At 66.1% G+C, this 228,929-nt stretch carries 165 protein-coding genes, 1 tRNA gene and 3 pseudogenes (1 of these 169 cut by a window edge); 111 read left to right on the top strand and 58 right to left on the bottom strand.

Annotated elements, in window-relative coordinates; translation table 11 throughout:
* Window positions 1–649: 649 nt before the first annotated feature.
* Complete coding sequence (gene serC / locus AB0M74_RS09920) at window positions 650–1,774, bottom strand: phosphoserine transaminase (RefSeq protein ID WP_364904138.1); 1,125 nt, start codon at window positions 1,772–1,774, stop codon at window positions 650–652.
* Window positions 1,775–1,838: 64 nt separating this feature from the next.
* Here serC and AB0M74_RS09915 point away from each other — a divergent pair, with 64 nt between their 5' ends.
* Window positions 1,839–2,483: a hypothetical protein gene (locus AB0M74_RS09915; protein WP_364904135.1), complete on the top strand. Its 645-nt coding sequence runs from the start codon at window positions 1,839–1,841 to the stop codon at window positions 2,481–2,483.
* A gap of 99 nt (window positions 2,484–2,582) precedes the next feature.
* On the opposite strand, the gene AB0M74_RS09910 is transcribed toward AB0M74_RS09915, so the two are convergent.
* The 4 genes from AB0M74_RS09910 to AB0M74_RS09895 form a co-directional block, all read right to left on the bottom strand.
* A complete protein-coding gene (locus AB0M74_RS09910; protein WP_364904132.1) occupies window positions 2,583–3,179 on the bottom strand; it encodes an ATP/GTP-binding protein in 597 nt (198 codons plus the stop codon).
* Window positions 3,176–7,198, bottom strand: coding sequence for an ATP-binding protein (locus AB0M74_RS09905; RefSeq protein ID WP_364904129.1), 4,023 nt, complete (start codon window positions 7,196–7,198; stop codon window positions 3,176–3,178). The genes AB0M74_RS09910 and AB0M74_RS09905 overlap by 4 nt, the downstream gene beginning before the upstream one ends.
* 180 nt (window positions 7,199–7,378) lie before the next feature.
* The gene (locus tag AB0M74_RS09900; RefSeq protein WP_364904128.1) at window positions 7,379–7,507 is read right to left on the bottom strand and encodes a hypothetical protein; all 129 of its coding nucleotides are present in this window, start codon (window positions 7,505–7,507) and stop codon (window positions 7,379–7,381) included.
* 566 nt (window positions 7,508–8,073) lie between these two features.
* The gene (locus tag AB0M74_RS09895; RefSeq protein ID WP_364904125.1) at window positions 8,074–9,222 is read right to left on the bottom strand and encodes a citrate synthase 2; all 1,149 of its coding nucleotides are present in this window, start codon (window positions 9,220–9,222) and stop codon (window positions 8,074–8,076) included.
* A 246-nt stretch (window positions 9,223–9,468) separates the two neighbouring features.
* Here AB0M74_RS09895 and pdxH point away from each other — a divergent pair, with 246 nt between their 5' ends.
* The 6 genes from pdxH to AB0M74_RS09865 all read left to right on the top strand — a co-directional run bounded on the left by pdxH (window position 9,469) and on the right by AB0M74_RS09865 (window position 15,698).
* Window positions 9,469–10,125: a pyridoxamine 5'-phosphate oxidase gene (pdxH, locus tag AB0M74_RS09890; protein WP_364904171.1), complete on the top strand. Its 657-nt coding sequence runs from the start codon at window positions 9,469–9,471 to the stop codon at window positions 10,123–10,125.
* A gap of 56 nt (window positions 10,126–10,181) precedes the next feature.
* A complete protein-coding gene (locus AB0M74_RS09885) occupies window positions 10,182–11,483 on the top strand; it encodes an MFS transporter (protein ID WP_364904122.1) in 1,302 nt (433 codons plus the stop codon).
* A gap of 202 nt (window positions 11,484–11,685) precedes the next feature.
* On the top strand, window positions 11,686–12,990 hold the full coding sequence (locus AB0M74_RS09880) for a citrate synthase (protein ID WP_364904120.1): 1,305 nt from the start codon (window positions 11,686–11,688) through the stop codon (window positions 12,988–12,990).
* A gap of 40 nt (window positions 12,991–13,030) precedes the next feature.
* Complete coding sequence (locus AB0M74_RS09875; RefSeq protein WP_364904117.1) at window positions 13,031–13,390, top strand: FKBP-type peptidyl-prolyl cis-trans isomerase; 360 nt, start codon at window positions 13,031–13,033, stop codon at window positions 13,388–13,390.
* Between the two features lie 728 nt (window positions 13,391–14,118).
* A complete protein-coding gene (locus AB0M74_RS09870) occupies window positions 14,119–14,589 on the top strand; it encodes a DIP1984 family protein (protein ID WP_364904169.1) in 471 nt (156 codons plus the stop codon).
* 623 nt (window positions 14,590–15,212) lie between these two features.
* Window positions 15,213–15,698 carry a hypothetical protein gene (locus tag AB0M74_RS09865; RefSeq protein WP_364904115.1) on the top strand — a complete coding sequence of 162 codons (486 nt, stop codon included), beginning with the start codon at window positions 15,213–15,215 and terminating at the stop codon, window positions 15,696–15,698.
* A gap of 560 nt (window positions 15,699–16,258) precedes the next feature.
* On the opposite strand, the gene AB0M74_RS09860 is transcribed toward AB0M74_RS09865, so the two are convergent.
* From AB0M74_RS09860 to AB0M74_RS09840, 5 genes are all read right to left on the bottom strand, one after another.
* Entirely contained in the window at window positions 16,259–17,125 is an 867-nt protein-coding gene (locus tag AB0M74_RS09860; protein ID WP_364904112.1) for an alpha/beta hydrolase, read from the bottom strand.
* A complete protein-coding gene (locus AB0M74_RS09855) occupies window positions 17,113–17,373 on the bottom strand; it encodes a hypothetical protein (RefSeq protein WP_364904109.1) in 261 nt (86 codons plus the stop codon). The genes AB0M74_RS09860 and AB0M74_RS09855 overlap by 13 nt, the downstream gene beginning before the upstream one ends.
* 217 nt (window positions 17,374–17,590) lie before the next feature.
* Window positions 17,591–18,760, bottom strand: coding sequence for a hypothetical protein (locus AB0M74_RS09850; protein ID WP_364904106.1), 1,170 nt, complete (start codon window positions 18,758–18,760; stop codon window positions 17,591–17,593).
* Between the two features lie 377 nt (window positions 18,761–19,137).
* Window positions 19,138–20,550, bottom strand: coding sequence for a HAMP domain-containing sensor histidine kinase (locus AB0M74_RS09845; protein ID WP_364904103.1), 1,413 nt, complete (start codon window positions 20,548–20,550; stop codon window positions 19,138–19,140).
* 10 nt (window positions 20,551–20,560) lie between these two features.
* Window positions 20,561–21,277 (bottom strand): response regulator transcription factor, encoded by a 717-nt coding sequence (locus AB0M74_RS09840; RefSeq protein WP_364904100.1) that lies wholly within the window; start codon window positions 21,275–21,277, stop codon window positions 20,561–20,563.
* Between the two features lie 381 nt (window positions 21,278–21,658).
* Here AB0M74_RS09840 and AB0M74_RS09835 point away from each other — a divergent pair, with 381 nt between their 5' ends.
* Window positions 21,659–24,280 carry a LuxR C-terminal-related transcriptional regulator gene (locus tag AB0M74_RS09835; RefSeq protein WP_364904098.1) on the top strand — a complete coding sequence of 874 codons (2,622 nt, stop codon included), beginning with the start codon at window positions 21,659–21,661 and terminating at the stop codon, window positions 24,278–24,280.
* A gap of 281 nt (window positions 24,281–24,561) precedes the next feature.
* Here AB0M74_RS09835 and AB0M74_RS09830 read toward each other — a convergent pair whose 3' ends face one another.
* The gene (locus AB0M74_RS09830; RefSeq protein ID WP_364904095.1) at window positions 24,562–24,951 is read right to left on the bottom strand and encodes a hemophore-related protein; all 390 of its coding nucleotides are present in this window, start codon (window positions 24,949–24,951) and stop codon (window positions 24,562–24,564) included.
* 135 nt (window positions 24,952–25,086) lie between these two features.
* Window positions 25,087–27,126, bottom strand: a complete 2,040-nt coding sequence (locus AB0M74_RS09825; RefSeq protein ID WP_364904092.1) for an AMP-binding protein — start codon at window positions 27,124–27,126, stop codon at window positions 25,087–25,089.
* A 319-nt stretch (window positions 27,127–27,445) separates the two neighbouring features.
* Between AB0M74_RS09825 and AB0M74_RS09820 the strand changes: the two genes are divergently transcribed.
* From AB0M74_RS09820 to AB0M74_RS09795, 6 genes are all read left to right on the top strand, one after another.
* The gene (locus tag AB0M74_RS09820; RefSeq protein ID WP_364904090.1) at window positions 27,446–31,153 is read left to right on the top strand and encodes an ATP-binding protein; all 3,708 of its coding nucleotides are present in this window, start codon (window positions 27,446–27,448) and stop codon (window positions 31,151–31,153) included.
* Window positions 31,150–31,563, top strand: coding sequence for a roadblock/LC7 domain-containing protein (locus tag AB0M74_RS09815; protein ID WP_011207200.1), 414 nt, complete (start codon window positions 31,150–31,152; stop codon window positions 31,561–31,563). Before AB0M74_RS09820 ends, AB0M74_RS09815 begins: the two co-directional genes overlap by 4 nt.
* A gap of 7 nt (window positions 31,564–31,570) precedes the next feature.
* Complete coding sequence (locus AB0M74_RS09810) at window positions 31,571–31,945, top strand: DUF742 domain-containing protein (RefSeq protein WP_036533019.1); 375 nt, start codon at window positions 31,571–31,573, stop codon at window positions 31,943–31,945.
* Window positions 31,926–32,528 carry an ATP/GTP-binding protein gene (locus AB0M74_RS09805; RefSeq protein WP_364904087.1) on the top strand — a complete coding sequence of 201 codons (603 nt, stop codon included), beginning with the start codon at window positions 31,926–31,928 and terminating at the stop codon, window positions 32,526–32,528. The genes AB0M74_RS09810 and AB0M74_RS09805 overlap by 20 nt, the downstream gene beginning before the upstream one ends.
* A gap of 51 nt (window positions 32,529–32,579) precedes the next feature.
* Window positions 32,580–34,115, top strand: coding sequence for a carboxyl transferase domain-containing protein (locus tag AB0M74_RS09800; protein ID WP_364904085.1), 1,536 nt, complete (start codon window positions 32,580–32,582; stop codon window positions 34,113–34,115).
* A gap of 115 nt (window positions 34,116–34,230) precedes the next feature.
* Window positions 34,231–35,085: an aldo/keto reductase gene (locus tag AB0M74_RS09795; RefSeq protein WP_364904083.1), complete on the top strand. Its 855-nt coding sequence runs from the start codon at window positions 34,231–34,233 to the stop codon at window positions 35,083–35,085.
* Here the strand turns inward: AB0M74_RS09795 and AB0M74_RS09790 are convergent.
* On the bottom strand, window positions 35,066–36,175 hold the full coding sequence (locus AB0M74_RS09790) for an NAD(P)-binding domain-containing protein (protein WP_364904081.1): 1,110 nt from the start codon (window positions 36,173–36,175) through the stop codon (window positions 35,066–35,068). The genes AB0M74_RS09795 and AB0M74_RS09790 overlap by 20 nt on opposite strands.
* Window positions 36,176–36,277: 102 nt before the next feature.
* Between AB0M74_RS09790 and AB0M74_RS09785 the strand changes: the two genes are divergently transcribed.
* The 5 genes from AB0M74_RS09785 (at window position 36,278) to AB0M74_RS09765 (ending at window position 41,265) form a co-directional block, all read left to right on the top strand.
* Window positions 36,278–37,003: an enoyl-CoA hydratase gene (locus tag AB0M74_RS09785; protein WP_364904078.1), complete on the top strand. Its 726-nt coding sequence runs from the start codon at window positions 36,278–36,280 to the stop codon at window positions 37,001–37,003.
* Window position 37,004: 1 nt separating this feature from the next.
* Window positions 37,005–38,147 (top strand): MBL fold metallo-hydrolase, encoded by a 1,143-nt coding sequence (locus AB0M74_RS09780; protein WP_364904075.1) that lies wholly within the window; start codon window positions 37,005–37,007, stop codon window positions 38,145–38,147.
* Between the two features lie 21 nt (window positions 38,148–38,168).
* The gene (locus tag AB0M74_RS09775) at window positions 38,169–38,375 is read left to right on the top strand and encodes an antitoxin (protein ID WP_364904072.1); all 207 of its coding nucleotides are present in this window, start codon (window positions 38,169–38,171) and stop codon (window positions 38,373–38,375) included.
* A 49-nt stretch (window positions 38,376–38,424) separates the two neighbouring features.
* Window positions 38,425–40,734 carry an ATP-dependent DNA ligase gene (locus tag AB0M74_RS09770; protein WP_364904068.1) on the top strand — a complete coding sequence of 770 codons (2,310 nt, stop codon included), beginning with the start codon at window positions 38,425–38,427 and terminating at the stop codon, window positions 40,732–40,734.
* Between the two features lie 351 nt (window positions 40,735–41,085).
* Window positions 41,086–41,265, top strand: a complete 180-nt coding sequence (locus AB0M74_RS09765) for an antitoxin (protein WP_364904065.1) — start codon at window positions 41,086–41,088, stop codon at window positions 41,263–41,265.
* Between the two features lie 69 nt (window positions 41,266–41,334).
* On the opposite strand, the gene AB0M74_RS09760 is transcribed toward AB0M74_RS09765, so the two are convergent.
* Entirely contained in the window at window positions 41,335–42,078 is a 744-nt protein-coding gene (locus tag AB0M74_RS09760) for an isochorismatase family cysteine hydrolase (RefSeq protein WP_364904062.1), read from the bottom strand.
* Between the two features lie 180 nt (window positions 42,079–42,258).
* Here AB0M74_RS09760 and AB0M74_RS09755 point away from each other — a divergent pair, with 180 nt between their 5' ends.
* A complete protein-coding gene (locus AB0M74_RS09755) occupies window positions 42,259–43,500 on the top strand; it encodes a lipase family protein (RefSeq protein ID WP_364904059.1) in 1,242 nt (413 codons plus the stop codon).
* 332 nt (window positions 43,501–43,832) lie between these two features.
* On the top strand, window positions 43,833–44,384 hold the full coding sequence (locus AB0M74_RS09750; protein ID WP_364904057.1) for a GNAT family N-acetyltransferase: 552 nt from the start codon (window positions 43,833–43,835) through the stop codon (window positions 44,382–44,384).
* Between the two features lie 252 nt (window positions 44,385–44,636).
* On the opposite strand, the gene AB0M74_RS09745 is transcribed toward AB0M74_RS09750, so the two are convergent.
* The 5 genes from AB0M74_RS09745 to AB0M74_RS09725 all read right to left on the bottom strand — a co-directional run bounded on the left by AB0M74_RS09745 (window position 44,637) and on the right by AB0M74_RS09725 (window position 50,742).
* Window positions 44,637–45,281 (bottom strand): ammonium transporter, encoded by a 645-nt coding sequence (locus AB0M74_RS09745; RefSeq protein ID WP_364904054.1) that lies wholly within the window; start codon window positions 45,279–45,281, stop codon window positions 44,637–44,639.
* Window positions 45,282–45,506: 225 nt separating this feature from the next.
* Window positions 45,507–46,229, bottom strand: coding sequence for a hypothetical protein (locus AB0M74_RS09740; RefSeq protein ID WP_364904051.1), 723 nt, complete (start codon window positions 46,227–46,229; stop codon window positions 45,507–45,509).
* A gap of 75 nt (window positions 46,230–46,304) precedes the next feature.
* The gene (locus tag AB0M74_RS09735; protein ID WP_364904167.1) at window positions 46,305–47,042 is read right to left on the bottom strand and encodes an energy-coupling factor transporter transmembrane protein EcfT; all 738 of its coding nucleotides are present in this window, start codon (window positions 47,040–47,042) and stop codon (window positions 46,305–46,307) included.
* Window positions 47,042–49,147 carry an ATP-binding cassette domain-containing protein gene (locus AB0M74_RS09730; protein WP_364904048.1) on the bottom strand — a complete coding sequence of 702 codons (2,106 nt, stop codon included), beginning with the start codon at window positions 49,145–49,147 and terminating at the stop codon, window positions 47,042–47,044. Before AB0M74_RS09730 ends, AB0M74_RS09735 begins: the two co-directional genes overlap by 1 nt.
* 128 nt (window positions 49,148–49,275) lie before the next feature.
* Window positions 49,276–50,742 carry an NAD(P)/FAD-dependent oxidoreductase gene (locus AB0M74_RS09725; protein ID WP_364904045.1) on the bottom strand — a complete coding sequence of 489 codons (1,467 nt, stop codon included), beginning with the start codon at window positions 50,740–50,742 and terminating at the stop codon, window positions 49,276–49,278.
* A gap of 85 nt (window positions 50,743–50,827) precedes the next feature.
* On the opposite strand from AB0M74_RS09725, the gene AB0M74_RS09720 reads away from it, so the two are divergent.
* A complete protein-coding gene (locus tag AB0M74_RS09720) occupies window positions 50,828–51,886 on the top strand; it encodes an AraC family transcriptional regulator (RefSeq protein ID WP_364904042.1) in 1,059 nt (352 codons plus the stop codon).
* A 3-nt stretch (window positions 51,887–51,889) separates the two neighbouring features.
* Here the strand turns inward: AB0M74_RS09720 and AB0M74_RS09715 are convergent, their stop codons facing one another.
* Window positions 51,890–52,672, bottom strand: a complete 783-nt coding sequence (locus AB0M74_RS09715) for a metallophosphoesterase (RefSeq protein WP_364904039.1) — start codon at window positions 52,670–52,672, stop codon at window positions 51,890–51,892.
* A gap of 187 nt (window positions 52,673–52,859) precedes the next feature.
* Window positions 52,860–53,291, bottom strand: coding sequence for a MarR family transcriptional regulator (locus AB0M74_RS09710; RefSeq protein WP_364904037.1), 432 nt, complete (start codon window positions 53,289–53,291; stop codon window positions 52,860–52,862).
* 80 nt (window positions 53,292–53,371) lie between these two features.
* On the opposite strand from AB0M74_RS09710, the gene AB0M74_RS09705 reads away from it, so the two are divergent.
* The gene (locus AB0M74_RS09705; RefSeq protein WP_364904035.1) at window positions 53,372–54,016 is read left to right on the top strand and encodes a TIGR03086 family metal-binding protein; all 645 of its coding nucleotides are present in this window, start codon (window positions 53,372–53,374) and stop codon (window positions 54,014–54,016) included.
* A 144-nt stretch (window positions 54,017–54,160) separates the two neighbouring features.
* Here the strand turns inward: AB0M74_RS09705 and AB0M74_RS09700 are convergent, their stop codons facing one another.
* The 3 genes from AB0M74_RS09700 to AB0M74_RS09690 all read right to left on the bottom strand — a co-directional run bounded on the left by AB0M74_RS09700 (window position 54,161) and on the right by AB0M74_RS09690 (window position 56,399).
* Window positions 54,161–54,931 (bottom strand): RNA pseudouridine synthase, encoded by a 771-nt coding sequence (locus tag AB0M74_RS09700; RefSeq protein WP_364904033.1) that lies wholly within the window; start codon window positions 54,929–54,931, stop codon window positions 54,161–54,163.
* 63 nt (window positions 54,932–54,994) lie between these two features.
* On the bottom strand, window positions 54,995–55,999 hold the full coding sequence (locus tag AB0M74_RS09695; protein ID WP_364904030.1) for an adenylate/guanylate cyclase domain-containing protein: 1,005 nt from the start codon (window positions 55,997–55,999) through the stop codon (window positions 54,995–54,997).
* Window positions 56,000–56,135: 136 nt separating this feature from the next.
* A complete protein-coding gene (locus tag AB0M74_RS09690) occupies window positions 56,136–56,399 on the bottom strand; it encodes a hypothetical protein (RefSeq protein ID WP_364904028.1) in 264 nt (87 codons plus the stop codon).
* A 1,245-nt stretch (window positions 56,400–57,644) separates the two neighbouring features.
* Between AB0M74_RS09690 and AB0M74_RS09685 the strand changes: the two genes are divergently transcribed.
* From AB0M74_RS09685 to AB0M74_RS09585, 21 genes are all read left to right on the top strand, one after another.
* Window positions 57,645–59,768: a hypothetical protein gene (locus tag AB0M74_RS09685; protein WP_364904026.1), complete on the top strand. Its 2,124-nt coding sequence runs from the start codon at window positions 57,645–57,647 to the stop codon at window positions 59,766–59,768.
* A gap of 419 nt (window positions 59,769–60,187) precedes the next feature.
* Window positions 60,188–61,003, top strand: coding sequence for a TauD/TfdA family dioxygenase (locus AB0M74_RS09680; RefSeq protein WP_364904023.1), 816 nt, complete (start codon window positions 60,188–60,190; stop codon window positions 61,001–61,003).
* A gap of 15 nt (window positions 61,004–61,018) precedes the next feature.
* Window positions 61,019–62,377 (top strand): asparagine synthase-related protein, encoded by a 1,359-nt coding sequence (locus AB0M74_RS09675; protein WP_364904020.1) that lies wholly within the window; start codon window positions 61,019–61,021, stop codon window positions 62,375–62,377.
* Window positions 62,378–62,392: 15 nt separating this feature from the next.
* Window positions 62,393–63,151: an enoyl-CoA hydratase/isomerase family protein gene (locus tag AB0M74_RS09670; RefSeq protein ID WP_364904017.1), complete on the top strand. Its 759-nt coding sequence runs from the start codon at window positions 62,393–62,395 to the stop codon at window positions 63,149–63,151.
* Window positions 63,152–63,169: 18 nt separating this feature from the next.
* Window positions 63,170–64,645: a class I adenylate-forming enzyme family protein gene (locus tag AB0M74_RS09665; RefSeq protein WP_364904014.1), complete on the top strand. Its 1,476-nt coding sequence runs from the start codon at window positions 63,170–63,172 to the stop codon at window positions 64,643–64,645.
* Window positions 64,642–67,689, top strand: coding sequence for an AMP-binding protein (locus tag AB0M74_RS09660; RefSeq protein ID WP_364904012.1), 3,048 nt, complete (start codon window positions 64,642–64,644; stop codon window positions 67,687–67,689). Before AB0M74_RS09665 ends, AB0M74_RS09660 begins: the two co-directional genes overlap by 4 nt.
* The gene (locus tag AB0M74_RS09655) at window positions 67,682–71,455 is read left to right on the top strand and encodes an amino acid adenylation domain-containing protein (protein ID WP_364904009.1); all 3,774 of its coding nucleotides are present in this window, start codon (window positions 67,682–67,684) and stop codon (window positions 71,453–71,455) included. Before AB0M74_RS09660 ends, AB0M74_RS09655 begins: the two co-directional genes overlap by 8 nt.
* Complete coding sequence (locus tag AB0M74_RS09650) at window positions 71,452–71,691, top strand: phosphopantetheine-binding protein (protein WP_364904006.1); 240 nt, start codon at window positions 71,452–71,454, stop codon at window positions 71,689–71,691. Before AB0M74_RS09655 ends, AB0M74_RS09650 begins: the two co-directional genes overlap by 4 nt.
* A gap of 20 nt (window positions 71,692–71,711) precedes the next feature.
* Window positions 71,712–72,503 (top strand): phytanoyl-CoA dioxygenase family protein, encoded by a 792-nt coding sequence (locus AB0M74_RS09645; RefSeq protein ID WP_364904003.1) that lies wholly within the window; start codon window positions 71,712–71,714, stop codon window positions 72,501–72,503.
* Window positions 72,500–73,621, top strand: a complete 1,122-nt coding sequence (locus tag AB0M74_RS09640) for a zinc-binding dehydrogenase (RefSeq protein WP_364904001.1) — start codon at window positions 72,500–72,502, stop codon at window positions 73,619–73,621. Before AB0M74_RS09645 ends, AB0M74_RS09640 begins: the two co-directional genes overlap by 4 nt.
* Window positions 73,614–74,765 (top strand): acyl-CoA dehydrogenase family protein, encoded by a 1,152-nt coding sequence (locus tag AB0M74_RS09635; RefSeq protein ID WP_364903998.1) that lies wholly within the window; start codon window positions 73,614–73,616, stop codon window positions 74,763–74,765. Before AB0M74_RS09640 ends, AB0M74_RS09635 begins: the two co-directional genes overlap by 8 nt.
* Before the next feature lie 63 nt (window positions 74,766–74,828).
* Window positions 74,829–75,587 carry a TauD/TfdA family dioxygenase gene (locus AB0M74_RS09630; protein ID WP_364903995.1) on the top strand — a complete coding sequence of 253 codons (759 nt, stop codon included), beginning with the start codon at window positions 74,829–74,831 and terminating at the stop codon, window positions 75,585–75,587.
* A 586-nt stretch (window positions 75,588–76,173) separates the two neighbouring features.
* The gene (locus tag AB0M74_RS09625) at window positions 76,174–77,409 is read left to right on the top strand and encodes a ParB N-terminal domain-containing protein (RefSeq protein WP_364903992.1); all 1,236 of its coding nucleotides are present in this window, start codon (window positions 76,174–76,176) and stop codon (window positions 77,407–77,409) included.
* 10 nt (window positions 77,410–77,419) lie between these two features.
* On the top strand, window positions 77,420–78,655 hold the full coding sequence (locus tag AB0M74_RS09620) for a cytochrome P450 (protein ID WP_364903989.1): 1,236 nt from the start codon (window positions 77,420–77,422) through the stop codon (window positions 78,653–78,655).
* A 4-nt stretch (window positions 78,656–78,659) separates the two neighbouring features.
* Window positions 78,660–79,112, top strand: a complete 453-nt coding sequence (locus tag AB0M74_RS09615; protein WP_364903986.1) for a VOC family protein — start codon at window positions 78,660–78,662, stop codon at window positions 79,110–79,112.
* A gap of 144 nt (window positions 79,113–79,256) precedes the next feature.
* A complete protein-coding gene (locus AB0M74_RS09610) occupies window positions 79,257–80,576 on the top strand; it encodes a hypothetical protein (protein WP_364903983.1) in 1,320 nt (439 codons plus the stop codon).
* Between the two features lie 190 nt (window positions 80,577–80,766).
* On the top strand, window positions 80,767–81,621 hold the full coding sequence (locus tag AB0M74_RS09605; RefSeq protein ID WP_364903980.1) for an AAA family ATPase: 855 nt from the start codon (window positions 80,767–80,769) through the stop codon (window positions 81,619–81,621).
* Window positions 81,621–82,511 carry a hypothetical protein gene (locus tag AB0M74_RS09600; RefSeq protein ID WP_364903978.1) on the top strand — a complete coding sequence of 297 codons (891 nt, stop codon included), beginning with the start codon at window positions 81,621–81,623 and terminating at the stop codon, window positions 82,509–82,511. The genes AB0M74_RS09605 and AB0M74_RS09600 overlap by 1 nt, the downstream gene beginning before the upstream one ends.
* A gap of 780 nt (window positions 82,512–83,291) precedes the next feature.
* A complete protein-coding gene (locus AB0M74_RS09595; protein ID WP_364903975.1) occupies window positions 83,292–83,834 on the top strand; it encodes a C40 family peptidase in 543 nt (180 codons plus the stop codon).
* 481 nt (window positions 83,835–84,315) lie between these two features.
* Window positions 84,316–85,257 (top strand): ATP-binding cassette domain-containing protein, encoded by a 942-nt coding sequence (locus tag AB0M74_RS09590; RefSeq protein ID WP_364903973.1) that lies wholly within the window; start codon window positions 84,316–84,318, stop codon window positions 85,255–85,257.
* Window positions 85,257–86,018, top strand: a complete 762-nt coding sequence (locus AB0M74_RS09585; RefSeq protein ID WP_364903970.1) for an ABC transporter permease — start codon at window positions 85,257–85,259, stop codon at window positions 86,016–86,018. Before AB0M74_RS09590 ends, AB0M74_RS09585 begins: the two co-directional genes overlap by 1 nt.
* Here AB0M74_RS09585 and AB0M74_RS09580 read toward each other — a convergent pair.
* Window positions 86,002–89,187: a BTAD domain-containing putative transcriptional regulator gene (locus AB0M74_RS09580; protein WP_364904164.1), complete on the bottom strand. Its 3,186-nt coding sequence runs from the start codon at window positions 89,185–89,187 to the stop codon at window positions 86,002–86,004. The genes AB0M74_RS09585 and AB0M74_RS09580 overlap by 17 nt on opposite strands.
* Window positions 89,188–89,493: 306 nt before the next feature.
* On the opposite strand from AB0M74_RS09580, the gene AB0M74_RS09575 reads away from it, so the two are divergent.
* The 4 genes from AB0M74_RS09575 (at window position 89,494) to AB0M74_RS09560 (ending at window position 91,891) form a co-directional block, all read left to right on the top strand.
* On the top strand, window positions 89,494–90,138 hold the full coding sequence (locus tag AB0M74_RS09575; protein WP_364903967.1) for a DUF4097 family beta strand repeat-containing protein: 645 nt from the start codon (window positions 89,494–89,496) through the stop codon (window positions 90,136–90,138).
* Between the two features lie 173 nt (window positions 90,139–90,311).
* Window positions 90,312–90,446: a hypothetical protein gene (locus AB0M74_RS09570; protein WP_364903964.1), complete on the top strand. Its 135-nt coding sequence runs from the start codon at window positions 90,312–90,314 to the stop codon at window positions 90,444–90,446.
* Between the two features lie 3 nt (window positions 90,447–90,449).
* Window positions 90,450–90,668 carry a ferredoxin gene (locus tag AB0M74_RS09565; protein ID WP_364903961.1) on the top strand — a complete coding sequence of 73 codons (219 nt, stop codon included), beginning with the start codon at window positions 90,450–90,452 and terminating at the stop codon, window positions 90,666–90,668.
* Complete coding sequence (locus tag AB0M74_RS09560; protein WP_364903958.1) at window positions 90,665–91,891, top strand: cytochrome P450; 1,227 nt, start codon at window positions 90,665–90,667, stop codon at window positions 91,889–91,891. Before AB0M74_RS09565 ends, AB0M74_RS09560 begins: the two co-directional genes overlap by 4 nt.
* Here the strand turns inward: AB0M74_RS09560 and AB0M74_RS09555 are convergent.
* The 3 genes from AB0M74_RS09555 to AB0M74_RS09545 all read right to left on the bottom strand — a co-directional run bounded on the left by AB0M74_RS09555 (window position 91,866) and on the right by AB0M74_RS09545 (window position 94,225).
* On the bottom strand, window positions 91,866–92,543 hold the full coding sequence (locus AB0M74_RS09555) for a hypothetical protein (protein WP_364903955.1): 678 nt from the start codon (window positions 92,541–92,543) through the stop codon (window positions 91,866–91,868). The genes AB0M74_RS09560 and AB0M74_RS09555 overlap by 26 nt on opposite strands.
* A 248-nt stretch (window positions 92,544–92,791) precedes the next feature.
* Entirely contained in the window at window positions 92,792–93,322 is a 531-nt protein-coding gene (locus AB0M74_RS09550; protein ID WP_364903952.1) for a GtrA family protein, read from the bottom strand.
* Between the two features lie 225 nt (window positions 93,323–93,547).
* Window positions 93,548–94,225 carry an antibiotic biosynthesis monooxygenase gene (locus AB0M74_RS09545; protein ID WP_364903949.1) on the bottom strand — a complete coding sequence of 226 codons (678 nt, stop codon included), beginning with the start codon at window positions 94,223–94,225 and terminating at the stop codon, window positions 93,548–93,550.
* Between the two features lie 812 nt (window positions 94,226–95,037).
* Here AB0M74_RS09545 and AB0M74_RS09540 point away from each other — a divergent pair.
* The 4 genes from AB0M74_RS09540 (at window position 95,038) to AB0M74_RS09525 (ending at window position 97,441) form a co-directional block, all read left to right on the top strand.
* A complete protein-coding gene (locus AB0M74_RS09540; RefSeq protein ID WP_364903947.1) occupies window positions 95,038–95,475 on the top strand; it encodes a hypothetical protein in 438 nt (145 codons plus the stop codon).
* A 145-nt stretch (window positions 95,476–95,620) separates the two neighbouring features.
* On the top strand, window positions 95,621–95,800 hold the full coding sequence (locus AB0M74_RS09535; RefSeq protein WP_364903944.1) for a hypothetical protein: 180 nt from the start codon (window positions 95,621–95,623) through the stop codon (window positions 95,798–95,800).
* 245 nt (window positions 95,801–96,045) lie between these two features.
* On the top strand, window positions 96,046–96,711 hold the full coding sequence (locus AB0M74_RS09530; RefSeq protein ID WP_364903941.1) for a type IV toxin-antitoxin system AbiEi family antitoxin: 666 nt from the start codon (window positions 96,046–96,048) through the stop codon (window positions 96,709–96,711).
* Window positions 96,692–97,441, top strand: a complete 750-nt coding sequence (locus tag AB0M74_RS09525) for a nucleotidyl transferase AbiEii/AbiGii toxin family protein (protein WP_364903938.1) — start codon at window positions 96,692–96,694, stop codon at window positions 97,439–97,441. The genes AB0M74_RS09530 and AB0M74_RS09525 overlap by 20 nt, the downstream gene beginning before the upstream one ends.
* 530 nt (window positions 97,442–97,971) lie before the next feature.
* Here AB0M74_RS09525 and AB0M74_RS09520 read toward each other — a convergent pair.
* From AB0M74_RS09520 to AB0M74_RS09505, 4 genes are all read right to left on the bottom strand, one after another.
* Window positions 97,972–98,044: transfer RNA gene (locus tag AB0M74_RS09520), tRNA-Arg, on the bottom strand.
* 220 nt (window positions 98,045–98,264) lie between these two features.
* A complete protein-coding gene (locus tag AB0M74_RS09515; RefSeq protein ID WP_364903935.1) occupies window positions 98,265–99,074 on the bottom strand; it encodes a DUF1542 domain-containing protein in 810 nt (269 codons plus the stop codon).
* Between the two features lie 104 nt (window positions 99,075–99,178).
* Window positions 99,179–100,660 (bottom strand): NAD(P)/FAD-dependent oxidoreductase, encoded by a 1,482-nt coding sequence (locus AB0M74_RS09510; RefSeq protein ID WP_364903932.1) that lies wholly within the window; start codon window positions 100,658–100,660, stop codon window positions 99,179–99,181.
* A gap of 82 nt (window positions 100,661–100,742) precedes the next feature.
* Window positions 100,743–101,885, bottom strand: coding sequence for an acyl-CoA dehydrogenase family protein (locus tag AB0M74_RS09505; RefSeq protein WP_364903929.1), 1,143 nt, complete (start codon window positions 101,883–101,885; stop codon window positions 100,743–100,745).
* Between the two features lie 194 nt (window positions 101,886–102,079).
* On the opposite strand from AB0M74_RS09505, the gene AB0M74_RS09500 reads away from it, so the two are divergent.
* Window positions 102,080–102,952, top strand: a complete 873-nt coding sequence (locus AB0M74_RS09500) for a glycosyltransferase family 2 protein (RefSeq protein ID WP_364903926.1) — start codon at window positions 102,080–102,082, stop codon at window positions 102,950–102,952.
* Between the two features lie 519 nt (window positions 102,953–103,471).
* Window positions 103,472–103,867: a metalloregulator ArsR/SmtB family transcription factor gene (locus AB0M74_RS09495; protein WP_364903923.1), complete on the top strand. Its 396-nt coding sequence runs from the start codon at window positions 103,472–103,474 to the stop codon at window positions 103,865–103,867.
* Here the strand turns inward: AB0M74_RS09495 and AB0M74_RS09490 are convergent.
* Entirely contained in the window at window positions 103,807–104,298 is a 492-nt protein-coding gene (locus AB0M74_RS09490; RefSeq protein WP_364904173.1) for a hypothetical protein, read from the bottom strand. The two genes, AB0M74_RS09495 and AB0M74_RS09490, sit on opposite strands and share 61 nt — an antisense overlap.
* Window positions 104,299–104,316: 18 nt before the next feature.
* On the opposite strand from AB0M74_RS09490, the gene AB0M74_RS09485 reads away from it, so the two are divergent.
* Window positions 104,317–105,243: a cation diffusion facilitator family transporter gene (locus tag AB0M74_RS09485; RefSeq protein WP_364904161.1), complete on the top strand. Its 927-nt coding sequence runs from the start codon at window positions 104,317–104,319 to the stop codon at window positions 105,241–105,243.
* 153 nt (window positions 105,244–105,396) lie between these two features.
* Window positions 105,397–107,034, top strand: coding sequence for a long-chain fatty acid--CoA ligase (locus AB0M74_RS09480; RefSeq protein ID WP_364903921.1), 1,638 nt, complete (start codon window positions 105,397–105,399; stop codon window positions 107,032–107,034).
* Window positions 107,035–107,102: 68 nt separating this feature from the next.
* Here the strand turns inward: AB0M74_RS09480 and AB0M74_RS09475 are convergent, their stop codons facing one another.
* Both AB0M74_RS09475 and AB0M74_RS09470 read right to left on the bottom strand, forming a co-directional pair.
* On the bottom strand, window positions 107,103–107,495 hold the full coding sequence (locus tag AB0M74_RS09475; RefSeq protein ID WP_364903918.1) for an SCO5389 family protein: 393 nt from the start codon (window positions 107,493–107,495) through the stop codon (window positions 107,103–107,105).
* An 82-nt stretch (window positions 107,496–107,577) separates the two neighbouring features.
* The gene (locus AB0M74_RS09470) at window positions 107,578–108,627 is read right to left on the bottom strand and encodes a nitronate monooxygenase (protein WP_364903916.1); all 1,050 of its coding nucleotides are present in this window, start codon (window positions 108,625–108,627) and stop codon (window positions 107,578–107,580) included.
* Between the two features lie 231 nt (window positions 108,628–108,858).
* Here AB0M74_RS09470 and AB0M74_RS09465 point away from each other — a divergent pair, with 231 nt between their 5' ends.
* The 8 genes from AB0M74_RS09465 (at window position 108,859) to AB0M74_RS09430 (ending at window position 148,312) form a co-directional block, all read left to right on the top strand.
* A complete protein-coding gene (locus tag AB0M74_RS09465; protein ID WP_364903914.1) occupies window positions 108,859–109,677 on the top strand; it encodes a M23 family metallopeptidase in 819 nt (272 codons plus the stop codon).
* A gap of 74 nt (window positions 109,678–109,751) precedes the next feature.
* Entirely contained in the window at window positions 109,752–110,735 is a 984-nt protein-coding gene (locus tag AB0M74_RS09460) for a DNA-binding response regulator (protein ID WP_364903912.1), read from the top strand.
* Window positions 110,736–110,968: 233 nt separating this feature from the next.
* Window positions 110,969–118,294, top strand: a complete 7,326-nt coding sequence (locus AB0M74_RS09455) for an amino acid adenylation domain-containing protein (protein ID WP_364903910.1) — start codon at window positions 110,969–110,971, stop codon at window positions 118,292–118,294.
* 156 nt (window positions 118,295–118,450) lie between these two features.
* Window positions 118,451–129,730 (top strand): amino acid adenylation domain-containing protein, encoded by an 11,280-nt coding sequence (locus AB0M74_RS09450; protein ID WP_364903907.1) that lies wholly within the window; start codon window positions 118,451–118,453, stop codon window positions 129,728–129,730.
* 338 nt (window positions 129,731–130,068) lie between these two features.
* A complete protein-coding gene (locus AB0M74_RS09445) occupies window positions 130,069–137,475 on the top strand; it encodes an amino acid adenylation domain-containing protein (RefSeq protein ID WP_364903904.1) in 7,407 nt (2,468 codons plus the stop codon).
* A 232-nt stretch (window positions 137,476–137,707) separates the two neighbouring features.
* Window positions 137,708–145,537: an amino acid adenylation domain-containing protein gene (locus AB0M74_RS09440; RefSeq protein ID WP_364903901.1), complete on the top strand. Its 7,830-nt coding sequence runs from the start codon at window positions 137,708–137,710 to the stop codon at window positions 145,535–145,537.
* A gap of 270 nt (window positions 145,538–145,807) precedes the next feature.
* On the top strand, window positions 145,808–146,797 hold the full coding sequence (locus AB0M74_RS09435; protein WP_364904157.1) for an alpha/beta hydrolase family protein: 990 nt from the start codon (window positions 145,808–145,810) through the stop codon (window positions 146,795–146,797).
* A 276-nt stretch (window positions 146,798–147,073) separates the two neighbouring features.
* Window positions 147,074–148,312, top strand: coding sequence for an Nramp family divalent metal transporter (locus tag AB0M74_RS09430; protein ID WP_364904154.1), 1,239 nt, complete (start codon window positions 147,074–147,076; stop codon window positions 148,310–148,312).
* 5 nt (window positions 148,313–148,317) lie between these two features.
* On the opposite strand, the gene AB0M74_RS09425 is transcribed toward AB0M74_RS09430, so the two are convergent.
* A complete protein-coding gene (locus AB0M74_RS09425; RefSeq protein WP_364903898.1) occupies window positions 148,318–149,343 on the bottom strand; it encodes an SDR family oxidoreductase in 1,026 nt (341 codons plus the stop codon).
* A 610-nt stretch (window positions 149,344–149,953) separates the two neighbouring features.
* Window positions 149,954–150,757 carry an enoyl-CoA hydratase-related protein gene (locus AB0M74_RS09420; RefSeq protein ID WP_364903895.1) on the bottom strand — a complete coding sequence of 268 codons (804 nt, stop codon included), beginning with the start codon at window positions 150,755–150,757 and terminating at the stop codon, window positions 149,954–149,956.
* Window positions 150,758–150,922: 165 nt separating this feature from the next.
* Between AB0M74_RS09420 and AB0M74_RS09415 the strand changes: the two genes are divergently transcribed.
* Entirely contained in the window at window positions 150,923–152,143 is a 1,221-nt protein-coding gene (locus tag AB0M74_RS09415) for a helix-turn-helix domain-containing protein (RefSeq protein WP_364903893.1), read from the top strand.
* A 1-nt stretch (window position 152,144) separates the two neighbouring features.
* Here the strand turns inward: AB0M74_RS09415 and AB0M74_RS09410 are convergent, their stop codons facing one another.
* Window positions 152,145–153,647 carry an aldehyde dehydrogenase family protein gene (locus AB0M74_RS09410; protein WP_364904151.1) on the bottom strand — a complete coding sequence of 501 codons (1,503 nt, stop codon included), beginning with the start codon at window positions 153,645–153,647 and terminating at the stop codon, window positions 152,145–152,147.
* A 372-nt stretch (window positions 153,648–154,019) separates the two neighbouring features.
* Between AB0M74_RS09410 and AB0M74_RS09405 the strand changes: the two genes are divergently transcribed.
* Genes AB0M74_RS09405 through AB0M74_RS09395 form a run of 3 tightly spaced genes read left to right on the top strand, consistent with a single transcriptional unit; the run spans window position 154,020 to window position 156,735 of the window.
* On the top strand, window positions 154,020–155,039 hold the full coding sequence (locus AB0M74_RS09405) for an ATP-binding cassette domain-containing protein (protein WP_364903891.1): 1,020 nt from the start codon (window positions 154,020–154,022) through the stop codon (window positions 155,037–155,039).
* Entirely contained in the window at window positions 155,036–155,866 is an 831-nt protein-coding gene (locus AB0M74_RS09400; RefSeq protein WP_364903888.1) for an ABC transporter permease, read from the top strand. The genes AB0M74_RS09405 and AB0M74_RS09400 overlap by 4 nt, the downstream gene beginning before the upstream one ends.
* Window positions 155,863–156,735 carry an ABC transporter permease gene (locus tag AB0M74_RS09395; protein WP_364903886.1) on the top strand — a complete coding sequence of 291 codons (873 nt, stop codon included), beginning with the start codon at window positions 155,863–155,865 and terminating at the stop codon, window positions 156,733–156,735. The genes AB0M74_RS09400 and AB0M74_RS09395 overlap by 4 nt, the downstream gene beginning before the upstream one ends.
* A gap of 740 nt (window positions 156,736–157,475) precedes the next feature.
* On the opposite strand, the gene AB0M74_RS09390 is transcribed toward AB0M74_RS09395, so the two are convergent.
* Window positions 157,476–158,678 (bottom strand): lycopene cyclase family protein, encoded by a 1,203-nt coding sequence (locus tag AB0M74_RS09390; protein WP_364903883.1) that lies wholly within the window; start codon window positions 158,676–158,678, stop codon window positions 157,476–157,478.
* Window positions 158,679–158,793: 115 nt separating this feature from the next.
* Window positions 158,794–159,270 carry a hotdog fold domain-containing protein gene (locus AB0M74_RS09385; protein WP_364903880.1) on the bottom strand — a complete coding sequence of 159 codons (477 nt, stop codon included), beginning with the start codon at window positions 159,268–159,270 and terminating at the stop codon, window positions 158,794–158,796.
* 527 nt (window positions 159,271–159,797) lie between these two features.
* On the opposite strand from AB0M74_RS09385, the gene rpsJ reads away from it, so the two are divergent.
* The 14 genes from rpsJ to AB0M74_RS09315 all read left to right on the top strand — a co-directional run bounded on the left by rpsJ (window position 159,798) and on the right by AB0M74_RS09315 (window position 169,905).
* Window positions 159,798–160,103 (top strand): 30S ribosomal protein S10, encoded by a 306-nt coding sequence (gene rpsJ, locus AB0M74_RS09380; protein WP_003938093.1) that lies wholly within the window; start codon window positions 159,798–159,800, stop codon window positions 160,101–160,103.
* 14 nt (window positions 160,104–160,117) lie between these two features.
* Window positions 160,118–160,783, top strand: a complete 666-nt coding sequence (gene rplC / locus AB0M74_RS09375; protein WP_328409146.1) for a 50S ribosomal protein L3 — start codon at window positions 160,118–160,120, stop codon at window positions 160,781–160,783.
* The gene (rplD, locus tag AB0M74_RS09370; protein ID WP_364903876.1) at window positions 160,780–161,469 is read left to right on the top strand and encodes a 50S ribosomal protein L4; all 690 of its coding nucleotides are present in this window, start codon (window positions 160,780–160,782) and stop codon (window positions 161,467–161,469) included. Before rplC ends, rplD begins: the two co-directional genes overlap by 4 nt.
* Window positions 161,466–161,771, top strand: coding sequence for a 50S ribosomal protein L23 (rplW, locus tag AB0M74_RS09365; protein WP_040686547.1), 306 nt, complete (start codon window positions 161,466–161,468; stop codon window positions 161,769–161,771). Before rplD ends, rplW begins: the two co-directional genes overlap by 4 nt.
* A 33-nt stretch (window positions 161,772–161,804) precedes the next feature.
* Window positions 161,805–162,644 (top strand): 50S ribosomal protein L2, encoded by an 840-nt coding sequence (gene rplB, locus AB0M74_RS09360; RefSeq protein ID WP_364903873.1) that lies wholly within the window; start codon window positions 161,805–161,807, stop codon window positions 162,642–162,644.
* Window positions 162,645–162,661: 17 nt separating this feature from the next.
* Window positions 162,662–162,943, top strand: coding sequence for a 30S ribosomal protein S19 (rpsS, locus tag AB0M74_RS09355; protein ID WP_364903870.1), 282 nt, complete (start codon window positions 162,662–162,664; stop codon window positions 162,941–162,943).
* The gene (gene rplV / locus AB0M74_RS09350) at window positions 162,940–163,353 is read left to right on the top strand and encodes a 50S ribosomal protein L22 (protein WP_364903867.1); all 414 of its coding nucleotides are present in this window, start codon (window positions 162,940–162,942) and stop codon (window positions 163,351–163,353) included. Before rpsS ends, rplV begins: the two co-directional genes overlap by 4 nt.
* On the top strand, window positions 163,354–164,163 hold the full coding sequence (rpsC, locus tag AB0M74_RS09345; RefSeq protein WP_364903864.1) for a 30S ribosomal protein S3: 810 nt from the start codon (window positions 163,354–163,356) through the stop codon (window positions 164,161–164,163).
* Between the two features lie 3 nt (window positions 164,164–164,166).
* Window positions 164,167–164,583, top strand: a complete 417-nt coding sequence (rplP, locus tag AB0M74_RS09340; protein ID WP_067519522.1) for a 50S ribosomal protein L16 — start codon at window positions 164,167–164,169, stop codon at window positions 164,581–164,583.
* A complete protein-coding gene (gene rpmC / locus AB0M74_RS09335) occupies window positions 164,583–164,822 on the top strand; it encodes a 50S ribosomal protein L29 (RefSeq protein WP_328409156.1) in 240 nt (79 codons plus the stop codon). Before rplP ends, rpmC begins: the two co-directional genes overlap by 1 nt.
* Window positions 164,819–165,088, top strand: a complete 270-nt coding sequence (rpsQ, locus tag AB0M74_RS09330) for a 30S ribosomal protein S17 (protein WP_328409158.1) — start codon at window positions 164,819–164,821, stop codon at window positions 165,086–165,088. The genes rpmC and rpsQ overlap by 4 nt, the downstream gene beginning before the upstream one ends.
* A gap of 575 nt (window positions 165,089–165,663) precedes the next feature.
* Entirely contained in the window at window positions 165,664–166,872 is a 1,209-nt protein-coding gene (locus AB0M74_RS09325; RefSeq protein ID WP_364903858.1) for an MFS transporter, read from the top strand.
* A 310-nt stretch (window positions 166,873–167,182) separates the two neighbouring features.
* Window positions 167,183–167,647, top strand: a complete 465-nt coding sequence (locus AB0M74_RS09320; protein WP_364903855.1) for an EXLDI protein — start codon at window positions 167,183–167,185, stop codon at window positions 167,645–167,647.
* Between the two features lie 44 nt (window positions 167,648–167,691).
* Complete coding sequence (locus tag AB0M74_RS09315; protein WP_364903852.1) at window positions 167,692–169,905, top strand: MMPL family transporter; 2,214 nt, start codon at window positions 167,692–167,694, stop codon at window positions 169,903–169,905.
* A 228-nt stretch (window positions 169,906–170,133) separates the two neighbouring features.
* Here AB0M74_RS09315 and AB0M74_RS09310 read toward each other — a convergent pair whose 3' ends face one another.
* The 5 genes and pseudogenes from AB0M74_RS09310 to AB0M74_RS09290 all read right to left on the bottom strand — a co-directional run bounded on the left by AB0M74_RS09310 (window position 170,134) and on the right by AB0M74_RS09290 (window position 174,823).
* Window positions 170,134–171,990 carry a hypothetical protein gene (locus AB0M74_RS09310; protein WP_364903850.1) on the bottom strand — a complete coding sequence of 619 codons (1,857 nt, stop codon included), beginning with the start codon at window positions 171,988–171,990 and terminating at the stop codon, window positions 170,134–170,136.
* Between the two features lie 173 nt (window positions 171,991–172,163).
* Window positions 172,164–172,567: pseudogene (locus AB0M74_RS09305) on the bottom strand (VOC family protein).
* A gap of 9 nt (window positions 172,568–172,576) precedes the next feature.
* Window positions 172,577–173,320, bottom strand: coding sequence for a CPBP family intramembrane glutamic endopeptidase (locus AB0M74_RS09300; RefSeq protein WP_364903847.1), 744 nt, complete (start codon window positions 173,318–173,320; stop codon window positions 172,577–172,579).
* A 65-nt stretch (window positions 173,321–173,385) separates the two neighbouring features.
* Window positions 173,386–174,315, bottom strand: a complete 930-nt coding sequence (locus AB0M74_RS09295; RefSeq protein WP_364903844.1) for an RluA family pseudouridine synthase — start codon at window positions 174,313–174,315, stop codon at window positions 173,386–173,388.
* 58 nt (window positions 174,316–174,373) lie between these two features.
* Window positions 174,374–174,823, bottom strand: a complete 450-nt coding sequence (locus tag AB0M74_RS09290) for a TIGR03667 family PPOX class F420-dependent oxidoreductase (RefSeq protein WP_364903842.1) — start codon at window positions 174,821–174,823, stop codon at window positions 174,374–174,376.
* Between AB0M74_RS09290 and AB0M74_RS09285 the strand changes: the two genes are divergently transcribed.
* From AB0M74_RS09285 to AB0M74_RS09275, 3 genes are all read left to right on the top strand, one after another.
* Window positions 174,822–175,124, top strand: a complete 303-nt coding sequence (locus tag AB0M74_RS09285) for a hypothetical protein (RefSeq protein WP_364903839.1) — start codon at window positions 174,822–174,824, stop codon at window positions 175,122–175,124. The two genes, AB0M74_RS09290 and AB0M74_RS09285, sit on opposite strands and share 2 nt — an antisense overlap.
* A 430-nt stretch (window positions 175,125–175,554) precedes the next feature.
* Window positions 175,555–177,399, top strand: a complete 1,845-nt coding sequence (locus tag AB0M74_RS09280; RefSeq protein ID WP_364903836.1) for an ABC transporter ATP-binding protein — start codon at window positions 175,555–175,557, stop codon at window positions 177,397–177,399.
* Window positions 177,396–179,132 carry an ABC transporter ATP-binding protein gene (locus tag AB0M74_RS09275; protein WP_364903833.1) on the top strand — a complete coding sequence of 579 codons (1,737 nt, stop codon included), beginning with the start codon at window positions 177,396–177,398 and terminating at the stop codon, window positions 179,130–179,132. The genes AB0M74_RS09280 and AB0M74_RS09275 overlap by 4 nt, the downstream gene beginning before the upstream one ends.
* 55 nt (window positions 179,133–179,187) lie before the next feature.
* On the opposite strand, the gene AB0M74_RS09270 is transcribed toward AB0M74_RS09275, so the two are convergent.
* Complete coding sequence (locus AB0M74_RS09270) at window positions 179,188–179,895, bottom strand: siderophore-interacting protein (RefSeq protein ID WP_364903830.1); 708 nt, start codon at window positions 179,893–179,895, stop codon at window positions 179,188–179,190.
* Window positions 179,896–180,008: 113 nt separating this feature from the next.
* Window positions 180,009–180,479, bottom strand: a complete 471-nt coding sequence (locus tag AB0M74_RS09265; protein ID WP_364903827.1) for a hypothetical protein — start codon at window positions 180,477–180,479, stop codon at window positions 180,009–180,011.
* A 151-nt stretch (window positions 180,480–180,630) separates the two neighbouring features.
* Between AB0M74_RS09265 and AB0M74_RS09260 the strand changes: the two genes are divergently transcribed.
* The 3 genes from AB0M74_RS09260 (at window position 180,631) to AB0M74_RS09250 (ending at window position 188,080) form a co-directional block, all read left to right on the top strand.
* Window positions 180,631–181,917, top strand: a complete 1,287-nt coding sequence (locus AB0M74_RS09260; RefSeq protein ID WP_364903825.1) for a SidA/IucD/PvdA family monooxygenase — start codon at window positions 180,631–180,633, stop codon at window positions 181,915–181,917.
* An 87-nt stretch (window positions 181,918–182,004) separates the two neighbouring features.
* Window positions 182,005–182,940, top strand: coding sequence for a methionyl-tRNA formyltransferase (locus AB0M74_RS09255; protein WP_364903822.1), 936 nt, complete (start codon window positions 182,005–182,007; stop codon window positions 182,938–182,940).
* A gap of 70 nt (window positions 182,941–183,010) precedes the next feature.
* A complete protein-coding gene (locus tag AB0M74_RS09250) occupies window positions 183,011–188,080 on the top strand; it encodes an amino acid adenylation domain-containing protein (protein WP_364903820.1) in 5,070 nt (1,689 codons plus the stop codon).
* A 91-nt stretch (window positions 188,081–188,171) separates the two neighbouring features.
* On the opposite strand, the gene AB0M74_RS09245 is transcribed toward AB0M74_RS09250, so the two are convergent.
* The gene (locus AB0M74_RS09245) at window positions 188,172–189,149 is read right to left on the bottom strand and encodes an ABC transporter substrate-binding protein (protein WP_364903817.1); all 978 of its coding nucleotides are present in this window, start codon (window positions 189,147–189,149) and stop codon (window positions 188,172–188,174) included.
* 336 nt (window positions 189,150–189,485) lie between these two features.
* On the opposite strand from AB0M74_RS09245, the gene AB0M74_RS09240 reads away from it, so the two are divergent.
* From AB0M74_RS09240 to AB0M74_RS09215, 6 genes are all read left to right on the top strand, one after another.
* Complete coding sequence (locus AB0M74_RS09240; RefSeq protein ID WP_364903814.1) at window positions 189,486–194,081, top strand: amino acid adenylation domain-containing protein; 4,596 nt, start codon at window positions 189,486–189,488, stop codon at window positions 194,079–194,081.
* 117 nt (window positions 194,082–194,198) lie between these two features.
* A complete protein-coding gene (locus AB0M74_RS09235; RefSeq protein WP_364903811.1) occupies window positions 194,199–194,957 on the top strand; it encodes an alpha/beta fold hydrolase in 759 nt (252 codons plus the stop codon).
* A complete protein-coding gene (locus AB0M74_RS09230) occupies window positions 194,954–196,297 on the top strand; it encodes a polyketide synthase (RefSeq protein ID WP_364903808.1) in 1,344 nt (447 codons plus the stop codon). The genes AB0M74_RS09235 and AB0M74_RS09230 overlap by 4 nt, the downstream gene beginning before the upstream one ends.
* 34 nt (window positions 196,298–196,331) lie before the next feature.
* Complete coding sequence (gene nbtC / locus AB0M74_RS09225; RefSeq protein ID WP_364904148.1) at window positions 196,332–200,651, top strand: nocobactin polyketide synthase NbtC; 4,320 nt, start codon at window positions 196,332–196,334, stop codon at window positions 200,649–200,651.
* Window positions 200,652–200,700: 49 nt separating this feature from the next.
* Complete coding sequence (locus AB0M74_RS09220) at window positions 200,701–204,222, top strand: amino acid adenylation domain-containing protein (RefSeq protein ID WP_364903805.1); 3,522 nt, start codon at window positions 200,701–200,703, stop codon at window positions 204,220–204,222.
* A gap of 114 nt (window positions 204,223–204,336) precedes the next feature.
* Window positions 204,337–205,440: a DUF6545 domain-containing protein gene (locus tag AB0M74_RS09215; protein ID WP_364903802.1), complete on the top strand. Its 1,104-nt coding sequence runs from the start codon at window positions 204,337–204,339 to the stop codon at window positions 205,438–205,440.
* Here AB0M74_RS09215 and AB0M74_RS09210 read toward each other — a convergent pair.
* Window positions 205,415–206,794, bottom strand: coding sequence for a SagB family peptide dehydrogenase (locus AB0M74_RS09210; protein WP_364903799.1), 1,380 nt, complete (start codon window positions 206,792–206,794; stop codon window positions 205,415–205,417). The two genes, AB0M74_RS09215 and AB0M74_RS09210, sit on opposite strands and share 26 nt — an antisense overlap.
* A gap of 141 nt (window positions 206,795–206,935) precedes the next feature.
* Between AB0M74_RS09210 and AB0M74_RS09205 the strand changes: the two genes are divergently transcribed.
* The 3 genes and pseudogenes from AB0M74_RS09205 (at window position 206,936) to AB0M74_RS09195 (ending at window position 210,163) form a co-directional block, all read left to right on the top strand.
* Window positions 206,936–208,063: an MAB_1171c family putative transporter gene (locus tag AB0M74_RS09205; protein ID WP_364903796.1), complete on the top strand. Its 1,128-nt coding sequence runs from the start codon at window positions 206,936–206,938 to the stop codon at window positions 208,061–208,063.
* A 154-nt stretch (window positions 208,064–208,217) separates the two neighbouring features.
* A pseudogene (locus AB0M74_RS09200) lies at window positions 208,218–208,319 on the top strand (DUF6545 domain-containing protein); the annotation flags it as partial.
* A 57-nt stretch (window positions 208,320–208,376) separates the two neighbouring features.
* Window positions 208,377–210,163, top strand: a pseudogene (locus tag AB0M74_RS09195) (MFS transporter).
* Between the two features lie 28 nt (window positions 210,164–210,191).
* Here AB0M74_RS09195 and AB0M74_RS09190 read toward each other — a convergent pair.
* From AB0M74_RS09190 to AB0M74_RS09175, 4 genes are all read right to left on the bottom strand, one after another.
* Window positions 210,192–211,127 carry an ABC transporter substrate-binding protein gene (locus AB0M74_RS09190; protein ID WP_364904145.1) on the bottom strand — a complete coding sequence of 312 codons (936 nt, stop codon included), beginning with the start codon at window positions 211,125–211,127 and terminating at the stop codon, window positions 210,192–210,194.
* A 113-nt stretch (window positions 211,128–211,240) separates the two neighbouring features.
* The gene (locus AB0M74_RS09185; RefSeq protein WP_364903793.1) at window positions 211,241–211,435 is read right to left on the bottom strand and encodes a hypothetical protein; all 195 of its coding nucleotides are present in this window, start codon (window positions 211,433–211,435) and stop codon (window positions 211,241–211,243) included.
* Between the two features lie 81 nt (window positions 211,436–211,516).
* Window positions 211,517–211,915: a cupin domain-containing protein gene (locus AB0M74_RS09180; protein ID WP_364903791.1), complete on the bottom strand. Its 399-nt coding sequence runs from the start codon at window positions 211,913–211,915 to the stop codon at window positions 211,517–211,519.
* Between the two features lie 20 nt (window positions 211,916–211,935).
* Window positions 211,936–213,381 carry an MFS transporter gene (locus AB0M74_RS09175; protein WP_364903788.1) on the bottom strand — a complete coding sequence of 482 codons (1,446 nt, stop codon included), beginning with the start codon at window positions 213,379–213,381 and terminating at the stop codon, window positions 211,936–211,938.
* 69 nt (window positions 213,382–213,450) lie between these two features.
* Here AB0M74_RS09175 and AB0M74_RS09170 point away from each other — a divergent pair, with 69 nt between their 5' ends.
* Window positions 213,451–214,119 (top strand): TetR/AcrR family transcriptional regulator, encoded by a 669-nt coding sequence (locus tag AB0M74_RS09170; protein WP_364903785.1) that lies wholly within the window; start codon window positions 213,451–213,453, stop codon window positions 214,117–214,119.
* Window positions 214,120–214,174: 55 nt separating this feature from the next.
* Here AB0M74_RS09170 and AB0M74_RS09165 read toward each other — a convergent pair whose 3' ends face one another.
* Both AB0M74_RS09165 and AB0M74_RS09160 read right to left on the bottom strand, forming a co-directional pair.
* Window positions 214,175–216,208: a M13 family metallopeptidase gene (locus AB0M74_RS09165; RefSeq protein ID WP_364903782.1), complete on the bottom strand. Its 2,034-nt coding sequence runs from the start codon at window positions 216,206–216,208 to the stop codon at window positions 214,175–214,177.
* Between the two features lie 95 nt (window positions 216,209–216,303).
* Entirely contained in the window at window positions 216,304–218,220 is a 1,917-nt protein-coding gene (locus AB0M74_RS09160) for a M13 family metallopeptidase (protein WP_364903779.1), read from the bottom strand.
* A gap of 474 nt (window positions 218,221–218,694) precedes the next feature.
* Here AB0M74_RS09160 and rplN point away from each other — a divergent pair, with 474 nt between their 5' ends.
* The 13 genes from rplN (at window position 218,695) to map (ending at window position 225,798) form a co-directional block, all read left to right on the top strand.
* On the top strand, window positions 218,695–219,063 hold the full coding sequence (gene rplN, locus AB0M74_RS09155; protein ID WP_040686591.1) for a 50S ribosomal protein L14: 369 nt from the start codon (window positions 218,695–218,697) through the stop codon (window positions 219,061–219,063).
* A gap of 1 nt (window position 219,064) precedes the next feature.
* A complete protein-coding gene (gene rplX / locus AB0M74_RS09150; protein WP_364903776.1) occupies window positions 219,065–219,382 on the top strand; it encodes a 50S ribosomal protein L24 in 318 nt (105 codons plus the stop codon).
* Between the two features lies 1 nt (window position 219,383).
* Complete coding sequence (rplE, locus tag AB0M74_RS09145; protein WP_364903773.1) at window positions 219,384–219,950, top strand: 50S ribosomal protein L5; 567 nt, start codon at window positions 219,384–219,386, stop codon at window positions 219,948–219,950.
* Between the two features lie 2 nt (window positions 219,951–219,952).
* Window positions 219,953–220,138 carry a type Z 30S ribosomal protein S14 gene (locus tag AB0M74_RS09140; protein ID WP_188829844.1) on the top strand — a complete coding sequence of 62 codons (186 nt, stop codon included), beginning with the start codon at window positions 219,953–219,955 and terminating at the stop codon, window positions 220,136–220,138.
* Between the two features lie 112 nt (window positions 220,139–220,250).
* On the top strand, window positions 220,251–220,649 hold the full coding sequence (rpsH, locus tag AB0M74_RS09135; protein ID WP_014981717.1) for a 30S ribosomal protein S8: 399 nt from the start codon (window positions 220,251–220,253) through the stop codon (window positions 220,647–220,649).
* A gap of 14 nt (window positions 220,650–220,663) precedes the next feature.
* On the top strand, window positions 220,664–221,203 hold the full coding sequence (gene rplF / locus AB0M74_RS09130) for a 50S ribosomal protein L6 (RefSeq protein ID WP_364903769.1): 540 nt from the start codon (window positions 220,664–220,666) through the stop codon (window positions 221,201–221,203).
* Window positions 221,204–221,205: 2 nt separating this feature from the next.
* Window positions 221,206–221,613 carry a 50S ribosomal protein L18 gene (gene rplR / locus AB0M74_RS09125; RefSeq protein ID WP_364903766.1) on the top strand — a complete coding sequence of 136 codons (408 nt, stop codon included), beginning with the start codon at window positions 221,206–221,208 and terminating at the stop codon, window positions 221,611–221,613.
* Between the two features lie 28 nt (window positions 221,614–221,641).
* A complete protein-coding gene (gene rpsE, locus AB0M74_RS09120; protein ID WP_364903763.1) occupies window positions 221,642–222,304 on the top strand; it encodes a 30S ribosomal protein S5 in 663 nt (220 codons plus the stop codon).
* Between the two features lie 2 nt (window positions 222,305–222,306).
* Complete coding sequence (rpmD, locus tag AB0M74_RS09115; protein ID WP_062983142.1) at window positions 222,307–222,486, top strand: 50S ribosomal protein L30; 180 nt, start codon at window positions 222,307–222,309, stop codon at window positions 222,484–222,486.
* A 1-nt stretch (window position 222,487) separates the two neighbouring features.
* Window positions 222,488–222,931: a 50S ribosomal protein L15 gene (rplO, locus tag AB0M74_RS09110; protein WP_364903760.1), complete on the top strand. Its 444-nt coding sequence runs from the start codon at window positions 222,488–222,490 to the stop codon at window positions 222,929–222,931.
* 163 nt (window positions 222,932–223,094) lie between these two features.
* A complete protein-coding gene (gene secY / locus AB0M74_RS09105; protein ID WP_364903757.1) occupies window positions 223,095–224,417 on the top strand; it encodes a preprotein translocase subunit SecY in 1,323 nt (440 codons plus the stop codon).
* Entirely contained in the window at window positions 224,414–224,959 is a 546-nt protein-coding gene (locus AB0M74_RS09100; RefSeq protein ID WP_364903754.1) for an adenylate kinase, read from the top strand. Before secY ends, AB0M74_RS09100 begins: the two co-directional genes overlap by 4 nt.
* Window positions 224,960–224,997: 38 nt before the next feature.
* On the top strand, window positions 224,998–225,798 hold the full coding sequence (gene map / locus AB0M74_RS09095) for a type I methionyl aminopeptidase (protein ID WP_364903751.1): 801 nt from the start codon (window positions 224,998–225,000) through the stop codon (window positions 225,796–225,798).
* 950 nt (window positions 225,799–226,748) lie between these two features.
* Here the strand turns inward: map and AB0M74_RS09090 are convergent.
* The 3 genes from AB0M74_RS09090 to AB0M74_RS09080 all read right to left on the bottom strand — a co-directional run.
* Window positions 226,749–227,336, bottom strand: coding sequence for a class I SAM-dependent methyltransferase (locus AB0M74_RS09090; protein ID WP_364903748.1), 588 nt, complete (start codon window positions 227,334–227,336; stop codon window positions 226,749–226,751).
* A gap of 101 nt (window positions 227,337–227,437) precedes the next feature.
* Window positions 227,438–227,881 carry a D-aminoacyl-tRNA deacylase gene (gene dtd, locus AB0M74_RS09085; RefSeq protein WP_364904142.1) on the bottom strand — a complete coding sequence of 148 codons (444 nt, stop codon included), beginning with the start codon at window positions 227,879–227,881 and terminating at the stop codon, window positions 227,438–227,440.
* 51 nt (window positions 227,882–227,932) lie between these two features.
* Window positions 227,933–228,929, bottom strand: partial view of a hypothetical protein gene (locus AB0M74_RS09080; RefSeq protein ID WP_364903745.1) — the 3' portion only. Its footprint extends 503 nt past the window's final position; the window shows 997 of its 1,500 coding nt (coding positions 504–1,500); the start codon falls outside the window, past its right edge — the gene reads right to left on this strand; its stop codon occupies window positions 227,933–227,935.

Genomic DNA, 228,929 nt, shown 5'->3' with positions numbered 1-228,929 from the left:
TGAAGAAGGACGGGACTCTGCGTCACCACGGCGGACCGATCCCTTCGGGCCACTACTACCGCTCCTACTGCTGTGCTGGCGTAGGCGAACTGCCGCCGGCAACTTTGGTGCTGGGTCTCGCTTCGCTCGGAAGACATCATCGTGCCGAGTGGGGCGTCGGTGGCTGAGCTCGCGACTTGGGTGGATGCGGTGGGGGATGGTGTGGAGGTGGACACGCCGGCAACTTTGGTGCTGGGTCTCGCTGCGCCCGGAAGGTGTCGTTGTGCCGAGTGGGGGCGTTGGTAGCCGAGCCTGCGACTTCGGTGGATGCCGGGGGCTGGCGTGAAGGGACGGGCCGGCAACTCTAGTGCTCGATCTTGCTGCGCTCGGAAGACATCGTCGTGCCGAGTTGGCGCGTCGGTATGGATCTTGCGACTTTGTTGCCTGCGCTGCGGGTGCTCGGACGCGAGACGGGGCGCGAGCTTCGGTGGTGGATATCGCGGCACTCGGACGGTGTCGATGTGCCGAGGGAGTGCCGGGGGATTGTCGCGACTTTGTCGGATGTGCCCGGGCCTCGGGTGTTGAGTGCTCGACCGCTGGTATGCGTGGTTCGGAGACGGGTGTGAGCAGTCACGAACGGCGTTGGTCGGACTGCTCTCCGTGGCTGGTGCTAGGCCAGCTTCTCGACGACGTAGTCGATGCTGCGGGTCAATTGGGTGACGTCTTCCGGGTCGATTGCCGGGAACATGCCGACGCGCAGCTGGTTGCGGCCGAGCTTGCGGTAGGGCTCGGTGTCGACGATTCCGTTGGCACGCAGCACCTTCGCCACGGCGGCCGCGTCGACCGAGTCGGCGAAATCGATGGTGCCGACGACCTGCGAACGGTGTGCCGGATCGGTGACGTACGGCGTAGCGAACTCGCTCGACTCGGCCCAGGAGTACAGGCGCGAGGACGAATCCAGGGTCCGCTTGACTGCCCAGTCCAGGCCGCCGTTGCCGTTGAGCCAATCGATCTGGTTGGCGAACAGCAGCAGGGTGCCGAGAGCCGGGGTGTTGTAGGTCTGGTCCTTGGTGCTGTTGTCGATCGCGATCGGCAGCGAAAGGAACTCGGGGGTCCAACGACCCGAGCCCTTGATCTCTTCGACGCGGGCCAGTGCGGCAGGGCTCATCAGTGCGACCCACAGGCCGCCGTCGGAGGCGAAGCATTTCTGCGGTGCGAAGTAGTAGACGTCGGAATCGGAGATGTTCACCGGCAGACCGCCTGCGCCGGAGGTGGCGTCGATGGCGATGAGGGCGTGCTCCGAACCGGCCGGGCGCTGCACGGGGATCGCGACGCCGGTGGAGGTTTCGTTGTGGGCCCAGCCGATCAGGTCGACCGACGGGTCCGACACCGGCGCCGGCGCGCTGCCGGGCTCCGACGAGACCACGATCGGATCGCCGATGAAGGGGTTGCCCTTGGCCACCGCAGCGAACTTCGAGCTGAACTCACCGTTGGTCAGGTGCAGTGAACGCTCGCGGATCAGGCCGAACGCGGCCGCGTCCCAGAACGCGGTGGTGCCACCGTTGCCGAGCACGACCTCGTAGCCGTCGGGTAGCGCGAACAGCTCACGCAGTCCGCTGCGCACCCGCGCAACCACATCCTTGACCGGTTTCTGCCGGTGACTGGTTCCGAACACCGAGGCGCCCACCTCGACCAGGGACTGCAACTGCTCCGGTCGCACCTTGGAGGGGCCACAGCCGAACCGTCCGTCGGCAGGCTTGAGATCGTCGGGAATCGTCGGGAACGCAGTGGTCATGGCACACAGGGTAGACGGTGGTATTGCTGTGTCGCTGACCACACTCCAGCTAACGTTGACGCCCATGAACATGGCGTCGGCTAACTCGGGGTGGGGACTGCGTGGTCGGCGGGCACGCAACTTCGGACTACGCGCCGGATTGATGTCGGATGCGCAGCGGCGGGAGTTGCTGATGCGGGGAGCCCGAGGCTCGGCAACCATCTTGGGGGTGCGGCCGCAGCGCAGCGAGCCGGGCCATGTGTTCTGGGTTCGGGTGCAGATCGACGGGGAGTCGCCCTACGAGACCAGGGTGCGCCAGCGCATGCGCGAAGACGACCTGGAATGGATGCAGCCTGGTGATGTCGTGTGCTGCCGGGTCGATCCGGGCGACCGCGACCGGCTGGTGTTGTACGTGCCCGATCTCGCGGAGGCCGGGCGGGCGAGCATTTCGAAGATCCTGTCCGACGGTCGCCGCGCCGACGCCACCGTACTCGCCGCGGCCCCCGTCGCGGCCGACTACAGCGGTCGCGACGACCCGGTGCTTCGCCTCGACCTCGAGCTACATGCTTGGGACGAGCCGAAGCCGTGGCGGGTGCGTCTGGTCCAGCCGGTTCCGCTGGCCGCCATCGGTCTCGTCGACCTCGGGCAGCATCTCGAGGTTGCCTTCTTCACCGTTGACCGTGGTGACTCGGTGGCTGTCGACTGGCTCGCCTCGCTCGGCGAGGACTAACGCCCCGGCCGTGTCCGAGGCTCACCCGCGAACAGGACATGGTTGCGGCGAACCTCGCGGAGCCGTTCGATCATGTCCCGTTCGAGAATGCCGGGTTTGTCAGGCGGTGGCTGAGGGGGAGACGCGGCTGAGCGCGTAGCGGGTGACGGCGATGAGCGCGTTCTTCGCCGACTCGCGGTTGCGGGCGTCGATCATCATGACCGGGACATGGTCGGGCACCGACAGGGCATCGCGGATGGCCGCCTCGGGGAACTTCGGCCCGCCGTCGAACTCGTTGACGGCGACGAGGAAGGGCAGGCCGAGCTCCTCGAAGTAGTCGACCGCCGAAAAGCTCTCGTCCACGCGGCGGGCATCGACCAGCACGATAGCGCCGATCGCACCGAGGCTGAGGTCGTCCCACATGAACCAGAAGCGGTGTTGACCGGGCGTGCCGAACAGATAGAGCACCAGGTCGTCGGCCAGGCTGATGCGCCCGAAGTCCATTGCCACCGTGGTGGTGTGTTTATCGGGAACCGGCGAGATGTCGTCCACCTCGGAGCTCAGATCGGTGATCACCGCCTCGGTGCGCAACGGCACGATATCGGATACCGCGCCTACCAGCGTGGTCTTGCCGACACCGAACTCGCCTGCGATCACGATCTTCGCCGAGACGGCGCGGGTTCCGGAGGAGGGGGCTACGGATTCGGGTGCGGTCATCGAATGTCCTCGGCTGCGAATGGTTTCGACGAACGAGTAGCCCGGCCGTCGCGTACTCCACGGTCATAGTTCTTCAAGCCGTCCCGTATCGCTGCGGGATCGGGGCGGTTGTCGGTGTCGAGTTCCTGAGCCGCCGGCGGCGGCTCTGCACCACCCGGCACCAGGTGGTTCCCTGGCTCCCGCAGTGGTAGCCCGGCTCTGGTGCGCAGCGTGACCGGCTGGTCGGCGGCCCGCTGCGCGGCCGACCACCCCTCATCCGCCGCCGAGTTCCAACTCACCGGCGACTGCTCCTGGCCGGTCTCCGGATCGGCGAGCCAGGCCGAGATCATGCCCGCGAAAATCGGGGTCGCTGATTCTGGCGGGGCAGGTGCGGGTGTCGCTGGGGTGGCGGGGGCCATCGATGGCGCATTGTCCGGCGCGGTGGTCAGGTGCGCGGAAGCGGTGGCGTTCGGTGCGTGCTCGGTGTTGCCGGTACTCGCTGGTGTCGGAGCAATCGGCGAGCGCGCTCGATCGGCATCCCCGGTCACGAGTCCGGCCTGTGACGCCAGCGGTGCCGGTGGCTGGGGTCGCCAATCGGGATTTCTGGGTGGTACGGCGGTCGTTGTGTGGTCGGCGCTTGCGTTGAATGTCGGTGTCGCCGCCTGGTCGCCGCTGGATGCGGTGCCGAGGGGTGAAGCAGGAGGCGTCGCCGTCCGGTGGGGTCTGAGCGGGGTGAGCGTGGTCGGTGAGGTGGACGGTGCTTCGTGGGCGGTGGGTGCAATGTTCGTGTGCGTTGTGTGTTCGGTGTTCGTCGAGGGGGGTGTGTTCGGCGATGCGATCGGGGCCGCCGGGGGTGTGGCGTTCGTAGGGTGCGAAGAGTCGGGGGTCGGTGCGGTTTTCATCGGTGGCGAGACAGCAGCGTAGGTTGCCGCACCGCCGGGTGTGGGGGTGGTGCCGACGGGGCGGGCGGTGTTCGGTGTCTGCGCAGCGTTGGGAGCGGTTTGCGGAATGGACGCGATGGTAGGTGCTGCCGCGTCGCGGGCGACAGGTGTGGGTTCCGGCGATTGTGAAGGGGCAGGTGGCGCGGTTCTCGTCGATGGCGCGACAGCCTCGACCGCCACGTAGGTGGCTGTGTTCTCGGGTGGTGTGGTTTCCGACGCTGTGTTCTCGGGCGATGTGGTTGTCGACGGTGCGCTCGCAGGTGACGCGGTTGCGGATGCTGCTGCTTGGTCGGCGGCCTTCGCGAGTGCCGACGAGATCGGTGTTGCGGCAAGGTCCGTGGTGAGCGTGGACCTTCCCTGCGGTGCAGGGTTACGACCTGCCGTCATGTCCAACTGGGGTAGGGCTTTCCCGCGAAGTGGCGGGGTCGGGCCTGCGGTGGTGTCGGGTTGTGGTGCGGTCTTGTTCGCTGGTGGTGTTGGGCCTGCGGTGGTGTCGGGTTGTGGTGCGGTCTTGTTCGCCGGTGGCGTCGGATCTGCGGTGGTGTCGGGTTGCGGTACGGCTTTGTTCGCCGATGACGGCGTCGGGGTTGCCGTGTTGTCGGACAGCGATGCGGCTTTCTCCACCGGTGGCGGGGTCTGGCCTGCTGCCTTGTCGGTGTTCGATCCCGGTTTGACCAGTGTGGCTCGGAAGAACGACGCGGTCTGGGAGACCCGGTATTGCTGGGTGTCCATATTCGCGTTGTGCGAATCGGTCGGGCTGAGCAGCGGCTTGCTCGGAGTCGCTGTGTCCGATGCGGCTGGGGTCGGTGTCGCCGCGGTCGACGCCGCTGGGGTCGGTGTCGACTGCGTCGTGGGGACCGGTGGTGTGACCGGTGCAGTGATGGCCGGTGCTGCCGTGTGTGGTTTCGCCGGTGACAGCGCAGCGGTGCGCAGGCTTGCTGCCTGGTTGCGTGCGCCCCTGCGATTGGCGCCCGGGACTCGTTTGGGCAGACCGTAACTGGTGAGCATCGGTGCCGCCCGCGGCGTCGCGGCCGGTGGTTCCGGAGCAGGGCGGGGGGTAAGCGGTTGCTGGCCGATGCCGCTGGGCTGCGGTCTCGGAAGCCCGGCGGGAGCGGTGAGCAGGCTGTTCGGTTGCGGCTTGGCTGCGACCGGCGGCACCGGGGTGCGGCCGGTGTGCAGTGTGTCCCGATGGACCTGGATAACCTGCGCTCCGCTCGCCGGAGTGTCGCGCTCGTGCGGCGGCACCGCGATCAGGGGCGCGGGGATGTGCAGGCTCGCGGTGATGCCGGGATTGAGTGCGCGGTCCTGGGTCCGGCGCAACCGCACCGTGATGCCGTGCCGTTCGGCGAGTCTGCCGACCACGAACAGACCCATCTGTCTGGTCGTCGCCAGCGTGGCCGTTGCCAAGGTCGCCAGCCTGCGGTTGATCTCGTCGAGTTCGCTCGGCACGATGCCGATGCCCGCGTCGATGACCTCGATCAGCAGGCCGCCCTCGGAGGTCCTGCTGTAGGCGAAGGTCACTTCGCTGTCCGGCGGCGATGCGCGCAGCGCATTCTCCAGCAACTCGGCGATCAGGTGCACCAGATCGGTGGCCGCGGTGCCCGTCACCCAACCGTCGGGTGTCGCACCGGTTTTCACCCGCTGATAGTCCTCGACCTCGGAGCCGGCGGCGCGCAGAATGTCGCGCACCTCCACCGGCCCGGACCGGTCGTGGCGCGATTTGGTGCCCGCGAGCACCAGCAGGTTGGCGCTGTTGCGTCGCATGCGGGCGGCCAGGTGATCGAGCCGGAACAGCTGGTCGAGCCGCTCGGGATCCTTCTCCTCGAATTCCAGCGCGTCGATCATGCTGAGCTGGCGGTCGACCAGGGTCTGGTTGCGCCGGGCCATGGTTTCGAACATGTCGTTGACCTGGTCGCGCAACTGTTGTTGCTGGGCAGCGAGTTTGAGCGCCTGTGCGTGTAGTCGATCGACCGTGCGGGCGATCTCGCCGATTTCCTCACCGGTGTGCACGGGCACCGGATTGACCCTGATGTGCTCGAGTTGGGCGCCGAGGCTGATGCGCTCGACCTCGTCGGGCAGGTCGCGATCGGCGAGCTTGGCCGCGCCTGCGCGGAGTCGGCGCAGCGGCCGCAGCAGTGACCGGGCGACGAGCAGACCGAACAGCAACGCCGCGATCAGCGTGCCGAGCACCACGACGGAGGCCTTGATTGCCGCGGTTCGCGAGGCGTCGACCACATGGTCGACGTCGGCGAAGATGCGCGCGACGGTGTCGCTCGCGAGCTTGGTGTACACGTCGCGGGACCCGAGCGCCAGATCGCGCAAGTCGGGCAGTTCCATCTTGCCCGTCTCGATGGCCTCGTCGATCGCGGCCTTCAGGATGACGTTGTTGGCGCGCACCACCCGGTCGAGTTCGGGTTTGGCGGAGGGCAAGTCGCGTTCGACGGTGTCGGTCAGCGTGCGGAAGGAGCCTTGCGCGGCATTGAAGTCGTTGACCTTCGAAGGATCCTGCATCGCCGACATCGCGACCATCAGGAAGTTGAAGCCCTCCAGCTTGCCGAGCAGCAGATCGAACAGCTGGACCTTCCCCATGACAACCGAGGGGATCTGAATCGGTGTGAGCAGCCGGTCGACAGTGCCGACCGCCTCACGGGCGATCATATTGTTCAAGCCCACGGCTTTGAGCGGATCGCCGCCGCCGCCCTTACCACCCGCACGGATGACCTCGCTGGTGGCGGTCATCTCTCGCAACGCCGTGGCGACCGTCGGATCGATCCCGTCGCGCCCGGCGCGCACGGTGGCTTCGGTGATCGCGGTGGACAGTTCGACCAGGTCCTGATCGGTGGTGGTGCCGTAGACCTGCCCGCCCGCGACGGTCGAGGCGGCCGATTCGAGTGCGGTGATGGCGGGAATGTCGGAGATGCGGTCGGCCGCATCGGTGTAGCTGGAGTAGTCGTTGAAGAACACCGTCAACCGGAGACCACCCAGCAGCATGGCCGCGGCGAGTGGAACGGCAACGGCCGTGGTGACTTTCCAGCGAACGCGCCACTGCTCGAGGTTCCGCAACCGAGTGCGCGCGATCACCGTCTGCGCCACCCTCATACCGCCTTCCGCTCGGATCGTACCGATCCGGTCGCATCGCCATTCGGCGAAATGTCCGGTGAGCAGCCGCGATCCGCCAATCAGTACCGCCGGACGTAGTCCGTCAGCATCGGTACCTTACTGGCTGGATGCCCGCAGTTCCCACGTTTGGACGGATCGTTGTGCGAACCGTGTGAGGAGTCAGAGGTGCACGAAGGTGATGCCCGGCGACCGCGGGACGGGAAGCGCGGCGCTGATGCCCGCGGCGGTGGGGGACTTCGGGCGGTGCGTATGAGCCAGTGAAATCGCGCCGGGCGCGGCGGCATTCATCGCCTTCTGCGCGGCGGGACCGGGTTCGCGTCGATCCAGCGCTTGTGCGGAAACACGGTCGCAGGGATTAGCGGGGAGACAAACAGACTCAGCAGCGTCGATGGCGATGGCGATGGCGATGGCGCCCGGCTCACGGCTGCGGTCGAGCCCGCGGGCCTGGCCGCCACCGCGGCGACGGACGGGGCTTGGGTCCGGCGGTCACCGATTTGGTCGGTGCCAGGCGGCATTCCCACCGGTGGTGGTCGTGGCGGTATTCGATTGCGCGGTGGGCGTATTAGCGTTGTCGGCGCTACCTCCGGCGGCCACAGTCGGCACCGCTGCTACGCCGTTGCCGAACATCCGCCGCCGCGACAGTTCACGAACCGACTTCCCCGAAACCCCTCTCGACGCACATCCTTCGGGGAGACTGTGTGAGCCGAACCTCATGGCAGGCAACAAATCTCGCCGCAATGTCCGGCTCGCGGATTTACCCGTGTCGAACCGAGCAGTCGAACCCAGCAGTCGAACCGAGCAGTCGAACTACGCGTGGCGCCGCCGCGCTCGAATCGGAAGCAGGCGTGACCGAATCAGGAGTGCGAGACCGTGGCCCAGCCCGCGACGTCCTCGGGGCGGCGCGGTGCGGGGCCGGTGTAGATGGCGGCCGGGCGGACCAGCTTGCCGAGCTGTTTCTGCTCGAGAATGTGTGCACACCAGCCCGCGGTGCGGCCACAGGTGAACATGGCGGGCATCATGTGCGCGGGCACCTCGGCGAAGTCGAGGATGACCGCGGCCCAGAACTCGACGTTGGTCTCGATGGCGCGGTCCGGGCGACGCTCTCGCAGCTCGGCGAGCGCGGCCTGCTCCAACGCGGCAGCCACCTCGTAGCGCGGGGCGGCAAGACGCTTGGCGGTGGCGCGCAGCACGCGGGCGCGCGGGTCCTCGGCCCGGTAGACCCGGTGGCCGAAGCCCATCAGCTTTTCTTTGCGGTCCAGGATGCCCTTGACCAGAGCGCGTGCGTCACCGGTCTTTTCGACCGCCTCGATCATCGGCAGCACGCGCGCGGGCGCACCGCCGTGCAGCGGGCCCGACATCGCGCCGATCGCGCCGGACAACGACGCGGCGACATCGGCTCCGGTGGAGGCGATCACCCGCGCGGTGAAGGTGGAGGCGTTCATGCCGTGCTCGGCGGCGGAGACCCAGTAGGCGTCGATGGCCTCGGTGTGCTTCGGGTCCGGGTCCCCCTTCCAGCGAGTCATGAACCGCTCGGTGACGGTGTGGCACTCGTCGATCTTGCGCTGCGGTACCGCGGGCTGATAGATGCCGCGTGCGGACTGCGCCACGTAGGACAGCGCCATCACCGAGGCGCGGGCCAGGTTCTCGCGCGCGGTCTCGTCGTCGATGTCCAGCAGCGGCTCGTAGCCCCAGATCGGCGCCAGCATAGCGAGGCCTGCCTGTACGTCGACGCGTACATCGCCGGTGTGCACCGGCAGCGGGAACGGCTCGGCGGGCGGCAAGCTGCGGCCGAACTCGCCGTCGACGAGTAGTGCCCACACGTCCCCGAAGGTCACCCGTCCGAGTACCAGGTCCTCGATGTCGACGCCGCGGTAGCGCAGCGCGCCGCCGTCCTTGTCCGGCTCCGCGATATCGGTGGTGAATGCCACCACACCCTCGAGGCCGCTGACGAAGTCGCTCGGTACGGTGGCCTGCCCACCGGGAGCCGCAGGGCTGGTAGTCATGTTGTGACTCTCCTTGCACATCGGGTCGCATGCTCGCGGGAGAAAAGGGATGTGGTTCACCCAGCACATGCCGATCACGAAAACCTTAGCTCCTTGCTACCGCGGAGTAACGTCTGGCCCATGCGTGACCTGGACAATTCATCTGCCGGCCGGCAAACGGCTGAAGACTTCGTCACCACGGCTGCCGCGGTGGCACGAACGTCGACGGATCCGGCTGTGTTGCGGGCAGCCACCGACCTGGCGGCGATGCGTGTCGAGTACGTCGGCACCCCGTTCGGCAGTGGTGAAGACACCGATCTGGACGAAACCTGGTTGGCAGGCGGCTGGGAACCGCTGCTGCGCCACTGGATCGAACAGGCCACCGCCGTCGGTATCGCCGAACCCAACGCGATGGTGCTCGCCACCGTGGCGTTGACCGATGCCGGTCCGCGGCCGGTCGCGCGAACGGTGCTGTGCAAGGGTCTGTCGCCCGACGGCGTGACCTTCTATACGAACTACGACTCGGCCAAGGGCATCCAGCTCGCCGCGGACCCGTTCGCGGCGGCCACCTTCGTCTGGCCTGCGCTCGGCAGGCAAGTGCACGTGCGTGGCACGGTCGAATTGGTGCCCGCCGAGACGATTGCCGTCTACTGGCGCTCCCGGCCGCGGGACTCCCAGCTCGGCGCGTGGGCCTCGCAGCAGTCGCGGCCGATCCGATCGCGGGCCGAGCTCGATCGGATTCTCGCCGAGACCACGGCCCGCTTCGCCGAGGTCGACGACATTCCGGTGCCGCCGCACTGGGGTGGCTATCTGCTGCGGCCCGACGAGGTGGAGTTCTGGCAGGGCAGGCGCAGCAGGCTGCACAACCGGATCCGGGTCCGCATCGGCGGCGACGGGATGCAGGTGCAACGCCTGCAACCGTGAACAAGTGATCAATATCGCGTCGAGCCTGCCGGGTTCGACTCGATACGCTCTCGCCGGTGAAGCTGCTCGCCGACACGACCCCGCTGCGCTATCCGGACTTCCGGCGATTGTGGTCGACCAACGTCGTCACCGTCATCGGATCGCAGTTGGCGGTGGTCGCCGTGCCGCAGCAGATCTATCAGATCACCGGTAGCTCGGGCTATGTCGGTCTGGCCGGGCTGTTCGGCCTGGTGCCGTTGATCGTGTTCGGACTGTGGGGCGGCGCGCTGGCCGACGTGATGGATCGGCGCAAGCTGCTGCTCATCACCAATGCGGGCACCGGAGTGACCGCGCTGGCCTTCTGGGGTCAAGCCGCCGCCGGACTGAACAACGTGTGGGTGGTGCTCGGCCTTTTCGCCACGCAGCAGGCATGCTTCGCGGTGAACCAGCCGACCCGCAGCGCGACCATTCCTCGGCTGCTACCGCCGGAACAACTCGCCGCGGCCAACTCGCTGAGCATGACCGTCCAGCAGGTCGGTGCCATTGCGGGGCCGGTCCTCGCGGGCGCGCTGATCCCGGTGGTCGGGCTGTCCACGCTGTATCTGATCGATGCGGTCGCCCTGCTCGCGACGGTGTGGGCGGTGTGGAAGCTGCCCGCGTTCCCGCCGACCGGAACCGCGACCAAAGCCGGATTCCGCACGGTCCTGGACGGTTTCGCCTATCTGGCGACGCAGCGCATCCTGCTCGCTTCGTTCGCGGTGGATGTGATCGCGATGGTGTTCGGCATGCCGCGCGCACTGTTCCCACAGATCGCGCAGGAGACTTTCGGTGACCCGGCGACCGGTGGTGTCGCGCTCGGCTTGCTGTTCGCGTCGATGTCGGTCGGCGCGGTGCTGGGTGGGGTCTTCTCCGGCTGGATCCCGCGTATCCGGCGACAGGGCCTCGCGGTAGTGATCTGCATCGCACTGTGGGGACTCGCGATGGTCGGGTTCGGCCTGGCCATCGGCCTTACCGGGCACGGTCTGGGCCTCGGGCTCGGCCTGTGGATCGTGCTGGGCTGCTCGGCCTTCGGTGGTGCGGTCGACATGATCTCCGCCGCGCTGCGGGTGACGATGCTGCAGACCGTGGCTACCGACGAGATGCGGGGCAGGTTGCAGGGCGTGTTCATCGTTATCGTCGCGGGCGGTCCGCGCATCGGTGATGTTGCCCACGGTTTTGCTGCCGCGAGCCTGGGTACCGCGGTCGCGGCTGCGGGCGGTGGCGTGCTGGTCGTCGTCGGCGTAGTGCTCGCCGCGCTCGCCTTCCCCGCCTTCGTCCGTTATCGCGTGAGCAGGTCGCACTCAGAGCCGGTACCTGCGGTGAGTGAGCGCAACGAGTGAACGCCGCGCGCGGTGGCGGGTGTGGCCGAGCTACTCGTCGGTACGAGTGTCGAAACCTCACGCGCGGAGAACGCGTTTGTGAGCTCGCTCGGTGGGCACCCTCGTTCCCGGGCAGTGCGAGCAACGACTAGCGTCTAGGTGAGAGCACCGCCGTGCCGACGCACCCCGATGCCGACGGTCCTAGCCTGAGAGGGATCCTTCCGTGCCCGAAAAAGACCACATCAACGACGCCAAGCCGGTGCTGAGCTACCCGGGTGGCGATTACGCCATGACGGTTGCCGAAGCCAAAGAAGGCAATGACGGCATCGACCTCGGCAAAATGTTGGCGAGCACTGGATACGTCACCTACGACCCCGGTTTCATGAACACCGCGCCGACCAAGTCGGCGATCACCTACATCGACGGCGAAGCGGGCATCCTGCGTTACCGCGGCTACCCGATCGAGCAGCTCGCGGGCACCTCGACCTTCATCGAGGTCAGCTACCTGCTGATCTACGGCGAGTTGCCGACCCAGGCACAGCTGGACGATTTCACCGATCGGATCCGCCGCCACACCCTGCTGCACGAGGACCTCAAGCGGTTCTTCGACGGCTTCCCGCGCAACGCGCACCCGATGCCGGTGCTGTCCTCCGCGGTGAACGCGCTGTCGGCCTACTACCAGGATTCGCTGGACCCTCGCGATCCCGAACAGGTCGAGCTATCCACCATCCGACTACTGGCGAAGTTGCCGACCATCGCGGCCTACTCGTACAAGAAGTCGGTCGGCCAGCCGTTCCTCTACCCGGACAACTCGCTGACCCTGGTCGAGAACTTCCTGCGCATGACCTTCGGTTTCCCGGCCGAGCCCTACGAGGTCGACCCCGAGATCGCCGCCGCGCTCGACATGCTGCTGATCCTGCACGCCGACCACGAGCAGAACTGCTCCACCTCGACCGTGCGTCTGGTCGGCTCGTCCGACGCGAACCTGTTCACCTCGGTTTCCGGTGGCATCAACGCGCTGTGGGGCCCGCTGCACGGCGGCGCCAACCAGGCCGTGCTCGAGATGCTCGACGGCATCAAGGAGCAGGGCGGCGACGTCAAGGAGTTCATCCGCAAGGTCAAGAACAAGGAAGACGGCGTGAAGCTCATGGGCTTCGGGCACCGCGTCTACCGCAACTATGACCCGCGCGCCTCGATCGCCAAGAAGCACGCCGACTCGATCCTGAGCAAGCTCAACGGCGACGACGAACTGTTCGACATCGCGAAGGCGCTCGAAGAGGCCGCGCTGACCGACGAGTACTTCATTTCCCGTCAGCTGTACCCGAACGTCGACTTCTACACCGGCGTCATCTACAAGGCCATGGGCTTCCCGACCCGGATGTTCACGGTGCTGTTCGCCATGGGCAGGCTGCCGGGCTGGATCGCGCACTGGCGCGAAATGCACAGCGAGCCGCTGAAGATCGGGCGCCCGCGTCAGATCTACACCGGTTACGGTGCGCGCGATTACCACGAGATCACCAACCGCTGATCACATTTCCCATCCATTACCTATCGAAGGGGATAGCCGAATGACCAAGCCGGAGATCGAGTTCCAGGCGGGCCCCGCGCCCACCGAGCTGGTTATCAAGGACATCATCGAGGGCAAGGGCACCGAAGCGAAGCCCGGCGGCAACGTCGAGGTGCACTACGTCGGCGTCGAATTCGAATCCGGCGAGGAGTTCGACTCGTCCTGGAACCGTGGCGAGTCCATCACCTTCCCGCTGCGTGGCCTGATTCAGGGCTGGCAGGACGGCATCCCCGGCATGAAGGTCGGCGGTCGTCGTCAGCTCACCATCCCGCCGGAGCTGGCCTACGGCCCGGCTGGTGCGGGCCACAAGCTCTCGGGTAAGACGCTGGTCTTCGTCATCGACCTGCTGAACGCCAACTGAGCGAAAACTTTTGCTGCGGCCCGTGTTCCACTTCGGTGGACACGGGCCGCAGTCGTTCGTATCCGATCCCGGGTGCCGTGGATGGGTGAGTTCCACTCCTGGTCATCGTCCACGGCACATCCGTCTGCGCGGATCAGGCAGGTCGAACCACCCAATCGGTACAGGATCGCTCGGCTATCCACCGGGGCCGGTTCGCGTTTCATGGATGTGTCCTCGTGAAAGGTCGCGAGTAGCGCTCGCACAGAGGGGGCGACATCGAGCCCCACCCAGTCCGCCTCGGACATCGGCTTATGTTCTTGTCGCCGACGCGGGAAGATCGGCGATGTTCAGCAGCGCGACCCGGTAGGCATCGCGCAGCGCGTCCCACAGGTCGTAGTGGCCGGGAATGCGTCACGCACTTCTGCGAGATCCGGGGCGTCCGGTTCATCGAAAAATGCCGAGCCCGGCGCTGCGTGCGGCATTGGTTCACGACTGGGCCATCGATAGGCCACCGAGGCGTCGGCCCGGTTCTGAATACGCAGAATCCGGCACTCGTGTCCGATCAACCGCCAGGTCGACTTGCGTCGAGCAGGCAGCCCCGCCGTGCGTTGCCGCAGACTGTGGGGCTCTGCGAGAAACGTTTCACCGCAAAGGCAGTCGGGATTATTTGCGTTGCTGAAATTTGCGTGACTCGGCCAAGAGGATGGCTTATATTTCACCCTTTGCGGTTGACATCGAAGGGCGGGGTCTTGAAGCTGGCAGAGGCATTGTCGTTGCGGGCGGATTCGGCGCGGCGGATCGAGCAGCTGCGCGCTCGCATCGTGAGCAGCGCCCGCTATCAGGAGGGCGAGGAGCCTGCCGAGGATGCGGCGGGGCTGCTTGCCGAGGTCGGCGAGGTGCTCGAGGAGTACGAGAGTTTGATCCGGCGTATCAATCGCACCAATGCTGCCGCGCAGATCGACTCCGACGGCACGGTGACCGATGCGCTGGCGCGGCGGGATACGTTGCGGCTGCGGCATTCTGTGGTGACCGCTGCGGCGGATGCGGCTTCGGGTAAGGGGCAGCCGGGTTATGCGCGTCAGTTGCGGTCCGAGCTGAAGATGTTGTCCGCCTTGCCTGTTGCGGAGCTGCGTGCGCGGGCCGATGAGCTTGCCAAGGAGCTCCGCGAACTCGATGTACGAATCCAGCGCGCGAATTGGGAGGTCGATCTGCTGGACTGACGCAGCGAGGTGGAGCAGGTAGTTGTCGCGGAGGCGTGCACGAACCGCAGCGGCCGGCGGGTAATACGGCCCCTTTCTTGGCGCACGATGGGCAGTGCGAGGGTTCGATTCCCTTCCTCACACCGCAGCCCAGCATCGCGCACAAGTAACAGGGCACGGCACACAGCACACCACCATGTGCAGATCCGCGACGACGAGGGCGGGTACGGGGTACTCCACCGCTACGGGCGAATCCCACGCGGGCAACCACTGCGTTGCGAGATCGTTGTCGGCAATACCGTGTGCAGTGTTGGCGAATATTGCGAAAATCAACTGATGAGCGGTCCCGATGACCCGAGCGAGGAGCAGTCGGCCGCTGAGGGCGGTCCGCCCTCGACGGAGTGGATTACGTTCACGAACGCGTACGGGCCAACGCAGCACTATGGACAGGCGCCGCAGCAGCCCTCCGGGCAGGAGCCGCAGCAGCCCTATGAGCTGCAGCGGCAACGCTTCTATGGGCAGGAGCGGCCCTTTGAGCTGGAGCCGCGGCAGCCCGATGGTCCGCGGCCTGCATCACCGCCGTCGGAGAATCCAGGCTTCTTCACTCGAATCATCAACAGACTGTTCAGGAACGGGTAGCGGCCGTGTCCGAGCAGGGCACCGGGTGGGCCGATTTCATCCATGACCAGCTCGATCGCGAGTATTCCCGCCGCGACGTCCTCAACACCCGTGCGGCGGCAGCCGTCACGAGCGCGACCGGGCTCGTCACTCTCGTACTTGCCGTGGTCGCCGTCATCAAGGGCAAGGACTTCACACTGACCGGCGCAGTACTCGTCGCTCTGTGTGTGGCGCTGCTCGCCCTGCTCGGGTCTGCCGTCCTCGCTGTTCTCGCTGGAGTCAGCTGGCGGTATCGGGTGACATCCACCGATTCGATGCGAGCGATGCTGGCCGACCACTGGACAGACAGCGAAGTGGACGCCCGATACGTCACGGCGTACTGCAACCTCCAGACAATCGCGTCGCTGCGGGCAGGCACGACCCTCAAAGCTCAGCTGCTACTGGGCGCAGCAGCAGCACAGGTTGTCGCAATTCTGGCGATCGCCGCCACAACACTCATCCTCGTGGCCTGACCCGCACCGGCAGTCGCTGCCTGCCCCGCTGCAGAGATTCGACGGTAGTGAAATGGCGGCCCGAACCACGGCCCAGCACAGCCATTTCACTACGCTCGATTGCCACTGCCATCGAACTCGCGCGCAGCGTGCGGCTGAATATCGACTAGGGCTTGTGCTCAGTCTGTAGTGCTCGGTGTCGGTACTGAATCAAGTCCATCGCCATTCGGATCCCCGGCGAGATTCCGCTGCCGTCTCGGAATGCGATGACCGCTGCGATGTTCTCGCCGTCGATGAGCAGACGGTCCACATTCTCACGCACGATCGTGGGCAGGTTCGGCCACAAGGCGCGAGCAGAGCAGAGACCGCAGGTCCGGCGAGTCTCCGAGCGGGACATGAGCATCCTGGCCCGCATCCGGGGCAACCGTACGTGACGGAATAGGCGTCGCATGAGGGGCACAAAACGGCAGACCCGCCCGGCGTGCCGAGCGGGTATTGCCTCGCTTCCGAGGTAACAGGTTGGCCGCGGGTGCCACTGATTTCAGTGCAGATCACTACGGCCACCGGCACCGGTAGATTCCCTATCCCGCCAGCACTTCACGCAACGTGGTGGCGAAGCCGTCCGGGTCACCCTGCTGGCCGAACTCGCCGCCGAGGAAGCCGCCGTGATGGCTGGGGAAATCCACCGGCGTCGAGCCCAGCTGCTCGGCGACGGCTACGCCGGTCCGATACGCCAGTTCCCCTTCCGATTCCACACCGATGGCGACCACGATGCGGGTGGAGACAGCGCGGAGTGTCTCGAAGTCGTGGTCGTAGTGCGTGGTCGGGAGGATGTTCTGGCCGACGAGCGGGTCGTTGCGGGAGCCGTCGTCCTCGGTCGGGAGGCCGAACATGGCGGGGTCGACCGGGTGGGTGGGGAAGTCGGCGGGGATTTCGCCTTTGAGCTGGAGCAAGGTGAGGAACTTGGCCATCGCGAGGCCGAAGCCATCGCTGCGGTAGGTCTGGTGGATATGAGCGGTCGCCGCCATTGCCTGCTCACTGTCGGGGAGGTAGCGGACGGCGGGTGGTTCGTGGGCTACGAGGGTGCGGACCTGTTCGGGATGCTTGGCGACCAGGGCGAGGGCATTGACCGCGCCGCCGCTGCTGGCGAAGAGATCGATCGGGCCGCCGCCGAGGGCGTCGATGACGCGGTGCAGATCCTCGGCATGCAGGTCGGGGTTGGATTCGCTGGTGGGGTCGGTCTTTTCGCTGCGGGCAGTGCCCCGCGGGTCGTAGGTGACGACCGTGCGGTCGGGGAATCGGGCAGCCAGGCTGACGAATCCACTGGCGTCCATGGGCGAGCCGATCATCATCAGGATCGGCTCGTCGCCGGCCTGCTCGGCTTGGCGTACGTCGTAGGCGATTTCGGCGCCGGGGGTTGCGAGAGTGTAGGTCTTCAGCTCGGCCACGGTGGTCGCTCCTTCTTGTTGGTTATTCGTGCAGACGAACCGGGGCATCGAAATTCATCGGTCTGTCTGTAGCGACCCGCATGGAACGCAGAGTGTCGGCTGTATCGGCGGGCCGGTGTGGCGGCCTCGCTCTGTGGCTGGTTGATGATCTTGGTGGTTTGGCCTGCGCGTACTGTTCGGCTGCCCTCGCGGATGGCGAACTTCCGTCCGAGTTCTATGGCGATCGGCTGGATCAGCTTCACGCTCATCGCAACATCGCTGCCGGGCCAGATCGTCGTCACCGCCTCCGGGAGGAGTCACCACGCCCGTCACGTCCGTTGTGTGGAATCAGGGACGGTAGTTGTCGAAGATCGGGCAGTAGGCGAAGTTCTGTTGCTGTCGGGCAGTTCCCGCCCTATTTGGCCCATCCGGCAAGCCCCTTGCCCCGTGAGCAGTTCGTTCACGGGCACCGAGGAGGGCCCGAGGTCACTCGTGGACGATTTCGACCGGATCGGTGAGTGCCAGGGCGAGCGCGGCCTGCTGGCTGGTGCTGCGCTGGGGGAGTGCGGCCATGGCCTTGTCGGTTTGGGTGCCGAGGTTGGTGACGATCTGCTGGAGGCCGGTGACGCCTGCGGTCATTTGACTGATAGCGCTGGTCAATTGGGCGCCGCCCTGTTCGGCCAGCTGTGGGAGGCCCTCGGCCAGTTTGGCGCCTTCGTTCAATTGGGCACTCGCGCTGTGCAATCGGGCGACAACGGTGCGCAGCAGGGTGCCGAGATCGGTGTTCGGATCGACCGCGCCGCCCACCAGGCTGCCGAGACCGGTCAACTGAGATCCAGCTTGGCTGGAAACGCTGCGCAGGGCTTCGAGTTTCCCGATGATATCGGCCAGTCGGGGATCGCCGGCGAAGGGCAGCGCGTGCAGCAGTGGGAGGATCTGATCGAGGCCGCCGTTCACAGTGTTCGCGGTCTGCTCGACCTGGGCGATGGTGAGGCCGGTCGAATCCAATGCCGCGGCGAGCTGATCCGCTTGCGCCGCCGCGCCATCGACGGTTGAATTCAGCATCGCGATCGCCGAAGTCAATTGTGCGGAGCCTTCTTTGGCGAAGGTCAGGAAACCGAGCAACTGATCTGCCCCCGAGCTGAATTGGTCCGCGCCTGCGGCTGCCGCGTTTACTCCGGCATTGAGCAGCTGGGTGGTCAATTGCACCGACGAGAGCTGGGTGCGCGCTTGGGCGACGGCCGACAGTGCGGCATCGACGCCTGCCGCGCCGATCCGATGCGTCACCTCGTTCACCGCACCGTTCACCAACTGCGAGTCCGCACCTTTATGCGTCGCCACGGTGACCTTGGCCCGCTGGGGCTTGTCGCCGGCCAGCGTGCCCATCGACGTGGTGAGATCGGCGGGCAGTGTGATCACTGCGGCGTAGTCGTCGAGATCCGCCGCTCCGGGCTCGGCCGCGGTCCATTCGTAATCGCCCGTCTGCGCCAGCGCCTGCATGACGCGTGCGCCGGTCGGCCCGGTGTCTGCGTTGATCAAGGCGATACCGGTCGGCGCGTCGCGGGAGCGCGAGCAAGCCGTGATGCCGCTCCCGATCGCGCCCGCTGCAACAATCCCGACGGCGAGCAGTGCCCAGCGGGCGCGTTTTCCGATCACACCAGCAGACCCTATGACTCCCGATTGGCGCATCGAATAGGACTTCTCTGAGGATTCGGTAAGGACGACGCGTTCGATGTCCACGACAAGACCGTCTCCGCGGCGGGTGCTGCCCTCGCGGCTGCTCGCGTCGTCGTCCTGCAGCCCGGCGGATGCGACGCTCGATCCGGGTCCAGGGTCGGCGGGCTCGCCCGGTCCTCGGGCCACACATGGTCGAACCGGTCTGATCCGCCGGGGTGCCGCCCGCCCGGCCCGCAGGATCCGAGATGACCCACAAGCCGCTGTCGGTTGCATGGCTCGGCGACCCGCCGAAGCCGCACAACCGGCCCTCGGAAACCCGCACAGCAGGTCGCCGGTGCGATGGTGATCGAAACGGCTCAGTGCACGGTGCGGTTGGGCAGGTGCAGGACCAGGCGGATACCACCGAGCGTGCCGTTGTCGAAATAGGCTTGCCCGCCGTGCAATTGGGCCTGTTGGGCGACCAAGGCGAGGCCGAGGCCGGAACCGCCTTTGGTGGCTTGGCTGCCTCGGAAGAAACGGTCGAACACCGCCGAGCGCTCGTCCACCGGGATGCCGCGGCCGTCGTCGTCGACGGAGATCACGATGTGCCCGTCCGGTGCGCGATGCGCGGACACCAGCGCCTCGGTGGCGCCGCCGTGTGTCACCGAGTTCTTCAGCGCGTTGTCGACCGCGAGGCGCAGCCCGGCGGGCAGGCCGCGGGTCACCAGTTCGGCATCGGTGTCGATGCGCACGGTCAGGCTGGGGAAATGCCGCATGGCATCGTGTGCGGCTTGGTCGCACAGGTCGCCGACATCGGTGGCGACATGGTCACGTTCGTTGGTGAGATCGCCGGTGGCCAGGCGCTCGAGCGCGGCGAGGGTGGTTTCCACCCGGCCCTGGCTGCGCGCGAGATCGGTGAGGATTTCGGTGCGCTGGGCTTCATCGAGGTCGAGGGTGCGCAGCACCTCGAGATCGGTGCGCATCGCCGTGAGGGGGGTGCGCAGTTCGTGGGCGGACACGGCGGCGAAATCACGTGCGGTCTCCAGCGCGGCGGCGGTCTCGTCCTGCGCCTGGTCCACGCGGTGCAGCATGGTGTTCACCGCCTCGGCGAGTTCCTCGGCTTCACGCACACCTGAGCCGTCCACCGGTGATTGCGGATTGTCGGGATCCGGCCTGCCGCTGCGGGCGCCGACCTGGCGGGTGAGATCGGTGATCGGCCGCACCGCGCGTCCGGCGAGCAACCAACCGAGCGCGGCGGCGGCGGCGATGGCCAGCGCCGCGCCCGCAAGGACCCACCGCTTCTGCTCGGCGGTTGCCCGGGCCGCTTCGGCGGCGGGGATGCCGAGTGCGACCGTGCGGCCCGGTGGTTGGTTCTCGGTTGTGGTGAGCATCCGATAGCGAACGCCGCTCGCGATGACAGTGCGGAAACCTGTTGTCAGATCAGGTAATTGAGTCGGGCCGCTGGCCGTGATCACGCCATTGTCACGGACGGTGACCGCCAGGTTGGTGTCCAGCCCGGAAATGGTGACGAATCCGGCGGCCAGCTCCGGCTTGAGCAGCACTATGTGCGAGACGATGGTGATCTGCTGATCGATCTGCGCCACATTGTTGCGTTCGATCGCGCGCACGCTGATCAGGCTCAGTATGGACACGATGATCACCGCGCCTGCCGCCGCGGCTCCGGCCACCCTGGTGCGCAGCGAAAATGACCGGCGGCAACGCCTTTTCGTCGGCGCAGGCAGTGTGATCGGCGAGGTATCCGGCGCTACGGGCGATGAGTCGGTCATCATGTGCTCGAATTCATTTGGGCGCTCGCAGCACGAACCCGACACCGCGGATCGTATGCAGCAGCCGGGGTGTATCGCCCACCTCGAGCTTGCGTCGCAGATAGCCGACGAAGACATCGACCACATTGGTGTCGGCCGCGAAGTCGTAGCCCCACACCAATTCCAGCAGCCGCTCGCGGCTCAGCACCACGCCCGCATTGCGTGCCAGCGTGGACAGCAGCTCGAATTCCCTTTTGGTCAGCTCGATTTCTTTACCGTGCAGCAGCGCACGATAACCGGCGACATCCACCTCGAGCGGTCCGACCGAGACCGCGCCGGGCGTGGCCGATGCGGTCACGTCGGCGCGACGGCGCAGCAGCGCCCGGATCCGCGCCGCCAACTCCGCGAGCACGAACGGTTTGATCAGGTAGTCGTCGGCGCCGGATTCCAGCCCCGAGATCCGGTCGTCAACCGAGGCGCGCGCACTGAGCACGCAGATGGGCACTTCGTTGCCGAGGGCGCGCAGTGCGGTCACCACACCAGCGCCGTCCAGCACCGGCATGTTCATGTCCAGCACGATCGCGTCCGGTGCGTGCTCTGTCACGCTGCGCAGCGCTGCGGCGCCGTCCCTGGCGACAAGCACCTGGAAACCGGACAGCCGCAGCCCGCGCTCGACCGAGGCGAGCACGTCCTCGTCGTCGTCGACAACAAGGACGGTCGGGGTCGTACGCTCGCTTGTCACGTCGTTCATTGTGCCCTTCCGTGCGGTCCGCACATCGAGGCCATACCAGCAGGTGCCGCTAGGTTTTGTGTGGAGGTCCCGCGTCGGGTGCCTCGGAAGTTTCGGGCGTAGCCCCGGTGAGTTACCCAGGTACTTACGAGATCAGTTGACCTGTTGGGATCCGACGGTGCGGGCCCGGAGTGCCGGTTAGCTCGGGTTTCAGGTGTGTCAACGTGTCGGCATCGACACCGGCTCGTCACCGCCCCGCCCGCGATCTGGGACGCCCTGACCACCCCTCACCCGGGGTCTTGCCGCCACACACGGATCCGCCGTTCGATACGGCATGGCCGTCTTGCCGGGCAGATCTGCTCGGATAGCCAGCGGCGTGTTGGAGTGACTACGCTCGATGCTATGTCGGCGAAGGGCCGAGAACGTGCCGGGGATGTGCTGGCGGCAACGGATGGTTTCGTTGGTCGTGGTCTGGAGCTGGACAAGATCAGCACCTTGCTGTTGGGTTCGGCTCGGTTGATTACGTTGGTCGGGTCGGGTGGGATCGGGAAAACGCGATTGGCGACCGAGACGCTGCGCCGATTCGGCAAGGCCACTCACATACCGGTGTATTGGGTGCGGCTGGCGCGTCTGGCGAAGGGGTGCGGGGCGGCCGAGGTCGAGGCCGAGGTCACGGCCTCGGTGGTCGGGGCCGACTTTTCGAGTCGGTCGGGGTGGGAGGCGCTGGTCGATACGTTGACCAGGACCGACGCGGTGGGGCGGAGCCCGCATGCGGTGCTGGTGATGGACAATTGCGAGCATGTTCTCGCCGCAGCCGGAGAGCTGATCGCACAGTTGCTGGAGGTGGTGCCTGGGTTGACCATTCTGGTGACCAGCCGTGGACCGATCGGGTGGGTCGACGAACATGTGGTGGTGGTCCCGCCGCTGACACAGCGGCAAGCCTTGACGTTGTATCGGCAGCGCGCGGAACTCACCGATCATCCGATTACCGAGACCGATCAGATCGCGATGGCCGGTCTGATTTGTCGTCATGTGGACAACCATCCGTTGTATATCCGTTTGGCCGCGGCGCGGTTGCTGCGGCAGCCGCTGGCGATGATCCTGCAGGAATTGAGCGGTGAGGCGACCGACAAGCGGATGCGATGGTCGCACGGGCCACGAGTGGGTGGCGAACCACGCCATCAGGGGGTTGGTGATGTCATCGCCTGGTCCTATGACCTGTGTCAGGACAAGGAACGGTTGCTGCTGGATCGGATGTCGGTGTTCGCCGCGGGATATGACACCAACCCCGAGGACGACTCCGGCTCGGCGTTGGATGTCGGCGTCGACATCGAAGCCATCGAGATGGTCTGCGCTGACGATCCGGCACCCGACCAGGGAAAAACCGAGGCGCTGGTGCGGGTGGCGGCCGAAGAGGTCGAGGGCTTGCTGGATCGTCTGGCCGATCAGTCGCTGGTGACCCGGCACATCACGCCGACCACGGTGCGGTATTCCCTGTTGGAGAGTATTCGCCTGTTCGCCGGGCAACGGCTGGCGCAACGTTCCACCGGCGAGGTCGACGAACCAGCGCGGCTCGCACAGCGTCACCGCCGCTACTATCGGGACAAGATCGTTGCCGCACAGCTCAATTGGTTCAGTCCCATGGAGCAGGAGCTGCTGGACTGGGCTCGCGCGGCGTGGGACAACATCGTGACCGCGATCGAGACAAGCCTCACCTCGGGTGAGCCCGAACTCGGCTTGGAAATCTCCGCGGGTCTGGTGTTTCTGCGAGCACCTTTCTTCACCGGCTTGCTCCGAGAAATGCGTCGGTGGACCGAACGCACTCTGCAGGCGACCCGCGGGCTGAGCCCGCAGCCTACCGAGCTTCACATCGGGGCCATGGCGTTGGTGGCGTGGCTCGCCCTGTGTCAGGGCCTGCACGAGGATGCCGAACGAATGCTCGAGGACTGCGTCGACGCCTGCGTCAGCGACCCGAAGATCCCGAAGCGAGAGAATTGGCGGCAGACCCCGGAAACCGACGCCGGCCTACCGGCTCCCGTCGAATATCTGTGGGGCGCGGAATTATGGCTGGCCAAGGGTGATCCCAGAGCCGTCACCGTACTGGGGCGCGCCCGCGAGAAGTTCGGCGCCCTCGGCGATCGTGGTGGCGAGGCGATGAGTGAGATGTTCGAGGCATTGGCAGCGGGCTTGCTGGGAACAGCACAGCAGGCCGTGGAGATCACTCGACGTACCTTCGAGCACACCACCGCAGCTGGGGCCAGGTGGGCGAAATCCTGGGCAGAGATGGCGTGGGCGATCGTGTTGACCAAACACGGTGATCCCACGCAGGCATTGGCCCTCGAACGTAGCGCGCTGGCATACCAGCTACCCATACGCGACCGATGGGGTGCAATCTGGGCGGTCCATTTCCGGAGTTGGTCGTTGGCGCAGATCATCACCGACGCGAGCGCGGCCGGAAACCCCGACCCGGCCGAACTCGAGGCCCTGGCCACCGAAGCCGCTCAACTCGCCGGCGGAGCCGCAACGTTGCGAGCGCGACTGGGCGTCGATATCGAAGGATTGCGGCCGTTCGCCAACGAAACCACCAAGGCGATCGACGTCGCTCGCCGGGTGTTGGGACCCGAGGCGTATGCCGCCGCGTACAGGCAGGGCTCCCTGTTGCGTCCGGAGTCGCACGAGGTACAGCGCCTCGCGCTGGGCACACTGTCCATCGACAGGATGCCGATGGCCCATCCCGCGAGGAAGAACGCCCCTTCCCATTGGGACGAGTTGTCGGCAGCCGAGGAGCAGGTCGCGACACTGGCCGCGGCGGGCTGGACGAACACCGCGATCGCGACCCGCCGAGGCAATTCCCGCAGGACTGTCGACGCGCAGATGGCCGCGATCTTCCACAAGCTGGTCATCACCTCACGAGAAGACATCATCGAGCTCGTTCCCCGGGACCGGATCGATCAGGTGCGGAAAGAAGCAGCGAGGCAGCGACGCGAGATCGGACAACGACCACGCACACCACGGCCACGGTGACAGCGCAGGGGTCGTGCCGCCGCATCAGCGCTTTCAGTTCCGGTGAGACCTCGATCGATTGGACGGCTGGTGTCGCGCCGGGGCGGCGGGTTGCGCCCATGACAAGCTGACAACCTCCGGACGGTGGAATCGGTTGCGGCGCGGACGAACCGGGACAGAACTGATGGCGGGGTGAGTAGCACCGGCGGCTGGCCGGCGCCGCCGTATTGACCCTGCCGTCGATGACCTCGGCGTCCAGAGCGCGGCGCCAGGCGTCGTCGACGGCGTCCGGTCGGTGGCGGCTAGTAGCTGTGGCAGGAATCGGCGACCGCGCGGATCGTCGCGCTCAGACCGGAGGCGCGCGGATCGTTCTGCGCGTCCTGCGCCGCACTCGGGTTCTCGTCGATCATGCGCTGGAGTTCCGCGCGGCGCTGCTCGACCGGCTGATCGAACTTGCGCTGCAACTCGGCCTTCTGGCCCGGGTTCGAGTCGAGAATCGAGGCGAGCTGTGGAGCCTTGGCATGCAAGGCGGCGTCGACCTGGGCGAAGGAGCAATCGGAAGTCAGCAGCGGCGCGGCCATATCGGTCATGGCATCGGCAGAGGCGATGGTCGGCGCGAGGAACATCGCGACCGAGGCGAGTCCGCCCGCGGCGAGTGCGGTGTAGGCGGGTCGACTGCGCAAGGCCTTCATAGGTGGCTCCAGATCTTCGAGGGGTACGTCAGTGGTGGTCTCGACGCTGTCCCGAGGTTATTGCCATGGGCTGGCACATCGGTGAGCCATCCCTGAGAAACCTCTGAGGGATGTTAACGCCGGGCGAACGCAAATCTATGACGGCGCAACCGGATCCGCGTTCGGCGCGAGCGGCGTGCCGGTGTCGGCCGGGGGCGGTTGGGCAGCGGCGATCTGCTGCTCCAAGGCGGCGAGCACCGAGGAGTCCTCGATGGTCGAGGGGACCTCATAGGCGTCGCCCGCGGTGATCTGACGGATCGTCTTGCGCAGGATCTTGCCCGATCTGGTCTTGGGCAGCGCGGACACCACCACGGCATCGTGCAGGGTGGCGATGGCGCCTATCTGCTCGCGTACCCGCGCGATCAGTTCGTCGCGCAACTGCGTCGGGTCGATGTCGACACCGGACTTGAGCACCACATACGCGATCGGCCGCTGGCCCTTGAGTTCATCGGGCAGTCCGATCACCGCGCATTCGGCGATCGCCGAATGACCCGCAATGGCGGCCTCGATGCTGCCCGCAGATAGCCGGTGCCCGGCCATATTGATGACATCGTCGCTGCGGCCGAGGACGAAGAGGTAGCCGTCGTCGTCGAAATATCCGGAGTCGCCGGTGAGATAGTGCCCGGGGAAAGCCAACATGTAGGACCGGATGAAGCGGTCTTCATCCCGCCATAGGCCGGTGAGGGTGCCTGGCGGCATGGGTAGTCCGATGACGATATTGCCCTCGGTACCGGGTGCGACCGGATTGCCCTCGGCGTCGAGGACTCGCAGCCGGAATCCGGGTACCGGCACCGATGCCGAGCCCGCCTTGATCGGAAGCTGCTGCAGGCCGAGCAGGTTCGCGCAGATCGGCCAGCCCGTCTCGGTCTGCCACCAGTGGTCGACGACGGGGCAGTCGGGCCGGTCGGCGAGCAAGGTTTCGGTGGCCCATTCGTAGGTCGCCGGGTCCAGCCGTTCGCCCGCACAGAACAGCGCGCGCAGCGAGGACAGGTCGTAGCCGCGCGCCAACGTGGCGTCGGCGTCGGCCTTGCGAATGGCGCGCAGCGCGGTCGGCGCGGTGAACAGCACGCGGACCTGATGCTCGGCGACCACGCGCCAGTAGGCACCCGCGTCCGGGGTGCCGACCGGCTTGCCCTCGTATAGGAGGGTTGTCGCGCCGACCAGCAATGGCGCGTACACGATGTAGGAGTGCCCGACGACCCAGCCGACGTCGGAGGCGGCCCACATCACCTGTCCCGGCCCGACGTCGTAGATATTGCGCATGGACCAGGTCAGGGCAACCGCATGTCCACCGTTGTCCCGGACCACACCCTTCGGCCTACCGGTGGTGCCCGAGGTATAGAGGATGTAGAGCGGATCGGTGGCGTCCACCGGTACCGGATCGGCGAGCGGCGCATCGCGCACGGCATCGTCCCAATCCAGCCACTGCGCCGCCACGGTGTGGGCGGAGCTGGGTAGTGATTCGGTCGCGGGCTGGGGCGCGGGGAAATGGATTGTCGGGAACTGCGCGCGCTGCTTCACGATGACATGGCGTGGCGCGTTGGTCGCGGCAAGATCCAACGCCTGCAACACGATCGGCGGGTAGTCGATCCGGCGGCTCGGCTCCAGACCGCCCGAAGCAGTGATGATGAGCACAGGCGCCGCGTCGTCGATGCGTGCCGCGAGCTCGGGCGCCGCGAAGCCGCCGAAGACAACCGAATGCACCGCGCCGATACGGGCGCAGGCGAGCATCGCGATGACCGCTTCGGGGATCATCGGCAGGTAGATGATGACGCGGTCGCCCTTGGTGACACCGAGCCGTACCATCGCGCCCGCGAAGCGGGAAACCGCTTCGAGGAGTTCGGCATAGGTGAAAACGCCTCTGGTGCCGGTCATAGCGGAGTCGTATATTAGGGCGGGCTGGTTCGGCCGGCCTTCCTCGATTGCGGTGTCTCCGTGCACATGTCGATCGAGGGCGTTGAAGGAGGTATTCAGGCGAGCATCAGGGAACCATCTGGTCACGGGGCGGGCCATGGTGTCGACGATCTGGGTTGGCGCGACCTCCCAATCGATCGCCTCCGCCGCACTGCTCCAGAACTCGGCCGGATCGACCAAGCTGGTCTGATAGACCGGTCGGTACTCGTGCTTCGCGTTCAACCCGGTGACTCCCTAGCCTCGCCTCGATGCCCGCCTCGATAGATCAGGACGATTGTGGCAGACTTCACGCGACGCCCGGGTGGGTGCCGCGACCTTAGGTTATGCCTGGAACGGGCTGGTCAAGACTCGTAGCCCACCTCGGAGTCAACCAAGAAGTTATTGATCCGTTAGAATCTGATGTCACTTATTTGGGCAGTCGTAGACGCAATTTCTCGGCCAGCCGCAGTTCCTCGGCCAGCTCTGCCTGTCGAGCCAGCATGCGAGTGTGGAGGTTCGCTGATGGCGCGTGGTTGGGGCCAGTTTGGAAAGTGAGTGGGAGATGCGTGACGCCGCTAGGTCCGGCAGCAAACGCTGGGCGCTCGGCAACTGGGACCTGCGCTGGAAGGTTACGGCGGTTTTGGCCGTGCCGCTGGCAGTCGCGGTCGGCCTCGGCGTGTCCAGGATTGCCTCCGAGTTTGCCGAGGCGAACCGGCTCGCCGGTGCCGCCGAGAACATCGGTGCCATCCCGGCCGTAACCGCGCTCAGTGCGCAGACGGCGACGACCGCCGCCTCGCAAATGATTGCGCTATTCCCTGGTGCGCCGTCGATCGTGTCGGACAAGAACCTCGCCGACCTCGATGCCGCCATCGGCAATGCGGAAGCCGTCGGCAACAAGCTGAACGCTGTGCCGGGCGCTCGCGCGTCACTCGACAGCATGCTCACCCAGGCAAAGGCCGTTCGTGCGCAGGGTAAGGCGACCTCGACCCAGTCGGGTGCCGAGATCGTCGCGATGATCGACCGGGTCCGCAGCGACAGTGTGCGCATCGTCGAGAGCACGGTCGGCCAGGTCAGTGACCCCGCCATCGATACGGCGAAGCTACGTCTTGTCGACTCGCTCAACACTCGCGCCTCACTCGTCGGTGAGATCGCCGCGTTCCCCGAAATCCTGCGCAATGCGCAGGTCGGCGTGCAGGCCTTCCTCACCGCGGCGAACACCGAGCGTTCGCTGCTCAATGTCCTCGCGCACCGGTTCGCTGACGGTGACACCTCGATCGCCGACGTGCGGGCCGGCATCGATACCCGAATCGGGCTGCTGAGCAGCCCGCAGTCGCAATCCGGTCAGCTCCCGGTCGGCGACCTGAAGAACTCGCTCACCGCCAGCCTCGATGTCTATGAGCGCGTTGTCGGCAAGGCGACCAAGGACATCGACTCATCGATGAACGAGCTGGTGTCGAGGGCCAACACCGACGCGTGGACCTACACCGCGGTCGTCATCGCCACCATCCTCGCCGCGCTGATGCTCGCCGTTTACGTGGCACGCTCGATGATCGTGCCGCTGCACCGGCTGCGCCTCGCGGCGCTGCGGGTGGCCGAGAGCGATCTGCCACACGAGGTCGCCCAGCTGCGAAACGGCGCTTCCCCGGAGGACGTGCCGCTGGAGCCGATGCCGGTGCGCAGCACCGAGGAGATCGGTCAGCTGGCCCGCGCCGTCGACGACATCCACGGACAGGCGCTGCGTCTGGCCAGCGATCAGGCGCAGATGCGTTCTCAGGTCAACGACATGTTCGAGACTCTGGCGCGCCGGTCCAAGTCGCTCGTCGACCATCAGCTCACGCTGATCGAGGCGATGGAGTACGACGAGAAGGATCCACGACTGCTGGAGAACCTCTTCCGCCTGGACCACCTCGCCGCTCGTATGCGTCGTAACGGTGACAACCTGCTGATTCTGGCCGGTACCAAGCAGCGCCGCGCCAAGTCCGCTCCGGTCGAGATCGCCGACGTGCTGCGGGCCGCGATCTCCGAGGTCGAGGACTACGAGCGCGTCAAGCTCGGTGCGACACCGCGCGGTTCGCTGAAGGAACCCGCTGCCTCGGATATGGCGCACCTGTTCGCCGAGTTGCTCGATAACGCGCTGCGGGCTTCACCGCCGGAAACCGACGTGAAATTCACCTTTGCCCAGGCCCATGACCAGGGCATGCTCATCGAGGTGGCCGACCGGGGTATCGGTATGCCGCCCTCGGAGATGGCCGATATCAACCGCAGGTTGGAGCAAACCGCCGAGCCGGGCCCCGACACCGCACGACACATGGGTCTGTTCGTGGTCGGCAGGTTGGCCGAGCGGCACGGACTCACGGTCCGATTGCGGCCGACCTTCGATACCGCGCGTGACCCGGGTGTCACCGTGACCGTGCATGTGCCGGTCGGCCTCATCGTCCTCGGACAGGGACAGCAATCCGCGCTGCCGACACAGGCCGCACCCCAGGTGTCGGCCGGTGCTCCACAACGGCAGACGAGTCCGTCATCGATGCAGATGCGGGGAATTACCAGGACTCCTGGGGGCAATGTGATGGTCACCGTCGATCCCGGGGTGAGCGGCCCGATTCCTGTCAGCAGCCCGGCCCCCGCAGCCGGTGGTCCGGCCGCGGCAGGCGGTGGCTTGCCGCAGCGGTCGCCTGGATCGACGATGGCCGCGGGTCTCAACCCCAATTCGACGCAGGGCGGTCCGAGCCTGCGGCCCACACCCGGACAGACGCCGAGCGGTCCGCAGCGCGGCAAGCTCGCCGCGGCGAGCCTGCCCAAGCGCAGTGTGTCGCCGGGTGGTCCGCCGCCGCGCCAGCCCGATGGCATCGAACCGACCGTGACGGGTCTGCCGCCGCGTGAGGCGAACTCCGGTGAGTTGCCCCTGCGACAGCCCGGCGCCAATGGTGTGCCCAAGCCTTCCGCAAGCGGTGGTTTGCCACAGCGTCAGCCGGGATCGACGAGTGGTCTGCCGCAGCGTCAGTCGGGTCCGAACGGTGCGCCGCCGCGCGAACCGGGTGTGAGTGGTCTGCCCCAGCGTGAGCCGAGTTCCGGTGGTCTGCCGCAGCGTGACGCAGGTCCGGGTGGTCTGCCGCAGCGCGAGCCGAGCGCTGGCGGTCTGCCGCAGCGTCAGTCGGGTCTGAACGGTCTGCCGCAGCGTGATTCGGCTTCGGGTGGTCTGCCGCAGCGGGATTCTGGTCTGAACGGTCTGCCGCAGCGTGATTCGGCTTCGGGTGGTCTGCCGCAACGGGATTCTGGTCTGAACGGTCTGCCGCAGCGTGATCCGGCTTCGGGTGGTCTGCCGCAACGGGATTCTGGTCTGAACGGTCTGCCGCAGCGCGATTCGGCTTCGGGCGGTCTGCCGCAGCGTGATCCGGCTTCGGGTGGTCTGCCGCAACGCTCGTCGGGTCTGAACGGCCTGCCGCAGCGGGATTCGGGGGCAAGTGACCTCCCACACCGTGATTCGAATGCCGGTGGTTTGCCGCAGCGTGACCCGAGCACGGGTGGTTTGCCGCAGCGTGACCCGAGCACGGGTGGTTTGCCGCAGCGTGACCCGAGCACGGGTGGTCTGCCCCAGCGTCAGCCAGCGGCGACGAACTTGCCGCAGCGGGACGCGCTGGGCGGTCTACCGCAGCGTCAGCCCGGCTCGCAGGTGCCGCCTGCGCTGCCGCCGCGGGATGCGAACACCGGTGGTCTGCCACAACGTGAATCGACGTCCGGTCTCGGTCTACCGCAGCGTGAGCGCGGCAATCCGCAGCCGCCGAGCGGCGAACAGCCCGCGCTCACCGATTCCGGAGCGCCGTTGGCAGGCCGTGACCCCGGCCGCCACAGCTTCAAGGCCGATACGGGCAAGGCCGCGTCGTTCTTCCAGACCAGGCTGCAGCCCGCGGCGGAAACCAACTCGCCCATGGACAGCCCGATCTTCGCCGAAATGATGTCAGCCTGGCTGACCGATCCGAACCCGGACCGGTCCCAGGTGGCCGCGTCCTTCGAGGCGCCGGGCGACGAAGGATGGCAGGCGGCTCAGCGAGCGAGCGAGGCCCAGGCCGAAACAAAGACAGCCGCCGGGTTGCCCCAACGCAATCCTGGCGGAAGGCTGGTCCCCGGTGCCGTAAACGGCGCCGCGGATCGGGCGGCACGTCGCGATCCAGAAACGATCAGGTCCAGCTTGAGTCGTCACCAGCAGGGCGTCCGGGATGGCCGCGCAATGAAGGCAACGAACCTAACCGGAGATAAAGGAGACCGATGAACCCCGATCTAGGTGGTACGAATCGTCAGCTGGATTGGCTGGTTTCGAACTTCGCCAACGAGGTTCCTGGCGTAGCTCATGCCGTCCTGGTCTCGGCTGACGGCCTACTCATGGCCGCAAGCGCCCAGCTGCCCGTCGATCGCGCCGAACAACTTTCGGCCGTCACGGCGGGACTCGCCAGCCTCTCGGTCGGCGTCTCGAACCTGTTCGAGGGCGGCACCGTTTTGCAGTCGGTGGTCGAGATGGAACACGGCTACCTGCTACTCATGGCAGTCGGCGACGGCTCCTACCTTGCGGTGCTGACCAACACGTCCTGTGACATCGGTCAGGTCGGATACGAAATGGCTTTGTTGGTCGAGCGTGTTGGCCAGACAGTGCAGGCCACGCCACGCGTCACGATGGGTTCCTGATGGTGGGATGGACATAGACGATCACCGCGTGGGGAGCGCCGAGCCTAGCCTCGTACGCCCGTACTCGCTGACTGCGGGCCGCACCAGGCCCGCGGTCGAGCTGGCGTTGGAAGCCCTCGTCGCATCGCATCCGGTCGCCCTGGAGCGGCAGTTCGAACTGACCAACATCGAGACGTCCATCGTGGAGTTGTGCAGAGAATCGCCGTCCGTTGCCGAGGTAGCAGCGCGTTTGGGTATCCCGATCGGGGTGGCCAGGGTGCTGGTGGCCGACCTGATCGAGGCCGGGCACGTCCGAGTTTCGGCGACTTTGAAAGACGATTCCAGCGACGATGAACGTCGCGAGCTGATCGAAAGGGTTCTCAGTGGACTCCGGCGTATTTGATTCGACGGCACAGGTCGATACCCGAACCAGCAAGCCGACTTCGGCGAAGATTGTTGTCGCAGGCGGCTTCGGTGTCGGCAAGACCACGTTGGTCGGTGCTGTCTCGGAGATTGTTCCGCTGCGCACCGAGGCACTGGTGACCAATGCCAGCACCGGAATCGACAACCTGACGGGTATCCCGATGAAGTCCACCACCACGGTGGCCATGGACTTCGGCCGGATCAGCCTGGCCGACGATCTGGTCCTGTACCTGTTCGGTACGCCGGGCCAGTATCGGTTCTGGTTCATGTGGGACGACCTGATCCGCGGCGCCATCGGCGCCGTGGTGCTGGTCGACACCCGCAGGCTCGAGGACAGCTTCGCGGCTGTCGACTACTTCGAAGCGCGCAACCTGCCGTTCCTGGTAGCGCTCAACGAGTTCGACGACGCACCGCGTTACCCGATCGAGGACATCCGCCAGGCGCTCGCGGTGCCTGCGGATGTCCCGATTCTGTCGATCGACGCACGGCGGCGTGAGCCCGCCAAGCATGCGCTGGTTTCGCTGACCGAGTACGCCCTGCGCAAGGTGATGCAGGGCTACTGAGTTGCTCGCGCGGCGCGCGTCGGATCACAACCGGGTAGTTATTCTCCCTCGGTGAGGATTTCGGCGCGCGACCTGCTCGGGCAACTGCTCGACCCGGACTCATTTGTCAGTTGGGATCGGCCGCCGGTCGCGGTGGCCGCCACCCGGCTGTATCACGAGGATCTGCGTAAGGCCGCGGTCGCTGCGGGCACCGATGAGTCGGTGCTCACCGGCGAGGGGCTGTTACGTGGTCGCAGGGTGGCCGTCATTGCCTGTGAGTTCGGATTTCTGGCGGGCTCGGTCGGGGTTGCCGCCGCCGAGCGGATTGTCGCGGCGGTCGAGCATGCCACCGCCTCCGGCCTGCCGCTGCTTGCTTCGCCGACGTCCGGCGGCACCAGGATGCAGGAGGGCACCGTCGCCTTCGTGCAGATGGTGAAGATCGCGGGCGCCGTCGCCACGCATAAGGCCGCGGGCCATCCCTATCTGGTGTATCTGCGCGATCCGACCATGGGTGGGGTGTTCGCCTCGTGGGGCTCGTTGGGTCACATGACCTTTGCCGAACCCGGAGCGTTGATCGGGTTTCTCGGGCCCCGGGTTTATAAAGCGTTGTACGGCAAGGACTTTCCCGAGGGTGTGCAAACCGCGGAGAATCTCTATCACAGCGGTGTCATCGACGGTGTCGTCTCGGTGCCGGTGTTCCGTCGCATCGCGCATCGAGCCTTGAGCGTGCTCGGCGGTGTGCCGGATCCTGTTGCGGCGGAACCAAATTGGGCCGCACCCATGCATCGCGACGGTGGGGCTGTTGACGGCATGGATCGCGCGGGCCGAGCCGCCGAAGGCTCGGCCTGGGAGTCGGTCATCATCTCGCGCCGCCCCGGCCGGCCCGGCCTGCGCGACCTATTACGTCATGTGACGCAACGAGTTCCGCTCAGTGGCACCGGCCAGGGTGAGTCCGATCGCACCATCGTGCATGCGCTGGCCAGGTTCCGCGGCAGGCCCTGCGTGGTGTTCGGGCACGACCGCTCGGGCCAGCAGGGGGAGCACACCATGGGCCCGGCCGCGCTTCGGGAGGCCAGGCGCAGTATGGCACTCGCCCAAGAGTTGCGGCTGCCGCTGGTGCTGGTGATCGACACTGTCGGCGCGGCGCTGTCGAGGGAGGCGGAAGAGCGCGGGCTCGCTCCCGAAATTGCCCGCTGCATAGCCGATTTGGTGACGCTGGACACCCCGACCCTCTCGGTGCTGCTCGGTCAGGGCACCGGCGGCGGAGCGCTGGCGCTGCTGCCTGCGGACCGGGTGCTCGCCGCCACGCACGGTTGGCTGGCGCCGCTGCCACCGGAGGGCGCGAGCGCGATCGTCTACCGCGATATCGACCATGCGCCGGAGTTGGCCGGTGCGCAACGAATCCGCGCCGCCGACCTGTGCGCCGATGGCATCGTGGACCGTATCGTGCCGGAGCTACCGGACGCGGCCGACGAGCCGGTCGACTTCGCCCGTCGCATGGTTGCCGCCATCGCAGCCGAGCTCACCGAGCTGCAGGACCGACCGCTCGCTGAGCTTCGCGCAGCGCGCCACAACCGCTACCGCAGACTTGGTCTCCCCGGGCGGTGACGGCTCGATCCGAGCCGAGTCGTCGGGTGCGAATCTAGGCCCGACCAGCGAATTGTGAGCCAACACGCCAAGTGGTGTCGTTGACGACTCGCGGTACCACTTCTACCGTCGATAGGTGACCTTCAGAAGCGAGACATGCGCCATCCCCTCGATTGTGCTGAACGACGGGAACATCATCCCGCAGCTCGGCTTCGGTGTATTCCAAGTGCCACCCGATGATGTTTTTCCGGTGGTCACCGCCGCATTGGAGGCCGGCTACCGCAGCATCGACACCGCCGCCATCTACGGCAACGAAGAGGGTACGGGCCGCGCCATCCGTGAGTCCGGCCTGCCGCGCGACGAGGTCTACCTGACAACGAAGCTGTGGAACTCCGAGCAGGGTTACGACTCCACGCTGCGCGCCTTCGACGCGAGCATGCGGCGGCTCGGCCTGGAATATCTCGATCTCTTTCTGATCCACTGGCCGGTCGCGCAGGCCGATCGCTACATCGACACTTTCCGCGCCTTCCAGGCATTGAAGTCGCAGGGCCGGATCCGATCGATCGGCGTCTCGAACTTCACCCTCCCCGATCTCGAGCGGCTCATCGGCGAGACCGGCGAGATCCCGGTGGTCAACCAGATCGAGCTGCACCCGCGGCTGGCTCAGCGCGAGCTGCGCACCTTCCACGACAACAACGCCATCGCCACCGAGGCGTGGAGCCCGCTCGGCCAGGGCACCCTGCTCGACGACCACACCATCGTCGCCATCGCCAACGAGGTGGGCCGTACTCCCGCGCAGGTGATCATCCGCTGGCACCTACAGCTGGGCATCATCGTGATCCCGAAATCCGTCACCCCGGCGCGCATCGCGGCCAACCTCGACGTTTTCGGTTTCGAACTCACCCCCGAGCAGATGGATGCGATCAATGCGTTGGACACGGGCGCACGGATCGGCCCCGACCCGGCGATGTTCACGGCCGGCTTGATATAGCCAGATACTTGCTGAGCTCCACCGCGGCGGCGCGGCCCGCTCGGTTCGCGCCGATGGTGCTGGCCGACGGGCCGTAGCCGATGAGGTGAATGCGCGGGTCGTTTGCGACCTGCGTGGCGAGGCGGCCGGTCATGGTGATGCCACCGCCGGGGCCGCGTAGGCGCAGTGGCGCGAGGTGGTCGAGGGCGCTGCGGAATCCGGTGGCCCAGAGGATCACATCCGCGTGCTGGAACGAACCGTCGGCCCAGCGCACGCCGTCCGGTTCGATGCTCTGGAACATCGGACGTCGCTGCAGCGCACCTCTGGCCTGTGCGGCCCGCAGCCGGTCGTCGAGCCGCAGTCCCGTCACCGAGACCACCGAACCCGGTGGCAGTCCTCGTCGCACGCGGTCTTCGACCATGGCGACGGCAGTGCGGCCATCCTCCTCGGCGAAGGGGGTATCCCGGAACGTCGGTTCGGACCTCGTGACCCAGGTGGTCGTCGTGACCTGGGAGATCTCGTCGAGCAGCTGTACGGCGGAGACGCCGCCGCCGACCACGACGACATGTTTGCCGGTGAATTCGTCGGCAGTGCGGTAGCCGCGGGTATGCAGTTGTCGTCCCGCGAAGGTCTCCGCACCCGGGTACCGCGGGATGAACGGATGCTCCCAGGTTCCGGTGCCGTTGATCAGCCCACGCACCCGGATCGTCCCGGGGGAGTCGGTCTCGACATTGAGGATTCGAGCATCTTCCGGATCGCTGTCGACGCGGCGATCACAGACGACCTTGACCGATACCTGTCGTCGAACCCTCAGGTCGAAGCGTTTTTCGTACAGCTCGTAATACCGCGGGACCGCGGTGGCCGCGGGCGCGGACTCCGATCCCTCCGGCAGTGTCTCGGCGAACGACATCCCGGGCAGATCGTGCACCCGATTCACCGTGGTCAGCGTCAGTGACGGCCAGCGGAACTGCCAGGCACCGCCGGGCCCCGGTGCGTGGTCCACGATCAGGAAGTCGCGTTCGGCACGCAATCCGAGGCGCTGTAAGTGATAGCCGGCCGACAGTCCTGCCTGACCGGCACCGATCACCAGGATGTCGAAATCAGTCGGCACAGCCGCCGATCGTAGCTGTTACCTAGTGCCTGACCGGTCTGTGCCGGCGACTGTGGCAGAGTTGACTGTAACCACTCGAACCGGTCAGTTGGGGAGGATGCAATGCTCGGTGTCAGCCGCGATGGCGACGTAGTCACCATCGAATTGCAGCGCGAGGAGCGTCGCAACGCGCTCAACAACGAATTAGTGGCACAGCTGAGCGAAGCAGTGCGGACGGCGGCCCAGGACGCGCGAGTGATCGTGCTGACCGGGCGGGGCCCTATCTTCAGCGCGGGCGCGGATCTGTCCGGCGTCTACTCCGACGAGTTCCTCACTGGTCTGCTCGACATGCTGCACACCATCGAGACGGTTCCGGTGCCGGTGATCTCCGCGATCAACGGCGGCGCGCTCGGCGCGGGCGTGCAGATCGCCTTGGCCTCCGACCTTCGAGTGCTCGAGCCCGATGCCTACATCGCGATTCCCGCGGCCAAGCTCGGCATCACCGTCGATCGCTGGACCGTCCGGCGGCTGGCGTCACTGATCGGTGGCGGCCCCGCTCGCACCGTCCTGCTGGGTGCGGAACCGATCTCAGCAGCCGACGCCTACGCCTTCGGCTTCGCCAACAAGCTCGGCACGCTCGCCGACGCGCAGGCATGGGCGAAGTCGATCGCCGGACTTGCGCCCCTGTCGCTGCGCCACATGAAACTGGTGTTCAACGACGACGGCACCCGCGATCCGGACAACCAGCTACAGCGTGCGGCGCTGCACGCCGCGTGGAACAGCGCGGATGCCCGAGAGGGCCGCTTGGCCAGACAAGAGAAGCGCGCCGCGAAGTTCGTGGGGCGATGACATGAACCTGAAGACGATCATCGGTGCCGCCGCGGGCGTGCTCGGTGTCGCATGGGTGGTGCGCGCGGTGTGGGATATCCCCTCCGCGATCGGTGCCTCGATGTCGGCCATTCAGCCGTACGCCTCCGGTGCCGCGAGCTACCGCAATCGCCAGTTCCACAACACCGAGACCAGTAGTCAGATCGTCGCGGGTTCGGCGCTTTCGTTGTTGTATTCGGCGATGACCCGGCGCAACGCCGGTCGTCCGCGCGGGGTGATTCCGCTGGAGACCCCTGCGGTGCCGTCGGCGGCCGCCGATCTCGCGGTCACCTGGTACGGGCACGCTTCCGCGCTCGTCGAGGTGGACGGGTACCGGATTCTCACCGATCCCGTATGGAGCGAACGGGTTTCGCCCTCGGCGATAGTCGGCCCGACGCGGATGCATCCGGTCCCGACGCCGTTGTCGGAGCTGCCGCCGGTGGACGCGGTGATCATCTCCCACGATCATTACGACCATCTGGACAAGGCCACCGTCCGGCAGCTCGTGGTCGGTCAGGCGGCGCCGTTCCTGGTGCCCATCGGCATCGGCGCGCACCTGCGGCACTGGGGTGTTCCGGAGCATCGGATCATCGAATTGGATTGGGGCGGTTCGATTTCGCTGGCGGCACTCGGTCGCGAGCGGGATGGCACCGACCTGGTGATCACCTGTACGGAGGCTCGGCATTTCTCCGGCCGGGGACTGGTACGCAACACCACGCTGTGGGCCTCCTGGTCCCTCGTCGGTCCGACCCGCCGGGTGTATTTCGGCGGCGACACCGGCTATACCAAGGCGTTCGCCGAGGCCGGTGCGGCGCTCGGCCCGTTCGATCTGACGTTGCTGCCGATCGGCGCCTATGACGAACGCTGGCCCGATGTGCACATGAACCCGGAGGAAGCGGTGCGCGCCCACGCCGATCTGTGCGCCGGCGACCCGGGCCACGGCATGCTGGTGCCCATTCACTGGGCGACCTTCAATCTGGCCTTCCACGGATGGTCGGAGCCGGTGCGCAGGATGGTCGAGGCGGCGCGGGCGGCGGGCACCTCGATCGCGGTGCCGATGCCGGGGGAGCGTGTTCATCCCGATGGCCTCCCAGCACGGGATTCGTGGTGGGAAGATGTGGGTTAGGCAACAGGAAGGAACGATGGCATGAGTCTCGTGGACAGTCTGAAGGGCCTGGTCGACAAGGGTAAGGACGCGGCGGCCAAGAACGCCGGAAAGATCAACGAAGCGGTCGACAAGGCCGGCGATTTCATCGACGACAAGACCAAGCACAAGTACTCGGACAAGATCGAGAAGGGCAAGGAGGCCGCCAAGAAGGTGGTCCCGCCGGAGCAGCCCGGTCCGCAGGCTTGATGTACGGCGGGGGCCTGTTCGTGGCGGTCCCCGCCAGTAAAATTCGGTTATGGTGACCCGCCGCACCTTCGGTGGCAGCTCGGGCCTGCCGGGCATCGAGGTTGAGTTGAGCAACCTCGACAAGGTGCTGTTTCCCGCAACCGGAACAACAAAAGGCGAGGTCATCGCCTATTATTCGGCGATCGCCCCGGCCATGCTCCCGCATATTGCCTGCCGCCCTGTCACCAGGAAACGTTGGCCCAACGGCGTCGACGAGTCGTCGTTCTTCGAGAAGAACCTTGCCGCACACGCTCCGTCATGGCTGCAGCGGCACACCGTCGAGCATTCCGGCCGCCGCGTGGTCTATCCGGTCATCGATTCCGAGGCGGGCCTGGCCTGGCTCGGTCAGCAGGCCGCGTTGGAAGTCCATGTGCCGCAATGGCGTTTCGACGGCGACGAGGTCGGTCCCGCGACCAGGTTGGTGTTCGACCTCGATCCGGGGCCGGGCGCTGGCCTGGCCGAATGCGCAAAGGTCGCGCTCGGGGTGCGCGATATGGTCGAGGGCATCGGGCTGCGCGCGTTCCCGGTTACCAGTGGCAGCAAGGGAATTCATATCTATGTGCCGCTGGATCGCGAGTTGAGTCCTGGCGGTGCCTCGACGGTGGCCAAACAGGTGGCCACGAATCTCCAACAGCTGCACCCGGATCTGGTGACCGCGACCATGGCGAAAGCGGTGCGGACCGGCAAGGTCTTCGTGGATTGGAGCCAGAACAATCCCGCCAAGACCACGATCGCGCCGTACTCGCTACGCGGCCGTGCCCATCCCAATGCCGCGGCGCCGCGCAGCTGGTCGGAGATCGAGAATCGGAAGAAGCTGCGGCACTTACGCTTCGATGAGGTTCTCGCGCGCTGGCGCGACGACGGCGATCTGCTCGCCGGGCTCGATCCGCCGCTGTCGAACACCGACGCGCTGACGAAATACCGGTCTATGCGCGATCCAGCGCGGACCCCCGAACCGGTGCCTGCCGCAGTATCGACTTCGGGCACCGGTGATCGGTTCGTCGTTCAGGAACATCATGCGCGGCGGTTGCATTGGGACGTTCGGCTCGAACGCGGCGGAGTGCTGGTGTCGTGGGCTGTGCCGAAGGGCCCGCCGACCTCGTCTGAGCAGAATCGGCTCGCTGTGCACACCGAGGATCATCCGCTGGAATACCTGGACTTCCACGGTGCGATCCCGAAGGGTGAGTACGGCGCCGGCGAAATGACGATCTGGGATTCGGGCACCTACGAGACCGAGAAGTGGCGCGACGACGAAGTGATCGTCGCGTTTCACGGCACCCGGTTGCGAGGGCGCTATGCCCTGATCAAGACCAACGGCAATCAGTGGCTGATGCATCTGATGCACGAGCAGTCACCACCGGCCGATGACACCGACAGCGACAGGCCGAACGGACGTGGCAGGGCTCGCACCCCGGCGCCGCGGTCGAGCGGCCCCGCGCCGTTTCCGCGTGGTCTCGAGCCGATGTTGGCGACCCACGGCGAGGTCTCCGGTCTCGATGCCGCCGACTGGTGCTTCGAGACCAAGTGGGACGGCTTCCGGCTGATCGCCGAAATCGATTCCGGCACACTCACCTTGCGCAGCCGGGCGGGCAATGTCGTGACCAGTCGATACCCGGGGATGCGCACGCTGGCCACAGAGCTGGCGGGCCACAACGTTGTGCTCGACGGTGAGGCCGTGGTGTTCGACGACCACGGCGTCGCCAATCTCGGCCTGCTACAGGCCGCTGCCGCGCGGGCAGTCTTCGTCGCCTTCGATGTGCTGTACCTCGACGGAACTTCGCTTGTCCGCAAACGGTATTCGGATCGTCGGCGGGTGCTGGAAGCGCTCGCCGCGCAGGCGCCCTCGATGCTGGTGCCGCCTCGGTTGGACGGTTCGGGCGCCGACGCGCTGCACTACAGCAGGCAGCAGCGGCTGGAAGGTGTGGTCGCCAAACGCAAGGACTCGGTCTACCTGCCAGGCAAGCGCGGGCACTCCTGGGTGAAAGAGCGCAACTGGCGCACCCAGCGGGTGGTGATCGGCGGCTGGCGGCGCAGCGCGGCGCGGGATTTCAAATCGCTGCTCGTCGGCATCCCGCACGCTGGCAGGCTGTATTACGTGGGCCGGGTCGGCACCGGCTTCAACGAGTCCGACATGAGGGACCTGGCCACCCGGCTGTCGAAATCGGAGCGCAAAACCAGCCCGTTCGACAACGACCTGACTACGGAGGAACGCAAGGAAGCAGTCTGGGTGACACCGAAACTGACCGGAACCGTGCGCTTCATGAACTGGACCGAAACCGGCCGACTCTGGCATCCGGCATGGCTGGGCCTGTCGGACTGATCTCGTCGACCGCGCGGCCGGCTGTTGAGCGAACCGTCGGTCATTGCCCGCCGGAAACCGACGTCACGCCGCCCCTGCGCGCTCGGGTTCGACCAGCGACCGGGGGCCACCATCGCGGCGCGGCTTTCGACAACCCGAAGCCGACGGCCACTACTGACCAACACGACTTGAACCTGGCAGGGAAGAGGGCAGCCGTCCTTGACTTTTCGGAAGTCGCGCACCGGGTTCCGGGCCGACCCCGAGCGTCGGCGGTGATGTGCCGGCCGACGAAATGTGGGTGGCTCTTGGGTACGGTTGATTCGCTGTTGTGTCGGATCGACACTGTGTTGGCTCGCGAACAAGGAGTGCCCTGTGGATTTCAAGAACCTGGCGAACAAAGCGATGGACCTGGCCCAGAAAAACGCGGACAAGGTGGATACGGTCATCGAGAAGGCGGGCGATCTGGTCGACAAGAAGACCGACGGCAAGTTCGCGAGTCAGGTCGACAGCGTTCAGGAAGCCGCCAAGAAGGCAGTGCGCGAGCAAGGGTGAGCGCCGGATCGCGGTAGTCGACCGGGGCCTTTCGATTCCCCGGGTCGACGATTACCTCGCACGCGAAGCTCAGGCGGGCTCGCCTGCCAGTAGCGGAAGAATGGTCGCGGTGTCGGTCACCATGGCGTGGCCCTGGAACTCGAATTCGTCGTAGGCCCGGGTCATTGCTTCCTTGTCGCGGCCGCCGCAGGCGTCGCTGATGACAATCGGCACGAAGCCTAGATCGGTCGAGTGGGTGACTGTCGGGGCGATGCCGATCTCCAGCGCGACCCCGACGATGGCGTATGCGCCGATGCCGAGGTCGCGCAGTACCGCGGCCAGGGGCGTGCCCTCGAATGCCGACATCGATGTCTTGTCGAACACCACCTCGTCGGCGGTCGGTCGGAGCTCGGGGACCAGTTCGAAGGCCGGGGTGTCGCGCTGCAGGATGAACTTCACGTCGTCGACCGAATCCGCCTGCTGCCAGCTCATCGCCATCCGCAGCGCGAACGCCCCACTCAGCCTGCGCGGCAGGAAGAAATGCCGCAGGAAGATCACCGGATAGCCGCCGCGGCGGGCCGCCTCGACTACGCGCGCCACCCGCTCGATGATCTCCGCGCTGTCCGGAAGTTGGCTGAGCACGCCGACCTGCATGTCGTAGACGATGACGGCCATGCGGTGCGGGGCACACACATCGGCGAGTTCTTCGGGTATGTCCAGTCCGTTGCCGTGTCGCAAGGTCAGCTCAACTCCATCCTCGATACCACGAACACCGTCCGGACCGGTTCCGGCGGTGATTCGGTTGCGCTTGCTATTCGATTGTGCGCAGGGCACTTTCGACCCCACTGTAACCATGGATGACCAGGACGACTGCGGCGGTGGGCTTGCCCGCAAGTGACCGTTGCCGGGCTGGTGAGTTCCGCAGTACCGTGGTGTCCTCGAGGCCGTGCAGAGTCAGCGCCCACACCACCCGGCGTCACTGCTTCGCGGCGCTTCGGAATATGGGAGGCCCCGATGAAAATCCTCTGTGGAAGGTGGGGTGCCGCAACACCGGCCGCGATTTTCGCTGCCGTCGCGATCGTGATCGCGGCCTCGGTGGCGATCGCGCCCGCTGCTGGAGCACATGTGCCGCGACCCGAGGTCGATCCTTTCTACGCCGCACCCGCGGACCTGGCCGACTATCCGGACGGCGCGATCACGCGCTCGCGGCAGATCCCGCTCTACGGTCTGCCCCTTCCGGTTTCGGCGTGGCAGGTGCAGTACCGGACCAACGACGCGAGCGACCGGCCGGTGCCGGGGATGACCACCGTGATGGTGCCGAACCTGCCCTGGTTCGGCCCGGGCGAGAGGCCGCTGCTGTCCTACCAGACCGCCGAGGACAGCCTCGGTAGCCAGTGCGCACCGTCCTACGCCCTGCGCGGCGGACGGGAGATCGGCGGTATCAGCACCTGGATCGACACCCCGTTCATGGCCGCGGCGCTGCTGCGCGGTTGGGCAGTGGTGATCAGCGACTACGAGGGTCCGCAGTCTCGATTCCTGGACGGGGTGAACTCGGGGCGCGGCGTGCTCGATGGCATTCGCGCGGCCCGCGCCCTCGCGCCGGGCGGCGTCGGGCCGACAAGTCCGCTAGGGGCGTGGGGCTACTCGGGTGGTGCGTTCGCCACGCTGTGGGCGGCACAGATGCAACCGGACTACGCGCCCGACGTCCGGTTCGCGGGCATCACCTCCGGTGGCGTGCCTGCGAACTGGCCCGCCATCGCCAGGGGGGGCGACGGCACCGTCCAGGCCGGTCTCACGATGCTGGTCGTGCTCGCGGTCGCGCAGAACAACCCGGACGCGGGCATCGTGGAGATGCTCAACGACCGTGGTCGCACGATGCTGGCGGAGGACGCGACCGCCTGCGGTTTGGATCTGGTCCTGAAGTACATCAACGCTCGGGTCGACGATTACACGGTCGAGCCGAACCTGTTATCGCACCCGAACTTCCGGGCGGCCACCGATCCGCAGGAGCTCGGGGCAGGCGCGCCTGCCGCGCCGACCTACCTGTACCACAGCACGACCGACGACGTGATCCCCGTGGCAGGCTTCACCGGCCTCCTCGACCGATACTGCGCGCAGGGCGCCGATATCAGCTTCGTGCATTCGCTGCTGCCGAGCCATAATCCGACCGCCGTCGGTGAGGCCCCCGGTGCGATGGCCTTTCTCGCCGACCGGTTCGCGGGTGTGCCGGTCGCCCCCGGCTGCCACGGCGGGTGATCGACGCAGTTCCACGCCCGACTCCTGGCCCTGGGCCAACAGTCGGACCGAGATCGCCGAAGGTATCCGAAAGACCCGTGCGCTCTGCCTCGGGCAGCCGAGCTCTCAGATACGGGAATAACCGAGAATCGGCGAGCCGATGTGGATTCGGCGAGGCGAATACGCGAGGGTGGGTTCGCTTCCGGTCACAAAGAATCAGGGGAGGTCCTCCGGTGGCTGTCGACAATGCCCACGGCGAACGGCGGCTGCGGACCGGACGAGACGGTGTCGCTCGGCCGACGAACTCCGAGCCTCTGAGGGCAGCGATCCTTCCGACAGGTGGCGCAGGCACCATGTGTGCGCTCGAGGTTGTTCGAGCCAGCCCGGCAGATGCGGACAATTTGTGCCGCGCGCTTTTGGTCGGCAACCGCAAGGCCTTCGAACGGCTACCCGGCGCCGAAACCGGTGGCGTGGACCGCGTGATCACAGACATGGAATCACGTTTTGCCGACGAGTATCCGAAACGTCTATCCGATGGCAGCACAGTGTTCTTCGTCGCCCGAGTGGACGACAACTTCGCTGGATACCTCGAGGCTGTGCCCCTGCCGAACGGCGACTACCGGCTGCGGGCCTGGCATGTGCTGCCGGAATATCACGGTCGCAAGGTCGGCAGTCGCCTGATGCGTCATTTTCTGGAATTCGCGGGCGAGGTCGATGTCTACTCGCACACAACGATCGGCAGTGAGTCCGAGGACAAGTATCGGTACTACGGCTTCGAGGAAGACCTGAGCGTGCCGCCGGACCACGACAGCCGTGAAACGCCGCCCCCGATGGCACGGGCCGGTCTGATAGCGCCCCAGATTCCTCTGGTCTGCCGGCGGCGATGTAGTTCGGCCTGGCCGTAGGTGGCCCGGTTTCAGCGGATCCCGCTACGGCGCCATGGTCTGCGGCTGCACAGGAATGCGGTGATCACCCGCCGATGAACACGCCGGTGCCGACCACGGCTCGGCACCGCAGCATGGGCTCGGTTGTCAACTCGCTCCGACCAACGACCACGGCGAACCAACACAAAACAGCACGACGACGGACAGCACACAGAACAGGCGCGCATCGAAGTCGAATGACTTCGATGCGCGCCTGTATCAAGACTTGTCGACCTAGCGGACCGGGTTCGCGTCGGCGAACTTCGTGGTTCCCGGCGGGGCGGTCAGGGTGCTGACCAGGTCGATGCCCGCGATCACGAGTGCGGGCCCGCCCACGACGATGGTGCCGATGACGCCACCGATCGCGGCGCCCGCGATCACGCTGGCGATCACGGTCGGTCCGCCGGCGATGCCGGTCAGCCCGACCAGGGCGCCGATCACCGTGCCGATGAAACCGCCCACCGCCGTAGCGATTCCGAACTGCGCGAGAAAGGTGTCCTGGGCCTGCTGGTTCTCCGAGGGCGAGGCGATTGCGGTCAGCGGCGCCGGGTGGGCCTGCGTGTAGTTCTTGACCGGGGTCAGCTCGAGCACCCGGCCCGCGTTGTGTACCGCGTGCGGCAGTGGGAACTCGAGTCCGTCCTGGCGGAACGACAGCGGCATCGTGAGCACCGTGTGGCCTGTCGGGTCCTTGATGTCGACCGAATTGCCGGCCACCTCGAATACCCCGCCGGTCAGCGTGGTGACGACCTTGCCACCGACCAGCTTTGTCTCGTACCCGATCTCGGGTGCGGGCGCCGGCTGCGCATGGGAGGTGCCCGCGCCGACCGCCATCGCGGCGATGATCGGGACTGCGGCCGCAGTGATCTTGCGGAGAATCATTGGGGTGTTCCAATCTTCATCAGGTTTCAAGCTCTACCCAACGCCACACACGCCGAAATTTCTTCCCCCGACGTGTATGCAGAGACTCGAGGTGATCCACAGAACAGGTGCTGCGAAGGTCACCGTACCGCGCGGACAGGTGTTCGGACCGTAATTTGAGGGGTAATCGTTTCTGTTTCAGGTCACGAAATCCCCTATAGCACTTGGCTATACAGCCAGGCGCGGTCAGTTCAACACATTGATCGCGCGCGCGATCACCAGCGCCGCCAGGACAAGTGATATCGCCGACTGCGCCATCATTATCATTTTCGCCCATCGTGACATGGGCATGACGTCGGTCGGGCTGAAGGCGGTCGCGTTGGTGAACGCCAGGTACAGATAGTCCACGAACTGCGGCTCCCATTCGGGCTCGGCCAGTTCCGGGTTCTGCATCTGTACGAACAGGAAGTCCGGCAACGTTTTGCGCGCATGCGCTCGCGCGGCGGGACCCCCGCGGTCGAACTCCCAGTAGCCCAACCCGAACACGACCACATTGGTCAACCAGATGGCGCCGCCGGAGCCGAGTAATTTCGCCGGGTCATCGCTGAGGGTCCTATCGATCAGTCCGACCACCAGCCGATCCGCCGACCACGCGGTGGCCAGCGCCAACAGCACGATGAGGGCCAGCCCGCCCCACCGAAGCCAGATCTCCTCGCGGTCGATCCGCACCGGATTCGCCAACACGAGGAACCCGAGCACCACCACCTCGAGCGTGGGCAACAGCCAAGTGGGCTCCGGCATGAACTGATTCGGCAGCAGCACTTGCAAAACCACGATCGCCAGCACCGCGGCGGTGGCCGCGATCCGCGATTCACCCGCCGTCTTGCGCTGCCAGGCCGGAACGGCGTCGTCGCTGTCGGTCACACCGGCCAGTATCGCCCCGCCGCGGGCGAATTCGACATCTGCCACGCGTTGGTCGCGACCGGTCGTGCCGCATCGCGATCAAGCCCGTCCGATGCCGCGGACGGGCATTCGCCGGGGCGGTCAGAGCAGCAGATCGAGCCCGATCGCGCCAGCGCAGACGGCCACGACGACGGCCAATGCCATCGCATCGCGGCGACCGAGAACGCTGGGGTGCGCAGTGAGTTGGCCGGTGCCGCCGCGGGCGGTGATCGCCTCGCCCAATTCGCCTGCGCGGCGGGTGGACACCGCCATCGCGGCGGTGAGGATGTCGATCAGCGGATTATCGGCGGCACGCTGGAGCATGCCATCCTTCGGCCGCAGCCTGCGGGCTGCACGCAGGACCCGCATCTCGTCCATGAGCAGTGGCAGACCGCGCAGGGTGAGGGCTACGACAACGGCCCATTCATCCACGGGCAACCGGAGTCTGCGCAGTGGCGCCGCCATCTTGGCGAGGGCGGGCGCGACATCGCCGAGCGGTGTGGTCCAGGCGATCATGAGCGATGCGGCGAGCAGGACCAGACCGAAGGTCACGACCTGCGCGTAGCGCAGCAGGGCCGCGCCGTCGACCGTGGCATTCATCAATGCGCCGACGCCGAGCAGCGCCCAGAACCACCAGGGCAGGCGCGGCAGTGTGCCCAGCGGCAGCCGGGCGATGACACCGATGAGCAGCAGAAACACCACGACTACGCCGAGCACCGGCCACGACGGCTGGAACATCAGCAGCAGGCTGATCAGAAACGCCGCAATCATTTTGGTGCCCGCCCACAGGCTGTGCACCGGGCTGGACACCGGAACTTCGCGAAAGAGGACTGCGCTCATCATCGCCCTCCGTGCTCGAGGCGCCACGCTGTCGCGGCACGTGGATCGAGGCGTTGTGTGGGGGTATCGGACACCTTCGCGGGGTCGGGCACCGGTGCGGTCCCGAGGATGCGTCCGGACTGTAGGTGCACGGTCCGGTCGCACACTCCGGCCAGATCGTCGACGTCGTGCGATATGACGATCAGGGTAAGACCGGAATCGCGGAGGCGAGCGAGGAGTTCGACGACATCGGCTCGACCCTCGGGGTCCAGGCCCGCGAGCGGTTCGTCGAGTACGACGACTTGCGGATGGCTGGCAACGATCGCCGCGAGCACCACCCGCTTCGCCTGCCCGCCGCTGAGCTCCTCGATGGATCGCGCGGCCAGCCGCCGATCCAGGCCGACGGCGTCCAGGGCGCGCCCGACCGCGCCGGAGCCGGTGGCCCGCCCGCCCCAGTCGGCGATCTCCGCGCCGACCGTCTGCTTCTGCATCTGCAACCGAGAATGCTGGAATGCCAGCGCGACTCGGCCGATGCGTTTGGCGATCGGCTTGCCCGCGAGTTCGCAGCGGCCCGAGCTCGGTTCGATCAGTCCGGCCATGATCCAGGCGAGGGTGGATTTGCCCGATCCATTGCCGCCGACGATCAGCAGTGCTTCACCGCGCCGTACCGAGAGGTCGACCGAATGCAATGCCGGTGTTTCCCAGGGGGTTCCACGGTTGTAGGTGTGTCGGACATCGCGCAGCTCGAGCACTGGCTCGCCCATGGGCCTGCGGCGCGCGTCATGTACCGGCGGTGGCCAGGCGGGCAAGTGTTCGACAGTGCGCCCGCTCGACAGGTGCACCACCCGATCGGCGGCCGCGGCATCGGCTTCGTGATGGGTGACCAGCACCACCGCCATGTGGTGTCGTTTCGGCAGTCCGGCCAGCAGTGTGACCAGGTCCCGACGGCCGTCGGGATCGATCATCGAGGTGGCCTCGTCGGCGATCAGCAGCGCCGGACGTCGTGCCAGCGCCGCGGCGACCGCGAGCCGCTGCTGCTGGCCGCCGGAGAGGGTGGCGGTCTCCCTGTCGCCCATGCCATCGAGGCCGACCTCGCACAGCAGCGCATCGATATCGACCGCGGTGGCCAGCTCCTCGGACAGGCCCCAGACCACGTCGTCGGCCACGAGTACGCCGAGGGTCTGGCTCTCGGGTCGCTGCAGCACCAGCGCGGTCCCGCCGAGGTGGCCCAGGCCTGCGGATCCCGGACGGTGCACGGTGCCCGAAGTCGGTGGGTGACCGGCGAGCAGCCGGGTCAACGTCGATTTGCCGGAGCCGTTGTGGCCCACGATCGCCACGAACTCATCGATGGCGACGGTGAGGTCGATGCCGTGCAAGGCGTCCACCGTCGCCTCCGGATAGCGGAAGGTGACATCGCGCAGCGTCACCGGCAGCGGTGCGATGGGGCGGTCGTCGGGCGGCGCATCGAGCCGATCGCGGCCGGGCAGGTCGGCGAGCCGGTCCAATACCGAGCTGAGGACAAACCAGGAGAACACCGCGCTCAGCACTATCCCGATGGTCACCGCGGCGGCGAACCAGACCCACCACGATGCGATCACAGCGTCGGTGAGGTCGGCGGCGAGTCGCCCGAGCGGCTTCAGCTGTGGCTGCCGTGCGGTGAGGTCTTCGAAGCCGTGCGCGAGATTGCGGATGCTATCGAACAGCAGGTCGCGGGACCGGGAGAAAACCAGCAGGTTTCCGACGGCGAAGGCGGCCCAACCCAGCCCGGCGAGCATCGCCAGTCCGAGCACTGTGACCAGCCCGCCGCCACGGCGCTTGACCGTGCCGATGATGGCAGCGAGAGTGGCGGAGCTCACCAGGCCGATGACAGGCGCGATGCCCGCGGCAACGAAGGTGACCAGTGCGGCGGCGATAGTGGCGGTGAGCAGGGCACGCAGGCGATAGCGGTAAGCCAGCAGGCCGAGGGGCACCGCGGCGACCAGTTGTAGTCCGGCGGCGAACGGGATCACCGATCCGATCGTGACCAGGGCTACCGTGACACCGCCCAGCACCGCGCCGGTGGCCAATTCGATCGGGCGCAGCGGTCCGCGCTCGATGGGGCCTGCGGCTGGTGGCAGATCATTCACGCAACAAGTCTGCCCGTTCGAACCTCGCCGCGCTCGGGCCCACCGCGGATGGCGCTGCCGTCGCCTCGATCGGCCCCGTCGGGGTGCGGGCCCGGGTCCCAGGCGCCGGGCTGCCTGCGACCGCGGAGTCAGGCGGCGGGAGTCAGGGTGTAGTCGGCGGCGTTCACCCTGCGGAGTTTGCGACGGTAGCTGATCTGGGTGCCCGGCCAGTTATTGGTGATGCGGCCCGACGCGTTGCGGTACCAGCTGGAGCAGAAGTTCCACGGGGTCTTGGCCAGACGCTGTTGCAGGGCGTTGTTGAACTGCTGTTCGGGCTCCGCGCGTACCTCGAGGTAGTGGCCGGGGCTGGTCGCGAGCAGCTCGATCGCTTTGCGGATGTAGCGGGCCTGGGATTCGATCATGTAGATGATCGAGCCGACGCCGAGATTGGTGTTCGGCCCGTAGACCAGGAACAGATTCGGGAAATCCGGCACCGTGATGCCGTAGTAGGCGTGTGCGCCGCCCTGCCAGGCATCGGAGAGCTTGCGGCCCGCGCGACCGTAGATGCTGATGGGCCACAGGAATTCGGTGCCCTTGAAGCCGGTCCCGTAGATGATCACGTCCGCTCGGTGTGCCGTGCCGTCGGCGGTGCGCAGGCCGTCGGGGGTGATTTCGGTGATCGCAGCGGTCTCCACCTGCACGTTCGGCTGGGTCAGCGCGGGGAAATAGTCGTTGGAGAACAGCCCGCGCTTACAGCCGATCGGATAGTCCGGGCTGAGCTTGGCGCGCAGTTCCGGATCGGTGATCTGCTTTTCCAGGTGCCGTGTCGCGATGCCGCCGACCAATCTGGCGATCCGCGGGAACTCGACAAGTCCGAGCGCCACGAATTCGGCGATGGCCCACCACCCGAATCGTTCGACCAGCAGTGCGCCGGGTAACCGTGCGAACAATGTGTGCTGGATCGGCTTGTAGTCGGTGTCGAACTTGGGCAGCACCCAGGCCGGTGTGCGCTGGAACAGCGTCAAGTGGGCGACCGATGGCTGGATCTCCGGGATGTATTGGATGGCGCTGGCGCCGGTGCCGATGCAGGCCACCCGTTTCCCGGCGAGCTCGACGCTGTGGTCCCATTCGGCGGAGTGGAAGGCCTCGCCTGCGAAGGTATCGATACCGGGGATATTGGGCATGGCGGGGCGTGAGAGCTGACCGACGGCGGGGATCAGTACATCGGCGGTTCTCGCGGTCCCATCGGCGGTTCGCACTGTCCAGCGGCCTGTGACGTCGTCGAACTCGGCGTCGGTCACCTCGGCGCCGAAATGGATGCGCTCGAGCAGGTGGTGCCGGTCGGCGACACCGCGCAGGTAGTCGTGGATAGCGGCCCGGCCGGAGTAGCGCTGTGGCCAGTCCGGCTTCGGTTCGTAGGAGAACGAATACAGTGGCGACGGCACGTCACAGGCGGCGCCGGGATAGGTGTTCTCCCGCCAGACGCCGCCGATGTCGGCGGCCCGCTCCAGGATGGTGATGTCATCGAAGCCATTACGCCGCAGCTCTATGGCTATCCCGATGCCGCCGAAGCCGGATCCGATGATGATGACCGACGGCCGATTGTCCGTGTCCATGTGACACCCCTCACAGCAGTGCTTTCCCTACCACTCTAGGACCGTCCGGCACAGGGGATCGAGATTTTCGGCCATAATGGCTCCTGTGGAACGGGTGCAGGATCCGGGAATCCGCGACTGGAACTTCCCGCGGGGGACCGCCAGCGTGGTGCTCATGGTCGGCTATGCGGGTGAGCAGGGTGTGCCCGCGGCGCGGATGCTCGCGGGTACCGGGCTGACCGAGTCGACGCTGCGGGACCCGGACGCGCAGATCGACGCGCACATCGAGCTCGCCGTGGTGCGCAATCTGGTGCGTGAGCTTGCCGATCGCCCCGCCCTCGGCATCGAGGTCGGCCGCCGGTACCGGATCACCACCTTCGGGATCTTCGGCTTCGCCTGCGTCAGCAGCCCGACTCTCGGCGAGGCGATCCTGTTCGCGCTGCGCTATCTCGAGCTGAGTTTCACCTTCTGCCTGCCTGTCGCACAATGGCGGGCAGGCGAATTCGTTGCCTGGGTACACGATGAGTCGATACCCGCCGATGTGCGGCAGTTCCTGGTGGAACGCGATGTGACCGCCATGCACCAGGTCATGAGCGACCTGCTCGGTGCGCCTGTCTCACTCGCCCGCGCCGAATTCCGTTTCGCCGAACCGGTATACGCCGACCGCCTCGCGGAAGTTTTGGGCGTGCGTGCGCAGTTCGGGCGCATGCACAACCTGTTCGCCATCGAGCCCGCGATGCTGGAACAGCCACTGCCGCAGGCGAACGAGCACACCTGGGCGATCTGTCTCGCACAATGCCGGGAATTGGTCGACCGCCGCCGCGCCCGCACCGGCATCGCGGCAGAGGTGCGCGAGCTGCTGGTGCCCGGCGGCACCGACGGATTCGCCGCGCCTGCCGGAATCGACACTGTCGCACGCACTCTCAATATGAGCACCCGCACGCTGCGCCGTCACCTGGACGCCGCGGGCACCAGCTATCGAGCCCTGCTCGACGAGGTGCGTCGCGCCCTTGCCGAGGAAATGCTCACTGCCACACCACTTTCGGTGAGCGACGTCGCCATCCGCCTCGGTTACGCCGAGTCTTCGACCTTCATTTTCGCCTTCAAACGCTGGACCGGTGCGACACCCGCCGCCTACCGGCGCGAGCGCGCGCTGCGGCGATAGCGGTCAGTTCGGTTGGACCCCGATCCAGCCGCCCATCGGCACGCTGCGGAAATGTGTTGTCATGCGGTGGTTTTCATCGATGACGTGCAGGGCGAGGGCAGGGTCCGGAGCGTAGTCCATCACGTGGTCGGGGAGGTCGAGTTCCCACTCGCCACCGAGCACGGAGGCAGTACTCGGGGCCACCAGCAGCGGCCGCCCGGCGAAGGTCGTCGCCACCGCGGAGTGGGCGTGGCCGGTGACCACGCCGACGATACGCTGGTCGCCGGCGACCAGTTCGGCGAGGCGATCCGGCTCGGTCAGCGAGATGTCATCGATGACCGGACTGAAGAGGTGGGCGGGCGGGTGGTGCAGCGCGAGCAGCACGGGTGCGTCGGCGGGGGCCGTGTCGAGCACGTCGCGCAGCCAGTCGTAGGTCTCGTCGCTCAGGCGGCCACGTGCCTGGCCCGGGATGCTCGAATCCAGCAGCGCGACGGTCAATTCGCCGACGCGGTGCGCGTGGTTGATCGGTGCCGTCGAGGCCGGTTCGCCGAGCAGTTCGGTGCGGAAGGCGGCGCGATCATCGTGATTGCCGGGAATGGCGTACACCGGGATATCGGAGTACACCATTGCCGCACGCGCTTCGGCGTACTGATCGGGCTTGCCGGAATCGGTGATGTCGCCGGTCAGCAGGATGGCGTCGGGCTTGCGTCGCAGGTCGGCGAGGAACGCCAGCACCCGTTCGACGCGTTCGGCGTTGCGGGCGCCGAGATCGAAATGGGTATCGCTGACCTGAGCCACCAGGATCATCGGCGTTCGCTTTCTCTGGGGGATCGCTCCGTTGCGTCAGAGTGTGCCCGTGTCGCGTGGACGGCACGTCATCAGGCTAGATGACCTGCGCATTGTGCGTCGCCATGAGGCTCGCCACCGGCCGAAACCATATCGGTGGTCTGTGTCGGCACTCACCTGCACGCTGTCGTGATCGGGCGCGACAGCGTCATTGCTGCGTGGTCGCTGCGGTCAGTGTCTGCAAGGCGCGCAGGAACGCGCGCCGGTCCGCTGGGCTCAGCTGGGCGAGCAGTCGATCTTCCTGCTCGTGGATCTCGCGTTGTGCGCGTTCTCGGGTGCTGCGGCCCGCGGGCGTCAGCGACACCAGGTGGGCGCGCCGGTCGGCCGGATCGGGTGCTCGGTGGATGAGCCCGCGCTGTTGTAGTTCGTCGAGCACGCCGATGATGCGCGTCTTGTCCGCGCGGATCGCCTTGGCCAGTGCGGATTGGGTATAGACGGGCTCGTCGCCGAGCCCGAGCAGCACCACGTAGCCCCACATGGTCAGGTTGTGGCGCTCGAGCACGGGCAGCTCCGCCGCGGTGAGCGCGCGGCCGAGCGGCACGATCATCGCGGCGAGATCTGGGCGCTTGGCTTCGGGCATAGATAGAAAATACTGCTTGGCAAATAATAAGCTCATACATACGATATGCGTAAGCTTATTATTTGGAGGAGGATCAGGACATGACCACCGACTCGGAATCTCGCACCGAACTGCGCATCCTCGATGCGATCGGCGCCGACACCGATCTGGTCGCGCTCGACGCACAGGCGGTGCGCACCAGCATCGAACTCGTATCGCACGTGACCACGGCCGATCTCGCCAAACCGACGCCCTGCGCCGACTGGACGCTGCACGGCCTGCTGACGCACATGATCGCCCAGCACTACGGCTTCGCGGCCGCTTCGCGAGGCGAAGGCGATCCGGGACTGTGGAAGCTACGCAGGCTCGGCGACGACCCCGCCGAGAGTTACCGGGCGGCCGCGGAGCACGTCATCGAGGCCTTCGCCGAAGACGGTGTACCCGAACGGAAGTTCCCGCTGCCGGAATTCACCACGGCGTTCGAATTCTCCGGCGCCCAAGCTGTCAGCTTCCACTTCATCGACTATGTCGTGCACTCCTGGGATGTCGCCCGAACCCTGGGCAGGACAGTCGGTTTCGACAACGGCCTGCTGGCCGCCGCGCTCGTCGTCGCGGAAGCCGTCCCAGGAGGCAGAGCCCGACTTGCCCCCGGCGCCGCCTTCGCCCCGGAAATCGCTTTCTCCGGCGACTCCACCCTCGACCACATCGTCGCCATCCTCGGCCGTTCACCGAACTGGCCGCACTGAACCGATGTGTGGCCGCCGAGCCGGCCGGGCGGCGGAGTTACATAATCAACTGTCGCGCAACGCTTGTCGCGTCGCGCAACGTGTTGTCGGCGCGAGGAAAAGGTTCGATGCCCGTCCTGCCGCCTGCCCGCGGCGCTGTGCGAACTACCGGTCGCGCAACAGTTGGTCGGCACGGTCGAGGATCGCTTCGGCATCGTGCTCTTCGGTGCGCACGGGCCGCCAGAAATCCGGGCCCGGTGTCGCCGTCAGTGCGAGTTCCGGGGGAGTGCGCCACGGTGCGGCCAAGCCGAGCTGCCAGGAGTGCAGGTGCGTGCGCTCGTGGCGTCCGGACTTGTCGAACAGCGGGTCGCCGACGATGGGGTGTCCGATCCAGGCCAGGTGCACGCGGATCTGGTGGCGGCGGCCGGTGATCGGGCGCAGTGCCAGCACGGTGTGGTCCTCGTCGCGGTGGACGGTCAGGAACCGGGTGATCGACGGATAGTTCTTGGTATCCAGCAAGTCGGCCGGGTCGACGAACCAGCGATCCGCCGCGGTGCGGATGCTCTCGCGTGGCGCCGCGATGCGGACCCGGTTCTTCCGTCCCACGCTGAGCGGCAGCTCGATGACCCCGCGGTCGGGCAGCCCTGTCGACTCGACGATCGCCAGATACGCCTTCTCCGCAGTCTGCTTATTGAACTGCCTGGTCAACTGCCCGTGCGCGCCGAGTTCCTTGGCGAGTAACACCAGTCCGGAGGTGACTTTATCGATCCGATGCACCGGATACAGCGTCTCGCCCGCCGCCGCGGCGGCCTCGACGATATCGCTGTCGTGACGCTCCCCGGTCACGGAAATCCCGGCGGGCTTGTTCAACGCCACCACCGCCGCGTCCTCGAATACGACACACTCCCGCCGCACCTGCGCCCAGTCCACATCCACCCGACGAGCTTAGGGGCCACATTCCACGCCCGGCGACGAGCGGTGCGGCCAGGTCGCGATGGGCTACCCGTTCTTGCCGTTGCGGCGCAGGGTGTGCGGGCGCAGCCGGTTGAAGCCGCGGACTCGGACACTGCGGAGATTGCGGATGTCGAACTGGGGGTTGTCGGCCAGGGCGGTGGCGGCTTCGTCGTCGACGAGCACGGTGCCGGGGCGGGCGACGCCGGTGAGACGGGATGCGATGTTCACTACGGAGCCGTACAGATCGCCGAAGCGCTGCAGCACGGGCCCGTAGGCGAGCGCGACGCGCAAGTCGGGGGTGCCGCCGACCATCATGGTGCTTTCCTGGATCGCCAGAGCGATCCGTGCGGCGTCGGCCGGATCCTCGGCGGCGAACATGACTTCGTCGCCGACGTTCTTGATCACCCAGCCGCCGTTCTCGGTGATCGCCGCGGTTGTGGTCGATTCGAACGCTTCGAGCAGCATGGCGAGTTCATCGGGGTGCAGATGCCTGGTCAGTCGGGTATAGCCGACCATATCGGCGAAGCCGACCGCCAACTCTCGGACAGATTCACCCGCCGTTGTCCCCGGGTCGAGTGACCGGGCGAGTGCGGCAGCGAGGTGGCGACGCCAGGCGTAGACGTTGAGGTGTTCGAGCGTCGAAATCGCCGCTTCGGTGGCGGTGCGGACGGTCTCGGCCGGGTCGGTGCCGGGCTCGGCCTCGGCAATGCGGGCGTCGATCTCCGCGAGCACCAGGTCGACCTGCCATTCCGCGAGCCGGGCCACGCCCTGGCCGAGGGTGCGCACCGTCGCGGCCTGCTGCCTGGAGTCGGCCGAGGCCAGCACATTCAGTGCGCGGAAATTACGGACCGCGGCGACGTCGGCGTCGGTGTAGTCGACGGCGTCGTCGGCAACAGCGGGAAAGCCGAGCGCCGCCCACAGCCGCCCGGTGAGCTGCGTCGACGCCCCGGCCTGCGCGGCGACCTCGTTCCTGCTGTAGCGGCGTGGTCCGTCGAGCAGATACGACTCCACGACCGACTGCACCAGCTCGGAATTCTCGGTGGGAACCATGGCCGGTACCTTACGGCCACGCCGGCCGGTGCAGGCCATCAACCGATCAGGGCAGCGCCGTATCAGCGCCAGGTCACAGTCGGGGCGTGGGCTGATCGTGGCTGATCACAAGGTCGGCAGCGCCGCGGTGGTCAGCTCAGGTGCGGCCACTGTCCGGGCGAGGGGATGCCCTGCTGGTCGACAGCGCTGAGCAGGTGCCGACCGGCGTACGAGCGCCGGGTTTGTCGGCAGGCTGAACGTGACCGAACCCGGTGCGGTGGTGGTGAATTCGAGGTCGAAAACGGTGCTCGAGGTAATCCCAGGACCACGTGAGCGTGCCCGCGGTCAGGTCGGCGATGACGCCCTCGAACCATCGTGATTCGGCCTCGGTGATGGCGTGCAGGTATTCAGCCTCCGGCATCACCACGCGTGGTAACGCCACGACGGCAGTTCATGCGGCGTCGGCCGCCATCTCGGCGAGCGCCGGCACGCTCCGGTTCCCACCGATGGGAGTCGATGCCGCGAGGTAGGCCGTTGTGCCGCAATAAACTTCGGCATGCCGGTCCGATGGCATGTCGTCCGGTAGCCGAGCCGGTTTCGGCATGGTCGGGACCGATAGGCCTAGACCTCGGGTGGCCTGGTGCAGGGCCCCCCGGGGTTGGTCCGGGATTGGATGTCGCGACTGTTGCCGGTGTCGGACCGACAGTGCGTCCAGCCGATCCCAGCGCGGCTCGGGTCTCACGGACCATCGTCGTATTCTGCTGCCGGCCTACGAGCCCGGTCGCGACCATCGGGGCGGCGTCGGCAGGGGCTTCCCGATCGGGGTGACGCCGAGGTTTCGATGCGCGGCACAGGCTTTGGTGCCGACTTGTGTTGGAGTGCACGGCAACGTCACGGAGATATTCGAGTGCGGTGCGCATGAGGGTGCGAGCAACGCCCATGCGATGCGACGACGGTGACAGGTGCCAGGAATACAGCTGACCGGAACCGACGGGCCGGAATCCCACTTCGATGAAGTCGTCGACGACTCCCTCCGGTGTCCGGCGGGTAAAGATCTTCACGCCGGGGTCGGATAGTTGTTTCCGGAAGTAGTCCGGCTTACGAGTGGCCGATTCCGCGATGAGTATTTCGTCGCCGAGGTCATTCGTGACCCAATCGAGAATTTCGTAGGCGTGAGGAAATGCCTCGGTGGCCGTCCCCGCGTCGAGTCCCATTCATCCACGCCCGCAGTGGAATCCGACTCCAGGGCAACGTCGACGGCGTTTCGGTCCCATCCGCCGGCTGCTGGAACCTCAACGGCCGCAACCTCGATGGCCTCGTGCGCCGACAGCTCCGTGCCAAATCGTGATGTCCGTCGCAGCATCGGAACATCCAGCAGCAGAGACGATTTCATCAATGTGACTCAGCCCACGCGGCGCACCAGCAGCTTTACCGCGATGCTTTCCCGGCATCACCGTTTGTTCACATGGATGTCTTGCAACATTGCCTATTACAATCGTGGACCTCGGTTTAGGGTTTACCTGTGCCTCGCTCGGGAGCAGGACAGCAGACACGATCTCTCAACGACATTGTTTACCTTGCACTCGCCGGACTTCGGCGCTTGCTATTTTCACGCGATCGCGGAGTATGGCGGCGACGAGCAGCGTGGCTCGGGCTGATATTTTGTGTGCTGATTGTATTTCCGGGCGCGGTGGGTGCGGTGGCCACGGCCCAATACGAGGCCGCGAGCGCGTCGCCGGGGGTCTCGGAGATCGACGGACTGAGCTGGATGAAAATCCGTGACTCATCCGGCGTTCCGCTGGCCGGCTATCAGTTCAGTACGAACCATGGTGGCCCGTTCAACGCGGGCGCCACGATATTGTGGGCCATTCTCGGCCTGGAGTTCATCGGCTACCTGGCCATCGTGACCACGGCGATCTGGTTGATCGGGTTCGCGTTGAGCTTTCGGTGGCTGGATATGTTCGGATCGGCATTGCGTGGTGTCGCCGGTGCTTTGACCGGTCAGATCGCGACGCCGATGATGTTGGTGACGGCGTCGGCGATCGGCGCGTTCTTTGTGGGCTGGTTCATCGTCCGTGGGTATCACTCCAAAGCCACTGTGCAGGTTGTCACCATGGTCGCGGTTGCGATAGTCGGACCGGTGTTCCTTTCCGATCCGCTCGCGGATGTGTTGTCCTCGGACGGGTTACTCGCCCAAGGGCGAAATGTCGGCATCTCGGTCGCGGCCGGCTTGAACGGCAACAACCATCCGAACCCGACGCAATTGGTGACGACGATGCAGGGGGACCTCGCGGACAACTTCGCACGGCGTCCGTTGCAGGTGTGGAACTTCGGGCACGTGGTCGACGATCGCCCGGCGTGCGGGTCGGCGTGGTCGGCGGGTGTCGTTTCCGGCGACGACGAGCGGATCAAGAACGGCATGAAGGCGTGCGGGGACACGCTGGCTTATGCCAAGGCCGACAACCCGACCATGGGCCAGGTCGGCACGGGGCTGATGCTGTTGATCTGCGCCGGGATTCTGTTGATGTTCGCAGCGTATCTGGCGATCAGGGTCATCAAGGCCGCGCTGGATGCGCTTTACCACGCATTCATGTCGATCTTCGGCTTCGCCGCGGGTGGTTTCGTCTACGGGCCGACGCAGACGTTCTTGGTCCGTAATATCGTGGACAGCTTCGTGGCGGCGGCCCGGATGACCGCTTACACCGTATTCCTCGGGGTTTATGTCTTGTTCCTGGGCAACCTGTTTCGGCAGGCGCAGGGGCAGGTCATGGCGGTGATAATCATCGCGGGCGCGGCCGAGATCGTCGCCATCTCCCAATTGAAGCGACTCAGCCGCGGCCTCGACAGTGGCAATGAATGGATCGCCAACCGATTTGCCCTCGCGATGCAAGGCGGACAGGCCAGATCCTCCGGCGGCGGCACAGCCCTCGGCATGGGGAGCAGTCGCGCGAGCGCGAAGAGTGGAATAGGGGCGGTAGCCGGCCTCGCCGCCCTCAATACTGTCAACAGCTCGCCGATCACCGCGTGGCTCGCCGGGGGTGTCGGTAGTCCGTTGAACCCGCTCGCGCGCGGGCGTAAAGACGTCGACCGCACCAACATCAACGTGGCACCCAAACGGCAGGAATCGCACACCTGGAACCAGCTGGCGCGGGACAACTGGAAATCCATAGTCGCGGGAACCAGCAACTCGGAGGGTATCAATACGGAGTTGGCGGTCGCAAAAGCGTTGAAGAGCTTGGAGGACAGCAAGATTCCGGGCGGGCAGTTGCCTGCTGCGCTGTTGGCCGCCGGAGCTCGCAACGACTTGGTCACCAGCGCCATGCGTGCGTCGAGCGCCCAGAAATCGAGTATGTCGCAGAACCCCTACGGGTTCGCACCGCTGCAGAAGGCCGTCGCCGCTGCCCGAGCGGTGCAGAATCACGTGGGCGATGAGGCGCATATGTCCTTTGCCGCCCAAGCGGTGGTGTCGGCCGACAGCTTCGCCAGGCACGCCAACGAGCCGGCGCCCGGCGCGGTGATCGACGACAAGTTTGTCAGAACCGTTGAACAACACTGGGATTCGGACAAAGCGCTGCGCGCCGCGATCACGCCCGAACAATGGAACAGCGTCGGTCGTGACACCCGCTGGGCTATCGGGAACAAGGTGGCGACGCTACATCAGCGGGCAGCGCACGAGTACTTCGCCGACCCCTCCGATCTCAACCGTGTCCGGCTGATGGCGTCGGTCAAGCGAGTCTCCAACCTCGACCACTTGGAACCTCACGGCGGCCTCGACCCCTGGGACCCGTAGTCGTTATCGGGCGGGCATCCGTCGCGTGTGAGCGTGGGGCTCGACTATCGATGCCGCATCCGGATAGGCTGCTGTGATAGGTGGGTGCAGGTTCCCTCGTGGGTCCGTTGCCGATCGATGATGCTGTGCGGAGCTGACGTACCGGCTCGGCGTTGTCGCCCGGCGGTGCCGCGCCCGAGTCGCCTCGGGCGAGTGGCCGATATGTCGACCTTGATACCGATATCGCGGGATTCGCACACAGCTTTCTTGTTCGAATACTCCTCGAGTCGAACAGAATTGGCTCTCGACATGAAGGTGTTCAACTGCGGATGATCGGCAGTTGAACACCTAGTGTCGTTGTGCGCCAAGGTGTTAGAGTCCCGCTTCATGCAATCGGACTAGCTTCAAAATCTGTATCGTGTTGCCGGCCAGTCGAATTAATGACAGCGCTGGATTGTCCTATACAGGACATTCATTTCAGGATGGCGATGATGAACTCACTTCACATGGACGACATCGCGCTGCGCGCGAAATGCGCTGCAGGACAGCGCAATAAAATCCAAGAAAAGCTCGACGACGCTGGATTTGTGATCGTCGAGGCAGGTGATGAAGGTGAGTTGGTGCTCGACGAGATCATGTCCGGACTTGGTGAACCGGTTGAATACAACTACGGTACCAAGCTTTCCATCGAGCCACAGGAAGATTCCGGCAATGTGCAATTCAGTACCCGGGGTATGCCGTTGCACACCGATGCGATTCTCAACGCGGGACCGCCGGTCAAGTACATCGGCATGCAGTGCGTCACCGCACCGAAGGTTGGTGGTGAGTCGCTGATCGCCAGTTCGGCAGCCTTTTTCGAACACGCTCCCGGCGATCTGCTCGACACCATGCGCACCATCCTGATCGAGTACCGGAGCCGGGTGACGGACTACTACAAGGACCGACCCGAGGAAACGCACCCGAGGGTGGCGCCGATTCGGGTCGATCCGGAAACCGGTCAGGAGCGCCTTGTCATCGCGCTGCCGGACCTGCGGGACGAAACCCGCGCCTATGACGCGGAAGTGGTCGGCTACGGCGCCGAAGAGAGCGCGGCCTTGCTGGCCAGCATAGATACAGTGTTGCGTCTTCCTCGGATGTTGTACGCACATCAATGGCAGGTCGGGGAATTGATGATTCTGGATAATCGGCGAGTCCTGCACGGCCGTGCGCCATTTCCGGGTCAGCCACGCAAGCTGATTCGGCTTTCTGTCGCATGAAATGGTAGGTGTCAGGTGAATAATTACCCCACAGTTCTTCTCGACATTCGTAGCTGGCGCGGTGGCCTGACGACTCAGGTCGGCATCGCCCCGGAGCCGAGCAGCACAGGCAGCCTCGTTGTCGAGGAATTCGGCCGCCGATGGCCGCTCCCTTCGGGTGGTGTGGAATGCAGCAACACGATCGAGTGGACCGATGAGCAAGTCGTCGTCCGTACCAGTCAACAGAATTCGACGATTCTGTATTACTGGATCGACACCGCGGCCGACCGCGTCTTGATCGGAACCGATCTGGCCGAAATCACCGCCCGTGTCATTTCGGCGGCCGGTGTGCAATCGGATCGGATCGCTCAGATCCGGTCGCACCGCGAGGCGATCAAGAAGATCGGCGGTGGCCGGACGGTAGTGTTCGCGCGCCGCGCCGGTGCCGGCGCATTGGAGATCACCGACACGATGTCGCGGAGTTGGCGGCCGACTTCGGTGGCCGGCGAAACCGCGGTCGAGGCCGGGAACCGTCAGATCGAGGCTTTGCGTCGAGAGATCGTCGCGGTGGGCGAGCCGCGGCCGGTCACCGCCGTCGTTTCCGGCGGCGTCGACTCCGGGTTGGTCGCCGCATTGGCGCAGCAAGCCGGAATACTCGATCACCTCGCCACGCTGGGGACGCCGTGGGGTGACGAGTTCGCCGAAGCCGCTGCGCTCGGTGCGCATCTGGGCATGCCGGTTCGCGAGATCATGTTGTCGGAGAACGACATTCTGCAGGCGCTTCCCGAGACGGTCCGGATGCTGGGTGGGCCGACTGCGGAAACAGCCTCCGGTGCAGTGAATCTCGTCGCGGTGTACCAGCAGGGGCAGATTCCGGCCGGTACCGTGTTGACCGGTTATGGCGCCGATCTGATCAATTCCGGCTTGCGGGTCGGCGCGCATCGGGTCGACGATCTGCGCGCAGAGGTGGCGCAGCGTCTGGCCGAAGCGGCACTGGCCGGCGAGTTCTCCGGTCTCGCTGCCGCGACCCACGGGTACGCCCAGCGCCATATGTACTGGAATACCGCGGTAATTCAGGCGGCGCTCGACACCGCGCCCGAACTCATGCGCTACCGCGATCGCGAGAAGGGCCATATGCGGGTGGCCGCACAGCAGCTGCTTCCGGAGAGCATTGCGTGGCGGCCGAAGCTTGCCGTGCATCAAGGCAGCGGTGTACAGCGCAATCTGGCAGGCGCCATTGCCCGTCGCATCGGGATGGAGGCAATCGATGTCGAGCGGTTCTACGCATTGATCGACGCCGAACTCGTCGGTGCGCTCGTTTCGTCACCGCATGAGCCGATCGACTCGGAAAAGTGTCTCGAGGCGGCGATATCCGCCTATGCCCGTGAGTGTTGAGGTTGAGGAGTTGTTATGCCGTTGATTGAAATCGATGATGTCGACCGGGTGCGCATTGTGACACTCGCGAGCGACAAGCCCACGAACCCGATTCCGAGGCGGACGGGCGAAGCCTTGGTGAAAGCACTGCGGGAAGCAGATGCCGACGACAACCTCGATGCCATCGTGGTCACCGGCGGCATCGACCGTTCCTTCAGTGCCGGTGGCGATTTCAACGAGGTTCGACTGCTGACCACCGACGACCGGGTCAACGACCTGATCAGCTGGTACATCGATTTCTTTCTCGGGGTCCTCGATACGAGCAAACCGACGATCGCGGCCATCGATCACCACGCCATCGGTGTCGGCTGCCAGCTGGCGATGATGTTCGACTGGAAAATGATGTCGAACCGGGCGGATATGCGGCTGCCGGAGTTGGAACACGGGCTCGGCGCATCCGTCGGCGCGGTGGTCTTCGCGACGGCCTGTAGCTACGACGTCTCCCGCCACATCGTCATGTCGACGCAGCCGATCAGTGCCGACGAAGCTCTGCGCAAGGGCATCGTGGACGAGGTGTGTGAGCCGGAGTTCCTGCTCGATCGTGCACTGCAGCGGGCGAAGCGGATGGGGCAGTACCCGAGGGCCGCATTCTCCGGAACCAAACGGGTGCTCACCAACTCGTTGCGAACGGCTCTGGAAAACACCCGCGAAGAGTCATTGGCGGTGCACCGCGAGGCATTTCGAGCCAGGGCGATGCACAAGCACTTCGACAACGTGCTCGGAACGCACAACTGAAGCAGTGAGCGTCACCTCATGATGATCGACAGTCGCACTGCCGACGCGAACGAATCCGACGGCAGCTTACTTTACGCGGCACTGCGTGCCGTCGGTGCGCTATCACCGCACGCACCGGCGGTGGTCGGTTTCGACGGCACGGTGACATCGTATCGACAGTTGGTCGAGGCGACTGATGCCGTCGCCGAAACCCTGTGCAGTGTCGCCGAATTCGGCCGAGTTGTCGGTGTGGCAGTGGATGATCCGGTGACCTTCATCGCCGTCTACTTCGCGGCCGCCGAGCTCGGCATGGTTGCGGTACTGCTGGACACCAGATCTACGCCCGAGGAGAAGGCGCGGCTGGTCGCACAATTCGATCTGAAGGTGCTGGTGTTCGATGGCGCCGCGGGCAGCGGCTCTGTCGAATACGAGGTGGTCGGGACAGCGGATGCGCCGCACGAGTATCTGCCCACCGACTTCGTCCTACATTGCACCTCGGGCTCCACCGGTGTGCCGAAGGGCATCGTGATGAGCCAGGCGGCGGTCATGGCGCGGATGCGGGCATGGTCGAGGGAAGCCGGACTGCTGGCCTCGGATGTGGTGCTCTGTGCCTTGCCCGCATGGCACGGTCACGGTACCGACATCCTCATCCTGCCCAGCCTGCTCAGCGGAGCGACGGTGGTCTTCACTCGCGGCGCACTGCTGACCGGCCGTGGTCTCGGCCGGATGATCAGCAACCACGGGGTGACCGTCATCAGCGGGCTACCGGTGATGTATCAGATGCTCGTGGCGGCCGACGGGGTGGACTCGTCGATGCTTGGAACGCTCCGGCTCGCCATGACCGCTAGCGCACCTATCGCCGCGGACACACAAGCACGGTTTCGCGAGCGGTTCGGGCTGCCGCTGCGACAGGGCTACGGGCTCGGCGAGATCGGCATGATCACCTACGACGCCGAAGGCGCGGGCAACGGCACGATCGGGCTCCCGGTACGGGATATCGACTGGCGGTTGGAGCCGGTCGATATGTCCGACGAGGAGCCCGAGGTATTCGAACTCCTGGTGCGCGGACCATCGCTTGCTCGCGGTTACTACCGTGACCCGGTCGCGCAGGCATCGATGTTCGTCGACGGGTGGTTACGAACGCATGACCTGGTCGCAGCATCGGCGGCGGGCTGGTTCGTCCGAGGGCGCAAGTCCACCTTCATCAACGTCACGGGCAACAAGGTCGCTCCGATCGATGTCGAGACGGCCCTGCGGAAATGCGGCGGCGTGGTGGACTGCGCCGTCGTCGGGATACCCGACGGTGACGGCGGTGAGCAGATCGCGGCATTGATTGTTGCCGCTGCGGGGGGTGATCCGGAAACCGTTCGGCGGCAGATCGGTTCGCGTCTGCAGCCCTTTCAGTTGCCGCAGCAGTACACCTTCGTCGCCGCGATACCGCGGACCGCTGTCGGCAAGACCGACTACCGCGCCACGAAGGCGATCGCTCTCGGCGCAGGCGCGGCCGCCATATGACCGGTCTGGCACCTATCGGCCACCGCGGCCCGATGATCGCGAGCGAGTGGTCGGCGAGCGTCGCCATCGAATGGTGTGGCCGACGGTTGACCTACGCGCAGTTGGAGTCCGCGATCGCCACGCTGGCCGAGCAGCTCACGGCACTGGGCGCCGCGCGGGCGAGTGTTCTGGTCATGGGGCCGCTGTGCCCCGCGTATGTGGTCGGGCTGCTGGCCTGCTTTCGGGCCGGGGCGGTGCCGGTACCGGTCGACGCCGGACTGACTGTCGATCAGTACCGGTGGCTGGAACAGCGGACCTGCCCCGCGGCGCTGGTGAGCAGCGACGTCACCCCGGTGGAACATTGTCAACTGGCGACGACCGGTACCGCCGAGCTCGTTCTCGACGCGGGCACCGGCGCGACAATCGTCGCTGCCCTGCCGGAAACCGATTGGCCCGCACGAATATTCGATGACCCGGACGCGGGTTATGTGATCCCTACATCGGGCTCGACAGGAGAACCGAAGGCCGTTGTCGGGAGCCATCGTGGCCTGGACCAGTTCCTCACCTGGTTTCGGCGCGAGTTCGGACTCGCGGGTACCGATCGGTGTACCGCCCTCACCCGAGTCAACTTCGATCCTTCGCTGCGTGAACTGCTGGGAGTGCTCGGGGTGGGCGGCGTGTTGTCGCTGCCGCCCGTCGATGCACAGCTGGATCTGCCCGGGTTGGCCGACTACGTGGTCGACAGCACTCCAACGACCCTCTTTCTGGTGCCGTCCCTGGCAACTCGGCTGGCCGGCCAATCGCGGCTGGCCGCGGCCGGGCTGCCCGATGTCCGGTTGATCTTCTTTGCCGGTGAGGTACTCGGTCGACGAGTGATCGACCAATGGGCGGCGATTGCGCCGAGCGCCGAAATCGTGAATCTGTACGGTCAAACCGAGGCGACGCTTGCCCAGCTGTATCAACGCGATGCGCAGCGGCTCGTCCTGGACGCACCATCGGCGATACCGGTGGGAAAGCCACGGCCCGGCGTAGCCGTGACCTTCGCCGACCCCGACAGCTCCGGCATCGGTGAGGTGCTGATCGCGGCGGATACGCCCGCACTCGGGGTCCTCGCGCCCGCGGACGCTCCCCGTATGCACCGGGTAGCCCGGCTGGCGGTCCCGCTTGCGACCGGCGATCTCGGATATCGGGGCAGTGACGGTGCGGTGGTGATCGTCGGCAGAGCAGGCAACGACATCAAGTTCGGCGGCAGGCGGGTGTCCTTCCATCGCTTCATCGACGCTGTCGAGGCCCTGCCGGATGTGCGCCAGTGTGTCGTTGTCGACCACAACGGTCCGCAGGTGTTCGTCGCGACCGAACTATTCGACGATGCGGTCGGCGAACCGCTGCGTGGCAAGGTGCACAGCATCGGCAGGAGTATGGGCCTGCCGCGGTTCACGCTGCATCTGTGTTCGGCACTTCCGATGCTGCGTAGCGGCAAGGTGGACCGGCAGGCATTGCTGGGGTCCATCGACCGAACGGCTTCGGACGCCACCGCTGTCGAGACCTACGCCGAGATCGAGCACGCCGAGGTCGAGCGGGCGCTGCGCACAATGCTCGGACTCGCCACCGACGACATCGGATTCGTGGACTCCGGCATCACCTCACTGGACATGCTCGAGCTCGTCGCGCGGATCAGCCGCGGCTACGGGATTCGACTGACGGTTCCGGAGTGTTTCGCGCTGCGTGATGTACCCTCGCTCGCCCGCGAGGTCGAAGCACGCAGGCACCTCGCCAGCATGCCGATCACGGCCGCTGCCGCTGTGTCGGTTCCCGAGGCCGCGGCCGCGTATCCGCTCTCGACCCGCCAAGTGGCGTACATGTGGATCTGCATGTCCGGCGGTAATGCCAACTGGTGCAACATTTCTCGTGAGATCCAACTCGACCGGCCGCAGTCCGGCACGGCGGTCACGAAGGCCGTCCGGGCGCTGTTCGCGCGTCATGATGTGTTGGGTTCGGCGCTGACCTCCGATTGGCGGCAGCAGAGCTATACGGCACCGGCCGAGTTGTCGTGTCGGGTCGGCATCGTCGACACCGGTGCCGAGACGAGTTCGGCTGCGTTCCGGGCCGCGGTGCAGGCCGCGCGTGCCGCGGTCGTGACCGAATTGATCGATCCCGAGGCGGCGCCGCCGATACGGTTGGTGCTCGTACAGGGGATCGACGGATGTTCGGTCGTGCTGGTCGCCCACCACCTGTTCATCGACGGGCTCGGTCTGGATGTGCTGGCCGATGAGCTGCGTACGGTGCTGACCGGGCACGCACTCGACGTCGCCGAGCATCGGGATACCTACCGCGACTACTGTCTCGCGACGGCGCGATCGCCGCGGCCCGGTGTCGCTGCCGAATATTGGCGCGATCTGCTGCGGGACGTCACCCAAGTCCGGCTGCCCGAAGCCGACAGCAGCGATAGCGCAGTGGGCGAATTGCGGTCGATGCCCTTCGGGGCCCTAGCCGCGCGCGCCGTGCATCGGATCGCGGAAGAGTTCGGCGTCTCCGCGTTCACCGTCGTGCTGGCCGCATTCGACAGAGCGGTCGCCGAGGTATTCGGGTTCGAGCGGCTGCCGATCATCGTCGCGAGCCAGAGCCGCGAGAACTTCGGCGCCGCAACGGTCGGGATGTTCACGACAACGCTGATCGTGCGTGGGCCCGGCACATCGTCGCTGCGGCGCAATATCGCGGCCATCGCCGAGCAATTGGCGGATGGTGCGCAGCACAGCGGCTGGGAATTCGACCAGCGCATCGCCGATCTCGGGCTGAGCGAGGCCGACAGTTTCCCGCTGTCCACCGTCCTGTTCAACCAGCACCCGATGCCGAGACACCTGCGTGCCCGCGATCTCGGGGCTTGGCAGCCCCGATCGCTGGGCCGTGCGCTGCGCTACCAACTGCAGGGAGAGCTTCAGATGTCCGGTCCGGAGATGGTCATGACCTACTACTACCGCAGGGGGATCGCCGGCACCGACGTGATCGATCGTGTGCACCGCAATGTCCTGCGGATGATCCGCGCGCAGGAGGCAATCCATGGCTGAGCAGTCGGTCGACACCACGGCATCCGGGTTGCTGCTCGGTCCGATTCAGCGTGCGTACCTGGTGGGCGATCAGGATGGGCTCGAACTGCGTGGGCCCGCTCGCTACTATCTCGCCTGCACGGTCGATGTGACACGCGTGCGCGATATCCAGCAGCGACTCGACCGGCTGGTGCGCGACAACCCCGTGTTGCGACTGCGGGTCGGAACCGACCTGATGCCGACACCTGTCGATGCCGACAGCGCGATTCCGGTTGCGGTGCTGGCGGCCACCGAAGCGACTTTCGACACGATCGACGCGGGTGTCGGTGATGAATTCCGTTCCGATACCTTCGAATTCGACTCGTGGCCGCAATTGCGGATCACCGTGGTGCACGCGGCGCGGCGAGCGCGAATTCATCTCGTCTTCGCATTGTGGTTGATGGACGCCGCATCGCTCAACCGCTTCCTGGAAGAATTGATCTCATCCGATGCCTGCGGCGGTGTCGCGGTCGAGGTTCCGGATCCCCTCAGCGGTCGGCGGCGCGAACGTGACGAAAAATACTGGCGCGCAGCCGCACCCATGCTGCCAGAGGCCGCCGAGGCGCCACTGCGACCGGGCTGGCGACAGTCGAGTCGGGCGGTCACGCACCGGATGCTGCACATCGACGCGACGTCGGCGGCAGCGATAGCGGCCGGTGGTCGTCGACACGGCCTCACCGTTTCGACGGTCTTTCTCACGGTGTACGGCGCGTTACTCGGCGCTGTCGGTGGCGGTGCCCCACACACGGTTACGATCGTGCAATCGCGGCGTGACAGCGATCGTGCGGAGCATGCGATCGCCAACTACGGCAGCCCGATGCCGTTGCCGATACCCGCCCGCGGGGGGCGCAGCTTCGTCGCGCTCGGCCGCGACATCCAAGGACGCTTCCTCGAACAGTCGCTGCACGCCTCGCTCAGTGGCATCGAAATCGCCCGTCTGGCAGATCCTTCCGCCGATCAGCGCCGTTTGCGGTATCCCTTCGCCTTCACCGCTGTCGAGCTCGACAGCAGGCGTGAGGAGAGGCTCGGGCTGCGGCGTGATTGGGCCACCGTCCAGCTGCGGGTGCCGCAGGTCCTGCTGGACCATCAGGTGGTCCTCGACACCGATGGCACCGTACGCCTCGGGTTCGACTGGCGCACTGACGCATTCGACGACCGATTCGTCGAAGACTTCATCGACCAGTACGCGCGCGCCGTTGTCGAGCTGGCCGCGGACGAGGATGCGTGGGATCGGCCGATCGGACGGGTGAAATCGACGACCTCGGCCGACCGCCTCGCGGGTCGTGTGGCTACGACGGTGCACGACCGAGTGCTGGAGATCGTTGCGCGCATGCCCGATGCGCCCGCGGTCCGTGATGAAGACGGTGTGCTCTCCTACGCCATGCTGGCGGCCGCGGCGGCGGAGGTGGCGGATCGACTGGTGGCCGCAGGCGCGAGCGCCGGCGATCCGGTCGCGATCCACTTGCCCCGGGGTCGGGGGCAGGTAGTGGCGATTCTCGGTGCGCTGCTTGCCGGTTGCCTGTATATACCGCTGGATCGCGGCCTGCCCGATGGTCGGCTCGACCGCATCGCGCGCCATGCGCAGGTCCGATACGCCGTGACCGACGGTGTGGTCGCCGACCAGTGGCAGCGCCGCGGGGTGCGTCCGATCGCAGTGCCGGGAGCCGCGTCGAATACGCCGGTACGTGCCGCGGCACAGCGGAAGTCGCCCGATGTGGCGTACGTGATCTTCACCTCGGGCTCGACGGGCGAGCCGAAGGGCGTGGTGATTTCGCACGCCGCGGTGTTGAACACGATCGATGCCGTCAATGAACTGGTCGGGCTCGGTCCGTTCGACAGCGTGCTCTCGGTGTCGTCGATCGGCTTCGATTTGTCGGTGTACGACCTGTTCGGTCCGTTGCTCGTCGGCGCGACGGTGGTGATGTTGTCCGAGGACACCGCGCGAACCCCGGCGGCATGGTCGCGAGCCATCACCGAACACGGTGTGACGATGTGGAATTCGGCTCCCGCCTTGGCGGCGCTGCTCGCCGAGGAAGGCGCTGTGCTGCCTTCGCTGCGGGTCTTCCTGCTCAGTGGGGACTGGATTCCGCTGCCACTGCCGGCAGCGTTGCGCCGGATGTCCGACGGCTCCGAGGTCATCAGTCTCGGGGGCGCGACCGAAGCGTCGATCTGGTCGATTTGCCACCGTATCGGCCCGCAAGACCTTTCGGGGCGATCGATCCCGTACGGGAAACCGCTGTCCGGCCAGGACATTCTGGTGCTCGACGCGCGGCATCAGGTGTGTCCGGACTGGCACATCGGCGAGATCTATATCGCGGGGGCGGGGGTCGCCGAGGGGTATCTGAACGATATGGCCCGCACCGCGGCCGCATTCACCGACGATCCCGAGCACGGCTGGATCTACCGGACCGGAGACCGCGGTCGTCGGTGGCCGGACGGCGTCGTCGAATTTCTCGGCCGGGTCGACACGCAGGTGAAGGTCAACGGCTACCGGGTCGAGCTCGGCGAAATCGAGTCGCTGCTCGATGCGACGCCCGCTGTGCGCCGCAGCGCCGCGTGTGTCGCGGCCGACGGTGGCGGCGTCATTGCCTATGTCACGCTGTGGCCCGACGCCCCTGCTACCTGGCGTGCCACGAGTACGAATGCGTTGCGAGCCGAATTACCTTCGTACATGGTCCCGTACGCGCTGGTAGAAGTCGGCGAGATTCCACTGACGCCCAACGGAAAGGTCGATCGACAACGCTTGCTCGCGGCGGCGGCGGAAATCGGCGTACCAGTGGCGCCTGCCGCGGTCGACCGGAAGGGACTGCACGTTCAAGAGGTCGCCGCCTGCTGGTCCGAAGTTGTCGGGCACGTGCCAGGGGCGGCAGGGTTCTTCGAGTCCGGCCACAGTTCGCTCGACGCGATCCGCCTGCTGTCGGCATTGCGCAGCAGGCTCGGATACGAAGTTTCGTTCGGACAGTTCGTCGCGAATCCGACGGTCACGGGTCTGGCCGGGCTGTGTGGGACCGCACGTGCAACCGCGCTGTCTCCGGTGTGGAGTTTCGCCCCACGCACGGTGGCAGGCCCGCGCGGCCGGGTGGTCCTCTTCCCACCCGTCGGTGGCGGTATCGCGTGCTACGCCGGTCTTATCCGGAGCTTGCCCGGTGATCTCGACGTGCACGTCATCGGGTTCGACCGACCATTCGAGGCGCCGGTGGACACCGACCTGACGCTGGCCGACGTAGCGGCGGCCTGTGTGCGCCGACTGCCCGCGGTGGTAGCGGAATCCGAGGTGCCGTGTATTTTCGCGGGCTGGTCGTTCGGCGGCGCGCTCGCCGTCGAGGCCGCGCGATCGACGTCGTACCCGGTAACTCGGGTGGTCGTGATCGACACCCCGGTGTCGGCGGACTCTCGCCGGTGCGATCTCAGCGAAACCGCCATGCTTGCCGGATTCGTCAGTGACATCAGGCAAGCGGGCGGCGTGGTCGTGAATGCCGAGGACGTGCGGACCGATCCGGCCTTGCACAGCAGGCTCGAGGTGTACCGCCAGAACATGCTGCTGTTGGCGGCGTGGGAGCCCGGGCCCGTCGCGCCACCCGTCGTCGAATTCCGTTCCACGCTACGGCCTGCCGAGCCCGAACCGCTCGCTTGGCGACAGTGGTCGCCGACGGTGCGCTCGGTGCTGTTGAGCGGCGGGCATTTCGATGTGTTCGACGAGGAAAACGCGCGTCGCGTCGTGAACGAAATGGAAAGCGGAGTTCGATGAACGATTCGATAGTGCGGGAAGCGATTGTCGACCAGCTCGGTGCGCGAGGATACCGACTCGCGGTGGACGAGCACGAGACGGACTTGATCAGCGCCGGAGTCAATTCCGTGAATCTCGTTCGGGTCATGTCCGCCCTCGAGGAGACGTTCGACATCGAGTTCGAGGCAGCCGGATTCTTCGACGAGTCGGTGACCGTCGCACGTCTCGCGGCGGAAATCATTCGGCGTATTGCGTGATTGCAGAGAGGTTGGACGCTATGAAGTTGACGCATGACCAGTTGTCCGAGTACGAGCGAGACGGTTTCACCGTGGTGCCGGGCGCGTTCAGTGCATCGGAGATCGAGGTACTTGCCAATGGGTACTCCGAGGACGTGACCCATGACGGGCCACATGTCGTTCTCGAACCGGATTCCGATCGGGTGGGCGCTCTCTACGCCTCCCACCTGCGCCGACCCGAATTCGAATCCGTGGTGCGGTCTGCCGCGCTGTTGGCTCCGGTGCACCAGCTCTTGCAGACCGACGAGGTCTATGTGTACCAGCTGAAAATCAATGTCAAGTCGGCGCTCGGCAATAACAAGGTCGACTGGCACCGCGACTATCCGGCCTGGCGAATCGCGGACAGACTTCCGGCGCCGCGACTGGTCAACGCCGCGATTCTGTTGGATGACTCGACAGAATTCAACGGCCCGTTGTATTTCGTTCCCGGTTCCCATCGCGAAGCGCTGCAGCACGCCGGACGGAGCGAGACGTCGGCCGACGCCCGGCATGTCGACCCGGCGGACGTCGCACTCGGCGCCGATGAGCTGGCGGGATTGATCGACCGCAGGGGGATTCGGAGCCTGCGTGCCGAAGCGGGGTCGGTCGTCTACTTCCATCCGGAGCTCGTGCATTCGTCGCCGACGAATATGTCGCCCCGGGACCGGCGGCTGCTGATCATCACCTACAACGATGCGCAGAATCTGCCGGAAACGCATCGCCCTGACTATCTCGTGGGCTGTGATACCGCAGCTCTGACCGTCTTCGATGAGCACCTGGAGGCCACGCTGTGACCACTACCCGAGCCGTCGTCCTCGAGGAGTTCGGGGTGGTTCCCGCGGTCCGAGAGTTCCCGATTCCCGATGCCGGTCCCGGTGACATCGTCGTCGCCTGCGGCTACGGCGGCATCTGCGGCACCGATCTGCATCTGCAACAGGGTCATTTGAAGATCCCTACGCCGCTGGTCCTCGGGCACGAGGGCATCGGCAGAATCCACGAGCTCGGCCCCGGCGTGACCACGGATGCCGAGGGCGCTGAGCTTTCGGCCGGCGATCTGGTGATGTGGGCGTCCTCCATTTCCTGTGGTCGCTGCCGGGCCTGCCGAGAGGACCGAGAGCCGACGCTGTGTGGCGCGCGCCAGACCTGTGGCGTCAATCGGCCGACGACAGTCGCACCCGGGTTGTTCGGATCGTGGGCCGGCCACATCGTCCTACGGGACGGGACCACGGTCGTGAAGGTTGGCGATGGAGTGGATCCCCTGGCGGCCATGGCCTTTGCGTGTGCGGGGCCGACCATGGTCCACGCCTTGTTCGACCGGCGGCCGGTTCGTGTCGGTGAGACCGTTGTCGTGCAGGGCAGCGGTCCGGTCGGTCTGGCGGCCGCGGCGATCGCGCAATGCTCCGGAGCGGCCCAGGTGGTGCTGGTCGGTGGACCGTCGCAGCGCCTGGAGCTCGCGGCCAGGGCGGGCATCGGTGATCACCATGTGAACGTCATCGATGGCGCCGACCGCACGGCCGCACTCGACGAGGTCCGAAAGTTGTGCGGCGACGGAGCCGATCTGGTCATCGAATGCACCGGCGTGCCATCGGCGGTCCGGGAGGGGATCGAATTCGCCAGGCGGGGCGGGTCGATGCTGATTGTCGGGCAATACACCGATGCGGGCGACACGGTCTTCAATCCGCATCAGATCGTGTATCGACAGCTCGACGTGTACGGATCGTGGGCGTTCTCGGGGGCCCATCTCGTCGAATATCTGCGATTGTTTCCGACGCTGGCCGCTCGTTTCGATCTGCGAACATTGGTCGCCACTTTCCCGCTCGAGCAGGTCGAGCGTGCATTTGCCGACGTCGCGGCAGGTGCGGTGATGAAGGCGGTATTGGATTGTGCGTCAGAGGAATCCGGGAATGGGTGAGCAGGTGACCAACCAGTCCGGGGCGGGCTCATCGCTGGTGGATCGGGCCCACGACATCGCTGTGCTTGCGGGCGAGCGCGCAGAGAAGGCCGAGGCCGCACGGACCCCGGATTCGGATGTCATCAATGCTGTTGTCGATGCCGGATTCGCGCGCCACTTCGTCGCACCGCGGTTCGGCGGCACCTGGGGCACCTTGGCCGAACTGAAGCGGGCCGCGGTGACCATCGGCGCCGAATGTCCGGCTACCGCCTGGTGCGCGGGTCTGGCCGCGCTCTGGGCTCGTGCGGTGGGGTTTCTGCCGCCGGAGGGGCAAGAGCGACTGTGGGCGAACGGGCCGGACGCTCTCGTGTCCGGTGGCGTAACACCGAGGGGTACAGCGGATCCGGTGGCCGGTGGCTGGCAGTTGTCCGGCTCCTGGCCGCTGGTGTCGGGGTGCGAGCACGCCGACTGGGTAATGCTCGCGGGCATCGTCCTGCTCGACGGTGCCCGCGCCGACCGGGTATTCGTGGTGCCGAGGGCAGCGGTCGGAATCGAACGGACCTGGGACGACATCGGGATGCAGGCGACCGGAAGCCACACCGTCGTCGTCGACGAGGTCTTTGTCGCCGAGTCGATGACGTTTCCCTTCCGCTGCTTCACCGACCTCGACACTGCGCAGGCGGGCCCGGACGGTCGGGCGGTGCCGCTGCTCGGGGTGAACACCTTCGTCTTCTGTTTGCCGATGCTCGGCGCGGCCCGCGGTGCGCTGAACCAATGGCAGCGGGTGATCGGACCGAAGTTGAATAGTCCACCGGCGCACGATGATGCGGTTTTCGCGCGCTATGCGGAGGTCTTCGCACGCAGCACCGGTGAAATAGATGCAGCTGAGCTGATGCTGGATCGCGTTGCCCACCTTATTGATTCGGCTGACACCAGCACCCGTGTGGACGCCGGTCGCAATCAGCGTGACTGTGCCTTCGCCGCGGAGCTGCTCGTCACAGCCGTGGACAGGCTCATGCGCATTTCCGGCACCAGCGGGCACAGCACGCGTCTGCCGCTGCAACGACTGTGGCGCGACATCCACACCGCAGGCGGCCACCCCGCCCTGCAATTCGGCACTGCGGCAGCAGCATTCGCGCGCGAAGTCGTGACACCGAGCAGCTGACCGTCCGGGCCGCCGACGAGCAGCGTGGCTCGTCGCAAATCCCAGCAACAGGAGGGAACAGACATGGATTCGATCGTCGACATGCAGCGATTGGTCGAAAGCGCGCAGTGCGGCCGGGGGCCGTCTTCGTCGTATCGCGCGACGCTGGAACACTGCGGGTTCGCGATTCTGGAGTCCGATGACGAGCAACCGCTCTCGCTAGAGCAGATCATGGGCCCGCTCGGCCAGCCGGTGTCGTATCAGTTCGGGACGAAGCTGACGATGCAGCAACGGCCGGGCACCGCCAATTCGCAATTTCGCACCGGTGATATACCGATGCATGTCGACGCCATTCTTAATGCCACCGATGTCAGTTACATCGGAATGGAATGCATCGAGGCTCCATATCGAGGTGGCGAGACACTTGTATCGAGCAGCGCGGCCTTTTTTGCCATAGCGCCTACTCGGCTGATCGAAAAACTTCGGGAAATCAAGATCGAGTATTGGTCCAACGTGTCCGAATTTTATGTCGATCGAGGCAATCCGATCGAGTCTCCGATCCGCGTGGATCCCGTAACAGGCAGGGACACACTGTATCTCGGCGTCGCCTATCCTTCGGATGATACTAGGAATTTTGGGGCGGCCGTCGTGGGTTGGACCGAGGAGCAGAGCCTCGAACTTTTCGAAGAGCTCGCCGACTTGTTGAGCCGCCCGCAGGTCATGTACTCCCATAAATGGGAAGTTGGCCACGTTCTCGTGCTGGACAATCGGCGTATAGTCCATGGGCGAGCAGGATACCCCGCCGATGCGCAAAGAAAGCTGATGCGTATCTCAGTGGCCTGATCCGTCGTCTCGGATGGACCATTGTTCCCGCCTGGTTTGGAGCGTTTGTGTCGAACACTATTGTTCCCCTATTTATTCGGGCAGGGACGACTGGCGACCTCCACTTCGGCTCCGGGTCGGGGATGTGGGCCGGTTGGTCGATGACCACTCTCGACGACACCTCGCCGCATCTGGGCGGGCCCGAAGGTCTCGAGCGTGGGGCGGTATGCCATCGGGGGAAAGCGGAGTTCGCTTCGTCGGCCACTCGCGTCGATCGTAATAGGAACGCTAGCAACGGTTTTCGTCATCCATTCGAAGTTCGGGCCGATGAGGCCGATCTCCGCACCCTGCCCCGGTTCGGGGCGTGGCCGGTGACGAATTCCCCGGCGGTGCCGATGATCGTTTCCCGTGGGGGTGACAGGGTCATCGAATAAGTAAGTCCTGGTCGGCGGCACACCGGTGCATGCACCGGTGTAGTCGTCACGGCAGCACTGACTTTCCGGTGAGATGCGTCTTCTCGTCCTGTTCAACCGGCAAATGAGTTGCCTTTCAACGAATCTCAACTCGGGCGATCCAGCCCGGCTTCGGCTCGAGGAGGAGAGCGCCGATGGACACCATGACCGAAGCCCCGCATTCCGACGCGGCATCGGAGACGTCGGCTCGTATCGACTCGCCGGATGTATGCACCGGGATGTACCTGCGGGTCGAAGACCGGGGGATGTTCGACAGCGTCGCCGAGGCGTGGGAGTGCGACAGTACCGGATCCGGGAATCGTCGATTGTCCGACAGCCCAGCTGATTCGGCTGCGCACTTCGCAATAGGAAAGCGGGAACTGGTGACTATGGAAGCTGACGACTGCGGAGCCGCTCTGGACCTCGGGAACACCGGGAGCAGTGCCGATGCGCTATCGGACCTGGGGTCGGTACTGAGCGGGCCGGTGCGAATCGCGACGGCCTTGCTGGAAGTCGCGGATTCTCCTCGCCTCGCAGGCGAAGATACCGAACATGTCGCCAGGCTGGCCGAGCTGGACACCGAGCTGCCACCGATCATCGTGCATCACCGGACGATGCGTGTGATCGATGGCGTGCATCGTCTGCGAGCGGCCGAACTCCGCGGTGATCTCGACATCGAAGTGTCCTTCTTCGAGGGATCCGAATCCGATGCGTTCGCAGTCGCGGTCAAAGAGAACGTCAGTCATGGCTTGCCGCTGTCCACGGCCGATCGAATTGCCGCGGCGAAACGCTTGCTGGAGACGCACCCCGACTGGTCGGATCGTGCGCTGGCCGCTTTCACCGGTCTGGCGGCCAAGACAATTTCGACGATTCGTCGTTGCTCGGCCACGTCGGTTCCGGAGTTGACCAGCAGGATAGGCCGTGACGGCAAGGTCAGGCCGCTGGACAGTGAGACTGGACGCAGATTGGCGAGTCAGCTGATCAAGGAGAGACCGGACGCGTCGCTGCGCGAGATCGCGAGAGCAGCCGGTATCTCGCCTGCGACGGTTCGCGACGTGCGGGCGCGATTGAATCGTGGCGAAGATCCGGTGCCGGGCAAGGTCAAGCGAGCCGAACGGCCTGCGGCGGTGTCCATCGCCCACGGCCGGACGCCCGATGAGTTGCTCCGCATGCTGCAGAAGGACCCATCGTTGCGGTTGACCGATTCCGGTCGAGCGCTGCTTCGCCTGTTGAGCTCGCTGCCGAAGGAAGCGCAAGCGTGGGAACAGCTGGGCTCCAGCGTGCCACCGCACTGCGCTGGCATCGTCGCCCGCATAGCGCGCGAATATGCCTCGGGCTGGCATGATTTCGCCAACGCCCTGGCAGACCTGCATCACACCACAGTGGCATAAGGGGTGCTCGGTGACCACGGATTCCGTCTATCAGTTGACCGCGTCGTTCTTTCAAGATCCGCACAGTACCTACCGGCTGCTGAATGAGCGCGGGCCGGTTCACCACGTCGAATTTCCGAACGGGATGCGGGTGTGGCTGGTCACCGACTATGCACTGGCCAAACGAGTATTGACGGATCCGACCATCAGCAAGGACCTGTACGGGCCGGTGGGGGAGATCGCGCAGACCAACGGCAATGCCGTCATGCGACTGGACCCACCGGTGAACAATCACATGGTCTATTCCGACCCGCCGCGCCACACTCGGTTGCGCAAAATCGCCATGGAGGTGCTCTCGGGTCGGGTGGTTCGGGATGTCGCGCCTCGGGTCGCGCAGATCGCGCAGCAGCTGCTCGATGCCATGGCCGATGAGGAGTCCGTCGATTTGGTGGAGGCCTACGCGTATCCGTTTGCGGTCACGGTCATCTGCGAACTCATCGGTATAGCCGCGTCCGACCGCACAGAATTTCAGGGGTGGCTGATCACGCAGCAGTCGACGGCGGACCCGGCCGAGAAGTACGCCGCCGCAGCGAAGTTCAAGGCGTATGTCGCCCGGCTCGTCGAGGAGCGTTCGGCGAACGGGCGCACCGATTTCGTGTCGGAATTGATCGCCGCGACCGACGAGGGGGGTCGGCTCGACCAGGTCGAGCTCGTGGCCATGATCAACGCGCTGCTGCTGGGCAGTCAGGAAACGATTGCGGGGCTCATCGGCCATGCCGTGCTGCTCATGCTGCGCCAACGACATCTCCTTACCGAACTGGTAGGTGATCCGGATCTGATTCCGGCCTTTATCGAGGAGACGTTGAGATACGAAGCGTCGTCGAATCTTTCGACCTACCGCTTCACGACGGTGCCCATCGAACTCGGTGGCCGGAAAATCGACAGCGGACAGATTGTGCTCGCATCGTTGTCCGGCGCCAACCGCGATCCCAAGGTATTCGACCGTCCCGACGAGGTGGATCCGCACCGGCTGGACAACCGGCACATCGCGTTCGGATACGGGATGCATTTCTGTGCCGGTGCCACGCTGGCCAGGAAAGAGGCGCACATCGCGATCTCCAGTCTGCTGGCCCGCTACCCCGAAATTTCGTTTGCCACAGCCGTCGAGGACCTGCGGTGGAATCCGAGCTACTTCACCCGAGGTCTGGAATCGCTGCCGATCCGGCTGGGCCGTTCTACCTCGGCTCCCGTGCCGGCGGAAGGGTGATCTGTTGCCGAACTCATTCCAGCACCTGCATCACGTCTGCATCGTGGTCGCCGATCTCGCGTCGGCGATGGCGTTCTACGAATCCGTCGGCATCGGCTCCTGGGAGAAGTACCCGCCCCTGAGCCAGTATGTCGACCTCGAGGTTCCCGACCGAGATGCCTTCCTCGATCTGGAGTACATGTACACCGATGCCGCGGGCATCCAAATACAGCTGGTGCAGCCAGGACCCGGCGACTCGCCGCAGCGGGATTTTCTCGAACGAACCGGCGGCGGCGTCTTCCACATCGGCTTCACCGTGCCCGACGTCGACGCGCACACCGGCATGGCATCGAGCATGGGCATCACACCGTGGATGACCGGCAGGCGAGCCGACGGCAGCGGCTTCACCTATTTCGATACCTCGGCGTCCGCCGGTGTCACCTTGGAAATCCGCGAAGCCCCACGCATCGCCGAGTGAATATCGACGGGCCATGGCGACCGCACGGTGCCCGTCTCGGTTGTTCGCGTGAACTGCCGCCTGTCGTCAATTGCCGGTCTCGGGCACGCGGCCGAGGTCGTGATTTCGAGTGCAATCGTTCCTGAAGGGTCTCGTATGTATCGCATGGTTGGCAGAGATAGCGTGTGGGCGCGCAGCCATCAATTCACGGCCACGGCCATGGCCTGCCAGATGGTGTGGGTCTACGACCGGCCGGTGAATATGGAGCAGCTCCAGGCTTTTCATTCCCGGTTGCAGCGCGGCAGGCTGGGGCGTGTCGCTGTTGCTGCCGTTTTGCGCGCGGCAGGTGATCGCTGGACCGCCGACGCGAAGTTCGCGCCACTCGATATCGGATCGCGACCGATCGAAAGGTCGAAGCTCAACGAGTGGATGATCGCGCGTGAGGAGCAGGACGTCCCGATCTATGGCGGCCCCGCCTGGCGGTTGGCCGTGACCGAACTCGATGATGGCGGCGCGGCGGTATCGCTGGTGTTGTCGCACGTCCTCGCCGATGGCGGTGCGCTGTTCCTTGCCATCGTCGAAGCAGTCACGGATACGAACCCGGACTGGACTTATGCCGCCGACCGCTATGGCCGTATGCGTTTGCTCGTTGCCGACGCTGTCGCTGCTGTTCGCCAACTGGCCGGTGTGGTTGCGGCGGTGCCTCAACTCGTTCGCCTGCGCCGGTCGGCCACGCCGGATTCTGTGACACCCGAACCGGGCACGACCGCCGGAGAAGACGAAACATCCGCTCGAACAGGCGAATTCGTACGAATGACCTGGAGCGTCGATGCCGAGGAGTGGCACGCTGCGGCACAGACCCGAAACGGGACGCCGACGACGCTGACCGCCGCGGCGCTGGCGGATCTCGCGGTGCTGCTCGGGCGGACGGAGGCGGATGGACGGGTGCGGATAGACATGCCGGTCAACTTGCGTACTGGGCCGGACGACACCAGGGCCAATGCGGTGGCCTTGGTGGAAATGAGGGTGGATGCCGATGCGGGCGCGGCGGATCTGGCACCGCTGCGAGCGACGATGAAAGACGCCTTCGGGGCCGTCGCCGACATCACTCGGCGCAACGAGAAGATGTGGCCGGTGTTCATCGCCGCGCCCCGCCGCGCATTCGCCCGGCTCGTGCGCCGCCCGGCGGATTTCGTGGGCACCGAGTTGTCGGTGGTACCGGAGATCGACCCACGGGCGGCCTGTATCGACGGTGCGCCCGCCACCGCGATTTGTACCGGACTGGTTCGACCACTCCATCGCGACTACGCCGCCCTGCTGGCCTCCGGTGGAGTGCTGACATGGATCATGGCGCAGGTGGACGGCGCTGTCACCATACGGATGTCGGTCCTGCATCCGGGCGCTCCGTCGACAGCCGAGGAGCTCAGGGCGGCCGTCGTGAAGGTATTCGACCGATACGGGTTGACGCCCTCGTTCTGGCAATAGCCCGGTCCTGCGGGCGGGTGGTATCAGGCCGCCGAGCTCAATGGCGTGAAGTCGACGCTCGGCTGCGGCCGCACGCATTCATCGCCTCGGCCGGGCGCCGTGTCGCCACCGTGCCCGGAGTCATCCAGCGGCGCCGGGCCGGGGGTGGCTGGAGTCCGCGCCGACCTAAATAGCGTCCGATGGACGCAGTGTGTCCAATTGGACACGTCCGCTGTGCGCCACGCCCGCGAAACGGGCGCTGCAATCAGCTGGAATTCGTCGGTGCCGTGCGAAACTTTCTCCGCACAGTAATTTAACTCCTCACCCTGGAGGACCGTCCATGACGAATTCTGTTGCGGCACTCGATCTGCCCGAACCTCTGGTTATTACGCTGGGGAATCTCAAGGGCGGTGTCGGCAAGACGACATCAGCGTTTTTCTTGGCGAGTTACTTCGCATCGATTCACCGACTGCGGGTGCTGGTAATCGACGCCGACCCGCTCAGTCAAACCGGGTACTCGTGGCACCGGCGGCTGATCAAGGGGGAAATCGAGGTGCCGTTCGAGTTGATTGCTTTCCCGTCCAGGCACGTCAACGATTGCATCGCCGACAATGCCACCGAGTTCGATGTCATCATCGTGGATGCCGGTGGTGAGTCGGCCGAAATATTCAAAGCCGCTATCCCTGTGAGCGATGAGCTCGTGCTGTTGACGAGTGTGAGCCCCTCTGAGGTCAAACGAGTGCCGAGTACATATAGGGCGGCCGAGGAGGCGGCCGCCGAAGGCAATCGGGAGATTCGAGTGCGAGTCCTGATGACCAAAGTTCCGGTGACAATGAAGAACGGCATCAATGTCTCGACCGAATACCGGACACAACGGGGGAATCTGGAGAACGCCGGGTATGACGTATTCCAATCCTATTTGAGTTCTTGGAAATGGTATCGAGAGGCGGCAGATGGGGAGGTCGGCGACGGCGCCGAGAATCCGATCGAAGACCTGGCGGAGTATCGGCAGGTGGGCGACGAGCTGGTGAGTGCCTATCGGGTCGCAGTGGAGGTGCCGGCCTGATGCCTCCCCAGCGTAGGAAGGGTTCGATAGGCGGCCTCAATCCACTGGCCGACAGTGCTGAGCACACGCCGCCGGTTTCGCCACTACGCGACGCGGAATGGCGGCGGCCAGGTGCTACCGAGACGATCGCGTCGGCTCCGCCCGCACCCCCGGCGCCGCTGGGACGGGTCCCGGAGCCGCCTCCGGAGCAGGCCCCGCGACAAGCTCCGGAGAAGGCCCCGGGTCTGAATGTCTTGACCATGCCGGTGCCTGTTGCCGGTGCCGGCCCGCTGAGTGAGCGGGAGCGGTCGCAGTTGACATTGTGCGAGTCGTCGATCGACACGCTGCGTATCGCGTTCTGGGCCGCTGGGCGAGCTCTCCAGATCGTCCGCGACGGGCGACTGTACCGCGATAGTCACGAGACCTTCGACGACTACGTCGAACAGCGGTGGGATATGCAGCGGTCATACGCCCACAAGCTCATTCGTGCTTGGCCTCTTGCCGCCCGGCTGCACCCGGTGGCGCCCGCCATCAACGAAGGGCAGGTCCGCGAATTGCTTCCGGTGGTGGCCGAGCACGGCGAAGAGGCGGCGGTCACCGTGTACACGACGGTTGCCGGTGGTGCCGATGCGAAGGTCACCGCGGGCAAGCTCCGCGAAGCGGTCGCACTCCTTCCTGACCATTACGACGAGGCCACGGTGGTCGAGCGGCTGCAGGCGTGGCTGCGCGGTGAGTTGTCCGACGACTCGAACGGCCGAGCGCCGGACATGTTCACTGCCATGGAATCGCGGCTTGCCGCGCTGACCCGGCGAGTCGTGAAGGGATCGAGCGACGACCCGGCGGCGGCGCGCGAATTCGCTGCGAAGCTCCGCACGATTGCCGAACAGATCGAGGAGCAGATCACCGCCTGATATCCGAGGCCTGACGGTGCCCCGCAGTGGATCGGAATCCGCTGCGGGGCGCTTTTCGTAGTGGTAGTCACTGCTGTGCGGCGCCTTCTTTTCTCGAATCAGAACGTCGAGTCGCCACGGGTAGTTATTGTTTCGTTATCGAAAATATGGCGTGTTGCGCTTTACGTCGTGCGAAATATGACGAAATGTGGACGCTCGGATCGGATCCGCTGGACTGACATAGCACCGTGATGGTTTTCGAATCAATTCGAGGTCTTTGGCACATGTCCTGCGCGCCGTGCAATGCGGCGTTGTACGACCCGCCATCGGCCGAAGATGTGAGCATCGGAGGACCGCATCATGGCATCAACGACCGACGTCCGATATTTTAGCTACCTGAAGCGCGCTGTTATGTGGACCCTTGGCGCGGTGGCTGTAGCCGCCGCCACTTTCATCGGAATGTTGCTGAACGCTGGAGACGCATCGGCCCAGCCGGTGACGATCCCGGGTGTTGGAGTAATCGAGATTCCCGACGATATTTCGACCCTCGTCGATGTACCTGGAATCGAGCTCCGGAATCACGCCATACTCCCGGTGGCGGAAGACCCCATCCTTGTCGATGTATCCGAAATCGAATATCCCGCTGCCGTCGCGGATTCGGGAATTGAGATTGCGGCCTCGGCAGTTCCGCGAATTGAGATTGCGGCCTCGGCAGTTCCAGGAATTGATCTTCCGGTATCGGTGCCTGTCCCGGGAATTGATCTTCCGGTAACGGTGCCTGTTCCAGGAATTGATCTTCCGGTGTCGGTGCCTGTTCCAGGAATTGAGCTCCCGGCATCTGCGGCTGTTCCGGCGATCGAGTTTCCGGCGCCCGCGACTGTTCCGGTAATCGAGCTCCCATTCCTGCGAGACTTCCCACGAATCGAGCTTCCGTTCCTTGCCGGACTTCCCGGAATCAAGCCCCCCGCGCCGGCCGCGCCCGCTGTGGTGGCACCGCAGAAGACCAGGGGCGAGGTCGCCATCGACGCCGCACGGTCCAAACTCGGCTCCGCCTACAACTACGGCGCGGTCGGCCCCGACTCCTTCGACTGCTCGGGTCTGGTGCAGTGGTCCTACGAGCAGGCCGATGTGGACGTGCCGCGGACCAGCTACGGCCAGCTCGCCGCCGGAACACCGGTACCGCTCGACGACCTGCAACCGGGCGATGTGGTGTCGTTCTACGGTGGCAGCCACTCCGCCCTCTACGCCGGTGACGGCAAGGTTGTCCACGCCTCGACATACGGCACCGGGGTGACCACCTCGCCCCTCTCGTCGATGCCGGTGGCCGGCGCCCGTCGGTTCTGACCTCCGCCCGCGAACATGCCTCGCCCTCGAGGGAAGAGCCCAGGACCGATGGGACCCGAAGCTCCGTCCGATCGAAGCGGCTCGAGTTTGCCGCCGGGAGACTCACCCGCGAACGCGACCTCGGCGCGGCACTGCGAACTCCGGCCGCCGGGGCGCACCGTCTGGATCCGGCCTACGATTGCGGTCCCCGCGGCCGCCTGTGGTGTGGGTTCGGGACTCGGGCCGAGATGCGAACCGTCGGAGATGACTTGTGCCTTGGCGTTTGCCACCCGAACGACGGGCTATGTGCTTGCGTTCAGTAGTGGAGCAGGATCTGCACCCGTTGTCGCGGGAGTGATCCGTCGTCGTCGGTGGCGGAGATAAGCTCGAAGACGGCTTCCACACTGTCGCTTCGTCCACCGTGACCAGGCCGAATGTCGTGTCAGCGCGGATGTCAGGTCGATGTCAGGTCGGTATCAGGCGCGCCGGCGACTGTATTCACATGAACAACGCAGCAATCGCCGCCTCCGGGCTGCGGAAGACTTACGGGGACAAAACGATCCTCGACGGCATCGACCTGAATATCGACGCAGGCACGATCTTCTCGCTGCTCGGTCCGAATGGGGCGGGTAAAACGACGACGGTGAACGTGCTGACCACCCTGCAGAAGGTGGACGGCGGCACCGCGCACATCGCCGGGCACGACATCACGGTCGAGCCCGAAGCGGTACGCAAGATGATCGGGGTCACCGGTCAGTTCGCCGCGGTGGACGACCTGCTGACCGGCGCGGAGAACCTGCACCTGATGGCGGATTTGCACCACATGCGGGCCGCCGAGGGCAAGCGGGTGGTCAACGCACTGCTGGAGAGGTTCGATCTGACCGGGTCGGCGCACAAGCTGGCCTCGACCTACTCCGGCGGCATGCGCCGGAAGCTGGACTTGGCGATGACGCTGGTCACCAAGCCGGCCATCGTCTTCCTGGACGAGCCGACCACGGGACTGGATCCGCGCAGCCGTCGCACCATGTGGGAAATCGTCCGTGAGCTGACCGCCGACGGTGTGACCATCTTCCTCACCACTCAGTACCTGGAAGAAGCCGATCAGCTTGCCGACCGGATCGCGGTGCTCGACCAGGGCCGCATCGTCGCGGAAGGCACTCCCGAGGAGCTCAAGCGGCGGGTACCCGGCAGCCATATCCGGCTCCGATTCGCCGGCGCCATGGAACTGGAGGCGGCGGCCCGGATCCTGCCCGGCGCCACCCGCGACGACGAGGCCCTTGCCCTGCGCATTCCGGGCGACGGCGGCACGAAATCCCTGCGTGACCTGCTGGATCGGCTCGCCGCGCACTCGATCGAGTCCGACGAAGTCTCGATACACACCCCTGATCTCGATGATGTTTTCTTCGCCCTGACCGGGCGCGCAACCACGGAGGCTGTCGCATAATGAGCACCATTTCCGCATCGCTGGCCGATTCCTCGACGATGCTGCGCCGCAACTTCAAGCACATTGCCCGGACTCCGGTCACGATCTTCAATGCGGCGCTGATGCCGGTCATGATGATGTTGATTTTCGTGTATGTGTTCGGCAACGCGTTCGAGGTCGGCGAACAGTACATCAACTACTCGACACCGGGCATGATCCTGCTGGCCATCAGTTACGGACTGTCGGGTACCGCGGTATCGGTGAGCTCCGATATGGCCAAGGGCGTCATCAACCGGTTCAAGGTCATGTCCGTCTCCCGTAGCGCCATACTGATCGGCCATGTCGTGGCCACCATGCTGACCAACGTGATTGCCATCGCGGCGATCATCGGCGTGGCCTTCGCGCTGGGCTTCCGGCCTTCCGCGACCGCAGCGGGTTGGTTCGGCGCGATCGGCATCATGGTGGCGACATCGTTCGCGGCCTCCTGGCTCACGGTTGCGCTGGGTATGGCCGCCAAGACCCCGGAGTCCGCGGGCATGAGCGTGGTGCCGCTGATCATGCTTCCGTTCCTGAGCAGCGCGATCGTGCCCGCCGACCAGATGGGACAGGGCGTCCGGCAGTTCGCGCAGTATCAGCCCTTCACGCCTATCATCGAGTCCCTGCGCGGATTTCTCACCGGCCACCCGTCCGGCGGCGACACCGCCGCAGCGCTCGCCTGGTGCGTCGGGTTCGCTGTCGTCGGATACCTGTGGTCTCGTACAACTTTCAACAAGCGAGTATAGAAGCGACCAGTTCCTGCCAGCTCGCCTCCGCACCCTCCCGCGTCGCCTCGGTGAATTCCGCTTCACCGAGGCGACGTCGTGCTGTCTGCTCGATCCGGGCCTCATCCGGCAGCGAACGATCCGATAGCCCGCGCACTCCCGCACTCGCGGTGAGCAGCCGTACGGCCTGCTCGTTCTGGTCCGCACGCAGCGCCAGATCCGCGATGCCGACGAGCACCTGGGCGATGAGGGGCGCATGCCCCGCCTCCGACGCCGCCTGGAAAGCCACGGCGTGGTGTGCGCGGGCTTCGTCGAGACTCTCGGCCAGGTAGCCGCGCAGGTCGTGGATCGCCGCCCTGTTGTGCGGCTGCTCTGCGTCGGTGCCCAGCATGGTCGTCGCGACGTCGATCTGCCGGTATGCCTGTTCGATGTCGCCGCCCCAACGGGCCAGCTCCGCCTTCGCCAGGGCCAGTTCGGCCAGCGCGTTCGGCCAGGCGGCCTGATCGGCGCAGCGTTGTGCCTCGGCCACAGCGGCCGCGCTCGCCTCCTGATCACCCAGCAGCCAGTACAGCTGAGCCTGCCGCGCCCGCATCCGGGCCACATCCTCGATCGCGCCTACCTCGGTGACCACCGTGACAGCCTGGTCTAAAAGCTCACACGCACCGGCGAATTCACCCTGTGTGGCCATTCGATTCGCCAACTCGGTCAGCGCGAACGAAATACCCCAACGTTCACCGAGGGCCCGGAACTCGGCCAGCGCCGCCTCCAGATACCCGTCCGCGTCCTGCCCATCCTGGCCGAGCAAGATCCGCATCTTGCCCAGTTGCAGCCGAGCCAGCGCACGGACCCACGGGTCGTCGTCGGTGAGCAGCGATTCGAACGCAGGGAGATACTCTTCCGGCCCCCGCAACAGGCGTTCCAATGCGACGACGAAACTCAGCGCCGGATGGCGACCCCCGCTGTCCCGGCCGAACTGGTAGGCCTTGCGGATCCATTCCGCCACCTGGTTCTCGTCATTGCGGCCGGAACTCATGAAATGCACGACCAGCCCGTACACCGTGGCCCGGGTCTCATCGTCCACCTCGCCGCCCGCGTGGGCGGCCGCGGTGACCAACTCCATGCCCTCGGCTTTGTGACCGCCGAGCCACCAGTACCAGCCTGAGGCCGCGGCGAGCCTCATCGCCCCGGTGGCGTCGCCTGCCGCGAGCGCGCCGCGCATCGCTATCGCGATATTGTCGTGCTCGGGCGCGAGCGTGGCGAGCCACTCCAACTGCTCAGCGCGGCGCAGATGCGGCTCCGCGGCCGCGGCGAGTCCGGTGAAGTACGCGAGGTGCGCTCGGCGCGCCGAATCCGCCTCCCCCGACTCCTCGAGCCGGTCTCTGGCGTACTGCTTGATCGTGTCGAGCATCCGATAGCGCGGCTCGTTGTCCTGCGTGGTGAGCAGCAGCGACTTCTCGGTCAGTGCGGTCAGCAGCTCGAGCACCTCCCATCGCTCGACCGCTGTGTTCGTCCCACCCCCCGGTCCTTCGGGCCCGCCCGACGTGCCCACGCAAGCCTGTTCGGCCGCCTCCAGGCTCGCGCCTCCGGAGAACACCGCGAGCCTGCGCAGGACTATTCGTTCGGCGTCGCTGAGCAGTTCCCAGCTCCAGTCGACCACCGCTCGCAACGTCCGGTGCTGCGGTATCGCGGTGCGGCTGCCGCCGGTCAGCAGGCGGAACCGATCGTCTAGGCGGTTGGCGAGCTGATCGAGGGACATGGTGCGCAATCTGGCCGCGGCCAGTTCGATCGCCAGCGGTATCCCGTCGAGCGCCCGGCAGACGCGCGCCATGGTCGACAGGGCGTCGGCATCGGCCGTGAGGTCTTGGCGCACCGCACCGGCCCGATCCCGCAACAGCTGAACGGCCGGGGAGGACTCGATTTCCGCGGGGTTCGCGTCGGTGGCGGGCAACGCCAGTGGCTCGACCTGCCAGATCGCTTCACCCGTGATGCCGAGCGGTTCCCGGCTCGTCGCCAGGATCCGCAGCCGCTGACATTCCCCGAGCACGCGGTGGGCGAACATCGCCGCGGCCTCGATCATGTGCTCACAGTTATCCAGGATCAACAGAGTTTCTCGATCGCGGATCGCGGCGATGAGCCGCTCGATCGGTTCGGTGTTCGGTGTGCCGCCCAGCAGCGCGTCCCGCAGACCCAGCGCGGCGAGCGCCGATTGCGCAACGTCACCATTCGCGCCGACGGACGCCAGTTCCACCAGCCAGGCCCCATCCGGTAGGTCGTCGAGCAGGGTCCGCGCGGTTTCCAACGCCAGCCTGGTTTTCCCCGAGCCGCCGGGCCCGGTCACTGTGGTGAGGCGATGCCCCGCAATCAGTTCGCGCACCGCGGCGACCTCGGGGTACTTGCCGACGAAGCTGGTCAGTTCGGCCCGCAGGTTCGTCCTGCGGTCTTCCTCCCGCGCTCCCATTTCGCCGCGCAGCAGCGCGACATGCAGTGCGGAGAGCTCCGGTGAGGGATCCACGCCCAGCTCCTCGGCGAGGGCCTCCCGTGCACGCTGATACACAGTCAGCGCCTCCGCGCCACGCCCCGCGGCCGCCAAGGCCCGCATCAGCGCGGCGACGAGCCGCTCCCGCAGCGGATTCCGGGCCACCTCCTCGGTCAGCTCGGCGACCAGCTCCGAACCCCGGCCGAGGCGAATCTCCGCTTCGTATCGATCCTCCACGGCGGCCAGGCGCAGCCCCTCGAATCGGGTGACCGTCGCGTCGACGGCCGCGCTGTCACGCACATCGACGTCCTGCATGGGCGTACCGCGCCACAATTCGAGCGCCGCACCCAACAGCGGGGCCCGCTGCACATCCGTGCCCCCGCGGGCCTGGTCGAGAAGCTGTTCGAACCGGAAGGCGTCGACTGCCCTCGGGTCCACCGCCAGCCGGTATCCACCCGCCTGCACGTCGAGCGACCCCTCCGGCAGCGCCTTCCGCAGCCGGGAGACCAGCGCCTGTAAGGCATTCGCGGCGTCGGAGGGCGGCTGCTCACCCCAAACCCAGTCGACCAGCTGCGTTTTCGGGACCGCACGACCGGCTTCGAGCGCTAGCGCGATCAACAGCGCCCGCAGCCGAGAACCCGATACCTCGATCAATACGCCGTCATCCACTCGGATCTCCAGCGGTCCTAACACACCGATCTGCACCCGGACCATTCTGCCGTGCACTATCGGCAGGCGCTGGGCCACCCACTCGGCGGCGGCCGACCGCCCCGAAAGCGGCGGCGGACACCAGGCGAAAACACAGTGCCCGGCAAGTGGTTCACTGCAGGCTTTCATCGCCATTGACCACTGTGAACAGGGAAAACGATGTGTCAGTGGACGTGTCAGGTCGGCGTCAGGTCGGTATCAGCCGGGCTGGCGAAAGTAGTCCACGTGAACAGCACAGCAAGTGCGGCCGCCGGGCCACGGAATGCCTCCGGAGTTCACACACCGACCGATGCGCCACTGAAGGAGTCAGCCATGCCCGCTTTCGAGACCCTGGAACCGATCGCCGTCACCGCCGAGGTGCTCTCCGGCAATGTCACCGTGATCGCCTCCGACCGCACCGACACCGTCGTCGAGGTCCGCCCGGCCGATGCGTCCAAGAAGGGCGACGTGCGTGCCGCCGAGCACACCCGGGTCGATTTCGCCGCAGGCACCCTGACCGTGCAGGCGGCGAAGGACTGGCGGACCTACACACCGTTCGGCGGCAACCCATCGATCGAGGTGATCATCGAGGTGCCCATCGGTTCCCGGCTGAAGGCCACCGCCGGTGTGGGACGCGTGCTGAGCACCGGCGAACTCGGTGACTGCGACCTGGAGATCTCCGCGGGCGACATCGTTCTGGATCGCACCCGCGGTTCGGTGACCGCGAAAGCCGCCCTGGGCGACATCCGCATCGGCGAAGCATCGCGCGGTGTGCTGCGGTTGGAAACCTCCAAGGGCGAGCTGGAGGTCGGTATCCACCCGGGCAGCGCGGCCCGGCTGGAAACCAACGCCCTGAGCGGCACCGTGCAGAACCTGATGGAACCGGCCGACCGCTCGCGGGACGACAAGGACATCGTCCAGGTCTACGCGCGGAACTCCTACGGCAACATCATCATCCGCCACACCACCGCCGCCTGACGCACCCGAATTCCGTCGGCGCGGGGTCATGGAGAACAGGTGACCGGGGAGGTGCGAGATCGGTTTGGTACGCGAAGTGTGCTGAGCCGAAAAGAGATCGGACCTCCAACAGGTCGAACGCCGTGTCAGCTCGGTGTCAGGTCGATATCAGCCGGGCAGGCGACAGTGTTCATGTGAATTCAGTGTTTGCGGCTTCATCGCCGCGAAAGACATACGGGGACACAACAATTCCCGATGCCATCGAGGTGCGCATCGACGCGTTCGACTACGACGCGCCCGCCCTCCCGATCACCTGGAAGGACGGGTAACCAATGGATATCGAGGTTGACCGGGAGCGCTGCATCGGCGCAGGCATGTGCGTACTGACCGCCCCCGAAGTATTCGACCAGGACATCGAGGACGGCCGGGTGGTGGTGCTGGAGCCCACGCCCGCGTCCGAGCAGGAGCAAGCCGTCCGCGAGACGGTCCAGGTGTGCCCGTCCGGCGCGATCACCCTCGTCGGGCAATCGTCACGAAAGGAAATCCGATGACTCGAACGGTTCCCGTCCCGCAGGGCCTTCCCATGGAGCGCGATGCGGGTCCCTTCGATCCGCCCCGCGAGATCACCCGGCTGCGTGCGGCGCGCCCGGTCAGTCCGATGGTCTTCCCCGATGGTCACGAGGGGTGGCTCGTCACCGGCTACGACGCGGTACGCCAGGTCATGGTCGACACCCGATTCAGCTCTCGGCAGGACATCGGTGTCATCCATGTGCCGTACGAGACCCCCGGCATGCCTGCAGCTACCGAGCCGTCTCCGCAAATGCCGGGCTTGTTCATCGCCATGGATCCGCCCGACCACACCCGGTTGCGGCGCAAACTCACCAGCGCCTTCACCGTTAGGCGCATGAAGCAGCTGGAAGATCACATCGCCGACATCGTCGAGCGGCAACTGGACGTGCTGGCGAGTCTTACCCCGCCGGTTGATCTGGTCACCGAGTTCGCGCTACCGGTGCCGTCGCTGGTGATCTGCGAACTGCTCGGTGTGCCGTACGCGGACCGGGAGACCTTCCAGGTCAACACCGCCAAGTTCCTGGTCAAGGACCAGTCGCTCGAGGAGAAGATGGCCGCATTGGGCGCGATGACCACGTACCTGGCCGGACTGGTCACGGGCAAACGCGCCGAACCCGGCGAGGACATCCTGTCCGATCTGGCGCGCGATGACGACCTCAGCATCGAGGAACTGGTCGGCATCGCCTTCCTGCTGTTGCTCGCCGGCCACGAGACCACCGCCAATATGTTGGCACTGGGCACCTTCGCGCTCTTGGAGCATCCTGAGCAGCTGGTCGAACTGCACACCGACCCGGATCTGCTGCCCGATGCCGTCGAGGAACTCCTGCGCTATCTGTCGGTTGCCGACATCTTCTATCGCTACGCCACCGAAGACATCGAACTCGACGGTGAAACGATCGGCAAGGGTTCGACCGTCGTTGTCTCATTGCTGGCCGCCAACCGTGACCCCCAGCGCTTCGACAACCCCGACGTCCTGGACGTCCGCCGCAAGGCCCGCGGTCATGTGTCCCTTGGTCACGGTGTCCACCAATGCCTCGGTCAGCAATTGGCCCGCATCGAGATGCGCGCCGGCTTCGCCGGACTGTTGCGCCGTTTCCCGACCCTCGAGCTCGCCATCCCTGCCGGCGAGGTGCGACTCCGGACCGACATGAATATCTACGGCGTCCACGAACTGCCGGTCACCTGGACAGAAGCGCCTCGGTAAACCTTGCCGAAACCGGAAAAGCCCAGGGGCGGGATCCGTCAGATCCCGCCCCTGGGCTTTTCTGCCCTTTCAGCTGTTGTCGTGCTCTCGCGTGTGGTCCTCGGCTGCGTGAGGCACTGATCCCCGCGACGCGTACCAGATCCGGGGCCGTGGCCAGCCGCGGGCCACTGCCGATGAGTACAAGCACGAATGCCGAGCGGCAGGTCAGCGTGATGGTCCGGATCGACGGCCAACTCAGTCGGTTTTCCACCGCGACATCGATCGCCGCCGCGACCCAGCCCATCGAGGAGCTGATTCCGTTGCTGCCCGCAACCGAGACCAGTTGCAGCGGTGTCGGATTCGTCGATTGTGTCGCGGCCGAAGTGCCGAAGATCGTCCCGAACGGACTGACTGCCGCGAGGAGGAACTCGACCGCCACCCGCGCCGTGGGGAAGACCGGAGTGGCCGGGAACGGAGACAACCGCCGGACCGGCAGCCGGTCGATCAGCAGTGGAATTCTCGGAATCAGGCTCAACAGCACACAGCCGAAGGGGATCGGCCCGACATCCAGCCGGCCCGCGACCCGATGAGAACGGCCGTCGTCGCTGTCGATGTCACGCTGACGCAGACGAATCCGGCGAGCAACGCTGGAGCCTCGGGTACACCGCATCATGCACAGGAGAACAGCCGGTCGGCGATCGGAATCGACCACTCGCTGTTCGTGCCGAACAGACCGAGTGGGGGCGGGTGTTGCGGCGATCCGCGACGACCACGATCCGCGGAGTTGAGACTTCGGCGCCGGCCACAGCCGTAGTGGGCATGCGCACCTCTTGCGAGGCCTCTGTGTCCGGCCGCGCGGTCACCGCGATGCAGAGGCGTCCAGGCCAGGAGGAACTCATCGGTGGTTCGCCCGTAGGGCCTTCAGAAGACGAAGCCGCGCAGTGCCAGGAAGCGCATACCGCCGACCGCCGCCATGATGACGATCACGGCGCTCGCCTGTGCGATCTCGCCGAGGCCGGGTGCCCAGAACTCCAGACCGGCCAGCGCCGCCGTGCTGATCAGCAGGCCGATCAGCGCCAGTCCGCCGCCTTCCCACTGCGCGGTGAACCAAGCGATCCGTCCGGCCGCGCGGAAGGTGAGCTGTCGGTGCAGTTCGTTCGCGATCACCGTGCTGAGGATCGAGCCTGCGATATTGGCGACCAGCGGGCCGCTCGCACTCATGACCATGAACACCAGGACATAGGCAATGTTGCTGGAGCCGCCGACGAGGGCAAAGCGGATCAGCTGGGCGAGGGTGTGATCACCGCGCAGGTGCTGCATCACCCGGGCGAGTCGGTCGAGCCATTCGGTGCGCAGCATCGGGTAAGAGCCGGCACCGAAAGCCAGATCGATGCCATCGAGGATCGTCTTGTCCGTGTACGCCTTCGAAGCGGCAATTGCTGTGCTGTTCACGTGAATACTGTCGCCAGCCCGACTGACACCGACCTGACGCCGGCCTGTCGTCGGGCTGACACGTCTACAGACACGGTGTTCGGCCTGGTCACGGCGGATAAGGGGGGGGCGAACAGGCGTCGGTCTGTGGTGTTACACGGGGAACATCGGCAGCTGTGAAGCCCGACGGGAAGCTTCGGTGTGCCGCGGTTCGAAACACTCACGCGGGGTGGGACGAGCCCACTTTCACACGGGCAGGTCGGTCATCCGGCGCAGAGTAAACGGCTCGGCGAGGATCTCGTCCAGCACGACCGCCAAGTGCTCGAAGTGTGCCAGTGTGAAGTGGTAGTCGAGGGCGGCGCTGTCCACCCACTCTTCCACAATGATCATCCGGTCAGGACGGTGCGGATCCGAGTACGGCTGGTAGGCGAGGCATCCTGCTTCGGCGAGCGACGGCTCGATCATCGCGGTCAGTTCATCGCGCAACCGCTGCTCTTGGCCCGGCTTGGCGGTGAATCCCGCGATGAGGGTCAGCGTGCCGCTGTCGGTCGCCGCGGGAACCTCGCCCGTGGTCTTGCTGTAACCGTACGCCTCGACGATCCGTCCCGAGTGCACACGCAAGAGGTTCACGCCCTCCACCCAATCGCCCGGTTCCGCGCCGAATCGGTACCGCCAGAGGATCGATGCCTGGTCGCCCGTGACAACGACCTCCTGCGGCGTGAACTGCGTGGTGCGGTCCGCGATCAGCATCTGCCACCAGGCCAGACAGGCAGCGCGGCCCTCGATGCGTGCGCCGGTCGGTGCGAGCTGGGTCGATTCCATGACGCAGTCCTCGTCGATGATGTCGACGAGCAGTTCGGGGGTGCGGTCGACGAAGGCGCGATTGAAGAGGTCCACGACCTCTGCGGCGCTGCGGAGCGACAAGGCGACATCCTCGGGTAGAAAGCGACAGGTGCTCTGCGATCCTGCATTCCAGGAAAGGCCAAGGGAAACAAGAATTTCCGGTGTCGGACACCAGACGAATTTGTGACAGTGCGCCGTGGGTCAGCTTACTGCGGCGCGCACAGCAGCGATCAGTTCGTCCCTCGGGCGATCCCGAGCCGGGGTGGTCCAGACGACGGCCGCGTCGATGTGAGCGGCGTCCGAAACCGGATCAGGCGGATATCGCCGTCCAGGTAGCGTCGGCCAACGACTCGGGCGCCGGCCAGATCCCTGCGACGGACCGCCAGAATCGATATGCGGATTCGGAACCTGTTCCGCCGCACGCTAATCAACTGTGACAACCCGTCTGGTCGCTGCGATCCTGGCTGCCCCAGGGCGGGTACCAGCGATCGCCGAGGCCGCGCCTGGAAACGGGAACTCCATCTGCCACGTGCAAGCGAACGACCCACACCACTCGAAGGGGTCGCCCGGATGGATCGTCGGTAAAGGCCGCATCTCTGGACCGCCGACATCGACTCGGTGACGTTGATCGTGAGACTGGAACGGAAGCAGAACGGCGAGTGGGTCGCTGTTGGCAACACTGGAACCAGCGAGCAGATTGCGTCGAAGGCGAACGTGAAGTACAGAGCACAGGGTGAGTTCAAATGCGAGCCAGGCGAGTACCGGACCGCTGCACAAGGTAGCGGCGTATACGGTGGTCGACCCTCCGGGTCTATGGCGTGGCAGTACTCGGGGTGGCGTGGAAGTACTCGGGGACGGTGACCGACCCGTGCGGCTGAGCGAGGAGCCCAACAGTGAGCGACGGTGGTAGCTGGGAGGATTTGGTCGTCGCCTTGTGCGATCTCGCGGTGAAGTTCGATGCGGAAACCTACCTGCACGAGAACGTGGTGACGCTCTCCGCGCGCGCGCATGTTCCCGGCGACCAGGCCGGCAGCATCCGGGTCAGCCGGTTCGACGATGAGTCGGCGAGGGTGGAGACAGGCTGGTGTTTCAACCTCGTGGTCGACTTCGTTTTCGACGATGAGACCCGGCCCGCCCCCGCGCTGGAAGTGGTCGAGGCGATCTGCTCGGGCCGTGCGGCGCAGAGCTGCCTCCTCGACGCCCATGGCGATTGGATCGGCGTTCTCCACGAGGCGTGGACCAGTGCGGGATCCCGATGGACGTCCGGCACCTCAGTGTCGCCTGAACGACAGGTGACACGACAATTCCCCAGCTGGATCGACCCGACCTGACGACTGCGACAGGCGATGCCACGGCCGATTCCGATTTCCGATCGGTTAGGCCGTGGCCTCATATTGTTTGCGCCAGTGAGCGATACAGCGTCGCCCCGCTGACCTGCTATACCGCAGCGTCTCTCGCCATCGGGCCAGCGCGTCGGTGAAGTCGGTTCAGTGGATGCTCGGCCACTCGTCGGCCACGCTGACCTTGGACCGCTACTGCTACCTGTTCGAGGACGAGCACGATGCTGTTGCCGACGGCCTCGACGCGCACTGCATCGAGGCGTCTGCTGCGGAATGTAGTCGCGAGGAAGTCGCGAAGGTCCGTGTCGCCCGCTGAGCCCGGAGTAATGGCGCCGCGACCAGCGTCGACGCGGTGCCCTCGGCAGGACACGCAAAACATGGGCAACCGGAAAACGCCTGGTTGTGGAGATGTACCTGGTCTGAGCGTTGTCGATCACGCTGTATCCGCGTCGGCAATCCAGACTGGCGATAGATCCGGTTGGTGGATGAGGGGACCGTCATCCAATTCGGTAGTATGCATTTCGTTGGGTAATGGCCAACTATATGCATACTCTTCGGGAGATGGTGCTGATGACCGAGTATCGCAGCACTGTGCTGCCCAGTGAGCTCTGGCGGGCACCGCTTCGAACCCTGCGGCCGCAGGACTTGGCAGGCATCTACGCCCAACCGCGGCCCGAGGTCGCGCGGCTCGTCGATCGAGGCGTGCTGCACCGCGTTGCTCACGGCTACTACATCATCGTCGCGCCGGACTATGTCGGCCGGACCTGGCTGCCCAGCCTCGAGGCGGCCGCTGCAGGTATTGCATCATCGATTTATGGGGCAGATCAGGCAATTATCATGGGCATCAGCGCGGCGCGCGTGCTGGGAGCCGTGCCGCGTGCGCTGGCGACCGCGGTTGTCGCGGTTCCGAGCCAGCACCGGCCGATCGCACTGACCGACCGCTCGGCATGCGTTCGGTTCGTCCGCCGCAATACCGACGCACTCGACGCAGAGCGCGTCGAAACGCCGCTGGGCCCGGCGCTGGTCACTACGCCGGAACAAACTGTGCTCGATCTTGCCCGGCGCGCGGAGCTGGGCAATGCCGAGGCGGAGGTTCGTTCGGCGATCGAGATGCTCTACCGACGCAGTGATTCGGCGAGACTTGCACAGCTCGCTGCGGACCAGCGTCTAGGTGCGGCGCTTCGCCGTGCGGAAAGTTGGGTGGGGCATGGGTCGCGACGAACGTGACAGTGTCGCAGTTCAATTCGGAGTTTCCCCGGAGCAGGTCGAGCGTGACCATCTGATCTCCCATCTGCTGGCGGCACTCAGCCGAGGGTTCGGCGATCGGCTGCACTTCATCGGCGGAACTGCTCTTGCCCGTACGCATCTGGTGAGTGGCAGACTAAGCGAAGACATCGATCTGGTTGCGCTGGGCAACCGAACTGTATTGGCGTCCGAACTCGACGCTGTCTTGCCGCGATCGGTCGCGCGGAGTTACGGACGGCTGGAATGGGCACCGTCACTGAGCAGCGTCCCGGATACCGAGGCCGCCAATCTTCGCTCCGCATCCGGTGTGTCCGTCAAGATCCAGTTGCTGTCGGCACGCGGTCGAACGGTGTGGCCGACTGAACTCCGCGATCTCGAACAGCGATACAGCGACGTGTCGCCCGCCGAGCTATTTGTGCCCACCTTGCCGGCCTTTGTTGCCGGGAAGACGGCAACATGGCACGACCGGCGCGCAGCACGCGACCTGTGGGATCTATGGGCGCTGAGCGACATCGGCGCGATCGACGGCACTGCGGGAGCGTTGTACCGGAGGTGCGGTCCGACCAATCGGCTCCCCGCCCCGCAATTGTTCGATCGTGCGCCGGACGAAGACAACTGGAACGCACAATTGGCCGGGCAGACTCGGTTGGCGATAAGCGCCGAGACGGCGCTGGCGGCGGTTCGAGATGCCTGGGCGCGCATTACGGAGTGACTGCGAAGCATCGGCCTTGCATGCCAGGATCTGTCCGGCATTCCGTGATCGAATCACCATTTCCCGCTGCGGACGCTGCACCGTCCTCGGTCTTCGTCGATATCGGCGCTCACGCGGTCCAATGCGTAGCGCCAAGTGCGTTGTCGACCAGCGTGTGGGCAGCATTGCCTGGGGGCGCGTGCTCTGCTGGTAGGGCGAAAAGTCTTCTCGTGCAGGGGACGAGGTCTCCCGAGGTCTACTGGCAGGCGACCGTCTTGGCAGTTGTCGCACCGGCGACCGCGGCCTCGGCCCGCCCGATTTGCCCTTCGCCGGGCCGGGATGCCGGTCCCATGGTGTGTGGATTGTGCGACGGGCGCACGGCCGGCCCTGAAATCCCGCGAGTTGCCGGCCTGGTGCCCATGTTCTGTGTTTCCTGAGGGCTCGAACCAGGGCAACTGTTTGACCTGCATATATCGGTTTGGTTGGTGATCGGAGAACGATGCGCAGGTCAGGAAAATGTGCTGACCTGCGGAAGCGACATCATGGCTATGTGCCCTCGGCAGGATTCGAACCTGCGACACCCGCTTTAGGAGAGCGGTGCTCTATCCCCTGAGCTACGAGGGCCTATCAGTGGACGTCGGGGAGTCTACCGGGTGGGGGACCGAGGTTCAGAATCGCTGGCACGTCAAGGGTGCGATGGGCCTGTGGCGGGGTGGCATGTGGTGGCCTTACCGCAAGCCGGGCTTGCTGCTGTCCTAGCCCTGCGGGTGGGGTCAGCTGTCTGCTGCGATGCCGCTCGGTGTGGTCGGGGGCGGGTTGGGATGCTGTGCGTGGGCGCTGATGGTCAGAAGCCGTCGAACCCGCCGCCGCCGTCGAACCCGCTGTCGCCGCCCCAGCCGCTGTCGTAGCCACCTTGGTCGCTTCCTCCGGCGTCATAACCGCTCCCATCGGTGCCGGAGTCGTACCCGGCGGCATCGCTACCGCCCGCGTCGAGCCCGTCCTGATAGCCCTCGCCGTAACCACTTTCGAAGCCTTGCGCGCTATAGCCGACTCCGGACATCCCGGAGAACAGCGACGAGAACAGCAGAGTGGAGCCCAGTCCCCAAGCGCCGCCGATCAGCGCGGGCTTCCACCACGGCTCGGAGTACCAGCCCGCGGGCACCGGACGTCCGGCGACTCGGCCGCCGGGATAGTAGTTGGGAGTTTCCGAAGAGGGATTCGGTGCTGCCGCGACAGCCCTGCCCTCGTATTCGACCGTTCGCTTTTCGGTGACCTGACCGGCCACGTCCTGTCCGTCGAGCGCGGGCACCGCGGGGCCGGGATCCATGCTCATGGCCGAACGCGCGGCGCGGATGTAGTACATGCCCTCGAGCGCGGTCTGCTTCGCCAATCGCGCCTGCGCGGGCGTGCGCGCCTGGTCGATCTGCGAGCCTGCCGCGATATGACGTTCGGACGCGTCCGCGAGCGCCTGCTTCGCCGCGTCGTTGCTGCCGGTCAGGTTGTATACCTGGCCGCCGAGCCGTTCGATCAGCTGTCTGGCGTCGGCGGCCGCGTCCGCGAGTTCGGTCGCCGCGCGCTGCTTGGTCTGCTGGGCGCGGATGACGACAAAAACGACGGCCAGAACGGCGATCACGACGATCAGTAGCCACTCCACCGCTGGTGCCCCTTTCGCCCGTCGGGTCCGGTCAGGCCCAGTTTACTGGGGGCTTGCTGAGACCGAGCTGAGCTTTCCGTCGGGCGGGCGGTGTGCGGATCGGGCTAGTTCGCTGCCGACTCCAGGCTCGCGGCCTGCGCTTCGTCGTAGTCCGCGAGATCGAAACTCTTTGTCTTCCACCGATAGAGCGCGGTGGCACCCGGCCAGTTGTTGGTGATGCGACCCGCCGCGTTGCGATACCAGCTGGAGCAGAAGTTCCACGGCGTGTCCTTCAGCCGCCGTTGTAGCCACCCGTCCCAGCTCTGCTCGACGCTCGCGCGGGCCGCGAGATAGCGGCCGGGTCGGTCGGTGAGGTACTCGACGACTTGGCGGATGTAGCGGGCCTGGGATTCGAGCATGTAGATGATGGAACCCGAGCCGACGTTGGTGTTCGGGCCGTACATCATGAACATGTTCGGGAACTGCGGGACCGAAAGGCCGAGGAAGGCGCGGGCACCCTCGGCACCCCAGACATCGGCGAGTTTGCGTCCGCCGAGGCCGTAGATATTCATCGGCGCGAGGAACTCGGTTCCCTTGAATCCGGTGCCGTAGATGATCACGTCGACGGGGTGCTCGACGCCGTCCGCTGTGCGGATACCGGTCGGGGTGATCGCCTCGATCGCCGTTGTCTCCACGGCGACATTCGACTGTGCCAGCGCGGGAAAGTACTCGTTGGAGAACAGGCCGCGCTTGCAGCCCGCCGCGTAGTCGGGTGTCAGCTTCGCTCGCAGTTCGGCGTCGGGGACTTGCTCGGCGCGGTGCCGGTCGGCGAGCGCGATCACGGGCGCCTTCATGGCCGGGATATCGGTCAGCGCCAGTGCGAGCACCTCGAAGGTCGACCAGATCGCGAACCGCTCGGCCAGCCGGGTCGGGGGTAGGTATTTGAACACGGCCTTGTGTGCCGCGCTGTACTCGACGTCGAATTTCGGCAACACCCATGCCGCCGAGCGCTGGAACAGTGTGAGGTGTGCGACCTTCGGTTGGATACGCGGAATGTATTGGATCGCACTGGCTCCGGTGCCGATGCAGGCCACTCGCTTGCCGGTGAGGTCGACGCTGTGGTCCCACTCGGCGGAGTGGAAGGCGGCGCCGGTGAAGGTGTCGAGGCCGGGGATGTTCGGCATGGCGGGCCGCGAGAGTTGGCCGACGGCGGGGATGAGGACTTCCGCGGTGAGGCGTGCGCCGTCGGCGGTGCTGACGGTCCAGCCGCCGGTCTGCTCGTCGAACTCGGCATCGGTCACCTCGGTGCCGAATCGGATGTGGCGCTGCAGGTCGTGCTTCTCGGCGACGCCGCGCATGTAGCCGTGAATATCGCGCTGCTCCGAAAACCGGCGCGGCCAATCGGATTTGGGCTCGAAAGACCAGGAGTACAGCGGCGAGGGTACGTCGCAGGCGGCGCCGGGATAGGTGTTCTCTCGCCACACACCGCCGAGGTCCGCGGCGCGCTCCAGGATGGTGAAGTCATCCACCCCGGCCCGGCGCAGCTCGAGTGCCATACCGAGCCCGGCGAACCCGGCTCCGATAATGATGATGGACGGCGTCGTCATGGTTCGAGCCTAAGCGGGTGATCAGCGGGCCCGAAGACATTCCAGGACGTCGAATCGGCATTTTCGGCCATGCCGGAGCTGCTCAGCTGCCCGCGAGTTGGCGGGCGATGACGAGGCGCTGGATTTGATTGGTGCCCTCGAAGATCTGCATGACCTTGGCCTCGCGCATGTAACGCTCCACCGGGAAGTCCTGGGTGTAGCCGTAGCCGCCGAAGACCTGCACGGCGTCGGTGGTGACCTTCATGGCGGCGTCGGTGGCGATCAGCTTGGCGACGCTGGCCTGGCGTGAGTAGGGGAGTCCGGCGTCACGGCGGCGGGCGGCGTCGAGGTAGGTGGCGCGGGCCGAATCGACGGCGGCGGCCATGTCGGCGAGCACGAAACCGAGGCCCTGGTGATCGATGATGCGGTGGCCGAAGGCAGCCCGCTCCTTGGCGTAGGCGACCGCGTCGTCGAGTGCGCGCTGGGCCAGTCCGACGGCGACGGCCGAGATGCCGAGGCGGCCCGAGTCCAAGGCGCTGAAGGCGATCGAAAGTCCCTGTCCCGCATCGCCGATCAGTCGGTCGGTGGGCAGCAGCGCGTCGTCATAGGCGGCAGTGGTCGTCGGAATCCCGCGCAGCCCCATCTTCTCTTCGGGCTTGCCGAAGCTCAGTCCCTCGGTGTCTCGGGGAACCAAGAAGCAGGAGATGCCGCGCGAGCCCTCGCCGGTCCTGGCGAACAGCGAGTAGAAGTCGGCGCGGCCACCATTGGTGATCCAGGCCTTGGTGCCGTTGATCCGGTATCCGCCGTCCACCGCGGTGGCCCGGCACCGCAACGCGGCCGCATCCGATCCGGCGTGCGCTTCGGAAAGGCTGTAAGCGCCGACGGTTTCACCCGACAGCATCTCGGGCAGCCACCGTTGTTTCTGTGCGTCGGTGCCGAAGATGAACAGCGGATGGCACGACAGGCTGTGCACGCTGACCGCGACCGCGACCGCGGCCCATCGACTCGCCAACTCCTCGAGCACCTGCAGATATACCTCGTACGGCTGCCCGCCGCCGCCGAATTCCTCCGGATACGGCAGGCTCAGCAGCCCTGCCGCGCCCAGCGCGGGAAAGACCCCGTCGGGAAACGTCCCGGTCTTCTCACACTCGACCACGCGGGGCTCGAGCACCTTGTCGGCGATATCGCGAGTCAACTCGAGCAGATCCCGCGCCTCCGGCGTCGGCAGCATCCGTTCAACAGCCATGCCACCTGTTCTACCGTCCGTACCACGAGCCTGCTCCGGGCAGCCCCGTTCAGCCGGGCTTCGGCACGGGGCGGGCCGATGACGGTAGTTGTTGCGCGATTCGGATGCGGCACGTCGGATGCGGGCGTTCGAGCTGCTGATGCCCGACACGCTCGTAGGTGTGGTGATCCAGCCGAGGTGATAGGTTGCCCGGCATGTCTCGCCGCGATGAGAAGACCGTCGGCCTTGTCCTGGTCACCTACCAGAGCGCGGAGGATCTGCCGCCTTTCTTGGAGTCGCTGACGGCGGCAGTCGAGCCACTGGCGGTCGATGTAGTCGGTGTCGACAACACATCGACCGACGGGAGTGCCGGCCTGGTCGAGGAGTTCGGCGGGACTGTTATCCGCAATCGTGAGAACGTCGGCCTGTCCGCGGCGATCAATCAAGGTGCGGCTGTGACGAACGCCGAATGGATCCTGGTCGCCAACCCCGATACGCAGCTCACACCGGGCTCGATAGCCGCGCTTGTCGAAACCGCTCGCACCGACGACACCATAGGCATGATCGGGCCGCAGGTGACCCGGCTCGACGGGACGCACTACCCGACCGGGCGCCGGTTCCCGTCGCTCGCGGTGGGCGCCGCGCACGCGTTGCTGGGCGGTGTGTGGCCAGGCAATCCCGCCACTCGGCAGTACTTCGGTGCGCCGGTCGCGACGGTCAGCGATGTCGACTGGATCTCTGGGTGCTGCATGCTGTTCCGGCGTGCGGCATTCGACGCCGTCGGTGGGTTCGACACCCGCTATTTCCTGTACTTCGAGGAAACCAAGATGGCACTCGACATGCACCGCGCCGGGTGGCGGGTGGTGCTGGACCCCAGTGTCGAGATTCGTCACCGCGAAGGCGGCAGTATGCGTTCGGCCCCGTTCCGGAAGATCCGCAGCCACCACCGCAGTGCCTTGCGGTTCTACTGCGACTACCACCAGGGCTCGCCGTGGCTGCTGTTCGCACCGCTGGTCGCGGCGGGCTTGGTGGTGCGTGGCACGGCGTCGGTCTTGCGCACCGCGATCACGCAACGCCTGCGTCGCTAGGTGAACGACTGCTCGGAGCAACGCAGCCGACGACGGGGTTGCTGATCCGATTCTGGTTCGGCGCGGAGCGTGTGGGTGTGAATTCCGTGGCGTTGCAGGGGGTCTCGTCAGCGCAGGGCAAGGTTTCGGTAGCGCTGCTCACGGTGCCGGCTTTGCTCGGGTGCGTGGCTGCGAAATCGCGCGGTTCCGGACCCCATCGGCCCCGACCATAGCGGCGGCTGTCTGCTGATGCGGTCCGACCATGGCCTCGACGTGCAGCGCGGCATGATGGATTTCCTGCTGGCCCACCGCCTCGGCAGCCCGGGCGGGGCGCGCGGCTGACCGACCCGGGGCCGGGTGTCGACGGGTCGCGCAATGTTTTGCCTCGAACGGATACCGGCTCACACGGCTGGGCCGCCGAGGCTGAGGCGGGTAGCTCGAACTCTGGACCGATCAGTCTGCCGGCCGTAGACGAAAGGTCGTTGGTGCACGAGGCCGATCGGGGTATCGGAGTCCGCGACTTCGTCCTATTATCTGCGTATGAATGCAGATAACGAGCCATTGGCGCCGCCGTTGGCGGAGGATCAGGTGGGGCTGGTTGTCGAGGTGTTCCGGATGCTGGCCGATGCGACCCGGGTGCAGGTGCTGTGGGCGCTGGTCGATCGGGAGCTGTCGGTGAACGACCTGGCCGGGCACATCGGGAAGCCCGCGCCGTCGGTGTCCCAGCACCTGTCCAAGCTGCGGATGGCGCGGTTGGTCCGAACTCGACGAGCGGGGACGACGATCTTCTACAGCCTGGAGAACGAACACGTCCGGCAGTTGGTCATGGACGCGGTCTATAACGCTGAGCACGCGGGTCCCGGCGTCCCGCCGCATCACCGCGGCGACAGGGCGGTGCGCGAGTTGCCCGCCCAGGAGCGGGCGGTGTCGGAATGAGCCACGAGCGTAATGGTTTCCGCTGGCGCGGACTCGACCTGCCGTACCAACACGGCCACGCCGAAAGCCGGATCGCTGGGCGAGATGGCAACGGGCACCTGCACGGTACCGGGGACGGCGACGGTCACCCGAACGGCTGCGAACCTGCTCGAGGGCGTGACCACCAGCACGCAGAGGGCTGCGGGGACGACCACGACGTGCAGGACCGTGTAGTTGAAAACAGCCACGAGCATGGCCAGACCGTTGTGCGTCACCATGACCACGGGCACAGGCAAGAACGTGGGCTGGGCCACGAACACGGCCGCGACCGGGCCGGTGCGCATCACTACGGCGGTGCGCAACACCATGGGCATGGGCATGGGCATGGGCATGGGCACGACCACGACCACGACCACGACCACGACCACGACCACGACCACGACCACGACCACCCGAACGGCTTACGCGGCATCCTGCGGGAGATCTTCGCCCCACACAGCCATGACGCCGCCGACAGTGTCGATGATGCTTTGGAAGCCAGTGCGGTCGGGATTCGAGCAGTGAAGATCAGTCTCGGCGTGCTCGGGGCGACGGCGCTGGTTCAGGTGCTGATCGTGGCGATGTCCGGGTCGGTGGCATTGGCTGCGGACACTGTTCACAATTTTTCCGACGCGTTGACTGCGGTGCCGCTGTGGATCGCGTTCGCCCTGGGACGGCGGGCGGCTACCAGGCGCTATACCTATGGGTTCGGGCGCGCGGAGGATCTCGCGGGCCTGTTCGTGGTCGCCATGATCGCATTGTCGGCGGTGCTCGCCGGGTACGAGGCGGTGCGCAGACTGTTGGATCCGGTACCGATCGAGCATCTCGGGTGGGTTGCCGCGGCAGGCGTGATCGGATTCCTCGGAAACGAGACAGTGGCGCTGTATCGGATCAGGGTGGGGCGGCGGATCGGCTCGGCCGCACTTGTCGCCGACGGCCTGCATGCGCGAACCGATGGATTTACCTCGCTGGCAGTGCTTTTCGGCGTCGCCGGAGTGGCGCTGGGGTTCCCGCTGGCCGATCCGATTGTCGGCCTGCTGATTACCGTCGCCATCCTCGCGGTGCTGCGCACCGCCGCCCGGGATGTATTCCGCCGACTGATGGACGGCGTGGAACCGAGTTTGGTGGCCAGCGCGGAGCAGGCGCTTGCCGTCGAGCCGGGTGTGCTCGGTGTGCGCAGCCTTCGGATGCGCTGGATCGGTCATCGTCTGCACGCCGATGTGGAGTTGGACGTCGCCCCGACCACCTCGCTCGCCGATGCGCACCGGGTGGCACACGGCGCCGAGCACACTCTCACCCACGCGGTCCCCAGGTTGGACACCGCCCTGGTCCACGCCTATCCGGCGCATTCGGGCTGACCTCGGGAAACTGATGGCAGTCGCCTATAGGCGGCGGTACAAAGTTTTCCGGCGCCACCTCGGGTGGGGCCTACCGTTGGGTAGCATCGCCGATGTGATGTGGCTCATGGTCGAAATGCCGGTAGGCCGGCCACCGAAGGAAAAGGAGTTCCGATGTTGAGCACCATGCAGGACGAGCCGTTGTCGCTGGCGACGTTGCTGCGCTATGCATCGACGTTCGCGGGTGATTCCACCGTGTCCACCTGGACCGGTACCGATGTGCGCACCATGACCTATCGCGAACTGGGGGCAGAATCGGCCCGGTTGGCGAATGCGCTGCGTGGGTTCGGGATCGGCATCGGTGATCGTGTCGGCACGTTCATGTGGAACAACAACGAGCACATGGTCGCCTACATCGCGGTGCCCGCGATGGGGGCGGTACTGCACGCGCTCAATATCCGGCTCTTCCCCGAGCAGGTGGTCTACGTGGCCAATCACGCCGAGGACCAGGTGGTCATCGTCGATGGCACGCTGCTGCCGATGTTCGCCCAGTACCTGCCGAACCTGAAGACGGTTCGCCACGTGATCGTGGCCAACGGTGATGCCGCCGCGCTGGAAGCGCCTGCCGGGGTGCAGGTGCACTCCTACACCGAACTGCTCGCCGCGCAGCCGGATTCCTACGACTTCCCGGTGATCGACGAACGATCCGCCGCCGCAATGTGTTACACCTCCGGCACCACCGGTGACCCGAAGGGCGTTGTGTATTCGCACCGCTCCAACTGGTTGCACGCCATGCAGGTGTGCTCGCCGAACAGCATGGGTTTCAGCGAGGCCGATAATGTGCTCGCCATCGTCCCGCTGTTCCACGCCAACGCCTGGGGCCTGCCCTACGCGGCACTGATGTCCGGGGCGAACGTGCTGATGCCCGACCGTTTCCTGCAGCCGGGGCCGTTGCTGGAGCTGATGGCATCGCAAAAGCCCACCTTCGGCGCCGCCGTGCCCACCATTTGGGGCGGCGTGCTTGCCGGCCTGGCCGCGAAGCCGCAGGACATCTCGCATCTGCGGACGGTGGTGGTCGGTGGCTCGGCGGTTCCGCCGTCGATGATGCGGGCATTCCAGGAAAAGCACGGCGTGAAGATTTTGCACGCCTGGGGTATGACCGAAACCTCGCCGCTCGGCAGCGTCGCGCAGCCGCCCGCCAGCGCCACCGGCGAGGAGGAATGGGCCTATCGCTTCACTCAGGGCCGGTTCCCGGCGAACGTACAGGCGCGGCTGGTCGCCGACGACGGTAGCGTGGTGCCCAATGACGGAGAAGCGCTGGGTGAGTTGGAGGTTCGCGGGCCCTGGATCACCGGGTCCTACTATTCGCCGGAAGGGTCGTCGGTCGATCCGGACAAGTTCGATGACGGTTGGCTGCGCACCGGCGATGTCGGCAAGATCAGCCCGAACGGCTACCTGACGCTGGTCGATCGATCCAAGGACGTGATCAAGTCCGGCGGCGAGTGGATCTCTTCGGTGGATCTGGAGAATGCGGTCGTGGGTCATCCAGCTGTTGCCGAGGCCGCGGTCATCGGTGTGCCAGACGAGAAGTGGGACGAACGCCCGCTGGTCGCCATCGTGTTGCGGGAAGGCGCCGAGGCCGAACCGGAGGTACTGCGCGACTTCCTGGCCGACAAGTTCGCCAAATGGCAACTGCCCGAACACTGGACCTTCATTGCGGAGGTGCCCAAGACCAGCGTCGGCAAGTTCGACAAGAAGCGCCTGCGCGCCCAGTATGCCGACGGTGAGCTGACGGTCACCACCCTGTCCTGAGCTACACCGCAGCGGGCCCGGCGCGGGCGAAATATGGTGCCGCGCCGGGCCTGTGCTGAGGGTGCCGATCAGCAGTTACGCAGCTCCGGGCTCTGATTGAGCAGTTGAGCGCGGGTGCCGATGAACGTGCTGTAGGTCTCGCCGCCGACCGCGGACAGCGGGAAGGCCGCGACTCGGTGACAGTTCTGGAAGGCGAGTTTCACGCCGAAGTGCCGTTCCAAGCCGCCGCGGATCGCGTCGGAGGCCATGGCGCGCAGCAGTTGACCGCGTGCCAGATCGTCCGGCGGCGGAACCACGTTGTCGGCGTATTCCTCGGTGCCGGAGTGCAGTTCACCGGCCACCCGGCTGACTACCTCCCAGGCGTAGGGCAATGAATTGCGAACACATTCGACGAATTCCGCATCGTCGACCTCGCCGCGTTCGGCGCGTTCGAGTAGTGCGGTGGGAACATCGAGGGACATAACGCTCTCCTCCGGGGATGGGGTGGATGGCGGTGCGATGCCCTTGCATTCTAATCGAAAGTGGTTGTCAACAATCCGGTATTCATCGTGAAAGTGCCCGTTTCAGAGCGGTTTTCGTCTCGGCGGCCAGGGCGTGAACCAGTTCGCCGGCCGGTAGCTCGGAGGTGAGGGTGTGTGTCTGACCGGCCCACAGATTCACTTCCTCCGGATTGCCCGCTGCCCTCGCGGCGGCCCGCAGCGGCGCCGTGGCAAAGTGGATTTCCGGATAGGCGACCGGTGCCGTCGCGGTGTGTTCGTCGATGAACCGGTTGCGCAGGCCGCGAGCCCGGCGACCGGTGAAGGCGCGCGTCAGCATGGTCGCGGTGGCAGCGCCGACGGCGGCGCGGTGCACCGGGTTGGTGCCCGCTTCGGGACAGCGTAGAAATGCGGTGCCGAGCTGGGCGGCGGCCGCGCCCGCGGCCAGTGTCGCCGCAATTCCCGCCCCGGTGCCGATGCCGCCTGCGGCGACGATCGGGAGTTCCACGCTGGTGGTGAGGATCTGCAGCAGTGCGAGTAGCCCCAGCGGGTCGACATTGTCGTCGGCGACCCGGTCGACGAAGGTGGCGCGATGCCCGCCCGCCTCGGCGCCCTGGGCGATGAGCACATCGGCCCCCGCCTCCACCGCGATCCGCGCTTCGGCGGCGGAGGTGACCGTCACCCATGTTTCCGACCCGGCCGCCTGCAGTCGGGCGATCTCGGTGGCGGTCGGACAGCCGAAGGTGAAGGTGACCACCGCGACGGGAGCCGCGATGAGCAGGTCCAGCTTCGCGTCCCAGTCGTCGGTGTCGTATTTCGGCGTGCCGAGCTCGTGCGTCGCGCCGAGCTCGGCCAGATAGCTCGCGAAGGCGGCGGGCGGCGTCGGCGATCCAGGGGTGAACAGGTTGACGCCGAACGGCGCGGTGGTCAGCTCGCGGGTCGCGGCGAGACGCGCCGCGGTGTCGGTCGCGCTCAGATAGCCGGCCGCCAGCAAGCCGAGTCCGCCCGCCGCGGACACGGCCGCGGTCAGCTCGGGAGTAGAGGGTCCGCCCGCCATCGGGGCCAGCACGATCGGGACGCGCATTTCGTCGATGATCACGGTCCCAGTGTCGCTCATCTGGACAGTTGACCCCGGTTTACCTGCGATTTCCCGAGAGAAGGTTGCGGAATGGTCACGACGGGGTAGAGTTCCCGTCACAACGGATGCTGAAACGTTACATAGCCCGGAGTTGCCAGATCGTTACAAACGGTGTGGTTCCGGCCCAGGATTCGTTGACCACCAATGTAGGTCGGAAGCTAGGACGCAGCTGTGTCGCACCACCGGGTAGGCCCCAGTTCCATAACCGTGATGAGCCTCATCGGCGACGGTGTTTCGGGTCGGCCGACGCGGCATCGCGCCGAGTCGACCACGACCGAGCGGGTGAAGGTCGCCGCGGGCGTCGCGGTCGCGGCGAGCGCGCTGCTCGGCACCGCAACCCAGGTCGCGCCTGCGATCGCCGCGCCGCTGCTGCCCGGCTCGCACGACGCCGAGGAAGCTCCCGCTCCCATCAGTTTCAAGGGCACCGGCACGCAGCAGGTCTCGGAGGCCTTGGCCGCCGCGACTCCCGTCGCCGCATCCCTCCCCGCGCCGCAGGTCGCGAAGCCGGTGGCCGCACCGGTCGCCGCCCCGTTCGGCATCGGCAACCTGCCGCCGGAGATCGCGGGACCGCTGGCCCAGGTCGAGCAGATCCTGAAGGGTGCGCAGCAGCAGCTCGCGCCCGCCCCCGCGGTTCGCCCGGTCGCCGGTGCGATCAGCTCCGGATACGGCAGTCGGTGGGGCGAGTTCCACTACGGCCTCGACTTCTCCGATCAGCTCGGCGCGCCGATCCACTCGGTGAGCAACGGCACCGTCATCGAGGCGGGCCCGGCGTCGGGCTTCGGTCTGTGGGTCCGCGTGCAGCAGGACGACGGCACCATCGCGGTGTACGGTCACGTGAACGAGATGCTGGTGCACGAGGGTCAGCGGGTCAACGCGGGTGATGTCATCGCCACCGTCGGCAACCGCGGCAACTCGACCGGTCCGCACCTGCACCTGGAGATCTGGGACCAAGCGGGCCGCAAGATCGACCCGATGCCCTACCTGGCCTCCAAAGGTGTTCCCCTGCAGTGGGGCCCGTCGGCGCACTGATTTTTGTTGTCCGGCTTGATGTTCGGCGGATCGCAAGCCGCACGCGAACACTTATCGGTCGTTAGGCTCTGGCGGTGACCGCGCTTGGCGACATCTTCGAGCCTGGATCACCGCACGGCCGCACCTACGCCGTGCTGGTGCATCATCCGCGATCGCGCCTGTCCGATATCGCCGGATATTTAGGTCTGCCAGTCGATGTGGCCGAGGCGTCGCTGAAAGTGCTGTGCGACCTCGACGCCGCGGAATGCCTTGTCGGTCCCGACGGCGAGCCGTTGTGGGACGCGCACGCCCCGGAGTCGCTGTCGGAGGCCGAGGCTCGACGCAGGCAGCGGGACATCAACCACATGCACGCGGCCGCAGCGCGACTCAGCGAGACCTTCCGGTCGGTGCGCCGCTCACCCCGCGCCAACGGTTCGGTGGTGCCGGTATTCGAGCGGTTGGAGATGCTGGCCGATTTCGAGGAGATGCAGACTGCGGCGCGCAGCAGCGTCAAGGTGATCGAGCGCGGGCCTTATCTGAGCGATGTCGAACGCGAGCACCAGCTCTTCAAGCTGAAGCGGTCCAGGATCGGTGCGGGCATCCGCTACCAAACCCTGTACCAGGACACCATTTATCAGGACCCGGAACGGCTGCGGCACGCACTGTCCACCAACGCCAGTGGGGCACAGGCGCGCACACTGCCCGAGCCACCGTTCAAGCTGATCATCAGTGATGACGAACGGGCCAGCCTGGTGCTGCATGCCGATGAACGACGGCCGGACCCGATGGGCCTGCGCATCAACGGTTCCGCGGCGTTGCGCCTGGCGGTCAAGACCTTCGATGTGCTGTGGTCACTGGCCGCACCGATCTCGGTGAACCCGTCGGCTGACGAACTCGACGAAAAGGACAAGGCGATCCTCACCCTGATGGGCCTCGGTGCCACCGACGACACCATTGCGCGAAGGCTCGGCATGTCGCGGCGCACTGTGGTGCGCAGGACCGCCCGATTGCTGGAGCGACTCGGTGCGAGCACGCGTTTTCAGGCCGGTGTTCAAGCGACTCGTCGCGGTTGGCTGTGAAGTCCCTCACGGATCGAGTATCGGGGGCAACATCGGAGGGATTCCGGCCGATAGTCGAATGGTCGCCATGCATAATGCGCTGCCGGTCCGGCAGCCGCCCGAGCCGGGCTCGGTGCTGAGCGTTGCTTATATGATTGCTCGAGCCGCGCGCCAAGGACGTCGAGCCCTTGGTCTCTTGGTGGCCTCGTGCGGTCGTGCGGCTGTGCTCTATGCGAAGGGGTGAAAGTACTCGAATGGATGGTCCTCGTCGTTCTGTGCGCGGAAACCGTCGACGGCGGTCGGGCGCCCCATTATTCGGACAGCTGCTCACCGCCTCGGTCGAGTCCGCTGCCGACTCGGTGGCGATCCGATTCAACCCGACCGGTGACCCGGCCGATCAGCGCGAACTCAGCTACCGCGAGTTGGACGAGACCTCGTCCCGGCTCGCCCGTGAACTGATCGATCGCGGCGTCGGCCCTGGAAACTTCGTGGCGGTGGGCATCACCCGCTCGGTCGAGTCGATTGTGTCGATGTGGGCAATCGCGAAGACGGGCGCGGCGTTCGTGCCGGTCGATCCGTCCTATCCGTCGGATCGCATCGATTACATCCTGTCGGACTCCGGCGCGAGCCTTGGTTTGACCACCACGGCGCACCGCGAGGTGTTCGGGACGTCGATCGAGTGGATCGAACTGGACGATGACGGGCAGGCCGACCGCATCGCGGGCAGACAAGCGCATCCCATCTCCTACGCCGACCGCATCGGCACGCTCACCGAACAGCATCTCGCCTACGTTATCTATACCTCGGGCTCCACCGGTCGGCCGAAGGGCGTCGCGGTCTCGCACACCGGGCTGTCCGCCGTCGCGGGCGTCCGGGAGAAGCTCGAGGTCACCGCCGACGCCCGCGTGCTGCATGTGAGCTCGCCGAGCTTCGACTTCTCCATCATGGAGTTCTTCATGGCGTTCACCAGCGGAGCGACGCTGGTGGTCGCGCCACCTGGCGTGTTCGGTGGGGCCGAGCTCGCCGAGCTGTTACGCCGCGAACGGGTCACGCATGTGATGATCACGCCGGGTGCGCTGGATTCGGTCGATCCCACCGGGTTGGACGATTTGCGGTCCCTCGTGATCGGTGGCGAGCGCTTGCTGCCAGAGCTGATCGGGCGCTGGGTCGGCGATGGCCGCAAGGTGTACAACTTCTATGGCCCGACCGAGACCACCGTCATCATGACCGCCTCCGACCCACTGAGCGTCGGTGATCCGATCACCATCGGCAAGGCCCTGGCAACCAGCATCGGCACCTTCATTCTGGATGGGCGGTTGCGTCCGGTCCCGGTTGGCGTGACCGGCGAATTGTATGTGGCGGGTCCCGGCCTCACCCAGGGCTATCTCGGGCGGCCCGGGTTGACCGCGGAGCGGTTCGTGGCCAGCCCGTTCGGTATCGAGGCGGGCGATCCGGGGGCACGGCTGTATCGCACCGGTGATGTGGTGCGCCGCACCGAGTCCGGCGACATAGAGCATTTGGGTCGCTCCGACTTCCAGGTGAAGATCCGTGGTCTTCGCATCGAGCTCGGTGAGATCGACAGCGCGCTGAGCAATCACCCGGATGTGGACTTCGCGGCGACGTTGGGTCGCACGCTGCCATCCGGTGTGACCGCGCTGGTGTCCTACGTGCTGCCGCGGTCGGAGGCGAGCGGGAACCGGGTCGGGGTGGATACCGCGGCACTCGCGGCGCATGTCGGCGAATCGTTGCCCGCCTACATGGTTCCCCAGGTGATCATGGTGCTCGACTCGATTCCGCTGAACCCGGTCGGCAAACTCGATCGTGCGGCACTGCCGGAGCCGGTGTTCACCGCGCGTGAGTTCCGGGCGCCGACCACCAGCACCGAGCAGGTTGTCGCCGATGTGTTCGCAGCGCTGTTGATACCCGACGCGCCGGACGCCCGTGTCGGTGCCGACGACGACTTCTTCGAGCTCGGCGGTAACTCGCTGTTGGCCACCCAGGCCGCGGCGCGCATCGGTAGCGCACTCGACGTGCGGGTGCCGGTGCGGTTGATGTTCGAGGCGTCCACCGTCGCGGCGCTCGCCGTACGGGTGGAGGAAGAGACCGGTTCAGGTACCGGACCAGCTTTGCAGGCTCGAGTGCGTCCGGAGCGGATTCCGCTGTCGTACGCGCAGCAGCGGATGTGGTTCCTCAACCGGTTCGATACGACCAGCGGTGTCAACAACATTCCGCTCGCAGTGCGGTTGTCGGGTGCGCTGGATATCGACGCACTGCGGGCCGCTGCGCGTGACCTGGTCGCTCGCCACGAGGTGCTGCGGACGGTGTATCCGGAAAGCGATGGCGAGGGCACGCAGGTCGTGCTGCCGATCGACGATGCTCGAGCCGTACCGGAACTCGACGTCGTGTCGACCACTACGGCGGAGCTGCCCGACCTCGTCATCGCCTCGGCCGTCGCCGGATTCGATGTCGCCCTCGCCCCGCCGATCCGGCTTCGGGTGTTCCGGCTGAGCGAATCCGAGCACGTGCTGGTTTGCGTCGTGCACCACATCGCCGCCGACGGCTTCTCGATGGGGCCACTCACCCGCGACCTGATCGCCGCCTACTCCGATCGTGCGCGCGGCGCGCAACCGCAGCTGCCGCAGCTCGCGGTGCAGTACGCGGACTTCGCGCTCTGGCAGCGCGAGGTGCTCGGCGCCGAAGACGATCCGGAGTCACTGCTCGCCAAGCAGATCGCCTTCTGGCGCGATGAATTGGCCGGGTTGCCCGAGCAATTGGAACTGCCCGCCGATCGGCCTCGGCCTGCGGTGATGTCCAACCGCGGCGCCTTCTTCGGCTTCGACATCGATGCCGAAACCCATGCTGCGCTGAACCGACTTGCCCAGAAACATAATTCGACACTGTTCATGGTCGTGCACGCCGCACTGGCCGTACTACTCGCTCGGCTCTCCGGCACCAGGGATATCGCGATCGGCACTCCGGTCGCTGGTCGCGGCGAGGCCGCGCTCGACGAACTGATCGGCATGTTCGTCAATACCGTCGTGTTGCGCAGCGATATCGACCCGGAGCTGTCCTTCGACGAGCTGCTGCACGAGTTCCGTCGGATCGATGTCGCGGCATTCGGACACGTGGACGTGCCCTTCGAGCGGCTGGTGGAACTGCTCGACCCGGCGCGGTCGATGGCACGGCATCCACTGTTCCAGGTGATGCTGCTGTTCCAGAACATGGCGCAGACCGAGCTGGAATTGCCCGGACTCGCCGTGTCGGGTGTCGACCTCGGTGTCGCGATGGCCAAGTTCGATCTCGAGCTGACCATCGTGCCGCGTGAAGAAGGCGGTGTGCCCAGTGGCATGTCGGCGTCGTTCACCTACGCCGTCGATCTGTTCGACGAGGCGACGGTGGCCGGGTTCGCGCGGCGCTTGACCACGGTGTTCGCCGCGATGGTCGATGACCCGGGGCAGGGCGTCGGTGCGGTCGAGCTGCTCGAGCCTGCCGAGCGGCAGCGAATCCTGGTGGACTGGAACGACACTCGTCACCCGGTTGGTCAGGGGCTGTTGCTGGACGGGTATCGGCGTGCCGCCGCGGCGCACCCCGACGCGGTGGCCGTGGTGTACGAGGGCGCCGAGCTCACTTATCGCGAGTTCGACGAGCGGGTCAACAGGCTGGCCAGGTTGCTGATCAGCGAGGGTGTCGGCGCGGAATCGCTGGTCGGCCTCGCGGTGCGGCGTTCGCTCGATCTGGTGGTCGGCATGTACGCGATCGTCGCCGCCGGTGGTGCGTATGTGCCGCTGGATCCGGATCATCCCGGCGAGCGGATCGCGCACATCCTCGATACCGCCGCGCCGGTCTGCGTGCTGACGACAACCGCCGATGCGGTCGACGCCGACGCGCCGGTGTTGCCTCTGGACACGATCGACCTGGAACGGTTCTCGGGTGCTCCGATCGCACCGGAGGAGCTGCTGCGCCCGGTCTCCGGGCACAACCCGGCCTACGTGATCTTCACCTCGGGCTCGACCGGTCGACCGAAGGGCGTGGCGATCTCGCACGCCGCCATCGACAACCAGATCGAATGGATGCTCGCGCAGTACCCGCTCGGTCCCGACGATGTCTACCTGCAGAAGACCGCAACCACCTTCGATGTGTCGCTGTGGGGCTACTTCATGCCGCTGCGCGCGGGGGCCACGCTGGTCGTCGCCACCCACGACGGTCATCGCGACCCTGCCTACATCGCGGAAACGATTGCCGCGCAACGTGTCACGGTCACCGACTTCGTGCCGTCGATGCTGACGGTGTTCGCAACGCACACCGCGCCGGGCGCCTGCCCGACACTGCGTGAGGTGTTCGCCATCGGTGAGGCGCTGCCGCCGGAGACGGTGGAAGCACTGGCCGCGGTCTCGGACGCGACGGTGCACAACCTGTACGGGCCGACCGAGGCCGCGGTGTCGGTGACCTACTGGCCTGCACGCGTCGGTGAGCTCGCCACGGTCCCGATCGGTCTGCCGCAGTGGAACACTCGGGTATTCGTGCTGGATTCGCGGTTGCGGCCGACGGCGGCGGGTGTGGTCGGCGAGCTCTACCTGGCCGGTGACCAGCTGGCGCGCGGCTATGTGGCCCGTCCGGATCTGACGGCGGATCGGTTCGTCGCCAACCCGTTCGAGCAGGGCGCCAGGATGTATCGGACCGGCGACCTGGTCGCGTGGCGGGAAAACCCGCAGCGGCTGGAATATCTGGGTCGTACCGACTTCCAGGTGAAATTCCGTGGCCAGCGCATCGAGCTCGGTGAGATCGAGACCGCGCTGCTCGCTGTGCCTGCCGTGAGCCAGGCGGCGGCACTGGTCGTGCCGTCGGTGACCGGCGATCAGTTGGTCGGCTATGTGGTGGGGCGGCCGGGTCAGCGGATCGAGCAGCAACAGTTGCTCGCCGCGATCTCGGAAGTCCTACCCGCCTACATGGTTCCGGCCGCACTCGTGGCGCTGGATGCCTTCCCGCTCAACACCAGCGGCAAGCTCGACCGCAAGGCGCTGCCCGCACCGACCTTCACGGCTCGGGAATTCCGGGCTCCGGTCACTCAATCGGAGGAGATCGTCGCCGCCGTTTTCGCCGAGGTACTCGGCGTCGAACGCGTCGGCGCCGATGACGACTACTTCGCCATGGGCGGTAACTCGCTGCTGGCCACCCGTGCGGTCGCCAGGATCAACGACGCGTTGGAAACCAATGTCGCGGTGCGCGATCTGTTCGAAGCCTCGACCGTCGCCGCGCTCGCGGCCAGGATCGTGCCCGGCGTCGGCCGTGATTCGGCGGCCCGCCCCGCGCTGGCCAAGGCCGAACGGCCGGAATTGATTCCACTGTCGCTCGCTCAGCAGCGGATGTGGGTGCTCAACCAGCTCGACACCGAATCTGCCTCCTACAACCTGCCTTTCGTGATCCGACTGACCGGAGCGCTCGACGTGACGGCGTTGCGTCTGGCCGTCGAGGATGTGCTGGTCCGGCACGAAGCATTGCGCACGCGGTTCCCGACGACGAGTGTCGGTGGTCAGGCCCGTCAGGAGATCCTGGCCGCGGCCGAAGTATTGCCGGAGGGACTGGAGGTCGAGACCCCTGCGGACGTGGTCGCTCGGGTCACCGAGCTGGTGTCCGCCGGATTCGACGTCACCGAGCAGGTGCCCGTTCGGGTTCGCCTGCTGGCCAACGGCACCGCCGACGACTACCTGCTCGTCCTTGTGGTGCACCACATTTCGGCCGACGGCGCGTCCTTTGCACCACTGGCCCGTGACATGATGACCGCGTATATCGCCCGGACCGGCGGCGAAGCCCCCGGCTGGGCGCCGCTGCCGGTGCAGTACGCCGATTTCGCGCTCTGGCAACACACGGTCATCGGCACCGAAGACGACGAGAACTCGGTGGCGGCACGGCAAATGGCGTATTGGCGCGAGCAGCTGTCGGGCTGGTCGGGGACGCTGCAGTTGCCGCTGGACCGCCCGCGTCCGACGGTGCCGTCGAACCGCGGCGCATCGGTGGACTTCACCGTTCCCGCCGAAGTGCACGAGGGTCTGATCCGCATTGCCCGCGAGCACCGGTCCTCGGTGTTCATGGTGGTGCACGCGGCGCTCGCCGTGCTGCTTGCCAGGCTCTCCGGCAGCACGGATGTCACGATCGGCACGCCGATCGCCGGTCGCGGCGAGCGGGCGTTGGACGATCTGGTCGGCATGTTCGTCAACACGCTGACCTTGCGTACCTCGGTCGAGCGGACCGCGAGCTTCGAGGAATTGCTGCTGCAGGCGCGCGAGGCGGATCTGTCCGCCTTCGCCAACGCGGACATCCCTTTCGAGCGGGTGGTCGAGGCCGCCATGCCCGGTCGCTCGGTCGCGCAGAACCCGCTGTTCCAGGTGATGCTTTCCTTCCAGAACCTGGAGCAGCCCACCCTGGAGCTGCCCGGCTTGACTGTCGGCGCGCTGGATTCGGGCGAGATCGCGGCGAAGTTCGACCTACAGCTCGTGGTCGAACCCCGGCTGTCGGAAGACGGGAAGCCGGGCGATATCGTCGCGATGTTCACCTATGCCACCGATCTTTTCGAGGAGTCGACGGCGCGGGCGTTCGGTCGCAGACTGGTGCGCATCATGACGGCGGTGGCCGCCGATCAGCAGGTCCGCATCGGCGATATCGACATCCTCGACGCCGAAGAGCGTGACCGGGTCCATGCCGCACCGGCCGCGGCACCGAGCGCCATACCGGCCTCCGGGGGCACCAAGCTGCCCCAGGCGCTGGCCGCGGCGGTGGACGACGATCCCGACGCACCCGCTCTGGTATGGGGCGATGACGAAATGTCCTACCAGGAACTGGATGCCAACTCCTCGCGCCTGGCCAGGGTGCTGATCGGGCACGGTTGCGGTCCCGGCGTCGGGGTGGCGGTCCGGCTGGACCGCGGCACCGATTCGGTGGTCGCGGCCTGGGCGGTGCTCAAAGCGGGTGCCGCACTTGTGCCGCTCGCCGGCGCCGATATGCCGCTGCCCGACGCACCGGTCGTCAAGATCGGGCTGACCGTAGGACACCAGCCGGTCGACAGCGATGGCCTCGACTGGCTGCGGTTGGACGATCCCGCGGTGATCGCCGACATTGCCGAGCAATCGGCTCGGCCGGTGACCTACGCGACGCGTAACGGCGTGCTGCGCGGCGAAGATCCGGCACTGGTCGTGGCGTCCAGCGGTGTGACGATGACCTACGACGAGTTGGCGGTGGCCACCGAAGGGCTGCGCGCCCGTACCGGTCTGACCTTCGAGTCCCGCACCTTCCAGCGCGGACGGTCGGATTCGCCTGCCGTGCTACTCGAGGTGGTTGCGGCGGGAGCGGCGGGAGCCTCGCTGGTCATTGTGCCCGACGCCGCCGAACTGGCGACGTCGTTGGCCGATGAGTGGGTCACCCACCTGCTCGCCGATCACACGACCCTCGACGCGATGGATATGACCTTGCTGGCGGATCTGCAGACCGTCGTGCTCGATGCGGGGTCGGCGGTCGCGCCGGTAGCGGTGCCGGGGTCGGTCGCGCTGGTCTTGCTCGATGAGCTACTGACGTCGGGGAGCCGGTAACGAACCCACGTTCGCGATCGGTATCTGCTTTTGTGGGGTACGCCCCGTGCCATGTGTTCTTGCGTTAACAAGCGGTTGGGAAGATTCTGCGATGTTCGATGTGTTCGGGAATTGGCCGGTGGCCCAGCGTTGCTGTGATCGAATGGTGACGCAGGCATGAGCCGCCCCACTCGCGTCCGTCCTACCCGAACCCGCGGAGCCCGAGTCACCACGTTGCCGCAGCTCATGGCGACTGCGGTGGAGTCGAACCCCGATGGCATCGCGCTCGTGCACGCCGACGCCACCACGACGTTCGCACAGCTGAGCTATGCCGAACTCGACAATCGATCCAACCGGCTGGCCAGACACCTGATCGACCACGGCGTCGGGCCGGAGGACTTGGTCGCCGTGGGTATCCCGCGGTCGGCGGAGTCGGTGGTCGCGGTGTGGGCGATCGCCAAGTGCGGTGCCGGGTTCGTTCCCGTCGACCCGAACTATCCTGCCGATCGGGTCGCGCACATGGTCTCGGATTCCGGTGCCGTCCTGGGTTTGACTGTCGCTTCAATGCGCGCCGACCTACCCGACCGGGTCGATTGGCTGGAAATCGACACCGCCGAGCTCGAACAACTGTTGGGGGAGTACCCGGCGGATCCGGTCACCAATGCCGACCGGGTACGGCCGCTGCGGGCCGAACACCCCGCCTATGCGATTTATACGTCCGGATCGACCGGTGCGCCGAAGGGCGTGGTCGTCACGCAGGCGGGGCTGTCGAGTTTCTGCGATGAGCAGCGTGAGCGCTATCGGGTGACTGCCGCATCGAGGACCCTGCACTTCGCCTCGCCTTCCTTCGACGCGTCGGTGCTGGAATTGTTGCTGGCGCTGGGTGGGGCCGCGACGATGGTCGTGGTGTCGCCGACCGTGTACGGCGGTGACGAGCTGGCCGAGCTTTTGCGCAGGGAGCGAGTGACGCATGGGTTCATCACCCCGTCCGTTCTTGCTTCGCTGCCCCCCGAGGGACTCGATGAGCTGCGGGTAGTGGTGGCCGGTGGTGAGGCGTGCCCACCAGAGTTGGTGCGGCGCTGGGTGCTACCGATAGCCACGGGAACCCGCGAGTTCTTCAATGGTTACGGGCCCACCGAGACCACCATCATGGTCAATATCAGCGCACCGATGACGCCGGGCGTACCGGTGACGATCGGTGGCCCGATTCGTGCGATCACCGAATACGCGTTGGATGCGCAGCTGGTGCCGGTCCCGGACCGAGTGGCAGGCGAACTCTATGTCTCCGGGGCGCAGCTGGCCCGTGGATATCACGATCGGCCGGGGTTGACGGCTGCCCGGTTCGTGGCCGATCCGTTCGGCCCGCCCGGCTCGCGGCTGTATCGCACCGGTGACCTGGTCCGCTGGACCGCGGATCGGGAGCTGGAGTATCTGGGGCGCAACGACTTCCAGGTGAAGATCCGCGGCTTCCGGATCGAGCTCGGCGAGATCGACGCGGTCCTCGCCGAACACGAGACCGTCGATTTCGCCGTGACCATCGGGCACCAACTGGAGAACGCGGGCACGATCCTCGTGTCGTATGTGCATGCCGCGAACGGTTCGCCGGTGGATCCGGCGGAGCTGACGGCGCTGGCCGAGCGCCGCCTGCCCGCACATATGGTGCCGACCACCATCATGGTGCTCGACGAGATTCCGTTGACGCCCGTCGGCAAGCTGGATCGGGGGGCACTGCCGACCCCGCAGTTGCGTACCAGCGCTTTCCGCGCCCCGTCGGGGCCGATCGAGACGTTGGTCGCCGATACTTTCGCCGACCTTCTCGGTACCGACGCAGCGGTCGGTGCCGATGACGATTTCTTCTCACTCGGTGGCAACTCACTGATCGCCACGCAGCTGACGGCCCGCTTGGGCGCGGCGCTGGATACTCGTGTTCGGGCGCGCTGGCTGTTCGAGACGCCGACCGTCGCCGGGTTGGCCGCCACGCTGGCGGAGCATGCGGGTTCCGGCGGCCGCGCCGCGCTGGTGGCCGGTCCGCGGCCGGAGCGTATTCCACTGTCGCTCGCACAGCAGCGGATGTGGTTCCTGAACCAATTCGATCCGGCATCCGCGGCATACAACATTCCGATTGCCGTACGACTGACCGGTGAGCTGGATCTCGTCGCACTGCAGCAGGCCGTCGCGGATGTCGTGGCCCGTCACGAGGTGCTGCGCACGGTCTATCCGGCACACGATGGCATCGCCTACCAATCGGTGCTGCCTGCGGGGCAGGCGGTGCCGGATGTCTCCCCGCAGCGGCTCGACGCCGCCGCGTTGCGCGAACAGATCGGCGGGCTGGTTGCCGCGGGCTTCGACGTGACCACCGAGGTTCCGTTGCGCGCCAAGCTGTTTCAGGTCGATGGTGTCGACGCCGAAGACGAATATGTGTTGGTGCTCGTCGCGCATCACATCAGTGCCGACGGCTGGTCGATGGGACCGTTGACCCGTGACCTGATGCTGGCGTATGCGGCACGCAGTGGCGGCGAAGCACCGGCGTGGGCTCCGCTGCCGGTGCAGTACGCGGATTTCGCGCTGTGGCAGCGCGCGGTGCTCGGTGCCGAATCCGATCCGGAATCGCTTGCCGGACAGCAGTTGTCGTACTGGACGCAGGCGTTGGCCGGGCTGCCGGATGAACTGAACCTGCCGTCGGACCGCCCGCGTCCCCCGGTGCAGTCCTTTGCCGGTGGCCACATCGATTTCGTGATCGATGCCGAGCGGCACGCGGCATTGGTCCGGCTGGCACAAGAACACAACGCCACCCTGTTCATGGTGGTGCACGCCGCGCTCGCCGTGCTGCTCGCGCGCTTGTCGGGCTCCGACGACATCGCTATCGGTACTCCGGTGGCCGGTCGCGGCGAGGCCGAGCTCGACGACGTGATCGGCATGTTCGTCAACACCCTCGTGCTGCGCACCGAGGTGGCGGGGCGCCTGAGTTTCCTCGAGTTGCTTGCGCGGACCAGGGAAGCCGACCTGCAGGCGTTCGCGCATGCCGACCTGCCGTTCGAGCGACTGGTCGATGTGCTGAGTCCGGAGCGCTCCTCGGCGCGGCAGCCGCTGTTCCAGGTGATGCTGTCGTTCCAGAACCTGCCCGACGCCGATTTCGAGCTCCCCGGGTTGCGGATCGGTGCGGTGGACTTCGAGGTCGACACCGCGAAATTCGATCTGTCGTTGACCATTCAGCCGACGGCAGGCCCCGATGGCGGTATGGCGGCCTCGCTGTCGTTCGCCGAGGATCTGTTCGACGCCGCCACCGTCGCCGGTTTCGTCGAGCGATTCACCCGGGTGCTGGTGGCGGTCACCAGTAATCCCGACGCGCCGGTGGGCGATCTGCCGGTGTTGGCCCAGGACGAGTACGAGATGCTCACCCAGGTGCCTCCCGTCGATGTCACCGGTGCGGACCTGCTGCCGGATATCTTGACCCGCGGTGTGCGATCAGGTGCCGACCGCACTGCGGTGCGGTATCAAGACCGGTCGATCAGTTATGGCGAATTGGACGAATACACTTCGCGATTGGCGCGGGTGCTGATCGATCGTGGTGTCGGTCCCGACCAGCTGGTTGTGCTGTGCTGCCCGCGCTCCTACCAGACGGTCGCGGCCATGATGGCGGTGGCGAAAGCCGGTGGCGCGTGGGTGCCGGTCGACCCGACGCACCCGCGGGATCGGGTGCAATACATGGTCACCGATTCCCGGGCGGTTCTCGGCGTCACCTTCGCCGAATATGTCGATGAACTGCCCGATGATGTGTCGTGGCTGGTTCTCGACGACCCGGAGATCGAGCAGTTGTGCGCGGCGCAGTCCGCGGCTCCGGTGACCGATGCGGATCGGTTGGCGCCGTTGCACATTCGGCACCCCGCCTACGTGATCTACACCTCCGGCTCGACCGGCCGCCCCAAGGGTGTCGTGGTCACCCATACCGGTCTCGGCAGCCTGCTCGACTACGCGATCGAGCTGCACCGGTTCGGGCCGCAGCATCGAATGTTGCACGTGCGCACCACCATTGCCGACCCCTCGGTGCTGGAATGGATGTGTGCCTTCGCCACCGGCGCGACCTTGGTGATCGTACCGTCGACCGTTGTCGGCGGGGCCGACCTGAGTGAACTGATACGTGTCGAGCGCGCGACCCACACGATCATCACCCCGGCGGTACTCGGCACTTTGGATCCGACCGGGATGGACGACCTGGTTGTCGTCGATGTCGGTGGCGATGTCACGACCACGGAGCTGGTCGACAAGTGGCAGCCCGGCCGCCGGTATCTCAACGCCTATGGTCCGACCGAATCCACTATCACCTGCTCCTACGGTGATCTGGTCGCCGGACAGCCGGTGACCATCGGGCCGCCGGTGCCGGGGACCTCGGCACTGGTGCTGGACGGCAGGCTCAATCCGGTCCCGCCGGGTGTGGTCGGCGAGTTGTATCTGGCCGGAGCCGGATTGGCCCGCGGCTACAACAATCGCGCGGAGCTGACCTCGGAGCGCTTCATCGCCAATCCGTGGGGCGAACCGGGTACCAGGATGTACCGGACCGGTGATCTGGTGCGCCGGGTGCCCGAGCCCAACGGTCCGGCCGGTTGGACACTGGAGTATCTGGGGCGCACCGACTTCCAGGTGAAGATCCGTGGTTTCCGTATCGAGCTCGGTGAGATCGACGCGGTACTCGGTAGCCATGACGACGTCGAATATGTGGTCACGATGGGCCGCGAGACGGCAGCGGGCGCACAGATTCTGGTGTCGTACGTGCTGGCGGCGCCAGGTCGCGTTGTCGATCCGGCCCGCCTCACCGAATTCGCCGCGCGCAGTCTCGCGCCCTACATGGTGCCCGCGGCGATCGTGGTGCTGGACGAAGTCCCGTTGACCCCGATCGGCAAGCTGGATCGTAAGGCGTTGCCGGAGCCGGAGTTCAAGGTGACGGTGTCGCGTGAACCCGTCGGTGAGGTGGAGTCGCGGCTTGCCGCGTTGTTCGCCCAGGTGCTGGGTGTGGATCGGGTCGGTGTCGACGATTCGTTCTTCGCGGTCGGTGGCGACAGCATTATGTCGATTCAGTTGGTATCGCGGGCCAAGGCGGCCGGGATCGTGTTCACCCCGCGGGATGTGTTCGAGCAGAAGACGGTGGCCCAGCTGGCCAGGGTCGCGGTGAACGTGGGAGATGTCGCCCTGGTGGAGTTGGCCGAGCTGCCGGGCGGTGGCGTCGGCGAGGTCCCGTTGACGCCGGTCGTGGCTGCTTCGCTCGCTGCCGGTTCGTTCGGCCGGTTTGCCCAGGCCATGGTGCTCGGGCTGCCGGAGGATATCGACCACGCGGGTTTGGTAGCGACGGTCGGCGCGGTGCTCGATCATCACGACGTGCTGCGCTCGCGGGTATCGCAGGTCGATGGACGCTGGCGTTTCGAGGTGCAGGCACCGGGCGCCGTCGACGCGGCCACGCTGGTGCGCGAGGTCGAGGTACCCGCGGGTGTCGACGAAGCGGAGCTGAACCGAATCGGCCGCGCCGCTATGGATTCCGCGCTCGCTGCGCTGGATCCTGCCGCGGGCGTGATGCTGGCGTTGCGGTGGTTGCGCAGGCCGGACGCACGCGACGCGCTGATCGTCGCGGCTCATCACGATGTGATCGACGGTGTGTCGTGGCGCATTCTGATCCCGGATCTGGTGCTGGCCGGGGTGCAGCGTGCGTCTGGGCAACCTATCGCGCTGCCCGCCACCGGCACGTCGTTCCGGCGTTGGGCGCACGGTTTGGTCGAGGAGGCCGCCGGTGCCGCTCGGATCGCGGAACTCGACTACTGGCGCGGGTTGCTGGCGGCATCGGATCCGCTGCTCGGCATCCGGGCCCTCGACCCCGCGGTGGATACCCACGCGACGGTGCAGCAGTTCGCGGTCCAGGTACCGGTCGAGGTGACCGATGCGGTGTTGACCAAGGTGCCCGCGCTGTATCGGGGTGGTGTCAATGATGGTTTGCTCGCGGCGCTCGCTCTGGCGGTGCGTTCGTGGCGGGCCAGGCGGGGCATCGATGCCCCGGTCACTCGGGTGCGGTTGGAAGGACACGGCCGTGAGGAGGATGCGGTCCCCGGTGCGGATCTGACGCGCACCATCGGCTGGTTCACCAGTCTCTATCCCCTCGCGGTCGATCTGTCCGGTGTCGACATCGATGCGGCCAACGCGGGCGGGGCGGCTACCGCGGCCATGCTGAAGTCGGTGAAGGAGCAGCTGCTCGCGGTGCCGGACAAGGGCATCGGCTTCGGCATGCTGCGCCACCTCAATCCCGACACTGCCGCTGAGCTGGTCGGCGATCTCGGTCAGATCGGGTTCAACTACCTCGGGCGCGTCTCCACGGGCGGGGTGCCCGAGGGTTTGGCCGACGCGGGTTGGCTGCCGACCGGCGATCTGGGTGATCTCCCCGCGGAACTGGATCCCGCCATGCCCGCCGCCGCGGTGGTGGACATCAACGCGATCGTGGTCGACACGGATGCGGGCCCGCTGATGAATGTCATGTTCCAGTACGCCGCTGAGATTCTCGACGAGGCGGCGGTGCGGGAGCTGGCCGATGATTGGCTTGCCGCGCTGACCGCGGTGGCTGGGCATGTGACAGACCCGGCGGCCGGTGGTCTGACGCCGTCGGATGTGCCGCTGGTGCGAGTTTCCCAGGCGGAGTTGGACATATGGCAGCGGGAGCATCCCGGCCTGGTCGATGTGTTGCCGCTGTCACCGTTGCAGTCCGGGTTGCTTTTCCTGATGGATCTGCTGGCCGGATCGGTGGATGCCTACGTCACCCAGTTGGCGGTCGAGCTGTCCGGCGATCTCGATCTGGATCGCATGCGTCGTGCGGCGCAGGCGATGCTGGACCGGCACGCGAACCTGCGGGCTGCCTTCGTACCCGCCGCGGATGGCACCCAGGTGCAACTGATCGCCGACGGTGTACAGGTGCCGTGGCAGATAGTCGATGCGGTGCCGGATGCCGATCTGGCGTCGATGATGTCGGCCGATCGGCGGCTCGGATTCGAGCCGACGACGGCGCCGTTGTTGCGATTCACGGTGTACCGCACCGAAACCGGGCGTACGCACCTGGTGCTGACTTCGCATCACATTCTGCTGGATGGCTGGTCGACGCCGCTGCTGATGAAAGACCTCATGGTCTTCTACGTGACGCACGGGGATGCGTCCCTGCTGCCGCGTGTGCGGCCCTATCGCGATTACCTGGCCTGGCTGTCGGCGCAGAATCGGGAACTCACCGAGCGGGCCTGGGGCACCGCGATGGACGGGGTCGAGCCGACCCTACTGGCCCCGGTGCTGCCCTCGCCGCCTGCCTCGGCGGACGGCTTCGGTACCAACTCCTTCGAGCTGTCCTCGGCGGAGCTGACCGCGTTCGCCGCCGCGGCCGAGGTCACCGCCAACACCGTGGTGCAGGCCGCGTGGGCGCTGGTGATCGCCGGCATCACCGACCGCGACGATGTGGTGTTCGGTGCCGCTGTTTCCGGGCGGCCGCCGCAGTTGGACGGTGTCGACGACATGGTCGGACTGTTCGTGAACACCATCCCGGTCCGGGTTCGCTTCGATCCGCAGATGACGGTGCACGAGCTGTTGGGCAAGCTGCAGGGTGAGCAGGTCGCACTGCTGGACCATCACTACCTCGGATTGGCCGACGTCCAGCGCGCCGTCGGTGTCGGCGAATTGTTCGACACGCTGGTGGCTTTCCAGTCCTACCCCGTCGATGCCGACGGGTTGCAGCAGGCAGGCAGCAATATCGACGGCCTGGCGGTCGCGGGGTTGCAGTCGGCCGAGTTCACGCACTACCCGTTCTCCGTCCAGGTCGAGATGGGCGCCCAGATTCATGTGAAGGTGATGCACCGGCGCGACACGGTGACCGACGCGGTGGCGCGCGACATCGTGGAGCGATTGCGGATCCTGATCACCGAATTGATCTCGGCACCGCAACGCAGCATCGCGGCGACGAACGCGGTGCTCGACGCCGCGCACACCGACCTCATCACGCAGGCCAAGTACTGGCGCAGCGCATTGGCCGAGCTGCCGGATGAGCTGACTCTGCCCGCGGATCGGCGCCGTCCGGCCCACCGATCGGCCATGGTCGGGCAGGTGCCGTTCGCCGTCGAGGATTCCGTGTACCGCGGACTCCAGGCCATGGCCGACGAGCGGAACACGACGATCTTCACCGTGGTGCACACCGCGCTCGCGGTGTTCCTCGCACGCATGTCGGCCACCGACGACATCGCCGTCGGTGCGCCGGTCACCGGTCGGGCCGTGACCGAATCAAGCCATGCCGCAGCCACATTCGTCAATACGGTGGTGCTGCGTACCCTGGTGCGTGGCAAGGCCACGTTCGCCGATCTGCTCGCGCAGGTGCACGCCGCGGAACTGGATGCGTTCGCGCACGCCGACATTCCGTTCGATCAGCTGGTCGAGCTGCTGAACCCGGAGCGTTCGACAGCACGCCACCCGCTGTTCCAGGTGGCGCTCTCGGTCGACACCGACACCGACACCGATGCCGGGGTCGGGGTCGATACCGGGCAGCTCGATCTGGCACTGAACATCCGCCGGTCCGACGACGGCTCGCACGCGGAGTTCGCCTATGCGCGCGACTTGTTCGACGAGGACACGGTGCGGGTGTTCGCGCAGCGATTCCTCCGACTGCTGGATACGATTCTCGCCCGGCCGGATGTGCCGGTCGGTGATGTGTCCCTGCTCGCTGACTCCGAATACGAATACCTGACTCGGGTGCGGCCCGGCCAGTCGATGGTCGGTGTGGGTCCTGCTGGCACCGAGCGGGCACGGCCGGCCACGTTGCCGGAGCTGATGGGGGCTGCGGTGGCAGCGAACCCCCTCGGTATCGCCGTCGTCTTCGCCGATGCGACGACGACAGCGGCGCAGCTGACCTACGCCGAACTCGACGCACGGTCGACCCGGCTCGCGTGGTCGCTGATCGAGCGCGGGATCGGTCCCGAAGATCTTGTGGTGGTAGGGATTCCGAGGTCGGTGGAGTCCGTGCTCGCGGTGTGGGCGGTGGCCAAGACGGGCGCGGGATTCGTGCCGGTCGACCCGAATTATCCGGCCGAGCGGATCGCGCACACGGTGTCGGACTGCGGTGCGGTGCTCGGGCTCAGCGTCGCTTCGGTCCGCGGTGACCTGCCCGACCAGGTCGAATGGCTGGATATCGACGATGCCGCGGGGGCGGGGCATCCGGACGCGCCGATTACCGATGACGACCGCGTACGGCCGTTGCGCGGCGCGCATCCGGCGTACGTGATCTACACATCCGGGTCGACAGGCACGCCGAAGGGCGTGACGGTCACCCAGGCCGGGCTGGCGGGCTTTTGCGAGGAACAGCGCGTTCGGTATCGGCTGACGAGTACCGCGCGCACACTGCATTTCGCGTCCCCCGCCTTCGATGCGTCGGTGCTGGAGCTGCTTCTCGCACTCGGCGGCGCGGCAACGATGGTGGTGGTCTCGCCCGCGGTCTACGGTGGCGGCGAACTGGCGGCACTGCTGCGCCGCGAGCGGGTGACGCACGCGTTCATCACCCCGGCAGCCCTTGCCTCGGTGGATCCGACCGGTCTCGATGACCTGCGTGTCGTGGTTGCCGGCGGTGAGGCATGTCCGCCGGATCTGGTCCGGCGTTGGGTCTTGCCGATCGGGCAGCAGGGCACCCGTGAGTTCTACAACGGCTACGGGCCGACCGAGACCACGATCATGACGAACATCAGCGCCCCGATGGTGCCGGGTGCGCCGGTGACGATCGGCGGCCCGATCCGCGAGATCGGCGAGTACGTCCTCGATGAGCGGCTACGGCCGGTGCCCGATGGCGTGATCGGCGAGCTCTACATCACCGGGGCGCAGCTGGCGCGCGGCTACCATGCCCGCCCCGGGCTGACCGCGGGACGGTTCATTCCGCATCCGTTCGACACCAACGGTTCTCGCGTGTACCGCACCGGCGACCTGGTGCGGTGGACTGCGGACGGCGAGCTGGAATACATGGGGCGCAACGACTTCCAGGTGAAGATTCGCGGTTTCCGTATCGAGCTCGGTGAGATCGATGCGGTGCTCGGCGCGCACGAGAATGTCGACTTCGCGGCCACCATCGGCCACGAACTCGACAACGGCACAACGATTCTGGCCGCCTATGTGCACGTGATCGACGCGGCCGAAGTCGATGCCGACCAGTTGACCGCGTTCGCGCAGCAGCGGCTGCCCGTGCACATGGTCCCGACCACCATTACCGTGCTCGACGAAATTCCGCTGACGCCGGTCGGCAAGCTGGACCGACGCGCGCTGCCCGAACCGGTATTCGCGGCACGGGCGTTCCGCGCGCCGTCGACGCCGGTCGAGAAGATCGTCGCGCGGGCGTTCGCCGAGGCGCTCGGTCTTGCCGAGAGCGCCGACGATGGTGCGGCGGATGATCGAATCGGGTTGGACGACAACTTCTTCGAGCGTGGCGGCAACTCTTTGGTCGCCACGAAACTGGTGCGTCTGCTGAGCACGGCGCTCGACGAACGTATCCCGGTCATGTGGGTGTTCAACGCACCTACTCCGGCGGAGCTGGCCACCGAGGTGGAGCGGCGCCGCGGCGGCCAGGTTGCCGACGATTCCGCGTTCGATGTGTTGCTGCCGTTGCGGCAGTCGGGATCGCTGGAGCCGCTGTTCTGCATTCACCCGGTCGGTGGTCTGTCCTGGTCGTTCGCTGGTCTGGCCGCGCACATCGATCGGGAGCGGCCGATCTACGGTTTGCAGTCGCCCTCGCTCGGCTCCGACGAAGCGATGCCGGATTCGATCGAAGATTGGGCGCGGCGCTACATCAAGGAGATCCGTTCGGTCCAGCCGCAGGGGCCGTACCACTTGTTGGGCTGGTCGCTCGGTGGTGTCATCGCGCACGCCATCGCTGTGCAGTTGCAGGACGAGGGTGAGCAGGTCGGTCTGCTGGCGATGATGGACAGCTTCTTGGCTACCGCCGGTGATGCCGGTGACGTCGAGGTCGTCGTAGCCGACAGCGCACCTGCGCCGCTACCGATTGCCGAGCTGGTCGGTGGACTGTTCGGTGACGTCGAGCTCGATCTCGGCCTCGATGCGGAGATCGACGTGGCAAGGCTTGCCGACCAGTTGGCAGGACTGCCGGAGCCGTTCGCTTCGTTCGGCCCCGAGCGGATTACCCGAGTGGTCGACGCGGGTATTCGATCGGCGGTCCTCATGTACGAGTACCGCGCCCGCCCGTTCCATGGTGACCTCGTCTACTTCACCGCGGCCCACGATGCGCCTGCCGGCAAGGCGGGAGTCGCGACATGGGTCGACGCGGTCGATGGCACGGTGCACGACTTCGCGGTGGCGCAAACGCACTGGCGGATGACGGCGGGCTCGGCGCTCGCCCACATCGGTTCGGTACTGGCCCAGGTGTGGGCAGGTTCGCCCGAAGGTGCTGCCGCTGTCGAATGAGTAGCAGGTGATAGTCGGGATCGAGCCGGAAGTGGCCGACTCGATCCCGACCGACACCGCGCTCGACCGGATCGCTAAGGTGCTGACCGCGCCGTGGCGTCGCACGACATTCTGAATCATCGGCTAGTCAGAACATTTGCCGACGACTCGCGTCATCCCGGTGCCCGGGTTGAATGAAAGCTACTTGGGCGTAACACTGTGGGCGCGCCTACCACGGCGCACGCCTACACTTGGCTCGTTGCGCGGGCGCATTCGCCCAGAACGACGACCTCGAAGTGGGGCTTTGAAGATAGTTAGGCCGCGCTGCCCGGCTCGACGCGAGAGGTGAATGCACTCGGATGGATACTGCTCGGCGTTCTGTTCGTGTAAACCGCCGTCGGCGGTCCGGGGCGCCGCTTCTCGGGCAGCTGCTGACCGCAGCGGTCGAGTCGGCGGCGGATACTGCGGCGATCCGGTTCAATCCGACCGGTGATCCGGCCGATCAGCGTGAGCTCACCTACCGCGAGCTGGACGAGGCATCCTCACGCATCGCGCGTGAGTTGATCGATCGCGGCGCGGGCCCAGGGGACCTGGTGGCGATAGCGATCGCCCGCTCGGTGGAATCGGTGCTTGCGGTGTGGGCCGTCGCGAAGACCGGGGCCGCCTATGTGCCGGTCGATCCGGCCTATCCCGCGGACCGGATCGCGCACATCCTGTCCGACTCCCAGGTCCTTTTCGGACTCACCACGCGGGCACATCGCGCGGGCCTCGGGCGATCGGTGTACTGGATCGAACTCGACGACCCGGTGGTCGCCGAACGCTGTGCCGCCCGGCCCGCGCATCCGATCTCCTACACCGATCGGGTCCGGCCGCTCATCGACAAGCACCCGGCCTACGTCATCTACACCTCGGGATCGACCGGCTTGCCCAAGGGTGTCGTCGTCACCCATGCCGGGCTTTCCGGCCTGGTCATCGCGCAGTGCGAGCGCTATGCGGTGACCGGCGAATCCCGGGTCACGCAGCTGAGCTCACCGAGTTTCGACTTCTCGCTGATGGAGATGCTGTTCACCTTCTTCTCGGGCGCCACGCTCGTCATCGTGCCGCCGAAGGTGTTCGGCGGCGTCGATCTTGCCGAGCTCGTCCGCCGCGAGCGGATCACCCATCTGCTGATCACACCGGGCGCACTGGAGTCGGTCGAGCCGACCGGCCTCGACGAGCTGCGCGTCGTCGTGGTGGGTGGCGATCGGGTCCATCCCGAACTCGTCGACCGCTGGGCGACCGGCGATCGCACGATGTTCAACGCCTACGGTCCGACCGAAGCCACGGTCATGGTCACCACCACCGCGCCGATGCGCCCACGCGCGGAGGTCACCATCGGCGCAGCCATTCCTGGAGTCGGCGCGTTCGTGCTGGATTCGCGGTTACGTCCGGTGCCCGCGGGCGTGATCGGCGAGCTGTACCTCTCCGGGGCCGCGCTGGCGCAGGGCTATCTCGGGCAGCCCGCGCTGACCGCAGACCGGTTCGTCGCCAGCCCCTTCGGTGCCGTCACCGGCCGCGAGGGTGGCAGGCTCTACCGCACCGGCGACCTGGTCCGGCGGCACGAATCCGATGATTTCTTGGAATATCTCGGTCGCTGCGACTTCCAGGTGCAGATCTGCGGCCTGCGGGTCGAGCTCGGTGAGATCGACAGTGTGCTGACCAACTGTCCCGGCATCGAATTCGCCGCGACCGTCGGCACCACGCTCCCGTCGGGCGCGATGGCGCTGGTCGCCTACGTGATGGCGCAGCCCGGAGTTGTTGTCGATACCGCCGAGCTCGCGGAGTTCGCCGGAAAATCGTTGCCCGACTATATGGTGCCCACCGCCATCGTGGTGCTCGACGAAATTCCGCTCACCCCGGTGGGGAAGCTGGACCGGGCCGCCCTGCCCGAACCGGTGTTCGCGACCCGGGCACCTGCCACCCGGACCGAGCAGATCATCGCCGAGGTCTTCGCGGCGCTGCTCGTCGCGGACGCCACCGATGCCGGGGGTCGAGTCGGCGTGGAGGATGACTTCTTCGCGCTCGGCGGGAATTCGTTGCTCGCGGCGCAGGCGGTGGCGCGCATCGGCGATGCACTGGACACGCGAGTGCCGGTGCAGGTGCTCTTCGAGGCGTCTTCGGTGGCCGGGCTTGCCGAGCGGGTGGAGCGGCTGGCCGGTGCTGCCGCCGGTCCGGCACTCGGCTCGCTGCCGCGACCCGATCGGATTCCGCTGTCATTCGCGCAGCAGCGGATGTGGTTTCTGAACCGCTTCGACCCGGCGAGCGCCGTCGACAACATTCCCGTCGCAGTGCGGCTGTCGGGTCGGCTCGAGGTCGACGCGCTGCGCGCCGCGGTGCGCGATGTGGTCGAGCGGCACGAGTCGCTGCGCACGATCTATCCCGATGTCGACGGCGAAGGCTTCCAGGTCGTGCTGCCGATCGAGGATGTGCGGGCGGTTGCTGAGCTCGAGCCGCAGCAGGTCGCCGAGATCGATGTGCCCCGTGTCGTGACCGCGGCCATCATCGATGGATTCGATGTGACGACCGAACCTCCGGTGCGGCTGCGGCTGTTGCAGACCGGCGAAACCGAACATGTGCTGGTGTGCGTTGTCCACCACATCGCGGGCGACGGTTTCTCGATGGCCCCGCTGATCAGGGACCTGATGGCCGCGTACGTGACACGGGCGCGCGGCGGCCTCCCGGACCGGCAGCCGCTGGCCGTGCAGTACCCCGACTACGCGATCTGGCAGCGGGCGCTGCTCGGCAGCGCGGACGACGCGAATTCCCTTTCGGCCCAGCAGATCGCCTATTGGCAGCGCGAATTGGCTGATCTCCCTGGTCAATTGGAGTTACCAGTGGACCGGCCGCGTCCAGTGGTCGCGACCAACAAGGGTGCGGTTGTTGCCTTCGATATCGATGCCGAGGTGCATCAGCAGCTGCGCGGTGTTGCGCGGCAGCACAATTCGACGCTGTTCATGGTGGTGCACGCTGCGCTGGCGGTACTGCTCGCGCGGTTGTCGGGCGCCAGGGACATCGCGATCGGGACGCCGGTCGCGGGTCGTGGTGCGGCGGCGCTCGACGAGCTGATCGGCATGTTCGTCAATACCCTCGTGCTGCGCACCGATGTCGACCCCGACGCCACCTTCGAGCAGCTGCTTCGCGCGGTGCGACAGACCGACGTACAAGCCTTCGGCCACGCCGACGTGCCGTTCGAACGGTTGGTCGGGTTGCTCGATCCGGTCCGTTCCACCGCGCGGCATCCGCTGTTCCAGGTGATGCTGACCTACCAGAACCCGGTACAGCCGGAGCTGGAACTTCCCGGGCTGACGGTGTCGCGCGTGGAGATGGCACGGCCGCTGGCAAAATTCGACCTGCAGCTGGACGTGGTCGAGAACATCGATGCCGATGGTGCGGCACGAGGTATCTCGGCGGTGTTCACCTATGCGACGGACCTGTTCGACGCGGCCACCGTGCACGACTTCGCCGACCGCTTCCGCAAGATCCTCGGCGCGGTGGCTACCGATTCCGCTGCCGCTGTCGGCGATATCGACGTGTACGCACCCGGTGAGCGCGAACTGGTGCTGCACGCATGGAACACCCCCGGCGTGCGGGTGCCCGAGGTGACCCTGGTCGACCTCATCGCCGCCCAGGTGCGAGCGCGGCCCGAGGCCGTCGCCGTGCGATGCGGGGACACCACGCTGACCTTCGGCGAGTTGCAGCGCCGCGCCAATCGGGTGGCGCGAGCCTTGATTGCTCGCGGTGCCGGACCGGAAATGCTTGTCGCCGTGGCAGTTCCACGGACCGAAGAGCTACCGGTCGCGCTGCTCGCGGTGCTCACGACGGGGGCGGCGTACCTGCCCATCGATACCACTTACCCGGTGCAGCGGCTGGAGTTCATGCTCGCCGACGCCGCACCGGTGTGCGTGCTCAGCACCGCGAGCGAACGGGATGCTCTGCCTCCCGGTGATATTCCGGTCGTGCTGCTGGAGGAGGCGTCCGCATTCGCCGACGGCAGGATCATCGATGCTCATCGCTTCGCGCCGCTGCGCCCGGACAATCTGGCCTACGTCATCTACACCTCGGGCTCGACGGGCGAGCCGAAGGGCGTCGGCGTCGCGCACCGCAATGTCCTGGAGCTGTTCGCCAACACTCAGCTGCTTCTCGAATTCGACGAAACCGATGTGTGGACGCTGTTGCACTCCTTCGCCTTCGACTTCTCGGTGTGGGAGTTGTGGTGTGCGCTGGCCAACGGCGGCAGCGTGGTGTTGGTCGACCACGGCACCGCACGCGCTCCGGAACGGTTGCGCGAGTTGCTGATTCGCGAGCGCGTCACCGTGCTGAATCAGACGCCCTCCGCGTTCTACCAGCTGGCGGAGGCCGACCGCGCGGCGCACCGCGCCGCTGCGGGCACGCTGGCGCTGCGCTATGTGATATTCGGTGGCGAGGCACTGGATCTGCGTCAGCTGCAGCCCTGGTACGAGCGGCACGCGATGAACGAGCCGTGGCTGGTGAACATGTACGGCATCACCGAAACCACGGTGCACGTGTCGTTCCTGTCGCTCGACGAGCGACTTGTCCACAATGCCGCGAGTGTGATCGGCCGTGCCCTGCCCGGCACGGACGCCTTCGTTCTGGACACCCGGCTGCATCCCGCCCCGGTCGGCGTGGCCGGTGAGATCTATGTCGCGGGCGGCCAGCTGTCGCGGGGCTATCTCGACAGGCCGGGACTGGCGGCGACCCGCTTCGTCGCGAATCCGTTCGGTGCGCCGGGATCTCGGATGTACCGCAGCGGCGACATCGGCCGCTGGGTCGGTTTCGGCGGCGAGGCGAGCCTGGAGTACGTGGGGCGCAGCGATCAGCAGGTGCAGTTGCGCGGCTTCCGCATCGAGCTCGGTGAGATCGAGTCCGCGCTGTTGCGCTGTCCCGGCGTGAGCCGGGCCGCGGTGTTCGTTCATTCGGACGAGTACGCGGGTGATCGGCTCATCGGCTACGTCGTCCCCGCGGCCGCCGAGGACGGGACGCGCTACTGGCTCGATCCGATCGAACTGCGCAGTCAGGTGGCCGAATTCCTGACCGGCTACATGGTGCCCGATGCGTTCGAGATCATCGAGACGCTGCCGCTCACGCCCCATGGCAAGCTCGATCGACGCGCGCTGCCCGCACCGGCATTCATCAGTGCGGCCACCTTCCGCGCGCCGGGCTCACCGATCGAACAGGCTGTCGCCGAGGTGTTCGCCGGGCTGCTCGGCGTCGCCGAGGTGGGCCTGGACGACGACTTCTTCCTGCTCGGCGGTAACTCGCTGCTGGCGACCAAGGCCGTCGCCAGGATCAACGAGGCGCTGCACGCGAACATCGTGGTGCGAGAGTTGTTCGAGGCGAGCACCGTCGGCACTCTCGCGGCCCGCATCGTGCCCGGCGCCGCGGCTGCCGCCGAAGCCAGGTTGCCGCTGGTGGGCATGACTCGGCCGGATCGGATTCCGCTGTCGCTGGCCCAGCAACGGATGTGGGTGCTCAACCGGGTCGACCCGAACTCACTCGCCTACAACATCCCGATGGCGATCCGGCTGACCGGCGCACTGGATGTCGACGCGCTGCGCTGCGCCGTCGCCGATGTGCTCGAACGGCACGAGTCGCTGCGCACCCGCTACCCGACCGACGGACCGGGCGGGACGGCGTACCAGGAGATCCTGCCGGTCGACCAGGTGCTTTCCGGTGGTCTCGCGGTGGAGATCACCGCCGACCCGGTGGCCAGGCTCACCGAGATGATGTCCACCGGATTCGATGTGACAGAACAGGTTCCAGTACGGGCGCTGCTGCTCAACGTCACCGCGGCCGTGCGCCGCTCGGGGTCGGCGGAGGTGCATCTGCTGGTGCTCGTCGTGCATCACATCACCGCCGACGGCACGTCGATGGCGCCGTTGTCCCGGGATCTGATGACCGCCTATCTCGCACACCTGCACGGCAATTCGCCCGGTTGGCAGCCGCTGGAGGTGCAGTACGCGGACTTCGCGATCTGGCAGCGCGAGGTCATCGGAGCCGATGACGACGAGAACTCCATTGCTGCACGGCAATTGGCGTACTGGCGCGAGCAGCTCGACGGATTGTCCGGGGCACTGGAACTTCCGGTGGACCGGCCGCGGCCGGCTACGCCGTCCATGCGTGGCGCGTCGACCGCGGTCCGGGTGCCTGCCACGGTGCACGAAGGACTCGTGCGTATTGCGCGGGAACGGAATTCGACGCTGTTCATGGTTGTGCACGCGGCGCTGGCCGTGCTCCTCGCCCGGTTGTCGGGCAGCTCCGATATCGCGGTCGGCACTCCGTTCGCCGGGCGCGCCGAGCGCGCTCTCGACGATCTCGTCGGCATGTTCGTCAATTCGCTGACGTTGCGCACCGAGGTACCGTCCGGGATCGGCTTCGCCGCTCTGGTCGATCAGGTCAGGGAGACCGATCTTTCGGCGTTCGCCAACGCGGACATTCCGTTCGAGCGGGTGGTCGAGGAGACCGTGCTCGCTCGCGCGGCAGGGCACCATCCGCTGTTCCAGGTGGTGCTGTCGTTCGAGGACACCGAGCCGCCGTCGCTGGAACTGCCGGGACTGACGGTGACAGGGTTGGATGCGGGCACGGTGACCGCGAAGTTCGATCTCCAGCTGATCGTCGAGCCGCGCCATCGCGGCGACGGCACTCCCGACGAGATTGTCGCGGTATTCGCCTATGCGACGGATATTTTCGACCACGCCACGGTGCAGACCTTCGGACGGCGCTTCGAGCGCATACTTTCCGCTGTCGTCACCGACCCGCAGGTGTGCGTCGGTGACATCGATATTCTCGATGCGCAGGAGCGCAGTCGAGCGCAGGCCACACCAGCCGCGGACGCGGCGGGCACCGAGAACTCCGCGCGGATCGCGCCGACCCAATTGCTGGCTGTCGCGGTGGAATCCGATCCGTTCGGGCCCGCGGTGGTGTCCGGCCGGACCGAACTGTCCTACCAGGAACTCGACGCCGGATCTTCGCGACTGGCCAGGGTATTGATCGGGCACGGCTGTGGACCAGGCACCGGCGTCGCGGTGCGACTCGACCGCAGCCCCGAAGTGGCGACCACCATCTGGGCCGTGCTGAAGGCGGGCGCCGCCCTGGTTCCGATGCGAGCGGCGGACTCGGCGCTGCCGAGCGAGCCCGCGCTGAAGGTCGGCATCAGCTCGGCGAGCGATATCACCCGCCACGGGGTGGTGCCGACCGGCGGTATCGACTGGCTCATCCTCGACGATCCTGCGGTGATCGCCGAGATCGATCTCCAATCGTCCAAACCCGTGACCTACGCGAACCGAACAAGGACGCTGCGGGGTGATGATCCGGCGATTGTGCTGCCCGACAGCGGTGCGACCTTGAGCTACGACGAATTGGCGACCGCGGCGCAACGGCTGGTCGCGCGCGCCGGGCTCACTTTCGAATCCCGTACGTTCCGGCACGGTCGCCCTGAGACGATGGCCGCGCTGCTGGAGGTGATCGCTACGGGCGCGGTGGGCGCCTCGGTGGTCGCACCGGGAACCACAGAACTCCATCTGCCCGAGGTGCTTGCCGACGAATGGGTCACCCACCTGTTCACCGACGCCGCCGGTCTGGCCGCCGTCGAGGTTGGTGAACCCGCGGATCTGCAGGTTGTGGTGCTCGACGACGGTGCTGCCCGACCGATGCTCATCGCGGGCGAGGGCGTCGAGGTGCTCGCGCTGCCGGATCTGCTTCGGCAGTAAGGCACCAATCGGCGTCCTCGCCCCCATAATGTAGCGGTCTCCTACGACAGCGGTTACCGTGTCCGTCGCGAGCTCAGGCACGGTACCTCCGACAGGTGATTGCCGTTGACCTCGGCGATGCTCTCGGTAGCGCTGTGGAGGGGAGCGTGTTCGTGTGAATAGGTAAGGTGAGCTGCTTCATGTTTCGCGTGGTCGGACAATATCGGCACGAGACATGGAAAGCGGTGCACGCATGACGCGCGCGGCCGGGGTCCGGCCTACCAGGATCAGTAGAGCGCGCGCCACCACCTTGCCGCAGTTGATCGCGGCCGCCGTGGATGCGAATCCGGCGGGCACCGCCATCGTCTGCGCCGATGCGACCAGCAGATCTGTCGCGCTGAGCTACGCCGAGCTGGATGAGCGCTCGACCCGGCTTGCGCGGTTGCTCATCGCGCGGGGTGTGGGCCCCGAAGACCTGGTCGCGGTAGCCATGCCGCGATCTCTGCATTCGGTGCTCGCGGTGTGGGCGGTCGCCAAGACCGGGGCCGGGTTCATGCCCGTCGACCCGAACTATCCGGCCGACCGGGTCGCGCACATGGTCGGCGATTCCAGGGTGCGCTTCGGGTTGACCGTCGCCGCAGTCCGCGACGGTCTGCCCGGTCCGGCCGAATGGCTGGTCATCGATACTCCGGATGCGGCGCTGTTGCTGGCGGAGTATCCGGCGGATCTGATCACCTATCGGGATCGGGTGCGGCCGCTGTATGCCGAACATCCCGCGTACGTCATCTATACATCGGGTTCCACCGGCAAGCCGAAAGGCGTGATCGTCACGCAGGCCGGGCTGGCCCGCTTCTGCGATGAGCAGCGGGACCGCTATCGGGTCACGCGCAGCGCACGCACCTTGCATTTCGCGTCCCCGTCCTTCGATGCTTCGGTGCTCGAGCTGCTCCTCGCACTGGGCGGCGCCGCCACCATGGTGGTGGTCGCGCCCACGGTGTACGGCGGTGCGGAACTCGCCACCGTCCTGCGCAGAGAAGCGGTAACCCACGCGTTCATCACGCCGGCGGTATTGGCCTCGGTGGATCCGGCCGGTCTCGACGAGTTGGCCGTGGTGATCGTCGGCGGTGACCTCTGCCCGCCGGAACTGGTGCGACGCTGGGCGTTGCCGATCGGGCGGGAGCGCACGCGCGAGTTCTGCAATGGTTACGGGCCGACCGAGACCACCATCATGGCCACGATCAGCGCGCCTATGGTTCCCGGTGCGCCCGTGACCATTGGTGCGCCGATTCGTGGCGTCACCGCCCATGTGCTCAACGACCGGCTGCGCCCGGTGCCCGATCGGGTGATCGGCGAACTGTATCTCGCGGGAGCACCACTGGCTCGCGGCTACCACGACCAGCCCGCGCTCACCGCTGCCAGCTTTGTGGCCGATCCGTTCGATCCGGCAGGTGGCAGGCTCTACCGCACCGGCGATCTGGTGCGCCGTACGCCCGACGGTGAGCTGGAATATCTGGGTCGCGACGACTCGCAGGTGAAGATCCGTGGGTTGCGCATCGAGCTCGGTGAGATCGATGCGGTGCTGGCATCGCACCCGCACGTCGACTTCGCCGTCACGGTAGGTCACCGGCTCGACGGCCGGACCACGGTGCTCGCGTCGTATGTGCACGCCGCGCACGGGAAGTCGATCGATACCGTGGGTGTGGCGGCGCTGGCCGAGCAGGCCCTGCCCGCCCATATGGTGCCCGCGGCCATCATGGTTATCGACTCGGTTCCGCTGACGTCGAATGGCAAGTTGGATCGGACGGCGTTGCCCGCGCCGGTGTTCGAAGTGAAGGCGTTCCGCGCGCCGACGACACCGATCGAAGAGATTGTCGCGGGCACATTCGGTGACGTGCTCGCAGTCGCGCGGGTCGGTCTGGACGACGACTTCTTCGAGCTCGGCGGCAATTCCCTGCTGGCCACCCAGGTAACCGCGCGCTTGGATGCCGCGCTGAACACCAGGCTCGCGGTGCGGGACCTGTTCGACGCGTCGACTGTCGGTGCACTGGCGGTCCTGGTCGAACACAACGCAGGTTCGGAGGGCAGGCCGCGGCTGGTCGCTGGTGAGCGTCCGGAGCGGATTCCGCTGTCGCTGGCGCAGCAGCGGTATTGGTTCCTCAACCAATTCGACACCGAATCGGCGGCTTACAACATCCCGGTCGCGCTGCGACTGTCCGGCGAGCTGGACATCGACGCGCTGCAACTGGCCGTGCGCGACATGGTCGCCAGACACGAAGTGCTGCGCACGCTCTACCCGCAGACTCCCGACGGCCCGATTCAGCAGGTGCTCGCACCGCACCGGGTACCTGTCGACCTCGCGCCACGGCGGATCGCGGAAAGTGAGGTCGGCCGAGAGGTGCAGCGCCTCGCGGTCGCGGGCTTCGACGTCAGCGTGGAGGTCGCGTTCCGCGCCACCCTGTTGCAGATCGAGGACGACGAATACATCCTGGTCATCGTCGCTCACCACATCGGGGCCGACGGTTGGTCGATGGGGCCGCTGGTGCGCGACGTCATGCTCGCCTACTCCGCCCGCAGCGCTGGTGCGGCCCCGGCGTGGGCGCCACTGCCTGTGCAATACGCGGATTACAGCATCTGGCAACGGGCGCTGCTCGGCACGGAATCCGATGCGGACAGTGCGATTTCGGTGCAGGCCGGTTACTGGCGCACCGCGCTGGCCGGTTTGCCAGGCGAGCTGAACCTGCCCACCGACCGCATCCGCCCCGTGGTGCGGTCTTCCTTTGCGGGCGCCACCACGGCTTTCGTGGTCGACGCGCAGGTGGACGCCGGCCTGCGCCGACTGGCTCGCGAGCACAACGCGACCATGTTCATGGTGGTGCACGCCGCGCTCGCGGTGTTCCTGGCTCGGTTGTCCGGCAGCGAAGACATCGCCATCGGCACCGCGGTGGCCGGGCGTGGCGAGGCCGAGCTCGACGACATGATCGGCATGTTCGTCAACACTCTGGTGCTGCGTACGCAGGTGCCGGGTGAGCTCACCTTCGGTGCGCTGCTCGCCCGGACCATGGACACCGACCTACAGGCCTTCGCGCACGCCGACCTGCCGTTCGAGCGTCTGGTCGAGCTGCTCGATCCACCGCGCTCGACCGCGCGACATCCGCTGTTCCAGGTGGCGCTGTCGTTCCTCGATCTGCCCGCCAGCAGTTTCGAGCTACCCGGGCTCAGCATCCAGACCGTCGATGTCGACGTCACCGTCGCGCCGTACGATCTGGCCCTTGCCATCCGAGCCGCCGGGGAATCCGCCGACGGGGTCGGCTTGTACGGCGAATTCACCTACGCGCGAGATCTTTTCGACGAGGCCACGGTCGGAGTATTCGCCGAGCGATTCACCCGGCTGCTCGCGGCGATCGCCACCGGGGCGCAAGTCCCCGTCGGCGACCTGCCGCTGCTCGACGCCGCCGAAAGCGCGCTGCTGACCGGCCTGCACCGGGATCGGGCGATGGCCACCGGGCTGTTGCCCGACCTGTTGACACGTGCCGTCCCCACCGACCCCGAGGCCATCGCCGTTCGATACCAGGGCCGCTCGGTGAGCTACCGCGAACTCGACAAATACTCCTCGCGGTTGGCGCGCGTACTGATCGACCGCGGCGTGGGCCCAGAGAGCCTTGTCGCTCTTGCCTTCCCGCGTTCCTACGACATGGTCGCCATGGTGTGGGCCGTGGCGAAGGCCGGTGGCGCATACCTGCCGGTCGACCCGACCTATCCCGAGGAACGGATTCGGCACATGGTGACCGACTCCGGTGCGATCGTCGGTGTCACCGCCGCCGCACACGCCGCGCAACTGCCTGGTCGCGGGTGGCTGGTGCTCGACGATCCCGGTACCCAAGCGGTGGTAACGGCCTACGCGGCCGATCCGGTCACCGATCGCGACCGGCTGAGGCCGTTGCGGCCACAGCATCCGGCGTATGTCATCTACACCTCCGGTTCGACCGGAATCCCCAAGGGCGTCACCGTCACCCATGCCGGACTCGGCGGCCTGATCGACTACGCGACAGAGGTGTTCGCGGTCGCACCGCGGCACCGGTTCCTGCACCTGTGTTCGCCGAGCTTCGACCCGTCGGTCCTGGAATGGCTGTGCGCCTTCCACACCGGGGCGACGCTGGTGATCGCGCCGTCGACGGCGGTCGCCGGTCAGGAGCTGGCCGAATTGCTGCGGGCAGAACGGGTCACCCATGCGATCTGCACGCCCGCGGTGCTCGGCACGGTCGATCCGACGGGGCTGCCGGAGCTCGAATTCCTCTGTGTCGGTGGCGATGTGACCACGCCGGAGCTGGTGCAGAAGTGGCAGCCGGGGCGCCGGTATGTCAACGGCTATGGACCGACCGAGGCGACGGTCGCGGCCTCCTATGGTGATCTGCACCCCGGGCGGCGCGTCACGATCGGCAAGCCCGTGCGCGGAATGTCTTTGCTGGTGCTGGATTCGCGATTGCGCCCGGTGCCACCCGGAGTTGCCGGTGAACTCTATCTATCGGGTGCGGGGCTGGCCCGTGGCTATCACAACCGTGCCGGACTGACGGCGGAACGCTTCGTCGCCGATCCGTGGGGTGGTCCCGGTGCGCGGATGTATCGCACCGGAGATGTGGTGCGCTGGTTCGCCGAACCGGGGGAGCGTGCGGGCAATGCCGCTGTGCCCTCGGTGGATTGGGAGCTCGACTGGGTCGGACGCTCGGACTTCCAGGTGAAGATTCGTGGATTCCGCATCGAGCTCGGCGAGATCGACGCGGTGTTGGCGAGTTACGACGATGTGGAGTTCGCGGTCACCCTCGGTCGCGACACCGGCAGCGGTCCGAAGATGCTTGCCGCCTATATCCTCGCCGCACCCGGCCGGACCATCGATACTGCCGGGCTCGCCGAATATGCCGCGAGCATCTTGCCTTTGCACATGGTGCCCACGGCGGTCGTCGTGCTGGACGAGATTCCGCTGACTCCGGTCGGCAAACTCGACCGCGCGGCGCTACCCGAGCCCGATCGCGCGCCGCGGCAGTACCTGGCGCCCTCGACTCCGCTGGAACGGGTTGTTGCGCAGGTGTTCGCCGAGGTTCTCGGCGTCGAGCGCATCGATGCGGATGATGACTTCTTCGCACTGGGCGGCAGTTCGCTGGTGGCGACGCGCGCGGCGAGCCTGCTGGGTGCCGAGACCGGTGCCGAGGTGCCGGTGCAGTGGTTCTTCACCGACGCCACCGTCGCGGCGCTGGCTCGCCGGATCGGCACCTCGGGCACCTCCGACACCTCCGACACCTCGGGCACCTCGGGCACCTCGGGCACCTTCGACACCTCGGGCACCTTCGACACCTCGGGCACCTTCGACACCTCGGGCACCTTCGACACCTCGGGCACCTTCGACACCTCGGGCACCTTCGACACCTCGGACACCTCCGACACCTCCGACACCGACGAGGCCGCGGCCAATGTGAACGCCGCACTGGACGTGTTGCTGCCGATTCGCGGGGCAGGTGCGGCCGCGCCACTGTTCTGCGTTCACCCGATGGCCGGATTGGCTTGGTGCTACACAGGTCTCGGGTCGTACGTGCCGAGGGATCGGCCGATCTTCGGGCTGCAGTCGCCCGCCCTCTCTGAGTCGGGCTACCTGCCGGATTCGTTGCACTCGATGGTGCGCCGCTACGTGGCGGAGATCCGCGCGGTGCAACCCGAGGGGCCATATCACCTGCTCGGCTGGTCCCTCGGCGGCACGCTCGCACACGCCGTTGCGGTCGAACTGCAGGCCGAAGGCGCGCAGGTGGCGCTGCTCGTGTTACTCGACGGCCGTACCGGCGGCAATGTCGCCGACTTCCGCACCGAGATCCGTTCTGCCTTTGCCGAACTCGGCATCGATGCCTTCCCCGGCATCGATGATCTCCATGCGCTCGACGACGCCGCACTGGCCGCTCTGCACGCCGCCATCTCACCGGAGCTGGCCGTCCTCACCACAGAACGGCTCGGCCGGATCTACCGAGCCGCGGTGCGCTCGGTCGAGCTCGCCGTCGACCACCGGCACCGGGTCTTCCACGGCCGAATGGACTACTTCACCGCCGCAGGTCACGAGACCGAGCATGCGGCCTGGCAGCCGTACGTCGACGGCGCGATCGTCGCGCATCCGGTTCCGGCCCGCCACGAGCAGCTGACCTCCCCCGAGGCACTCGACGTCATCGGCCCACAGCTCACCGCTCTGCTCGAGCGACGAACTGTGCCGAGCGTCGAGCTGCCGGAAGTTGATGTCGCGCAGGTATTCACGACGGCGACCGGCGTCGAACGGGCCTCCGATGCCACCGCCACCTCGGAGCCCGAGGTACCCGACGTTGCCTTCGCGTCGGCAGTGGCGGCAGCGCCGGGGGGCGACGAGATACCGGTCGCTCCCGCACCGGAGGTCGGCGTGCCCCGAGTTGTCGTCGAGCCGAGGGGCGCGGCGGCGTCGAGTGTCGAAGGTCTGCGGGAGGTGGCAGCCGAGGTCGGGGTGTCGGGCGTTCCAGTAGGGCCGATGGCTTCGACAGCGTCGAGTACTGAGCGGGAGGCGGCTGCCGCAGCCGAGGTCGGGGTGTCGGGCGAGGTAACTGGGTCGGTGGCTTCGACAGCGTCGAGTACGGAAGGAACGTGGGAGGACGTTGCCACGCCTGAGGCCGAGGTCTCCGGTGTCACCGTGGTGCCGAGGGTTACGACAGCGTCGAACGTTGAACAACTCGCTGACCTCGCCCCCCACGGGACGGCTCCGGAAGCCGTGCCGCAGTCGCCACGATTGGTGGGACCCCCTGACGATGCCGCGGGTCCGCTGCCGCTGACACCGAACGCTGTGCGTTTGCTGGATGCTGGTGTCGAGGTGCGGGCGATCGTGATCGATGTGCCGTCGACTTGTTCGGGCGAAGCCGTGCAGTCGGCTGTCGACACCGTGCTCGAACAGCATCCGATGTTGTGGGTCCGGTTGCGCCGGGACGAGCGCTCGGGTGCGCCGGCGTTCGAGATCCCGGCCGCGGACAAGCGGTTCGACGAGGCCTTCTTGCAATTGGATGCGACGGGCACGGAGACCACGCCACCGCTGGATGACGTGGTGCGCGAGGTGGCCACCGAACTCGATCCGGCGCACGGCCGCAATATCCGGTTCGTCCTGGTTCGTGGACAGCACGACGCCACACTGGTGGTGGTGGCCAATGGTTTGGTGGTCGACGATGCCTCGTGGCGCACGATCATCGACAAACTTTCCACTGCCTGGTGGCGTGGCAGGCACGCCACCCCCGCGGTGCCGGAATCGGGTCTGCGCGAGCTGCTGAAGGAATTGTCGCGACGGTCGGAAGGGCCGGACGTCATTGATGAAATGTCTTGGTGGCAGCACACTTTGGGAGCGGTGCCCGCGACACTCAATCCCGTCGGCGACTCGCATCCGCGATCACGCCGCCGGGTGTCGCTGACCATCACCGCAGAGGGCACCGCAGCCGTCGCCGTCGCGGCCGCGGCCTATCAAGCCGAGGTGGAGGAAGTCCTGCTGACCGCGGCGGCTCTCGCACTGGTCACCGCCGCCGGTGAGACGGTCACCCGGACCATCGGCCCAGTGGTCCGGCTGGCAGCCGACGCGCGCTCGGTGATTGTCACCGACACCATCGTCGGTGGGTTCACCACCGACTATCCGCTCCCGCTGTGGCTGGACGGTGTGGATGTGGCCGACGCGCTCGTCGGTGGACCCGCGGCAGGGGTCGCGATCAGCCAGGTCAGGGAGCTGCGCCGGTCGGCGCCGGGGCGCGGCGTCGGTTATGGCGTGCTGCGTTATCTCAACTCCGACACCGGTGCGCGGCTGCGTGCGCTGCCGCGGGGGCGCTTCGCGCTCCGGTATCGCGATCTGCGCCCGGCCCGGGTGCACAGTGAGGCGCCGATCGGTGACCTGCTGCTCGACCTCACCGCCGACGCGACTGCCGAGGGCATGCTGATCCGCTTCGACTACGCCGCCGACGTCTTCGGCGGCGACGAGGTGAAGACTTTCGCCGAGCATTGGATCCGGGCATTGGGCGGGCTGGCCGAGCACGGTCAGCAGCTGATGGGCCGGTGACGCATGTCTCGCTCGGCGAGGCCGAGCGGATCCTGATTGGCCAGGTCAGGCATGATAGGGCAACATCGCGGTAACGATGACCCCTGTTGTCACGACTACATAGGCCGTATGGTCGGCGTGGTGCCGAGTGCGGATGCCCGGCGGCCAGGGGAAAGCCCAACCTTAATCTCGATACGAAGTGAAGGTGTGAAATTGATCCGTCGACAGACTCGGCGCCGCGGCACGCGTGCCGCCGCGATGATCGCGGCCACCGCAGTTCTCGCGGGCGTCATGTCCGGATTCGGCACATCCACAGCGACGGCTGACCCGATCATCGATCAGAAGGCCCTGCTCGCCAATCCGACCGCGCCTGACGGCTCGAAGATCGCGAAGGCCGAGTACAAGGACACGCGCAGCATCCGCCTGACCGTGTTCTCGGCGGCGATGGACAAGAACATCACCATCGACGTGCAGCGCCCTGCCGACGCGTCGGTGCCGCGGCCGACCCTGTACCTGCTCAACGGTGCGGGCGGTGGGGAGGACGACGCGTCGTGGGTGGCCAAGACCGACGCGCTGCAGTTCCTCGCCGACAAGAACGTCAATGTCGTGCAGCCCATCGGTGGCAAGTGGAGCTACTACACCGACTGGATCAAGGACGACCCGACGCTGGGTCGCAACAAGTGGAAGACCTTCTTCACCGAGGAGTTGCCTCCGCTGATCGACGGCGCGCTGGGCACCAACGGTGTGAACGCCATCGCCGGTCTGTCGACGTCGGGCACCACCGTGCTCGCCCTGCCGATCGCGAAGCCGGGGCTGTACAAGGCTGTCGCCGCCTACAGCGGCTGCGCCCAGACCAGTGACCCGGTCGGCTCGGAGTTCGTGAAGCTGACCGTGGAGACCTGGGGTGGTGGCAACACCGACAACATGTGGGGTCCGCAGGGTTCGCCCGATTGGAAGGCCAACGACCCGTATCTGAATGCGGAGGGGCTGCGGGGTCTCGACCTCTACATCTCGTCCGGTAACGGCCTGCCCGGCCAGTACGACCAGCTGAACAACCCCTACGCGCTGCCCGGCTCCTTCGGTCTGGCCAACCAGATCCTCATCGGCGGCGTGATCGAGGCAGGCACCAACTTCTGCACCCACAACCTGCAGGACAAGCTGAACCAGCTGGGCATCCCGGCGACCTTCAACTTCCGCCCCGGTGGCACCCACTCGTGGGGCTACTGGAACGACGAGCTGCACGCCTCCTGGCCGCTCCTGGCCAAGGGCCTCGGCATCTGATCCCACCGCTGCCGCGGGCCTGATCGAACCCGACCGCCCTGATTGTGTCCTGCGACGCAGTCAGGGCGGTCGTCTCGTATCCGAGGCGTTTGGGCAACGGATGATCTTGCGGGTCCATGGGGAACTCATCGGGCACGGGCCAACTCGGTCCGATCTCGACCGTCAGTCGTCGGCGACACCGTTGCACCGCCCGAATCCAGCCTGAAGATCGGAGCGGCGGCCCAGGCTAACCAAAAAGTTTGGGAACCCGTAAAATTCTGTTCTGTGAGTACAACCCTGGCCGAGTCGGCGCGCACCGCGTCGCATCGGGCGAGATCTGTCAGTGTCTTGCTCGGTCCGGCATTCGTAGCTGCCATCGCCTATGTCGACCCGGGAAATGTGGCGTCGAATATCAGCGCGGGCGCGCAGTTCGGATACCTGCTCGTCTGGGTCATCGTGATGGCCAATGTGATGGCCGGGCTGGTGCAGTTCCTGTCGGCGAAGCTGGGGTTGGTCACCGGCATGTCGCTGCCGGAGGCGGTGCGGGACAAGGCGAGTCGCCCGGTCCGGCTCGCATATTGGGGTCAGGCGGAGACTGTCGCGATGGCGACCGATCTCGCCGAGGTGGTCGGCGGCGCGATCGCGCTGAAGCTGCTGTTCGGACTGCCGCTGGTGGTCGGTGGTCTGATCACCGGTGTGGTCTCGATGGTTCTGCTACTGGTGCAGGACCGGCGCGGGCAGCGGCCTTTCGAGCGCGTAATCACCGGCTTGCTCGCCATCATCGCCATCGGATTCCTCGCCAGCGTGGTGATCTCGCCGCCCTCGGCGTCCGGCACGGTCGGTGGCCTGCTCCCGCGATTCCAGGGTGCCGAGAGCGTGTTGCTCGCGGCGGCCATGATCGGTGCGACGGTAATGCCGCACGCGGTGTATCTGCACTCCGGACTGGCCAGGGATCGCCACGGCCACCCCGAGCCGGGCCCGCTACGGGTCCGGCTGCTGCGCGTCACCAAATACGATGTCGGACTCGCCATGGTGCTGGCGGGGACGGTCAATCTGGCGATGCTGCTGATGGCCGCGAACACCCTGCGCGGCCGCGAGAATGTCGACACCCTCGAGGGTGCCCACGCCGCGGTCGGCGAGGTCCTCGGTCCCGTCGCCGCGCTGCTGCTGGCGATCGGCCTGCTGGCCTCGGGCCTGGCCTCCACGTCGGTCGGGGCCTACGCGGGCGCGATGATCATGGAAGGTCTACTGCGCCGCAAGATTCCGCTGCTCGTGCGTCGCCTGGTGACCCTGGTCCCCGCGATCACCGTCCTCGCCGCGGGCATCGACCCCACTCGCGCCCTGATCATCTCGCAGGTCGTGCTGTCCTTCGGTATTCCGTTCGCGCTGATCCCCCTGGTTCGATTCACCAGCGACCGCGTCCTGATGGGCGCCGACGTCAACCATCGCGTGACGACATCGCTCGCCTGGCTGGTCGCGGTCGTCATCAGCCTGCTCAATGTGGCGCTGATCTACCTGACGATCACCGGTAACTGAGCGGCTCAGGCCCAGTTCTCGATCCAGTATTTCCAGATCAGCGGCGCGTAGGCGGCCAGCGGTGGCACCTTGATATCGGTGCCGCCGAGCGCGGCGGTGGTGTGGCGGCAGTCGAACCAGCAGGTGAATTCGCTGTGCTCCAACACATCCAGTGGAACGCCGACGCGGGGGAGCAGCCAGTTGGTGCCCGGCACCCGCAGCATCATGTTCAGGGTGCGTTTGGGCATCACCTCCACCAGGTGCGGCGCCCCGGCCTCGTCGGCGAACAGGTTCAGCGCCTCGACCGCACTCTGCCTGCGCGGATCGACGAGGTGATAGGTCATCGGCGTCGAACCCGGCTGGTGGGCAAGGTGATCCAGGGCGCGGGCGACGAAGTCGACCGGCACCATATTGGTTTCGCCGAGCTTCGGCACCAGCACCGGCAGGATTCTCGGGAGCTGCGCCGCCATCCGCAGCAGCCGGAAGAAGTAGTAGGGCCCGTCGATCCGGTCGATCTCGCCGGTGCGGGAGTGGCCGACCACGATGGGCGGCCGATAGATACGCCAGTTCAGCGCGGACTCGCGCACGATCCGCTCGGCCTCGAATTTGGCCCGCTGCATCGGCGTTGTCAGCACCTGGCCCTCGTCGAACATGTCCTCGGTGAAAAGGCCGGCACACGAGCCCGCCACCTCCACCGTCGAGACGTGATGCAACAGACCGGCCTTCAGATCCTCTGCGACATCGACCACGTGCCTGGTGCCGCCGCCGCGCGCGGTCAAGTCGTAACTGGATGCTAGATGGAAGACCTGATCGATCGATCCGCGATGCTCGGCGAGCCACGTCGGGTCGATGCCTAGTCCCTCGGCCCCGAGGTCGCCGCGGACCGGCCGCACCCGGTCGCCGCCGTCCCACTCGCGAGCGCAGCAGGCATACCGCGCGGCCGAGTCGGCGCCGGGCCGGACGAGTACGTGGATATCACCCTCGCGTTCGAGCAGCTCGGGAATGAGGAACCGACCGATGAACCCAGTTGCTCCGGTAACCAGGTAAGTCATAGCCGATGAACATAGTCGCCCCGCTTGTGCGCTCCGCCGCCGGGCGGTCACACCGCGTCCGATAAATCGCGAGCCCAGCTACCGACGCCCCATTCGGCACGATGACACCCTCCGAATGCAGCGACGCCCACAGCCCGCGCTGGTGCTCGTGTTGCAAGCGCTCGGTGCGAATCCGCCGAAGTAGCAAGGTGCCCCGCAGGCGTGCCCACGTGGCACGGTGCTGGCCGTCGAGTACAGCCCCAGTGTGGGGGCGGCTCATCTCGTGCCGGAAGAGCCCGTGGCACATCCACCGAAGCCGCAAGATTCCCACATCCGCGCCCACTCGGCGCAATGACACCTTCCGAATACATCGAGCCCGGCCTGGCGCGTGTGCGGGGCCCGGTTCTCCTACCGGAAGCCCCCGAGATGCCCATACTGAAGACGTAAGATCCGCACCCACGCGCCGCCTCGGCGCGATGATGTCTTTCGAGCGAAGCGAGATCCAGCACTAGAGTTCGCGGCCCGTCTCGCTTCCGAGCCGTCGAAGCGCACGCGACGAAGTCGCAAGTCTCGACGGCTCGGAAGCGAGACCAAGGGGGCCGCGAACCCGCAGCGCCGCAGGCGCTGCCAATCAAACACCGAAGACCGGCTTGCGCTTGGTGAGCATCGCGGTCGCGCCTTCGAAGAAATCGGGCGACTGTAGCAGCTCGGTCTGGCCGCTCTTCTCGGCCGCGAGCGCGGTGTCGAGTTGGGTCAGGGTCGCCGCGTTGAGCGCCTTCTTGGTGAGCTCGAGCGCGCGCCGCGGGCCTGCGGCGATCTTCGCGGCGGCGGCCTCCACCGTCGCGTCCAGTTCGTCCGCGCCGAGCACCGCGGTGAACAGGCCTGCCGCCTTGGCCTGCGGTGCGGGCAGTCGCTCGCCGAGCAGTGCCATCTCGGCGGCGAGCGGGCGTCCCGCGGCCGCGGCGACCATCGCGGCGGCGCCGCCGTCGGGCATCAGTCCGATGTTGATGAAGGCGAGCAGCAGGTAGGACTCCTCGCTGGCGTAGACGAGGTCGGCGGCGAGCGCGATGCCGACACCGACACCCGCTGCTGCGCCCTTGACTCGCGCGATAACCGGAATCGGCGCATCCACAATGGCTTTCACGAGCCGGTTGGCCGCGTCCATCACCTGGTCGGAGGTGATGCCGCGCTGCGCCTCCGACGCGGTCGCCGCTAGATCGGCGCCGGTGCAGAAGTCGGTGCCTTCGCCGGTCAGTACGATTACCCGGACCGAGGCGTCCTCGGCGGCATCGAGGAAGGTATCCCCGAGCGCGACCATCGTGTCGTAGTCGACGGCGTTCTTACGCTGTGGCTTGGTGATGGTCACCCGGAGCACCTTGCCGTCGTGGACGGCCGAGAAGCCCGCAGGAGTAGTTGCGGAATCGGCGTTGCTCATGTGGTGCTCCTGGTCTGGATTTCGGTGGACCGGTTCTTGCGAGCCATCTGCAAGCAATCGCTTCGGGTAGCCATGAATACTGGTTAACTTTGCGAATTGTGGTTAACTTAGGTTGATGTGTCCGGCGCTGTCAACCAGCGGCGCCGTCCCAGAACGGAGAGGTACATGGTCGCGGATCGCAGCGAGGTACATCTCGCTTCCGCGCGGCCTGAGGCCGGCCAGTCGGTGCGGCGGCGTCCGAAGGATCGCAAGGTGCAGATCATCAGGGCGGCGGCGCGCGCGTTCAGCGAACGTGGGTATTACCCGGTCGGTGTCGACGAGATCGCGGCCGAGGTCGGGATCTCCGGGCCCGCGCTGTATCGACATTTCCGCAACAAGTACGCGCTGCTCGTCGCGGCCGCGGAGGAGGGCGCCCGGCATCTGCTGAAGGTCGCCGAGGCCGCAGACGATCCGAACCAGGAGCCTGCGCGCCGGCTGGACGCCCTGATCAGGGCGATGAGCGAACACACCATCGACATTCGGCGCGAGGCGGGACTGTACCGCTGGGAGCGGCGCTACCTCGAGCAGGCCGACCGGCTTCGGATCCGGAAGATCTACGACGATCTCAATGCGACGGTCGCGGCGCCGATCGCGCTACTGCGCCCGACCGCGCCACCCGAGGACGTGGCGATGCTCGCTGCCGCGGTGCTCAGCGCGATCGCCAGCGTCTCCGCGCACCGCACCGCATTGTCCACCACCCGGTTGCTGCCGTTGCTGCACGATATGTGCTGGTCGATCCTGCGCGCCGAGCTGCCGCCCGCACCGCGGCAGCCCAATCCCGACGCCGCCACCCGCGGCCTTCCGGTCACCTCGAAACGCGAACAGCTGCTCACCGAGGCAATCCGGATCTTCGGCAGGCAGGGCTACCACGAAGCCAGCATCGAGGAGATCGGCGCGGCCGTCGGCATCAACGCCTCGAGCGTGTACCGGTACTTCACCAGCAAGGCCGACCTGCTCGCCGCGGCTTTCCACCGCACCGGAGACCGGGTCGCCATCGCTATCACCGAGGCGCTGGCCGAGGCGACGAGCCGTCCGGACGCGGCGCGGCGCATCGCCTTCCGCTACGCCAGGCTCACTTTCTCGATGCCCGAGATCATGCCGGTCTACTACGCCGAGTTCAGCAATCTGCCGCAGGCCGAGCAGCACAAACTGCGCGCCATTCAGCGTCAGAACGTCCTCGAATGGGCCAACCTGCTCGACGGCGACCCCGTCGAGGCCCGCTTCCGGGTGCACGCCGCCATCGGCCAGGTGATCGATGTCGGCAGGCTGACCAAGTTCGACTCGCGCCCCGAACAGTGGGCCCGCGTCTGTGCGCTGATGGAAGCGGTGCTGCTGGGCGCGAGCTGAATCAGCCCATGCGCCGGTGGCGGACCCGGAAGATGGCCTTGGCCAGGCGGAGATCGCGTGGATGGCGATCGAAGGTCGAGAGATTCACCGGCGCCTGGTAGCGCTTGCGCGCGATGGCCAGCGTTCGGCTGAACTCGCGCAGGCCCTGATCGCCGTGGTGGTGGCCCTGGCCGTATTCCCCGACCCCGCCGATCGGCAGCGCGGGAATTGCGGCGTATGCGGTCGAAGAATTGACAGTCACAACGCCGACTCTCAGCTGCTCGGCGAATGCCTCGGCGCCGTGCACGTCGCGAGTGAATACCGAGACCGCGACACCGTTGCCGACCGCGTTGATGCGTTGCACGGCCTCGTCCACATTCGCCACTTTGTTGACGATCAGCACCGGCCCGATGCCCTCGCCGGTGATTGCGACGCTCTCCTCCGGCACGTCGGCGAGCACGATGGGTTCGATGTAGGGCTCGCGGATCGACTCCAGCCCGCCGACCACCGCCCTTCCACCGCGGGCCAATGCGTCGCGGACCTGTTTGCGCACCACATCGACCTGCGACTCCAGAATCATCGGGCCGTAGGACGCCCGCTTGTCCGCGCCTGGTCGCAGCCGTCGCGCCTGATCCGCCACCAGTTCGAGAAACTGTTCGTAGACCGAACTCGCCACGTAGGCGCGCTGGATACCGTTGGCATTCTGGCCGGCATTGGCCATGGCGCCGAACACCGCGGCCTCCGCGGCGTCGTCGAGCTTCGCGTCGACATGAACGATCATGGCGCCCTTGCCATTGCGCTCGACGACAACCGGCGTCATCGTCTGCCCGCACAGCGAGATCACCTCACGCGCACCCGCATCGGAGCCCGCGTACGCGATCTTGTCCACCTTGGTCCGACACAGGGCGGCGCCGGTCCCGTGGTTGCCGGTAACCACTTGCAGCACGGGCTGATTCGGGGCGAGTCGGCTCCAGCTCTCGGCCAGCCACACGCCGACGCCGGTAGTGAGTTCATTCGGTTTGAACACCACCGTGTTGCCCGCCGCCATCGCATAGGCGATCGAGCCCATCGGGGTGAACACCGGGTTGTTCCACGGCCCGAGCACCCCGACAACGCCGAGCGGTAAATACCCGACAGAGGCCCGCTGATTGCGGGTCAGCCAGGTGGATCCGAGGCGGCGGCGGTCCAGGACGCGGGCGGCATTACGTGCCGCCCAGTCCAAGTTCTCGACGGCGAGCATTACCTCGATTGCCGCGTCCGCCTCCGGTTTTCCGGTCTCCTCGCACAGGATTTCCACCAATTCACTTGCCCGCCTGGCAATGCTGCGCTTCCAGTCGAGCAGCCAGCGTTTGCGTCCGCTGAATCCCAGTTCGGCCCACCACTTTTCGGCTGAGCGAGCCGCACGCACCGTGCGGTTCAACTCGCCGGTGCCCATGACGGCGTAATTCCCGACGACTTCGCCGGTGCGCGGGTCGTAGGACGTCAGCACGTTCGATCGGCCCGATCGCTGCGCGGTCTCGGCCATGGTCACCTCCCGCAGAGTCGATCCGGCACAGACGCTTCGGGGAGAAGCAGTGCTGCCGCCGACGAATGAGTGCGTGCGTTCCCCCGAATAGCAGACTATGGTCGCCGCGGCGGCCCGACAAGGCAACGTCACCGCCCCTGTGCTGCCTCGGGCGCTCGAGACCGGCATCAACCCAGCGCCGGGCCGATCGCCCACGGCTAGTGTGAGCAAGCACACAGTTGGGCGCGCGGTCCTGTGGGTATCGCGCCGGCGACCGATCGAGGATCGGCGGGTCGGTAACATCACGCCAGGCGCTACGGATCACCAACCCGGACGTACTTGTGTGCGTGCGTACCGACGACCTGGTCGCCCCCGGCCGATAGTGGAGAGTTGATGCCGAGCTTGAACCAAGCAGATTCACACCCCGACGATGCCGTGCCTGTCACCAGCGAGGTCCCCGACGCCGAGTATGCGGTCGTCGTGGACGATGTCCGGAAGTCGTTCGGTGACGTGCACGCGCTGCAAGGTGTCAGCTTCCGCGCCGAGCGGGGGAGCGTGCTGGGCATCCTCGGGCCGAACGGCGCGGGCAAGACCACCGCCGTGAAGATCCTGTCCACACTGCTGCGCCCCGACTCCGGCACGGCGACCATCGCCGGGCACGACATTCGCAAGGACCCGGCCGCGGTGCGCCGATCGATCATGATGACCGGGCAGTACGCCGCGCTCGACGAACACCTGTCCGGCCGCGAGAACCTGGAACTGTTCGGCCGTCTGATGGGGCTGGGTAAATCCGCAGCCCGCAAGCGCGCAGACGTACTACTGGAGGAATTCGACCTGGTCGGTGCGGGCCGCAGGCCGGTGCACGGCTACTCCGGCGGCATGCGACGCCGTGTCGACATCGCCTGTGGTCTGGTGGTGCGGCCCGAGGTCGTATTCCTCGACGAGCCGACCACCGGCCTGGACCCACGCAGTCGCCAGGGTGTCTGGGATCTGGTGACCGCGCTGCAGAATCAGGGCATCACGGTCCTGCTGACCACGCAGTACCTCGAAGAAGCCGACGTGCTCAGCGACAACATCATCGTCATCGACAAGGGCAGGGTGATCGCCGAGGGCACGGCCGACGAACTCAAGGCGAAGACCGGCGGCAGCTATTGCGAGGTTGTGCCGCTGGACCCCAAGCAGCTCGATAGCGCCGCGGCCGCCCTCGGTGATCTGGTGCCCGCCGCGGTGCTCGCCGAAATCAACGGCGGCGACCGGCTGTCCATCCCCGCGCCCGAAGGCGCGGCCACCCTCACCGAGGCGCTGCGCAGGCTCGACACCGCCGGGATCGACCTGGCCGACATCGCGTTGCGACGACCCTCCCTCGATGACGTCTTCCTCTCCATCACCGGTCATTCGGGTGGTGCGGCGTGACCGCGTCGACCGCCGAACGGCCCGTCGATGTCGACGCCTCCGCACTGTTCGCCGCGCTACCCACCGCGAGGCTGTCGTCGTTCGCGCAGTGGCGCGCGCTGACCGGCCGCATCGTCAGGACGATGGTGATGAAAGGCGAGTTGGCTGTCGCCATCGTCACCCCGTTGGTGTTCACCGTCGGTTTCTATCTGCCGCTGCGCTATGTGATGAAGGTGTTCCAGGGCATCGATTACGCGCAGTTCGTCATGCCGATCATCGTGTTGCAGACCATGGCGTTCACCATGATGTCGAACGCACAGCTGGCCGCACTCGAGTCGATGACCGGCTTCACCACTCGGCTGCAGACCATGCCGATCGGCACGCTGGTCCCGTTGACGGCGCGGATCTGCGCCGGATTGGTCCGCTCGGTCACCTCGTTGACCGCGGCGCTGCTTTTCGGCCACATGATCGGCTTCCGGTTCGTCGGCGGGCTCCAACAGGCGGTGCTGTTCTGTGTGTTCTCGCTGGCGATCGGGACCGTGCTCGCGATCGGTGCGGACACCCTCGGCAGCCTCAGCAAGAACCCGGAATCGCTGAGTCAGGCACTGACACTGCCAACCCTGATCTTCGGCATGCTCTCTTGCGGGTTCGTCCCGGAAAGGAGCTTCCCCGAGTGGATCCAGCCGTTCGTGCGCAATCAGCCGATCTCCCAGTTCTCCTTCGCATTGGCCGATATGGCCCATGGCGGGGTGACGTGGCAGGTGCTGTGGGTTCCATTGGTGTGGCTGGGCGGGTTGGCGATCGTGTTCGTCCCGTCGGCGGTTTGGGCGAGCGTGAGGCGGGCATGAGTTCAGCAGAGGCAACCATGACCCATCCGATCGCCGACGATATCGAGCAGGCAGCCGACTTCCCGCTTCCCGCGGTGACCGCCAGATCCGAACGCGCGCTGAGCACCTGGGCGTTGCACAGCCTGATCCAGTGCAAGCGATTGCTGCTGACCTGGGCGCGTGATCCGTCCACCACCATCCAGACGCTGATCTATCCGGCGCTCTCGCTGCTGATGTTCCGAATTGTGCTCGGTAAACCGATCACCACGGCCACCGGTATCCCGAGCATCTACGGCCAGGTCGCGATGATGACACTCATCGCGGCAATGACCGGTGCCGTGGTCAGCGCCATCGGCTTCAAGACCGAAAAGGCCACCGGTCTGCTCGGCCGTTTCTGGACGATGCCGGTGCACCGGGCCGCGGGCCTGACCGGTCGGATACTCGCCGAGGCGGTTCGCGTCTTGCTCACCACCCTGTTCGTCGTCGCGGTCGGTGTCGTCATCGGCTTCCGCTTCGGGCAGGGGCCGCTGGCCGGCATCGCCTTGATCGCCATTCCGGTGCTGTTCGGAATCGGCTTCGCCGTGCTGATCACCACGCTGGCGACCATCACCGAAGGCGTTATGCTCGTCGGCCTCATCGGCACCGTGAATACCCTGCTGATGTTCTTCAACTCGGGCTTCGTCCCGGTCTTCGCCTACCCGGTCTGGCTGCAGAGCACGGTCGAGAATCAGCCCATGAGCTGTGCCGTCGATGCCATGCGCGGCCTGTCGTACGGCGGGCCGGTGGCCGAACCCCTGATGAAGAGCATCGCCTGGAGCGTCGGCCTGATCGTCGTCTTCGCTTATCCCGCGATTCGCGGCTATCGCCGCGCGGCCGAAACCGGTCGCTGACCACTGCCATCGAAGGGCGCCTTCGGCGGCTCAGAGCTGCCGGACGCGCCCTTCGGCGCGTTTGCGGCGACCGAGTGGGATCACTTGCGCTGTCCCCGGTTCCGCGGCGGTTGTCCTGCGAGGCATCGCCCGCCGGTGCACACCGGGGAATTCTCCACCAGTGACCAGAAATAGGTGAGGGCGGGCGCATGCGCCCGCCCTCACCTATTTCGAATGACGACCTACCTGAGGTCGCCTACGTGACCGTCGTACTTTCCCCCGATGCAGATAGCCCACGCAAGCCCGTCCGTCTTGATGTGGCCTCCGCCGCTTTCACACACCGCGGGAGTGACGGGCTTATCGAATGCGTCATCCGGATGAGCATGAGCAAGCGGTGCCGATATGGCACCGGCGATCCCCGCGGCCGCGAAAACCGTCATGAATACCCTTGAAACCCTATTTGCCACGGTGGCCTCCCCTGTCGATCTGTAATCTAATTTCATTGCCCCCCACGGTATTTCGACCTATATGAGGCAACTCGAAATTAACGGACGGTGGTGTTCGCTGCAATAGCGAGTAGTTCGATTTGGCAGTCAGCCGGTCGAGGTTGGCAGTCGTCGACTGGTTTCCGATCGCTCGAAGATGCGCCGCACCGGCCGTGGGTCGCGTCCACACGGATCGAGTGTGGCCGTCACCGGCGAAGGTTGTGCCCGTCGGGCGAGCTTCGGGCGGCGCTCGCGATGCCGCGGCAGGCGACCGAGTCAGTGCTGTGTGGGTGCGGCGGAGGTGTCGACGGCGCTACCGTCGAAGTCGTAGTCGAGCCAGCGGTTGCGGTTGGTCCAGCCGACCAGGTCGTAGCGCCAGTGGAAAGGCCAGGTGCGGGCGACTGTGTTGACGAGTACCGCGCCGAGGGCGGTGTAGTCGTCGTGGGCCGAGAGCAGGGCGCGCTGGCCGCGGGGCGATGCGGTGAAGAACGTGTCGAACAGGGAAATCGACTGTTCAGTGGTCAGGCGGCCGAGGCCCCAGAGGCCGCGCATTCGCATCCAGTAGGTCAGGCGGGCCTGCCAGGGCCATAATTGCGCGATCGGGTCGAGACCTTGCCGAAGTGCCGAGATGGCCGTGTCGACGAGTGCGAGTGAATCGGCGACGCTGTAGCCGGTGCAGGGATGCATCATTCCGCCACGCGAACCGAATGGAATCGCTTGGGCAGTTCCTTTTTTCGGCGGTGGTTGGTCCAGCGGGTAGTGCGCAGCCTCGCTGGGTTCGTCGCCGGTGAGGGTGATTCCGTGTGCGGCCAGCCGGCTCAGTGTGCGTTTGCGCAGCTCGTGTTGTGGCATTCCGCTGCGCAGCCCGAGGCTGGTTTCCTCGAAGATCACGGTGCCGTCGCCGAGCGGGACGGCATAGAGGAACGACGGCGGTTCATCCGGTCCGGCACCATTTTCCGGTCGCCAATCCAGCAATAGACCTTCTCCATCGGCGATCATCGGCGCCGCGGTCTCGGCGGCGACGAAGATGCCGTGCGCGCTCGCGGCGCGACGCTGTCCGAGGCTCGGCAGTCCGCGCGTGTCGAAAACTGTTGCCGCCCTATGGATGGTGCCGTCGGTGAGCTCGACCTCGTGTGCGTCGACCCGGCCGGCCCTGCCGGCGACCACGGTGGCGTCGTCGAGTGGGAGTGCCTCGTGCAGGCCGGTTTTGGACAACACGCAGTACGGGCGTTCGATGCGGTGCGCGGTGTTGGTCCAGACGGTCGGAGCGGCGATCCTGGTGGCAATCGCGCTCGGCGGCAACCACTCCGGTAACTCGTCGACCCAGCAGGAGAAGGTGGGCGGCCATAGCCGGTCCGGCCGTGGATCGACCGCGGTGACCCGCAGCCCGGCCAGCACCGCCCGGTGTGCCAGCGCCCGGCCGGTCGGGCCGAGTCCGACAACGCAGAGATCGACATCCTGAACCGCGCTGACACTCATACCGGCATTCAAACCTCGTGGCCACGCCGATGCAACTGTCTGCGACACCGATCACCGTGATTCCCGAGGCGGCCGTCGTCATCCTCGGGAAACGCGGCGCCGAGGCGATCGCCTGCTACTTCGGGGTGACCCAGGTGGTGATGTCGGCATGCACGACTTCGACCCCGTTCTTGTCGTAGATCGCGACCGGCACGATCAGGTCCTGGCCCTCGGTGATCCGAGTGAAGTCCGGAAGCTCCGGCAGCTTCGCGACCGCACGCAGCCCGGTCTCCGCCTTGGCCAGGTATTGGACGTTCATCGCCTTCGGGATCCAGCGGTGTGTGTCGGGCACGGTCGCCTCACTGAGCATTCCCATCGCCACTTCGGCCAGGTTGCACGCCGCGATGGCGTGGTAGGTGCCCAGATGGTTGTGGATGCCGAACCACTTCGGCGAGGTCACCTCGCACAGTCCGGGCTCCAGCCGCACCACGCTCGGCAGCACCGTGCCGAAGTACGGCACCCGGGCGACCATGCCGAGGGAGAACAGCGCGTGCCCGAGCCGGTTGTCCGGCAGCTTCTTCCAGCCGCGGTAGGTGGCGGTCTCTTTCGTCATGCCTTTATCTTACTCATAAGTAAGTTCTTTGCCGGTAGGGTGTGGACCTCCGAATTTCGCGGCGCGATCGGCCCGGGGGCGCGCCCGGGATTCGCGGTCTGACCTGCGCTGTGGGCGACAGGCGGCGCGGCGAGGGGGGTGGATTTGAAGTCACCGGCGGCGTCGGGCATACTGTTCGGGTTGCCTTGCACCGGGCCATGCCTGTTCCTCGGGTTGTGGTGGGTGGCGAGGCGAGCAGTACCCAATCGTGTACCTCGCTGGATTCCAGCGTGGGTACGTCCGGGACAGTGTTCCGAAGCCTGAGGTGAATTTCGATTCCGGGGCCGAGGAATGAGCGGATGGGCGACACGCCCGACCGCGTGGACCGGAGAACCATGACAGATGAACAGCGGCGAGGATCGGGCGTGCCCGGTCGCGATCTCTTAGCGAGACGTCTTCGTGTGTTCGGGCTGTGCAAATTGAGGGTGGTTCGAACGCTGTAGCCAGCTTCGAACCACGAAGGAAAAGCGGAGAAAAGGACACTTAGCGTGGCGGGACAGAAGATCCGCATCAGGCTCAAGGCCTACGACCACGAAGCGATCGACGCCTCAGCGCGCAAGATCGTGGAGACGGTGACCCGCACCGGGGCCCGTGTCGTCGGGCCGGTGCCGTTGCCGACCGAGAAGAACGTGTATTGCGTCATCCGTTCGCCGCACAAGTACAAGGACTCGCGCGAGCACTTCGAGATGCGTACGCACAAGCGGCTGATCGACATCCTCGACCCGACGCCGAAGACGGTTGACGCGCTCATGCGCATCGACCTGCCGGCCAGCGTCGACGTCAACATTCAGTGACGGGGACTCGAGACATGACTGATAACAAGAACAGGCCAGCGGCCGGCATCCTGGGCACCAAGCTCGGCATGACCCAGGTGTTCGACGACAAGAACCGCGTCGTTCCCGTGACCGTCATCAAGGCCGGACCGAACGTCGTTACCCAGATTCGCACCGTGGAGCGTGACGGCTACAGCGCCGTCCAGGTCGCTTTCGGCGCCATCGACCCGCGCAAGGTGAACAAGCCGGTCTCCGGTCAGTTCGCCAAGGCCGGTGTCACCCCGCGTCGCCACGTCGCCGAAATCCGCGTTGCGGATGCTTCCACCTTCGAGGTCGGCCAGGAGCTGACTGCCGAGGTGTTCGAAGAGGGCGCGTACGTGGACGTGACCGGCACCAGCAAGGGCAAGGGCTTCGCAGGCACCATGAAGCGTCACGGCTTCGCCGGTCAGGGCGCCTCGCACGGTGCGCAGGCCGTGCACCGCCGCCCGGGCTCCATCGGTGGTTGCGCCACCCCCGGCCGCGTGTTCAAGGGCATGCGGATGTCGGGCCGGATGGGCAACGATCGCGTCACCACGCAGAACCTGTCGGTTCACAAGGTGGACGTCGAGAACGGCCTGCTGCTGATCAAGGGAGCGATCCCGGGTCGTCGCGGCAATGTCGTCGTCGTCAAGAGCGCCGTGAAGGGTGGTGCACACGCATGACAAGCTCCGCAGTAAACACGGAGAAGAAGTCCGCAAATCTGACGCTTCCGGTCAAGGAACTGGGCGGCAAGACCAACGGCACCGTCGAACTCCCCGCGGAGATCTTCGACGCGACCGCCAACATCTCGCTGATGCATCAGGTCGTCGTCGCGCAGCTTGCCGCGGCCCGTCAGGGCACGCACTCCACCAAGACCCGCGGTGAAGTCCGCGGTGGTGGCAAGAAGCCGTACCGGCAGAAGGGCACCGGCCGCGCCCGTCAAGGCTCGACCCGCGCGCCGCAGTTCACCGGTGGTGGCACGGTCCACGGCCCGCAGCCGCGTGACTACAGCCAGCGCACCCCCAAGAAGATGATCCGCGCCGCGCTGCGTGGAGCACTTTCGGACCGGGCGCGTAACGAGCGCATCCACGTGATCACCGAACTGGTTGCCGGGCAGGCCCCGTCGACCAAGACGGCCAAGAGCTTCCTCGCGGAGCTCTCGGACCGCAAAAAGTTCCTCCTCGTCCTCGGACGTGAGGATCTCGCGGCCTGGAAGAGCGTGCAGAACCTCGAGTTCGTGCACCCGATCGCGCCGGATCAGCTCAACACCTACGACGTGCTGGAAAGCGACGAAGTGGTGTTCAGCGTCGAGGCCTTGAATGCCTTCGTGCACGGCCCCGCCGAAGCTGCACAGGAGGAGAGCAAGTGACCACCATCGCCGACCCCCGCGACATCCTGCTGGCGCCGGTCATCTCGGAGAAGTCCTACGGACTGATCGAGGAAGGCACCTACACCTTCATCGTGCACCCGGACTCCAACAAGACGCAGATCAAGATTGCCGTCGAGAAGGTTTTCGGCGTGAAGGTGACCAGCGTCAACACCGCCAACCGTCAGGGCAAGCGCAAGCGGACCCGCTTCGGTTACGGCAAGCGCAAGGACACCAAGCGCGCGCTCGTGACCATCTCGGCCGACAGCAAGCCCATCGAGATCTTCGGAGGCCCGGTCGCGTAAGCGCCTGGGACTCCAGAAAGAAGAGAAGAACTCATGGCAATCCGTAAATACAAGCCGACTACGCCGGGTCGTCGTGGCTCCAGCGTCTCGGACTTCGCTGAGATCACCCGTACGACTCCTGAGAAGTCGCTGGTTCGCCCGCTGCACAGCAAGGGTGGCCGCAACGCTCACGGTCGTATCACCACTCGTCACCGCGGTGGCGGCCACAAGCGTGCCTACCGTCTGATCGACTTCCGTCGGCTGGACAAGGACGGCATCCCGGCCAAGGTCGCTCACATCGAGTACGACCCGAACCGGACCGCCAACATCGCGCTGCTGCACTACGTGGACGGCGAGAAGCGATACATCATCGCGCCCAAGGGCATCCAGCAGGGCACCCCGATCGAGTCCGGCCCCACGGCCGACATCAAGCCGGGTAACAACCTGCCGCTGCGCAACATCCCGACCGGTACCACGATTCACAACGTGGAGCTGCGTCCGGGCGGTGGCGCGAAGATGGCCCGCTCCGCAGGCTCCAGCATCCAGCTGCTCGGTAAGGAAGGCCCCTACGCCACGCTGCGTATGCCCTCCGGTGAAATCCGTCGCGTCGACGTGCGCTGCCGCGCCACCGTCGGCGAGGTCGGCAACGCCGAGCAGTCGAACATCAACTGGGGCAAGGCCGGCCGTATGCGCTGGAAGGGTCGCCGCCCCACCGTCCGTGGTGTCGTCATGAACCCGGTCGACCACCCGCACGGTGGTGGTGAGGGCAAGACCTCCGGTGGTCGCCACCCGGTCAGCCCGTGGGGTCAGCCGGAAGGCCGCACCCGCAAGCCCAACCGTCCGAGCGACAAGCTCATCGTCCGCCGCCGCCGCACTGGCAAGAACAAGCGATAACCAGGAGGGAGTAGAAGATGCCACGCAGTCTTAAGAAGGGCCCGTTCGTCGACGATCACCTCCTCGCGAAGGTGGACGTTCAGAACGAGAAGGGCACGAAGCAGGTCATCAAGACCTGGTCGCGTCGTTCCACGATCATCCCCGACTTCATCGGTCACACTTTCGCCGTCCACGACGGTCGCAAGCATGTCCCGGTGTTCGTGTCGGACAACATGGTCGGGCACAAGCTCGGTGAGTTTGCGCCGACGCGCACGTTCAGGAGCCACGTCAAGGACGACCGGAAGAGCAAGCGGCGATGACCGAAACAAGCACAGCGACGGTTCAGAATCCGACGGCTCGCGCGACGGCCAAGCATGTTCGCGTGACCCCGATGAAAGCTCGTCGCGTTGTGGACCTGGTCCGCGGCAAGCGAGTCGAGGACGCACTGGCGATCCTGAAGTTCGCGCCGCAGGCCGCGAGCGAGCCGGTTGCCAAGGTCGTGGCGAGCGCCGCGGCGAACGCCGAGAACAACCTCGGCCTCAACCCGGCCACGCTCGTTATCTCGACGGCTTTCGTCGACGAGGGCGCGACCATGAAGCGGTTCCAGCCGCGTGCACAGGGTCGGGCGTTCCGGATCCGGAAGCGCACCAGCCACATCACCATCGAGGTCGAGAGCGTGCCCACCGCCGGTGGATCCACTCGTAACCGCCGGAAGGGAGGGGCAAAGTAAATGGGACAGAAAATCAACCCCCATGGCTTCCGCCTCGGTATCACCACCGACTGGAAGTCGCGTTGGTACGCGGACAAGCAGTACGCGGAATACGTGAAGGAAGACGTCCAGATCCGCAAGCTCCTCGCCACTGGCATGGAGCGGGCCGGAATCTCGAAGGTCGAGATCGAGCGCACCCGTGACCGGGTTCGCGTCGACATCCACACCGCGCGTCCCGGCATCGTCATCGGTCGCCGTGGCGCCGAGGCCGACCGCATCCGTGCGGAGCTGGAGAAGCTCACCAAGAAGCAGGTGCAGCTGAACATCCTCGAGGTGAAGAACGCCGAGTCGGATGCGCAGCTCGTTGCCCAGGGTGTGGCCGAGCAGCTGTCCAACCGTGTGGCGTTCCGTCGTGCGATGCGTAAGGCCATCCAGTCGGCCATGCGTTCGCCGAACGTCAAGGGCATCCGTGTGCAGTGCTCGGGCCGCCTCGGTGGCGCCGAAATGTCGCGCTCGGAGTTCTACCGTGAGGGTCGGGTTCCGCTGCACACGCTGCGTGCGGACATCGACTACGGCCTGTACGAGGCCAAGACCACCTTCGGTCGTATCGGTGTGAAGGTCTGGATCTACAAGGGCGACATCGTCGGTGGCAAGCGCGAGGTCACGGCTGCGGCCGCGCCCGCGGCCGGCGACCGCCGCGAGCGTCGTGAGCGGCCGAGCCGCCCGCGTCGGTCCGGTTCTACCGGTACCACCGCGACCAGCACTGAGGCCGGGCGTGCAGCCACCGCCACTGCGGTTGCCGACGCTCCGGCAGAAAAGCAGGAGGGCTGACGCATGTTGATGCCACGGAAGGTCAAGCACCGGAAGCAGCATCACCCGGGTCGTTCCGGAATGGCAAAGGGCGGCACGTCGGTCGCGTTCGGTGAATACGGCATCCAGGCTCTCGAGCCCGCCTACGTCACCAACCGGCAGATCGAGTCGGCTCGTATCGCGATGACCCGCCACATCAAGCGTGGCGGCAAGATCTGGATCAACATCTACCCGGATCGCCCGCTCACCAAGAAGCCCGCCGAGACCCGCATGGGTTCCGGTAAGGGTTCGCCGGAGTGGTGGATCGCGAACGTCAAGCCCGGTCGCGTGATGTTCGAAATGAGTTACCCCAACGAGGAGACCGCTCGCGAGGCCCTGCGCCGCGCGATGCACAAGCTCCCGATGAAGTGCAGGATCGTCACAAGGGAGGAGCAGTTCTGATGGCTACCGGAACACCGGCCGCAGAGCTCCGCGAGCTCACCGAAGAGGAGCTCGTCGCCCGCCTGCGTGAGTCGAAGGAAGAGCTGTTCAACCTGCGCTTCCAAATGGCGACGGGTCAGCTGGACAACAACCGTCGGCTGCGCGTCGTTCGTCACGAGATCGCGCGGATCTACACGGTCATGCGTGAGCGCGAGCTCGGTCTGGCCACGGCACCCGCTGGCAAGGGAGATGCGGCATGAGCGAGAAGCAGGAAGAGCGCAACAGCCGCAAGGTACGTGTCGGCTACGTTGTCTCGGACAAGATGAACAAGACGATTGTCGTCGAGCTGGAAGACCGTAACCGGCACAAGCTCTACGGCAAGATCATTCGCACCACCTCCAAGGTGAAGGCGCATGACGAGAACGAGATCGCCGGTGTCGGTGACCGCGTGCAGCTGATGGAGACCCGTCCGCTGTCGGCCACCAAGCGCTGGCGTCTGGTCGAGGTCCTCGAGAAGGCCAAGTAAGCCTTATCTCGAGAAACTGAGTTCACACAGTCGAAGGCCCGCCTCCCGGTTCGGGAGGCGGGCCTTCGTCGTTGTTGCTATCTCTGGAATAGGCGAGCTGGTGCTGGGTGCTGTCTATCGCTCGTTGCGATGGAACTCGAGGATGTGCAATTTCGCTCCGATTGGGTCTCGACCGGGATACTCCGGCTGCTCGCCGAACGTAGTCATATGGCGGTCGAATACGGTCTGGGCAACCACCATTCGACTACGTTCGACGGACTCCCGGACCCTGGGCTCGATACGGACTCGGAGTGCGGCAACAGCCTTTTCGAACCGTTCCGGGCGGGTGGCGTCGCTGGCTGAGTTCAGAAGTGCAGCCATCGTGTCATCTTCGGGTCAGGCGTCGTCACGTCGCCCGTACCCTGCTCGGGGATAACGCTCGAGCTGTGATTCCAGATGGCTCGATTGTTGTCGAGGGCCTTCGCCGTTGTTGCGGCAGTCGCCCTGGGTGCGTCGCAGCACGATCTCTGCCGGAAACCCGATGATGGTGGAAAATTGCTGGCGCGCTGACCGGCGGGCGTGCAAGGCTCGATGGGGTGCGGTCCTATCGGGAGGTCCTTTCCAGCTCCGCGGTGCGCAATGTGCTACTGCTGGGTGCGCTGGTTCGAATCCCGTTCTTCGCCGGGTCCGTGCTGCTCGCGTTGCACGTCGTGCAGACGCTGCACGGCTCCTACGTTCAGGCGGGCCTGCTGAGTGCGATCGTCACCGTCTGTGTCGCGGTGAGTGGACCATGGCGCGGCAGGTTTCTCGACCGGTTGGGGCTGCGGCGCACGATCCTGCCTTCGATCCTGGTCGGTGCCGTGTGCTGGTCGTTTGCGCCGTTCGTCGACTACGTCCCGCTGCTGGTGCTCGCCGCGATCGCGGGACTGTTCGATATTCCGATCTTCACCGTGGTGCGCCAGGCCGTCATCGCGGCAACGACCGAGCAAGACCGACAGCCGGCGCTAGCCTTGGAATCGGTAACGGTGGAGGCCGCGTTCATGGTCGGGCCGGTGCTCGGTGTCGCCGCCACCGCGGTCTGGTCCACCACCATCGTGTTGTTCTGTGTGCAGATGTGCCTGGTGCTCGCGGGCGTTCTCATCTGGTTGCTGAATCCGCCGCTGCGGTCTACCGCCGGGGACGCGGACGCGCCTCCGGTGGCACGGCGGGCGTGGTTCCGTGTCGAGTTCGTGGCGCTGTGTGTCGGCGCGTGTGCCGCCGTAGCGGTGCTCGCGGGCTCCGAGCTCACTTTCGTCTCCGCCATTCGAGAGTTCGGTGCGCAGCGCCTGCTCGGCGTGATCCTCGCGATCTGGGGCTTCGGCTCGCTGGTCGGCGGCCTTGTCTACGGCGTACTGCGCCGGCGTATTTCGACGTTTCCACTACTCGCGGGCCTCGGCGCGACAACCATCCCGATGGCTTTCGCCGGTGGCCCGGTGTTCCTCGGTGCGGCGGGCTTGTTCGCCGGCCTGCTGTGCGCACCGACCCTCACCGCATCCGTCGACCAGTTGAGCCGGATCGTGCCCGAATCCGGTCGCGGTGAGGCTATCGGCTGGCACGGTGCGGCGATGACTCTCGGCAACGGCGTCGGTAGTTCGGTCGCGGGCATCGCGATCGATGCGGGCGGTTTCGCCGCGGGCTTCGGTGCGTCCGCGGCCCTCGGGCTCATCCCCGGTGTGGGACTGGCGCTGCTGGTCCGGGTCGCGCAGCGGCGCAGCGCCGTACGGCAACGGGAGTCTGCGCGCCGAGCATTCGAGACGACCACCTGAGCCCCAGCGCCCGCGCGCCCCGCTCCGAACGAGAGCCGGGTGAGTGGCACCTGCCTGCGGCAACAGCCGAGAGGGCCACACCATGGTGTGCCACTCGCGGGTCCAGGACGGGTGGTTCGGGGCGTCTGGCGGCGCGGCGGGTTGCGTTATACGTATACATCTACTTATAGTGAGTCCAGTCGGAATGCTGGGCGATTCGAAGGTTGGCATTCCGGAAAGCAGCAGATCAATGAACCGCGACGGGGTCGATGGGTGCCGTCGTCGGTACTTCGATGCACATTTGCGCATTGACTGATGAATCGAGGGGAATATGTCCACTGATACGCAGAAGCTGTCCAGCGCCGCATCCGAGGAGCAGTCGGCGGCCGCGGGGATCGACCTGCACAAGGGTGCTTCCGAGGAATTCGGCGAGGTGGTGCTGAAGGTCGGGCCCGGAGGTGCCAGGCGGCAGCGCTTCTTCGGTCGGCTCGCCGGGGAATCACGGCAGTACAACAAGTCCGGGATCGAGACGGTGCGGGTCTACCTGAGCCGCAAGGGCAAATATGTGGTGCATGTTCAGCGGTCCGAATGGTCGGATCTCGCCGAGTCGACCGACTGGTTCAAGGACTGGAAGAACTGGCGCGGGATGCTCGGTGCCGACGGGATGGGTCGGGGTGACTTCACGGTCGAGGTGGTGGACTCACTCGCACAGTTGCGTGACCGGGTACCGGAGAAGATCTACCGCATGCTCGCCGACGTGACCGAGCACCCCTATTCCCAAGATCTCGACGTCTGAACTGCCAGGGTCTGACCGCTAAGTCTCGAAAGGACTTCTCCGACATGTTCGCTCGACTGGGACGCGTGGTCGTCCACAACCCGTGGAAGGTGATCGGCGCGTGGCTGCTCATCGTGATCGCGGTGGTGGCCTCGGCGCCGAAACTTACCTCGACCACCGACCAATCCGAATTCCTGCCCTCGCATTACGAGTCGATTCAAGCGATGCAGTTGCAGCAGCAGGCTTTTCCGCAGAGTGCGGCGCCTGCGGCGATCATCGTGTTCAAGCGGGCCGACAATGCACCACTGAACGACGAGAACGCCGCGCGGGTCGCGGCGATCGCGGCACAGCTCGGTGACGAAAAGATCAAGGACGTCACCGGAATTCAGGCCACGCCGCCTGCCGAGAATCGGCTCGTGCAAATTGCCGCGGTGCAGATGACGAAGGTCACCACCGCAGGTGACACGACGCAGAGCGATGCGGTCAAGTCGCTGCGTGACGCACTCCAGGCGCAGCTGAAGGACACGGATCTGAAGGCGGGCCTCACCGGTCAGGCGGCACAGACGCTGGACCAGACGGAATCCAGCGCGAAGGGCATGGCCATCATCGGGATCGCCACCATCGTGCTGATCCTGGTGCTGTTGCTGATCATCTTCCGTAGCCCGGTGATCGCGCTATTGCCGATCATCGTGATCGGCGGAGTCTCCAGCACCGTCGGTGGCCTGATTGCGATGGTGAGCAAGGCTTTCGACCTCAAGGTGGACAGTTCGGTCAACTCCATCTTGCTGGTCGTGCTGTTCGGCGTCGGGACCGACTACATCCTGTTTCTGATGTTCCGCTACCGCGAACGGCTGCGGGCGGGCGAGGATCCGAAGACCGCCATGGTCAGTGCCGTCACCCGTGTCGGTGAGGCGATCACCTCGGCAGCGGGTGCGGTGATCATCGCGTTCATGGCGCTGACGCTGTCCACTCTCGGCATGTTCCGTGCGCTCGGCCCAGCACTGGCGATCGCGGTCGCGGTGGCGCTGCTGGCCGGACTCACCCTGGTTCCCGCGATTGTTTCGCTGCTCGGCACCAAGGTGTTCTGGCCGTCGAAGGCATGGCAGGTGGAGCCGAAGGGCGCGCGTTTCGCCGCGGTCGGCGCGGCGCTCGGGCGTCGTCCCGGTGCCTTCGCTGTGGTCTCCGGTGGTGTGCTCATCGCACTCGGCGTGTTTGCCTTCGGCTTCAACCCCACCTTCGACCTGAGCTCGGGTTCGACCTCGGATACTTCCGAATCCGCCATCTACAGCAAGGAATTGCTCAAGGGCATGCCCGCGGGAGCCACTCAGCCCTCGGACGTGCTGCTGCGCTCGGAGGGCGGAGCGCTGACCGCCCCTCAGCTCGCGGACTACCGTGCCGCGCTGGCCGGTGTGCCCGGCGTCGGCCAGGTATCGGAGCCGCATCCGTCGAGTGACGGTGCGGTCGCCGAATTCCAGGTGACGTTGAGCTCCGCGCCGGAATCGGATGCCGCGCTGGAAACGGTTCGTGGCCCGCTGCGTGACACCGCACACGCCGCGGCACCGGCGGGCACGACCGCCGTCGTGGGTGGCATCACCTCGGTCTTCGTCGACTTCCAGGACGCGATGAACCACGACTACACCATCGTGTTCCCGGTGGCGGCCATTCTGATCATGATCGTGCTCGCGCTGCTGCTGCGCAGTGTGGTCGCGCCGTGGTACCTGATGGCTTCGGTATTCCTCGGATTCGCCGCGACGCTCGGCGCCGCGGTGCTGGTTTTCCAGCACTTCCAAGGCAATTCGGGCCTGATCTTCACCCTCCCGGTGATCATGTACCTGTTCGTGGTCGCGCTCGGCACCGACTACAACATCCTGATGGTCGCCCGGTTGCGGGAAGAGGCCCGTGCGGGCCGCGACCCCCGTCAGGCCGCCGCGCTCGGCGTGCACCACACCGGCCCGACCATCGCCGCGGCGGGCGTCATTCTGGCGGGGACCTTCGCTTCGATGATGTTGGCGGGCAACAATGTGTTGTCGCAGATGGGCTTCGCCATCTCGGTCGGCATTGCCATTGCCGCCTTCGTCATGGCGATGTTCTTCACCCCGGCTATCACCGCGCTGCTCGGCCACCGGGCCTGGTGGCCGGGCCACGGTGATCGAGGCGCGACGCGCGACGATACGACGAAGAACGGTGCGGCCTGGTCTGCCGAGGACTACTACACCCCGCAGCAAGCATCGGCCACCAGCGGCCGGTCGAACCGGGGTTGGTCGAACACCGGGGCGTAGCACCGGTCGATCGCGATCGAAAAGGGCCGTCCGCTCGAAACATTCGAGCCGGGCGGCCGTTTTCGTGCCGTGCTCCCGCGGTTGCCGCCCGTTCCGGACCGGCAGCTGCCCGGGTCACGCGCCGACGTTGCCAGTTGGTATTCGACCGACGCGGTGACCCGATCGGTCACCAAGCCGAAACGTTCAGGGCAACATTCAGAGCGGGTGCGGTCTGCTTCGTCTCCGCGATCAACTGACGGCGTACGGGCGGCGAACCTTGCGTGCGGATTCGAGCACCCGCGAGACCGCGGCACGTGACAGGCCGACCTCGTTGCCGATGCCGGTTTCGGTCCAGGACTGGTCGGCAAGGATGAGGACTTCGGCGAGCTGCTCGACCGGGAGGGTGGAGAGGCCGCGTTCGGCGATCTCCCGTGCTACCGCCCACACCTCGACGTCGTCGAGCTCGGCGACCATGTCGTCGTTCTCGGACAGGATGGTGTCCGCGGAGAGCGCTTGGACGGCTTCGTTGATCACATCCACGGAATTGCGGCGCTCGCCGTCGGGTTGTTCGGCGCGCGCGGTGGTGTCGATGAGATTGCGCGGCTGGGCATTTCGGTGATCGACCGGACGAGGACGCAGGTCGATGCCAGGCTGTCGGTTGCTCCCGACGGCTTCGGTGTGGTTGTGCGGCACGGATTTCCGGCGCTCCTCCAGTTCGGATCCTGCGCCGTGCACGGACCTTTCGTGGTTCCCGCCGCGGTCGGTAGAGCTGTGTGGCTCCGGCTCGCGCCTGCCGGCATTCGTTGCGGACATCGAGGGGTGCTCCACGCCGTTGGAATTCGGCCGAGTGTCGGAATTCGGCCGAGCGGTGCTCTGCGGCCGAGCGTGGTCTTTCGGCCGAGTGTCGGAGTTCGGTCGAGCGTCGGAATTCTGCTGTGTGTCGGAATTCGGCCGAGCGGTGCTCTGCGGCCGAGCGTGGTCTTTCGGCCGAGCCTCGGAGTTCGGCTGCGCGGCGACTGTTCCGGTGTGCTGCTTGCCGTTGCGTGGCGTAAGCGGCACCGCGTGCAACGGATAGCTAGCCGCGGGTTCGGCGGTGTGTGCACCGTTGTGGCTACCTGGTTCGGCGACCTCGGTGGAACGCACTGCGGAAACCGCGTCGGCGATCGATTCGATATCCCGCGCGGCGAGCAATTCCATCAGGTCGGCAGGCTTGTCCCGCGGGATTGCCGCGACCGGTACCTCGGCGGTGACACGGCGACTCGTCTGCGCGCCGGGCAGGTCGTTCGAGTCGACCACCGGTGCGCTGTCGATCAGCACCGCGTAGCGGCCGGATACCCACGCGTGCAGCCAGATCACGACGCCGACCATGACCGGCGCGATCGCGTATTCGGCGGCGCGACCGAGGGCGCCCGCGGCCAGGTGGGGGCCGGCGTTCAGTGCGATGGTGGTGCCGAGCAATGCGCTCTCGAAGAAGATGACTTTGCCGCGGGCGAGTTCGCGACCCCAGCGCGTGGCCGTCGTCGCGGCGACCATGATGGTGATGATCGGGATCGAGATCATTGCCTCGATGCCGTAGCTCAACCAGTACAGCGGGTCGGTCATATCGCCGCTGGGGACCAGGTTGTGCTGCACGTTGACCCCGGCCCACACCATGCCGAGCACCACGACCGCGATCAGTGCCCGCGACGACCATTCCGCGCGGCGGTACAGCTGGGCAAGTCGCGCGTCCTGATTCGACACCCGCCGCCGCGCCGCGAGCGCACGCCGATGCCATCGCGCGTCGGCGTCGTCGGCCTTCCTGATGGCGGCCGCGGTGCGCCGGTCACGCTCCTCGGCCGCGAGCTCGTCCTCGACCGCCCGCCGCCGTTGCCCGCGCCGCTGGGTTCGAACCCATTCCGCGAGCTCGCGTTCCGCCGCAATCTCGGCGTCCGACAACACCGCCAACAGCGCCGCATCGTGCTGTAAGGGCAGCTTGCCGCGTGCGGCAGCAACTCGCTGTGCCAATGCGGCGATCTCGGAACTGGCGATCTCGGAACTGGCGATCTCGGAACTGGCGATCTCGGAACTGGCGATCTCGGAATTATTGGTCGACGATCCGTCGCGCATCGCGAGCCTTCCCAGGAGCAGGTGTCATGTCGTGAGACCTACTTGCTCGAACATATGTGTGATCGCAGTGAGACTAAACCGACATCTCCCCGGAGGTCAATGCCGGCGCTCGAACAGGTGCTCGAATCGAAAGCCCGCAACTATGCCGATCGTGCGAGCGGACGGCGGCCGCATCACGCGTTCTTGTGGCAGACCGCCTCGAGCACGACGCCGTCGGGGCCGGTCCAGAATGTGGCGTAGTAGGGCGGCGGATACTGGGGGAATTCCTGTGAGCGTGGATGATTTCAGCGCCGCGGTCGGCGGCCCAGGTGTGCACGTGGTCGACGGCCGCGCGGGTGCGGACCATGAAGGCCAGGTGCTGGAGTCCGGGGTGTGCGCGTGAATAACCGGAGGATTCGGCGGGATAGAAGAAGAGGAAGGTGCCTACCTTGCCATTGCTCGGCCGGTAGGCGAATTGCGTGTCATCGCGCAAGAGCGGCTCGTAGTCGAGTAGCGGCATGAGCTCGTCGTAATAAGTGTGGGCGACGGCAAGATTGCCGACGTTGATGCCGAGGTGTCCTGGGGGCGTCGTCGCAATGTAGCGCGATCAGCTGAGTGTGGTGTGCCAGACGATGGCGGCCGCGAGGGCTCCGGCGCCATTGACCGACCAGTGCAGGGCGATGGGGGCGAGCAGGCTGCCACTGCGCCTGCGTAGCCAGGTGAACACCATGCCCGCGGCGGCGGTCGCCGCGACGGCGAGCGTGATGCCGATGATCTGGCCGGCGACGCCACCGCCGATGAATCCGCTCAGTCCCCGGTTGCCCGAGGTCAGACCGAACGACGAGGCGATGTGCCACAGGCCGAACAGCAGTGAGCCTGCGGCGAAGACGCCACGTGCGCCGTAGACGCGATCCAAGGTGCCATGCAGCACACCGCGGAAGGCCAGTTCTTCGGGGATCGCCGTTTGCAGTGGGATCACGATCATCGACGCGATCAGCGCACCCGAGATGGTGGCGTAGCGGTCGGCGAGGAAGAACGGACGGGTCATCGGCAATATCGCACCGACCGCCACGACGGTGAGCACCAGGCCGACAGCCGCCAGCGCGTATATCGAGCCGCGGCGCCAGTGTCGTGGTGAGAGTCCCAGCTCGGACCAGCCGAGTCCGCGACGTCGAACCAGCGCGAGCAGCACGAGGGCGGCGACCGGGACGGTGACGATGCTGGCCAACGCCGTGGTGAAGTGGGCGATCAGATTGGTGCCTGCCAGGACGGCCACAACGACAACTACGTCGATGTAGGCATGAAATCGGTGGCGGGGTGGAGCCGCTTCTTCGAAGTCCTGGTGAAGCATCCGGCCCAGTCTACGGAACGGGCGCGGCCTGGGAACACTGGTGATCGATATGACCGAAACGTGTGTCAGCCAGCCCATGCTTCCGGCTCGGTCCAGGCTTGCAAACTGCGTGTGGTGTCGAAGCGGCGTGGTACACCGGTGATCGGGTCGGTGAACTCCAGCGACGAGGCGAGCAATTGCAGTGGTCTGGTGAAATCGTCCACCGGCTTGTCGGTGAGCACCGGATAGAAATCGTCGCCGAGGATCGGGATGCCGAGGCTGTTCATATGCAGCCGCAGCTGGTGGGTGCGCCCGGTCAGCGGGCGCAGGCGATAGCGACCGAGTCCGTCGCGGTGCTCGAGCAGTTCGATTCGCGTTTCGGCGTTGGGCTCACCGGCGACTTCCTGCGCGAGGAGCACCTGCTTTTCCTTGATGATGCGGCTGCGCACCGTGCGCGGCAGCTCGACCGCGGGATCGTAGGGCGCGATCGCCTCGTACTCCTTGCCGACGGTGCGCTTGTGGAACATCGTCTGATAGGACCCACGTCGCGCCGGATTGGCGACGAAGAGGATCAGCCCGGCGGTGACGCGATCGAGCCGGTGCGCCGGGATCAAGTCGGGTAGGTCGAGCTCGCGACGCAGCCGGACCAGCGCGGTCTGCAGAATGTGCTGACCACGTGGAATGGTCGCAAGGAAATGCGGCTTGTCCACCACGAGCAGGTCGTCGTCGCGGTGCACGACGGTGATATCGAAGGGCACCGTGGTCTCCTCGGGCAGGTCCCGGTGAAACCACACCGCGCCGCCGGGGACATATGGCGCGTCGAGCGCGAGCGGGCCGTCGAGATCGACAATGCCGCCTTCGCGCAGCAGTTGGTCGATTCTGGCCGCGGGCACCCTGGGTAGCCGCTCGACCAAATGGTCACGAACGGTCGCCCAATCGCCCTCCTCCGGCAGGCGGAGGCGGGCCGGATCCAGGCCGTACCGCTTGGGCAACGGCGGCTGCTGCCTCCTTCTCATCGGGAACGACAGTAGTCGGGTCGCTCGAGTGGTCCGGATGGTGATGCCCGCAACCGGGTCAGAATCCGCGCAGGCGGTCGGGTGTGACCCGGATGGCGACGGAGTATTCGGCGAAGAACTCTTCGTCGGTCATCGAGATATCGATGAGGCCGCTCGTGTACTTCTGGGTGTACACGGCGATCTCCTCGGCGGTGGCTCCGGATTCGTCGATCCGTGCGGTCCCGGTGAGGATGACGACATTGCCACCGTTCTCGTTGGCGTTGAGGTTCAGCGAGACCCGACCGTTGCGGGCGATATTGCGCAACTTGGGCTTGTCCGCCTGACTGAAGAACAAGAACTCTGTGCCGTCCCAGTGGAACCAGACCGGGTTGGGCTGCGGGGTTCCGCTGGGCCCGACGGTGGTCAGCCAGATGACCTGATCGCTGTCTAGGCGGGCGGCGACCTTCGCGCCGAAGGCGGTGCCGGTATCGACGACGGGTGCGGGGCAATCGGATTCTGTTGTAGTCATGACCGAAGACAACACCGCTGTACCGTTGTCGATTCCAGCGCCGCTCGCGCTACGGCTCGGCGCGCTCGTCGAGCACCATCAGACGGGCTTCCACCAGGGTCATTCGGGCCCGTCGGCGTACCTTACAGATATCTACGCCGCAGGACAGATGCACCTGCATCGCGCGATGCGCCTGGACCGCAGTGAGCTCGCCGGGATCTGTTCGGCAATCATCGATATTCGAAATGAGCTGTGTAACGAACATTTTCACAACGCCACCCATCGTTATTCGCGACCGAATTCTCGCGATGATCGGCATTGATCGAATCCCGTTGGGTCGCTGTGTCATGGGTGAAAAGATAGCGAGATTTGCGGGTGTCCTACGGTGGGATGATCCGCCGTTCACATAAGTTTCCGCCTCGCGTCGGATCCCGGAAATCATCGAGTACGGAGCAGTTTTCGCGCATGGACGGCACGAGTACTGCCGTGTAACAACCATTTCCCGGTATCCCACCCGTTCATCTTCGCGCCGAGTCGGTGGAGGGGGGTTCGGCACGGACACCCGGCGCCGTGGCCTGCCCGAGTCGGTGACACCGGCATCGGTGTGGTCGGTCGCGGCGCGGAGGTGACCGGCCGGACGCATCGAGGCCCAGTGAGATAACTTAGCCTTACCTATCTTCCTCGCTCTTGTTGTGTGAAGATGGGTGCCGATTCCGGCGAGATGCCCCACGAAGGTCGAGAGGCGAGAACATATGACGGTGGAGGTTGCGCCACTACCGGTGGCGGAGGCGGGGAACCGGCTGCCGAAGGCGGCACAGAAAGAGCGCAAACAACAAGAGGCATTGGCGCGCAGGGACATCCTCGCGCCGGTGCGGCGGACGCTGACACTCGCGAGCATCATCGTCGCGATTGCCTCGGTAGGCACCGTCGTGCCGTTCGTGCTGATCGTCGAGGCGTGCCGGGAGCTGTTCACGGACCCGGTCGACACCGATCGGGTCTGGTGGCTGCTCGGCGCGGCGATGCTGGTACTGGTCGCGCGCGGTCTGCTCCAGGCGTTCGCGCTGACCTGGGCGCACCTGGTCGACGCCGACTTCCAGCTGACCGTGCGCGGGGCGCTCGCGGAAAAGCTGACCAGGGTGCCGCTCGGCTGGTTCGGCGAGCGCACTTCGGGTGAGGTGAAGAAGTACCTGCAGGACGACGTGGAAGCGCTGCACTATTTGGTGGCGCACGCCCGGTTGGAGTTTGTCGGCGCGCTGGTTGTGCCGCTGGTCACGCTCGGTTATCTGGTCACCATCGACTGGCGACTCACCGTGGTGCTGTTGCTGCCTCTGGTGATGTACGCCCTGGCGCTGAGCAAGATGATGGATCAGGACAGCCGTGACCGGCTCGCCATCTACACCCGCTGGGAACAGCGGGCGCGGGAGGCGACGATCGAGTTCGTCGACGGCATCCAGGTGGTGCGCACCTTCGGTCAGGCGGGCAAGGCGCACACCGTCTATCAGGAGGCGGTGGACACCCAGTCCCGCAGCCTGGACCGCTGGAAGACGCCGATGATCCGGCTGCAATCGGTATCCGACATCGTGATTGCGCCGGTCTTCGTGATGGTCGTCATCGTGCTCGCCGGATTGACGGCGGTCGGGCTCGACTGGCTGGAGCCGCTGGATATTCTGCCGTTCCTCCTGGTCGGCTTGGGGTTGGGCAGCTCATTGCTCGGTCTCGGCTACGGCGGACAGGCCCTGCGCGCCGCGGGCGCCGCAGCGATCCGCCTGTACGAATTGCGCCAGACCCTAGAACTTCCCGCCGGTCCCGGCGCGACGCCCGATCCGGCCGCGGTCGGCGTCGTGGGGTTCGAATCGGTGAGTTTCGGCTACCGCGACGATCATCAGGTCCTGCGCGATGTCAGTGTCGAATTGGCGCCTGGCACCTTGACCGCGCTGGTCGGCCCGAGCGGTTCGGGCAAATCGACGCTGGCCAAACTGCTGCTCCGTTTCTACGACGTCGACGCTGGGCGAATCACCATCGGCGGACGCGATATTCGTGAGTACACCACCGCTGAGCTCTACCGCACGGTCGGATTCGTCTTCCAGGACGTTCGGCTGATCCGCGGCAGTATCCGCGACAACCTCCGGCTGGCCCGCGAGGATGCCGATGACGCCGCACTGGAGCGGGCCGCGCGCGCTGCCCAAATCCACGACCGGATCATGGCGTTGCCGCGTGGCTACGACTCCGAGATCGGCGTCGATGCCAGCCTGTCCGGTGGTGAGGCGCAGCGCCTTTCGATCGCTCGAACCTTGCTGGCAGATAGTCCCGTCTTGGTTCTCGACGAGGCGACGGCCTTCGCCGATCCGGAATCGGAAGCGGCGGTGCAGGACGCCTTGGCCGTCCTGGTCGCGGGGCGCACCGTGCTGGTGATCGCGCATCGGCTGCACACCATCACCGGTGTCGATCGAATCCTGGTGCTGGAGAACGGAACACTCGTCGAACAGGGCGACCATCAGAGCCTGCGCGCGGCGGGCGGCACCTATCAGCGACTGTGGGAGATCAACGAGGCGGCGCTCGGCTCGGTCGCTCTCATCGGAAGTGAGGAGTCTCGATGATCGGCAAGCTGCTCGGGCTGGTGCCCGATGAATTCACGCCGTTGACACCGAAACTGCTTGCCGCGATCATCGCGCAGGCATTGAGCCAGGCGGCCGCTTACCTGTTGCTGGTGCCGACGCTGGAGGCGCTGTTCGACGGCGACACCGGCCGCGCCTGGACCTGGACGCTGCTGATGCTGCTCGCCGTCGCCGCGGTCGCGATCTTCGGCTATCTCCAGGCCGCACTCGGACTTCGCATCGCGGTCGGGATGCAACGTGGTTTGCAGACCAGGATCGGTGACCATCTGAACGCATTGCCGCTGGGCTGGTTCGAAACCCGCAGTGCAGGCACGCTGTCGCGGATGGCGGTGGAGAACGTCCGGGAAATCCAGGGCGCGGTCGCCTATTTGGTGGCCAAGGTACTCAGCGGCATGGTGGTTCCACTCGGTGTCGCGGTCGGCATGCTGTTCATCGACTGGCGGATAGCGCTGACCATGCTCCTATCGGCGCCGGTGTTGTTCCTGGTGAACGGTCTGGCCGGCCGGGCATACGCACGCGCTGATGCACAGGCGCACGCCGCGGCGAACGACGCCGACGCGCGGGTGGTCGAATTCGCGCAATCACAGACGGTGCTGCGTGCGTTCGGCGCGGTCGGTGCCGGCAATCGGGCCCTCGACGGCGCGTTGCGTCGGCAGCGGGCCGCGACATCGCGCATGGTGTTCATGTCGGTGCCGGGACTCATCGTTTTCTCGCTGTTCGTGCAGGCTGTCTTCCTGGTGCTGGCCTACGTTGTGGTCGTCAGGGTCACCGACGGTGATATTTCGGCGGCCGCGGCGGTCGCGCTGATCGCGGTCGGCTCCCGATTCATCGAACCGCTCAATCAGACTGCGCTGTTGGGCAATGGACTGCGTGCGGCCGCGGCCGCGGTCAACCGAGTCACCGACCTGTTCGCCGAGCCGACCCTGCCGGAATCGACCGCGACCGTGACACCCGGTGCGCCCACCGTTGTCTTCGACAAGGTGAGTTTCGGTTACGACCCGGCCGAGCCGGTGCTTTCGGACATCACCTTCCGTGTGCCCGCGGGGACGACCACCGCGATCGTTGGTCCGAGCGGCGCGGGTAAGACCACGGTGTTGCGGTTGGCCGCACGGTTCTACGACGTCGATTCCGGCAGTGTCGCGGTCGGGGAGCACGATGTGCGCGAACAGCCGTCATCGACACTGCTCGATCAGCTTTCGCTGGTGTTCCAGAATGTGTATCTGTTCAATCGCTCAGTGGCCGAGAACATTCGCATCGGAAACCCGGACGCGACCCGAGACCAGGTGTGGCGCGCGGCCACGGCCGCGCGGGTCGACGAGATCGTGCAGCGGCTGCCCGACGGCATGGACACTGCCGTCGGCGAGGGAGGCGCGGCACTGTCCGGCGGTGAGCGCCAGCGGGTTTCGATTGCCAGGGCACTGCTCAAGGATGCGCCGATCGTGCTGCTCGACGAGGCGACCAGTGCGCTCGACCCGCACAGCGAGGCGGTGGTCGTGCGGGGTGTGCACGAAGTGACGAAGGGCAAGACCGTCATCGTCGTCGCCCATCGGCTCGCCACCATAGCGCACGCCGATCAGATTTTGTTCGTGGATGGCGGCCGAATCGTCGAACGCGGCACGCACGCCGAACTCTTGGAGCTCGGGGGCCGCTATGCCGACTTCTGGAACGAACGTTCCCGGGCCGCGGGCTGGCGGTTGGAACCCGCTGCGGTCTGAGAGATCCGAACCGCGCCGCCGCCCGCTACCGAAAAGGAGCGGGCGGCCGGTGGTTTCACTTCCAGTAGGCCTGGGACTTGATCGATGTCTTGGGCAGTCCGTGCGTGGTCTTGAGGGATTTGACGATCGATCGGGTGGTGTGGCCGTCGCAGGCAACCCAGCCGAACGCGTCTTTTGCGCAGGACATTTCGTGCGCCTGTTCGCGCAGCAGCCTGCCGTTGTCGACTCGCTGCAACCAGGTCACCTGGTGGTGCGGCTTATTGCGCACCGGCAGTGTCTGGTCGGATTCGTATTGCCATTCCAGCCAGACTCGCGCTGGGGCATCGCCGATGGCGTCGAGCAGCGAGTTGATCGCGGGCAGCGAGGCGGTATCGCCGAAGACGATGTATTCGCTGGGCACGTTGTCGGGTAACGCGAATTTGGAGCCGAGCACGCTCGCCTCGAGCGGATCGCCTACCGAGGCGTTCCTGGCCCAATCAGCGGCAGGTCCGTGGTGTAGCGCGAACTCCATGGAGAACCGGTCACCCTCGAGATCGGGGTCGACCAGGGTGAAGGCCCGGTGATGCAGCTTGTCACTGTTCGCTTCCGGGATCCACACGCGCACCCACTGCGTCGGGTGGACGGCATGATCGGCGAGCAGCCCACCCGCATCGAAGCCGAGCCGCACGAAATTGTCGGTAACCACCTCGGTCGATGTGACTGTGAGCCGGTAGTCCTCACCGCCCCACGCCTTGACTACGACGCCACTGAATCCTCTGCTCATGCAACTGAGGTTAGCCTAAGAATACTTGTGGGTCACGAGTAGGGCGATGCCGCCCTGAAATGTGAAGTGCCCCGCATCGCGGGGCACTTCGGTTGTTGCGGTGCGGGTTACGCTCAGCAGCCCGCGCCGACGAAGTTTCCGATGGTGCACACCGATTCCTGGGTCAGTTTCCAGCTGCCGTCGACCTGCCGCCAGGACATGTCGAAGGTCCAGGGCTCGTAGCCCGGAGTCGAGGTCGACAGTTTGGCGGAGAGCACGTCGCCGTTCACGCTGACCGGGCCGGTGACATCCCAGCGCCAGCTGGCGGGTGCGATCGCGATCAGCGCGGCGGCGCGATCGAATGCGGGCAGGCCCGCCGCGCCGGACTCCAGCTCGGCGGCACGCGCGGCGCGCGGCGCGCCCGCATTGAAGAGTACCGCCAGTTTGGCCCGCAACTCAGCGGTGCCCGGCGTATTGGTGCGCATCGGGGCGGTCACCGGGGCGGCCTCGGCGACCGCGGAGGTGGCGACGGTGCCGAGCGCACCGGTCAGGGTGGCGGCCGCGACCGCGATGGCGCCCAGGGTCTTTCGGCTGATTCCGATCATGTGTTCATTCCCATCATCCCACTGTGTGTTCGCCCATGGTTGGATCGAGCACGCGACTTCACTGTAAGGTAAGCCTATGCAAACATAGGCGCGCGGGTTCGGTCGATGTGGGCGTGCCCACCTCAGGTCGCGTCGGAGAGTGGGAGTACCAGTGGGAACGCTTGTTGTAGTCGGAGCAGGCCCGAAGGCGGTCGCTGTCGCGGCCAAAGCTCATGTGCTGCGCGAATTGGGTCTGCCTGCGCCGCGGGTGATTGCCATCGAAGCTCAGACGGTCGGCGGCAATTGGCTACCCAGCGGCGGCTGGACCGATGGGCAGCATCGCCTCGGCACCAGCCCGGAGAAGGACATCGGGTTCCCGTATCACTCCACCTGGGCGCGGGGTCGCAACCGGGCGATCAATGAGGCCATGATGGCCTTGAGCTGGACGTCTTTCCTGGTCGAACAGGGCACCTATGCCGAGTGGATCGACCGCGGCAGGCCGAGTCCGCAGCATCATGTCTGGGCCAAATACCTGCAGTGGGTTGCGCGCACCATCGATCTCGAACTTGTTCATGGCACCGTGCAATCGATCGCGGCGTCGGTCGATGGCTGGCAGGTGACGGCGGTGAACGGTGACGGGCTCCGAACCGAGATCGCTGCCGACAGTCTGATGATCACCGGGCCAGGGCGCAGCGAGAAGGCGCTGGCCAAACATCCCAAGGTGCTCAGCATCGCGGAATTCTGGGATCTCGCCGGCCGCCGCAGCCTGCCGGTCTCCTCTCGGGTGGCCGTGATCGGCGGCGGTGAGACCGCCGGTTCGGCACTGGATGAATTGGTCCGCCATGGGATGTTGTCGATCTCGGTCATCTCGCCGATGGCCACGATCTACACCCGCGGTGAAAGCTATTTCGAGAATTCGCTTTTCAGTGATCCGATCAAATGGGGTGCGCTGAGCATCGAGGAGCGCAGGGATGTCATCCGACGTACCGATCGGGGCGTGTTCTCGGTGCGGGTGCAAGAGAGTCTGATCGCCGACAGTCGGGTCCATCACATGCAGGGCCGAGTGGTGCGGGTGGCCGACCAGGGGGACGGCGTCGTGCTGACGTTGCGCAATGAGTTGCGGCTGGACCAGGTGCACACGGCCGATCTGGTGATCGATGCGACGGGTGGCCGCCCGCTGTGGTTCCTCGATCTGTTCGACGCGAATGCTGCGGATCTGCTCGAGCTCGCGGTCGGCGGCGAGCTGACGCAGGCGCGAATCGAGGCCGCCATCGGTTATGACCTGGCGGTATCCGGGCTGGACAGCAAGCTGTACCTACCGAATCTGGCGGCACTCACGCAGGGCCCAGGTTTTCCGAATCTCAGCTGCCTCGGCGCGCTTTCGGACCGCGTGCTGCAGACGGCCGTGGACCGCCCGGTCGTGGCGCGCCGGCAGAGTCTGGCGTTGCGCGCCCACTGATCGGCGCGTCCACCGACTCGGTGGGCAACTGAGCCCAGTCTAAATAGGCTAGGCTAACCTTTGTATTCGCTCAGGAAGGTTCAGCTCATGCGTATCGTGTCGTTCGGTTTCCAGACCTGGGGTCGTAAGACCTTGCAGGCCCTGATCGACTCGGAACACGAGGTGGTGCTCGCGGTCACGCATCCGGCGAGTGAGCAGTCCTATAAAGCAATCTGGTCGGATTCGGTCGAAGAATTGGCGCGCGCGAACGGGATTCCGGTGCACGTGACCGAACGAGCCGACGCCGAGACCATCGATCTGGTGAAACGGGTCGAGCCGGACGTCATCGTCGTGAACAGCTGGTACACCTGGATGCCCGCGGAGCTCTACAACCTGCCGCCGCACGGCACGCTGAATCTGCACGATTCGCTGTTGCCCGAGTTCACCGGATTCTCCCCGGTGTTGTGGGCGCTGATCAGCGGCGCCTCCGAAACCGGCCTGACCGTGCACCGCATGGACGAAGGTTTGGACACCGGCGACATCATCGTGCAACGCGCACTTCCCATCGGGCCCACCGACACCGGCACGGAACTGGTGCTGCGTGGCATGGAACTGATTCCGGAGGCGATCAACGAGGCGCTGGCCGCGCTGGACTCCGGAACCGCGGTGTGGCGGCCACAGCGCAAGGCCGAGCGCACGTACTTCCACAAGCGTTCCGATCGCGACAGCCGCATCGATTGGACCTGGTCCGCAGTCGATCTGGAGCGCTTCGTCCGCGCACTGTCCGAGCCGTACCCGCGAGCCTTCACCCACTACCGCGGCGAGCGCATCGAAGTCGTGGCCGCCCGCCTGTCGGAAGCCCGCTACGGCGGTACGCCCGGTCGCGTCATCGTCCAGGAGGGCGGCGGCGCCGTGGTGACCGGAGTCGATGCCCACCGCGGCGGAAATCTCGCGCTGATCATCACTCGGGTGCGGACCTCCGATGGTGTCGAACACGACGGTGCCGAATTCTTCGCGCGCGGTGGCTATCTCACTGATCACTGACCTGCCGGTCAACCGCCGCCCGTCCGGTGCGCCCGGACATCAAGCCTGACAGACGATTCGAAGGACGGACATGGCCGACGACATTCTCGAGCGCCGAAAGCAGCTGCTACAACAACGAATGCGTGAGCAGGGCGTGCAGAGCGCGGCCCAGAATTCGGCCGTGCCGGCCCGGCCTGCGGGCGAGCGCAGTCCACTGTCGGCGGCGCAGCAGCGAATGTGGTTTCTTCAGCGGCTGGACCCGAGCGACACCACGTTGAACATCTGCACGGCCTACCGGCTCGACGGCCTGCACGATCCGCAGCGGCTGCAGGCCGCCTTCGCCACCGTCGTGGCCAGGCACGAGGTATTGCGCACCACCTACCACCTCGACGAGAACGGCGAGGCGTACCAGGTTTCTCGCGCCGACGCCGAGATCGGCTGGCAGCAGCACGATCTCACCGACCTGACCGAGAGTGTCAAGCAGCGGCGGGTGGAGGTGCTCGCGCGCCGCGAATTCGCACGTCCCTTCGACCTGTCCGTCGATGCGCCGGTGCGCCCGACACTGATCCGTCTCGACGCCGACTCGTATGTGCTGGTCCTTGTGGTCCACCACATCGGCTGGGACGACGATTCGTGGGCAGTGTTCTTCGCCGAGCTCAATGCCGCCTATCGCGACGCCGCCACCTTGCCCGAAATCCGGGCGCAGTATGTCGATGTCGAGGTCATCGGTCAGGCCGATCGACATGACAGCGCGGGCATCGAGTTCTGGCGCACCGAGCTGACCCCGTTGCCGGAGCGCCTGGAATTGCCCGGCCGCCGGGCGGGCGCGGTATCCAAGAGCGCGGACCGCTGGGTGCGCGAGTTGTCGCCGGAGCTGATGGACCTGGTGGCAACGGCAGGGCGGGCGCATTCGGCGACCCCGTTCATGGTGTTGCTCGCCGGCTTCCAGGCGCTGGTCCACCGCTACACCGCCGCAACGGATTTCCTGGTCTCGATGCCGGTGACCAACCGCCGTGACCCGGCCGCCGAGCAGCTGATCGGATACTTCGGCAACACGGTGCTGATCCGTGCCACACTCGACGGCGCCGATACCTTCGCCGAGCTGCTCGACCGGACCCGTGACTGCTGTGTCGGTGCCATCTCCCATCAGGATGTCGGCGTCGACCAGGTGATCCAGGCGGTCAGCCCGGAGCGGGTGGCGGGCAGCGACGCCATGGAACAGCTGGTCCAGCTCAGTTTCAGTGTGCGCGGTGTGGCAAACGGCTTCGAACTGCCGGACATCGAAGCCAGCGAACTGCCCCTCGGCAGCGCGGTCGCGCAGGAACCGCTCGGCCTGATGATCGTGCTGGACGGCGCGGGTGCTCGAGTCGAGGCCACCTACTTGGTCGACGAGTTGGAGCAGTCGCTGGTTGCTCAGCTGGTCGACCATTACGTGCAGCTGCTCGACAGCGCGTTGCGCGGCCCTGCGAAGCGCATCCGTGACCTCGATCTGCTCGGCGATGTCGACAGGACGAACCTGCTTGCGCTATCGCGCGGCACGCTGGTCGACGAGCAGCCGACCACGATGGTCGAGATGTTCGAGCAACAGGTCACCGCGACGCCCGAGCAGATCGCGCTGGCCTCCGACGAGCTCGAACTGTCCTACCTTGCACTCGACCGGCGCGCGAACCGGTTGGCCCACTGGCTGATTCGGCGCGGTGTCGGACCAGAGGACGTGGTCGCGCTGCGCCTGGCCACCTCGGTCGAATTCGTCGTCGTCATCCTGGCCGTGCTGAAGGCGGGCGCCGCGTACCTGCCCATCGATCCCGCCTACCCGGCCGAACGGACCGAATACCTGCTCGGCGACGCCGGCCCGAAGCTGACGCTGGATCCGGCGGCCATACTCGCGGCCGAGCAGGAGGCGGCGACGCTGCCGGATCGCGATCCTGTCGACACGGACCGTACGGCGGCACTGCACCCGTCGAACACCGCGTACGTCATCTACACCTCGGGCTCCACCGGCAAGCCGAAAGGCGTTCCGGTACCGCATGATGCGATCGCCGAACATCTGTCGGGCTTCAACGCCGAATGGGATCTCACCCCGCAGGATCGAGTGCTCCAATCGACTTCGGTAAGTTTCGACGCGTCGCTGCTCGATATCTTCGTCACGCTGACCGCCGGTGCGCGCGTGGTGATTCCGAAGCCTAACGCCTACCGTGACATCCCCTATGTCGCGGATCTGATCACCCGCCAGGGCGTCACGGTGCTGCACATGGTTCCGTCTATGCTCGCCACCTTCCTGGTGCTGCCGGAGGTCAACGACTGGCGCACGCTGCGGCACGTGCCGGTCGGCGGCGAGGCATTGCCCGGTGAAGTGGCCGACCGCTTCGCCACCCAATTCGACGCGGAATTGCGCAACCACTACGGCCCCACCGAAGCGGTGGTGTGTTCGGCGCACATGTCGGTCGACGGTCCGCAAGGCAACGGCATTGTCCCGATCGGTAAGCCGAATCAGAATGTGCACCTGTACTTGCTCGACGGCGCAATGCAATTGGTGCCATCAGGTGTCGTCGGTGAGATCTATCTCGGCGGGCGGCAGCTGGCCCGTGGCTACCTGCACCGAGCCGGCCTGACCTCGGAGCGTTTCGTAGCCGACCCGTTCCTGCCCGGCGGGCGGCTCTACCGCACCGGTGATCTGGCCCGGCGCAACGCCGCGGGCGAGATCGAATTCATCGGGCGCGCTGACGAACAGGTCAAGGTGCGCGGGCATCGGATCGAACTCGGTGAGGTGGAGGCCACCGTCACCGACTATTCGGCGATCGCGCATTGTGTGGTGATCGTCGCCGAGCACGAGACGCTCGGGCCGATCCTGGCCGCTTACGTCGTCCCGGCGCCGGGCGTCGAGATCGACCTCGAGCAGGTCCGCGCGCACGTCGCCGCGACGCTGCCCGAATACATGGTGCCCGCGACCTTCGTCGTCATCGACGAGGTGCCGCTCACCGCCCACGGCAAGCTGGACAAGCGTGCTCTGCCCGTACCGGTGTTCGCCGAGGCGCGCAACTACCGCGAGCCGCAGACTCCGACCGAGGTTCGAATCGCCGCGTTGTTCGGCACGCTGTTCACGCGCGATCGAGTCGGCGCCGATGATTCGTTCTTCGAGCTCGGCGGCCATTCGCTGCTCGCGGCGCGGCTGATCACCATGATCCGTGCTGAATTCGGCATCGAGATCGACATGCGGGTGCCGTTCGACAAACCGACCGTCACCGGTCTGGCGGCGCACCTGGTCGCGGCGTTCCGCGATGAGTTCGACATCGATCTCGACGAGATCGATGCTGTTGACGCGGCCGACGGGGCCGCCGAGGCCGGCTCGGTGGTCGCATCGCGTGGCGCGAAGCCGGAGCTCGTGCGCAGGCCGCGGCCGGAACGGATTCCGCTGTCCTATTCGCAGCGCGTCTACTGGTTGCAGCGGCGGCTGGAGGGCGCGATCGATGGGGAGAACGTCACCTATCCGGTCCGCTTCGACGGTCCGCTCGATATCGAGGCCCTGCGCGCTGCCATCAATGACGTGGTGGCCCGCCACGAATCGTTGCGTACCACCTTCCCGGAACACGAGGGAACCCCCTACCAGTTGATACATCCCGCCGAGCCGGTAGCGGTGCCGGTAGTCCGGCTCACCGGGGACATCGACGACCGGTTGGCGCAGGAGCTTGCGGCGGATGGGGCGTACGTATTCGATCTGCATGCCGAACCGATGATGCGGTTGCGACTGCTGGAACTCGGTCCGCAGAAACACGTGCTATCGATCTTGATGCACCACATCATCGCCGATATGCGCTCGTGCCAGATCTTCCTCGACGACCTCACCACTGCCTACCGGGCCCGGTCGGGTGGTGCGGCACCCGAATGGTCTGAATTGGGCATCCAATTCGCCGATTTCGCGATCTGGCAGCGCGAGATATTTGACCGCGGTGTCAACCGTGAGGTCAGCGCGTACGGTCAGGCCCAGCTGGATTACTGGCGTGACAAGCTTGCGGGACTGCCCGACGAGATCGCTGTCGCGCACGACCATCCGCGCCCGCCGGTGCTCGGGCGCAATGGCTTCAGCGCTTCGCGGGTCCTGCCCGCGGCAACCTGGAATGCATTGCGTGCCAGGGCCGAAGAGCTCGGCGTCACCGAATTCATGCTCTGCCAGGCAGTGAGCGCGGCGGTCGTCAACGTGCTCGGCGGCGGTGATGACGTGGCGATCGGTGCCGCGGTCGCCAACCGGATCGGCCAGACCACCGATGAGCTTGTCGGCCTGTTCGCCAATGTGGTGGTGATGCGACACGACGTGTCGGGCAACCCGACTCCCCGCACAATGCTCGACCGGGTGCGGGAACTGGCGTTGGACGCGATCAGCCATCAGGGGGTGCCCTTCGAGCGGCTGGTCGAATCGATCAATCCGGTGCGCTCGCTGTCGCGTAATCCGCTGTTCCAGGTAATGATGCACTTTCGGCACCGCCCGACACCGGTGCCGTTCACCGCGGACGGTGCCACGCAACTCAGCGGCATCGCCGGGTACTACGACGTTTCGTTCATGGACTTCCACCTGGACTACTCGGTGGAGACCAACGGTGATCTCATCGCGCGTGTCGTCGTCAATCCCGATCTGTACGAGGCCGCGACCGGCCAGATATTCGCCGACGTGTTGGTGCGGATTCTGCAGGCGTTCGTCGACCAACCGGACCGAGCGGTCGGTGATCTTGACGTGCTGCCCGCAGGCTGGGACAAGAGCCGCTCGGTGGTCCGCCACGCCGCACCCGCGGTGCCGTCGACCGGGTCCGAATATGTCGCGCCACAGACCGATACCGAGCGCGCCCTTGCGGCGATTCTCGAAGAGCTGCTCGAGATCACCGATATCGGCCGTGAGGACGGATTCTTCGGGCTCGGCGGCGATAGTGTGATCGCGATCAAGTGGTCGGCAAGGGCCGCGGAAGCGGACCTGCCGATGAGTCCACAGATGGTGTTCGAGTACTTCACGATCGCCGAGTTGGCTGCCGCAGTGGACGAAGTCATCGCGAATCCGGACGCGGCGTCGCAGGGCGAGGCGGCCGACGAACAGCAGCACGCGCCCATGACGACCTCCGGGCTGGACGCGGACGCACTGGCCGCCCTCCAAAGCTCGTGGGCCGCGCAGCGCTGACATATCCCGAAAGCGATTCGACCGCTCCGTTCGTACGGTGATCGTACGAGCGGAGCGGTCGAGTGAATGGCGTATTTACTCTGGGTACAGCTTATTTCGCGGCATTGACCAGCGCCGGGGTCAACTTGTCCAGGACGTAGGGGACCGAAAGCGTGGTCGGCTGATTGACCGCGGTGATCTCCTGGGTGGTCAGGAATACCACCGACCCCTTCTTGACCGCGGGCAGTTCGGCGTAACCGGGTAGCTGCCGGTACTTTTCGTCCATTCCCGCTGTGTAGCCGGCCAGCAGTAGGTCGGCGGAGAGCTCGTCGATCCGCTCGGGCGACAACGAGACGCGCCCCTGACTGGCGGGCAGATCGGTCAGGTTCTTCGGGATGCCGAGGCCGAGCTGGGCGAAAACTTTGCCGGAACCGTCGTTCGGGTCGGTCAGCACCATCAGCTGGGTCGGGCCGCCCAGCCAGGTGCTGGCGAAGGTCTTGCCCTTCAGCCCGGGGTTCGCCTGGGCGATGGCGGCGATTTTGCCGTCGACGTCGTCGATGATCTTGGTCGCCTCTTCGCTCCGGTGCAGCACCTTGCCGAGCGCGGTCACCAGCTCCTGCCAGGGGGTGACGATCTCCTTGCTCAAGCCGGGCAGCGTCGGGGCGATCTTGGAGAAGTCGTCGTAGTTCTTCTGATCGGCGATGAAGGTGTCGGCCAGGATCAGGTCGGGCTCCAGCGCAGCCACCTGTTCGGCGATGTTGCCGGTGGTATCCAATTTCTTGGCCGATTCCGGGATCGGTGGCTGCCACGGTGGGGCGCCCTTGGCGAGAATGGCGACGTTGTCGACGTAGGCAGTCGGCGTCACGCCGAACGCCAGTGCGGTGTCCAGCCATTGATTGCCGAGTATCACAATCTTTTTCGGTGTTCCGGTGATTGTGGTCTCGCCACGGACGTGCGCGACGGTGATGGACTCGCCGCCCGAGGCGGAGTCATCGGACGACCCGCATGCGGTGAGTCCGAGTGCCATGGCGCCGGCCAGCAGGACACCCGCCGGCCGCACCCATCTGCTGAATGTCCGCGCAGACTTCATTGTTGAACCTCCATCATCGGGAAACTTCCCAGAACCGGATCGCTGGATTCCTTCCGGGAAAATCAGCTAAGGCTAACCTATCTGCATGTTTCCGTGATGGCGTGTCGCTGCCGGTCGCGGCCGTGGGGTTAGTCGAACCACATCGGTATCTCTCGCCGTAGTCGTCGGTTACGATCACAGTGAGTTAGGCAAGCCTTGCCTTCTGGTGAGGTAGAAGCTGTGTCGACGACCGCGGCGACAGTGCGGACGCCTTCGGCGACATGCCCATTTCTCGACGCCCCGAGGATCAGGGCCTGTCAGTGACGTAGCGGACGGGCAGCGAGGCAGGAGAACGGTATGAGTGAGGGCATGGCGGAGCTAGAGGATGTACTCGCGCTCAGTCCATTGCAGGAGGGACTGCTATCGCTGTCCCAGCTGACCGGCGACGGGCAGGACGTGTACACGATCCCGTTCGTCGTCGATATCGACGGTCCGTTGGACGCGGAGCTGCTGCGGCGGTGTATCGAAACGTTGCTGCGGCGCCACCCGAATCTGCGCGCGGTGTTCTGGGATCGCGATGTGCCCAAGCCGGTCCAGCTCGTGCCCCGTCGGGTCGAGCTGCCTTGGGCCGAACGGTCCGCGCAGCTGGACGAACTCGATGCGGTGGAGGCCGAACAACGGCAGCTACCGTTCGATCTGAGCCGGGGACCTTCGGTGCGAGCCATGCTCGTGACCCTGCCTCCGGACAGCGATGGCACCGCACGGTCGCGCTTGATCATGACGATCCACCACATCCTGCTGGACGGATGGTCGCTCGGACTGCTGTTCGGCGAACTGCGTGCGCTGTATCTGGCAGGCGGCGACGCGCAGGTGCTCGCGCCGGTACGGCCCTACCGCGACTACATCGGCTGGCTCGGCGCCAAGGACATGTCGGCGGCTCGCAGCTGGTGGGCCGAACAGCTGGCAGGAGTGAGCGGTCCGCTGATGATCGCAGACGGCGGGGCAAGCATGGGTATCGCCAGGAGATCGACGGCGGCGTCCGAGGCCGAGGTCACCCGCTACGTGCTCGACGCCGCCGACACCACCCGCCTACGCGGTTGGGCCCGCGAGCACGGATTGACGCTGAACTCGGTCGTGCAATTCGCCTGGACGATACTGCTCTCCCGGCTGACCGATCGCCGCGACATCGTGTACGGCACCATCGTCACCGGACGGCCGGAGCAGATCGCCGGGGTCGAACGCATGATCGGCCTGTTCCTCAACACCATCCCGGTGGTGTTCCAGGTGGACCCGGCCGCGCCGGTCGCCGCGGAATGCGCTCGGCTGCAACGCGAATCGGCGGCGATGCGCGATGTCGGGTACTTGAGCCTTTCGGCGGTCCAACGTGCGGCAGGGCACGGTTCGATGTTCGACACGATGTTCGTCTTCCAGAACGCCCCGATGGATGACGCGGTCACCACCAGCACCGCAGGCGCGGTCACCTTCCGGCCGCTGATGAGCAAGAATCTCACGCACTATCCGCTCACTGTGGTCTCGCATGTGTTCGGTGACGAACTCGCCGTCGTCGTCGAAGCCATGCGTGAGTCGGTGCCCTATCTGCCCGACGATATCGGTGCCGCCATGCTGGCCGTGCTGCGTCGACTACCCGATAGCGCGGATGCGCGCATCGATGACCTCGACGTGTCCCCGGACTCGGCGCATGCGGCGTCGCCGGTTTTCGATGTCACCGCCGAACTTCCCGACCGTGATTCGGAATCAACGATTTTCGAGTTGTTCGAGCGTCAGATGGCCGCGACCCCGGATGGGGTGGCGCTCACCACGGACGCCGAGAGCACCACCTATCGTGAGCTGTACGACGAGGCGACCCGGCTGGCTGGTGCACTCGTGGCGCGCGGTATCGGCCCGGAAGATGTCGTGGCCGTGTACCTGCCGCGCAGTCCGCGCTCGATCGTCGCGATCCTGGCGACGCTCGCCGCCGGTGCGGCCTACGTGCCCGTCGATGTAGCGCTGCCCGCGGCTCGTGTCGAGTCCATCCTGCGACAGGCCCGCCCGAAGCTGGTGTTCGTCGCCGACGGCTACGGTGCGAATCTGGACTCGACGACCGTGCTCGATCTCGACGTTCCGGATACCGAGGCCACGCTCTCCCGCCGGCACGCGACAGCGCTCGAGCATCGACGGCACCCCTCGCACAGCGCCTACATCATCTTCACCTCCGGCTCGACCGGTGAGCCGAAGGGGGTGGTGAACACCAATGCCGCCCTGGTCAGTTACTTTGCCGACCACCGGAACCGGGTGTATCGGCCTGCGGTGGCCCGGCTCGGGCGTGCGCTACGGATCGCCCACGCCTGGTCGTTGAGCTTCGACGCCTCCTGGCAACCGTTGGTCGGACTACTCGACGGTCACCACATTCACCTGTTCGACGATGCGGCCATGCGCGATGCGCACCGGCTGGTCGACGGGATGCGACGCCACGGCATCGACATGATCGATACGACACCGTCGATGTTCCGGCAGCTCGGTGCCGCGGGACTGCTGGATCGGGCGCCCGCTGTGCTCGCTCTCGGTGGTGAGGCCATCGATACCCAACTGTGGAACCACCTGCGTGCCTTGCCCGATGTCGCGGTGCACAACTGCTACGGCCCGACCGAAACAACGGTCGAGGCGGTTGTCGCCGAGGTGACGACGCCAGGGGCCGTCGGCCCGGATGCGCCGACCATCGGCCGCCCGACTGCCGGAATGTCGGCCTATGTCCTCGATTCCAGGTTGCGTCCGGTTCCGGTCGGCGCGATCGGCGAGCTGTACCTGGCCGGAGCCCAGCTGGCGCGCGGCTACGTCGATCGCTCCGGGATGACGGCGGGCCGTTTCACCGCCGATCCCTTCGTGGGTGGCAGGCGAATGTATCGCACCGGGGATCTGGTGCGCAGACTTCCCGAGGGCGGGCTCGGGTACCTGGGGCGGGCCGACGACCAGGTCAAGATCCGTGGCTACCGCATCGAGATCGGTGAGGTCGAGACGGCGCTGCGGAACCTGCCCGGCATCGCCGCCGCCGCCGCGACGGTGGTGCGCCGTGGCGACGCGGTGAGTCTTGTCGGTTTCGTGGTCGGCGTCCCCGGGCGCGTCATCGATCCGGTCGGTCTGCGGTCCGTGCTCGCGGATCGTCTGCCCGCCTACATGATTCCCGCACGGTTGGTGGTGCAGCCGCGACTTCCGGTGAACGCCAACGGCAAACTCGACGTGCGCGCACTCGCCGATATCGCCGAGCGGGCGCTCAGCGCGGCCGGTGCGGCGGGTGCCGCGACCGAACCGAGTACCGCGACCGAACGCACCCTGTCCGTGGTGCTCGGTGCGGTGTTCGACGGCCGCGCTCCCGGGGTGGACGAGGACTTCTTCGCGCTCGGCATGGACAGCATCGTGGCGATCTCGATGGTGAATCAGGCGCGTCGCAACGGTCTCGCGATCGATGTGCGAATGGTGCTGGCGGCGCCGACTATTCGAGATCTCGCCGCGGGGATCGATCGGCATGCGGACGAGGTCGCGTCCCGGCCGACACCCGATGCGGACTTGGGGCCGGTGCCGCCGCTGCCGATCGTCTCCTGGATGTTCGGACAGCCACATTTCCGGCGTCTTTCCCAGCATGTCCTGCTCATGCTGCCCGATGGCATGTCTTTAGCCGATCTCGAGGCGGTGTTGCAGGCCATGCTCGACGGACACGACACCCTGCGGTCCAGGCTCGACGATACCGCCGACGGCCTGCGGTTGGTCACTCGTGAGCCTGGTTGTGTTCGGGCGGCCGATATTCTCACGGAGTTCGAATTCGAGGGTGCTGCGGAAACTTTCGGCGACACACTGGCCTCGGTCAGTCGTGAGGCGATCGATGGGCTGCGGCCGCGCGCAGGAGACATGGTGCGCGCGGTGTGGCTACGCGGCGCCCCCGACGGTGACCTGCTGTTCCTGACCATCCATCATGTGGCGCTGGATGTGGTTTCCTGGAGCATTCTGATGGCCGATCTGGCAGCGGCCTGGGATCAGGTCGTTTCCGGTGCGATGCCGAAGGTTTCGGCCGAGCCCACGTCCTATCGCCGGTGGTCCCAATTGATGTGGCAGCGGGCCGAGACACCGGAGGTCCTCGCCCAGCGCGACTACTGGCTGGAGCAGGTGAGCGGCCCCGATCCTGCGATCGGCCGTCGTAAGCCCGAGCCCGCCGATACCTGGTCCACCTTGCGGCTCACCTCCTCCGCGCTGTCGGTGCCGACTACGGCAGGGATTACGCACACCCTGAGCAGGACAGGCGGTGTTCGGGAGTTCCTGCTGTCGGCGTTGACGATGACGCTGGTCTCCTGGCGGCGTGAACGCGGCCAGGACCATGAGGGTGGGGCGTTCATCGGCATGGAAAGCCACGGTCGCGCCGATGCGATCGTCGGGGCCGATACCTCCGGCACTGTGGGCTGGTTCTCGACCACCTATCCGGTCCGGCTCGGGGTCGGGGATCGTGCGATCGATGTGGAACGTGCCGAAGCCGATCCGCGGCTGGCCCGCGCGTTGCTGGATTCCGTTGTCGCGCATATCGGATCCGTGCCGGAGCAAGGGCTCGACTTCGGTTTGCTGCACTCGGTTCTCGGCGTGCCCGAACTCGTTGATTCTCCCGGACCCGAGGTCGAATTCAACTACCTGGGTCGGGTCGATCTCGGCGGGCACGGCGATCGGACCTGGTCGATGATCACTGATCAGGAGCTGACCGGGGTGATGCCGATCGCGCCGGAACCCGATCTGCCACTGCGCTATTCCCTCGGGCTCATCGCCGCTGTCCACACCACGGCGGCGGGTCCACAGCTCATGGCTACCTGGCGGTGGAGCGATGTGCTGTTCGCGCAGTCCGATATCGACCGCATCGGCCAACTCTGGGAGCGCAGTGTCGCGGTCCTTATCGAAGCAGCGGGTCATCCGTCCAGCTAGTTATGATAGCCTTACCTAATGTCTGCCGGGATGTACTGCGGTGGAACAAGTATCGATCGGTTCGCGAATTTGCTGCCGTTGTGTTGTCGACGGGAGCATTCGAAAGTGGGTAGCACTATGCAGCATAAGCCGGGATGGATCAGGAAGTTTCACAAGCCGGATTCGCCTGATCGGCTGCCGCTGCTTATTTTTCCGCACGCCGGAGCCGGTGCTTCCGCATACCGGAATCTTTCGAAAGCATTCAGCGAGAATTACGACGTCATCATCTTTCAGTATCCGGGGCGTCAAGACCGTGCGAACGAGCCGGCCGAAACTTCGCTATCCGGCCTTGCCGCAGGCGCTTTCGCGGAATTTCGTCTGTCGGCCCACAACCGCGACGTGCCGATAGTGGTATTCGGGCACAGCATGGGCGCTCTCGTCTCCTTCGAATTCGTCCGGCTCGCCGCTGCCGCGGGCATCGAGGTGCGCCAGCTCACGGTGTCGGCGGCCGTCGCGCCCTCCAGGGCGGCGTATCGGAAGCCGACGCCCGAGGACGACGACGAACTGCTCGACCACCTCATCATGCTCGAGGGCATCAATTCCGATGTCCTGGCGAGCCGCGAGATCATTCGGCTGTCGTTGCCTGCCATCAAGGCCGACCACCGCGCCTCCGAGGCGTACACCTGCCCGGAATCGGTCCGAGTCGGCACCAGGATCCACGCCATCGGCGGTGATCGGGACCCCATTGTCTCGATGGCGGATCTGCACGGCTGGCATCAGCACGCCGACGACGTCGAAGTAACGATGTTCGAGGGCGGGCATTTCTATCTGAACAATCACGTCGATGCCGTCGCCGAATTGCTGGCGAAACAAGCGCAGCCCGGATCGACGGTATGAGATCAAGAGGATCAGCGGTGACATCAGTAACGGCGCGGGACGTCGATCACATCGTCATTTCCGGGATGGCGGTCGAGGCGCCCGGCGGAATCGATAGTCCGAGTTCGTTCTGGTCCGCACTCGCGGCATCCGAGGAATTGATCAGGCCATTCCCGCGTGATCGCGGCTGGCCGATCGACGACCTCATGTCGGTATCCGATATCGACGGGTGGAGCAATGTCTGCGATGCCGGCGGATTCCTCGAAGGCGCAACCGAATTCGACCCGGCATTCTTCGGTATCGGACAACGCGAAGCTATCGTGACCGATCCGCAGCAGCGGGTGGCGTTGCGGGTGGCATGGCGTGCGCTCGAGAACGCGGGCATCAACCCCGGCGCCCTCGGCGGCGAGGACGCCGGCTGTTTCGTCGGCTGCTCGCCGATGGAATACGGTCCACTCGCCTCCGAGGTGAACGAGTACACCGGGCACCGGACCATCGGTTACGGATTGCTGAGCGTGGCCGGTCGGATCTCGCACTGCCTCGGTTTGACCGGACCGTCGATGACTGTCGACTCGGCCTGTGCCTCCTCCTTGACCGCCGTGCATCTGGCGGCCGCCGCGGTTCGGGACGGAGACTGCGAATGGGCGTTGGCGGGCGCGGTATGCGTCATGGGTTCTCCGATGGCCTTTTACGAATTCTCCAAGCACAATGCTTTGTCCACCGACGGGCACTGCCGCTCGTATGCCGATGACGCCACCGGCACATTGTGGAGCGAGGGCGCCGGCATGGTCGTCGTCGAACGCGAGTCGCGTGCCAGGGAACTCGGGCATCGGATCTACGGCCGCATCCTCGGTTCTCATCACAACCACAATGGCAAGGGCAAACCGATCCTGGTGCCGCGCACCGATGCCCAGGAACGGGTCATTCGCAAGACCATCGAGCGGGCGGGTATCGATCCGGCCGATGTGGGAATGATCGAAGGCCACGGCACGGCAACCAGAGCGGGCGATCCGGTCGAGCTCCTCGCGTTGCAGAACGTCTACGGTGCAACGGATTCGGGCCCGCTGCTCGGTTCGGTGAAATCCAATGTCGGTCACGCGCAGGCCGCCGCCGGAATGCTCGGCCTGATCAAGCTGCTGCTGGCGGGTAAACACGGTCGGATTCCAGCGACCCTGTTCGCCGACAACCCGACCACTCGAGTGGATTGGAACCGGTCGAGCCTGCGATTGGCCACCGAACTACAGCCATGGGAACCGACGAACGACGTCCGCTACGGCGCCGTGTCCTCGTTCGGTGCGGGGGGTGCCAATGCGCACGCGATCATCGCGATGCCCGTGTGTGAGGAGAACGACGATTTCTAGCTATCGACTGCCCGACGGATCGGTTCCGGTCCTGCTGTCGGCGGATGCCCCCGGCACGCTGTGCGCTGAGGCCGCGGCCATGCTGTCCTACGTCTCCGAACGCCCCGGGCTCGAGCCGGAGCGGATCGCCGACATGCTGTTCCGGACCAGGGTCGTGCGTCGGCACCGTGCCCTGCTCATGGTGACCGACCGTGACCAGCTCGGCGCGGCCCTACAGGCGGTGCGCAGCGGCGCCGAACACCCGCGGTTGGTGCGCTCCACCGAACCCGCCGCAGCGCGTCGGCTTGCCTATATCCTTCCTGGCCAGGGGAGTCAGCGTCCGGGTATGGGCCGGCTCTTCTACGATCGGGCGCCGGTATTCCGTGACGAGGTGGACCGCTGCGATGCGCTCTTCCGCGAGCTGTTCGGCGAATCACCGTTGACCTACTTGCTCGATGCCGATGCCGATGCCGACGCCGTTGCCGACGACAGCGCGCATATCGTCCAGCCCGCGCTGTTCACGCAGATGGTCGGACTCGGCGCGCTGTGGCGCTCGGTGGGAATCGTGCCGGAGGCCGTGGTCGGGCACAGCCAGGGCGAGATCGCCGCCGCCTATCTCGCCGGTGCGATGAGCCTTGCGGATGCGATCGTGGTCGTCGGCACGCGGGCGCATGCTGTCGACAAAATCTCCTCCGACAATTACGCGATGGCGGTCGTCGCCGCCGATCGCGACGAGTGTGAGGAACTGCTGGCCCGCCAGTCCGGCTGGGCGCAGGTTTCGGTGGTCAATTCGCCGCGCATGGTGGGGATCTCCGGTGATCGCGATACGGTGCAGACCCTCGTAGACGTGCTCGGTGAACGCGGCCGCTTCGCCCGTGTTATCCGGGTCCGCTACCCGGCGCACACCAGTATGCTCAATGAATTCCGCGATGTGATTCGCGATGCCGTGCACGACAAGCTGACCAGCTCGCACTTTCTCGACACCGATATCGCTTGCCTCGGAGCCACTCTCGGCGATGTGATCACTTCGGATCTGCCGGTCGAGGATTACTGGTTCTGGAATCTGCGCAACCCCGTTCGCTTCGACAGGGCCGTCGCCGCCGCGGTCGAGCGTGAGGTCGATACCTTCGTCGAACTCGCCGAGCATCCGACACTGCAGTTGGCGGTCGAAGAGAACCTCGCCGAGTTCGCCGCGCACCGCCCGACCATGGTGACGAGTACATCCAGCCGGACCGCGGTCGATCTGACCGAATTCACCAGGAACCTGGCCGGTCTCGCGGTCAACGATCTGAACTACCGCTGGGAATGCCTCCGCACCGAACCCGATGCGCCGGTGCGGTTGCCGCTGCCGGATTTCCCGAACGTCCAGATGAACGAGATGACGTTGTGGCTGGCGCACGATGTCACCCTCGGGAACGCCAGGGCCGGCGCCCGCGCCGACGCAGCCGCCCGGCCGCGGTCCGCCGCGGCCGAGCTGTCCGAGGTTTCGGAGCCGTCGGGAGCCCGAGCGCAGCAAGGGATCTCGGCGCCGCAGCTGCTGGTCGAGAATTGGGTTCGACTGGTGCAACGGTCGATGATGGCGCCGCGAGCACTCGGCATCGTCGACCACACCGGTGGACAAGCCGAACTTGCCACTGCGCTCTGCGCGCACGCGACAGCCCAGGGCTTGACCGCGCGACTGATCGATACGACGACAGGCGCCGGCTCAGGTGACTTCGCCGCCGTTGTGGTGTTGCTGCCCAATCTGCCCGAGATGGACGGATCGGCCGCTATCGCCGAGGTCTCGGAATTCTTCGGGCACCGGCGTTGGTGGTCCGAGCCCGATGCGGCGGTGACCGAATATTGGCTCGTGACCATCGGCGGCGAATCCGTGATCGCCGAGGACACGCCACCGCATCCTGTCCACGCCGCAGCCGGCGCCGGATTCCGCTCGGCGGGCGCGGAGTACTCCGGCATCGCCTTCCGCCACCTTGATCTGGCGCCGGCACAGGCCGGCCCGGACGCGGTCTCCGCGATCATCGGGGCGCTGCACACGGCCGATGAGCCGGAGTTGGCGCTGCGTGCGGGCAACCTCTACGCGAAGCGGCTCACCGAAGCCGATCGGACCGACATCGCGGCCCCCACGGTGCCGGACAACGTCGTGATCACCGGTGGCACCGGCAGTCTCGGACTGGAATTCTGCGAGGACCTCGTACGCCGTGGCGCACAGCGCATCGCGCTGGTCAGCAGGTCGGGTGAGACTGCGGCGGTGGCGCGGCGGTTGCGCCGGATTCGTGCGCTCGGGTCCACCGAGATCTCGGTAATGACCTGCGATATCGGTGACAGTGCTGCGGTCACGCGGCTGGCCGACCAGCTGACGGGTGCGCCCGCGCAGCTGATCATCCATGCGGCGGCAGACAATTCGAGCATCGTGGAACTCGAACTGGCGCAGATCACGCCCGAACGCGTCGATAACGCGTTGCGGGGCAAGATCGTCGGCATCGAGAATGTGCTGCGTTCGCTGACCACGACCGATGATTGCCAGGTCGTTCTGTGCTCGTCGCTGGCAGCGACCCTCGGTGGCCGCGGGACCGTGGTGTACTCGGCGGTCAACCGGATGCTCGATGCGTTCGCCGCCCGCAGCCGTGCCGCAGGCGTGCGATGCGTTTCGGTGCAGTGGGGTCAGTGGGCGGTCTTCCAGGGCCGGGGTGAGTCCGACATCGCGCAACTTGCCGAGGTCGGCTACCTTCCGATGGATTCCGCGGACGCGATCGAACTCGGGCTCGCCGGATTGCCCCACAACGCGATCGTCGCGGCGTTCGACTGGGATCGCGGTCGTTCGGTGCTCGGTGCTTTCGGCTACGGCCCGGTGTTGTCCGGACTGCGGACGCCGAGTGAGCCAGGTAGCGGGCCCACTCCGGTGGTGGCTCCCGCTCAGGCGCAGGCCGGGACCGACGTATCGGGATGGCTGGCGCGGTTGCTCGCCGAAATCATCGGCGCCGAAGATCTCGACATGATCGACAGCACCCGACCACTGGTGGCGATCGGCCTGGATTCCTTGCAGGCGTTGGAGCTGCGCCGTCGAGTGAAGAGCGAATTCGGGTACGAGTTGCCGGTCGCCGACCTCATCGGCGGGGCATCCCTCGACGACGTGGTCCGGCTCATCGGCAGTCGACCAGGAGCGGCAGTTGTGGCTGCGGCGCCCATTGATCCAGCACCGCAGCAGAACTCGGCATCCGCCGCGGCGATGCGGGCACCAGCGCCGGAATCCGCGGATCGCGTCGACCGGGCCCGGCTGGCGGCGCAACACGCCGTCACAGGTGCGCTCGATGTCGATACGTTCCGTTCCGCTCGACGCGATATGGATCTGTTCGGCTTGCACGCCATGATGGCGGCGCTGCAACCGGCATTGTCCGAACACGATTTCCGCACCGTGGACGACATCGCGACGCGACTGGAATTCGCGGACCGGCATCGATGGCTGCTGCGACAGTGGTTGCAAGCGCTCACCGAACACGGCTGCCTCGACCACGACCCGGTGCACGGTTACCGGTATCTGCGGCCGGTACCGTCGCCGATCCGGCCGGACCTGGTCGAGGTGTGCGCGGATCTCGGGTACTCGCGTCCGCTCGCGACGTTCCTGACCGCCGCCGACGACAACCTCACCGCACTGGCCCAGGACCGCATCCGCGTGCAGGAATTGCTGTTTCCCAATGGGGATATGGCCACCGCCGAGGCCGCCTACCGGGACAACCTCGGCAGCCGGTATCTGAATTTGGCTGCGGGTCGGGCTGTCGCGGATGTGGTCGACGGGTTGCGCCGGGACCGGTCGCCGGTTCGTATCCTCGAGCTCGGCGCGGGGATCGGCGGTACCTCCGACGATGTCACGGCCGCGCTGGTCGGGCTTCCGGTGGAGTACCACTTCACCGATGTGTCCACATTTTTCCTCGACGCCGCCAAGAAGCGATTCGCCGACTATCCGTGGATGCGCTACGGAATCGTCGATATGAACGCGGATCTGGCGCAGCAACCGCGCTTCGACATCGTGATCGCCGCCAATGTGCTGCACAACGCCTACGACATCGGGGTGACGCTCGGGCAGCTGCACAACCTGCTCAACCCCGGTGGCGCGGTGGTGATCATCGAGACCTGCCATGCGCATTGCCAGCTGTTGACCTCGGTGCACTTCCTCATGTCACCTCGTGCGGGGCAGCCCCACGCCGGCCTGACCGACGTGCGAGCGGGTACCGATCGGATCTTCCTGACCGAGCGTGAATGGCAGGACGAACTGCTCGCGGTGGGGCTCACCCCGACCCTCGTGCTGCCCGATGGCGACCACCCCGTCGCCATGCTCGATCAGCGTGTCTTCGTCGCTGTGCGCGGTCCGGAGGCGTGACCCGACCATGACGGACCGAATGCGGCCGCAGGCAAGGAGTGACAGCGGAATGGAGTCGGCGCTATCGTCCGGCGACAGCCGGGCAAACATCGACAAGGACGAGATCCGGTCCGCGGTAGCCGGTCAGCTCGGGATCTCGGTCGGTGAGATCGCGGATCACGACGACCTCATCCAGTTGGGACTCGACTCGATCCGCACCATGAAGCTGGCGGGCGGCTGGCGCAAGCGAGGCGCTGATATCAATTTCGCTCAGCTCGTCGCCAGCCCGACGGTGCAGTCCTGGTACGGCCTGCTGGGAGCCGAGCAGCCGCCGCAGGTCGCGCAGGCGACACCGGATATCGAGCTGGACGACGCTGCGGCGGCCGGGCAGCCGACCGTGGACGACGACGGTGCTTTCCCACTCGCCACCATGCAGCACGCGTACTGGATCGGTCGTTCGGACGAGCAGGAGCTCGGTGGCGTCGCCGCCCACCTCTACGTCGAATTCGACGGCGGCCGTATCGATCCGGTTCGGCTGGAACGCGCGGTGGCCGACCTCGTCGCGGTGCATCCGATGCTGCGCACCAGGTTCCTGCCGGACGGAACCCAGCAGACCATGCCTGCGCCGGGCAGGCCCGTATTCGCGGTGGAGGATCTGCGGGCACTGGGGCCGGACGCGGCAGCGGCAGCGTTGGCCGAGTTACGCGATCGGAAGACTCATCAGCGCCTCGCCATCGAGGACGGCCAGGTCATCGACATCACGCTGACGCTGCGCGGGGAGAACAGCACCCGGCTGCATCTGGATGTCGACATGCTCGCCGGTGACGCGATGAGCTACCGCGTGCTGATTTCCGAACTGGCCGAGCTCTATCACGGCGCGACCGTGGCCGCGCCCGGCTACAGCTACCAGCGTTATCGCACCGAACGCCCGGCGGATGCCGCCGCGCACCGACGGGACCGCGAGTGGTGGCAGCGGCGGCTGCCGGAACTGCCGGGCGCACCGGAGCTGCCGACCGTTCCGGTCGGTGACCGTAGTGCACCGCACCGCACCGTCCGCTACGACCACTGGCTCGCGCCGGAGGCCAAGCAGCGCCTACTGACCGCGGCGCATCAGCGCGGCATCACCCCGGCGATGGCATTGGCCGCGGTATTCGCCGAAACGATAGGCAATTGGTCGGCACAGAGCCGATTTCTGTTGAATGTGCCGCTGTTCCACCGGGAACCGGTGCACCCCGAGATCGATAGGGTCATCGGCGACTTCACCTCCTCGATCATGCTCGAGGTCGATGTCACCGAGAACATGTCGGTCACCGAGCGTGCCCGCGCGCTGCAGCGCGGTATGCACGAGAGTGGTGCTCACACTGCTTATTCCGGACTCGAGGTGCTGCGCGATCTCGGCAGGCACCGCGGCGAGCCGGTGCTGGCTCCCGTCGTCTACACCAGTGCGCTGAACCTGGGCGAACTGTTCGCCAATCGGGTCACCGAAACCTTCGGCGAGCCGGTGTGGATCATTTCGCAGGGGCCGCAGGTACTGCTGGATGCCCAGGTCACCGAGGTGCGTGGCGGCCTGCTGCTCAACTGGGACGTTCGCGAATCGGCGTTTCCGGCCGGCATGATCGATGCGATGTTCGCCAGGTACACCCAGGCGATCGGACGCCTCGGCGACGGGGACGCGGGCTGGAACGCGGAGGCCTCGGTGCGATTGCCGATCGCTCAGGCCGAGGTCAGGGCGTCGGTCAACGCGACAGACGGACCGGTCAGCGGCCGTTGTCTGCATCAGGGCTTTTTCGAGCACGCCGCGGCGAATCCGCTTGCGCCCGCCGTGGTGTGGGGCCTCGGAGCCGACGAGGGTAGCTGGAGTTACGGTCGGCTGGCCGCGGACGCACTCGCTGTCGCGGGCGCATTGCGCGCGGAGGGTGTGCAGCCCGGTGATGTGGTCGCCGTGCAGCTGCCGAAGGGCCGGGACCAGATTCTCGCGGTGCTCGGCGTACTCGCGGCCGGCGCCACCTACGTGCCGATCGGATTCGATCAGCCGGTCGGCAGGCGCGCCGAAATCCTCCGTACCGGAGCGGTTATCGCGGCGCTGACCGCCGACGGCGTGGACATGGGCGTACCGATCCCGTGCCTGACCATCGCCGCCGCACGCGACTACCCACATCCGTTGACCGCCCCGGTCTTCCCCGACACCGGTGACATCGCTTACGTGATCTTCACCTCGGGTTCGACCGGTGCGCCCAAAGGCGTGGACGTGCCGCATCGAGGGGCGATGAACACCATCGACGCGGTGAACGACTGGTTCGATGTCGGCAGCGCCGATCGCGTACTGGCGCTGTCCGCCCTGGAGTTCGACGCCTCGGTATACGACATCTTCGGCATGTTCTCGGTGGGCGGCTCACTCGTCGCGGTCGATCCGCAGCAGCGCGCCGAAGCGACCCGGTGGGTCGAACTGCTACGCCACCACCGGGTTTCGATCCTGAACTGTGTGCCGAGCATGCTCGATATGGTGTTGGTGATCGGCGGCGACGAGCTGGGTGATTCGCTGCGGGCAGTGACCCTCGGCGGCGACTGGGTCGGTGCCGATCTTGCCCGCAGGCTGGCCGCGCAGGTGCCGGGCTGCCGGTTCTCCGGACTCGGCGGTGCGACCGAGACGTCCATCCACAACACCATCTGCGAGGTCGTCGGGGAACCGCCCGCGCAGTGGGCGACCGTGCCATTCGGCGTTCCGCTGCGAAATGTCCGGTGCCGGGTTGTCTCGCAAACAGGCCGTGACTGCCCGGATTGGGTGCCAGGCGAATTCTGGGTCGGCGGTGCGAATGTCGCGGCCGGATACCGCAACGATCCGCAGCGCACTGCCCAGAAGTTCGTCGAGTACGACGGCATCCGGTGGTACAAAACCGGCGATATGGCCCGGTACTGGCCGGACGGCACCATCGAATTCCTGGGCCGTGCCGATCATCAGGTGCAGATCCGGGGCTACCGGGTCGAGCTCGGCGAGGTGGAGAGCGCCTTGCGCACGGTGCCCGGTGTCCGGCATGCGGTCGCCGCGGTGGTCGGCGCGAGCGCGCCCAAGCTGGTCGCCGCCGTCGCGTGCGCTGAGGGTGAGATCGGTGATATCACGGCCGTGCTCGCGGATCTGTTGCCCGGCTACATGATTCCGACCAGGGTCGAATTCCTCGAGCAGCTGCCGCTGACCGAGAACGGCAAGCTGGACCGCAGGGCCGTGATCGCGCTCTTGGAACCCGGTGCGGGCGATGGCGCCAACAGCGCTCCGCGCAACGACATCGAGTCCGCACTCGCCGATATCGTTGCCGGGGTGCTCGGCGTCGATTCGATCGGCGTGCACGATGATTTCTTCGGTCTCGGTGGTGATTCCGTGCTCGCCACCACCGTCATCGCTCGGGTACGGGAATGGCTGGAGGCCGACCACGCGTTGGTCGCCGATATGTTCGCGACGCGTACCATCGCGCGGTTGGCCGAGCGCCTCGGCCGACGGGAAGCCGACCGTGGCAACCCGGGCCGGCTGGCTGTGGTCGCGCGCCTCTATCTCGAGGTCGCGGCGATGACCGACGCGGAGGTCATGGCCGAGGCATAGCGGCGGTGGGCGAGCCGAACGGTTTCGTGGAGGCTCTATCGTTCGACCAATGAGAAAGCCGACCGCGACCGAACGCAGCTGGGCCGCCCGGCATGCCGATCGAGGCACGCGGTGATGACCGTGGCAATCCCCACCGCTCCGGCGGTGGGGATTACGGCCTCGGCCGTGCTGGTGGCGGCGCTGCGGTGGAAATTGGTCAACGACAGTGGGACCGACCGGCTGATCAATCGGGCGTTGGGTCTTGCGGGTGCCGGGATGCTGCTCGGGATCGTGACGACGGGAAGCCGGCTGGCCGGTGTTGCCACCTCGGTGGGCGCGGTGGTCGGATTCCTGACCGTCGCGAGCATCTACGGGGTCGCGCGCCTGGCCGACGGGGCGAATCCGGTGCATACTCGCCGAAGGCAACGCCGATATGACCTTGTCGCCCTGACCGGCGCCGGGCTGACGCTGCTGATCAAGGTGGCGGCCGAGCTGCACCTTGTCTCCGCGGCGACCGCGACACACGGGCAGAGCCTCGGCATGGCGCTGTCGTGTCTGCCGCTCGCCCTGTCCGGGTTTCTGGTCATGCGTGCGAGTTTCCGCGAAATACGGTGCACCGACTCGCCGCCTTCGGAACGGACCGCCTACGCCTGCCTGCTCGGCGTCGCGTCCTTCTGGATTGTTTACGCCGCGATCCTGCTGGTGCGATATTGCCGGGGGATTTCGCCGGAGGATGCGGGGGCGGGCTGGGCACTCGGTGGTTTCGTCTTCTTCGCCCTCATCGTGGCGCTACTCGGCATCCCACTGGTGCGAATGCTGTTGGTGCGCATCGGCTGGGACCGTGACAGTCGCCATTGCCGGAGGTTGCACCCGCTGTGGGCCGATCTCACCGCCGCGGTGCCGCATATCGCGTTGGCTCCGCGGGACGCGATCCACCAGGGTCCGGCGGAGCGTCGCTACCGGATGACGATCGAGATCCGTGACGCGCTGCTGCATCTGCGCAGGCAGGTCCCAGGGTCCGATGCCGACCTCGATGACATCCGCTCCCGCACATTACGTTTCGTCGACAACGCGCAGGCGGCGCTGCCCACCGCGCCCGTTGCCGCCACCGGTGCCACCTCGGCGGTGCGCCGCGAGCTGGAATCGCGTCATCTGCTGGAGCTGGCCAGGCAGTGGCCGAAGACCAAGCGCGCAACCGACCGGATTCCGCGGGTCAGTGCGTCGCAGGGGACCCTATGATCATGCTGCCGACGCTGCACTCCTCCAGTTCGTCCACCCCTGCGGCGGTGGCGAAAGCGGCGGTATCGCCGAACCCTTGGGCGCACGCGCCCAGGCCCATGGCCGTCGCTGCCAGATAGATCGTCTGCATGAGTACGCCGACATGTTTGAGCATGGCGGAATAGGCCACCTGCTCGTACGTCCACATGACCCGTCCCGAGCGCGCCGCCATGATGAGCAGTACCTGCGGATCGGCGCCGTCGGCCAGGGTTGCCGAGGTGGATTTCAACAGCCGCGATACCTCGGGCGAATTCGCGGCGGCGACGGGCCGCAGCGCGTGGTCGAACGAATCGTAGTGATACATCCCGGGTTCCAGTCCCGCGACATTGCGCACCACGGGGTAGAGCTCGAGCTCGTAGACACCGCCGCCCGACGGGTAGGGCCGCGAAACCAGTTCCTCACCTTCGGTTTCGGACCGGGTACTGCGGGTTCGTGCGGTGCGGTACAGCAGTTCGGCCAACTGGCCGAGCGTGATCGGATTCTCGTCATCGAAGGCTCGTGTCGATACCCGGTCCTCGAGCACTGCGGTCAGCGGGGGATCTTCGAGGCGTTTTGCTGCCAGGTCGGGCGTCGGAAGTGCGATCGGCTCGCCCGGGTAGTTCGGCTTGCGTGCGGGCGGCTGCGGGAACTGGCCTTTCGCCCATTTCGTCGGCCCGAAGTGTTCCCAGGTCACCACACGCTCGCCGAGCGTGCTACGACGATGGAACCAGAGATCGGGCAGACTCCAACTGCGGGTGCTGAATTCGCGGTCCTCGGCATCCTCGTCGCGGACCAGGAAACCGCACCAGTGCAGATCCTCGGTGAACTGTGATTTGACGGCGATCGGCACATTGACTTCCGCCGCGCCGAGCCCGTCGAGCAGCGCGAGCAGCCGCAGGTCATGGATGCGCAGATCACACCACGCGCGGGGATGTTCGAGCACGAAACCCCTCGAGTCCCGATGCAGTACCGCGAATTTCGACAACGTCGCCGACCAGGGGACTGGGGTCGTCGGGCGTGGGGCCGGACGCCCGAACGGTCGGATCGTGTAGAGATCGCGTCCGCCGTCTCGGACCGTCACCGCCAGCCATCCGCCGTCGGCGAGACGGTCCATCAGCCCCGCGACGTCGTCACCGCCTGCGGCGGCGGTCATTTCGGAGACCGTGGCAGGTCCCCGGTTCAAGGTCTTGAGCGCCTGTAGCTGACCGGCGGCCAGTCCCGTGAGTTTTTCGTTGCGCGGCGGATTCAGCAGCACCGCCCCGGCCGGTGTGGTCAGGCAGGTGACACCGTCACGTAGCGCGAATCTGGTCTGGTCGGGATATGTGACGGCGGGCAAAACCGCTAACCTCCGTTGGTCGAGCAGGAACTATCTGGCACGGCATGCTCGGCGTGGTCGAGTGTTCGTATACGCGGCACAGACGGGTAAGCCAAGGCTAGCCTATCTTGAATTCTGGAGGAAAGGGCGGGTTGGAGGCCGATGACAACGCCTGCACCCGCCTTGCTGACGGTGCCAACCCTGGCGTTCGTTTGCGCTGTTGTGTTCGGGCGCTGGCTTCTCGTCAACGACACAGCGGCCAACCGGCTGCTCAATCGGGTGCTGAGCTGGACCGTGGTCTCGGCAGTGATCGAGGAGCTGGGCGCCGGTACCGCATTCGCCGAGCCGACTTATCGGATCTTCCTCGGTTGTGGAGTGATGGTCGCCGCGAACCTGTACGGCCTGGTCCGGCTGTTCAACGGGGCCGACCCCGGCACGGTCGGGCAGCGGCAGCGGATCTATAACCTGCTCGCGATGCCCGCAGCGGCTGTGGTCGTGAGCATCGGAAGGCCCGGCGATCCCGCCGAGCCGGGATTCGGGTCGGTGGTGGTGTGGCTCGTTGTCAACGCGCCTGCGATGCTGTCCGCCGCGCACGTGATTCGCGCCTGTGTGCGCGAGATTCGTGCGGGGGACTCCACTCGACGCGCGCGTGCTGCGTTCGTCGCGCTGCTCGTCGCCGCGACCTTCTCGTTCTACAGCGCGTTCGTCAGCGGCCTCGACGTACTGCGCGGCGAACCGATCACCAGCCCGGGGCCGTATTGGACGGTGCCCTCCTGCGTCACGCTCGTCATGGTGACCGTGCTGACGACGATCCCGCTGGTCGGGGCGTTGCTTGCGCGCGGCGGCTTGGATCGCACCGGGCGCGATCTGCGCACCTTGCAACCGCTCTGGCGGGACCTGACCAGCGCGGTCCCCGAGGTCGTGCTGACGCCCGCCGCCGAGAGTCGGCGTGATCCGGAGTCCAGGCTCTATCGTATGGTCGTAGAGATCCGCGACGCCCTCACGCATCTGCAGCACTACGTCGCCCTCGACGCTCGGTCCGAGCAGCGCATCGATGACTACGCCCTGCAGATCGCGCGCGCGACGTACGAAAAGACGCAGCGCGCCATCCCGATTCCGGCCGTGCCCGTACGGCACCGCACGCCCCAGGTCGACCGTGATCTCACCGCGGAACTCGACCACCTGCTCGAGCTGGCGCGCAGCTGGCCGCGAGCCCGCGGTAGCGGAGCAGCTGTGGCCACCAGTTATCGGCCGGTGGGGTCGAGCGCCGATTACTGTCGTCGACGATGAATTCGGTGCTTGCTCCGCTGATGGCAACGATCACTGCAATTGCTGCGGTCGTTACCGTCGGTCGATGGATCTTCGTGCACCACACCAACATGGATCGCCTGATCAACCGCATCTGGGCCTGCTCGCCCGGGCCGGGTGAGACCGCGCGGCTCGGTGGCGCCGCCGCCTGTATCCGCTGTGGGAGGACCTGGCAATGGCGGTTCCGGAAGTCGTGCTGTCCTCGGCAGTCCAGGGTCCGAGCGAGGCACCCCCTTGATCGTTACATCAGCTAATTATATAGTTTGCGGAGCTAATATTTCTGCAAGGGGCCGCTGTGACGAATCCATCCACCGATCTCGACCTCGGCGATGTCCGAACCATCCGCCGTCGGTTGCGCTACGACCGGGACCATCCGCGCTACAAGTGGATCGTCCTCACCAACACCACCCTCGGCGTGCTGCTCACCGCGATCAATTCCTCGATCGTGCTGATCTCGCTGCCCGCCATCTTCCGCGGCATCGGTCTCAACCCGCTCGATGCGGGAAATGTCGGCTACCTGCTCTGGATTCTGATGGGGTACCTGCTGGTGACAGCCGTGCTCGTGGTGATGTTCGGGCGGCTCGGCGACATCTTCGGACGCGTGCGCATCTACAACCTCGGCTTCGCGGTGTTCGCACTCTGTGCGATCGCGCTGTCCTTCGATCCATGGGACGGCGGGGCAGGGGCGATGTGGATCATCGTCTGGAGGGTCGTGCAGGGCGTCGGTGGTGCCATGCTCATGGCCAACTCCTCGGCGATCCTGACCGACGCCTTCCCGTCGAATCAGCGCGGCACCGCGCTCGGCATCAATATGGTCGCCGCGGTGGCCGGTTCGTTCCTCGGCCTCCTTATCGGCGGCGTGCTGTCGGAGTGGGACTGGCGCGCGGTGTTCTGGGTGAGCGTCCCGATCGGCATCCTCGGCGCGATCTGGTCCTATCGGTCGCTGCACGAGGTCGGTGTGCGCGCGGCAGGCGCGGTGGACTGGGCGGGCACCGTCCTCTTCGGGCTCGGCTTGACCGCGCTGCTGACCGGCATCACCTATGGCATTCAGCCCTACGGTGGGCATGCCACGGGTTGGTACAGCCCGTGGGTGCTTTCTGCGGTGATCGGCGGCATCGTGCTGCTCGGAGTGTTCTGTGTGGTGGAGAGTCGGATCGCCGATCCGATGTTCGATCTGGCCTTGTTCCGCAACCGGGCGTTCGGCCTCGGTAACTTCGCCAATCTCATGGTCTCCATCGGCCGCGGCGGCATGCAGTTCATGCTGATCATCTGGTTGCAGGGCGTCTGGCTGCCGTTGCACGGCTACGACTTCGCATCGACGCCGCTGTGGGCAGGTATCTACCTGCTGCCGCTGACCGTGGGATTCCTTGCCGCGGGACCGCTTTCGGGCTGGCTGTCGGATCGCTACGGCGCCAGGCTGTTCACCACCGGCGGTGCTGTGATCGCGGGGCTGACCTTTCTGTTGCTGCTGGTGATCCCGGTCGACTTCGACTACTGGCTGTTCGCCGTGATCATCTTGATCAACGGAATCGGCAGCGGGTTGTTCTTCTCGCCGAACACCGCCGCGATCATGTCCAGCGTGCCCGCCGCCCAGCGCGGCGCCGCCTCCGGCATGCGCGGCACGCTGTTCAACGGTGGCAACGCCCTGTCCATGGGAATCTTCTTTTCCCTCATGGTCGTCGGACTCGCCACCGGCCTGCCCGCGGCGCTCGACTCCGGGCTGCGCGCGCAGGGAGTCTCGGCCGACGCGGCCGCCCAGCTCGCCGGTATGCCCCCGGTGGCCAGCATGTTCGCCGCCTTCCTCGGCTTCAACCCGATCCAGGAATTGCTCGGACCCTCCGGCGAATTGAGTAAGCCGGTGTCGACGCCGGCACCCTGACCGGCCAGGAGTTCTTCCCGCATCTGCTCACCGGGCCGTTCCACTCCGGTCTGATCGTCGTGTTCGTCGCGGCGGCCGTGATGATGTTCCTCGCCGCCGCGGCCTCCTATTTCGCGGGCGACAAGTACGTCCACGACGAGGGCGTCGAGCTCGCCGAGGCGGCCGCGGAGGCCGAGGTCCCGGTGCCGGTCCCGGTCCGCTGACGCTGCGCGGGCACGCTTACTCGGTGGCCTACTTGGCGGCGTTGGCGAACGCGGGCCGCAGCTTGTCGAGGAGATATGGCACCGACAGCGCGGTCGGCTGGTTGACGCCGCCGAGCTCCTGAATGGTCAGGAAGGCGACAGCGCCCTTCTTCACCGCGGGCAGCTCACGGAAACCCGGCAGCTGACGATAGGTCTCGTCCATACCGGGGGAGTAGCCGGCCAGCAGCAAATCCGCGGTGAGCTCGTCGACGCGTTCCGGTGTCAGCGCCAGCCTGCCCTGACTGGCCGGTTGGTCGGCGAGATTCTCCGGAATACCGAGGCCGAGCTGGGTGAAAATCTGGCCGGAGACAGTGTTCGGGTCGGTGTGCACTATCAGCTGGGCCGGGCTCGCCAGCCAGGTGCTCGCGACGGTCTTGCCCCGCAGTCCGGGGTTGGCCTGCGTGATGGTCTCGACCTTCTTGTCCACATCGGCGATTACCTTGGTCGCCCGATCGGTTCTGCGCAGCGCCGCACCAAGTGCGGTCACCTGGTCGCGCCATGGTGCGACCGCCTCGTTGCTGAGCGCGGGCAGTGTCGGTGCGATCTTGGCCAACTCGTCGTAAAACCTCTGGTCAGCGAGCAGTCCGTCCACGAGGATCAGATCCGGTTCCAGCGCCGCGGCCTGCGCGGCGATATTGCCGGTGGTGTTCAACGCCTGCGCGGAACTCAGCGAGTCGGGCTCCCAGGGCGGGGGCGAGTTGGGCACCGTCGCGGCGGTGTCGATATATCCGACCGGAGTCACCCCGAGTGCCAAGGCGGCATCCATCCATTGATTGCCCAGGGCGACAAGCCTTTTAGGCACCCCATCGATAGTGGTGGTGCCGCGCGCGTGGGCGATGGTGACCGGCTCGCTCCCGCCCGGCTCCGCACCGTCACTCAGCGATCCCCAGATGACGACACCGAGGGTCGCCACACCCGCCAGCATGGCAGCCACAGCCAAGACCCAGCCGCGAGGTACCCGAACAGACCTCATCATCGCCCCTTTCGTCGAGGCGCGTCCCCGATCGGCTTGCCCGGACGGCGCCAGTTCGAGTCAGCCTAGGCCGCCACCCGGCAGAAGACCTGCTGGACAAGAAGGCACAGTATGCCCGGGCGGGTATTCCGCTCTACCTGGTCGTCGGGCTCGACACCAAGTACGACATCGAAGAGGTCCGCGAGTTCAGGCTCGACGCGCATGCCGCCGAGTATCGGCTGCACCGGCTGCATCGCGATGGATTCCTGCAGCTCGAGCATGTCGTGCTCGGCGAGATCGGCTTCGCGGACCTCGTTCGATAGTCAGTGGGATATCTGTCGTTCTCGCAGTACTTCCGAAAGCTACTCGGCTTCCGATCTGGCGACCGGTTCTCGACGGGTGCCGTCGCGCAGCCCGATCGACATGATGTCGGAGGGCTGGTCGAGTTCGATGCGGTGCCAACGGCCACGTGGCACAACGTAAGCCGTGCCGGAGGTCAGATGGACCTGGGTCTCCTCGTCGCCGGGATGTTGCGGTCGCAGGTACAAGCGCATCGCGCCGGATAGGCAGCACACCGCCTCTTCGGAGGACGGGTGGACCTCCCAGTGGTCGGCGTGCACATCGGCGTTGGTCTCGACGTGGAATGTGGCGAGCTGCCAGCCGTCAGAGCCGGTGCTCATTCGACGTTCACCCGTGCGCACGTGGCCGTCCGGGCGAAAGTGCAGGCCGCTGTCGAACAGGTCGATCGGTGTCTGGGTCATGGGTTCCTCCTCGGTTACTGCTATGGACGTGTGGGGGAGAGTTCTTCGTGCAGAGGCACTTTCGGGGTGACGGTCGAGTCGGGCCGGGCGGCGGGCAGGACCACGGCGGCGACAAGGGCGGCGGTGCCGAACACGAGTGCGGCGATGCCGAGTGCGAGCGCGTAACCGTCGTTGAGGCCGATGGGATCGAGGCGGGCGCCGGAGCGGCTCGCGGCGATGGTGGCCAGTGCGGCGACACCGACGCTGCCGCCGAGTTGTCGTGCGCTGTTGAACACGCCCGACGCCATGCCCGCTTCTGGTCCCGCGACGCCCATGGTCGCGGCGGCGGCGACCGGAGCCAGGCACAGTCCGAGGCCGAACCCGCCGACCAGTGAGGGGCCGAGCACGTCGGTGACGAAGCTGCCGTCGGGGCTGATCAACGCGAACCAGCCGATGCCCGCGGCAGTGAGCAGACCGCCGCCGATGAGCGCGCTCTTGGGTGAGCGTCGCGCGCCGACCCGGGTGGCGACCACCGTCCCGATGATCACGGTCAGTGAGAACGGCAGGAAGGCCGCGCCCGTCGCGCCCGCGCTCATCCCCAACACCTGCTGCATATACAGCGACACCAGGTAGAAAGCGGAGAATTGTCCTGCGGCGGCGAGGAATACGAAGAGGTTCGCGCCGGTGACCCAGCGACTGCGGAACAGTCCGAGGCGAACGAGGGGAGTGGCAACCCGTGCCTCGACCACAAGGAAGCAGGCCAGCACGATGATGCTCGCGCTCAGCGTGGCAATCGTGACACCCGAGGTCCAGCCGTAGCGATCGGTGCGTACCACGCCGATCACGAGCAGGCCGATGCCCGCGGTCGCGAGCACTGCGCCGAGCGCGTCGAGGCGGCCTGCGGCGTGCCGGCGCCGATCGGTTGCCACGCCCGCCGCCACTGCCGCGAGTGCGATCGCGACGATCGGGATATTGATCAGCATTACCCAGCGCCAGTTCGCATATTCGGTCAGCAGTCCGCCGACCAGCACCCCCATCGCGCCGCCCGCGGCATTCACCGCGCTCCACACGCCCAGCGCTCGCAGCCGGGCGGGTCCTTCGGTGAAGGTGGTGGTCAGGGTGGCGAGTGCGGCCGGTGCGACGCCCGCCGCCGCGATGCCCTGCACGGCCCTCGCGGCCACCAGCTGCCACGGCGCCTGCGCGAAACCTCCTGCCATCGAGGCGATTCCGAAGACGATCAGCCCTGCGGCGAACAGCCTTCGCCGTCCGAACAGATCGCAGGCTTTGCCGCCCAGCAGTAGAAACCCGCCGAAGGTCAGCGCGTAGATATGCACCACCCAGGCCAGATCGAGCGGCGCGAACCCCAGATCGGCGCGGATCGCAGGCAGTGCGACATTCACGACCGCCATGTCGAGGGCCACCATGAACTGCGCGACGGCCACGGCCGCCAAGGCGACTCCTGGCCGCCCACTCAAGTTTTTATACACGTATAAAAACTAACCGCGCAGCGATCCCTTGTCCACACATCCGTCCGGCGATGGGCGATGATGGACCCCATGCCGAACCCATCGCCGCAGCACAACCGCACCGGAAGGCCCCCGCGCATCTCCCTGCCGGAGATCCTCGCCGCAGCCCACGCGGTCATTGACGCCGATGGTGTCGAGAAGCTGACGATGCGTCGTCTCGCCACGGAACTCGCCTGCACACCGATGGCGCTCTACCACCACGTGCACGACAAGGAAGACCTGCTGCGGCTGCTACTGAACGACTACGCCGACCAAGTGGTCTGGCCGCCGCTGCCGGACGCGCCACGTGAGCGAATCCTGGTCGCCGCCAAGGCAATGCACGAGGTGCTTGCCGCACGTTCCTGGATCGTCGACGTGCTCGTCTCCGACGACCTGTTCGGCGTCTCGGCGCTCTGGATCAGCGAAACAATCATCGATGCCGCCATCGCGAGCGGCCTCGGCCCCGACCGAGCCGTGCATGCCTACCGCGTGATCTGGCACTACACCGCGGGCGAGCTCATTGTTCGTGCCAAGTCCGAACGCCGAGCCACCGAAAACCGTGCCACCTACCGCGAATCGGTCTTCGCCGACCTCGACCCCGAAACCCTGCCGCGCTTAGCCGCTCTCGGCCCGCGCTGGGTCGAGCTCACTGCTGTGGACACCTTCGAATACGGTCTGCGAGCCCTGGTCGACGGTCTACTCGCCGACGGCAAAAGCTAGCAGCCCGGCACTGCGGCCGGGCTGCTGGTCGGGATGGTGGATAACCTCGGAGCGCTCAGAAACTGACGCGCTGGTTCTCCGGCATGAACAACTTGTCGCCTTCCGTCACCCCGAAGGTGTTGTAGAACTCGGCGAGGTTGCGCATCACCTGGTTGCAACGGAATTCGCTGGGAGAGTGGGTGTCCTGCAGCTGGCTGATGGTGGCTTCCTCGGTCTGCTTCTCGCGCCAGCTGCGGGCATGGGAAAAGAACATCTGCTGGAAGTCCGGTTCTTTGCCTTCCCGCTTCGCCGCGATGCGGTAGGCCTCCAGCGCGATCTGGAGCCCGCGCAGATCGGCGAGGTTCTCGCCGACTGTGAGCGCGCCGTCGACGTGGTACTTGGGGTCGAGGCCCTCCGGGACAAGCGGGTTGTACTGGTCGATCAACTGCTTGGTTTTGGCTTCGAACGCGGCAAGATCCTCGGGGGTCCACCAGTCGCGTCGGTTGCCGTCGGCGTCGTACTTGGCGCCCTGATCGTCGAAGCCGTGCCCGATCTCGTGGCCGATGGTGGCCCCGACCGCGCCGTAATTGACCGCCGCGGTGGCGTCCTTGTCGAAGAACGGCGGCTGCAAATAGGCGGCCGGGAATGTGATCTGGTTATTGGTCGGGGAGTAGTAGGCGTTCACCGTCTGCGGCCCCATGCCCCATTCGGTTTTATCGACGGGGGTGCCGAGCCGGTTGAAGGCCTTCTTGGACTCGAAAGCATTAACCGCGCGCAGGGATTCGATCAACTTGTCCCGGGTGATCTTCAAGTCGGAGTAGTCGTCCCACTTGTCCGGGTATCCGATCCTGGCCTCGATCTTGTCGAGCTTGACGATGGAGGCTTCCCTGGTCGGCTGTGACATCCAGGTGGAATGGGTGAAGTTGTCCTTGTAGGCGGCCATGAGGTCGGCGACCATTTCCTTGGCGCGCTGCTTGGCCTCCGGCGGAAAGTGCGCGGCGACATACAGTTTGCCGAGCTGGTCGCTGAGATTGTCGTCCACGACGCCGACGGCCGACTTCCACAGCTCGGGGCGTTCGTCGAGCCCGCTCAGCACCCGGCCGACGAAATCGAAGCGCGCATCGGCGATGGCCTTGGGCAGGAAGCGGGCGAAATTCGCCGTCACGCTCGTGCGCAGGTACTCCCGCCAAACAGCGATATCGACGTCGGCCCACAGTTGCGCCGCCCCCGTCACGAACGACGGCTGGGAAACCACGATCTTGTCGAACAGCTGGCGCGGCCGGTCGGTATTGCCCGCCATCCACGGGTCCCAGTCGAATTGCGGTCCGAGCGCGGTCAATTCCGACCAGCTCATCAGGTTGTAGGTGGCGTCGGTGTTCCGATTGCGCACGCTGTTCCAATGCGCGGCCGCGATCTTGGTCTCCAGGTCGACCACCCGCTGCGCCAGCCCGGTCGGGTCGCCGAACCCCGCGGCCGCGGCCATCTTTTCCACGTAGGTCTTGTAGCCCGCGAGCTGCGTCGCGTACTCGGGCTTGCGGTAGTACTGCTCGCTGAGACCGAGGCCGGACTGGCCGATGGTCGGGATGTAGGCGTTGGAGTTCTTACGATCGATGCCGATACCGATGCCGATCAGACCCGAGATGGGCAGTTCAGCCATCACCTTTGCCAGATCCGGCTTGGTCGCGGCGCCGTCGATCTTGGCGTACAGATCGGCGAGCGGGGTCATCCCGAGCCGTTCGATCGTGTCGAGGTCAAGGCGCGCGTCGTAGAGATCGCGAATCTGCTGCGCCTCCGAGCCCGCCTCCGGATCCTTGATGCCTTCGATGATTGCCCGCAACTGGTCGAGCGTGCGGTCGGAAGCCTCGCTGATCGCACCGACGGCGGCCTTGTCCGGCGGCAGCTTGTACTCCCGCAGCCACTTGCCGTTGACGTGCCGGTACAAATCGTCCTGCGGTCGGATTGCGTTGTCGGCGCCACCCAGATCGACGCCGGTGAGCTGCACGGTGTCGCTCTTCGAGCACGAAGCCAACGCCACAGCGGCCGGCACGACCCCCAGCGCGATCAGGAAGGCACGACGGTCCAGCTGGCCGGGACGACCGGTTGATGTCACGAGGATTCCTCTCCCGATGCGGTGTCCCGCATCCTCGTCAGGCGCGATATTGCTTGCCCGAGGCTACCTGTCTCGGGCGCAGCGGGCCGGGCGGATCACAGCGTGACCCGCTGGTCCTCGGGCAGGAAAAGCCGGTCTGCGGCGGTGACGCCGAAGGTGCGGTAGAACTCGGGGATATTGCGGATCACCTGATTGCATCGGAATTCATTGGGGGCGTGCACGTCCATGGCCAGGCGCAGCTCCTGCCGCTGCTGGGTCGACTTGTCCCGCCAGATGCGCGCCCAGGACAGGAACAAGGTCGGGTAGTCGGGGTCGCCGGCGCCATCGCGCTGTCCCACGATCCGCAGGGCCGCCAGCGCGATGCTCAGCCCCCGCAGGTCGGCGAGGTTCTCCCCGACGGTGAGTGCACCGTCGACGTGCTTGCTCGGGTCGAGGCCGACCGGAACCAGCGCGTTGTACTGCGCGATGAGCTGCGCGGTTTTGGCGTCGAACGCGGCCCGATCGGCCGGGGTCCACCAGTCGCGCAGGTTGCCCTCGGCGTCGTATTCCGATCCTTGGTCGTCGAAGCCGTGACCGATCTCGTGACCGATGATCGCGCCGATCGCGCCGTAGTTGACCGCCGCCTGCGCATCCTTGTCGAAGAACGGTGGTTGCAGAATGGCGGCGGGGAAAGAAATCTCATTGGCGCTCGGGTCGTACATGGCGTTCACCGTCTGCGGCGATATGCCCCATTCGGACCTGTCGACCGGTGTGCCGAGTCGCGCGAACATCCGCGTGTTCTCGAAAGCTTTTGCCGCGCGGAGGGATTCGATCAGTTTGCCCCTGCTGATGTGAAGTCCGGAGTAGTCGATCCAGGTGTCCGGATAGCCGATCTTCGCGACGATCTTGTCCAGTTTGGCGATCGACGCAGCCCTGGTCGCCTGCGACATCCACGACGAGTTGGTGAAGTTGTCCCGATAGGCGGCCATGAGATCGGCGACGAGCGCCTGCGCCCGTTCCTTGGCGATCGGCGGAAAATACCTGCCCACATAGAGTTTCCCGAGCTGCTGGCCGAGCGTGTCGTCGACGGTGTCGATACCGTCCTTCCACGGCTCCTGACGCTGTTGCTGGCCCTGCAATGCCCTGCCGATGAAGTCGAAGGCGGCATCGGAGATGGCTTTGGGCAGTGCGCCCGCGAATTTCTTGACCACCGCCATACGCAAATATTCTCGCCAGTCCGCGATGTCGACCTCGGCCCAGAGTTGCCCCGCCGCGATGACGAAAGACGGCTGACCGACCACCACCGCGTCGAACAACCGCCTGGGCCGGTCGGTACTACCCGCCAGCCACGGCTCCCAGTCGAATTGCGGTGCGAGCGAAGTCAATTCGGTCCAGCCGAGCAGGTTGTAGGTGGCATCGGGATTGCGCAGCCGAACGTCGTCCCAATACCCGGCGGCGATTCTGGTCTCCAGCGCGAGCACACGCTGTGCCGTACCCGCTGGATCCGGGAAGCCGGCACCGGTGGCGATGTGTTCCAGATAGGTTCGGTAGGCCGCCAGTTGCTCGGCGTATTCGGGTTTCCGGTAGTACTGCTCGCCCATGGTCGGATCTATGCCGGATTGCTGGATCGTGCCGATGTAGTCGCCGGAGTTCTTCTGGTCGACCGCGACCCCGAGCCCGATCAGGCCGCCGACCGGTAGCGAACCCATCACTCGGGCGAGGTCTGCCTTGCTCACGGCGCCGTCGATCGCGGCGAACAGATCGGCCAGGGGAGTGACGCCGAGTCGCTCGATCTCGTCGAGATCGAGCCTGGCGTCGTAGAGATCACGGATCTGCTGTTCGGCCGACCCGGGCTTCGGGTCGCGAATGCCCTCGACGATGTCGCGTAACTGTTGCTGGACACGGTCGCGGACCTCGTTGAACGAGGTGTAGGACGGCCGGTCCGGTGGCAGCTGATACTCGCGCAGCCAAGCCCCGTTGACGTGCCGATATAGATCGTCTTGCGGACGAATCGCCCGGTCGGCGCCGCTCATGTCGACCCCGGCCGGCGGCGGGGTCGTATCCCTCGAACAGGACGCCAAAACCGTGGTGGCGGGAATCACGCCGAGTGCGATCAGGAAAGATCGACGATCGAATCGGAACGGACCGGCAGACGAACTCAAGAAACCCCTCTTCCAGCGGCGATATCGAATACTCGTGGCATTTTCGGCGATCCTGCCAGGACCGAGGGTAGTAACGAGAAGGCTCGCGAGCACTGATCGCCGGGGGTTTCACAGCGGAATGTCAGGGTCGTCGCAATGGACCCGATTTTGGGATGACCAGCGGATTCCCCTACACTGAACCGGTTGCCTGCGGGAGCTATGCCCGCAATCCGGCCGTGAACCCCCAGTGGTTGGGTCATCGAGATCCACATAACCGCTGGCAGGCGCGCGTTCGGGTGGCAGCAGGACCATGCCCGTCGGGTCGGCAATCCGGCGTGCGTATACATCCAGGTCAAGGAGGCTGAAGTGATTCAGCAGGAGTCGCGACTGCGCGTCGCCGACAACACGGGTGCGAAGGAAATCCTTTGCATCCGCGTGCTCGGTGGCTCGTCACGTCGCTATGCCGGCATCGGCGACATCATCGTCGCCACCGTCAAGGACGCTGTCCCCGGCGGCAACGTCAAGAAGGGCGAGGTCGTCAAGGCCGTCGTCGTGCGCACCGTCAAGGAGCGCCGCCGCCCGGACGGTTCCTACATCAAGTTCGACGAGAACGCCGCCGTGCTCATCAAGGCGGACAACGACCCGCGTGGCACCCGTATCTTCGGCCCGGTCGGCCGTGAGCTGCGCGAGAAGAAGTTCATGAAGATCGTTTCGCTGGCCCCGGAGGTGCTCTGACATGAAGGTGCACAAGGGCGATACCGTGCTCGTCATCTCGGGCAAGGACAAGGGCGCCAAGGGCAAGGTCATTCAGGCCTACCCGGCGACCGGCAAGATCCTGGTCGAGGGCGTGAACCGGATCAAGAAGCACGTCGCGAACTCCGCGAACCAGCGTGGCGCCTCCTCCGGCGGCATCGTGACCCAGGAAGCCCCGATCCAGGTCTCGAACGTGATGGTCGTCGATTCCGATGGCAAGCCGACCCGTGTCGGTTACCGCACCGATGAGGAGAGCGGCAAGCGGGTCCGGATCTCCCGTAACAACGGGAAGGACATCTGACATGACCACCACTGAGAACAAGGTTCAGCCGCGCCTGAAGGCGCGCTACCGCGCCGAGATCAAGGACGCGCTCAACAGCGAGTTCGACTACGCCAACGTGATGCAGATCCCCGGCGTGGTCAAGGTCGTCGTCAACATGGGTGTCGGTGACGCCGCCCGTGACGCGAAGCTGATCAACGGCGCCATCAAGGATCTGGAACTGATCACCGGTCAGAAGCCCGAGGTCCGCAAGGCGACCAAGTCGATCGCGCAGTTCAAGCTGCGTGAGGGCATGCCCATCGGTGCGAAGGTCACGCTGCGTGGCGATCGCATGTGGGAGTTCCTCGACCGCCTGGTCTCCATCGCGCTGCCCCGTATCCGCGACTTCCGCGGCCTGTCGCCGAAGCAGTTCGACGGCAACGGCAACTACACGTTCGGCCTGAGCGAGCAGTCGATGTTCCACGAGATCGACGTGGACTCCATCGACCGTCCGCGGGGTATGGACATCACGGTCGTGACCACCGCGACCAACAACGAAGAGGGCCGCGCGCTCCTCAAGCACCTCGGCTTCCCGTTCAAGGAGAACTGACGATGGCCAAGAAAGCACTGCGTATCAAGGCCGAAGCCAAGCCGAAGTTCGGTGTTCGCGCCTACACCCGCTGCCAGCGTTGCGGTCGCCCGCACGCCGTCTACCGCAAGTTCGGCCTGTGCCGTGTCTGCCTTCGCGAGATGGCGCACCGCGGCGAGCTGCCGGGCGTGCACAAGAGCTCCTGGTAGCCGACAAACTTCCGTCTTCCGGACGGGAACAAACCCCCACTTCGTGATAGGCCCACGAGTCCTTCGGGCTCTTGCATGGGAACCGTTGCGAGAAAGGTAAACGGTCAAAAACATGACCATGACTGATCCGATCGCAGACTTCCTCACTCGTCTGCGCAACGCCAACTCGGCGTACCACGATCAGGTGAAGGCGCCGCACTCGAAGCTCAAGGCGAACATCGCCGAGATCCTCAAGCGCGAGGGCTACATCGCCGACTACCGGACCGAGGACGCGACCGTCGGCAAGAGCCTCGTCGTCGACCTCAAGTACGGCCCCAGCCGTGAGCGCAGCCTGCAGGGCCTGCGCCGCGTCTCGAAGCCGGGTCTGCGTGTGTACGCAAAGTCCACCAACCTGCCCAAGGTCCTGGGCGGCCTCGGCGTGGCGATCATCTCCACGTCGACCGGTCTGCTCACTGATCGCCAGGCGGCCAAGCAAGGTGTAGGCGGGGAAGTCCTCGCCTACGTCTGGTAAGGGGAGGTAGGACAATGTCGCGTATCGGCAAGAAGCCCATCGCAATTCCCGCGGGCGTCGATGTCACCATCGATGGCCAGAACGTGTCGGTGAAGGGTCCCAAGGGCACCCTGTCGCACACCGTCGCCGAGCCGATCATCGTCGCCAAGGGCGAGGACGGTCAGCTCGAGGTCGCGCGTCCGAACGACGAGCGCCAGAGCCGTGCACTGCACGGCCTGACCCGCACCCTGGTCTCGAACATGGTCGAGGGTGTGACCAAGGGCTACGAGAAGAAGATGGAAATCTTCGGCGTCGGTTACCGCGTGCAGGCCAAGGGCTCGAACCTCGAGTTCGCGCTCGGCTACAGCCACCCGGTCCCGATCGAGGCCCCGGAAGGCATCACCTTCGCGGTGGAAACGCCCACCAAGTTCTCTGTGTCCGGAATCGACAAGCAGAAGGTCGGTCAGATCTCCGCTGTGATCCACGGACTGCGCAAGCCCGACCCGTACAAGGGCAAGGGCATCCGCTACGCCGGCGAGGTCGTTCGCCGCAAGGTCGGAAAGACGGGTAAGTGATCATGGCGCAAACCGAAAACCAGAAGGCCAAGCGCATCCCGCGCGGCAAGGATGTGTCGACCACGCGTCGACTGTCCAAGACGCGTCGTCACTTCCGTCTGCGCAAGAAGGTCGTCGGCACCACCGAGCGTCCGCGCCTGGTGGTCAACCGCTCCTCGCGTCACCTGCACGCACAGCTCATCGACGACTCCGTCGGCAAGACCATTGCCGCCGCGTCCTCGATCGAGGCCGATGTGCGCGCCGTGGACGGCGACAAGTCGGCCAAGGGCAAGAAGGTCGGCGCACTGCTGGCCGAGCGTGCCAAGGCTGCCGGTGTCGAGGCCGTCGTGTTCGACCGCGGTGGTCACGACTACCACGGCCGGATCGCCGCGCTGGCGGACGCCGCTCGCGAAGGTGGGTTGAAATTCTGATGATCAAGAACAACGGAAGGAACGTCTGATGCCGGGACGTCAGAGGCGTGACGGCGGCAGCGGACCCGCCGGACAGAATGGTGCAGCCGGAGGCCCCGAGGGCGGCCGCGGCGACCGTCGCGGTGGCGGGGACCGTCGTGGTGGCGGGGACCGTCGGGACAACGCGGCCGAGAAGAACCAGCTCGAGCGGGTCGTCGCGATCAACCGCGTCTCCAAGGTCGTGAAGGGTGGTCGTCGCTTCAGCTTCACCGCCCTCGTGATCGTCGGTGACGGCAACGGTCTGGTCGGTGTCGGCTACGGCAAGGCCAAGGAAGTTCCCGCGGCCATTCAGAAGGGTGTCGAGGAAGCTCGTAAGAACTTCTTCCGCGTCCCGATGATCGGCTCGACCATCACCCACCCGGTCCAGGGTGAGGCGGCGGCCGGTGTCGTCATGCTGCGTCCGGCTTCGCCCGGTACCGGTGTGATCGCCGGCGGCGCGGCGCGCGCCGTGCTGGAATGCGCTGGTATCCATGACATTCTGGCGAAGTCGCTCGGTAGCGACAACGCCATCAACGTCGTGCACGCGACGGTTGCGGCACTCAAGATGCTGCAGCGTCCGGAAGAGGTCGCGGCCCGTCGTGGTCTGCCCCTCGAGGACGTTGCCCCCGCGGGCATGCTGCGCGCACGCGCTCAGGCAGCGGGAGGCCGGTAGTTATGGCAGATCTCAAGGTGACCCAGATCAAGTCGTCGATCGGCGCCAAGGCGAACCAGCGGGAGAGCCTTCGTACGCTCGGCCTGCGGAAGATCCGCCAGACCGTGGTTCGTGAGGACAATCCTCAGAACCGTGGGCTGATCAACGTCGTGCGCCACCTCGTAACAGTTGAGGAGGTCTGACATGACCATCAAGTTGCATCACCTGCGTCCGGCTCCCGGCGCCAAGACCGAGAAGACCCGGGTGGGTCGCGGTGAAGGCTCCAAGGGCAAGACCGCGGGCCGCGGTACCAAGGGCACCAAGGCTCGCAAGAACGTTCCGGCCGCCTTCGAGGGCGGGCAGATGCCGATCCACATGCGGCTGCCCAAGCTCAAGGGCTTCACGAACCGATTCCGCACGGAATATCAGGTCGTGAATGTCGGTTCGATCGCCAAGTTGTTCCCCGAGGGTGGCGAGATCGGCAAGGCCGAGCTCGTTGCGGCCGGCGCGGTTCGCAAGAACCAGCTGGTCAAGATCCTCGGTGACGGCGAGATCGGTGTCGCGGTCCAGGTGACCGTCGATAAGGTCACCGGTGCCGCCAAGGAAAAGATCACCGCGGCCGGTGGCACTGTCACCGAGCTGGGCTGACGGTACTCTGCAGTTAGTGGCACCGGACGAGTGAAGGCTCGTCCGGTGCCACTGTTAGAGTTCAATTGTTGTCTGCCAAGCCTCGTCATGGGATACGGCGCCTTCCGACCAGGACTTCGCTGAAATATCCATGGCATGACCATGTCGTTCGCCAGGAGGATCTGTGCTTTCCGCCTTCGTATCGGCCTTCCGGACTCCGGACTTACGGCGGAAGATTCTCTTCACGCTGGGGTTGATCGCGTTGTACCGCTTGGGTGCCGCGCTGCCGTCCCCCGGCGTTGACTACCAGGCTGTCCAGGAATGCATCGACCTGGTGTCCGGCGGTGAGTCCGGCGGTATCTACCAGCTGATCAACCTGTTCTCCGGTGGTGCGCTGCTGCAGTTGTCGGTCTTCGCGATCGGCATCATGCCCTACATCACGGCCAGCATCATTATTCAGCTGTTGACGGTTGTCATCCCGCGGTTCGAGGAACTGCGAAAAGAAGGCCAATCGGGCCAGAACAAGATGACGCAGTACACCCGGTATCTGTCGATCGCCCTCGCGATCCTGCAGGCCACCGGCCTTGTCGCGCTAGCCGCCCGCGGTCAGCTGCTGCAGGGCTGCCAGCAGGACATCCTGGCCGATACCAGCATCTTCGGCATGATCATCATCGTGCTGGTGATGACCGCCGGTGCGGCACTGGTGATGTGGTTCGGTGAGCAGATCACCGAGCGTGGCGTCGGCAACGGTATGTCGCTGCTGATCTTCGCCGGTATCGCCGCCCGTATCCCGTCGCAGGGCAAGGGCATTCTGGACAGTCGTGGCCCGCTGGTCTTCGGCCTCGTCTGCGCCGCCGCGCTCGCCATCATCGGCGCGGTCATCTTCGTCGAGCAGGGCCAGCGCCGGATTCCGGTGCAGTACGCCAAGCGAGTCGTCGGCCGCAAGATGTACGGTGGCTCCTCGACCTACCTGCCGCTGAAGGTCAACCAGGCAGGCGTCATCCCGGTGATCTTCGCGTCATCGCTGTTGTACCTGCCGAACCTGGTTGCCCAGCTGACTACGTCGAAGGGGACGGCAGACCAGAGTTGGTGGCAGGAGATCATCCAGAAATACCTGGTGACTCCGAGCAACCCGGTGTACATCGCGATCTACTTCAGTCTGATCGTGTTCTTCACCTACTTCTATGTCGCGATCACCTTCAATCCGGAGGAACGCGCCGACGAGATGAAGAAGTTCGGCGGCTTCATTCCGGGCTACCGCCCCGGTAGGCCGACTGCCGACTATCTCAATTTTGTGTTGAGCCGAATCACCCTCCCCGGCTCGATCTACCTCGGTCTCGTAGCGGTCCTGCCGAACCTGTTCCTCGACATCGGTGCCAGTAGTGATGCCCAGAACCTTCCGTTCGGTGGCACCGCGGTACTGATCATGGTGAGCGTCGGCTTGGATACTGTGAAGCAGATCGAGAGCCAGCTGATGAATCGAAATTACGAAGGGTTCCTCAAGTGAGAGTTGTACTTCTCGGTCCGCCGGGCGCCGGCAAGGGCACCCAGGCCGTCCTGCTTTCGGAAAAGCTGGGCGTCCCACACATCTCCACTGGAGACCTGTTCCGTGCGAACATCAGCCAGCAGACCCCGTTGGGGCGTGAGGCACAGAAGTACATGGACGCCGGCGATCTGGTGCCGAGCGATGTGACCAACCGCATGGTCGAGGCCCGGGTCGCCGAGCCCGACGCCGCGAATGGTTTCGTGCTCGACGGCTACCCGCGCACGGTCGATCAGGCCGACGCGCTGGAGAAGATCCTCGCGGACATGGACACCAAGCTCGACGCGGTGCTGTGCTTCGTCGTCGCGGAGGACACCGTGGTCGAGCGGATGCTGGCCCGGGGCCGCGCCGACGACAACGAAGGCGTGATCCGCAATCGGCTCCGGGTGTACCGGGACGAGACCGAGCCGCTGCTGGAGCACTACGACGGGTTGGTCGTCACCGTGGACGGTGTCGGCGAGGTCGACGAGGTCAACGCCCGCGCGTTGCGCGCACTCGGCCACTGATGCTGCTCACCGCACTAGCGATGGGACACTGAACCGTCATGGTCTTCGGTCGTAAGAACAAGAAGGTGGTGCCGTTCCGCACCGCGGGCGAGCTGGACGCCATGGCGGCGGCAGGCGCCATCGTGGGCCGCGCGCTCGTCGCGGTGCGCGATGCCGCCAAGCCCGGTGTCAGCACCCTGGAGCTGGACGAGGTCGCCGAGCAGGTGATTCGCGATGCGGGTGCGGTGCCGTCCTTCAAGGGCTACCACGGGTTCCCCGGTTCGATCTGCTCATCGGTGAACGACCGCGTGGTGCATGGGATTCCGACCGCCGAGGAGATCCTGACCGACGGCGATCTGGTCTCCATCGACTGCGGCGCGATTCTCGACGGCTGGCACGGTGATTCGGCGTGGACGTTCGGCGTCGGCCCGATCATCGATGCCGATCGGCTGCTCAGTGAGGCAACCAAGCTGTCCATGGAGGCCGGTATCGAGGCAATGCTGCCCGGTAACCGGCTCACGGACGTCTCGCACGCCATCGAACTCGGCACCCGCGCCGCGGAAGAACTGCACGGTCGCGCCTACGGCATCGTCGACGGTTACGGCGGGCACGCTATCGGCCGCGAAATGCACATGGATCCGTTCCTCGCGAACGAGGGCGACCCGGGTAGAGGGCCGAAACTCGTTGTCGGATCGGTCCTTGCGATCGAGCCGATGCTGACATTGGGCACGACCCAGACCAAGGTGCTCGGCGACGATTGGACCGTGGTGACCATCGACGGCAGTCGCGCCGCACATTGGGAGCACACGGTGGCCGTCACCGAAGACGGACCGCGCATTCTGACGCTGCGTCCGCAATAGCCGGCTCCAGCAGCGGTATCCACGCTGCTCTGCCGGGCAACGCTGCGTGAAGCCGAGTGCGAGCCTGAGGGATTGAGCGACATCGCCATCATCGGCGTGGGTACATCCCGAGGCCTGAATTCGCTCTGGAAGGTGAGTGTCCATGGAGGGCACTCACCTTTCGCATACCTGGGCGACGGTCGCGCACTGTGCCGAATCCGAGGCCCACACTGCGGCTCTCGAGCAGCCTGCTGACTGGCGGGACGCTGGCCGCGATCGTGCTCGGACCGAATCCCGCAGAGGCGAACGTTGTCGGTGCGGCCGCAGGCACGAAGTACGGACACCCACGGTACCTCGACGTTGACGAAGCACCTTGCCGAACCAGCGCATGGGCGGATGCGCCGACAGTGACGGAGCTCTGGGAGATCGTGGCCGCTTCGACGATGACGAAGTGCCACATCGACCGATGCGCCGACGTCGACGGTGCACCGATGTCGATCATCCGCCGACATCGACGACGGACCCGAGCCGCCACCCAAGGCGCACCGACACAGGCCGCGCGCCGACATTCGGGGCGCTCCCACGTTGGGGTGCGGCGACATCGACGACCGAGGGCATGTGGACGCTACGCGGCGAGGCTCGATACGCACCGACGCCGCGGGTAGTCCGCGGGGCGATTACGCCTCGCGGCACCCGCGTCGACCCAGCGGTCGATCGGCCGGTGCCACCGGGCGATACCCCAGCTCATCGCTGGATCGGTGACGTCGTTCCTTCCACCCGCGTCTGCACGTCCCCCTCGCCATTCGGTCGAGCGGTCGGTTCGAACGCTGTGGTGGGTCAGTGGTTTCCTTCCCTGTTCGAGATGAACTTTTGACGATGTAAAGATCGTATGTCGCATCGTCGATTGCTCACCTGAGTAGCGAACTACTCGAATTCCATTGGGCTGCGGCGGATCCGGATGACGTAGCGCTTCATTCGCGCTGGGACACCGGGGTTTCGGCCCTGCGGACGGCGCGAATGACGTCGGTGACGAGGGGTACGTCGAACTCGCCGTCGGCGGTCTCGGGCCTGCTGCGCGGGTAGTCGAGGATCCGGCCGAGCAGCTCGGCGCGTTCCGGCGCGGTGATCACCAACGTGTGTGAGTGGGTTCCGATGGTGGTCGTCAGGGATTCGGCGGTCCGCCGGTGAGCGTGCGGGAATTCGGCTCGTTCGAAGTCGAGGAACAGCGGATGCTCCGGGAGATGGTCACCAGGCTTCGGTGGCGGAATCGACTCCGCGGTGCCGGCGATCGTAGTCACCTCAGGGTGACGCGCAATCAGTTCACCGCGCATCTCGGTGTCGGGCTCGACGGCGATCGGCTCGGCTCCCGCGCCGAGCAGACCTGCGGTGAGCTTGCCGGTACCTGCGCCGAGATCGAGGACCACGAGCGAGCGCTGACGCCCGAGCTGCTCCAGAGCCCAATGGATCACTGCCGCAGGGTAGTCCGGACGATGCTCGGCATACGCGCAGGCCTGCGCGCCGAAGGAGGCGGCCGCTCGGGCGTGTAGTTCGCCGTCCATCTCTCCACCATAGGACCTCGACTGTGCTTATCCGATGGAATTTCCGGCGAGGATGCCAGTCGCCGACGTTGCCGACCGGCTGCTGTCCGCGTACGCCGACGTCAGCCTTCCAGGAGGACGGTGACGGGCCCGTCGTTGGTCAGGTCGATATGCATATGTGCGCCGAAGCGGCCGGTGGCGACGGTGGCGCCCAGATCGCGCAATGCCTGGCTGAACATCTCGACGATGGGTTCGGCGACCGAGCCGGGTGCGGCGGCGTTCCAGGACGGGCGGCGGCCCTTCGCCGTATCGGCGTACAGGGTGAACTGGCTGATCACCAGGATGGGTGCGGCCAGGTCGGCGGCGGAGCGCTCGCCGTCGAGGATGCGCAGCCGCCACACCTTGTCCGCCAGGGCTTTCGCGGTCGCGTCGGTATCGCCGTGCGTGACACCGACCAGGGCGACCAGCCCGTGCGGCGCATGGTGGGCGGCAGGATCGATCCGGCCGACGATCTCCTCGTCGACCGTCACCTGGGCGGCGGACACTCGCTGTAATAGGACTCGCACATCGGTGATCATGCCGTGCGGTCCGGCCGACACGGCGGCGGGTGTGCCGTCTCAGCTCGGTTCGGGAGCCTTCACCTTCTTGAAGAACAGCAGGTCGGTGTGCGGCACTGTTTCGGCGGTCTGCCGAATCCCGTTGGCAGGCAGATGGGTCAGCTTGGCGAACATGGGGGAATTACCGAACGCGGCGCGGACCTGGGTCTCGGACGCGTAGTCCGCGCCGTAGTCGGCCAGCGTCGCGAAATCCATGGGCGCGAGCGGCTCGTCCAGCGGTGCCTGGCCGCTCGGTCGGCCGAGGGCGGCGTACTGCGTGGCCTTGCCACCCTCGTACCGGCACAGTTCATAGGCCATGTTCTCGGTGGCGGCCACGCTGATCACCGGCCAGCGGGCCGAAAGCTGCAGCGCCAGTGGATGTTTGCCGACGTTCGCCAGCTCCCATTTCAGGCTCATCACGGTCACCGAGCCCGGGTAGGGCTGTTCGATGAGGACCATATCATCGCCCAGTTCGGTGGCCGAGTTCAATTCGAGATCGGCTGCGCTCCAGATGATTTCCACACCGCCGAGATGGGTCGAGCCGATCGCGGGCTGCGCACCGTCGGCCGCGTACGCGGCGATGACCGCGGCGCGAACCTGCGCGACGGCGTCACCGGCCGAACAGCGCACGCTCAGTGCCCCGAAGGTGGTGGCGATCTCGACCGGCCGCGATGGCGGATCGGGCATCGCGCCGGGGGTCAACGGTTTGATGCCGACCAGGGCCAGTTTCCAGTTGATCTCTTCGATCGTGGAGAGGTCGCCCGCGGTCTGGTAGAGGATCTGCTGCTGGGTCAGCCGTCCGGCGCGTTCGAGCGTCGGGCAATCCAGCTTCGCGAGCGCGCTATAGGACTTGATGGTGAGGTCGATGTCCTCGATGCGCGTCTGGCGCAGTTGCGTCGTCATTTCGGGCGAGGTCAGTGCCGCATATCGCTCGCGATACATCGCGATGGCCTGCTTGCGCTGCCTGCCGACCATGAGGGTGCGCAGCAGCGTGCTCAGACTGGCGAGGTACTTGCCG

This window comes from Nocardia sp. NPDC051463, assembly GCF_040681975.1.
Lineage (GTDB): Bacteria > Actinomycetota > Actinomycetes > Mycobacteriales > Mycobacteriaceae > Nocardia.
This window is presented reverse-complemented; position numbering and strand designations above follow the sequence as displayed.

Coding starts and splice junctions, on each gene's coding strand:
- serC (WP_364904138.1), bottom strand. CDS start 1,774: ATGACCACTGCGTTCCCGACGATTCCCGACGATCTCAAGCCTGCCGAC.
- AB0M74_RS09915 (WP_364904135.1), top strand. CDS start 1,839: ATGAACATGGCGTCGGCTAACTCGGGGTGGGGACTGCGTGGTCGGCGG.
- AB0M74_RS09910 (WP_364904132.1), bottom strand. CDS start 3,179: ATGACCGCACCCGAATCCGTAGCCCCCTCCTCCGGAACCCGCGCCGTC.
- AB0M74_RS09905 (WP_364904129.1), bottom strand. CDS start 7,198: ATGAGGGTGGCGCAGACGGTGATCGCGCGCACTCGGTTGCGGAACCTC.
- AB0M74_RS09900 (WP_364904128.1), bottom strand. CDS start 7,507: ATGAATGCCGCCGCGCCCGGCGCGATTTCACTGGCTCATACGCACCGC.
- AB0M74_RS09895 (WP_364904125.1), bottom strand. CDS start 9,222: ATGACTACCAGCCCTGCGGCTCCCGGTGGGCAGGCCACCGTACCGAGC.
- pdxH (WP_364904171.1), top strand. CDS start 9,469: ATGCGTGTCGAGTACGTCGGCACCCCGTTCGGCAGTGGTGAAGACACC.
- AB0M74_RS09875 (WP_364904117.1), top strand. CDS start 13,031: ATGACCAAGCCGGAGATCGAGTTCCAGGCGGGCCCCGCGCCCACCGAG.
- AB0M74_RS09855 (WP_364904109.1), bottom strand. CDS start 17,373: ATGAGCGTGAAGCTGATCCAGCCGATCGCCATAGAACTCGGACGGAAG.
- AB0M74_RS09845 (WP_364904103.1), bottom strand. CDS start 20,550: ATGATGACCGACTCATCGCCCGTAGCGCCGGATACCTCGCCGATCACA.
- AB0M74_RS09840 (WP_364904100.1), bottom strand. CDS start 21,277: ATGAACGACGTGACAAGCGAGCGTACGACCCCGACCGTCCTTGTTGTC.
- AB0M74_RS09835 (WP_364904098.1), top strand. CDS start 21,659: ATGTCGGCGAAGGGCCGAGAACGTGCCGGGGATGTGCTGGCGGCAACG.
- AB0M74_RS09830 (WP_364904095.1), bottom strand. CDS start 24,951: ATGAAGGCCTTGCGCAGTCGACCCGCCTACACCGCACTCGCCGCGGGC.
- AB0M74_RS09820 (WP_364904090.1), top strand. CDS start 27,446: ATGCGTGACGCCGCTAGGTCCGGCAGCAAACGCTGGGCGCTCGGCAAC.
- AB0M74_RS09815 (WP_011207200.1), top strand. CDS start 31,150: ATGAACCCCGATCTAGGTGGTACGAATCGTCAGCTGGATTGGCTGGTT.
- AB0M74_RS09810 (WP_036533019.1), top strand. CDS start 31,571: ATGGACATAGACGATCACCGCGTGGGGAGCGCCGAGCCTAGCCTCGTA.
- AB0M74_RS09785 (WP_364904078.1), top strand. CDS start 36,278: ATGCTCGGTGTCAGCCGCGATGGCGACGTAGTCACCATCGAATTGCAG.
- AB0M74_RS09780 (WP_364904075.1), top strand. CDS start 37,005: ATGAACCTGAAGACGATCATCGGTGCCGCCGCGGGCGTGCTCGGTGTC.
- AB0M74_RS09775 (WP_364904072.1), top strand. CDS start 38,169: ATGAGTCTCGTGGACAGTCTGAAGGGCCTGGTCGACAAGGGTAAGGAC.
- AB0M74_RS09770 (WP_364904068.1), top strand. CDS start 38,425: ATGGTGACCCGCCGCACCTTCGGTGGCAGCTCGGGCCTGCCGGGCATC.
- AB0M74_RS09755 (WP_364904059.1), top strand. CDS start 42,259: ATGAAAATCCTCTGTGGAAGGTGGGGTGCCGCAACACCGGCCGCGATT.
- AB0M74_RS09750 (WP_364904057.1), top strand. CDS start 43,833: ATGTGTGCGCTCGAGGTTGTTCGAGCCAGCCCGGCAGATGCGGACAAT.
- AB0M74_RS09745 (WP_364904054.1), bottom strand. CDS start 45,281: ATGATTCTCCGCAAGATCACTGCGGCCGCAGTCCCGATCATCGCCGCG.
- AB0M74_RS09735 (WP_364904167.1), bottom strand. CDS start 47,042: ATGAGCGCAGTCCTCTTTCGCGAAGTTCCGGTGTCCAGCCCGGTGCAC.
- AB0M74_RS09725 (WP_364904045.1), bottom strand. CDS start 50,742: ATGGACACGGACAATCGGCCGTCGGTCATCATCATCGGATCCGGCTTC.
- AB0M74_RS09715 (WP_364904039.1), bottom strand. CDS start 52,672: ATGATCCTGGTGGCTCAGGTCAGCGATACCCATTTCGATCTCGGCGCC.
- AB0M74_RS09710 (WP_364904037.1), bottom strand. CDS start 53,291: ATGCCCGAAGCCAAGCGCCCAGATCTCGCCGCGATGATCGTGCCGCTC.
- AB0M74_RS09705 (WP_364904035.1), top strand. CDS start 53,372: ATGACCACCGACTCGGAATCTCGCACCGAACTGCGCATCCTCGATGCG.
- AB0M74_RS09695 (WP_364904030.1), bottom strand. CDS start 55,999: ATGGTTCCCACCGAGAATTCCGAGCTGGTGCAGTCGGTCGTGGAGTCG.
- AB0M74_RS09690 (WP_364904028.1), bottom strand. CDS start 56,399: ATGCCGGAGGCTGAATACCTGCACGCCATCACCGAGGCCGAATCACGA.
- AB0M74_RS09680 (WP_364904023.1), top strand. CDS start 60,188: ATGACAGCGCTGGATTGTCCTATACAGGACATTCATTTCAGGATGGCG.
- AB0M74_RS09670 (WP_364904017.1), top strand. CDS start 62,393: ATGCCGTTGATTGAAATCGATGATGTCGACCGGGTGCGCATTGTGACA.
- AB0M74_RS09665 (WP_364904014.1), top strand. CDS start 63,170: ATGATGATCGACAGTCGCACTGCCGACGCGAACGAATCCGACGGCAGC.
- AB0M74_RS09660 (WP_364904012.1), top strand. CDS start 64,642: ATGACCGGTCTGGCACCTATCGGCCACCGCGGCCCGATGATCGCGAGC.
- AB0M74_RS09655 (WP_364904009.1), top strand. CDS start 67,682: ATGGCTGAGCAGTCGGTCGACACCACGGCATCCGGGTTGCTGCTCGGT.
- AB0M74_RS09650 (WP_364904006.1), top strand. CDS start 71,452: ATGAACGATTCGATAGTGCGGGAAGCGATTGTCGACCAGCTCGGTGCG.
- AB0M74_RS09645 (WP_364904003.1), top strand. CDS start 71,712: ATGAAGTTGACGCATGACCAGTTGTCCGAGTACGAGCGAGACGGTTTC.
- AB0M74_RS09635 (WP_364903998.1), top strand. CDS start 73,614: ATGGGTGAGCAGGTGACCAACCAGTCCGGGGCGGGCTCATCGCTGGTG.
- AB0M74_RS09630 (WP_364903995.1), top strand. CDS start 74,829: ATGGATTCGATCGTCGACATGCAGCGATTGGTCGAAAGCGCGCAGTGC.
- AB0M74_RS09625 (WP_364903992.1), top strand. CDS start 76,174: ATGGACACCATGACCGAAGCCCCGCATTCCGACGCGGCATCGGAGACG.
- AB0M74_RS09610 (WP_364903983.1), top strand. CDS start 79,257: ATGGTTGGCAGAGATAGCGTGTGGGCGCGCAGCCATCAATTCACGGCC.
- AB0M74_RS09600 (WP_364903978.1), top strand. CDS start 81,621: ATGCCTCCCCAGCGTAGGAAGGGTTCGATAGGCGGCCTCAATCCACTG.
- AB0M74_RS09590 (WP_364903973.1), top strand. CDS start 84,316: ATGAACAACGCAGCAATCGCCGCCTCCGGGCTGCGGAAGACTTACGGG.
- AB0M74_RS09585 (WP_364903970.1), top strand. CDS start 85,257: ATGAGCACCATTTCCGCATCGCTGGCCGATTCCTCGACGATGCTGCGC.
- AB0M74_RS09580 (WP_364904164.1), bottom strand. CDS start 89,187: ATGGTCCGGGTGCAGATCGGTGTGTTAGGACCGCTGGAGATCCGAGTG.
- AB0M74_RS09575 (WP_364903967.1), top strand. CDS start 89,494: ATGCCCGCTTTCGAGACCCTGGAACCGATCGCCGTCACCGCCGAGGTG.
- AB0M74_RS09565 (WP_364903961.1), top strand. CDS start 90,450: ATGGATATCGAGGTTGACCGGGAGCGCTGCATCGGCGCAGGCATGTGC.
- AB0M74_RS09560 (WP_364903958.1), top strand. CDS start 90,665: ATGACTCGAACGGTTCCCGTCCCGCAGGGCCTTCCCATGGAGCGCGAT.
- AB0M74_RS09555 (WP_364903955.1), bottom strand. CDS start 92,543: ATGATGCGGTGTACCCGAGGCTCCAGCGTTGCTCGCCGGATTCGTCTG.
- AB0M74_RS09530 (WP_364903941.1), top strand. CDS start 96,046: ATGGTGCTGATGACCGAGTATCGCAGCACTGTGCTGCCCAGTGAGCTC.
- AB0M74_RS09525 (WP_364903938.1), top strand. CDS start 96,692: ATGGGTCGCGACGAACGTGACAGTGTCGCAGTTCAATTCGGAGTTTCC.
- AB0M74_RS09510 (WP_364903932.1), bottom strand. CDS start 100,660: ATGACGACGCCGTCCATCATCATTATCGGAGCCGGGTTCGCCGGGCTC.
- AB0M74_RS09505 (WP_364903929.1), bottom strand. CDS start 101,885: ATGGCTGTTGAACGGATGCTGCCGACGCCGGAGGCGCGGGATCTGCTC.
- AB0M74_RS09500 (WP_364903926.1), top strand. CDS start 102,080: ATGTCTCGCCGCGATGAGAAGACCGTCGGCCTTGTCCTGGTCACCTAC.
- AB0M74_RS09495 (WP_364903923.1), top strand. CDS start 103,472: ATGAATGCAGATAACGAGCCATTGGCGCCGCCGTTGGCGGAGGATCAG.
- AB0M74_RS09480 (WP_364903921.1), top strand. CDS start 105,397: ATGTTGAGCACCATGCAGGACGAGCCGTTGTCGCTGGCGACGTTGCTG.
- AB0M74_RS09475 (WP_364903918.1), bottom strand. CDS start 107,495: ATGTCCCTCGATGTTCCCACCGCACTACTCGAACGCGCCGAACGCGGC.
- AB0M74_RS09470 (WP_364903916.1), bottom strand. CDS start 108,627: ATGAGCGACACTGGGACCGTGATCATCGACGAAATGCGCGTCCCGATC.
- AB0M74_RS09465 (WP_364903914.1), top strand. CDS start 108,859: ATGAGCCTCATCGGCGACGGTGTTTCGGGTCGGCCGACGCGGCATCGC.
- AB0M74_RS09455 (WP_364903910.1), top strand. CDS start 110,969: ATGGATGGTCCTCGTCGTTCTGTGCGCGGAAACCGTCGACGGCGGTCG.
- AB0M74_RS09450 (WP_364903907.1), top strand. CDS start 118,451: ATGAGCCGCCCCACTCGCGTCCGTCCTACCCGAACCCGCGGAGCCCGA.
- AB0M74_RS09445 (WP_364903904.1), top strand. CDS start 130,069: ATGGATACTGCTCGGCGTTCTGTTCGTGTAAACCGCCGTCGGCGGTCC.
- AB0M74_RS09440 (WP_364903901.1), top strand. CDS start 137,708: ATGACGCGCGCGGCCGGGGTCCGGCCTACCAGGATCAGTAGAGCGCGC.
- AB0M74_RS09435 (WP_364904157.1), top strand. CDS start 145,808: ATGTCCGGATTCGGCACATCCACAGCGACGGCTGACCCGATCATCGAT.
- AB0M74_RS09425 (WP_364903898.1), bottom strand. CDS start 149,343: ATGACTTACCTGGTTACCGGAGCAACTGGGTTCATCGGTCGGTTCCTC.
- AB0M74_RS09420 (WP_364903895.1), bottom strand. CDS start 150,757: ATGAGCAACGCCGATTCCGCAACTACTCCTGCGGGCTTCTCGGCCGTC.
- AB0M74_RS09415 (WP_364903893.1), top strand. CDS start 150,923: ATGGTCGCGGATCGCAGCGAGGTACATCTCGCTTCCGCGCGGCCTGAG.
- AB0M74_RS09410 (WP_364904151.1), bottom strand. CDS start 153,647: ATGGCCGAGACCGCGCAGCGATCGGGCCGATCGAACGTGCTGACGTCC.
- AB0M74_RS09405 (WP_364903891.1), top strand. CDS start 154,020: ATGCCGAGCTTGAACCAAGCAGATTCACACCCCGACGATGCCGTGCCT.
- AB0M74_RS09395 (WP_364903886.1), top strand. CDS start 155,863: ATGAGTTCAGCAGAGGCAACCATGACCCATCCGATCGCCGACGATATC.
- AB0M74_RS09390 (WP_364903883.1), bottom strand. CDS start 158,678: ATGAGTGTCAGCGCGGTTCAGGATGTCGATCTCTGCGTTGTCGGACTC.
- AB0M74_RS09385 (WP_364903880.1), bottom strand. CDS start 159,270: ATGACGAAAGAGACCGCCACCTACCGCGGCTGGAAGAAGCTGCCGGAC.
- rplC (WP_328409146.1), top strand. CDS start 160,118: ATGACTGATAACAAGAACAGGCCAGCGGCCGGCATCCTGGGCACCAAG.
- rplD (WP_364903876.1), top strand. CDS start 160,780: ATGACAAGCTCCGCAGTAAACACGGAGAAGAAGTCCGCAAATCTGACG.
- rplB (WP_364903873.1), top strand. CDS start 161,805: ATGGCAATCCGTAAATACAAGCCGACTACGCCGGGTCGTCGTGGCTCC.
- rpsS (WP_364903870.1), top strand. CDS start 162,662: ATGCCACGCAGTCTTAAGAAGGGCCCGTTCGTCGACGATCACCTCCTC.
- rplV (WP_364903867.1), top strand. CDS start 162,940: ATGACCGAAACAAGCACAGCGACGGTTCAGAATCCGACGGCTCGCGCG.
- rpsC (WP_364903864.1), top strand. CDS start 163,354: ATGGGACAGAAAATCAACCCCCATGGCTTCCGCCTCGGTATCACCACC.
- rplP (WP_067519522.1), top strand. CDS start 164,167: ATGTTGATGCCACGGAAGGTCAAGCACCGGAAGCAGCATCACCCGGGT.
- rpmC (WP_328409156.1), top strand. CDS start 164,583: ATGGCTACCGGAACACCGGCCGCAGAGCTCCGCGAGCTCACCGAAGAG.
- rpsQ (WP_328409158.1), top strand. CDS start 164,819: ATGAGCGAGAAGCAGGAAGAGCGCAACAGCCGCAAGGTACGTGTCGGC.
- AB0M74_RS09320 (WP_364903855.1), top strand. CDS start 167,183: ATGTCCACTGATACGCAGAAGCTGTCCAGCGCCGCATCCGAGGAGCAG.
- AB0M74_RS09315 (WP_364903852.1), top strand. CDS start 167,692: ATGTTCGCTCGACTGGGACGCGTGGTCGTCCACAACCCGTGGAAGGTG.
- AB0M74_RS09310 (WP_364903850.1), bottom strand. CDS start 171,990: ATGCGCGACGGATCGTCGACCAATAATTCCGAGATCGCCAGTTCCGAG.
- AB0M74_RS09300 (WP_364903847.1), bottom strand. CDS start 173,320: ATGCTTCACCAGGACTTCGAAGAAGCGGCTCCACCCCGCCACCGATTT.
- AB0M74_RS09295 (WP_364903844.1), bottom strand. CDS start 174,315: ATGAGAAGGAGGCAGCAGCCGCCGTTGCCCAAGCGGTACGGCCTGGAT.
- AB0M74_RS09285 (WP_364903839.1), top strand. CDS start 174,822: ATGACCGAAGACAACACCGCTGTACCGTTGTCGATTCCAGCGCCGCTC.
- AB0M74_RS09290 (WP_364903842.1), bottom strand. CDS start 174,823: ATGACTACAACAGAATCCGATTGCCCCGCACCCGTCGTCGATACCGGC.
- AB0M74_RS09280 (WP_364903836.1), top strand. CDS start 175,555: ATGACGGTGGAGGTTGCGCCACTACCGGTGGCGGAGGCGGGGAACCGG.
- AB0M74_RS09275 (WP_364903833.1), top strand. CDS start 177,396: ATGATCGGCAAGCTGCTCGGGCTGGTGCCCGATGAATTCACGCCGTTG.
- AB0M74_RS09270 (WP_364903830.1), bottom strand. CDS start 179,895: ATGAGCAGAGGATTCAGTGGCGTCGTAGTCAAGGCGTGGGGCGGTGAG.
- AB0M74_RS09265 (WP_364903827.1), bottom strand. CDS start 180,479: ATGATCGGAATCAGCCGAAAGACCCTGGGCGCCATCGCGGTCGCGGCC.
- AB0M74_RS09255 (WP_364903822.1), top strand. CDS start 182,005: ATGCGTATCGTGTCGTTCGGTTTCCAGACCTGGGGTCGTAAGACCTTG.
- AB0M74_RS09250 (WP_364903820.1), top strand. CDS start 183,011: ATGGCCGACGACATTCTCGAGCGCCGAAAGCAGCTGCTACAACAACGA.
- AB0M74_RS09245 (WP_364903817.1), bottom strand. CDS start 189,149: ATGAAGTCTGCGCGGACATTCAGCAGATGGGTGCGGCCGGCGGGTGTC.
- AB0M74_RS09240 (WP_364903814.1), top strand. CDS start 189,486: ATGAGTGAGGGCATGGCGGAGCTAGAGGATGTACTCGCGCTCAGTCCA.
- AB0M74_RS09235 (WP_364903811.1), top strand. CDS start 194,199: ATGCAGCATAAGCCGGGATGGATCAGGAAGTTTCACAAGCCGGATTCG.
- AB0M74_RS09230 (WP_364903808.1), top strand. CDS start 194,954: ATGAGATCAAGAGGATCAGCGGTGACATCAGTAACGGCGCGGGACGTC.
- AB0M74_RS09220 (WP_364903805.1), top strand. CDS start 200,701: ATGGAGTCGGCGCTATCGTCCGGCGACAGCCGGGCAAACATCGACAAG.
- AB0M74_RS09215 (WP_364903802.1), top strand. CDS start 204,337: ATGACCGTGGCAATCCCCACCGCTCCGGCGGTGGGGATTACGGCCTCG.
- AB0M74_RS09205 (WP_364903796.1), top strand. CDS start 206,936: ATGACAACGCCTGCACCCGCCTTGCTGACGGTGCCAACCCTGGCGTTC.
- AB0M74_RS09190 (WP_364904145.1), bottom strand. CDS start 211,127: ATGCTGGCGGGTGTGGCGACCCTCGGTGTCGTCATCTGGGGATCGCTG.
- AB0M74_RS09185 (WP_364903793.1), bottom strand. CDS start 211,435: ATGCTCGAGCTGCAGGAATCCATCGCGATGCAGCCGGTGCAGCCGATA.
- AB0M74_RS09180 (WP_364903791.1), bottom strand. CDS start 211,915: ATGACCCAGACACCGATCGACCTGTTCGACAGCGGCCTGCACTTTCGC.
- AB0M74_RS09170 (WP_364903785.1), top strand. CDS start 213,451: ATGCCGAACCCATCGCCGCAGCACAACCGCACCGGAAGGCCCCCGCGC.
- AB0M74_RS09160 (WP_364903779.1), bottom strand. CDS start 218,220: ATGAGCGGCGCCGACCGGGCGATTCGTCCGCAAGACGATCTATATCGG.
- rplX (WP_364903776.1), top strand. CDS start 219,065: ATGAAGGTGCACAAGGGCGATACCGTGCTCGTCATCTCGGGCAAGGAC.
- rplE (WP_364903773.1), top strand. CDS start 219,384: ATGACCACCACTGAGAACAAGGTTCAGCCGCGCCTGAAGGCGCGCTAC.
- AB0M74_RS09140 (WP_188829844.1), top strand. CDS start 219,953: ATGGCCAAGAAAGCACTGCGTATCAAGGCCGAAGCCAAGCCGAAGTTC.
- rpsH (WP_014981717.1), top strand. CDS start 220,251: ATGACCATGACTGATCCGATCGCAGACTTCCTCACTCGTCTGCGCAAC.
- rplF (WP_364903769.1), top strand. CDS start 220,664: ATGTCGCGTATCGGCAAGAAGCCCATCGCAATTCCCGCGGGCGTCGAT.
- rplR (WP_364903766.1), top strand. CDS start 221,206: ATGGCGCAAACCGAAAACCAGAAGGCCAAGCGCATCCCGCGCGGCAAG.
- rpsE (WP_364903763.1), top strand. CDS start 221,642: ATGCCGGGACGTCAGAGGCGTGACGGCGGCAGCGGACCCGCCGGACAG.
- rpmD (WP_062983142.1), top strand. CDS start 222,307: ATGGCAGATCTCAAGGTGACCCAGATCAAGTCGTCGATCGGCGCCAAG.
- rplO (WP_364903760.1), top strand. CDS start 222,488: ATGACCATCAAGTTGCATCACCTGCGTCCGGCTCCCGGCGCCAAGACC.
- map (WP_364903751.1), top strand. CDS start 224,998: ATGGTCTTCGGTCGTAAGAACAAGAAGGTGGTGCCGTTCCGCACCGCG.
- AB0M74_RS09090 (WP_364903748.1), bottom strand. CDS start 227,336: ATGGACGGCGAACTACACGCCCGAGCGGCCGCCTCCTTCGGCGCGCAG.